Source organism: Paenibacillus sp. FSL P4-0081 (genome assembly GCF_000758565.1).
Classification (GTDB): domain Bacteria; phylum Bacillota; class Bacilli; order Paenibacillales; family Paenibacillaceae; genus Paenibacillus_AQ; species Paenibacillus_AQ phytohabitans.
Map to the genome: position 1 here is coordinate 4,495,704 of NZ_CP009280.1, position 230,686 is coordinate 4,726,389.

The following is a 230,686-nucleotide window of genomic DNA, read 5'->3' on the forward strand; positions in this document are numbered from 1 at the left end:
TCCCTTCACTATGGCCGCCAAGCCCCCCGGCTTCCGGAAGCTGGGCTTCCTGCCAGCGCTCGGTGTACAGGTGAATACGGCGGCTTGCCGCACTAACCGCATTGGTTGGCTGAATGGCCCGGATCGTGAAGTCCCTGGCTTCCACCAGCACTTCCCCCTGCTCATTCAGAATATAGACATTGAACCGCTTCATCCCCGCTGCCTTGCCTGCGGTCTCGGGTACGATCTCCGCATATGAATAGCAGCTTGGCGTCAGCCTGCCGTAGATGCGGACTTCACCGAGTGCGAACGGAATATGCAATCTTAGCTGCTTGTACGCTTCGGTTCCGCCGATCCAGGTCACTGCCCGCAGCGCAGCATCGACAAGGGACGGGTGCAGCATATATTGGCTAAATGCAGGCAGCAGGTCCGGAGGAAGGTCGAGCTTCTCCAGCGATTCTCCGCTTCCGCACAATGCTTCTGTTGTAGCCTGGAAGCTTGGCCCATATTGAAAACCGATGGAGCTGCCAAACACCTCGTTGTAGCAGAAATCCTTGGCAATTCTGACTCCGCCCCGGGCCTGAATAGCGTCAAGATTGAAGCTGCGCCGCTCCGCTTGCTGTGCAGTCCCGGTATAGAGCTTGCCCGTGCAATGAATAAGCCGGGTACTGTTCTCAGCAGTATACACCTGGAACTTCATATACCCTGATTCGGGAGTGAGCTGAATATAGGCATCCCGTGTATCGGCCACTTCCAGCCGGTTCACCCATAGCACATCTTTAATGGAATGCACCTGCGTCCTGGCCGCGAATTCGCCGGCCGCCCTGACCATCTCCAGATAAGCGACTCCCGGCAAAATCACCCGTTCATCCACAATATGCTCGCCAACATAGAAATCGCTCACCTTAAGTGTCTTCACGAATAGCAGCCGCTCCGGGCTGGACTTCGCCAGATCAATCATCGGATGGCTCTGAGCCGGAGCAGCCTGAGGGGCCGCCATCCAATACGAAGAACGGTTGAAGGCATAGCCGGGCAATGGCTGCTTCTTGAAGCTTCCGCCGGGATACAGCCTGCTCCAATCTAAATCTGCCCCAGCCAGCCATAGCTTCAGCAGAACCTCATGGAACCCGAAGACTCCGTCACTCTGAGGCGATAATGCTGCCGTTTCCTTATCCCCTGCACACAGCCGGATCACCTCAGACTGCAGGACGCTCTGCCCGGCACATTGCTCCTGAAGCTGTTCTCTCCAGCTTGCAGGCCCGGAAATTTCTGCCATATGCTGATTGGCTTCGTGCAGACAGGTGTAGGGGACATTTAAATTCAGTTGATCCTGCCGTTCATTGAGCTGATTCCGGACTGCTTCCAGCACTCCAGCTTCTTCCTCATCAGAGGAAGTTAACAGCCGGACGGCCATTTCCTTGGATATAACCTCATCCAGAACAAGCTGGACCCATTCACTCAGCCGCGCATCACTTAAAGTGATGCGTTCCGACAAATCCCATTTCTGATTCAGCTTCAGCAGCGAACCGTAGACGATCAACAGCAGAAGAACACGCTGCCGCTCCATTGCCTCGCCACCCTCACCGGCAGCTAACAACTGCTCCTGATGCAGCAGCGAGTCTGTGGACAGCTTCGCTGCCTGCAGCGCCGGGGATTGATCCCAATCCCGCAAATATTTCTTAAAGGTAAATTGCGTCCGGCTGAGTATTCTGGCTTTCTCCACATAATGCCTGAACGCCGCAGCGTCAGCACCGGTGATGCATACATTGCGCAAGCCGGCAATATACGCCGGGCCAATGTTAATACGGTGAATCTTCACTTGATGAACAGGGTCTATGAAGGTCAGCTCCGGTCTTTGCAGCACCGTTTCCGCAAGAGTAGCCCTGCCGGTCAGAATGTCATACGCCTGAACAGGCGTAACCATTCCGCTGACCGCCATTGCGAGCAGCGTCCCTTGCTGCTCACCGCTCACGGACTCAACCTCTACTCCCAGGCTCATCAGGACTTTAGCCAGCGTATAATTAATCAGGAAAGAGTAGGCGGCAAGCTTATCCTTGTTCCATTTGGCAATTGTAAGGCCACTCCGGATAGCAGCCGGCCCGCCGCGCAGCTCAGTTTCGGCAATAACCTCTTCAAGAACTTCGCGGATATACGGCTCTTCCATTACGCTCTTAATCTCCGTGTATCCTGTATAGATGACATTGGTGAAATGTACCGACCAGCGCTTGCGGCCCGGCTCCAGCCGCTCAACAGCGGAGGCAGCGGATTGCAGATACTCGGCTAGCTCCTGCCTGCTCCGGATGACAGCGCCGATTCTGTATTCCCGGCAATGGCGTCTGCCTGCAAGCAGCGTTTTGCATAACTCTCCGATGGATACGTCCGCTATCTCCGGCGAATTCAGATGAGACTTCCAGACGGCTATACTCTCGTTCAAACTGTCGCTGTTCAGGGCAGAGAGAGTGAAGAGCTGCGCACCCGGTACGGATTTGTTACTGGCTCTGGCCGGTTTCGGTTGCTCGTAGGCCTCAAGAATCACATGGGCATTGACTCCGCCGAAGCCAAAGCCGCTTACGCCCGCCCGCAACGGGGTCTGTTCATTGACCGGCACCCACTCCGTGTTGTCCGTGGCTACCTTAAACGGGGTATGCTCCCAGTCCAGCAGCGGATTCAGACCGGTAAGGTTGAGCAGCTTGGGAATAGTCTTATGCTTCATCATCAGCAGTACCCGGATGATCCCGGCAACGCCAGAGGCACTTGCTAAATGGCCGATATTGGTCTTGACCGAGCCAATGGTGCAGAACTGTTCCTGATCGGTGTACTGCCTGAACACCTGGGTCAGCGCTTCGACTTCAATCGGATCGCCAAGAGCGGTTCCGGTGCCATGCGCCTCAATATAATTGACGGTCGAAGCATCTACCCGGGCTTGCCGCAAAGCGGCTTCAACCAATTCCTTCTGCGCTTTCATGCTCGGTGCAGCGATGGTCTGTGAAGCGCCGCAGTGGTTCACTGCCGTTCCCCGGATAATGCCGTAGACATGGTTGCCGTCCCGCACCGCATCCTCCAGCTTCTGCAGCAGCAGGACGCCAACGCCCTCTCCCTGCACAAATCCGTCCGCATTCTCGTCAAAAGCCTTGCATTGTCCGTCCCGGCTCATCATATTCGATTTGGAGAAGGTCACGTACCGCCAAGGATGATAGGCCAGGCACACGCCTGCCGCTATGGCATACTTCGCTTCTCCGGCCTGTAGATTCTGTCTTGCTTTGTGAACAGCAACCAGTGAAGAGGAGCAAGCGGTATCCAGAGAGAGGCTCTCTCCGGTCAGGCCCAAAGTATGCGAGATGCGGTTCGCCGCAATACATTCGAAGTTGCCGAGCCCCGCATAATGATCGACCTTATCACCACCGGTCAATGCAATCAGACCGTAGTCATTGCCGGTAACCCCGACATACACAGAAGTCCGTTCCTTCTGGAGTTCGGCCAGCGGAATCCCTGAATCCTCAAGACAATGCCATGTTTCTTCCAGCAGAATCCGCTGCTGGGGGTCCATGCTCGCCACCTCTCTGGGTGACAAGTTAAAGAAGGTATTGTCGAACTTGTCGATGCCGGATAAAGAAGCACAGTATTTCACAAACTGCTCATTGTCCCAGCCGAGGTCGGCCTCGTTCTTCAGTCCGTATCTTCCGTTCTGCCAGCGGTCATAACTGATAGGCTTGACGGAATTCACATGATTGATCATGTTGTTCCAGTAGCTGCTGTAATTCTCTGCCTCTGGGAATCTGCACCCGATGCCGACAATCGCCACATCCTGCCCGGCTGCAGCCCTCCGCGGCTTAAGCTTGCTTGCCGAAGCCTTAGAGCTCATATACCGTCTCCTTTTCTCTGGCGACCCGTTGTTCCCTCATCCCTCTAAGCAGAGAAAGAATGCTGTCCTCCTGATACTGCTTCTTGATATACTTCTCCATCGTGCTCTTCCAGACATCGAATTCAAAGCCAAGAGCCTGCAGCAGCGCGCCCAGCATGACGAAATTCTCATTCCGCACATTTCCCGTTTCCTTCGCAATGGCAGTTCCTTCGACATAAGTGACATGCTTATACCGGCTGAAGTTGTCCTCGTACTTTCCTTTGTATGTATCTTCATTCAGCTCTGCCAGATTGACGAGCATCCGCCCCTCCTGTTTCAGGAAGCTTCCCCAGCGCAGCGCTTCGATCTGATCGAAGCCGACAATATAGTCCGCTGTGCCCATTTCAATCAGGGGAGAGTAGATTTTGTCGCCAAAACGAACCTGTGCATGCACGCTTCCGCCTCTTTGCGACATACCGTGCACCTCGGAGACCTTCACGTCATACCCGAGCGCAACCAGTCCCTGGGATAACACATTGGTTACAGTAATGACACCTTTTCCGCCCACACCGGCTAAAATAATGCTTGTAGCTGCTGTCATAGGTCGCTTAAGCCTCCTTAATGCTGTCATAGGGACAAACCTGCTGGCAGATGCTGCAGCCCTTGCAGTCCAGCGGATCAATCATGATTTGGCGGTCCACAATTTTGATAGCCGAGCAGCCTAGCATAGTGCATTTTTTGCAATTCACACAGGTAACATTGTCAATGATGTATTTTTTTGTGGGTTCCGCTTTGCTTTTGAGAAGTTCACAAGGATGTCTGGAGATGATTACGAACGGTTCAGTGCTGTGCTTGGCTGTGTCCACACACTGCTGCGTTTCTTGGAGGTTGGTGGGGTCTAGTATTCTGAGGTTGTCCGGTTTAATGCCCAGTGCGAGCACGATATCTTCAATCCGTATGACTTCCGACGTGCTGCCCTGCAGTGTGCGCCCGGTGCCCGGGTTCTCCTGATTGCCGGTCATAGATGTGGAGCGATTGTCCAGGATACAGATGACAATCGGGGTCTTGTTGTAAACTGCGTTCAGCAGTCCGGTCATACCTGAGTGAAAAAAGGTGGAGTCACCGATGAAGGCGAATACCTTCTTGCCCATCGGTTTGAAATCCTGAGTCCGCTGCATGCCCGTTGCCATAGAGATGGAAGCGCCCATGCAGAGCACGGTGTCTAGCGCCTTGATCGGCTCGGTGCCGCCCAGCGTATAACAGCCGATATCTCCGGCGGCAATAATGTCCCTGTGCTGCTTGACTGCGCTGTACAGTCCGAGATAACCGCAGCCTGCACACAGCCTTGGCGGCCTTGCCGGTACTTGGACACCCTCGTAGCAGTCGAATTCTTCACGGGTGATCGCTTTTCTGATAATTTCCGGGTTCAGCTCGCCGCAGACGGGAATGATCTCCTTACCAGTACAGGCAATGCCCATCGCTTTAAGTGAGGTTTCGATGAAGGGCTCGCCCTCCTCGACGACATAGATTGTTTTGGCCCATGCAGCGAATTCTTTGGCCTTCTCGTCCGGAAAAGGATAACTCATACCCAGCTTCAGCACGGATACCGTATCTCCGAACACTTCCTTAACATATTGATAGGATATTCCGCTCGTCACTATGCCGATCTCCGGGGAGCTGTACTCTATTACATTAAGAGGGGAGGAATTGGAGTACGCCTGAATATCCAGAAGATTCGCTTCGATTTCCAGATGCCGCTTTCTGGAGATGGCCGGAAGGAGCAGCCTGTCCAGCTTGTTTTTCTTATAGGTTCTGAATTTCTCCTCTACCGCCAGGTCTTCCTGGAAGTGAACAATCCCCTTCGAATGGGACACCCGGGTTGTGGTCCTGAACAGGACAGGCGTGTTGAAGCGTTCGCTGATCTCATAGGCTTCGACAATCATATCCTTGCATTCCTGGGAGCTGGTCGGCTCGAGTAGCGGCATCTTGGCATGACTGGCATAAATGCGGTTGTCCTGTTCGTTCTGCGAGGAATGAATCCCCGGATCATCTGCCGAAACAATGACCAGACCGGCATTTACACCTTCGTAGGTCATATTGAACAGCGGATCTGCCGCCACATTCACCCCTACGTGCTTCATGGTGGTCAGGCTGCGGATACCGGCGATACAGGCGCCTGCTGCTACTTCCAGCGCTACCTTTTCGTTAGGTGCCCACTCGGCATATACGCCCTCATAGACACTGATGCTCTCGACTATTTCCGTACTCGGTGTTCCGGGATAGGATGAAATGATTTTACAATTTGCTTCATAAGCGCCTCTGGCAATTGCCTCATTACCCATCATTAGAGCTTTCATCGGATCGTCCTCTCGTTCATCTCATTTAACAGAACCACGCGGCTGAATTTCTCCCAAATCACAGATTACATATTTAACATTTATAGGCTCTTACTACTTATATATAGGCTATAATCAATATTATAGTGTTACTATTAACTTTGTTACTTTTTTTTAATAAATTCCAGCCTTTCAGTTCCTTAATCTGCTAATTTTCACAAAATTGAAATAATTAAAAAGCCTGCAACCTTTTATTGCAGACTTTTCAAATAAAAACGTATATTTATCTTTTATAGTATTTATTGTCGATTCCCCTCAAAAGGCCAAATGGACCAGACCGTCCTTCATAGATACCGGATTGTGGGTACAGAGAAGCATTCCAAATCCGTTTGCAGTGCCCTTGTCCTTTAGGTCCTTCAACAGGATTCATTTATCTTTCAGTGTGTTAATTAAAGCCAGTATGCGGTTAATCTTCGTCTCTTCCTTTTTGGCAAGCTCGATGTAATGGATCTGCTCCCGCTTAAGATAATCTGGCTGATCCAGGAATGGATCAAGCATATCGTGATCTTCAAGGTTTCTGGTGATGTAGTCCGGCACCACAATATTACGGCTCTCCTCATCTTTTGTAAGAATGACATGGAGTTTGTCACCGGGCTTTTTAAGTACGGCTCTTCGGATGAATTCATTATATACAAAATAATGCCCGTTTTTTGACGGCAGCAGCGTATGTTCGAACCGGTGTCCATCAACGGTAATTTGAACCGGCACTTTACCGTTCGTATCGAATATTTCCTTCACTGCATATGGGAAATACACTACTTTCCATTTCATTTTGCCTTCCAGCATCTTGATCTCGCTATCAAATTCATACTCCATCTTAAGCATCACTCCTCATTATAAAGAAGCTTCAATATCCACTCTCTTCTCACACTTCGGCATTGTGTCTATATTCTTGATCCTTATAAAAGAAACCTTCCCATTCCCGGCAGTGCTATTGGCAAATTTGTGAATCCCCAGACAAAAGGCTACTGCTCCTCAATGTGGAAGTAGTAGCCTTGCGTTTCAGTGATAAATACCGGGCTCCTGCTGCGATTCACCGGAAAGGGGCTGAACCGGCAATGCTGCATGATTTTCTCTGAATTTATGCTTATAGTCTTCGAAGTCCCATGTCTCCAGGAATTTATCTGCCGCAGCGTGACCGGATGAGAGCAAGAAATGCTTATCTTCTTCCGTCAATTCGAATTTTGTCGTCGTTACTTTTCCAGTAGGAATAAATATTGTGCGCTCTTCCGCATGTTTGTCTACATGTCTTTGATCATGAGCCTGCAGCATGGTTTTGAACATCCCTTTGAGTAACGAGACCGGACCATTGATCTCTATCGATTGGGCATAGGTTCGCCTTTCCGACAGTCTGAATCCGAAGGTTGGCCACCGCGGGACTCCATCTACGTCAAACAGCCAGATCGGATAATTGCTAAGCATTCCTCCGTCCAGCATATAATAGGGTTTCTTCTGCAGGGGCGTATGCCAGACATAGGGTTGAAAAAAGAAAGGCAGCGTGGTGCTCATCCGTACTGCTGCGGCTATGGGGAATTCGGACGCCTTCAAACCATAGTGAGGCAAATCATTAGGGAAAACTGCAATCCGCCCATTGCTTATATTCGAGACTATAATCGAAAGCTTGCCTTCGGGAATATCTCCAAACGTTACAACTTTCTTACGCTTCAGCCAATCCGTCATTACCTGTTCTAAAATGTGGTTGCTGTAAATGCCTGACTTCATCATTAACGGAAGCGTCTTGTTCAAGATCGGCAGGCTGTTCATTCTGGTACGCCCGAGCAGCTTCATATAGTCCAGCGAGCTCATCAGCTCTCTGATTTCAGCACTATTGTAACCGCAGGCCAACAAAGCTGCAATGATCGCGCCGGCTGAAGTCCCCGCAAGCTTGTTCCAGGTATATCCTCTGGATTCCATCACTTCAATGGCTCCTACAAAAGCAATTCCCTTTACGCCGCCGCCTTCAAAGACTGCATCTGCCTCCACCTGAGTACCCCTCCTGTTACTTGTAAAAGATGTATCTGTAAGTATGTGTTGGATACTCTGATTTATTCACTTGTAAAACAACAAAAAGCGGAGGCACCAGGACCATGAAACCAGTCTTGGACAGCCGCTTGTTGGGGAGACAGATCAAAAGATCCACATGATCACAAAAATGAAAAAGGCAATGACAGCTATGGCAATAACCAGATCGGATATTTGCCTCCATAAGCCTGGAGGGCCTTCGGTGTGATACTTCTGCGCATTCACGTCATGGTTGGCTTTATGCCCGCCGGGATCAGTCGAATTCGCATGTGGTCCCGGATTAAAGAAGTCAGCCATGAAATCACCTCCCTTTCCATGATTATACACCATTTAATCTCACTTTTGATTCATTTGTCCTGAAACAGCACTTATTGTTAAAAAGCGATTTGCACCGATCCGTCCTCGTAAATATCGACCCGCTGGGTGCATAGGAGCATGCCGAGTCCGGAAGCGGTGCCTTTGGTCTTCAAATCCTGCTGTCTGCGCTCCCACAGCTCGCGGTCGTGGATGATGTCATACAAGTAATAGCTCTCAGCGTTAGCCGCTTCCATCTCCTCCACAAAAATGAACCCGCCAGGGAACATGCTGCGGAACCACTGGGCCGCTTCCAGGTGAGAATGGAATGCCGGAAGCTCCTGCTCAAACCGCTCTGACAAATAACGCTGCTTCAGCCGGCCGATCGTTACATAATATTCTTCAAGATTGTACGGAGTTATCACCGGTAAGCCCCCCATCTCCATAAATATTTGAAATTTCGCATAAAAATATCATAATTTTAGAGGGTTGAATATGACATTCTGCATGATACGGGATGAAGTCCGTTCAACCGGACCCGCTGAACTACGTATGAACTGTTCCTAATTCAGGAGTGAAGTGTTCATTCTTCTGCTCAGCGGGTAGTAGAATATGATAGGTCTAGTTACCGTAATCGATGCTATAAGGGCAGAAAGGAGCCGCTCCCATGGACAATACGGATATTATCGCAATTCTGGCTTTGGTTCTTGTGTTACTGCTTATGTTAAGTGTGTTCCGTCTGAAAAAGCGCGTAACAGAGCTGGAGTCTCAGTTGGCGCAGAGGGACGCTTATGGGGGACCTGCAGGAGCTGGAGGCAGGATGGCCGGCATTCCGACCCCGCTGTTCGTGCAGAACCCGGAGATTGCTCCTGATCTGGAGCGGAGACTGCATCTGCTGCTCGCGGAGGGCAAGAAGATTCAGGCGATTAAGGTAATGCGGGAAGCACGGAATTTATCCCTGAAGGATGCCAAGGACTTCATCGACAATCTGGAACAGGGCGGTACCTTCCGCTGACCTGCCCCTGCACGGAACCAAAAACGACCCCGTCCTCCACTTTAAAGTGGAAGCTGAGGCCGTTTTTTATGATGCCGGCTTGCCTGCAACCCGGCTGGGGTTATACGTCCTTTTTAACAAAAATCCGCAAAGAGAGCAGATAAGAGCCGTAGATAATAATCAGATAGGCCAGAACACCAATAACGGGCAGAAGCGTGCTGTCCAGCCTGCCGGTCTGGAACCATTCTGCAAGTGCCGGAAACCGTTCAGATAAACTTTTGAATGCCGTGACGTTCAGCATGATTAACATGATGAATACGAAATTGACGACTTGCATGCCCTTTTGTCCCAGCCAGTAATACAGCGGCAGATAGAAGGAAGCAAGCAGCGGAAAAGACGCGGCCGCAAGGCCCAGCTCTCTCCAGCGGAGCGGAGCGTCTATCTTCCCCATCGCAAATGCAAACAGATAGAGCAGCAGTGTGCAGAGGATGCTGAAGGCCAAGAAAGGAATGAGCGTTAAATATTTGGCCTGAATCAGACGCTGCCTCGGTACCGGAAGACTGACAAGAAATTTCTGATTGTTATGCTGCATATCAATAGTGCAGGCATTGATCAGCAGCAGCATGGCCGGAAACAGCGAGAACATAGTGTAGGCATCCGCATTCGTATATCCCATGAGTATATAATACGGCACCAGCAGCAGAATGAATTTCCGGGTAAGGATGAAGTCTTTGCGGATCAGATGCAGGGAGCTATACATGCGCTTCACTTCCTTTTACCGTAAAATACATGATTTCTTCCAGAGTAGGCGTCTCGCAGATAGCCGTATCCCTGAAATACCGTTCGCCCTCCGCACGGTTGCTGATAAGACCCTCGAACCCCAGCCCGTTCTCGCGGATACCGACGAACCATCGCCGGACATCACGGTCGAGCAGCTCCTTCCCGCCTTTGACCAGGAGGTAACGCTCGCTGATACTCTCCTTCATCTCATTGAAAACAATCCGCCCCTCGTTGATGAATACAATATAGTCGGCAATCCGGTCCAGATCCATCGTGTTATGGGTGGAGAACAGAATCGATTTCTTCTCGTCCTGAATATGCTCACTCAGCAGCTCCAGCATCTCTCTGCGGAAAATCGGATCTAGCCCCGAGGTAGGCTCATCCATGATCAGCAGATCGGCACCATGGGACAGGGCGATGGCAAGCGAGAATTTGATTTTCATCCCCTTGGACAGATCCTTAATCTTCTTGCCGGGCGGAAGCTTGAACATCTCCTGAAACTTCACATATGTATCTTCATTCCAGCGGGTGTAGAACGGCGCGATAACTCTCTTCATCTGCTTGACGGTGAGATTCTCATAATAGATATTCTCATCCGAGACGTACCCAATCCGCTCCTTGACCGCTGCTTGATATAGCTGGTTATTCTGACCCAACATCGTGATATTGCCTTGATCCGGGTAGATCATACCCATCATCATTTTGATCAGCGAGGTTTTGCCTGCACCGTTCGGGCCGATCAGGCCTGTAATAAAACCTTCCTTTATGGACAATGAAATATCCCTCAGCTCAAACCGGTCGTAGCTTTTGGTCAAATGGTCTAACCGGATTACATCGCTCATTCCTGTTCCTCCTCATAGAGCAGTTTCAGCATCTCCGCCAGTTCGGCATACTCCATGCCCAGCAGTCTGCTCTCATCAATGATTTCTTTCAGCTTGCCCTCTACAATCCGCAGCCGCTGCTCCCGGATATATTCCTGATCTGCCCCGGAGACAAAAGAGCCCTTGCCGACAATAGAGTTAATCAGCCCTTCACGCTCCAGCTCCTCGTAAGCCCGCTTCGTGGTAATGACACTGATCTGCAGCTCCTTAGCCAATAAGCGGATCGATGGCAGCGGTGTACCGGAGACCAGCTCCCCTTGCAGAATCATCTGGCGGACTTGTCCCACAATCTGGGCGTAGATCGGTTCACCGGACGTACTTGATATCAAAATATTCATGTAGCAGCACCAGCGTCCTTTGGATATTTGTATTTAATGTATATATATAATATATACACTATGTTCAGTGGTGTCAATCCTCTAATTAGCAGCGGTCCGGTTGCAGCTGCGGCGCATATTTGGACTACCGCTCTCTCGCATGTATTGATCTAATCACTTATGGGAAGTGGTGATGCTATATAGAGGCGGAAGCCGAATGCCTACACAGAGGGGAAGTTCATATGTCTAGAAAAACTGCCGTATACCTGCTCATCTGCGGGCTGCTGACGGCTGCCGTTATGCTGCTCATGCAGCCTAAATATTCGTATAATGATCCGGATACGTTCTGGCATCTGGAGGTCGGACGCTACATGCTTGAGCACGGGAAGGTGCCGCATCATGCGATACATACCTTTTATGGAGACAAGCTGCCGTATATCCCGCATGAGGCCGGGTTTCAGCTGCTGATTACACCCCTGTACCAGTGGTTCGGCTGGCCGGGGATCTATCTGCTGACCGCCCTGTGCCTATTCGGCTTACTGTTGGGGCTTATACGTCTTGGAGAAGTATCACGTAAAGAGCTGGGTCTGCGGGAGAATCATGTTCTGCTACTGCCCTTTGTCCTGCTGGTCTCCTGCTGGATCTACTATAACTACTTCAAGGGAAGACCGCAGATGGTCTCCTCTCCGCTGATCGTCTGGTTCTTCATCTGCATGCGGGAGTATCAGCTGAAGCCCGGGGCCAGATATGCGGCAGCAATGATGATCCTCTCCTGCGCCGTTGCCAATGTCCATACCGGAGTATGGCTGGTGATTGCCGTGTTTACCGGTATGGCCGTGCTGGAATCACTGATTGCACGCAATCTCAGCTGGAAGCGAGCTGCCGTCTTCCTGCTGGTCTTCCTGGCCGGTTTGCCGAATCCGGGAGGACTTCAAGGACTGCTGTTCATCTTCACCGTCACACACAATAACTACAATCTGCTCATTAATGAATGGCAGCCTCTCTCCTTCAGCCGGCCGGATCAGCTGCCGATTCTGCTTCTGCTGCTCTTTTTCGCGGTCACCCTGCCCTTCTCCCTGCAGCGGAAGCCGTTCCGCTTCTTCCTGATGGCCGGCATTCTCTATCTCGGAGTATCAAATTTCAAGCAGAATCTGTTCATGTGGCTGTTCATTCCTTATTTCGCGGCAGTTTTCTTCGAAGCGGTTCCGCTTCCGGGCAAGCTCAGGCTGCGGACTAGCGGAAGAGCGGTTGCCCTTGGACTTGCCACCGGGTTGCTGATCAACACTGTATATATCTTCGCGGTCCCGCCAGTGGTGACTGCTGCAGATTACCCTGTCTTAGAGATGAGCTATGTACTGGAGCATACACCGGCAGGCAGGCGGCCTAAGGTGCTGTCCAGCTATGGGTCTTCAGGTTATGTGATGTTCCGCGGCGGGGATGTGCTCAGTGACGGGCGCCAGGACCCTTTTATCACCAAGGCTTCGATTGGGATCATGGGCTGGAATGCCTTCGAACGCTCCATGTACGGCTTCTCCGAATACTTGCCTGATATCGTGAAATATGACCGCCCGGATTATGTGATTGTGCGAAACGGCAGCTCCGGGAGGCTGTATCAGGACTGGGTGAAAGCACTCGGCACTCCTGTCTACAAAGGAAGCTACGGGAGTGTATTTGTTACCGGAAACGGGAAGCAGCCCCAGGAAGATCCGGGGTTACAGAGCAGCCTGAACTATACGGCATCAGCCGGTTAAACCCGCAGCCCGCAGGAAATGGCTGACAATCTCACTTTGCAGCCGCACCCTTAAGGAGAAATCAAGACTCCAGCAGGTTTCCACTGTAACAGCTCTCGCTCCGAGCAGACGCTGCATAGCCATCCGTGAAGTCCCGGCGCGCTCCCGGCGGCGGATGTTGAAGCGGTAAGCTTTATTCGGAACCGACAGGTTCATCTTCTTCACAATTTGCTTCGCCACACCTGCCGCCCGGCTAGCCGGGCTGATAATCAGCGTCTGCCCTACGCGCCGCGGATTAAGCTGTGATAGCCCGTTCGCTTCATGCAGATCCAAATACCAGGATGGACGATAACGCGCGGCGAGTTGAAACACCGCTCTTGACAGCGGATGTCTAGCCTTAGCGCCTGTACCCATCGGGAAGGTACGGTTCAAATCAGGTTTGCCGCGGATTCCCTTACGCCGGGCGGATACATTCACCAGCGGGACAATAATCAGCTTCCCTTTGCGCAGAACCCACTCTCCGCGGTTAAACCGGCTTACGATCCCCTGTGCCGCACGGGTACTCGCCGGTTCATTGCCATGGACGCCGGAGATGATCATAAATACAGGACCGGGAGCTACGCTGTTCACGACATAATAAGGTGTGGCATAGGGAGTTCCTGCTGCCAGCATATGCTTCTCGACAGACACCGCGTTTCACCTCCGTTTAGGTATGCAGAAGTACATTCGCTTTATTCTGTAATGTATGCGGATCGCCAATGGTGGATTGGACACATAGACAGGCGCGGCAAAAAGCCGGGTATAGTCCAGATGGACCTTACCCGGCTTCTGTGTTCATAACGGTTATTCAATGAAATACAACCTGGTTTTTTCCGCTGGATTTCGCCTCATAGAGTGCCTTCTCCGACCCGGCAATGAAATCTGAAGTACGGTCCGTTGTAAGAGGGACTTTCAGCAGACCGCCAATACTTACGGTGACCACACCTTCTTCTTCATAACGGTCGCGGGGAATTTGCAGATCATAGACACCCTTGCGCACAGCTTCGGCCAGCTGCTCCGCCTCTCCGGCGGTTGCCCCGGATAAGATCAGTATGAAAGCCGCTCCGCTGAAGCGGGCGACGAAGGCTCCATGCTGCTTGCTGATAAGGTTCAGTACATCGGCTACTGACTGAATACACAAATCTCCGCCTTTTAACCCGTGGACCGCATTGTAAGAATGGAAATCATCGATGTCAATAGACAGTAATAGAAGTGGCTCCTGCGCGCGCAGGCAATTCTTCCATGTACTAGTGAGCTCGTTCTCGAACGCCAGCCGGTTCGGCAGATCCGTTAAGGAATCCGTTGTCAGGTAACTCTGCAATTGGGTAGTTACACTGGTGTAGGCTTCACCTTTCGCATCAGCGTTAACCCCCTTACTCAGAACAGCCATGACGGAAGGTTTGCCGCCGTGGATTACGGAGGCCAGTGTCAGGTTCATGTCCAGCGTCAGTCCATCCGCATTCTGAAACTGTCCGCTGCCGGTTACGAACTGGCTTTTGTTCAGGCTGAGCTCCGAGAAATACTGACGCAATGCAGGACGGTAAGATTCGTGCACATATTTCAGGAATGGCTGACCCGTTAGGGACTTGCCCTTCTCTATAGCCATCAGGTCCAGCGCACGGTTATTGCTATAGACGATAATATCATCGGTAATCATAAAGAAAGCTACCGGTGACAGCTCCATCAGCTGCAGATAACGTTGTTCATTATGACGCAGACTTCGTGCATTCTGCAGTGCCTGTTCCTCGGCCTGACGCAGCTGATTCTCCGTCTGGCCGCGCAGGATTGATTTCAGCTGAGGCAGAATGTTGAGATGCTGCTCCTTCCAGGGAAGTGAAGTAGACTGAACGACCTGGCGCCATTTCTCAAAAGATTTCCGGGGAGACAGACGAATCCCGTCATTCTCCTGAATAACAGCCTTTGCAGGATCTCCTGCCCAGTCCACAATCTCTACAACTTCTGGTCTGAACCAGATCATATAGTTCTGCTGTCCGGGAGTCAGAGCCAGATACAGCACGCCGGAGGCCTTGTCCTTGTAAGCTTTGGCTGATTCATATTCCAGACTGAGCCCCGAAGTACAGTAGGTGTAGTCCCTGGCTTTACCGGCCAGCCAGCCCGCAAGCTCCCGTACCTGATCCTGGGAAGGCGTAACCCCGTACAGCATCAGCTTGTCCTGGTAACATACAGCAGCTCCTGAAGCATCCATTAGTGCAAGCAGCGTCTGCTCTTCCTCTCCCAGCTGCTCAATTACACGGAAGGAGCTTGAATTCCCTGTGAATACATCGACAATCCGCGTCGCCTTGGTCCGCAGCTGCAGCTCTGTCTGATACGTATCCAGCTGCTGGCGCTGGTACAGCTCACTGGAGAAGAAGGAACCCAGGAAATTGCACAGATTGCGGATGCGATGCGGTACATACTTTGGCGAATGGTGATGGCAGGTGATCAGTCCCCAGAGCCTGTTATTATGAATTAACGAGATGGTGGTAGTCGCTCCAACCCCCATATTCTGCAAATATTCGATATGCAGCGGGGAGACACTGCGCAGGATCGACAGGCTGAGGTTCAGCGGCTTGCCGGTTAGGGGCTGAAGCACCGGGATAATCGGTACGGGCGTATAGTGCACATCCACGATTGTCCGCAGCCAGTTGCGCAAGTACAGCTCACGCGCCTGCTTGGGGATATCAGATGCCGGGTAGTGATGCCCGAGGAACGGTTCCAGACCTTCTTCCTTCGCTTCCGCTACAACTTTCCCGTTCCACTCCTCATCGAATTCGTAGATCATCACACGGTCATAACCGAGCATTTCTTTGACCTGTTCAGCCGCCGCCTGACTGGCTTCAATCCGGCCTGCAGTCTGCTTCATACGGCCGAAGAACGTGCGGATCCATTCAAAATCATTGGCTCCTGCACCCTCCTCTTCGGAGGCAGGCTCCAGCTCGACAATCATCAGCCCTTCACTTTCGTGAATAATGCTGAAGAAATCGGTCATCTGTCCTTCAACTTCAATCTTCAGGACAATATATTGTAAATCTGCGGTTTCCTTGGCGTTCACACTGCGCTCCAGTAAGGCCTGAAGCTGACTATCGCCTACCAGCTCAGCCATAGAAGTTCCGAGCAGCGTCTCTGCAGGAATTCCCAGCAGTACATCTGTGTTCCGGCTGGCCTGGACAATAAGATTGTCCATGCCCTGCGTCACTGCCAGCAGCACGCCATGCGGCTGAATAAGCCCGGGAATATGGATCGGCTCCTTGTCGCAGTTCGTGAGGTCCAGCGATTCATTCAGTTCCAGACCGGCTTCGTTCAGCAATGTGCGGTTGAGCGGATCATTCTCGTTATGGGATTTAGAGTCTGACATGGTGCAACGCCTCCAATGAAGTAAAAGATTTCTATGCATACATTATGTGTAGTTTCATATTATCCTATTTTCGGCAGTGTTCATAATCGTGCAACATAATTAGGAGAAGCTTCTATCTGCGAGGGCCGGTTAATTTCCTGGACAGATGTATACAAGAATCCCGCCAGTTCAGAACTGGCAGGAGAATACAATCAACTGAGCTTCTTCGCTATGCCTGGAATGGAATAATTATGTATAATATTTATGGTTAGAGGAAAGTCTTAGGAGGTTAAATCATATGGAAGAAGTACGGATACAGAAGCAGGACCGTTCCGTGAGCTTCAGAGTTGCAACAGATGCAGGGGAATTTATCGTCTTTGATATGTCACTTTCCAGCCCAACCCGTAACCGCACCCTTTACAGCGGAAAAGAGTTCAGTCAGGCTTGGGCAGCCGCAGAAGCGGTTCTGGGTGAAATCGCAGTCCCTGATGAACTCTTGAAATTTGCAACAACAGTCTGATGCCCCAGAGTTGACCCCTCAACAGGGGTCTTTATTATTCATATACGAGGTGACCGTAAATGAGAAAATACAAACGTTCAGGCAGAGACATTGTTTCTTTCCTGCTGGGATTTGCGTCAGTGCTGATCATTGCCTTCTTCGTTATCCGGTATCTTCTTCAGAATGTTTCGTTTGGGCCTTAGGGGTAGCTGAGAAAGCCCAGTCACTAATTAGCTTTTAAATGTTGTACGTAATACAACTTGGACTCATAGATATGTGGGAATTCGTAAGGTTTGTTGTATGAAATACAACAATTTCCAAGCACAACAGCATGAATACGGGGAAATCCTGCATTTTGTACAACATTTTTCGTTCAAGCTCAATTTCAAGAGAAGAATGTTGTATTTCGTGCAGGATTTTTGGGATTTTCCCTCCAGCGAAAGTAAAGATTCTCATTCACGCAAAAAGGAGCATTGGGGGAATGCTCCTCTTCGGCTTACATATACCGTTATTGGAACTGCGCCTCCGGCAAAAGTTAATCCGGAAGTTATATCAATAAGTTACCTTAAAAATGACAATAATACAAGTATTTCCTACTCCGTCCAAGAAAATAAGACCCTATAATGATTGCGCTTCCCTGTATAGCAGCCCATGCGGGTATTTCGGCCGGAACGGACTTTGCCGACTGAAGAGCTCGCCCGTTATAATGAACCTACTCTGCGCAGAGAGTAAACGAGAGAAGGTACTTATACAATGGATGCTAATCCCCCTATTCAACGCAGGACCGCACAATATTCCCATATCGTTACGGAAGGCACTCATTATGAGGTCGGCCGTGCCTTGGGCGCTCATTACAAGCATAATTCCGAGCTCATCTCATTCTTATCCTCTCCATTCATGGGGGCTTCCCCGCTGCTGCCGTCTGCGGCAGATAGAGTCATGGAGAGCTTCGAGAAGTATTGCCCCGGCATGAACGAAGAAATCAAAGGCTTCGCCGACGAGACCGGTATTGAACCCGGCAGGGTTGTGTTCTATTACTCCTACTTCCAGCCATCCGGTCACTGTACACAGGCTGCATACCGGACAAGTCCGGATAACGGCGGACATACCTGTCATATGCGTAACTACGATTTTGGCTGGGAGGATGAGCCCTATAATCAGCTGCTGCTCAGTACAACTCGGGTAAAGGGCAAACCTGCGCATACCGGATTTGCGCTCCAGCTGTTCGGCCGTTATGACGGAATGAACGATGAAGGGCTTACTGTAACAACTACATCGGGGAGAATCCGTCCGGAGATGACCGGTGAAGGCTTTATTTTTCCGGGAGTGGTCCGCGCCTTGCTCGACAACTGCACCACGGCGGAAGAAGCGGCGCTGCTGATACGCAGCATGCCAGTCTCCGACTACCGGAATTTCCTGATCTCGGACGCCAAAGGCGATATCGCACTAGTTGAAACTGCCGGTACGCAAAAAGAGGTCCAGTATTATCCGGCAGCGGCTGGCGGGAACTGCAACCAGCTTGTCCTCTCAGCCAACCATTATACCCTTCCATCCATGCAGGTTCATAATTTGCAGGTGATGGAGAATTCGAGGACAAGGTATGAAGCGCTGCGGTCGGCACTTACGGACGAAGTTGCCCTCCAAAGCCCCGTGGGAGCCATGCAAGCCATCGCAGGCACAGAATACCCTAAGGGAGTCTGCTGTCATCATTACAGTGAGGGCTTCGGAACGTTATGGTCCATGGTCTGTGATAACTCGGCCCGAGAGGCGCATATCTGCTTCGGTTCCCCGCAGCTGAACAGCTGGAGAACCTTTGGGTTCAACGACCCGGCCGGAGTCTACGAATATCAAGCCGTTCTGCCTAACCGCCCATCTACAGCCGGATTCTGGGATCAGCTGCCTTCTGCAGAATAGAGTGCACGAACTCTGTCTTCCCCTCACAATATGAGTCGATATCATAACGGTATTCTTTCGCAAGCCGCTGCTTGACCGCCTGATACTCCTCACGGGCAGACGGGCTGCTACGCAGATAATTGCGGAAAGCGATATGCTCAAGATATCCCTTCCCGTCCTTCGGACATACGTAAAGGTGGTACTTCATAAATCCGTCCTCCTTCACGCTCCGGAAGGCTTCCCTGCCCTCAATCCCCAAATTGCCCTGATGCTCATAACCGTACTGCTGTAATCTCCGGATGATCTCCGGCAGCTTCTCATAGCTCTCCATCACCAGATCGATATCGATAACAGGTTTGGCCGATAACCCCTCGATGGAGGTACTGCCCACATGCTCAGCCGCTATGATCAGATCTCCCGCGATCTCCAGCATCCGCGCTTCAATTCTGGCGTATTCAACCTTCCAGGCCGGGTCGTAGGGAACAACTTCAACAACTTTTGTTTTCTCAGCGATGATCTTCCCCTCCTCGGTGAGAATAGTTTTTAGTAAATATATTATAGCGCACCTGTCAACGGGGAATGTGCCTGCCTGCCAAGTATTCTATGTAACGTTTAAGTCTGCCGGGATAAAATGCAAACCGCTATCTCATACTATCCATCAGATATGGAGGTGAACAGTGTGCCCAAGAACAGTGCAGATCCGAAGCATGACCGTGCTGATAACCGTGCCGATAAAAAGAACAACCAGCAGAATCACTCCAGCATCACCGAAATCCCCCAGATGGTGAATCCGGATAAAGCCGAAGATTATGTGCCAAGCTTAAATGGCGTGACCAAGAACGAAAGCTGAATGTAAAAGGACCGGGCTTCGCTGATGGAAACATTGGCGGAAGTCCGGTCTTTTTTATGTTTTCCGATGAAATTCCAGATCTCAAGCACAGCCGGGAATCAGAATTCATATATGAATTAGAGTGTGTGAATCTGAACGGGCAATGTAGTTATAAAGTTAATGTAGTGATAGAATAATACAATCATTCTAATAATCACGGGAAGAGTGGAAATATGCGAATAGGATTATTTGACTCCGGAATAGGCGGTTTAACGGTGCTTCATCAGGCACTGAAATTTCTGCCGCAAGAAGATTACCTCTTTTACGCAGACACTGCACATGTTCCTTATGGAGAGAAAACAAAAGAAGAAGTTAGAGAGTACATTCTAAATGCTGTAGATTTCATTGCTAAACACAATATAAAAGCTTTGGTCATTGCTTGTAACACTGCCACCAGTATCGTGATTGAGGAGCTCAGAAGCCGGTATGACTTTCCTATCCTGGGCATCGAACCGGCAGTGAAGCCTGCCATTGAACAATCCGAAGGAAAACAGAAAAAGGTTCTGGTGTTAGCCACGAGACTTACGCTGCAGGAGAAGAAGTATCATGATTTAGTTCACCGTATAGATCATGGGGAAATTGTGGACAGTTTGCCTCTTCCCGGACTGGTGCAGTTCGCTGAAAGCTTTGAATTTGATGAAAAGAAAATCATCCCCTATTTACATCAAGAATTGTCCCGGTTTAATTTGCAGCAGTACGGCACAGTGGTACTCGGATGTACTCATTTTCCTTATTTTGAGAATAGTCTTAAGAAGGTTTTCCCTGAAGACGTTGATTTCATCTCAGGAAGTATTGGAACAGCCAGACATCTGAAACGTATCCTCGAACACAAAGGTCAGGTTAACCAAGGAAGTGGTGATATCATCTTTTTCAAGTCTGGTGTGATAGTTGAGGATACCTGCACGTTAGGCAATTACCATCGCCTGTTTAAACTTCTGGATGAACTGTGAATTTAATTATGTTCAGCTGCTGATGATTACCGGAGAAAAGGAAGTGTATGACTTGAGCCACTATGAAGCGATCATGGGGAGATTACGCCGTAGCCCCCTGAAGAATATAACGCTGCTCAAAATGATGACCGCCTATCACACTCAGATTGACAGTACGCTGATCGAACAGCAGGATCACTGGGGAGTGTTATTGATGATGCCTGCCGTGACCTTCCCCTACGATCACCGGACCTATACTGAGGCCGACACCGTTGTGCTAATGGACTACAGCAGCCCGGAGGTCTTCCCCGCCCTGCTGAAGCTGCTGCCAAGGGACGCAAGGCTCGTATTTAAGCTGCAGGAGGATGCGTACCGTCAGGCGCTGGAGCCGTATTTCACACTGCATAAAGTCCGCAGTCTCTATTCCTATTCTACGGCCGAAGGCCAAACCTTCAGCGCAGACGGGGCATGCATCGTAAGTGAAGCAATGGATGAACGGCTGCTGCCGTTATGGATGGCAAATGATTATTCACAGGGGGAAATCAGTCAATTTTTTCAGGAGGGGGCTTTCTCTGTATCATTGTTCGAAGGAGACATGCCTATCAGCACTTGTATGGTGTTCCGCAATGAGGAGTCTGTCTGGGAGATTGGAGCTGTACATACGTCTGCTGCCGCAAGAAAAAACGGACTGGCGCAGCGCGTGGTCCGCACAGCATTGTACCATACTCTGCAAAGGGGATATATTCCGAGGTATCAGGTACTTGAAGACAATCTCGCCTCCATACGTCTGGCTGAATCGATTGGTCTTACCCCCGCAGTGAAGCTTGAGCACTGGATTAACTATTAACGGTTATCTCTGTATTCAAAATATTATATACTGTTAGAAACATGTATCTGTCTATGGAGCCTCTGCTCACAAACTATGAAGGAGTTAATCTATGAGTTATCAACCCCCACCCTTTGGAGATCAGGAATTTTATCAACAGTTTCCCCCGCCGCCCCGCCAGGAGCGGACGAACGGCAAAGCGATCGCAGCACTGGTGCTCGGCATTCTCTCCATCGTAGTTCCTTATATCGGACTTATCTTCGGAATTATTGCGATCGTTCTGGCTGCACTCGCCTTCAAGGAGATCCGTCTCCGCTATGAGCAAGGCAGGGGGCTGGCGATTGCCGGGCTGGTCTGCGGGATTGTCGGCACCATCATTTACGCTGTACTAATCCTCCTGTTTGTTCTTGCACTCGTGATGTTTGGTAATATTGACACCGACACGGTGAATTATTTCAACAATTTAAACAGCTTTTAAAGGGTGAAAAAACAATAAAAGGAAGCTGACACCGGTTTCGATAACCGGCATCAGCTTCCTTTTATTGTTGCGGCGGAGTACCCTTACTCATGAGAATATTGATGCTCTCCTGCTGACGGTATTCCGTCGGTGTAAGCTGATATTTCTTACGGAACATTTGCGTGAAGTGGCGCATGTCCTGATAACCCACCCGTTCAGCAATTTCAGCCAGCTTCAGCTTAGGATTGAGCAGCAGCAGCTTGGCCTGCTCCAGCCGCAGGGAGGTTACATATTCCTTGTAGCCCTGCCCCGTCTTCTGCTTGAACAGCTGGCTGAAATACGCCGGATTCAGGAACACCACCGAAGCCATTTTCTCCAGTGACAGATCCTCGTAGAAATGCTCCTTGATATAGTGCAGCGCAACATCAATGGCCTTCTCCCCGCTGCCCTTCATCGGCTCCAGCTCAAGCGCCTGGGAGGCCGAAGCCTCCCGCATCCGCTTCACAACCTGCGGCACGGTGTTGAAGTCGTAGCTGAGCCCGGAGTGGATGATCTGGAAAGGAATCTTCAGGTAATGCGTCAAATGAGCCTTGACCTCTTCCTGGAAATGCTCCACCCGGATGTTCTCACCCGGCGTAATAAGGCCCAGCAGACTCTGCCGGTCATAGCTGACAACGAATCCCCGTCCATGCTGGTCGATCAGCTCAGACAGCACGTTCTCGACGATGAAATGCTCCAGGCGGACACTTTTGTCACCCGGGTCCAGTTGGACCATTACCAGATAGAAGTGGTTGTAATCTTCAATAAAAGGCTCAATATCCAGATTCCCGATATCCAGCCCCGAGGCCAGCCGCTGGAATACCCCCTCACGGAGGAATCTCAGACTGGCCTTCAGCCGTTCGCCTTGCCGCGAGATATTATTGTCCTGCTGGATTTCCGTTGTTAGGCTGTCAATAAGCTCAGTCAGCTTTGTTTTGCCGATCGGCTTAAGCAGATAGTCTCTCGCACCCAGCCGGACTGCTTCCTGCGCATAGGAGAATTCGCTGTGGGCAGAGATGACAATCCATTTCACATACGGATACCGGCGCTTCGAGATCTTCATGAATTCGAGGCCGTTCATTCCCGGCATCAGAATATCGGTCAGCACAATGTGGATGCGCTGTTCTTCCATGATTTTAACCGCTTCTTCCGCCCGGGCGGCCACGAATACCTGATGCTCCGGGCTAATCTGCCCGATGGTGCGCTTGATGCCTTCACGTATGACCCGTTCATCATCGGCAATAAGAATATTCACGTAGTCTGTTCTCCTTCCACTGAAATCGGCAGCACGATGGCAACCTGTGTCCCTGCTCCGGGGAAACTCTGAATCTGCAGGCCATAATACTCCCCGAACATGAACTGCAGCCGGCGGTGCAGGTTCTGCAGGCCGATGCCGCTTTTGCCGCTCTCCTTGGGACTGGGACTAGGAGCGTCCCCATTCAACGAGTCCTGCAGCCGTTTCAGCTGCTCCTCATTCATTCCGTTTCCGTTATCTTCCACAATCAGTCTAAGAACGGAACCTTCTTCTCTGGTATATACCTTCAATATACCCTGGCGGCCCAGTGATTCCAGACCGTGCTTGACGGCGTTTTCAATTACAGGCTGGACTGTCATTTTGGGAACACGGATGTCCAGCCAGCGTTCATCGATTTCCGTAATAATCTGCAGCCGCCCTTCCAGCCGGATTGAGATAATCTTCAGATAATGGCCAATCTGCTCCAGCTCTTCGCGCAGGCTCACTTCGGCCCCATCCTCCCACTGGCTGCTGTAACGGAACATTGAGGACAGGGACAGGACCAGCTCACCCAGCTGCTCATTGCCTTCCTCATCCAGCATCCAGTAGATCATATCGAGTGTATTGTACAGGAAATGCGGATTAACCTGGGACTGCAGCGCATGCAGCTCGGCATTCTTCTCACTGACGGACGAGAGCTTCACGCGTTCAATCAGCTCCTCGATCCGCCGGACCATCCGGTTGAAGGAAGCCACGAGAATATTAATCTCCTGATAGGAGGAGACATTGACCATTCCGCGGAAGTTACCGACCTCTACCTGCCTCATCTCCCGGATCAGCTTCTTCAGCGGCGAGGAGATGGTCTGAGATACGATCGAGGCAATCAGTGTTGAGACAATAATCAGCGCCGAGATGACAATCAGCAAATAGCGCTTCATCTCAATCAGCTCTACATTCAAATCCTTGTCCGGGGTTATACTCATCACCCACCAGCCGGAGAATGACAGCTTGGAGGCTACGACCAGCCGGTCGCTTTGCTGCTCAACCATCACATTCTGCGAAGTCGGCAGCATAGGCAGATTGGAGACGTCCGGCGTCGGATCTGTAGCAGAAGTGACAAACCGTCCATCCGGGGACATCAGATACACCTGACTGTGCTCACCGAGCTTCAAGTTCTCAAGGGCATCCAGCACCGGCTGCGGATTCGTCTCATACAGCACGATCCCGATCGGCTTATGCTCATTCAGATCATAAATCTGCCGGCCGAAGGCGAACACCGGGCTGTCCTCCACCTGATCGATCAGGGAATGCTGGTACACCCCGAGCCAGACCATTTTACCTGACGAGGCCTGCAGCTGGTGATACCAGTCTTCATCGGCGTAATCCGGATCGACCACGTTCATATAATTCCCGTAATTATAAATCTTCCCTCTGTCTGTGATCACATGAATGCCCACCAGGTCATCCCGTGAATAAAAAATCGAGCCGATAATATTCGTCACAGTCTGCTCATTGATATAAGCCACCGCCGGCTCATCGGTTTTCTCATTAATCAGACGAATCATCTCGAAGTTATTGCTGAGCGATTTGGACAATGCATCATAGCCCTTGTAGAGGAGTGTGAACAAACCTGCGGTCTGGGCGACGTTTTTTTGCGACAAATCACTGATCTTCTCATGCAGCTGATCCGTAGTCCGGTTATAGTACAGCAAGCTGACAATAAGCAGAATACTGGACATGCAAAAAAGAAACAGCAAGAACAACCGATGATGGATGGAATGAAAGCCGCTCTTCATAGGACTCTCTCCTTTCAACACCCTGTCCTGCCGTTTCCTATTATAAATCTAACCCAATTTTATATGCAACGCGTGAATTCATAATTCTGCAGATCAGCCTTTGACAGCTCCTGCCACCATGCCCTTTGTGATCTGGTTCGACAGGAAGAAGTAGATCAGGATCACCGGCAGCGCACCCATAACGAGGAATGCTCCGATGTTGCCGTAGTTGACCGAATACTGGCTGACGAAGGTGTAGACCCCGAATGGCAGGGTTTTGAGCTTCTCGGACGAGATGAACGTTGCTGCCAGGATATACTCGTTCCAGATGTTGATGAAGGTCAGGATACACACCGTCATTACCGGCGGCACTGACACCGGAAGAATAATGCTGCGGAAGATCCGGTACACACTCGCTCCGTCGATGAACGCTGACTCTTCAATCTCATGCGGGATAGCTCTCATGAATCCGCTTAAGATGAATACGGCGATTGGTGTGGAGAATGCGACGTAAGGCAGAATCAGCGACCAATGGGTATTCAGGATATGCATATTTTTGAAAATAATCATCAGCGGCAGCAGGGTAGCCTGCATCGGAATCATCATCCCCATCAGGAAGATGGTCATCACGAGATTGCCGTATTTCCAGCGGAACCGCGAGATCGCATAAGCTGCCATTGAAGCCAGCAGAATGACACAGATCATTGTAAACGCAGTAACGAATACGCTGTTGGACAGATACTTCAGATAACTCCCGGAGGTGTAAGCTTCATAGTAGTTATGCCATTGAATTTTTTTGGGAAAAGAAAAGAAGCTGCCGTCCATGATTTCTTCGTTGGTCTTGAGTGAGTATAGCAACAGCCATAATAGCGGGTACAGCTGGGTAACCACAGGGATTGCAAAAAGAAGATACACGATTCCTTTTTTTAATTTACGCATGATTCGCGCACTCCTTTCCTAGTTGTATTTTTTCTCAAGTTTATTGAAGATGGTATTGATCACTCCGGTAAAGATGAGACAGACAACAACCAGGAACGTTGCGATCGCACTGCCGTATCCATACTTGAAGGACATGAAGGAACTGTTATACATATGGGTTGAGATGACATCTGTCGCATGCGCCGGACCGCCGCCTGTCATGACCATGACCAGATCGAAGGCCTGCAGGGAGCCGATAAACGCCAGGATAATCGATATTTTGAAGATCGGAACAATCAGCGGGAGGGTAATATAACGGTCCGCTTTGAAGCCGTCTGCTCCGTCAATTTTGGCCGCTTCATATAGCTCATCAGGAATATTCTGCACTCCGGTATACTGGATCAGCAGATGGTAGCCGAAGAACTGCCAGAGTGATACCAGATAAAGGGAATACATGGCGATGTTCGGCTCGGTGAGCCAGTTGTGAGTCCAGCTGTCAAGACCGAGTGACACCAACACGCCATTCAGCATGCCCCCCATGGAAGTAGGGTTGTAGATGGTCTTCCAGAGTTGTCCAATGATAACAACCGACAGGATCACCGGTGTGAAGTAGATCGACACCAGTGTATTAGCTTTTTTCAGATAACGGTTAAGCAGGATAGCCATTCCTAAGCAAAGTGGAATTTCCAGCATGGAAGCCACTGCATACAGCAGAGTTCTTCGTACGGAAGGCCAGAACACAGGATCATTGAAGAACATATCTTTGAAATTGCCTAAACCGATAAACTCCGCAGTAGTAAGACCGTCCCACTTCAATAAGCCCGTATATAATGATACCAGTATGGGAACAAACACAAGGCACACGTACAAGAGCAGACATGGCAGTATGAAGACGGCTATTGTGCGTGCTGGCACCTTAAGTACTTTCATCTTTCCCGCCTCCTAAACAAGCAGATTCTTTGTCTATTTACGATATTTACGATATTCACATTGAAAATCTTCATGATAAACTCGATGCGAAGAAGCCTGGATCAGCTTGCTTCGCATCGAGAAGGACAGCTTTACGGTTGCCTATAGCGGATTGCTTATTTGTTGGCTTCAAATGCAGCCTGGTGCTCTTTCGCCACTGCAGCGGAATCCATTTTCTGTACGAACAGGTTCTGAATGCTGCTGAGGTGAACTTGAGCTGTTGCAGGGTTCATCGTGTTATCGAACGCCAGGTCTCCGCCTTTAACTTGGTTGAACAGGCCGGCAATGTTAACAGCCAGATCAGAGTAACCGGCAGCTTTGAGGTCGCCGTCTACCTTTTGACCGATACCTACAGCATTTTTCAGTTCAAACTGTTTCTTAGGATATTCGGAAGCGAAGTAGTTCAGGAAGTCTTTGGTTTCTTGCAGGTGTTCGCTGTTTGCAGATACGGCAAATGCGCTGCCTGGTGCAAGCATGAATTCGTTAGGATCGCCCTTGCCGTTCACTGTAGGGAATTGGAAGGCTCCAACTTTACCGGCTACAGGCGATGCGTCAATTGCGCCTGTTTCCCAAGATCCGATCGACCACATTGCCGCTTTACCTGTTTTGAAGATGTTACCGCCGGCATTGGCATCAATGGAAGTAGCTCCATCCGGGAATGCACCGGCTTGAACCAGTTGCTGGAATGCTTCTACAGCTTCTACGAATGCAGGATCTTCGAAGGTTTTCTTGCCGTCAAGCACATCCTGCAGGAATCCAGGGCCGCCGTTGGTGCGGAGCAGGATGTTCATGAACAGGAACGAGCCGGTCCAGGAATCTTTTTCACCGATAGCCAGTGGGGTAATTCCCTTATCTTTCAGGATTTTGACATCCTGGAGCAATTCTTCAAAGGTTGTCGGAGGAGCAGCAATTCCTGCTTGTGCGAACAGATCTTTGTTGTAGTACACGACTTCGATGTTGTTGCCGTCAGGAAGCGCATACACATTGTTGTCGAAGCTGTAGTAATCGAGCAGGCCTTCCTGATAAGTGTCTTTCAGGCCATTCTGATCGAGCATATCATTCAGTGGAGCGAACAATCCTGCATCTACGAAAGGCTTCATTTGTGCAGCCGGGTTAACGATGGTGATGTCCGGTACTTCTTTGGAAGCAGCCTGTGTCTTGAGCTTCACCTTCTGCTGGTCTGTGTTCAGCGTATCCAGTTCAATCTTCACATTCGGATGATCCTTCTGGTACTGCTCGGTCAGCTCGTTGATCATTTTGTAAGCCGGTGTTGCAGGGTCAGGATAGATATTCTGGAAGGTAATTGTTACTTTCTTGTCGCTTGGAGCAGTTGTTGCTGCGGCGTTTCCGCTATCTGTTGTGTTCGGTGCGGCGTTGTTTTTGGCGCCGTCGTTTGCGTTGTTGTTCGAGTTACCGCATGCTGCAAGGCTTAACGCCATAACTGCGGTGAAAGCGATGGTAGCGGATTGCTTCATTTTTCTGTTGACCATTAATTGATGCCCCCTGTGTTCGTGATATGCTTATTATCATCCTGTGAAGCGCTTCCAACAAGGTGGGAACTACAGAATAAAGGTTTGTTTTTTCTAGGTATACTGCACTTAAGCAGCCTAATCGTCCAACCTTTTCTCTAACATCTGTTCATCGTCTTTAACATAGCTGCACTGTTCATAGGTTCTGGTTGCAGCAGTGTTGCTTCTACCTGTCAGTACCTTTATACTTTTCACTCCGCGTTCTCTAAAATTTTCTTCCAGGCAAGAAATAATGGCAATTGCAATTCCTTTTCTTCGAGCGGCTTCTTCTACGTAGAGTTCAGTAATTTCTCCATAGGGTTCATCATAACAAAATGAAGAAAAGCATTGAGCACAGCCAAAACCAACGATTCTACCATTTATCTCTGCTACGGCAATCAGTTCATTATGATTTATATTCAAATGTTCAATTATCTTAGCTGCGGGTCTTGGTGCACCACCGTTAAATTCCTGATTTAGTCTGGAAAGATCTTCAGCATCGGTTAAGGATGCCAGCCGTACATTTGCAACAGAATCCATCTTCGGTCACCCCTCCATTTCTATATCTAACCCCTAAAGTTTAACAACTCTAATTCTTGAAAAACTTCCTGTACATCACAGTTGGAATTTAGGATATTGATCATCTCTTCCGTAATGGGGAAATCATCGTAAATTTTTGCAACAACATCTAAGGATGGTGATAACTCAAAATAACCTATTGCAAATTCTACAAAATCCTCTGGTGTATGGAATATACAGCCCACTAAAAAATCAGAACCATCGCTTACACCTTTTGGAATCTCAACTTTTCCCTTGTGCCAGTTAGTGTCACTGTTTTTACGCCATATGGGCTTAATTCAGATTCATGATCGAAGCCTTTTATTATGGAGCCATCAGCGGAAAACAAAATAATTAGATGATCACCTGCTCCATTATCTATTTTCGCCATACAAACACCCTCGTCCCAATTTTGAACAAAGCTATGGTAACGAAGCCATTCATCTTGACAAATATCCACTCACTTCAACGTCTGCCCATAGCTAACCGGGGCTGCCGTCTCATACCGGCAACCTCGGTTAAATGATTGTTAAGCTATAGTTACCCCGTTATGGAGTTCAATGATTTTATCCTGTAATAACTAATCCCTTATTTCGGTATTTCTTTGAAAGCAGCCGTCGAGCAGGTTTTTTCCTTTATGATAATCTTTCATTAATTTTGATCAATATTTCCTTCAAGATTTGCTTCTCCTCCTCGGTAAGGACTTGAACGATTTCTTCCTCCACCCTTTGGAATGAGTCTTGAAAGTCTGCAATCAGTTCAATCGCTTTTGGCAATACATATATATTTTTTTGCCGTTCATTATTGGCCGGGATTTTGCGCTCGATGAACCCTTTTTGCTCTAGACCTTGAAGCATGCTTGTAATGCTGGCCCCACGTAGATGAAACCTATCGGCAAGGTCCTTTTGAATAATATGATTATTTTGGTTCTGGTAAATATAATCGATTACTTTTCCTTGTTGAGCGTTTAACCCCTGCTCTTTTATACTTTCGTCCGCTCTTTTCTTTAACTTAAGACCGATAATCTGAAACAAATCCAGATAAGGCGTATCCTTTCGGGATTCCATGATCTTCCCCCCTGTGATTGTTAGGAATCTAACTGTAAGCAAATAAACTATACAGTGATCCTATAGGCTTGTCAAAAGAATAATTAGATTATTTACTGTTAGTTAACTAATAGTTATACTTCGAATTGTTCAAATTACAAACACTTGGGAGGAATTCATATGGAGATGGATAAGGTCACACAAAATGCTGCGTTAGAACAAGTTACGGCAATTACAAATATACGTATTTTTGATGGAAATCAAATGATTGCGCCAAGACATATTGTCGTTAAGGGGGAGTCCATAATTTCAGTGGGCGGAGACCTTCCGGCTGGTGCAACGATTATCGATGGAGAAAATGCGACTCTAATGCCTGGTTTCATTGATGCACATGTCCACACTTCGATCGGCGGATTACGAGATGCACTAAAATTCGGCGTGACAACAGAACTCGAAATGAACGGCGATTTTACAAAAAGAGGGCGCGAGATTCAGTTAAAAAATGTGAATGACGTCGCAGACGTCCGTTCTGCTGGCACAGCGATCACCGCTCCGGGCGGACACCCAGATGAATTATTGCCAGATGGAGATGAAATACCGGAATTCATATTAAAGGAACTAGAGAAATTATCGGAGGAAGACCGGGAATCGATGTTGGCTGCATACGCTCACGATCACGAAGAAATACCGCAAGTGACAACGGTGGAAGAAGCGATTAAACATGTGCATACCCAAGTGGAGAATGGCGCCGACTATATTAAGATCATGATTGAAGAAGGAACGGTCATGGGTGCGCCTGGCCTGCCTGTACTAAGCGAGGAGATTCTAAAAACAGCCGTGACAGAAGCCCACAAGTTCGATAAGCTGGTCATCGCCCACGTATTGACGGCTCTTTCATCGCAAGAGGCCATCGATTTTGGAGTCGACGGTTTGGGCCACTTGTTTATCGACAGACCCGAGAATACGTCCGGGTTAGTAATGTCCATAGCGGCTTCAGGCGCTTTTGTTACACCGTGCTTGGTGTTGAATTCATCTATCCTTGGAAATCCGGCATCGGAATTGGCGAATGATCCGCGTGTTCATTCCAAGTTAAGTTCGGATTGGATCGATATCTTGAACTCAAGCTTCAATACGTTTCCGCAAGGCAATATGGAGAACAGCTTTAAAAATGTGATGGACCTTCACCGTGCCGGAGTTGATATTCTGGTAGGGACGGATGTCGCGCCGGTTCCTGTTCCGAATCTTGGCGGCCTTGCTCATGGAGCCAGCGTCCATCATGAAATGCAATTGCTGGTGAAGGCCGGGTTCACTCCGATAGAAGCGCTTCAGTCAGCTACCGCAAAACCGGCCCGTTGCTTTGGTCTTAACGATCGCGGTCGTATTGCCGAAGGCGCACGCGCTGACCTTATTTTAGTAACCGGTGATCCGACAACCAACATCTCGGATACCTTGTCGATCAAATCCGTGTGGTTCAAAGGTGTGCAACAACGATATTAATCAGAGCCGATATCCCCGTACTATGTCGTCAGAGCGATTACTTAGTGTAAACGAAATAATTACACGGCCGCCCTACAAACATATAAAACATTCTGATCGCTGGGTCCATGAATTTCATTGGAGCATCCCGTTGAAAGCAAGCATTACTTTTCGCCACTAATTATTCAAAAGAAGCAGCCGATCACGTTAGAATCGGCTGCTTCTTGTTATATATTACTATATCAATTATGCTGGCGGCTGCTTCCACTGTTTAATCACGCTGAGCAATCCCGGAACATCCAGCCCGTCGAGCGAAAAAGCTTTGCGCAGCAGATCATGCGGGATGAATTCATCGTATTTGCCGAGGTAAGGGGCTTCATCCGGTCCGAGCAGGGAAATAGCATCCGTAGCTGCGGCGGTTTCGGCAATGATCTCTTCCTCCAGCGTCTCTGCATCTGCCTTGCCGGCGACAACCATATAATAAGGTTCCATCGGCACGACGGACCGCAGACCGAGCGGTCCCTTCAGATTGTTCTTCAGCAGGCGCTCCAGCGTACGGAACTGCCGGCTGCCCGCCCATGGAAGGATGAACATGGAGTCTCCTCCGGCAGGCAGGACAGAACGCGTCAAGAGTCCGCTCTCTTTGGCAAGCCTGCGGGCCCGCTCCAGTCTGGTGGCCGCGCTTGGCGCAAGATACGGATACAAGGCTGTCGATCCGAGCACTTCGCGGATCTTCGTCATGATCCGGGTGTGGACATCCCCTCCGGCTCCAAGCCATAAGGTGTCTACCTTGCCGCGTGATCCTTTGACATAGACCGCCTTGTGGCGGTTGTCGACCTCTTCCACCTTCCACAGCTTGCCGGCCAGGGTGAAGCAGTAGCCCGGCGGTGGCACTGTAGTAATTGAACCGATTTCCTCGGTGCCATTATAGACGACATGCTCTTCATCGTCTTTGAATACCGCATAGAAACGGAAGTTGTTGACGATCTTCTCCCCCGCCATGCCAATCAGCAGACTGCCCTCATCCATCTTCTCAATGTGGCCCATGCCCTGCATGTATTCCATGAAGGCGTCATAATCAGCGGGATCAATACTGCGGAAGGACGGCAGGCTCAGCACCGCCTCCTTCAGGTCATCCGGCTCCGCTTCCCCCATACTCTTCAGGATGCTCATCGTCTGATGATACAGCAGCCCGACCGGCAGCTGGCGCACGACCAGCGGCTCGACCCATTTCTCGCGTACGTACAGCTCGATTACGGCAATGGCCCGCAGCAGCGTCCACGGCATCCGCGCAGGCAGCTGCGCCTCCTCGTCCTCCTCCTCGGGCGTGACGAAGATCATCTCGGAGGCGGCGTCCCCGCGCCTGCCCGAGCGGCCCAGCCGCTGCACGAAGCTCGCGCAGCTGTAAGGCGCGCCGAGCTGCAGCACCCGCTCCAGCTCGCCCAGGTCAATCCCCAGCTCCAGCGTCAGCGTCGCTGCAGCCACAGCCGGCCCCGCACCCTGGCGGAGCGCGGCCTCCGTCTCCTCGCGCAGCATCGCGGAGATGCTTCCATGATGCACATGGAAGACATCCCGCTCGCCGCGCTTAGCGGCAATGCGCCGCATCTCCAGAATCGCCTCCTCGGCGTCTGTGCGGCTGTTCGTGAAGATCAAGGCCTTCTTCACATGCGTATGGTCGTAGATGAAGCCGTAATAAGCCTGTCGCGCCCGCTCCAGGTGTTCGGCTTCTTCCTCATTCCGCGCATCCGGGAAAGAAAAGTGCTCCACGCTCAGGCGCAGCTTGCGCCCGCCCTGCGGTGCACTGACCTCCACGCTCTCCCGCGTGCCCGCCGCCAGCCACTCCGTGACGGAGGCGTAGTCGCTCAGCGTTGCGGACAGACCCACCCGCCGCGGATGACAGCCGGCCATCCGCGAGATCCGGGCCAGCTGGCTCAGCACCTGAATGCCGCGGTCCGCCCCCATGAAGGCATGCACTTCGTCGATTACGATGAAGCGCAGATCATGGAATAGCGCCGGGATGGCATTCGGGCGGTTCATCAGCAGACCTTCCAGCGATTCCGGTGTAATCTGCAGCACCCCGGAAGGGTTCTGCATCAGCTTCGTCTTATCCGCCTGCGGCACATCGCCATGCCAGTGCCAGACCGGAATATTCCCTTCGCGGAGCAAATCATTTAACCGGGTGAACTGATCGTTGATCAGCGCCTTCAGCGGAGCGATATACAGAATACCTACAGATGCGGACGGACGCTCATACAGCTCCGTAAGCGCGGGGAAAAAAGCCGCCTCTGTCTTGCCCGAAGCGGTTCCGGAAGCGATAAGCAGATGATGCGGTGTGTCAAACAGCACCCGGCAAGCATCTACCTGGGCCTCACGCAGCGTATCCCAGCGGTTCTTGTAGATGAATTCTTTAATGAACGGAGCCAGCCGGTAGAAAGGGTTATCACTCATAGGTCAAACTCCGCCAGGAATCCGTCCAGTTCATTCTGCCCGGTCTCGGCAGGCCGCGGAGTCCGCTCCCCGACCAGCTTCTCGAACGACATTTCCGGATGCTGGTTCAGCGTATGCAGCAGATCCATGAAGTCGCGCACGACCTCACGCGCGGTAAGCAGCTCATCTGCACCCAGCCGGTTCACAGCCTCTTCCATGAAATGCACCAGCTGCTCCTGCGTCAGTCTGGCTTCATACCCGTAGTGTAGCGCGTGAATGTCCCGCAGCTTCTGTAGCAGAATCAGAATCTCCTCATGGGAGAGCATGTCCAGCGCAATGATCGGTCCGGTGAAGTTATTCAGTCCGGCACCGGCATACCGCCCGGCTACCAGCCTGGAACGGAGTGCCTCATAGCTGAATAAGCCGCGCCGGTGGTCTTCAACGAACTGCGGTGTGCCGCCGACGAAGATCCCCAGCCGTTCTGCCTTGCCCTGCATCGTATCGTTGAACATGGTCAGCAGTTTCTCATAATTGCTCTGGCGGGAGATGCTGTTGGTTATCTTGTAGAGGTTGACTCCCTCATCGATGAACAGCAGCAACCCCTTATAGCCGATGGCCCCGGTGAATTCCGCCCATAGCTTCATATAATCATACCAGTTGTCGTCATCGATAATAACGCCCACACCCAGCGCCTTGCGCGCTTCCGTGCGGGTCGCGAACTCGCCGCGCAGCCAGCGCAGCGAATCCTGCTTCAGTGCGTCATCAGCCAGCTTATGCCCGTTCCAGTAAGAGGCCAGCACCTTCGCGAAGTCGAAGCCATGCACAAGCCCGCGCATCTCGGAGGCAACCGCATAGATCCGCTGCTCCACTTCTTCACCAAGCTCCAGCGCATCCGGCCCATAGCCCTTCTCTTGCATGACGGCCTGCTGCAGAGACATAATCCACTTCTGCAGCATAATCTCCAGTGCCCCGCCATCGGGGCGCGTCCGAGTTGACAGATGGCTCATCAGCTCGCGGTAGGTGGCAAGCCCCTGCCCCTTCGTACCGACAAGCCGCCGCTCCGGCGACAAGTCCGCATCCGCGACCACGAAGTCCCGGTCCATCGCGTAATTGCGGATAATCTGCAGCAGAAAGCTTTTGCCGCTGCCGAATTTGCCCGTAATCAGCTTGAAGGCGGCTCCGCCCTCGGCGATATTATCCATATCGCGGAGAATGGCTTCAACCTCCGGCCGGCGGCCGACGGCAATATATTCAAGACCGATACGCGGCACAACTCCCGCTGTCAGCGAGTTGACGAGCGCGGTGGTCATCCGCTTCGGTATTTTGAGTGGGTTCATTCCTGATTTCACCTCTTTATATAGTGCAGCATGGATATACATTCTTCGGTCAGCTCTTCACCGTCGATGACGAGATCCCCCAGACTATCCATAGCAAGTTCATTAATCTCATCAAACAGCAGCTCTGCCATGGTCCCGCCGCCCGCTGCCAGCCGGTTCACCTTCACCAGGCCGTCATCCTCTGCCAGCGCAAGCAGCACATCCCGCTGCAGCAGACTCAGTTCAGAAGCGAAGGACGTCCAGCTGTCCGCTTCGCCATCAATAATTGGCAGCGGAGAATCTGCTTGTCCTCGCACAGCAGGTTCTTCAACAATAATGTCCAGCTTCTCTTCGTCACTTTCTCTAACCGCTGGCTCTTCTTCACCCGCTGTCTCCTGTTCCCAATCCGTTTCATCATCCTTCTCCAGCGCTTCCTCCACCGTGAGCAGCGAACGCACCACCTCGGAGTCATTCTTCAGCTGTTCCAGCTTCCGCTGATCAATCACAACTGCCGGACCCTTCTCCTCCTGCTCCGCCTTCAGGAATTCACGCTGCAGGAACTTGGTCACCAAGCCCTCCATGTCGGCATCAACCTTGACATCCTTGAGCCGTCCGCGATAACCCATAAGTGCCCGCAGCTTGTTCTCGGTCAGCCGGAATAAGCGTGTAATCAGACTGCGCAGCGGCGGCGATTTGCTGATTCGTACGACAGGTATAAGAACAGAGTAGCCATAGAGTGAGATATCATATACTGCGCTGCGGAACAAATACCGCTCACGGACAACCGGCGGACCGGGCGGGAACATCGTGATCAGATTCGAGCCGTGCTTCCGCGCGACATACGTATCAATTAGTGCCACTACTTGGGGGATGTACTTTTCCGCAGCAGCTTTTCCTTCACCTGTATAAAATTTCGATTTGCTGATATCATAATCCGACATCACACTCAGCACCTCGATGCTAAGCTGCTCCGGGGCAGCAGACAGGCAGCGGACAAGCTCAAGCTCTGCCAAGTCCCCGGCAAGCCCGCGTGTACGGATAACAATCTCCGAGAGCGGGATATCCAGCTTATGCACGAATGAGAAATCCGCAATCCATCCGCCAAGGTATTGATCCAGACGTTTATACTTGTCACGGTAGGCTTCCCAGAGCAAGCCGAGCTGACGGCATCCATCCTGCGGCTCATCCCAGCCCACACCGTTAATCAGCTCATATATATGCAGAAAAATATAGGAGAGGTCGGTCTTAGGGTATCTCCCTTGCCGGACTTCATCCCGCCAGAAGAAATACCACCGGCTCTGCGCACCTGTCATATGGCCGTAAGTCGGCCAATAGCTCTTAAAGGGAACAAATAAAGCCGCAGGCTCCTTATGATCCGCAAGCTCCCGGGCCCGCTGGACAAACTGGCTCTCCGTAGTGGTTACCGGCTCCTGTGTCTCTTCCATATCCCATAGCTGGAGCTGTACTGTATCATATTGGGACGTTTTCTTCTTGCCCGGACCTTCCGGAGGCTTCGGTATAACCGCTTCTGCAGAACTCCGCGGCGGAATTGCCATATTCTGCTCCGTGCTCTCCCAGACCAGCTCCGTGAAATGCAGGCCCTGCCTGTCTTTAGCCATACTTACCCGCTCCATTAGTGTGCCATAATAATTTTTACCATTATACCATATGCCTTATGAGGTGATGCAGCGGTCTCCAGTCCTGTACTAGGGGCATCAAATGGAGCTATTCTTGCTCCCGCCTTTCCGTCAAAAGGTAAGCCGGACTGAAAAAACGCTACTTGGAACAAATCAAGTCAAGTTCGGCAGGCGTAAACATATCCATGCTGGCGTATATTTCAAAAAAGACCTTGAGAGACTGGCCCCTCAAGATCCTAGATTAGAGTGTCTGTCACCGCACATTGCCGGACAATGAGAACGTTCGTTTGTGTCTTCCTTAAGAATATACTATATTCACCCTATGGGCTGCAATAGCGGAGGCTTCCCTCCAGCCGCTATGCGGGTGGTTTTTTGTATTGCGCATTTCACGCACTCAACTGGCTAAAGCCACAACAAAGGCCAGCCGGAAGCTCCGGCTGGCCTTGTTGGAGTATAACTCCTGATGGTTTTTCCAATTATTCTTAGAGCAGCTCTGTGCCCTTCGTTTCCTTCCCCAGGAACAGCACGGCCAGCGCACCAATAATAATCGTTACGAAGAACAGCATGAAGATTGTGCTGATCGCGACCGAATTCCCCACCATCACGCCGACCAGTGTAGGTGCAATAATACCCCCGATCCGGCCGAACGAGGTTGCCAGTCCTGCACCTGTTGAACGGATGGTAGTCGGATACAGCTCCGGTGTATAAGCATACATCCCGCCCCATGCCCCCAGGTTGAAGAAGGACAGGCAGATCCCGGCGGCCATCAGCATGCCTTCGGTCGTGGAATTTCCGAACCAGGCGGCGCTGACAGCTGTCAGCAGCAGATAGATCACGAGCACGAACTTCCGGCCGAATTTCTCGATGAAATAAGCGGCGGTGAAATATCCCGGAAGCTGGGCGAGCGTCATGATCAGCACATACTCGAAGCTTTTGACCAGACTGAAGCCCTTAAGCACCATAACTGTCGGCAGCCACAAGAACATACCGTAGTAGGAGAAAACAACCGTAAACCACAGAATCCACAGCATAATCGTCGAACGGCGGTATTCCGCAGACCAGACTGCCGTAATCCGGTTCCGCAGGGATACCGGAGCCTTCTTGATCTCGGCGAATTTCGGCGAGTCATCAATTGCCTTACGCAGGTAGAGCGCATAGAGCGCCGGTACTGCACCAATCGCGAAGGCAATCCGCCAGCCGTAATCCGGAATAACGAAATAAGCGATCAGCGCGGACAGAATCCAGCCAAGCGCCCAGAAGCTCTCCAGCAGTACGACGGCCCGTCCTCTTTCTTTGACCGGCATGCTTTCGGACACCAGTGTCGAGGCAACCGGCAATTCACCGCCCAGCCCGAAGCCGGCAATGAAGCGCAGCACGCACAGCATTACATACCCTGCAGCAAATGCCGACAGGCCGCTTGCTATGGAGAAGATCAGCAGCGTCCACAGCAGTACGGATTTGCGGCCGAACCGGTCCGCGAGAATCCCGGCCGCAGCCGCTCCCACAGCCATCCCCACCGAGTTGATACTGGTTAAATATCCGATCTTCTCCGGTCCCAGCGCCCACTCCTTGGCCAGCGCAGCCACCACAAAAGATATCATCCCCACATCCATCGCGTCGAACATCCAGCTGAGTCCTGCACTGAAGAGCAGTTTTCTTTGCTTCGGATTCTGCAGCAGCGACATTTGATTCATCATAACAAGCACCCTCTTCCCTGATTCCCGCTAAGTCTCGGAGTAAGACTAGTTTCACTTACACATTCTAGAATCGGACGGTTCAAAAATCAAGGAATAACACCGCATTGAAATATTGCCGGGCCATCGCCTGAAAATAACAGGTCTGAACTGATATGGCGGCGATCAGGAGCATATTCTGCACGGCATCCCGTTGTGATCTGGTCAGATGGCTGAGCCGCTTCATCATTCCGTCCATCGCCGATTTGAGCGCACTGTCGGATTTCAGCAAATACTCTTTGGGGTTACCAGGCTGAGCCTGCCCCTGCACCGGCATCGGGGAGCGGGTCTTGATCTCCTCGAACAGCTCTGCATACCCGTGATACAGCTGTGCCGGCTCGACCAGGTCGTCATCATCACGCTCAGGCGCCAGGAACAGCATACGGAAGAGCTGGCGGATGCTCTCGAAATCGAGTGCAGCCTTGAGATCATCAATTATAAATAGAAGCGCAGCCTGATTAATGGAATACTTCTTCCCTTCACGCGGCGCCCCGAGATATTCCTTGAAGTCACGCTTTACCCAGTTCTGCATAGCCGTAACAGATAATGTGGAATACTCAATCAGACTGCCGAGCGAGGCGATTTCACCAAGGGATAACCCTTTGATGCCGCTGCCTTTGATCAATTTCTGCAGGATCGGGGGAATATCCGTAGAGAGAAAAGCCGGCAGTGACGTCCCCTCCCGCACCTCTTCACGGTGGAACTTGGTCCAGGCTTCCTGCAGAATATGGAGCGGCTTCCGCTCCGAGTTTTCGCTTAGAGACAGTAATAGTCCGGACATCTCTATCCGGCTAAGTGTAAATGCTTCCATAGATGGCAACCCTCCACCATTTGATATTTCATTGAAAAGTTCGTACAATAGGTTCATATGAACTCATAATATGAGTATAACCTATTTTAGGGACGAAAGGGATGGTAAAGATTATATGGGTATAGGACTTAGTTTGACGCTCGTGGCAATTTTGATTATTTTAACCGCATTTTTTGTAGCAACGGAGTTTGCAGTAGTGAGATTAAGAGGAAGCCAGGTCAGCCAGATGGTACTCGACGGGAAGAAGAATGCGCTAGCGGTACAGCGGGTATCTGCTAACCTCGATGGATATCTGTCTGCTTGTCAGCTTGGAATCACCATTACTGCACTCGGGATCGGGGCGTTGGCAGAGCCTGCATTTGAGCAGCTGCTGATACCATTGTTCGACCTGACGAACCTGAGCCACAGCGTTAGTGAGCCTATTGCTTTTGCACTGGCCTTCATTATCGCCACATTCCTGCATGTCGTTGTCGGTGAACTTGCACCGAAGACGGCCGCTATAAACATTCCGGAGAAAATCGGTCAGATTACCGCACCGCTGATTATTTGGTTCTACAGAGTATTGTACCCTTTGATTTGGATCATGAACGGTTCCGCCAACCTGCTCGTCCGTATGTTCGGAATGAAGCCGGCCAGTGAACATGGCGATGCCCACAGTGAAGACGAGATCCGCCTGATCTTGTCCGAGAGCTATGAGAGCGGCAAAATCAACAAAGCGGAATACGGTTATGTGAACCGGATCTTCACCTTTGATGAAATGCTGGCCAAAGAAATCATGGTTCCCCGGACAGATATGGTATGTCTGTTCACCGACCACTCGCTGCTGGAGAATATCTCTATTATCCGCAAGGAGCAGTATACGCGTTTCCCTGTAGCAGACGGAAGCAAAGACAATATCATCGGTATGATTAATACCAAGCAGCTGTACCTGCAATATGACAACAACCCTGATTTTGATTTCAAAAGCCTGATTCTGCCGATTCTTACCGTATCGGAAGTAACGCCGGTGAAGACGCTGCTGACCCGTATGCAGAAGGAGCGCGTGCATATCGCCCTGCTGCTGGATGAATACGGCGGAACCTCCGGCCTCATTACGATCGAAGACATCTTGGAAGAGATTGTCGGTGAGATCCGAGACGAATTCGACGGGGACGAACGCAGAAATGTAGAGAAGCTGAGCGAGACCCATTATCTGTTTGACGGCAATGTGTCTCTGCTGGAGATCAAAGATCTTACAGGTCTTGATTTCCACGACGACGAAGTGACTACGATCGGCGGATGGCTGTACAGTCACCTGGAAGAGCCGGTTGTCGGCAAAAGCCATGTGTATGAGCATGTCACTCTGACTGTGCGTGAGATGAACCGCCACCGTATCCGTAAGGTTGAGATCAAGATTGATCTTCCGGTCACCGAAGATGCCGCAGTACACAGCGACTAAAGCGGATAGATACGCTGCAGTAATACAGAAAGGCGCTTCCCAGGGGAAGCGCCTTTCTTGCATACTTTGGTGAGTACTAACGTAATCACGCCTATAATTAATACCATTAACTATATAGAGGCGGGGTTAAATATTTTACTCATATAATATTCGTCTACCCATTCCCCATCCACCAGCAGCGACTTTTTCTTCACGCCTTCAATCTCAAAACCATACCTCGTATACAGCGCAACAGCCCGCTCATTATGCTTCATTACCGTAAGCTCCAGACGCACAATGCCGCTCCGGTTCGCCCACAAGTCCATCTCATGGAACAATCCGCTGCCGATTCCCATGCCCTGATATTGCTTCAGGATGCCGATGACTATATAGGCACTGTGTTTATTGCGGCTGACGCTTCCTCCCCTGACTGACAGGTATCCCGCCAGCTCACCGTCAGCTTCGGCTCCGATCAGGATAGAGGTTTGAGCATTCCCGAAGCTTGCGATCATTTCTTCCACCTGCGGAATTCCGGTCTGCCTCTCTCCGGGTGCAAGCAGCATATACGAAGTTTCCTGATCCAGCCGGTGCTGCAGACTTAAGAGTGCGGCGGCGTCTTCAGGAATCAGTTCCCTCAGTATGATATCCATTACATTCCTCCTGCATTTAGACCGGTATGTATTTTTTGAAAAGTTTGCTTCCCTCTCCGTCGTACCCCAGGCGCTCGTAGAAGCGGTGGGCATCCGTGCGGCAGCTCTTGCTGGACAGCATTACCTTAAGGGCGCCTCTGGCCGCTGCTGCCTCTTCTGCGAATTGCATCAGTGAGGCTCCAATTCCCTTGCCGCGCAGCTGCGGGTCAGTTACAACACGCTCTATGACTCCGAACGGGCGGTCACCGCTAAGCGCATCCATGCACAAGTGCAGATGTAACGTACCCGCTACCTCCCCGTCTTCTTCGTATACGATCAGCAGGCTGTCCGGATTATTGGCAATTTGGCTGATTCTTTGCGGCGATACTTGGATATCCGTGTGCTCCGGCAGCAGAATCCGGTACAGCTTCTCTAAGCCGTAGGCATCCTCCGGTGTGGCTTCTCTTATCATTCGCAATACTCCCTGTATTATAATTAACAACATTAATCAATATAGTTAATGCAATTAATTAGTTGGTTGAACGGCAAATCATCAGCACATTCCCGTCCGGATCTTTGAAATTAAACCAGTGATCATGTTCAATATCCGTGAGAATTTCAGCTCCGGTAGCTTTAACATAATCATAGGCAGCATCAATATCGTCGGTAAGCAGATGGAAGGAAGGCACCTTCAGCACAGCCTCGGCTGTAAAAATTCTGCTGTCGAGCACGATTCCCGGACCCTGCATCGGCACGTCATACAGATGCCCGAACAAAATTTCACCGTCAAGCGGCAGTCCAAGCAAGCTGCAATACCAGTTTTTGGACCTTTCGATATCACTAACCGGGATGAAGACAGCGCCAACCTGATTCCGTATGGGACTTGTCACAGCAAGTAGAGCCTCCTCTAAAAGTACAGTAGTAGGTGGAGCCTTTAATCATTTCGATAAAATATGTCAATTTCCTGCCTCTTTGGTGACGGGAATATAAGTTATGCTATAATCTTGTCAGATCCTATCCAGATGTCAGGAGAATGAGACTTGGCTAACCTATCCTTTGGGTATCTCAGGCTGACGCCGCCCAAAATACTATCACTGGGCTTTGCAATACTAATCGCGGCCGGCACCCTGCTTCTGTGTCTCCCTGCTGCTTCTACCGGCGGAAGAATCTCTTTCATTGATGCACTGTTCATGGCAACCTCAGCGACCTGTGTAACCGGACTTGCTGTCATCGACACAGGAACGCAGCTGACGGCTTTTGGACAGATTGTATTGCTCGTGCTATTCCAGTTCGGCGGTCTCGGGTTCGTTACGATGGCGACGCTGATCACGCTGGTGCTGAACAAGCGGATCTCACTGAAGGAGCGCCTGCTGCTGCAGGAATCCATGAATCAGAATTCCATGCAGGGAATTGTGAAGCTGATCCGCCGGGTGCTGATCTACTCGCTGGTGATTCAGCTGACCGGGGCCATTCTTCTTGCCGCAAGATTTATGATGGACATGCCTTTTGGCAAAGCAGCGTATTACGGAGTATTCCATAGTATATCCATCTTCAACAATGCCGGATTTGATCTGTTCGGGGATGTTCACGGGCCCTTCAGCGGTTTAACCCGCTATGTCGAAGATCCGATTGTGAATATTACCTCCATGCTGCTGATCTTCCTCGGCGGTATCGGCTTTATTGTATTATCTGATGTAATCGACTTTCCGAAACGTAAGCGGCTGACTCTTCATTCCAAGGTAGTCCTTACCACTTCTGCTGCTCTCATTGTGATTGGCGCGGCTATTTTCTTCTGGCTGGAGCTGAATTCCACGCTGAAGCCGCTGCATGCCGGAGGCAAGATAATGGCTTCCTTCCTGCAGGCGATTACGCCACGCTCTGGTGGGGTGACAACGATCGAGATCCCGCTGCTCCGTGAATCCACGCAATTCCTGATGATTCTGCTGATGTTTATCGGAGCAGCTCCCGGCTCCACCGGCGGCGGAATTAAGATTACCACCTTTGCGATTCTGGCCAGCACAGCCTATGCCAAGCTTCGGGGCAAAGAGGATATCGTAATGTTCCGCCACCGGATCTCGAAGGAGAATGTCTACAGGGCGATTACCATGACCCTGCTGTCACTGATGCTGGTGGTCATCTCGACCATGCTGCTGTCCGTGACGGAAAGTGCGGATTTTCTGACCGTGCTGTTCGAGGCAGTCTCCGCTTTCGGTACTTCCGGTATAACAATGGGACTGACTACAGAGCTGACAACAATCGGTAAGGTGCTGGTGATCATTCTGATGTTTGTCGGCCGGACAGGACCGCTTACACTTGCTTATGCACTCAAACCGAAGAATAGTAAGGAACTCTACCGGTACCCTGAAGGCAATATTACCATCGGCTAAACTCTGCGTTACCTTTGAAATGTGAAATGCGACCCTGTGCGGCAAGATTATTCTGCCGGAACGGAGTCGCATTTTTTAATAACAGCTTGTACATAGAAAGGCTATTGTATGACAAGGCTATCCGGAAAGGGTCTAGGCTTCCTCTTCCGGAATCTCCTGAGTGTCGAGTGCCGCGTCCAGCAGCTGATTGTATACATCGTCATCATTCTCCAGCAGGGCATCCACCTCAAGGAACTGCTCTTCACTTCCCGGTTCACCGGCGAAGCTCAGGCTGTAATCCCATTCGGTTCCCCGTGAACTGAAGAAAGTGATCTCATAAGGGGAGCTGTGATTCTCCAGTGTAAACACCGTTCTCCCGACAAAACTTCTATCCTCTACGCGTTTCATTTCTGCTTTGGTGATTTCTAGGTTCATACTCTTTCCTTCCTTTCATCTGATCATGCCCACAATATTCAGTATAACATTGATATGTAAGCAATTCCTTTCCTTTTGCGCTGTAATTGACTTTTTTCATCCGGCGGTTAATAATTTAGTACAATGCTTATTCCGAGCTAAAATTATGGTAATGGAGGAAATCGCAATGACTCAAACAGAGCTTCAATCCAAGCTAAGTAAATATGCTGATCTGGCTGTGCAGATCGGTGTAAATGTTCAGCCGGGGCAAATCCTGGTCGTGAATGCTCCGATTTCCGCAGCCGAGTTCGTCCACCTGATTACCGCCAAAGCATATGCCATCGGCGCAAGCCAGGTCAAGGTTAACTGGAGTGACGAGTTCATTACGCGCCAGCAGTTCGAGCATGCTTCACCGGAAGTGTTCACCAAGGCTCCAACCTGGTACGCGGGTGAAGTAACCGAATTCGCCGAGAACGGTGCTGCATTTCTGAACGTTATTGCCGAGAATCCGGACGCGCTCAAAGGCATTGATCCTGAGCGGATTGCCAACTTCCAGAAGACCCGGGGGGCTGCACTTACGAAATACCGCGAAATGCAGATGTCCGATAAAGTCAGCTGGAGCATTGTAGCCATCCCGTCCCAGCCTTGGGCAGACAAGGTATTCCCTGACGTGCCTGAAGAAGAGCGCGTAGATAAACTTTGGGAGGCAATCTTCCACACCGTACGCCTGGACCGCGAAGACCCTGTAGCCGCATGGCAGGAGCATCTGGATACGCTGGAGCAGAAAGCGGATGTTCTCAATGCGAAGAAATACAAAAGCCTGCATTACATAGCACCTGGAACCGACCTTAGTATCGAGCTGCCTGAAGGCCATATTTGGGCGCAGGGCGACAGCATCAATGCTAAAGGTCATTCTTTTGTCGCCAACATGCCAACTGAAGAAGTGTTCACGGCTCCGAAGAAAACCGGCGTTAACGGTACTGTCAGAAGCACGAAGCCGCTCAGCTACGGCGGGAATATTATTGACGGCTTCTCGATTACCTTTGAACAGGGCCGGATTATCAGCGTAAGCGCCGAGCAAGGCCAGGAAGCCCTGGAATATCTGATCAGTCTCGATGAAGGCGCCAAGTACCTGGGTGAAGTCGCACTCGTGCCGCACAACTCGCCGATCTCCGACTCCAACATCCTGTACTTCAACACCTTGTTTGATGAGAATGCGTCCAACCATCTGGCGATCGGCACCGCATATGCCTTCTGCCTCGAAGGCGGCAAAGAAATGAACCAGGATGAGCTGATCGCCCATGGTCTCAATACCAGCGTAACCCATGTCGATTTCATGATCGGCTCAGCAGAGATGGATATTTATGGTATCACGGCTGACGGTACGCGTGAGCCTGTATTCCTGAAGGGCAACTGGGCATTTTAATGCCTTTTCTACTCCATATTACAAAATAGAAGATCGTGAAGGGAGCTGAAATCATGCTGGATTTCAAGCAAAAGCTCGAAAATTACGCCCTGCTCGCTGTAAAGATCGGAGTCAACATTCAGCCCGGTCAAACGCTTGTAGTCAATGCGGATATCGTCTCCGCAGAGCTGGTACGGCTCATTGTACGCCAAGCCTATGAAGCAGGAGCAAAGCTGGTAAAGGTTAATTATACCGATGAATTCGTTACACGGACACGTTATGATCTTGCTCCATCCGAGAGCTTCCTCGAGCCGCCCAAGTGGCAGGCGGATGAGCTGGAGGATCTCGCGCGTAATGGCGCTGCGTTCCTGACGATTATCTCGGCTAATCCGGACTTGCTAAGCGGGGTAGAACCAAGCCGGATCTCTGATAACCAGAAGACTGCCGGCCAGGCCATGGCCCCTTACCGGGAGATGATGATGGCTAACCATGTCAGCTGGAGCGGCATCGCCTTCCCTTCTCCTTCATGGGCCGCCAAGGTATTCCCGGACGCTGCCCCTGAGCAGCAGATTGAACTGCTATGGGATGCAATCTTCAAAGCTGTGCGCGCAGACCAGGAGAACCCGGTTGCAGCCTGGAGCAGCCATCTGGGCGGCCTCAAGCAGCGCTGCGATCTGCTGAACGCCAAGAAGTACCGCAAGCTTCACTACACAGCACCGGGAACCGATCTGACGATCGAGCTGCCTGAAGGCCATATCTGGTGTCAGGCCGGTGCGGTGAACAGCCGCGGTATGTCCTTCCTGGCCAACATTCCGACCGAGGAAGTGTTCACGGCCCCGCTGAAGACCGGTGCCAGCGGCAAGGTCAGCAGCACCAAGCCGCTTAGCTACGGCGGCAACATTATCGACCGTTTCACCTTGACCCTGGAGAACGGCAAGGTCACAGACTTTACCGCAGAGGTCGGTCAGGAGGCCTTGGCTTCCCTGCTGGCTATGGATGAAGGCGCGGCCTACTTCGGCGAAGTGGCCTTGGTTCCTTTCCACTCTCCGATCTCGGAGAGCGGCATTCTCTACTACACCACGCTGTATGACGAGAATGCTTCCTGTCACCTTGCGCTGGGTGCTGCTTATGCTTTCACGCTGCAGGACGGCATTAATATGACTAAGGAACAGCTCGCTGAAAGAGGCATGAACCAGAGTCTGACACATGTAGACTTTATGATGGGTTCCCTGGAGATGAGCATCGACGGGATTGCCGATGACGGCTCTGTTGATCCAATCTTCCGTAACGGAGATTGGGCTTAAGCTTTTGTTTGTAGATTGTCGCTTGAGGATTGTCGCTTGAGGATTGTGGTTTAACGTTTGTTAATGAATTGTGGTGGCCCCGCCGTTCCCCTTATGGGAGAATGGCGGGGTCTTTTTGTATAAGAGAGCTATGGAGTTAGTGTATCGAGAATTTTCCGACTCAGATTCCACTAAGTAACCTTGGTAGGGTGTGCTCCCTCGTACAGCTTGGAACTAGAATCGTTAGTTTCCTTCTTGTTCATTCCTCCAATAGCCCAAATTTGAAGATATGTTCAAAGAATATTCACAATATTGTTGAATTTAATTCACAAATATGTCACAATACAATTAAGGATGGTATTTACAAGTCCCGCACCCAAAGTTATCACCAAGCTTCTGATGCCAGAATTACGAAACGATGCTGGAAGTTTATGCTTACCAAACACTTAGGAGGGAATCCTGATGAAAGAATCTTTTAACCAAGAAGTGGATTCGACTGAACCGGAACGTCTGGAAGTCCAGGCCCCCAAAGACTTAAGTATCGTAGCCTCCGATGCAATCAAGTACACAGCCTACATCATGCTGCTGTTCGGGTTCTTGTACTTTTTGATTGCATACCTCGCCCCTATGCTATAAGGCTGCTTCAATATATACGCTTCCCCGTAAGCGCTTACGGCCGGTCTGTTCCTAAGGGAAATGGATTAGCCGTTTTATTTTGCAGATAGGGGTTCTAGAAACAGCCTCTCTAATCTGGCAACTACGGCTATACAAAAAAGTAGTCCCCGCTAATCTCGAGGACTACCTTGATATGCTTATTTCCAGCCTAACGCTTTGCTGATCCAGGCTATCGCTTCCGGCGTCCAGCTCCCGTCCATTCTCGAACGCAGCCACGCCACCGCCTCTTCTCTCGTTCCTTCAAAAGATTCAATTCCCGCTTCGTTCATCCAGTGGCCCGAGGTTTCAAAAGAGGTACTGTTCCACCCGTTCGGCTCACCGTCCGCATTCAGCCGTTGCTTAACTCCGGAGATTACAATATCCAGAGTACCCTGAAGCTCGGTTACGGCGTTGTCAAAAGCCGTTTTCTTCTCTTTGGCCTTCATATCAGCCATAGACCGGAGCTGGCGTGTCTCTATGCCTTCATGCTCCCGGATAATCTGCAATAACGTTAGCGCTTCTCTGGTTGCAAGACCGCTGTCATACCGCTCCTCCAGGGAACGCGGACTGCCTGCCGCCGCCAGGTAAGCGGGAAGCCACTCACGGGATACCAGAACGGCTTTTTTCTTGATAAACTTTCCGTATCCGGCCAATCCTTCTCCCGGAAATCTCACCCGCCAGCCCCAGGGGTCCAGCTCGGAACCGGTATGCCAGTTCTCCGCCAGGGTCAGCCCGTTCACAGAAGGATGCCCAGGGATCAACGGGGCCAGCGGTACGATCCCCAGCTTGGCCACAACCTCAGCCATCTCCTCAAATGTTGTAATACTCTCTGGGCTTTCTACACTACCCACTCATTCCGCCTCCTCGATGTAAATTCATTCAAGCTCATCTGCTCCCTCACCCATGCAGCGGATTCCGGCAATATAAGCGCGGATCAGCCGCGTAAGACTGACATTCAAGTCCAGCGGCATTCCGAAGCCTCCTTGATTCTCAAGGGCAGAGAACCCGTGCAGTATGCTGCGCAATCCCCGGACGGCGTGCAGGTTCCCTTCCTCATCCAGCCCAAAGCAGGACAGGACTTGAATAATCAGTGACAGGACCTTCCCGCCCGCAGCCTCCAGTGCGGTATCTCCCTGCTCAGGTGCTCTCAATGTTGTTTCGTACAGCCCCGGATGTTGTCTGGCAAAACCGATGTAAGCCTGACTCAGCGCATAAACGGCTTGTTCGCCCCGTGCGCCTTCCGCTGCCGCTGACATGGCGTCATAGAGCTGCTCCAGCCCGTGAATCGCCAGCAGTGTCCGCAGACCCGCGAGTCCGTTAATGTGATTATACAACGACGGCGGGCGAACGCCCAGCTTGGCCGCCAGTGCAGCCAGCGTCACCTCCTGAACACCCTGTTCATCAGCCAGCTCTGCTGCTGCCAGCACCAGAGTATGTGTGTCCAAACCGGCTCTAGCCATGCACCTTCCCTCCATTCACCAATACCCTGCCCGCCTCTGCTGCCGCATGTTTCATGGATTCCACCGGGTGCCTCACCAGATTTCCATGTCCTACAGCCAGCACTGAAGGCACTAGATCAATCAGCTTATAGGCACTGGCCAGTGCCTGCTCCAGACTCCATGTCGCCATAGCCGGAAAAGGAAACAACGGCACCTTCTTGCCGGACACAGCGGTTGCCCGGAAGGTCTGGAACGCATCTCCTACAATCAGTGCGCCACTGCGCTGATCCCGGAAAGACATAGATCCCGGAGTATGCCCGGGCGTACTTATGGCCGTCAATGAACCGATGGTATCCCCTTCGTACAGCAGCACATCGGGCTTCGTTGCTATCTTGGACGGTACACTGCCCTTAATCGGGGTCTGAAGCTCACCTGCCCTTAGCGAGCGGTCACCGGCCAGCAGCGCCGCATCCCGCTCCGAGATATAGACCTTGGCCTCTGGAACAAGCTTCTTGAGCGCATCCAGCGCCCCGACATGATCCATATGGCCATGGGTTAGCACGATCCGGGTAAGCGGCTTTTGAAGCCTGGCGGACTGTTGTAGAATACCTTGTAAACTATATGGCATGCCTGCATCTATTAGAGTAAGCTCCTCTTCTTCTTCGACCAGATAACAGTTAACGGGAAATAAGCGCGGCAGCCAGGTAAGCTGGTGCAGATACCCTTCTTGAGTTACTCTCATAAGGACCCTCCTCAAAACTAATGTAATTAGTTAAATAATAAACTAATATGATTAGTTTTACAAGTGGCACTTGTAATTCCGCGTCTAGCCTGCCCCCTAATCCAGCATTTTGTCAGTATTATTGGATCGCTTGATCATTAGCCACTGCAGTGCTGATAGCGATCCGTTCAACCTGGATTCTGCGCCTCTTCATGAACAAAATCACCATAACGGGTGAATTAGCCCGAGCTATGCAGCCTGTGCAGCTGATGTAGATTTTAAGCTCATCTCATATTGCTCTATTCTGACTACTTCCGGGGCAGAATCTGGTGAAATCGAGTGCACTAATGCTCTTCATTCCTGCCTGCCACCCACTTTTGGCGGATTCAGGGGCACTTTTGCCCCTCATTCCTGCCTGCCGCCCACTTCTGGCGGATTCAGGGGCACTAATGCTCTTCATTCCTGCCTGCCACCCACTTTTGGCGGATTCAGGGGCACTTTTGCCCCTCATTCCCGCCTGCCGCCCACTTCTGGCGGATTCAGGGGGATTTATCCCTTTAATTTCCTCATACCACCCACTTTCGGAGGAATCAGAGGGATTTATCCCTTTAATTTCCTCATACCGCCCGCTTTCGGCAGAATCAGAGGGATTTATCCCTTTAATTTCCTCATACCGTCCGCTTTCGGCAGAATCAGAGGGATTTATCCCTTTGATTTTCCAAGCCTCCGACTTCTGGGGATTCTGTGGAATTCCGGATACAAAAACACATTCATCCTTCAGACGGACCTGCTTCAAATTCCAGAGAAACTTATTCACAACAGACGCATAACGTAATTTCCTATACAATCAGGACCACCCGTCCAACGGGTGGTTTGCTCTTGGGGTATAACCCCTTGTTGCCAAACTGCGCCTAAAGACGCTAGCCTGACCACACATTTGTTCAGGCTCAGTGTAATTTGTCATTTTCACTTACCCATTAAACGGGTTTATTTCTTTTTGTTTCTTTTATCGCTAAATGGATCTTCGTACTCTTTTACACTCATCTATCGCCTGGTCATGTGCTTCTTGTTCACGAATATATTTGGCTACTGTTGCCTCATTCAGACCTACTGTGCTTACATAGTATCCTTCTGCCCAGAATTTCCGATTTCCTTATTTATACTTGAGTTGGGCATGCTTCTCAAATATCATGAGCGAACTTTTTCCCTTTAGATATCCCATAAACGTTGAGCCGCAATTTTCGGTGGGATCGCTACCAGCATGTGTACATGATCCGGCATCATGTGGCCTTCTAGGATTTCGACTCCCTTATACTTACATAGACGTCAGAAAATTTCGATTAGATCTTTCCTCACTTGAGTATAGATTTCTTTGCGTCTATGGGGTATTTGCACATCCACTTCGTGTGAGCTAGACTATAGCTCTTGTTTGCCATCTTTGACCATTCCTTTCGTTCGAGCCTAACCATCTCAATTCTATCGGAATGGTCTTAGTGGTCAAACCTTCGCTCCCTCCACCCGCATAGCGAGTGGTTTTTTGTTTCCCGCGTTTCACGCGCTCAACTGGCTAAAGCCATAAAAAAGCACCACCCCAAGGATGATGCTTCCGATGCCTGTCCGTCAGCCGAAACGGCCCATAATATATTCCTGGGTCATCTGATTCTCCGGATTGCTGAAGACCTTCTCGGTCTTGTCATATTCCACAAGCGAGCCCAGATAGAAGTAGGCTGTATAATCCGAGATCCGCGCTGCCTGCTGCATGTTATGGGTAACGATTACGATCCGCAGCTCTTCCTTCAGTTCCTTAATCAGCTCCTCCACCTTGCCTGTCGATACAGGATCAAGTGCTGAAGCCGGCTCATCGAGCAGCAGGATCTGCGGGTTAACCGACAATGCCCGGGCAATACACAGACGCTGCTGCTGTCCGCCGGACAATGCCAGTGCAGAGTCCTTCAAGCGGTCTTTGACCTCATCCCACAGGGCGGCGCGGCGCAGGCTGCTCTCCACGATTTCATCCAGTGCTTTTTTGCCTTTAATTCCATGATACTTAGGACCAAAAGCGATATTGTCATAGATGGATTTGTAAAAAGGGTTCGGCTTCTGCCAGACCATGCCGATTTTTTGCCGCAGCTTAATGACATCTGTTCCTGAAGCATTGATATCTATACCGTCAATCCAGATGCTGCCTTTGGTAGTCGAGCCGGAGATATCATCATTCATCCGGTTAAGAGAACGGAGAAAGGTTGATTTCCCGCAGCCGGAAGGGCCGATCAATGCTGTTACCGTATTCTGGGCGAAGGGAAGACTAATTCCTTTAACCGCCTCATAAGTGCCATAAAAAATACTCAGATCCTCAGTTTGAAATGATTCGCGTACCACCGGTTCCGCTATGCCCATCTCTTACTCCTCCTAAAAGTTTTGTCAGCATCCGCTTCTTGCATCACCTTCGCAAAACTTGCTTCGAAAGCATACACTTAGTTTTGTCAGCATCCGCTTCTTATTAGCCTAGTTCATCCTCTTGGAAGCGGTAAGCTTGCGGTAGATGAATCTGCCGAAGTAACGGGCAGCCAGGTTGAAGATTAATACGGTCAGCACCAGCACTGCCGAAGCACCTGCTGCGATCTGCAGCGCATCCGGCGCCAGACCTTCGCTGTTGACCTTCCAGATATGAACCGCCAGTGTTTCTGCCGGACGGAACGGGTTAAGCGGTGAAGAAGGACTAAGCGGATTCCAGTTGCTGAAATCCAGACGCGGACTGCTCATCCCCGCCGTGAACATCAATGCCGCCGCTTCACCGAAGACGCGTCCGGCGGACAGGATCGTTCCCGTAATGATCGTTGGCAGAGCAACCGGGAGCAGTACCGAAGTCACAATCTTCCACTTGGATAAACCAAGCGCGAAGCCTGCTTCCTTCTGCTGCTTAGGCACCGTGCGGAAAGCCTGCTCGGTGATACGAACCATCAGCGGAAGGTTGAAGAAGGTAAGCGCGAGTGCTCCCGAGATCAGGGAGAATCCGAGATTGAAGGTATTGACGATCAATAAGAGACCGAACAGACCGACGATGATGGACGGGAAGGAAGATAACACTTCCACAACCAGCCGGATGAAGTTAGTCAGTCTGCCGGGACGGGCATATTCTGCCATGAAGATCCCCGCTCCAAGTCCAAGCGGTATAGTAATGATCAGGGTCAGCACCAGCAGGAACAGGGAGTTGAAGAGCTGAGGTCCTACCCCGCCTCCTGCACGGATCTTCTGTGGTGCCGAAGTCAGGAAGTCCCAGCTGATATGACTCATCCCGCGGATGAGGATATATCCAAGCAGGCCAACCAGAATAGCTACGATAAGCAAAGCGAACGTTACAATAATAGCAGTGGCAATTTTGTCTGCTGTTCTCGGCTTCAAATTTTATTTCTCCTTTCGAGCATTCTAACAAGCAATACGAATACAAATGTCATCAGCATAAGCACGAGAGCCATGCTCCATAGCGCGTTGTTCTGCGGTGAACCCATCGTCGTGTTCCCCATACCCAGCGTAATAACACTGGTTAGAGTAGACGCGGATTCGAACAGCGAACGCGGCACAAAAGGAGCATTACCGATAACCATCTGTACAGCAAGTGCTTCACCGAATGCACGGGCCATCCCCAGTACCACCCCCGTCATAATAGCCGGGAAGGTCGTCGGGAGAATGACACGGGAGATCGTCTGCCAGCGAGTGGCACCGAGCGCAAAGGAGGATTCTTTCAAGTTTTGCGGCAAAGAAGCAAGCGCGTCTGCAGCCACGCTGGTAATGGTCGGCAGGATCATCACCGACAGTACTAGCGCGCCTGCAGCAACCCCGATGCCCTGTCCGGGCAATGTATTCCGCAGAAAAGGCACAATGACACTTAAGCCAACGAATCCGTATACGACAGACGGAATACCTGACAACAGCTCAATAACCGGCTGCAGCAGTTTTTTGCCCCACCCAGGGACGATTTCAGTCATAAATAATGCGGCGCAGATGCTAAGCGGACTTGCGATAAGCGCGGCAAGCAGTGTTACCAGGAAGGAACCGGCTATAAACGGAAAAGCTCCATAAGAAGGCGTATCCGCTTCAGGCGACCATTTTGTGCCGAACAGGAAATCGGAAACCTTAACCTCACCGCTTACAAAGTTCGCAATTCCTTTAGAGGCTACAAAATAAACCATCGATACAATGATTACAATCAATAGCAGTACACAAAAGGACATATAAGCGCGTCCGATAAAATTCTCTATATGATGTTTTTCAAACCGCGTTTTCTTTGGTTTTACCCTCAAGATGCTCCCTCTTTCTAAAGTGAAAAGAGAGGCAGAAGAAATCCGCCTCTAATCACATGAAGTTCTAATGGATGATACCCCTGTGAATGAATCTGTAGTACTTACTTAGTTGTTACAGTTCCTGCTACATCGCGGGATACCTGCATCTGCGAAGCCGGGATGTAACCAAGCTCTACTACGTCACCTGTCTGTACTTCGTCAGTCATCATGAAGTCCAGGAATGCTTTTACTGTTTCATTCGGCTCACCGTTAGTGTACATGTGCTCGTAAGCCCATACCGGATATTTACCGGAAATTACATTGTCTACAGAAGGTTCAACACCGTCATAGCTCAAGGTTTTAACGGAATCGTCCAGGTAGGACAGAGCCAGGTAACCGATAGCTCCCGGTGTTTCACCGATAATTTTCTTAACAGTACCGGAGGAATCCTCTTGAATAGATCCTGGCAGATCATCCGTTTTGGTGCCAAGCGCGAAGCTCTCGAAGGTTGCGCGTGTACCTGAGCTTGCAGGACGGTTGATGATCTGAATCGCCTGGTCAGCGCCGCCGACTTCGCTCCAATTCTTGATTTTGCCAGTGAAGATGTCGACCAGCTGCTGCTTAGTCAGTGTATCTACGCCTGCATCCGGATTGCTTACTGCTGCGATAGCTACAACGGCTACCTGATGATCAACCAGCGCTGCCGCTTTTTCTGCATCAGCATCTTTCAATTTCTCTTCTGCGAATACGTCGGAGTTACCGATATCCACTTGCTTCTCAGCTACTTGTGTCAAGCCTGTTCCGCTTCCGCCGCCTTGAACCTGAATATCCACGCCTGCATTGGCATCCATAAATTTCTCTGCTGCCTGCTCTACGAGCGGCTGAAGTGCTGTGGAGCCCGAAGCCAGGATAGATCCGCTTAGTTCGGCGCCGCTGCTGTTTTGTGTATTTGTTGCAGCTGCATTGCCTCCGTTATTGGTTGCCGCATTATTTCCCCCGTTGCCACATGCCGAAAGTGCTACTACGCTTGTTAAAGCCAAAGCCATGATCCAAGATTTTCTGAATTGCATTGTTTTTTTTCCTCCTAAAGGTTTTGTGAGTGTCTGCTTCATTGGTCTGCTTCGTACAAAACTCACTTTGGAAGCATTGTCTGTGCTCATGTCAGCTTCTCTTCTGACTCTTCTTATTCTAGGGCTCGTTCGTTATGTAAAAGTACTGAGTTTGTAAAGCGGAAGATAAAAGTTATAATAGATTATGAATAACGCCATAGATATAATCTATATATAAGCAACAATCGCTAATTTATCGCCATCTAACCGGAGGAATCAGCATGAATTTTGTGAAATTACAAATTGTAGTCCTGATTGAAAAATATAAAAAGGTAACGGACGTAGCCGCCGAGATGGGACTTAAGCAGCCGACCGTTTCCTTCCATATGAAGAGTCTCGAGAGTGAGCTTGGCGCTTCACTGTTCCAGTTCCGGAGCGGCCGGGTGCTGCTGACCGATGCCGGACGCGCCCTGTATCAATATGCTGTGCGGATTGTATCGCTGACGGCAGAAGCAGAGCGGACAGTTAAGCAGTTTACCTCTCTGGCGTCGGGGAATCTGGAGCTTACAGCAAGCGACATCCCCGGTAATTATCTTGTGCCTAAACTGCTGTCCCAATTCACTGGCCTGCATGATGGAATTGATGTGTTCCTGTCCATACTGCCGGATGATGCTGTCAGGGAGCGTCTGCGGAGCCGGGAGATTCAGCTGGCTGTGCTGCACAGTGCGGACGGACAGGATGATTCCTTCCATACTCAAGTGATTGCCAGAGATGAAACGGTGCTGATTTTTGCGCCTGGACATCCTTTTGCCGGAGCGCAGGAAATTACGGTAGAAACGGCAGCACGGGAACCCTGGGTGCAGCATGAAGCCGCCTCCTTCCTGCGCGGAATCTCCGACAAGTGGACACAGCTTAATCATGTGAAAGTGTGGAACCATGCCGTACTCAGCTCGCCGGAGGCGGTCAAACGTATGATTAGCGGCGGCGGGATGGTCGGAGTATTCTCCAAATCAGGGATTGAGGCCGAGGTGGCGGCCGGAAGTCTGGCCTATGCCCCGCTGCCGGGACTTCATCCCGGGGATGGTGCATTTGTGCTGGCCTGGCGCAAAGACTACACCCTCTCCCCGCTACAGAAGGCTTTTGCCGGAATGGCAGGCAGTGACGGATTACAGGAGGAGGACCAGCGCGAAGATCTGATATCCAGTGAATAGCTGGACTTCCGGGCGGTGGATGTCATCGCAGGGATTTCCAGATTATCCGCATTCCTGAGCAGGAATCTGGTAACTTTATATAAAATCCTGCCCATAATGAAACAATTCCCTCATTATATTGACCCGAAACTAAAATTGTTGTAAAAAAGGCAGCATTTCATCTTTTCCAAGCGGCTGAGCAGGATTATTCTTGTATTTCATACAACAATCGATCTGAACACCTGGCTATCCATACATCAAAGTTGTAAAACGTACAACACTTCACTCACTAGTACCGTACTATGAAGTCACCATTCTGCCGTAACGAATCAAATGTAAAGAATTGAAATTTACATTTACATAACAAAAACGGTATCCCTTAGCGCACGAACGTAACCGTGCTTCAAGAGATACCGTTTGTTTGAAACATATGACTTCTTAGGTTTCACACTATAAATTACTGCTATTTCCCGCTGAAACGGCTTTGCTGTCTTTAAAAAGGGACGGCAAAGCCGTTTCCACTTCGTTTATTATCTTTTTCCCGCCACCAGAGTGAAGGTCTTGGGAATTCCCTTGTCATATACATCCGACGACAGGTTGGGCTCTTCCACCAGTTCCTGAATAACAAGCCCGCTGGCCGCAGCAGCCGTTACAATCTCGCCGAGTGTCCATCGCCGCCAGTAGACTACATTAGGTCTGTCTGCCCCCGCTGCTTTTCCGGAAGAAGGCATATACTTGGAGTAGGACACCTGCTTCTCTTCCAGTGCCGTATCGAAATAATCACCGTTCACTTTATGCTTGCGCACCTTGGCAGTTGAACCCTTGGAGGAGATCAGCTTGGTCGTTACCGGGTGGAAATCGCGCAGTACGAACTTCCCGCCGGGTGCCAGCAGCCGGTATGCCGTAGTCATAAACGGAGCCAGGTCGGTGAAATAGTGGACAATTCCCATTTCCGCAAACACCAGGTCATACGAGCCGTCCAAGACGGCTTCAGGCAGTCCCAGCACATCTGAGACGATATAATTCAGCTTCACTCCGGCTTCCTGCGCCAGTTCAGTAGCATAACGCCCATTCGCCTCCGAGAAATCAGCAACCGTCACTTCTGCCCCCATCAGCCCCAGCGCTACCGCCTTCATGCCGTTCGAACCCATCAGGTTCATAATCTTGCGGCCCTGCACATCTCCCATATAGGCATTCAGCGGGAACAGCTTCCCAGCCGGATCTTTGACCAGCTTCTCTGCTGCCTCGGCTGGTGATCCGAACCGGCTAGTCCATGCCGCATAGGTATCCTCATTCCACAATTCTTCACTGGAAGGAGCAGCCCCGCCGTTTAGACCTGAAGGTTCGTTCTGATCTTGTTCATTCATTACGTTCGTTACCCCTTTATATATGTTCTGTGAAAATAATGTCATCGCTCCACCGTTCTAACGCATTATGACGCATTAGGCAGAGCTTCCTGGAGCTTGAGCGCCTTCCTGCGTCCGGAATACAGATAGACCCCGAGGCCGGCCATGACCAGCACACCTCCTGTCCATTGTAAACCGCTCAACTGTTCCCCCAGCAGCAGGAAAGCAAGAATGCTTGCGCCGACAGGCTCTCCCAGAATATTCATCGATACTGTAGTCGCAGATGCATACTGCAGCAGCCAATTAAACAGAATATGGCCGAATACGGTTGGCACCACCGCCAGCAGGACAAAGATGCCCCATTCCCGGGCGGGATAAGCGAAGAAAGGTATACTTGTTACCAGATTGTAAACAGCAAATACGATGGCCGCAGAGATGAATACAATCAGGCTGTACAAATAGGAAGGCATACGCGCCACCAGCTTCTGACCGATTAGTAAATGTGCGGCTACAGCTACCGTTCCGCCAACCGACAGCATGTCACCCTTCAGGTTCTCGGCGGACAATCCGATATCGCCCCAGCCGATAAAGACAACCCCAAAGATTGCAATAGCCATACCCAGCATAGCAGAGGCGCTGTTTCGCTCTTTATACAGTATGTACGCACCGAGCATAATGAATAACGGCTCCAGAGCCATGATCATTGTCGAGCTGGCCACTGACGTGTAATTCAGCGATCCCATCCAGAGCAGAAAATGAAGGGCCAGCATTACACCGGAAGCGCCCAGCAGCAACCAGTCTTTCAGGCGCAGCGCCCAAGCTGCTCCGCTATAGCGGCGGGCGAACGGCAGCATCAGCAGTGAGGTGAACAACAGCCGGTACATCCCCTGAACCGACACCGGAGCAGACGACCATTTAATGAAGATAGAAGAAAAGGATATGGCCACAATTCCGATCACCATCAGCAGCGGTACGGGAACGGGCGGTTTTTTGGGAATCATACGTAGTTGCCCCTTCGTGTTTTGTAAGACTCATTATGTTAATTTAACGCAAATTGCAGAAAAAAGCAGCATTTTTCATTAAAAGAGACATAGAATCCGTCTTTCAGCGGGTTCCATGCCTCATACGAGCTATACCAGTGCTAATAAGCATCTGTATCTATGGCTTAAGTACAACCTTGATACAGTCCTCTTCCTTCTCTTGAAACACCTTATAGCCATGCTCTGCTCTGCTGATCGGCAGCCGGTGGGTGATGATATCTGTGGGATCGAACTTATTCTCCTTAATCATCCTGTAGAGCGCCGGCATATAATGAATGACCGGAGCCTGTCCCATCTTCAGCGTAATATTGCGCTCAAACAGATGACCTAGCGGGAACATATTATAGTTCAGCCCATACACCCCTACAAGCTGAATCGTACCGAATTTGCGGACCACCTCTGAGGCGATACGGAACGCCCCTAGTGAGCCGCCCTGCAGCATTAATGTGGTCTCCACCTTTTCTACAACCGTCTTCTTGGCGTCGAGACCTACACAATCAATGACCACATCGGCCCCGCCGCGGGTGATCTCCTTCATGTGCTTCTCGAACTCTTTAATTTTCTCAAAATTAAAAATCTCCACATTATTCGTTTGCTTCGCATGCTGCAGCCGGTATGGGATATGGTCGACGGCAATGACCCGGGATGCGCCTTTCATCCAGGCGAATTTTTGTGTCAGCAGACCTACCGGCCCGCATCCGAGCACAATTACGGTATCTCCGGGCTTCACGCCGGCATTCTCAACCCCCCACCAGGCGGTAGGTACAATATCCGAGAGGAACAGCAGCTTCTCGTCTTCCATCTCAGCATCCTCCGGAACGACAAAGGGGCCGAAATTTCCGTACGGTACACGCAGCAGTTCGGCCTGCCCACCGGCGAAGCCGCCGTAAGTATCCGAATAGCCCAGATAGCCGCCGGTATCCTTGGCTTCATTCGCGTGGTCACATTGGCTCTCCATCTCGTGCTGGCAGAAGAAGCATTGCCCGCAGGCTACATTAAAAGGGATAATGACACGGTCACCCTTCTTTACCTTGGTGACCTCCGGTCCTACATCTTCCACTATTCCCATAGGCTCATGCCCGATAATGTAATCATCATGCATGCCGGGGATTTCGCCATTATAGATATGCAGATCCGATCCGCAAATGGCGGTTGAGGTAATGCGGACAATGATATCATCCTTTTTCTCAAGCCGCGCATCAGCGACTTCCTTAACCTCGACTTTCTTCTTGCCCTGATAGGTTACTGCCTTCATGTTGAGAGTCACTCCTTCAGAAGTTGGGTACGGACATCGCAGCTGTAAATTCACGCTACACTATGTTATAACCCCAAATCCTCCGGCTTTATCCGTGCAGCAGCGGAGAATACATCATCAGTGCATGGTTCTCGGCGACAGCCTCATCACCCGCGAGCTCTCCTGTATGGGTAAGCACCCTGCGGCGGATAGCGTTACTTCGTACATATCCTCCCCACGGCTCCAGGCTGATCACATGGCCGTCTTCATAGACCTCATAATTGTAGAGCTGCCGGCTGTCACAACGCCACTCCCCGTGCAGATGGGTCTCATCCAGATGAAGCTTCAGCTGGTAGGTGTACTCCGTATCATTTCTAAGCTGCAAATCCAGATAGTTATAGGAACAGGTGGCCCCGCTGCCAAAAGGCTGTGTCCGCTGCTCATCGGGAAAAACATCATAGCTGTGCCGGTGCCGTTCAGTAACCGTGAGCGGTGTATGCAGCGCCATCCAGTAGATCAGATTCGACAATTGGCAGAGTCCGCCTCCCGTTCCGGACCGGAAGCCGCCATAATGCAGAACCATTCCATCCAGATATCCCTTCCTGCGGGTCGGCTTTCCGATACTCCGCCAATAGGAGAAAGTCTCGCCGGGACGGATGACGAGTCCGTCAAGCTTGGCAACAGCCAGGCGCAAATTCGTTATTTTATTATACTGCAGCTGCATATCGACATTACGCAGGCTCCGAAGCAGAGGTGTGGCATGGCTGGCCGCCTCATAAGGCAGAGCTTCCGGGCGAAGTTCCTTGGCGAGCCTGCCCCGTGCTGTGATCCATTTCCAATATCTTTTCCAGATAAAATAGCGCTTGCCGGCAAATAATCTCAGCCTGGAGCGGCGGATCGGCTTCATTGCGGTAATTACCGGATTCATCGGAAGGTTACTTCCTGTTCCGAGCGCAGCGCAGCAATTCCGGAGCCAAGCGCATCATTATGCTGCTTCACGATTTCTTCACCTGTGAGATGGTTATCATCGAAGGTACTATGTGCATCTTTGACCAGGACGCTGGAATACCCAAGGCTATGTGCGCGTCTGCTGGTGGCATTTACACAGTAATCCGTCTGCATCCCGCAGATAACCAGCTCCGTCACTCCAAGCCGTTCAAGCTCTTCCTGAAGCCCGGTGAGATGGAAGGAATCCGGAGTTGTCTTCTCGATTACCTTCTCCCCTGCCTGCGGTGCAATGCGGCTGCTGATCTCCCAGGTAGGGATCCCCTTCACAAATTCCCCCTCTTCTTCAGTATGCTGGATGTAAATCACCGGAACCCCGGCTAAGCGGGCCTTGTCCAGCAGCGAGCTGATCCGTTCCAGAACCCCTTCTTCGTCAAACAGCTTCATATCAGGATAAGCAAACATCGCCTCTTGAACATCAATAATCAGTAATGCGGTTGACATCATCAATTCCTCCCCGGACTGTTATTCTCCTGCTGCAGACTTTCTTCTGCATACCAGCTGGACCGGATTGCCGTCCGGATCATTTATCCATGCGGATCGCAGATCATTTAGGAAATCATGTGCTGCCGAAAGAAGTGTACCGCCGTTCTCCAGCAGGTATTGAAGCGCCAGATCCGTATCCTCTGTCCAGAGGGCCAGCTCGCTGCCAGTGTTGGTTCCAGGCGTCAGCCCATGTACCTTATTCGCTGAAGTCCTGCTGGCCAGCCCCAGCTTGAAGCCATCCAGCACAAGTTCATGATGCACGGCTTCACCCTCGATTTCCGCAGTGAAAGTCAACTTAAACCCTAGCTTTTCATAGAAAGTTCTTGAACGGGCTAAATCTGTGACATACAGATTAATTTGCGGGCTTTTGAATTCCATTTCATTCCCTCCTCCAGATGCTGTAACCATGGCGTTTAAGCACTAATACTCCCTAATATTATAACTGATAATTCACTCTGGTAGCTTATCCGAGATCACCAGGATAAAGGTAGCCAGCGGTCCCAGCAGCAATGACAGCAGAAACCAGTTTAATCCGCTCCGGTTTTTCCCCTGGGCAATTCCCGCATTAATCAGTGCCAGCGTTCCCCAGCCTGCGTAGTATCCGTTCTCCATTTCAATTCCCCCTCATACTTGATCATCCATCAAGTATATTACGCCTAGAATGGGTGATGCACCTCCGCTTGTTACATTAATCCTAATAATTACATTAAAAGGTATTGGGTACCGGCACCCCGAAGGAAGAGCAGGCGGACCGGGGGACTATAACACAAAGACCGGACCTCCGCATCGCAGAGGTTCGGTCTTCATTCAATATATAATGCGCAAGCCTTACTTGCCCCGCTTATTATGCCAGATTAGTGCGTGAAGCTGCGGCAGCACCCGCGCCTTGTTCATCTGCGGGTCGGCAATCACCAGATTAAACAGCCATTCCAGCCGGCCCAGCAGGCGGCCTGAAATGTCGCCTTCCTCGGTGACATTATCGTTCCCCGGCTGAAGAAACAGCGGGACCTCCGGGTACCTGAAATGTACCTTCCGGGCATATTCATAATCCTCCTGGCTAAAAACAACCACCTTCAGGCTATGGGCAGCCTTGCCGCTGCTGCCGACTCTAAGCATAATCTCATCCAGCTTATCCCAGTCGGTCTTCATCCCGGAGCTTGGCGGCTTGGGGCTGATCGTCAGCACATCGACATCACTGAACCAATCCTGCCAGCGGCTGCCCTGTGTCTCGATGGCCGCCTGGATACCGCGTTCGTGGAGCAGGGTGATGAACTCACCCATGGCTTCCCCGATAAGCGCCGGATTGCCTCCGGAGATGGTTACGCAATTGAAATTATCTCCTGCCAGCTCAAGCAGCCCGGCGAGAATCTCCTGCGGTTCCATCAGGGTTACTTTATCTTTCGCCGATCCGTCCCAGGTGAAGGCGGAATCACACCAGCCGCAGCGGTAATCGCAGCCGTAGGTGCGGACGAACATCGTTTTGACACCGATGACCGCCCCTTCCCCCTGAATCGTCGGGCCGAACATTTCGATAACGGGTATTTTACTCATGGTCGCAGCCTCCGTACAGACGGTAAGACGGCCCCGCTTCCAGAATGTCTGCCGCCAGCACCTCCGCCCAGGAGGTCGGAGTCTCCCACAGCTTGACCGAATAGACCGGTAAGGAAGCCCGCTTCAGCTCATAAGCGATGTATGCTGACATGTTCTCCGCCGTCGTACGGAACGACAGCAGTGCTACCTTGGAGCCAGTAGCCGTAAGTGTCTCCAGTACAGGCTCATTGCCCATGGCCAGGAAAGCATGATCCAGCTGGTCGACTACAAGCTGCTTCACCGTCGCTTTGATATCGCTGAAATCGATGACAAACCCCTCATCCGACTGGCCGTGCTCCACGGACGGAACGCCCTTCAGTACAACCTCAAGCTTATACGTATGCCCGTGCAGATTACTGCATTTCCCCTTGTGCCCTATCAGCTGATGGGCGGCGTCAAAGGTAAAGATTTTGCAGACAGATACTTCGCCCAGCATTATAGTCCAGCCTCCTGGCGCTCCGCCTCATATTGCTCAAGGCCGCGCTGGCGCAGCAGACATGCCGGACAGGTGCCGCAGCCGCTGCCGATAATCCCGTTGTAGCAGGTAAGCGTCTGCTCACGGATATAGTCGAAATAGCCAAGCTCGTCGGCCATTTTCCAGGTTTCTTTTTTGTCCAGCCACATCAGCGGAGTATGGATTACGAACTCATAATCCATCGACAGATTGAGTGTGACATTCAGTGATTTCACGAACACATCCCGGCAATCCGGATATCCGCTGAAGTCCGTCTGGCAGACACCGGTGATGATATTGCTATAGCCCAGCTGCTTGGCCAGAATCGCTGCAAAGGACAGGAATAGCAGGTTCCGTCCGTCTACAAATGTACTCGGCAGCTCCTCGCCCTCCCCGGCAGCGATTTCGATATCGTCCCGGGTTAGCGCGTTCGGGGCCAGCTGATTCAGCAGTCCCAGATCGAGAATATGCTGCTTCACCCCAAACTTCGCGGCAATCTCCTTGGCGACTTCGATCTCTGCCGCATGGCGCTGATTATAATTAAAAGTAACCACCTGAACCTCCTGGAACTGCTGCAAAGCCCATACCAGACAGGTGGTGCTGTCTTGGCCGCCGCTGAAGACGACCAGTGCTTTTTTATTCATCGTAAGTTCTCTCCTCCTTATTGTTCTGTGTGCTGCGGATCTCCCGGATTAACGGTTATCCACTTTCTCGGGATACAGGTCGTGGTTCATCAGCCGGTGCTCGGCCATGGCCTCATACTTCGTTCCCGGACGCCCCCAGTTGCAGTAAGGATCGATGGAAATGCCGCCGCGTGGCGTGAACTTGCCCCAGATCTCAATATAGCGGGGCTCCATCAGCGAGATCAGATCATTCATAATAATGTTGACACAGTCTTCATGGAAATCCCCGTGATTGCGGAAGCTGAACAGATAGAGCTTCAGGGATTTGGATTCAACCATTTTGATATCAGGAATATACGAAATGTACATCACGCCGAAATCCGGCTGTCCCGTAACCGGACACAGGCTGGTGAACTCCGGGCAGTTGAATTTGACAAAATAATCACGGCCGGGATGCTTGTTATCGAACGCCTCCAGAATTTCCGGAGCATAGCCGAAATTATACTTCGTACCTTGATTACCCAGCAGGGTAACCTCCTGCATTTCCTCTTTCAGTCTGCCTTCTGACATGACAAAAAACCCCTCTCTTTTCCCTAGGCTCACGGCCTGAACTGGAAAGAAGAACGAGATTTCGAAAACCTGGCTCTACTAAGATGAGACACGCGCGGCATAACAAGAAATAAGTACAGGCAAATGCCCGTACTCCTTAAGCCCCCGGATATCCGGAAAGCTGCTCATGCCTGTAGCGGTCTTAGTTTTTTATAGAGGGAGTTTGCGAACCTCTCCTGCGCTTGCGCGCGCAGATTCCTTCTTTGTGCTTATGACTATACATATGGTGCGTCTTGAACTATACCATGATTGCCGGAGGCTTGACAACCCTCACAGCTGATCCAGGATCAGCGAGCACAGCAGCCCCATGGCGGCGATAAATCCCGTTAGCGGTCCACCGTCCTCATAGGCTTCCGGCATCATGCTGGAGGAGACCATCGCGATAATCCCGCCCCCGGCAAAAGAAGCAATCATCGCCTCCGTATACCCGCTTGCATGGTCCATAAATGTATAGCCAGCGCCTGAAGCCAGGGTGGAGATTACCAGTACGCCGAGCCAGAGCAGCATAATTTTTCTTTTGCCGTAGCCGTCCTGCTTCAGCCCTGCCGTGCTCGACAGCCCTTCCGGAATATTGCTGATAAAAATAGCAATAACCAGCAGCAGACTTACACCTTGGCCGGCAATCAGACTGGCCCCGATCATGATCGACTCAGGAATAGCATCCAGTACCGTTCCGGCAAAAATAGCCATGCCGCTCCCGCCTTTAGCTTCCGTCTTCCCTGATGCTCTGGCTGAGCGTTTGCGGCCGGCTCCGCCTTTCCGCGAGATATACCAGTCAAACAGCGTGAACACCAACGCTCCTGCGGTAAAACCGATGATCGTCGGGGTCAGCCCGCCGTCACTCGCGGAATCCTCCAGCAGTTCATAAGCAGCTGCTCCAATAAGTACGCCTGTCCCGAAAGCCATAATGAAGCCGATCAGCTTGGTGGGAATGGACAGGAACAGAGCGAGCAGCGCCCCGAGTAACACAGCTGAGCCGGAAATGGCGCCCCACATCAATGCACCCCACATTATGCTCACCTTCCCCGTTTATGTATTGTTAATAGAAGTGCATAGATGTAGTTTACACCCTAATGTGGAACTGCAAACAATGCATCTTCCGGCGGGCACCTATTCGAGATCTATTCTTTTACGCTTATATATTATTCATTATGTTAATTATTAATATCATTAATAAATACGATGGATTCATTTGCCCGGAAAAGGGTAACTTAGAATTATCAATCTCTTACTAACCAAAGGATGGGATCCTATATGGAACAAAACGTACAGAAGCTTATCGATTGGCTGGAGGCGCAGGAGCATGCAACCCTGGTGATCAAGAAGCAGGAGCTGGATGATCTGGATACAGTTCACTTTAATCTGGACACCGTAGACTACCGCAATGCCGAGGATGTTCTTGATGAATACCTGGGCAGTGCACTGATTCTGCGGGGAACGGGAAATACACTCAATGCAGACGGTGAGCTTGTGCCGCTTCCGCAGCCTAATTATGAGATCGCGGTCAGCGGGCTGAAGCTGAATACAGTAGCTGAGGATAATGTCGAGCTGGAGACGGACAGAGCGAAATATTCCTTAGCCTTAAGCTGAATGATCTAAGTATTACAGGAAAGTTGTGCGCGTCATGTTTATTTCCCCTCTACTTGAGACACATACAGGCCATGGGTGAAACACACCCATGGCCTTACACACGTCTATTGATTCAGATACAAGAATTTATTAGCTGATTTATGCTTCTTCCCCGAGAATCTCAACTTCCGTCTCCAGCTCGACATCGAATTTTTCCTTCACCGTTGAACGCACATGCTGAATCAGTCCGATGTAGTCACTGGCTGTCGCATTATCCGCATTGACGATGAATCCGGCATGCTTGCGAGATACCTCCGCTCCGCCGATGCGTGTTCCCTGCAGGCCGCTCTCCTGAATCAGCTGGCCGGCATAGCGGCCCGGCGGCCGCTTGAACACACTGCCGCAGGAAGGATATTCCAGCGGCTGTTTGGATTCGCGGAGATAGGTCAGCTCATCCATGGAGGTCTTGATCGCAGCAGGATCACCCGGCTGAAGCGCAAATCTGGCCTCCAGCACAATATACTCTCCGCTGGCAAAGATACTTTTGCGGTATCCCCACTGAAGCTGGTCGCCCTGCATAGTAATAAGCTGTCCGTCCTTGTCGATCACAAGTGCACTTTGCAGCACGTCCTTAACCTCACCGCCGTAAGCTCCGGCATTCATATACAGCGCCCCGCCTACCGTGCCGGGGATGCCGCAGGCGAACTCCAGCCCCGTCAGCTCCAGCTCCAGCGCATATCTTGAAGCATCGATAATCTTCGCCCCGCACTGCGCGTAGAGCAGTCCGTCCCGGATGCCCATTTCCGTCATGTCGGAGGTCTGAAGCACAATACCGCGGATACCCCCGTCCCGGATAATGACATTCGAGCCGTTTCCGAGTACAGTAAGCGGAATATGATGATCATGCGCATATGTAGATATTCTCTGAATTTCATCGTAGGTTGCCGGAGCAGCCCAAATATCCGCTTCCCCGCCCATGCGGGTATACACCAGATGCTTAAGACTCACGTGGCGCTTCAGCGAGCCTCCGGTGACCAGCTGCTGCAGGTCCTTATATATGTTGTCGATATTCATACTTCATGCTCCTAACTCTATGAAAATGATGACCGTGATCATCTGCCTGCCTCAACTGTGCATTGCGGCAACCACAACTTTAACAACGAACAGGCTCCCTTGTCAATGACAGGAGCCTGTTTGGAAGCTGCATACAGCATTATTATGTTTCATCATTCCCGTTTATAACCTAACTTCCGGCCGCAGCACGCTCTGAACGGAATTCTTCCCTTCTCGCTGTACGTTCCTCTTCTTTCATCCGGGGGCAGGTATAACATAGACGGCCGCCTTCTGTCCGGTAGTACATACAGCAGCGGTTGCGCATCTGTACAGTCTGCTCCGGGTCAGCGAGCGATTCAATTCTCCGTACCTTCACATGAAACGGATTCCGGGGCATCTGGAATACTTCAGCAGGCAGTTCATCTTTCAGATAGCTGTAATCTGCTTCAATCCGCTTAAGCACCGCTGGATCGGTAATTCCGGCTGCAAAGGACTCCACATAATAATTGAATTTGGACGGCATCTGTCCCCAGATCTCACCAAGTGATAAACCGCTCACCTGTGAAATACAGCGTACCAGAGGACCGGCAGTCTCTTGATAAAAGCGGGCAAACACATCATTACGCCACGCTTCCCTGCTCTGCTGCTCCTCAGGAGCCTGCTCTGTCTTCCACACGTGAAGGGAGAAGGCAATCCGGCAATATCCGTCTGCCGGAATGAGATGAATCCCCAGATTCGCTAGGCTGAGCTCAGGAACGAAGGAGAATCCTGTGACTGAATACTGAACCGCAAGCGCCAGATTGGACAGATAGCCGCCGAAATATGCAGCAACCGCTTTATCGTCCAGTGCTTTCATTAACGGCCCGTAAGTGTCTACAAATGCCCTCATCCCCTGCTCATGCACCAGTTCAGCCGCAGCGAAGGAGTGCAGAGCTCCCTCCGGTACCGCAGGATGCAGGTCAAACTTGGTGGTGAATTCCTTAATCAATAGTTCGTTCATTGCATTGCCCCTCTCCGCTCCACTAGCCTGCACAGCTCGCGCTTATAGTCCCGCTGCCTTGTACGCAGCCAGCTCGTAAGGAAGGCACAGCGGCACTCCGGTACGCGGATCAGGCACAATATCGGCTTCAATGCCGAATACCTCGCGCAGAACTACCGGTGTCATTACATCAACCGGCGCCCCTTCACTGATCACATTGCCGGATTTGATCGCTACCATATGCTGCGCATAACGGGAAGCATGGTTCAAATCATGTACCACCATGATAATCGTCCGGCCTTCTTCTTCATTCAGCTTCTGCAGCAGCTGCAGCACCTCCAGCTGATGGGCCATATCCAGGAATGTCGTCGGTTCGTCAAGGAACAGAATATCTGTCTGCTGCGCCAAAGCCATGGCAATCCAGGCCCGTTGACGCTGTCCGCCGGAGAGCCGGTCAATCGGACGGTCGTGGAACTCTGTCATACCGGTAACTTCGATTGCATTAGCAATGATGCTGCGGTCTTCAGGCGTCATGGTTCCGAAGCCCTTCTGATGCGGGTAGCGGCCGTAACCCACAAGCTCAGATACAGTCAGACCGTCAGGTGCAGTAGGATTCTGCGGCAGAATCGCCAGCTGCTTGGCCACCTCTTTGGTGGACAGGTTATGAATGGATTTGCCGTCGAGCATGACACTGCCGCTCTTCGGCTTCATGATGCGTGCCATCGTCTTCAGGATAGTCGATTTACCTGAGCCGTTCGCTCCAACCAGCGCTGTAATCTTCCCTGTCGGAAGTGACAGGTTCAGCCCCTTTACAATCATTGCCTCTGCGTATCCGATACTCAGCTGTTCTGTATTCAAACGTTCCGACATGATACTCACTCCTCAGGATTTTAATTTTTCATGATAATTCGCCTATGAATGCCTATGTTAAGCCTTAGATTTTGCCAAAAGATATAAAAAGTACGGGGCGCCGATGATCGCCACCACGATACCTGTAGGTATCTCTGTAGGCTGCAGAATCCAGCGCCCGATGGTGTCTGCGGTAAGCAGCAGCAGCGCGCCTATCAGAGCGGCTGCAGGCAGCATGATCTGATGACGCGGGCCTACAAGTCTGCGGGCGAGATGCGGTGCAATCAGTCCGACGAAGCCGATGCCTCCGCTGACCGAGACGCAGGCGCCTGCGAGAGCCACAGCAGCAGCCAAGAGCAGCAGACGTTCCCGCTCCAGCGGCAGCCCAAGTCCCTTGGAGGTTTCATCCCCCAGGTTTAGTACGTTAAGCACCCGGGCTTTGTAGAACGCGAACGGCAGCAGAATCAATATCCAGGGGAGCAATGCCAGCACGAACCGCCAGTCTCCGCCCCAGATTTTGCCGGCCAGCCAGATGGCTACGAACTGATAATTCTGCGGGTCCAGTCTTAACGACAGGATCAGCTGAAAAGCGTAAATGCCGGCACCTACGGCAATTCCGATCAGGATCAGCCGTGTCGGCGAGAGTCCGTCGGCTCTCCGGTAGGAGAGAAAATAGATCAGCGTGGCCGTAAGCGCTGCACCTGCCAGCGCCAGCAGCGGAAGAACAAAGATGGGCCCCGCTGTGGTTGCCGGGACAAATGAAATGAAGATCAGCACTGCGAATCCCGCTCCGGCGTTAATCCCTAAGGTAGAGGGTTCAGCAAGAGCATTGCGCGACAGGCCTTGCAGAATAGATCCGGATACTGCGAAACCCGCCCCGATGAGCAGTGAGATCACTATACGCGGCAGCCGGAAATCAAACAGAATCAGCTTCTGCTGTTTGGTTCCTTCACCGAGCAAAGTATGTAGAACATCAAGTGGTGATAAGCGCATGAAGCCGGTATTCATACTGACAATAAAAATAATGACGATAAGTGCAGCAAGCAGCGTTAGAATACCGGCTTCTCTGGTGCGGCGCGATTTCACTGAGGGTACAGACATGGTCCTGTTCATTACAGCTCCCCCTTGCGCTTGCTGGCCAGATAGATGAAGAACGGTACGCCGATTACTGCAATCAGGGCACCTATCGGTGTTTCATAAGGCGCATTAATCATTCTCGCAGCGATATCGGCAAAGAGGATCAGGACGCTCCCGAGTACTGCCGAGCAAGGAATGATCCAGCGGTAATCCACCCCCACCAGATAACGGGTAATATGCGGAACCATTAATCCGACAAAAGCAATCGGGCCCACCGTCGAGACCGCCGCTCCGGCAAGAATGACCACAATGATCATCCCTGCGGTCTGTACCAGCCGTGTGCGCTGCCCCAGTCCAGCGGCAACATCCCTTCCCAGGCTTAACAGCGTGATGGAACGCGAGAGCACCAGCGACCCGATAAGCGCACCTGCAACCCAGGGGGACATAATCTTGAGCTGTGTCCAGTTCGCTCCCCCAATCCCGCCTGCCATCCAGAACGCGATATCCTGGGAGAGGTGATACAGAATGGCGACGCCTTGGCTGAGCGCCAGCAGCATAGCACTGACCGCAGCACCCGCTAAGGTCAGGCGTAGCGGTGTCAGCCCGCTATGGGACAGCGAACCGATGCCGAAGACTAAGAGCGATGCCACAGCCGCTCCAATGAAGCAGTAGATCATGATATACATGAAAGACAGCGAAGGCGCAAAGGCGAAAGCCAATGCCAGGCCGACACCGGCTCCGGCGTTGAGTCCCAGCAGCCCCGAATCCGCCAGCGGATTCCGGGTCATTCCCTGCATGATCGCGCCGGCAACAGCAAAACATGCCCCCACCAGCGCTCCGGCCAAAGCCCGGGGGATTCGCAGCTCCCGGATGACCTGATGCTGCGCCAGCTCCGGATTGAAGCGGACAACAGCTTCCCATACAGTAGCCAGCCGGATATCTGCTGCTCCTACCGATACAGACAACATCAGTCCGAAGACGATGACAGCTATTCCGAGCAGCAGTATCGTAGCTGCAGCCACCGGCCGCGACTTGATGGGTTTATCCCCTGCAGCCGTAGAAGGATTGAGGTTAGAACGTGTGGATGAAACCATAAGCCGTCTCCTTAACAGGATTATTACTTGCTTCTAATTGATTATCATTCTCATTATCGCAAATATATGAATTTTGTACAAGCAGATAACGCGTAATCTATGCTGAACGCCCTCATCTATCGCTCCATTTAAAAAAAGGTGCAGATCATCGTATCCGGGGATACAAGGACCTGCACACTCTATACCGGCAGAGGCTGATTACCGGCATTTTGAACGCATCTTATTTTACAAGACTGCTCAGAGCATCATCAATTGTTTTGGAGTTAGCTATAGGACCGCTGTACAGCCAGCTGGTTGATCTGCTAAACTCATGAACATTCCCCGCCTTAACAGCCGGAATCCCCTTCCAGATCGCGCCATCCGTAACTTCAGCAGCATCCGCCCCGTCACTGTTCACTAGGATGATATGATCTGCAGTCAGCTCAGACAATTTCTCAAGTGATATCGGATTCCACGTTGCTCTGGACTCAGCAGGAATTTCGGTAACCAGATTCGGAAGCTTCACGCCAAGATCACCATACAGGACTGCCCCGCTGCTGCGGGTTTCATCTACTATATAGAAGTTCTTGGATACCAGCCAGAGAATGGCAACGGACTCATCGCCGATCGCAGCGGAGATTTTTGTTTTGGCATCAGCCGCTTTTTGATCATAGGCAGCAATGGCTGCTTCAGCTTCAGGCGTTTTGTTCAACAGCTCGCCGATCTTGAGCAGCGATTTGCGCCAGTCCTTGCTGACTTCGTCGCCGAGTACATACGTTGGTGCAATTTTGTTCAGCTGGTCATACAGACCGTTCTGGACAGTACCTTCCGATTGTACAATAGTGAAGTCCGGTGCGAAGCTGGTTACAGCTTCGAGTGGAAGGTCATAGCTGATGGTTGGAATGTCCTTAAGCTCAGCTGCAAGGTAATCCTGAGTGCCGTTTGTCACGGACCATTGGGCAACCGGAGTCACGCCAAGTGCGACCAGATAGTCTTCCAGATAAGAAGCAAGCACACGCTGCGGGTTCGCAGGGACAGTGACTTTATGTCCCATGGCATCCGTTACTGTTTGCTCTACCGCTGGAGCTGTTGTTTCTGCCGGTGCAGTAGTGGCTTCTGCAGTTGCTGCAGGTGCCGTAGTTGCCGCAGCCCCGTTATTGGCTGCATTGTTATTTCCGCATGCGGATAATAACAACGTCGTGGTCATGAGTCCGGCCATAGCCAGCTTCATGCTTGTTGATCTTTGCAGGTTGAACGAAAACATTAATTACCCCTCCTGTATATACATTCATTATTGGTCAAAGGTGATTGCGGCCTTCGCCTCACATAAACTGATGATATTGATTCTCATTCTCTATGTCAACTAAATTATCCGATTCCATTTATACTCACCCTGCGCATAACAAAAAACGGCTATTCCCGCAACCTGCGGAAACAGCCGTTTTACATATAAAGGGTATGTCTATTTGTGCAAATGATACGGTACAGTTGCTATAACGATATCCTTCTGATTCATCAGATAAGAGCGGATGAACAAGCTGGTCTGATTATGCAGAATCGCCTGCCACCAATGCTTTGTAACAAATTGCGGAATGAGTACAGTAATGTGGTCTGTAGAAGCGGTTTTCCACTCCACCGTATCGATGAATTTCACCAGCGGGCGGATGATGCTGCGGTAACGCGAGCGGAGTACAATCAGGCGCACCCCAGGGTTCCACTCTTCCCACTTCTGTTCCATTTTGTGAATCTCTTCTTCATCGAATCCGACATATACAGCCACTACATTCTCAGTCAATGACTTCGCATAGCTGATCGAATGCAGTACTGCACGGGTGACACCGGCAACAGGTACAACCACTGTGCTTCCTTTAATGCAAGGTTTATCCGTAGCCGGACAAATACGCAGCTGATCGGCAATATTCATATAATGGCGGTGAATCCGGTGGAACACGATGATTACAAGCGGCAGGAAGATGAAGGCCATCCATACACTCGAGAATTTAGTAATAATGAAGATGAGCGTAATGGTTAAGGTTGTGAGCATGCCTACTGTATTCACAGCGAATTTGCTCTGCCAGCCCTTAGGCTTGGTTCTGTACCACTGGACCATCATGCCAAGCTGTGAAAGGGTAAACGGAATGAATACCCCAACGGCGTATAATGGAATCAACCCTTCGGTATTACCGTGAAAAGCAGCTACAAGCACAGCCGACATTACGCCGAGGAAAATAATGCCGTTGGAGAATCCCAGCCGGTCTCCGCGCACCATGAAGGCGTGGGGTAAATATTTATCTTTGGCGAACATGAACGCCAGCAGCGGGAAGGCCGAATACGCTGTATTCGCCGCCAGGAACAAGATTACTGCGGTGATGCCTTGGATGAAGAAGTACAAACCGCCGCGGCCAAAGGTAGACTCGGTAATCTGTGACACAACCGTTGCTTTCTCGTCCGGCATGATACCGTACCAATAAGCCAAAAGCGTAATCCCCGTGAACATAGCCCCGAGAATCAGACCCATCAGCATCAGCGTTTTAGCCGCATTTTTCTCAGCCGGTGCTTTGAAGTTAGGGATCGCATTGGAGACCGCTTCTACCCCGGTCAGTGCCGAACAGCCGGAGCTGAAGGCCTTAAGCAGAAGGAACATACTGACGTTCGATACCGCCGAGCCGATCTCAGGAACCTGGGCATGAGCACCGCCGGTTGCATACTTGAAGACTCCCGCGATAATCAGTACAAAGATGGAGACGACGAACAGATATACCGGAATGGCTATGAATGAAGCAGATTCAGTAACACCCCGCAGATTGACAATCGTTAAGAGCAGAATGACAGTAACCGCTATGAGTACACTATGATTATGAAGACCCGGGAACGCTGATGTGATCGCATCCGTTCCCGCCGAGGCGCTTACCGCCACCGTAAGAATATAATCCACCAGCAAAGAGCCGCCGGCAAGCAGGCCGGTATGAACCCCGAGATTGGTTTTGGCAACAATATAGGCGCCCCCGCCTTGCGGATAAGCAAAAATGGTCTGCCGATAAGACAGGATTAAGATGGCCAGCAGGCCCAATACGGCTAATGCAATTGGCAATGAGTACCAGATAGCTGTGAAACCTGCGGCCACAAGTACGATTAAGATTTGTTCTGTTCCGTAGGCTACAGACGAGAGCGCATCAGAAGACAGGACAGCCAGTGCTTTCACCTTGGATAACTTTTCATGATCGAGTTCGTTCGACTTCATCGGACGCCCGATCAATAGTCGTTTTACCTTGCTTACCATTGTAGTAACAGTTCCTCTCTTTGTTAAGTTGAAACGGCAGTACCGCGCGCTGTTTTCATAAGTGGATTTCATAAATGCAGGCACAAAAATAAGCATACGGAAATGATCCGCATGCCTTGAGTGCATGGTCATTATCCCACTATTGCTTACGAGGTTAGCTGGCGGATTCGGGCTGTGGTAGCCCTACGGTTTTCGAGTCTGCTGACCCGCTTCCGATTCACCCCGTTGGCACTCGGCCAAGTTTGGTTCCCCCGTTTTTCCTTCCGGAAAATTCAGCGCATATTCAACTTCTCACAAGGACTAATATTAATCTACAATGCCTCTTCCGTAAAGCGTTGAAACAAATGAAAAAAGAATGAAAAACAACCAAAACAACCAAATCCATGATCCGGTATGTCTTGATCTTTCATTCTCTTTCATTATCCCTTTATCGCGTGATTTTACAGCGTTTCTGCATAATAATTTACACTTAATTTAAGGGAAATAGTTACTCTTCATTCTGCCTGACGGCTTCTTACTCAGCTGCATCCTCTTTACGCCCTGTCCATAGCAGAATTGTGATTAATGCGAACGCAATGAGTGCCAGCAGCGGGATGGTGATGAATCCGAAATAATTCAGATAATCCGTGTTGCACGGCACACCGATTGTACATGGAAGCACCTTGCTGAGTGCCGGAATTTTCTGCTCTGCGTAATGATAGATCGAAATGCTTCCGCCAATCAAACTTAAGGGAAGGACATACGGGATAATGCGCTTATCCCCCCGGTAAGTGGCGATTCCGAGCAAAATCAGCTGCGGGTACATAAATATCCGCTGAAACCAGCATAGCTTGCAGGGCTCATATTTCAGCACTTCACTGAGATACAGACTGCCTGCTACAGCAACAACCGAGACGAACCAGGCCAAGTAGAGACAATTCCGGCGGCAGAATGCAGAGAATTTATTCATTGTCCAGCCACAGCTTCCGCAGCTACCTGGATTTGAGCATCGATTTCCTCCATATTAAAAGGTTCATTCACTTTGACTCCATTGACAAACAATGACGGCGTGTTGGTTATGCCGGTGTCAGTGCCAAGCTGGATATCTCTCTCCAATTCGCTTTCGTAGGTCTTGTCTTCAATATCCTTACGCAGCAGGTCGAAGTCAATGGGCAGTTCTAATTGCTGTGCCAGACTTACCAAGAAGTCCGGTGTTGCCCACTCCACCTTTTCTTCACCCTGGTTAGCATAGATGGCATCGAAGAATTTCCAGAAAGCCTCTTGATTCTGATGGTATACGGAGAGTGCCGCGAGTGAGGCTGTTCTCGAATCCGTACCAATAAAGGCCAGGTTGACGAAGTAAAAGGCTGCTTTATCCTGATTGACATACTCCTGAACGATTTGCGGTTTAATCACCCCGGTGAACTGGGCGCAAGCCGGACATTTGTAATCGCCGAATTCAACGATTTTGACTGGAGCATCTTCTTTGCCCAGCCGTGCCATTTCACTGTAATTGAAGTCAACGGGAGCCGCAGCATATCCTGTGGTTGAGCCGTCCTTCGAGGCCAGCATGAATAATCCTACAAAAATAATTACGACTAATGCCACTGTACTCACGATCAGAATTCTCGTTTTCTGCTTCTGCTGTTCCTGCTCTGCCCGGCGTTTCTCCTGCTTGCTCATCTGGGGAAGCGCGACATTGTTCTTATTCGGTTTGCTCAAAGAGAGTTCCTTTCTGTCCATAGGACTGTCGTGATAAAAGATAAGTTACTTTAAAATTATATAATTAAAGTTCTCTCCTTGGCAAACCCTACATTATACAGCTTTTGTTGCCGCAGGCACTCCGCTGTCTTCATTTTCTTGGTTGTAAATCAGCTCCGGCGATGAATCCAGCGACTGCAGTACAATTCTGAAAAAGAACTGGGTCCCGCCGCCCGGCGCCGGTTCCGCCCATATTTCTCCCTGCATAAGCTCCACCAGCTTCTTGCAAATGGCCAATCCCAGACCAGTACCCGGATATTTACGCGTGTGGGAAGCATCCACCTGGGAAAAGGATTGGAACAGCAGCTGCAGCTTATCCGGCGGAATGCCGATGCCTGTATCATGCACTTTGAATTGCAGCGTCTGAGAAGCTCCCTTCATGCCGGCGGACTCAACAGTAACTGTAACCGCTCCCGAAGGAGTGAATTTCACCGCATTGCCGATTAAATTAACCAGGATCTGACGGATCCGCGCAATGTCTCCCACGAACTTGCCGGGAAGACCCTCTTCTACCGACAGCACAAACGACAATTGCTTATCTCTGGTAATTACTTCAAACAGATCCATACACTCCTGCAGCAGCACGGTCAGCTGAAACGGCTCCTGGTTCAACACGAGACCATCTGCTTCCAGGCGGGAGATATCGAGAACATCACTCATTACATGGAGCAGCGCCTGGCTGCTGGTACTCTGCAGCTTCAGCAGCTCCAGATGCTCGGGCTTGCTGATCTCTTCGGCCAGCAGCTGATTGATACCGATAATTCCGTTCAGCGGTGTACGGATTTCATGGCTCATCGTCGCCAGAAACTCGCTTTTCATCCTGGCTGCACTCTCTGCCGCATCCCGGGCCTGAATCAGTTCATGCTGGTATTGCATCAAGGCAGTGACATCCTCGGCAACGAGATAGACCAGCTGTTCCTTATTATGAAGCAATGGAAACACCGTTACGCTGCAGATCATCTGCTGGCCGTCCCTGGTGATAACCCTCAGCTCCAGCTTGGAGGACTTCCCTTGGGAGGCATTGCGCACAGCTTCCTTGACCGCGGCTTCATCCCGGGCACTGTACAGGATGTTCTTGAATTCCCCCAGTTCTTCTCTTCCATATCCGGTGGTATACCGCAGGGAAGGATTAGCACTGATGATCTTCTTAAGGGCCGGATCAATACACAGCACCATATCCGGGCTATGCTCGAACAAGGCCATATAACGCTGCTCATTAAATGCTGCAAAGCGGAGCACATGCTGCCGGTCCCTATAGAGCAGGCCAAGCACAATTGTCACAATGAACAAGAAGGAACCGCCCAGAATAATGCCCAGCAGTGAATCATCCAAGAGCGGAGCGCGCCCTGTATACAAGAAGGAGTCTACTACTGTGAAGGATGCGCCGGCCATTGCAGAATAATGTATTCCTGTGAACGCTCCGGTCAGGGTTAACACGAGCAGCAATTTTTTGACACTAAGCATATTGTAGGCATTCCCCAGCCATTTCGGGTCGTAGGATGCAGTAATTACAGGGACAACAAGGGCGAATAGGATAGACAGGATAATGGAAAAGAACCCTTGTTCATACGTTGCCGAGAGCTTCATCGCCAGAATACCGCTGAAATGCATGATCAGTATTCCGCTGCTGAACAGCATGCCGCCAAGACCCAGATAGACACGGCTGCGGGTATGGGGGTTGCCAAGCATTGCAAACAGCATATAAGAAGCGGCCACAGGAATGATCAGCGAGAACACAAGCAGCAGCAGATCATACGATACCGGAACTCCCAAATCCATCGCCCGCATTCCGATAAAATGCATACTCCACATCCCTGTGCCCAGCACTACAGAGATAAGCAGAATATAGAGATTCCCCTTGCGGCCACGGAGCAGCCGTTCCGCCAGATCCAGGGCTGTGAAGCACGATAGAAATGCTATAGCAACAGATAAGAGGACAAGCAGATCATTGTAATGATTCGGATGATGCTCCATAGGCCTCTCTCCTTTCATGAACTTTAAGATATTGCATTTCACCTATTTACACTAACCTTACCCTGGGTGAAACCAGTCGAATCGTAGATTGTGTCTAATGGGACAGACAGTTTTTGCTTAAGGGAAGCGCTGACAAAACGAGAGCCCCTGAATACTAAAAAAAGCACAGCGCTGTAATAGCGCCATGCTCTTGTCATCTCGTAATTAAGCTCCGGCTTCCTCCGTCAGAAACTGCACCTTCAGCAGCTTAATCCGGGAAATCCGCTTATTGTCCGTCTCTTCAACCACAAATAAATGATTGTCGAACTCCACCGTCTGGCCTTTTTGCGGAGGATTGACCTCCAGCTTGGAATACAGCCAGCCGCCTATCGTATCGTAATCATCCGTCTCCATGTGGATTCCGAGCGTATCATTGATCTCCTCGATCAGCATCAGGCCGTCGATAGAGAACTCATCCTCCCCCAGCTTCTCGATGCCGGGACGTTCCTCGTCGAACTCATCCTGAATCTCTCCGACAATCTCTTCCATAATATCCTCCAGAGTAACCATTCCCGAGGTACCGCCATACTCATCAATCAGGATAGCGATTTGGGTCTTGGCACGCTGCATGACCTTGAGGAGGCTGCTAATCTGAATCGATTCCGGTACAGTCAATATCGGACGGATCAATTCGTTATACTTGGGCGCATTATCACGGATCATATCCTTGATATGAATGAAGCCGAGAATATGGTCCTTGTCTCCGTCGCAGACCGGATAACGGGTTCTCATTCCGTCAAAGGCAATTTCAAGATTCTCGTCCGTCTCCAGATGTGTGTTGAGACAGATCATTTCCGTGCGCGGAATCATAATCTCCCTGGCCATCGTGTCGGCAAATTCGAAGATATTATCCACCAGGGTCATTTCCGTGTTGTCGATCAATCCGCTTTTGTTGCTCTCCTGCATCAGAATGCGTATTTCTTCCTCTGTATGTGCTGTAGCCAGCTCCGATGCCGGCGTCAGACGGAAGATACGCAGCAGCCCGCGAGCCAGGCCGTTAACCACCCAGATGAAGGGATACATGATCCGGTAAAAGACATTCATCGGACCTGCAGCAAGCAGAAGTACAGCCTCGGCTTTATTCACTGCAATGGTCTTCGGGGCAAGCTCGCCCAGTACAATATGCAGAACAGTGATGAACATAAAGGCTATGATAAGCGAAACCACAAAAACAGTTGTTTCTCCGAAGCCGAGGTTCGTAATAACCGGCCCCACAATCGTAGCAATCGCCGGTTCTCCGAGCCAGCCTAGCGCAAGCGAGGCAAGTGTTATGCCAAGCTGACAGGCCGACAGATAACCATCCAGATTATGAACGATCTGTCTTGCTGCAGGGGCTCTCTTGCTGCCTTCCTCAATCAGTGAATCGATGCGCCCGCTGCGCACCTTCACCATCGCATACTCAACCGAAACAAAAAAACCGTTAAGCAGCACAATCAAAATAATAAGACCTACATTTAATATACCGGGTAAAGGGTCGCTCAATTTATACTCCTATCCGCCGTTTCCTGTGCGGGCGGATAGGCCCACCTCCTTCGTTTGTTCAAAATGTCAGACTGGATCATGCCAGCTGTTCCTTTCCGTATCAATTTCCCAATGCCTTCATCTCCAGTACATAAATCACGGATTATAAATAATACTTTTATTATATAAATATATTAGGTGAAACAGCAAGCATGCGTGTCCCCTCGAAAAATACAGCATATGTGCGTACGGTAGCAAAAGAAACGGCTGACCGCCTTTAAACAAAGGTGGACAGCCGTTTTTGCGTTATTCTATGGATAAATGGCCAGAAAGCTTATCGGCAGCTCCGTACAACCGCCGGATTTCCGATAACTCCCGGATATTGATAGACAAGCGGCTCTTCAAAGGTGGCATAATCGAAATTTACCATCAGCAGCACAACCCGCTGTCCGGTCGCCCGGTCGCTGATAATCAGATGGTCGCGGCCCGCAGCTTCAAGCACACCGGTATAGACCTTGGCGTTCCAGTCTTTGTTGTTCTCATAGGTGAAGTAGAAGGTGCCGACCTTGCCAAGGTTGAGGCGGAAGATGTTCTCCACATAAGACTGTTCGAACACCGGTGCAGTTGTTGAGACCACGGTTCCGGCTGGCGTCATGGGGCTGCCGCTGGTGACCTGCGGCGGCATGCTGCTCATAGTACCCATGGTGCCCATGTTTCCAAGGTTTCCCTTGTTGCTCATGGCACCCATAGTATTCATCGGGCCCATGCCGTTCATATTGTTCATGTTGTTCATGTTGCTCATGCCACCTGCTGGGTTGCTGCCCATCATATAATTAACGGGACGGTAGGGTTGAACGATCATTTACGAATAACCTCCTAAAATTTGAATTAGCATTCACTTAAGCGTACCTAGAATAATGACGGGCAATCCACCTGGGTCGGAGTGAAGAAGCAGTGTGCCTTGTAGCGGCCGGTGTTCTGCTGGTTGTACCAGTTGGCCGGACAGGCCCCGACAGGCCGGAAGAACCACAGCGCATTTGATGCTGGCCAGGTTCTTTCCCCGGCGATAGCGCGTTTTGCCAAACGGATGTCGGCCTCCCGTGCACGCTGATAGAAGTACCCCTTCTGCGGGGCTTCAAAGCCGCCCGGGCTCTGGTACACCATATCATTCACACTGCGGATGTTGTTGAAGTCCAGACAGTTGCCGAGAATCCGGTTGACCCCGACATTACCGACCATCAGCATGCCTGACTCCCCATCCTCTTCGGCCTCGGCCCGCATCAGCCGCGCAAGCACCCTTACATCCTCCGAATTCGTTTTGATGACGGCCACGCGTTCTCCTCCTTGTAATCACTTCATTGACAGTTATGGAACAAAGCTGTAACGCCAAGCATCCGTTGTTCTTTACTGCTCGCTGTATTGTATGTGCATTCGCCTAAGTGGTGACAGTCCCCGCCCAATTTCTTGCGGTCTGCAGCAATACCTTGTATACCATGAAATACCTGCTTTTGAGCCGAAGCAAGCACAACCCAAATCCCCCCCTTCCACCGCTGACGGTTACAAGGGGGGCTGCTGAACACTTTTCAAATAAACATCACACTATCCATGAACAAGCCTGTTCACTATTCCGCTGTGGAGTAATGCGGGCGCCGCTGAAAGCCATGATATCTTGTACCCTGATATGTCAGCACTCCCCTGTCCCCTTCAGCACTCATACCATATTCATGGCCGTCCACCTTGAACTCTCTGCGGACACCATCCTCCGCTTCATACGTCAGGTAGTAGGTTGTGCTGGTGCGGCTGCTCTCATCCTGTGCCTGCTGCTGGCGGACTTCGCTGCGCTTGCTGACAATGCGGGCGGGTATGGACTGCAGGGGGGCATTATTGTTCCGGCTCCACTGAAGCAGTCCTCTGCCTGCAGACACAGCGATAATCCCCACGACTACAGCGAGGAATATCGGCAATACCGTTCCTGTAAAATCAAACATCCAGGATGGATCCGGTCCCGTTCCCATGGTCTCTTCCCCCTTGTTCCCATCTGGTTAGATTCCCTGCCCTTGGCAGGTCTTCTCTACATGTATATGCCTCTTCCCTTGAAGACAGCATAACAAATGTGTAACACCCCCATCTGCTCCGAGAGAATCTTCACTTGGGGTGATGACAGCACGCCAAAAAGACCACCTAAATCCCCCTATATCCGGGAACCTAAATGGTCTTCATTATACCAAGAGAGGCGATCACATTAAGCATGTACGAGATCTAGCAATTGTCTGGTTTCGCTTGTTTCTTCCGGCAGCATACCGTTGTCCGCCCAGCAAGCTCTGCATTGTTCTTCCGTTTCACACAGGTGAGCATCGTCACAGTTGTAGCACAATTGCAGCAGGTTTCTTGTCATATAATCCGTTTCAAATGTTTTCATAATAATCTCTCCTATTCGGGATGAAAGTTTGTGAAAAAATGAACTTGTTCTCTATGTGTTAAATATATCACAGGAGTGAAAGTTTGTCATGTGATTTTTTTCACATTTTTAAAGAAAATTTTAAATAAGTTTTTTCCTTATATTAAGAGGGCTTTGCGGCCGTATTATCAAAAAGAAAAGGCTACCCGCCAATGCGGACAACCTCTTAATTACCTTTACATAACCCGCCAGCTCACTCCGCCATTCGTAGTCTGCAGCAGGATAGATCTGCGGTCCTCTTCCTTCTGGATCAGCAGCCAGCCTACATCATCCGAGATGAATTGCAGCTTCACTACTTCCGGGTATTCCAGCAGCTTGGACTGCAGTACACTGCTGGCCGGAAGTGCCGTCCAGGTCTGTCCCTGATTCATCGTCTTGTACAACAGGTTCCCCTCTAAAGACCAGCCCGCCTGCGAGCTGAGGAATTCAGGTGCCACATGCCGGTTAATTCCCGTCAACGCCGGCCGGCTGAAGCTGATAAACTTCCAGTTTTCTCCCCCGTTTGCAGTGAAATAGCCGTTGTAGGTCATGCTGGCCTCTTTTTCTTTTTGACAACCTACAGACAGCCATCCGCTTGTATGATCCGTACCGAAGAATTCAGGTTCACCGGCAATGACCCGGTCACAGCCTCCAAAGCTCTCGTTGACCAGAAATTCAGAGCCTGCCGCCCAGGTTGCCCCGCCGTCTTTGGTGACATAGATCTTAGGCAGTGCCCCGGTCTGAAGCGTTACGAATCCGCGGCTCCCGTCCTTAAATATCATTCCGGTCGTAACGCCCGGCAGCGGAATTGTATTGTTAGGCAGATTCGGATTATACTGCTCATTCTGCATGACCAGGGCCCAGGTTGCCCCGCCGTCCTGCGTAGCATACAAGGCTTTGCTCTCTTTGGTGGAGCTGGCATCCCATGAAGTCATCAGCCAGCCATGGGACGGTGAACTGAAGTAGAACGAAGACAAGGTGTTGGTGTCAGGAAAAGCAGAAACTTTCCAGGTGTGTCCCCCATCTGTTGTGCGCAGCACCACGGTCTCGGTCGTGCCGAAAGAGCTTCGTATAATCCAGCCGTTGCTGGGATCGGTGAAGAAAATCTCTTTGCCATACACCGGGTTGCTCAGAAACTGCACAGTCGTAGCCGGCGAGATATTGGCCCAGGTTTTGCCGTTATCAAGGGTCATATACATGCGCAGCTCATTTTTGGTGACACCCCAGGCTATTCCCGCTGACGGGTTAAGCAGCCTGAAGTCTGTCAGCCGGGTCTGAATCTGATATTTCGGGGCATTCTCATTATCGACGTTCTTGGCATCCGGTGTGATGACCGTAATCATCTGCCCTTCTTCCGGCGCTTCCGTCGGCTGCGGGGGCTGGGAAGGCTCGGGAGCAGGAGCAGAAGAACAAGCCGAGAGAATAAGTAAGGTCAGGAGAAGCAGCAGCACCCTTCTCAGAACCTTGTAACCTGAAGCTGTGGATGACAATGCTCTCTCCTCTTCCCGTTAATCGTTATTTCTTCGTATTTAAATTACTGCGTTTGTATCCGTACAGACCATAGATTAGCAGTCCTACCGCAAGCCAGATCAGGAAGCCAATCCAGGTTTCTCTTCCCAGATTATACATTAGATAACCGCAGGTTGCCGCACTAAGGAGCGGAATGAACGGAACCCAAGGAACCTTGAAGCCTCTTTTGAGATCTGTTTTCGTACGGCGGAGCACAATAACACCCAGCGAAACCACCAGGAAGGCGAATAAGGTCCCGATACTGGTCAGATTGGCCAGCCGGTCAAGCGGGACGAAGCCGGTAAGAACGGCAATCAGTCCGCCGACCATCCATGTGCTGCGCACTGGCGTATGTGTTTTGGGGCTGACCTTGGACAAGCTCTGCGGCAGCAATCCGTCTCGGGAAATGGCAAACAGCAGACGGGTTTGTCCGAACAGCATTACCAGCAGCACGGTAGTCATCCCGGCAATGGCACCTACAGAGATCAGACCGGCGATCATATTCTGGTCAACGAACCGCAGGGCGAACGATACCGGATCACTTACATTGAGGTTCTGATAAGGCACGATCCCCGTAAGTACCAAGGATACGGCGATATAGAGTACGGTACAGATCGCAAGCGACGAGATAATACCGATCGGCAGATCGCGCTGCGGACGCTTCACTTCTTCGGCAGCAGTCGAGATGGCATCAAATCCGATATAGGCAAAAAATACGGTTGCCGCACCATTCACCACACCATGGAAACCAAACGGCAGGAATGGCGTCCAGTTCTCCGGCTTCACATAGAATATACCGGTGACGATAAACAGCAGCACCACCGAGATTTTGATCACAACCATCACTGCATTGAAACGGGCGGTCTCCTTGACCCCGCGTGTCAGCAGGTAAGAGATCAGCAGAATAATGACAACTGCGGGTAAATTAATAATGGTTCCTTTATCTGCATTATACGCCCCTGACAAAGCGGTGGGCAAATGAATGCCGAAGCCTTCCAGAAGTCCCTGGAAATAACCGGACCACCCGCTGCTTACCGCCGCTGCGGCTACGCCGTATTCAAGCACCAGATCCCATCCGAGAATCCAGGCCAGCAGTTCCCCGAAGGCGACATAGCTGTATGCATAAGCGCTGCCGGATACCGGCAGTGTGGAAGCAAATTCGGAGTAACACAGTGCGGATAACACACAGGCAAAGCCGGCGATGATGAAGGACAGCACAAGTCCCGGTCCGGCATGCTCAGCAGCAGCCACTCCCGTCATTACAAAAATTCCGGTGCCGATAATGGCCCCTACACCGAGCATGGTCAGATCCATTGCACCCAGTGTCTTGCTAAGTTTCTCCGCTCCGGTATTCTGGGGAATAGCCAGCGGTTTTTTGCGGAATAAATCCATTCTGAAATTCGCTCCTGTCAAGTGGTTGAGTGGATAATAAGAAATACATTGTTAGCATGCCCGTTTTGGGGTAATGGATTAAAAGCGGACAGCTTGAAAACACTATCCCTAGAGATTATGATGGATAAGATTGGACCGCAAGTGGAAACGGCTCTGCCTTCCTTATATAGGACGGTACCGTTTCAGCGAGAAATATAAGGATGAATGATGGCGTTTAACTTATAAACCCTTATATTTCAAAATTCGAAAGCTGGAGGAGATCTAACAATGGCCCCATTTAAGCCCAATCGTGTCGTAGTGATCGGCACCGGTGCAGTCGGAACCACGACAGCCTATACGCTGCTGCTGCGTAAGCGCATGCCCGAACTAGTACTCATCGATGTGAACCATCAGAAGGCGCTTGGTGAAGCGCTGGATATGAACCATGGCATGCCATTTGTCGGCGGTGTGAAGCTGTGGGCCGGCACCTATGAGGACTGCAAGGAAGCCGACATCATCATCGTCACTGCCGGAGCCTCCCAGAAGCCTGGTGAAACCCGGATCGACCTGCTGCGCAAGAACATTTCGATCTTCAAAGATATCATCCAAAAAATCACGAAATACAATCATCACGCTATCCTGCTGATTGCCACAAATCCGGTCGATATTCTGTCCTATGCCACCTTGAAGATCAGCGGCTTCGACCGCAGACGGGTTATCGGTTCCGGTACTGTACTGGACAGCGCCCGCTTCCGTTACCTGATTGGGCTTCATAAGGAAATCGATCCGCGCAGTATTCATGGACAAATCATCGGTGAACATGGCGATTCCGAGCTGCCGGTCTGGAGTCTCGCCAATGTCGCGGGAATTGACCTGGGCTTCGATGAAGCGGAACGTGATGAGATCTTTGAGGACACCAAGAATGCCGCCTACGAGATCATAGATGCCAAGGGCTCTACCTCCTATGCCATCGCATTGGCACTGGACCGGATTGTTGCGTCCATCCTGAACAATGAAGGCTCCGTCCTGAATGTCTCCACACTGCTGAACAACTACAACGGCGTATCAGACGTGTTCCTTGGCGCTCCATGTGTCGTAGACCGTTCCGGCGTGCGTGAAGTACTTGATCTTCCGCTCAGTGACGAAGAACAGCTTCTGTTCCAGCAATCCGCTGATAAGCTCAAAAGTGAGATTGCCAAGCTGGAGCTGTAATCTCCGTGCGTGGACAAGCCTGCCGCCAATCCTCTGAGGATTGGCGGCTATTTTACTTATAGGAAGAGATTCAAGATTCAGACTCTGCTTCTTCTCCAGCCCGCCTTACCATCAGACGTGCACAGACGCGTTAACCAATTAAAGTCAGAATTGCTGTCCAGCTTATCAATATCTTTCATCCATGGTCTAATCGTTGTGTCTACGACTTCGAGGCTTGTCCCTCTCCGCCTTCTACCCTGAATAATAACCCCTTCTCATGGTAGCAATTCACGGCGGTGTTGTCATTATAAAAATGCACATTCCGTGTGATTTATGCGTTATGTTTTGAACAAAAGTTCATAGTGTGTATTGACGCTGTTAGCCCCAGGTTCACGAGTCACCGCTGCCTGTCTTATACGGCATGCCGATCTGCAGTCTGGACATAGCTTCTTCCTTCTCACGGCTCGTAATATGTGTGTATACAGTGGTCGTCTGGATCGAGGAATGGCCCAGCAGCTCCTGCACCGTGCGCAGATCCGCTCCCTTACGCAGCAGCATGGTGGCAAAGGAGTGCCGCAGCTTGTGGCTGGAGTACGGCCGGCGCTGGGACAAAGGCACTTCACTCTGGAAGCGGCTGAATGTATCTGCAGCAATCCCTTGGATGCCGCGGATGGAGAGCCGGCGGCCTTTTTGCGAGATGAACATCGCCTCCTCCTTGCTGTGCCAAGGATTAAGACGGTCCTTCAGCGCCTCGTCAAGATACGGGGCAATATCCTCAGGAACCGGGACATTGCGCCATTTGCGTCCTTTGCCGAAGACACGCAGTGAACGTCTCTCTACATTATAATCACTCTGATTCAGCGTATGTACTTCTCCTACCCGCAGACCCATATACGACATCAGCAAAAAAACAGCCAGATTGCGGCTTCTGTATTTGCCGTCTACCGCTGACAGAAACCGCTGCAGGTCTTGTTCATCCAGATAGACCGGCTCACGGTTTTTTTCAGTCTTGGACTTCTTGATTCCGGCGGCCGGGTTGATATTCAGCAGCTCCAGCTCCGTCAGTGCCTTGAAGAGGCAGCTTATTGAGGCATGCTTGCGGTTACGTGTCGCATCACTTACCCCGCGTTCCCGCACAGAAGTCAGATAGGAGACAACCTGCAGTTTTTTGACAGTACCCAGCTCCCGCCCATTCAGACTGCCCAGAAATTCCCGTGCATCAGCAAGATAGGATTTCTGGGTATATGCTGTGTAGCCGGCGTCCTTCATCCAGATCAGAAAGGCATCCAGCTCTTCTTCATATTCAAGCTCCGGCTCATTCATGCCCTGTGCTCCTCCTCTTCCCTCCACATTACAGCATGCTTCTGTACCGTTCCAAGAAACTCACTTAACGCCGGGGATTTCCACTTTTTGCTGTGATAGGCAATTTGGGTTGCCACCCGCTGGGAATCATCATTCCAGTTCAGCCGGCCCAGCTTGCCTTCCGCTAATTCCCTGCGGACCGTAATCATCGGCAGGAATGAGATACCGAGTCCTGCCATTACGCATTGCTTGATCGCTTCAATGCTCCAGAACTCCAGATTCGGATCTGGGAACACTCCATGGCTGTTCAGATGGCGCTCAAATAAGGTACGATAGGTGCAGCCTGTTTCCGTATGCAGAATCGTTACATTTTTAAGATGCAGCGGTTCTACTTCTTCCAATTCCAGCAGCGGGTGATCCAGTGGAGCGACCAGCGTCATCGCTTCATGGATCAGCGTGTCACAGTACATCTCCTTATACTCCGTCTCCGGTTGGAGAAGAAAGGCCAGATCAAGCTCTCCTGAGCGGACGAATTCCGTCAGCTCCCAGCAGGCTCCCGGCTTCAGCGTAATCTGCACCTGCGGATGCCGGCTGCGGAATTCCTTAATAATCCCCGGGAGGCGGAAGGCCGCCAAAGATTCAGGTGCACCAATCCGCAGCGAACCGGATATTTCCGTCTCCGACCGCAGAGCGTTCTCGGCCATCGTGTGCATCTTGGAGATTTCCTGGGCATACGGCAGGAGGCGGCGGCCGGCATCGGTGAGAATGATCTTTTTGCTGATCCGGTCAAACAGGGGCTGCTCCAGTTCTGCCTCCAGCGCCTGAATCTGTGCGGTAATGCTGGACTGGGCGTAATCAAGCTTCTGGGCTGCGCGGGTAAAGCTGCCGGTCTCAACTACAACGAGAAAGGTGAACAGATGCTTAGACTCCATAGTACCTCCTTCAACCTATCGGTTATTCGAATGGATTCCATTCGATAATTCCGTTTTTCCAATGGATCTATTATCTGATACTCTATATTTAAATACAAGGAAAGCGGGACTATTTATATGAAGGAAAATAAATCATTACAACGGAATATCGGGATGCCGCAGGCTATTGCCCTGTACATAGGAGCCGTCCTCGGCTCAGGTGTGTTAATCGTACCCGGACTGGCAGCGGAGATGGCTGGTCCCGCTTCGCTGCTGGCCTGGGGATTCATGACCCTGTTGATTCTCCCGCTTGCGCTGTCCATGGGTCTGCTCTCGGCCAAATTCCCTAATGCCGGCGGGGTATCCCATTTCGTCACCCTGGCCTTCGGCCCGAAGGCAGGCGCACTGGTTGGCTGGTTCTTCCTCATGTCCGTGCCGATTGGCGGTCCTGTCGCTGCACTGACCGGAGCGGGCTATATGACAGCCGCCATGGGCTGGGGCGATCCGGCCAGAATTGCCATCGCTGCAGGAATGCTGGCCATTGGCCTGATTGTCAACTGGATCGGCATGAAGGTTGCCGGTAAAGTGCAGATCGCCGTGGTTATCGCGATTGTTGCCGTACTGGTCTTCTCTTTTGCTGCGGCTCTGCCAAGAATGGAGAGTATTCACTTCACCCCATTTGTTCCGCATGGCTGGATGAGCGTTGGGCAGGCGGCAGCGATTCTCTTCTGGTGCTTCATCGGCTGGGAGGCCGTTTCACATCTGTCTGAAGAATTCAAGGACCCGCAGCGCGCTGCGGTCAAGGGTGTCACCATCGCTGCGGTCATTGTCGGAGTCCTCTATTTCCTCTCGGCACTCGCTACAGTCGGTACGCAGAGCTATCTGCGCGGAGGTGCCGACTCTTCACTGGTCTGGATCATCAGCCAGCCGCTTGGAGCCTGGGGCGGATTCATTGCCGGACTCACCGGACTTTTCATCTGTACGGCGACGATCATCGCCTATTCAAGCGCTGCATCACGCGTAGCTTATGCCTTGTCACGGCAGAGCTATGCCCCGAAATGGATGGGCCGCTTATCAGACCGCTATCAGACACCTGTGGGAGCGATCGGCTTCCTGACCCTCTGCTTCACAGCAGTATTATCGCTCTACGGCAGCGGCCTGCTCTCGATTACGACACTGATTAAATTTCCCAATGCCACCTTCATCCTCACCTATATTGGCGGTTGTGCTGCAGGAATCCGCCTCTTGCGTGGCAGCCGGGCAGGCGTAACGATCAGCTGGATTTCTTTTGCCGCTACGTTAGCCGTGTTTCCGTTTACAGGCTGGGCGATCATGTATCCACTGCTGATTACACTGTTGTTTGTTCTGGTGGATTATTTAAGACAGGGACGTAAACGTGCAGGAAATATTCCTGTAGCCAGTGATGCTGAAAAGATTTCCCGGCGCGCATTATAAGGGCGCTTATAAGAAACAGGCTGCACTCCTCCTTATTTGAGGATGCAGCCTGTTTATCTATATATAAGCGGCGGAGTTTCCAGCCCTTGACCAGAGCTTCCGTTCGCTTTACGTTTCAGAAAAGTGTCAGATGGTTATGGATGAAGGAGAGCCTGACCTAAATTAGATCTAAGAAGGAGACTGTAAACCATGCCAGAAGACAAGAAGATTGTTCTCGAACCTGCAGCCCAGAAATTCGCTGATGACAACTCCGAGCCTCCCTTTCTGCCCGACCTTGGGCCTGAGAAAGGCCGCGAAACGGTAAATACAGTCCAATCCAGTGAAATATTCAAGCCCGAAGCCGAAATCCAGGATCTGACGGTATCCGGCGGACCTGGTGGTGAGGTGAAGGTACGAATTGTCCGTCCTATCGGCTCCGCTTCTACTTCTCTCCCGGTCATACTCTATATTCATGGAGCCGGCTGGGTATTCGGCAACAGCCATACGCATGACCGCTTAATCCGCGAGCTGGCCGTCGGTGCCGAAGCTGCCGTCGTTTTCCCGGAGTACAGCCTCTCTCCCGAAGCCAAATACCCTACAGCCATTGAAGAAATCTACGCTGTACTGGAATGGATTGCCCAAGAAGGCTCCACTTACGGGCTGGATGCGTCCAAGCTTAGCGTTGCCGGAGACAGCGTTGGCGGCAATATGACTGCGGCCATCACACTTATGGCCAAGGAACGCAGCGGTCCGGCAATCTCCAAGCAGCTGCTGTTCTATCCGGTGACCGATGCTGCCTTTGATACAGAATCATATCACCTGTTCGCCGAAGGATATTTCCTGCAGCGCACCGGCATGAAATGGTTCTGGGATCAGTATACCACTGATCCGGAGGAGCGGGCACAGATTACCGCGTCCCCGCTGCGGGCCAGCCTGGAGCAGCTGAGCGGTCTGCCGGAAGCCTTAATCATCACCGGCGAAGCAGATGTGCTGCGGGATGAGGGCGAAGCCTACGCCGCCAAACTCCGCGAAGCAGGAGTGCCGGTTACGGCAGTGCGGTTCCAGGGCATCATCCACGACTTCGTGATGCTTAACGCCCTGGCAGAGACCCATGCCAAAAAAGGGGCCCTGCTGCTGGCAACGGCCTGGCTCAAGCAATAAAGATTACGTTAAAATACGAAATCACATAATGAAAACAGCGGCAGCCATGGATGATATACATCCGGAGCTGCCGCTGTTTTATTGAATTAGACTGGTTCCTGCTGGTCTAATTATGGAGATAAACGCGCTACTTCCGCTGGGAATAGAACTCCGCCGCTTTGACCAGCATGTCCTTCAGTGAGCTGAAGGAGGTAGTTTTCGTGACATGCTCGTTCAGCTGATCCTGCGGCAGCGATTTCAGCTCCTCTGCTGATCCTGCAGAGAACCCGCCACTCTGTAACAGCTCGGTCAGTGACTCGAACGGTGTGAACTTTTGCAGAAAAGAACCCGACAACAGTTGATCCAGCGGCAGCTTCTCCAGCAATTGATCGACAGGCAGCTGGTCTAGCGGAAGCTTTTGCAGCAGCTCACCGACTCCGCCGTCTTTGAATGTATCCACTAATCCTTGTATTTTATCGCCAAAGCCTCCGAAATTGAATCCCATAAAGGCAACCTCCTGATAACTGTAGTTGCTCCTTATTACCCTAAATACCACTCAGCGAATTACCTAGTTAACATAATGTATGTTATGTTACGTTATTGTTATGATTGTAGTTATGGTTATGGTTATCGTTGTGGCTTTACCTCCGGTTACAATATTGTCTTCCTTATTTTAGCAACCAATCCTTGCTCCCGGCGTCTTACTATTTAGAACAAGACACATCAAGGAGATGACTCAGATGCCGCCAATGAAATCCATCCTCACCAGCATACTCGCCCTTTCCCTGCTCTCATCCGTCACCGCTCTCTCTTCAGCAGAACTTTTGCCGGGTACTGTATACGCTGCTTCCGCGAACAATGCAGTCATTGAGGTCTCCAAAGACAAGCTGCTGCCGCTGAAGTGGCAAGTAGCCACGGATGGCATGGGCATGTATGACAGCAAGCCGCCTATTATGAACGGAATTCTCTACTACTCAGACATCAACAATACGCTTTACGCCAAAAATATAGCCTCCGGCAAAGTTCAGTGGTCCTATAAACAAGGGGCGCATCCGCAAATCGTCACGAATAACTCCGTATTCTTCATCGACAATCAGGAACAGCTCGTCAAAGTGTCCGCTGCAACCGGAAAGCTGATCTGGAAGGTTAAGGTGTCGGAGCGGCCTATAGAGATTGGAGCACAGGCCCGCCTGATTAACGGAAAAATCTATTTTGCCAATGAGTACGGCGTTGTCGCGGCCTATAAACCGGTTACCGGAAAGAAAGTATGGGAGAATAAGAATATTCCTATGTATGCGGGGACCATTTATGGAGAATATTCAGGTGTGTTCGTCGTTTCCAGCACGGTCGATAACATCCGCACCCAATTCTACGGCCTTGATCCGGCTACCGGGAAGCGGCTGTGGAGAATTGAGGGGTTATATAGTTATGTAACTTATCAGAATGGACAACTATTACTCCGTGAGCAGGCAAAGACTGCAGCGGGGAATACTGCAACGGCCGTGCCGGGTTACCAGCTGACTCTGGTACAACTGAATCCCGCTACAGGCAAGATTTCCGGCCGGGAAAACTATAATCTGCTGGACGACATCTCCAGATTGGGGAGTGCCGCTACCTCCATCCAGAACTCTTATGTTTATACGGCAGACGGCAATCTCGACCAGGATGGATATACTCTTACGCGCTTTAAGCGTGGAGCGGATACCGATACGGCCCCCACAAGCTATGCTAGCTTCGGCAACTGGCTGGCCGGTCCCGCGAACGGAATGGCCTTCTTCCAGCATGAGACACAGATTAGCGGAATCAATATTGCGAACGGCAATGTCGTTGCGTTCGATCATCCGGCAGACAAGGTGGAGCACCTGCAGCACGTTGGCAAGGCTGTATTCGCCATTTACAAGAATAGCTATATCTCGATCAACCATTCCGATACCGGCGCACTGCTGGGGATGATCAACAGCGGTTCAAAGTATCCATACTTCGGCAATATAACCATCGATCATGGAACCGCGCTGATTCCTACTGAACACCATTTCTTAGCCGTTGCCCTGCCACAAGAATATCAGTAACATACGCGAAGTTTAAACGTTCGTACGCAGAAACTCCCCTATCCTCCGGGCGGCTTCCAGAAGCCGCTCTTCATCCTCAACCAGCGCTATTCTGACGAAACCCTCTCCCTGACTGCCAAAAGCACTTCCGGGAATCACCGCTACCCCGGTCTTCAGTAACAGTTCATGGGCGAAGCTCTGTGATCTTCCCGCTTCACCGTTCACCCCATAGGTCTCCGGCAGCCTTGCCCAGATAAACATCGTTGCTTCCGGCAATGGCACACTCCAGCCTTCATGTGCCAAGGCTTCCACAAACACATTCCTGCGGCATTCATACAGCGCAGCCACTCCCTGCTCCGGTCCGGAAGTCATCGCCTGCTCCAGCGCTGCGACTGCCGCTTCCTGGATGGGATCGAAGACACCGTAATCCACATTGCTCTTCAGCTCCCGCAGCGCTCCGACGGCCTGAGCATTGCCCGTCATGAAGCCGATGCGGCAGCCGGCCATATTGAAGCTTTTGGAGAAGGAATGAAATTCAACGGCCGTATCCAGCGCTCCGGGGATCTGAAGGATACTGACGGGCCGGTAGCCATCGAAGCCCATCTCCGAATAGGCCAGGTCATGAATGATCAGCACATCCCATTTATGAGCAAGCTCCACTAACCGCTCCATATAAGCTAGATCTACCGTGACAGATATCGGGTTGCCGGGAAAGCTGAGTAATATAAATACCGCTTCACGCCATACCTCATCAGGGATGCTCTCCAGATCGGGCCGGAACGCATTCTCTTCCAGCAGCGGCAGCGGCCAGGCTCTAACGCCGGCTATAGCCAGTGATCCTGAATAGATCGGATAGCCGGGGTCCGGCACAATCGCCAGATCCCCAGGATTGCAGACCGCAAGTGCGAGATGTGCCAGTCCGTCCTGCGAACCCATCAGGGCTACGATTTCTTCATTGGGGTCCACTTCAGCGTCGAAACGCCATTTCATCCATTTGGCCGCCTGCTTGCGGAACGCATCGCTTCCTTTGGAAGCCGGATACGAATAACTGTCCTCCCGCAGCACTGCTTCGCTTAAGGCATGACGGATTTCAGGCAGAGGAGCCCGGTCCGGACTGCCAATCCCTAGATCAATGACCTCCAGTCCAGACTTTCGTGCTTCCGCCTTCCAAGCGGCCACCTCAGCAAAAATTGATGACCCCAGATGAGACAGCTTGTCCGATCTCCATTTATGTTTCGGGCTGCTATGTGCCAATACAATACCTCCAGCATTTGTTTTCCAATTATTATAGCATGCGTTCAGAGTGCAGAAACCATGAAAGCCTGAGCAAATTTCGCGAATGGGATTATATTGCATTAATATATTATTTTTCTATTAAATTGACTCTATTTGAGCTGATCACTAGTGCCTGAATTCATATAAAAGTCCCTCAGAACTGAAACAGCGTATAATTTATGTTATACGCTGTTTTTTCGGGGCATATTTCGGCCAATTTAGCCCCTTTTTCAACGGACGCCCTTTCCCTTCAAATGATTTTAGCTCCGGCCGAACCGTAAGTTCCCTCTGGGCATATGATAGGGGTATACATTACAAAGGTGGGACGTATCATGGCCAAAAACAAGCGCGGCAAAGCACTCTGGCGCACTCCTTCCAGAGCAAGAGGCACCTGTCCGATCTGCGGGAGCACCCGTATTAAGCTATTGTATTTCGGAAAAGGTCCTGCGGGCGAGAAGCTCACCGTCTGCAAGAAATGTGACGGCAAGCAGCAGGCAGCGGTCTGAGCTAATCCCGGCTTCTCCTGCACAAAGAAACGGCTTGCTTGTCCCCTAGGGGAAGCAGCCGTTTCTTCAAGTAAACCCTCTCTCCTGTTCCAGCTTAAGCAGAGACTCATTGCAGCTCATGCTGCGGTACCCAGTTCTGAATTCCGTTATCCTCGAGTATGCCGAGCGTCACATCCGAAATATGCGGGTCTGCAAGCAGCTTGTCCCTTACCTTGAACTTAATGTCATCGGCATCGGCGAGCGTCATTCCCCGTTTCAGCTCGATAAGTCCTTCGACGTGATAATAACGCCCTTCCTGCAGAATCCGCATCTGATAAATATCCGTCACCCACGGGTCATCAAAAATAATCTTCGCCACCCGCTCCTCAATCTCCGGCGGTGCAGCCACACCGATCAACCCGACCATGTTGTCGTAGCCTACACGGAAGGCCACCCCGATCATCATGAAGGCAATCAGAATACTGCTCACACCATCCAGCAGCTTGAAATTGGTAAAAGCGGTAACCAGAATGGCAATCATGGCGAGCAGGCCGCCGCTTGTTGCGACCAGATCCTCATAGTAGACAAGCCGGGTAGGCGGGGCGGCTCTTTTCACATTTTTGAGGGAAGCCGTGAACTTGCCCAGCCCTTTGGCCTCAACCCGTGATTCATGCAGCACCTCATTCATCGCCTTAACCCAGACGAATCCGTCTGCCGCGATCGACAGCACAAGTACCAGCACATTGATCCAGTAGCCTTGCGAATCCGTAGCCGGATGCTTCAGCAGATGGAAACCTTCATGCATTGTCTCGTACGCCATGATGGTCACGACAATTACGGCCACCATACAGAATAGGTTAATCACCCGGCCGAAACCGTCCGGGAAGCGGCGTGTCGGTCTTTTCTCAGCCAGCACACTGCCTGTAAATACAAACATCTGATTCACAGCGTCGGCAATCGAATGCATCATTGTGGCAAACATTGAACCGCTGCCTGTCAGTGCAAAAGCGATTCCCTTAACGATGGCAATCCCTGTATTGCCGATAGCAGCCGAGCCTGAGGATTTATTGCCCTTCTTGATTAAGCTTCTTATGCTTTCGTTTGTCTGCTCCATTATCCGGCAGCCTCCTTAAGCTCATATACCGAAATCCGGCAGACGCCTCCGCAGCTGATTTCGTACGGCTCCCGCCGTGGTCTATGTATCTATTTACCCCATGCGGCAATTTTCTATCAGCTGCGGTGAGTTGGAGGTTGAATTACTGGAATCCCGATTTAACCCATAGCTTCGAAATATCCAGAAATCCGAAAGAGCCGGTCTGCAGTCCGAACAGGTTTTGGCTAAGCTGCGCTTTTTTGTTCATATGGCAGCCATAGAGCACCCAGCAGTTGTCGCGCAATTGGTCTTCTGCCAGATCCAGCAGCTCCGCCCGCTTTTCAGCAGGCAGTCGGGAGAAATGCTCCAGTACCCGCTGCAGCGCCAGTTTCTGACGATCCAGCAGCAGATCATGCAGATAGTTCGACTCATTGCGGAAATAATTGATCATCCCCCACTGCCAGTCATCCTCCAGCACCTCTTCGGCAATCAGCAAGTCAGCATAGCCCATGATATCTGCGAGATCGTATTCGGTCAAAGGATGCAGCTGGAGCTTAAGTCCGATCCTCCCGCCGCGTTCCTGCAGCCATATAGCCTCCTCCTGATCCTCCTTCCGGCTCCGGTAGGCAATCGTCAGCACTTCTCCACCGTAGCCGCCAGCCTGAAGCAGCGCTTTTGCTTCCTCAAGCAATGGCTCTCTGAACTCCTGCTGATTACTCTTCCAGGGTAAAAAGCTGTCCGCCGGCATAATCCGGTTGCCCCCGAGCTCCCGGATCATGGCCGGCTGATTGTACAATATCCGTAACGCTTGCCGTACAGCCTGCTGATGGTGAAGTCCTTCTCTTCTAAAGTTAAACAGGATATAGCGGCAGCCCAAGGCCGGGTAATCAATGCTATGGCCCTGCTCTTCCCCGGCAGGAAGCGGGTTGTGCCCGGCATCCGTAAGCTGATACTGGCGGACACTCGATCCCAAATGCGGTAAATACCAGATTTCTACCCGGTCCAGCAGTGGGCGGATTCCGTAATAGAGGTCGTATGCACCGAGCACCAGTACATCCTCATTCAGATCCAGTACCTGATATGGCCCCGTCCCTACCGGATTAGCGGCGAAATCCACATCATAAGGCAGAATAGACATATAGATTGAACTGAACAGATGCAGAAAAAAGGTATTGGGCTGCACGAGGTCAAACCGGATTCGATAATCACTTTCCAGCTCGACATGACAGATATCCTTAAAATGGCTGATCGCCGGACTATTCAGATCGGTCAGACGCTGCAAGGTCTCTTTGACATCCCGTGAAGTCATCCCCCGTCCGTGGTGAAACCTTACCCCCTTACGCAAATAGAACAGGTAACTTGTACTGTCCGGATTGGCCTCCCAAGTATGCGCCAGCCCAGGCAGAAAGCTGCCATTCTCTGCATCATAGGTAATTAATGTACTGCAAATATGCCCCAGCAAATAGGTTTCAAAAGCTGTGTACACCATCGCCGGGTCCAGCTTCTCCATCGGGCGGTTACGGGAAATCCGCAGCACCTCCTGCCCGGATGTGGAGTCCGGCTCACTCCAGAAGCCCATTTGTTTGTCGAGTACTGCCAGCAGGCGTTCCTTAAGCGGCTCGTTCACCTGATATTGGCCAATTAACTCGATCGCCGGTTTAATCCGGCCTTTATGGACCATGTCCTGAAACTTCTCCTCCAGCACCTCGTCCACACTGCGCAGGAACGTCAGCTGCGAATAATTCCCTCTGCCTCTGCCGGGTATCCATGTGATCAATTGCTGTTCTTCGAGCTTCCGCAGAATAAACTTTACATTGCGCGGCGTGCAGCACAGGATGCCGGTTAGTTGCTCAATAGTGACCGGAATGGGCTGCTGTATACTGAAAGCCGGGTCTAAAGCCGCGGTCAAACAGAGATAATTCATGCTGCTATTGTCCATATATCCAGGCTCCTTTAAAGGTGAAAAGTCACATGAAATCCTTACACTTTTATTTCATCCTTTTATCTATACAATTATACTTAATACAGCATCAAGAAGCATTCGCCAAATTCAAATCACCCGATTAGGAGACATCTGATTCTATGAAACAGCATCTGCGGCACATTCATCCTCTGGCTTGGACCATTATCATCGGAACGATGTTTGGCCGGCTGGTCACCTCCATGAGTATCCCTTTTCTATCGATTTACCTGACACAAGTCCTGGGCGCTACTGCCACCCAAACAGGATTTACGGTAGCCGTCAGCTCTCTGGCAGGTGTTCTGATCAGCTTCTACGGCGGTTACATATCTGACGTGATCGGCCGCAAAATCGTTATGCTGGTCTCCGTTTTCGGCTGGGCCTGCGTATTCTTCGGCTTCTCAGCCGCGCAGCATTTATGGGTCTTTTTCCTCGTCAATACGCTAAATGGGCTATGCCGTGCAGTATTCGAACCGACCTCGCGGGCTTTACTCTCGGATATTACACCTCCGGATCACAAGCTGCTGGTCTTCAATCTGCGGTATGCAGCGGTCAATCTGGGTGTGGTATTCGGGCCGATCATTGGCCTGCAGCTGGGCTCAGCCAAATCCACATTCCCGTTCATGATCGCCGGGATCGTCTATATCGCCTATGGACTTGTACTGTTCCTGCAATTCTCTGTACACCGTGCCAGCCTGCCGGTTCATGGCGAAGCCCGTACACCGAAGCTGCTTGAAGCGCTGTCCACCACCGGAAGGGATAAGGTCTTCCTGCCCGTTCTGCTCGGTACGATCTTCTGCGTGCTGGGATATGGGCACTTCAGTTCAACACTGGCGCAATATCTGGCGAACAACCCCCATTTCAGTAATGGCAAACAGCTCTTCTCCTACATGCTGTCTCTGAATGCGGTAACGGTGCTGATTGTGCAGTATCCGATCGTCCGTACAGCCAGCAAATTCCCGCCGGTCATTCCTCTGATCCTGGGTAATAGCTGCGTTGCTCTCAGTCTGCTGCTGTTTGGCATGCCTGGCGGAGTCGCGCTGATTATGTTCAGTGTCGTGCTGTTCACAGTCGGGGAAGTCCTGCTCTTCACGATGATGGATATGCTGATAGACCGGATTGCCCATCCGGAGTGGAAAGGTACTTATTTCGGCACCATCGGCTTCAATAACCTTGGCAATGTAATGGCGCCTATTCTGGGAGGCCTGCTGCTCGATCAATTCGGTACGGCGAATGGTCCGGCCGTATTCGTGCCGCTGGCTTTGACTACCGCGCTGGGTCTGCCTTTCCTGATTACGGCGCACAAAAGGCTCCGGAGCAGAGAGCTTGCCGAAGCTGGCAATAAGGCTAACATAAGTGCCTAAGACATGACTAATCCCCAGACCCCGCTGAGAAGCTTAGGTCTGGGGATTATTTTGACTACCTGTCTCTATAACACTAACATGCTACCATAAATTCACTCGCGAACTATTGCTTAACAACCACTCACTATTAATAAGTTAACATAATATTAATTATGTTACCATTTCACAACAATATCAATCTCAACAATACATTTTATCCCATATACGAACCTGACTGCCAATGTATTTTCGAAGCTCTGCCGGTTCCATAATTTCAGCTTGGACGAGCAAGGGCAGCACCTTCTCACACGCAGTCTCATAGTCGTACATATTCGCAGTGATGATCTGGAATTCCCCCTCTGGTTCCGTATTCATAACTTCTAACCTCTTACTAATCCCATGATTATGCACTGGCGTGCGGATGACTACGGGGTAGATTTCCCGTGCTTTGCTGGCATTAATGAAGGCAAGCTCTCCTTCCTTCCAGTATTCCTGCAGGGAGAAGTGTTCAGGGATAGTATAGGTTCCCTCTATTAACGACACCGCGGCAAACCGCTCGCATTTAAACGTACGAACAGCCTCCGCGCCCTCGCAATAAGCGGCCAGATACCATTCGCCCTGCTTGACAACAAGTCCATAGGGATGCAGCTTCCGGCAGGAGAGATCTCCATTCATTTTGCGGTACTTCGTCTCAATCCGTCTGCCTCGCCACACCGCAGTGCGCAGTGCCTCCAGATATGGCACTGCCGCCCGATCACTCCACCACGGTGTATCATCGAACAGAAAACGGCTCTGCGCGGTACGGATATCCTCCTGGTAAGGAGCGGGCAAGCTTGCTTCGAGCTTCAGCAGAGCATTTTGGAGCAGAATACCGGTCTCGCCCGAACCGCCTGCTGGCATCCCCATCCCTGTCAAAAACAGCTGAACCACCTCTTCGCCATGCAGCCGCCGCAGATTCACCGTATAGCCCTCCATCAATGAAATTCCGCCGTTCGGCCCGGTTGTGGTAACGAGAGGAATGCCCGATTCAGCCAGGACATCAATATCTCTGTAAATGGAGCGGACGGACGTTTCGAGGGCCTCTGCCAGAGCAGCTGCCTTCATCCTGCCCCTGGATTCAACCAATAAAAGAATTGCAATCAAGCGGTGCAGCCGCATCATATCCCTCCTTTTTCTACATTTCAAAGACGCATCATTTCACAACTCTATTCTTGCCACTCTGTTGTCAACAATAGGACGTTATGATGAATGTATCAAATCTAAGGAGCTGCTGTAAATGAATATTGGCATATTGGGAACAGGTTTTGGAGCATATCATGCATCGATCTTGAAGCAACTGGAGTCTACAGACCGTGTGGTCGTCTTCGGACGAAATGAAGCCAAGCTGCTGAAGCTGAAGGAAGAGCTTGGGGTAGAGATCACATTGTCTATAGAAGATATAATGTCTGATCCCGGGTTGGATGTAATAGATATCTGTCTGCCTTCTGCGCTTCATAAGACTTATGCTGTGGAGGCACTGAGACGCGGGAAGCATGTATTTTGCGAAACGCCGGTTGCCCTGGAGCCGGAAGATGCACGGGAGATGCTCTTGGCTGAACAGCAATACGGCCGGAGAATTCTGGTCAATCAATTCATCAAATTCGATTATGCCTATGAGTACTTATATAAGGCAGTTCAAGAGCTTACATACGGCAAATTGCTGCAAGTCACCTTGCGCCGGGAAACGGCACCGCTATGGGGGGACCTGGGCCTCTCCAAGATCGCAGCTAATCTGATGATTCATGATCTGGATTTCATCGAATGGCTGCTGGATTCACCTGCACCTTCTGCGGTCTGGGGTACCTCTGGAGCTAAAGACGGTGAAGCATTGGTGCATGCTTCCTTCCTTCAATCTGAGGTGAGCGCACAGCTGATTGTCTCTTCTCAGATGCCGGAGTCTTATCCTTTTACCGTCGGTTATGAAGCTTATTTCGATCAGGCGAAGCTGGTGTTCCACGAGGTCGGTTATGCGAACGGGGATATAGAGGCCAGCTTAACCGCATATACGTCTATAGGCAAAGAGAGTATTCCATTGCCTCCTAACAATCCTTATGAAAAAAGCTTACGCCATGCACTCCAATGTCTGCAGGACGGTACGGACTCCATCCTTTCTCTGCAGCATGCGCTGAGGTCACTGGAAATGGCATCAAAATTGACGGAAGAGCTCCGTTAATTAATCGCAATAAATACTGTTTATTTCTGTAGCTGGTTGTGGTAATATCATCCTTTTTCTATCTATTTTTGGATAGGTACATATTTAATTTGCAGGCGAGTGAGGTAGCTAAGTGGAGTAATTGGGGAAGGCTTTCCTATTATGAATTTTTCATATGTTGAAATAGTATAATATATAAGGGGACGGTCTGTTATTTTTAGAGATAAATACAGTTTGTTAGTTAACATAATTATATTTATGTTACCCTAAATAGAGTTGAATGCTATATCTTCCCAAAATCAATGCAGCGGCAGCTCTTTGCACAGGATCAATTCCCTTAGCTGCCGCTCTTTTACAGAAACTGTATCATTCCAGCCCCTGCCGTTTGCTTGTAGCCAATCTAACTCACTGTCATTGCACGCGCGAATCCTTCGAGCTTATTCATCGATAATCCAGCTCCATTCCCTTTCCCCTTGACCATCCGCAGAACCCATTTGTCCAGTGCTGAAATTCTCTCCGGATAAATCTCATCGCCCAGGATTTCCTTGGCAAGTGCCTTCTTGTACAGAACCTCCGGATAAGCTTGCTGAAGCTCCTGCTCCGCTTTCTCCCCTGTCATCCCTGCACAGATGAACAACCCGAGCCGCTTACCCGACAGCTCCTGTACGTTTTTGGAAGTGAATGCCGCCATTTCTTTACGGATTGTACCGTAGTAGATGGAACCGCCCAGAATCACCGTGTCATAGGCAGCCAGCGCCGGCACTTTGGCATACTTTAGATTCACAGCCTCAGCCTCTCCAAGCCTCGATTTCAACAGAAATGCCGCTTTCTCGGTACATCCATACTTGCCTGCATATAAAATCAGTGTTCTATTACTCATATTATCCGCCGCTCCTTATCTATGGTAAATGGGTTTGAAGACTATCCCGGTTCCTGTACATTGCTTAATACAAGGTATAAACAAACAATAGCACCTAAATTAAACGCAGGAAACGCTATCAGCTCTACTGTAGATACACTTACTCCCGCCCTCAGCATCCCAATGATCATGGCAGTGATGGAGGTTAGCAGGGCCGCAGCTTTTACTATGACTACAGAAGCAAGCAGATAACCATAAGGCCGTCTGCGAATGAGCAGTACCCCGGTAATTGAAGATAGCGGAACAACAATGGCTAAATCGAGTGCCTGAATCACCAATGTGCTGTAATGCTCCAATCCTTCAGGTGCTATCCCTTGGCGATAAGAACCAGCGAGCCTGCCCAGCCATAACAACATGATCATTAATGAGGTGAAAAGCAGGAATACACCTATGCTTTGTGCCGGTAAACTTGGTCTAAAGAAACGTTCTACCTTCTCCTTCTCTAATGACAGCAGAGTCAGAATAAATGCAAATAAGCTGGATGAGAACAATATTACATAGATTAGAAACAGGTTATTGTACATAGACAGGAAGCTGTAAGACGCATAAGTATACGTAAAATATCCCAAGGCTCCAGCTAACAGCAGCCGCCCTCTGACCCGCCCTCTGAAGCTCATAACCAGTGAAACGAGCAGCAAGGGAACCCCCAGTACCAGTGTAACTCCATCCTGGGCTTTGGCCTGGGCAACGACGGAAATTGAATCATTTTTATAGATTCCACTACCATATAATTCGACCTTCTCACCCCGGATTGAGGTAAAGGATTCAGAACTCCCTCTCTCCCCCGGTCCGTGACCTGACAGTAATCCGTACCCCGACGCGGCTATCGCAAGGATAATAATTAATCCCGTTAAAATGCCAACTGACCGTCTATACCCCATCGCCTTCTACCCCTTAGCCGAATAATCGTAAAAACTCATTCCCGACTCCCTGCAATAAGCAGCATTGCCTCGATATGCCGGGCAATCAGCGCCTCCTTCTGCTCCTCCGGCAGATTCTTCTCGACGCTCAGCCTCATGATCAGTCCAAATGCCGCACTCCAGATCACTTGGGCAGTAAGTTCAATTCCCTCCTCTTTGCGGGCTGCCATCCCTCTGAATTGGCGTAGAGTCCTGCAGAGCATGCTGATCGCATTACGCTCCAGTGCAGCCCCTTTATGCAGTACTGCAGTATGGTTAAGTACAGCAGGCGAATCATTAAGCATCACATTCCGGTACTGTGATCCTTCCGCGGTGGTCATCCGGATAAACTGTGACAGCGACTGGCTTAAGTTATCCTCAGCCGATACTTCACTCCGCACAGTGTCTGATCCGGCTGTTAGTCCGCCCATCAACTCCCTGTACCCCTGCTGAAGCAGCTGCTCCACTATATCCTCCTTTCCCTGAAAATAGTGATAAATGATTCCGGCGGAATACTCCATCCGTTCAGCGATCTTGCGGATAGACAACTGCCCAATCCCCTTCTCGGCCACTAGTTCACCGGCCGTTGTCAGAATCAAATTGCGCATCGCTTCCCGTTCCTGCTCTTGTCTCTCTTCTTTACTCATGATTATAAGACTCCTTTAACAAGGCGTTATTTAATTTAACACTGTAATGTTTTTAAACACTGTTCAATACAGATTATATGCACCGGGATACCTTAAAAGATGTGACTATTTTTACATTTTGAGAAATTCCCCAATTGCATGTGCAGAAAAAGCCTGGGACAGCCCCCGGAGGGCATCCCAAGCTTTGCTTTAAGTTCACTTTTATGTTCTCTTTTTAAGTTCTCTTTTCACTTCAATTCCGCTTTAGCTGACCAAACGCAGCAGTTAGTTAACATAATCATAGTTATGTTAACTAACTACTGCTGTCTTGCGTTTTTTCTCCCGGAAGATCAATTTAAACAACGGCGGAACCGCAAAAAAGATGAAAAACGTCCGGAATAACTGATAGCCCGCCACCGTTGGCAAATACGCCCCTACCTCATGCGCGATCAGACTCATCTGATCCATCCCTCCGGGAGCAAGACTGAGAAACGCAGTTGCTGATGATACCGAATCCAGATAAGCGAACAGCAGACTCAGGCCATACGCCCCTGCTATCAGCACTGCCCCGCTGCCTACAGCCAGCGATAGTGTCAGCAGTTTATTGTTCAGCTTACGCGGATCGAGCAGCAGTCCGACATATACCCCAATCATCAGCTGCGCGGCATTGATCAGAGCATCCGGAAGCGCGGGACCCTGAAGACCGCTGATCTGCAGAATTGCCGTAATAATAGCCGGACCGAGGAGATAGGCGGTGGGAAATTTAATCTTTTGGCCTACAATTCCGCATACCGTACAAGCGACGCCAAAATAAAAGATATTCGGGAATAGCCCTCCCCACCCGGCCGCAGATTCAACCAGAAGAGGTGTATTCTCTCCCCCGCCAGCGTGGCTGGCAAACAAGGGACTGTAGATCAGCAGCGGCACACAGATAATAATCATCATCAGCCGGACCACCTGAATGACGGTTACAACCGTAAGATTGATATCCTCCGACTCTTCGGCCAGCACCAGCATCTGGGTTAAGCCGCCGGGGATACTTCCAAGCAGGATAGTCTTGTAGTTGGTTCCCGACACCTTAGATACAATCACCGCAATTCCGGCGCAGAACAGCAGCAGAAGCGTAGTCATAAGCAGCATAGAGGGCAGCTGATAAGCTATTTGATTCAGTGCAGAACCGGTCAACGAGAGACCAATCGTATAGCCGACGATAATCATCCCGGTGTTCCGTATTTGTCCGGGCCAGATATATACTTGCTTACGCAGATTGGAACCGGTCAGCACAGCGATCATTGGGCCGAGCAGCCAAGGCAGCGGGAGATGCAGCAGCATAAAGATGCCCCCGCCAGCCAACGCGGTAATCAGGGTCATCAGAACATATAGCGGTTTACGCCGGGTCACAGATAGGGTTGACATCAACAATCCTCTTTTCCAGCCCATTCAGCTTGGTTCATATTGGAGAGTATAGATGTGATTCAGTCCGGCAAGGGTCTCACCAGTAATCACCAGCTCTTCTACAACGTTAACAGGCCTGCCTGCAGCCTGCAAGAACTTATCCGCTTTGGCAAAATAAAACCGGCCGAGCAGTCCCAGCGCTTTGGTGCTGTAATGCATAGGAATGGCAACCGCCGGCTGCAGCTGCTTCACCACTGCCGCTGCTCCAGTACCATCCAGCGTCATTCTTCCGCCGACAGGAATCATCAACACATCAACCTCCCCTATCTGCTCCACTTGCTCCGGGGTCAGAATATGGCCGAGGTCACCGGCATGACAAATCCGCAGTCCGTCGACGGTGAAGACAAAGACCGTATTACTGCCTTTTTTGGCCCCTTCAACATTATCATGATAAGTGGGCACCCCATGAATCTCCACTCCTTTTACACTGAAATGCCCTGGGTTATTAATTAGTTCGTAGTCGCCTTCAGCGATATGAACCTGATTGTGATCCTTATGATCATGGGTGACTGCCAGTATATCCGCCCTAACCCGGGGCATCCGGTAGCCTAGGAATTTCCCGTACGGATCAATCAGAATTACCGTCCCCTGCTCAGATGTTAGCTGAAATGCGGAGTGTCCAAACCAGTGTATTCTCATTTAATCTCCTCCATAATTGAATAGTGCTATTAAATTGTGCATTTATTTGCACATTTTAAATCAAAAAAAGCATGTGTTTGGAGAACGGCCACGGAATCTCAGCCGTCACTCCACCAAATCAGCAACCGTATAGGATTTCAGCACATGCTCAACCTGGAACCGGATATCCGTCATAATCTGATCGAAGGACTGGCGGACCTTCTGTCCAAACAAATGATTGCCGGTAGTGTCCAGCATGCCGTCCAGCATAGGTACATCATCATGCATGGACAGGTATACCTCTGCCAGGGTAATATCTCCGGGTTGTTTAGCCAGCATATAGCCTCCGCCCCGGCCTTGACGTACCTCAATATAACCGGCTTCAGTAAGCCGGGACAGGATCTTGCGCAGCGCTGTCGGCTCGCAGCGGATCTGTTCAGCAATCTCCCTGCTTGAGTACTGTTCCGGAGATGAAGCGAGCACGACTAACGCCTGCAATCCATAACCAAATCGTTTGAGCTCTGCCATGGGAAGTAGTAACTCCTTCACTGCTACTAATATGTGCAAATCATAGCACACTTAATATCTGCATACAACCTTATTAACCGGCTAATCAATACTAGCTATCTTCCATTCACCTTGCTTGTTTTTGAGCAGAGAGATCTCATTAGCTCCATCAACAATATATCCCTCTGAAGTCATCCGGGTATAGCTGACGATGAAGGCAGCCCGTTTGGCCCCTTCCATAGGAATGCCCCGGACGGTCAATTCGGAGAAATGATAGACATTCTTTTGATCCAGAAAAAACTGCAGAGCTTCATTAAGCTGCGGTGAGTATAGAGTAGAGTCGAATTTCTCCTTATCCCCTGCCGCCCAGGCTTCAAGACAGTCCATCGTTTCCTGCAGCGCCTGCTTTTTCCCGGGATCACTTCCTACATCCGGCGCTGTTAAGAACACACCCGGAGTGATGGGCGGTTGCTTCTTCATATATTCAACAGCTCTAAGCATATCAATGAACACAGGAAGCAAAGTTGTACGTTGTTCATCCTGTATATGGATTTCCGCCCTGTAAGCCTGATCTTTCGCCGTGAATTTGAATGCTTCGGCCGTCTGGCTTGCTTTTACTTTGCTTCCGAGGTATTCCTTATATTTCAGCAGCACCAGATCATTGCCTGGCCCAAATTCTCCATCACCAGCTGCCGTATCCGCTCCATCAAGTTTAATTAAAGTAATATAATTCTGTTTATCCGGTGTGCCCCAGGCAGTCCTTCCGTCCTGTTCAAACCGCACCATCGTTTCAGGCATGAACAGCCCCAAAGGCAAAATCTGATCTGCCGAGAATGAAGCTTGTACAACCTCTCCCTTAATTACATATCCTCTGCCGCTCTCGGTATAATCCAGCACTGCCGGAATCAGCGCGACTGATTTGACCACAGGCGGTTCTGTTTGGATTACTGCCGGGGTAGCAGGGGCTGGAGAAGGAGTAACGGATACTGCAGCTGTTGCAGCTGTCGTTGCGGACGGCTGTGCCATCCCCCCGGCACCGGAGGAATTAATCTCTGCCCCGTTGCCGCAGCCTGTGCTGAGCGCTAATACCATTGTAATGCAGCCCGCTCCGAGCACACTTTTACACATGGACATTTGTGATCACCTCATTTACCAGACGCTGGAAGCGCCTTAAAGTTGCGCGCCATTCTGGGAATTGTATGTGATGAACCAGTGAATTCATCCATGTTAAGGCATTCCGCATTTATTTCTTAATCCTATTAGTATTTAATGTGCTGAAGTATTGGCTGGGGTTGCCTTGCCGGGAGTTGAACCTCTCCTGGAACTCCCCTCCTGTATAGGAACCGATCACCCGGTGCCAGAAGTTACGCGCAGGCGTATTCGCACGGATCTGCGAGACCTTCCAGTCGCCGGGGAACATATCGAACAGCCGGTGTGCAGCCCAGGTTCCTACGCCGCTGCGGCGGTATTTCTGCATCACAAAAAACTCCGTCATATAGAACTGTCCCTCCGGATCACGCAGTAGCCGGTCTACAAGCGCAAAGCCGGCAATATTGCCGTCTACCGTGAATAAGTAGGCAAACTTGTTTAGACCGCTGTTCCAGTAGGCCTCCAGCCCGGGATAAGACGGAAACAATCCATCACGGTCCACCTGCAGCTCCAGGTACCGCGTAAAATCATACAAATAGAACTGCATTAATCTGCTTATAATCTGCTTCTGCTCTTTAGGAACCAGCTCGATTCCAAGTTCCATCAGGTTCACCTCTGCCGTTTTCGTTTACTTCACATCATATAACTTTGTTACATCAGGAGCAAGGGCACTGCCTTTCCCGGAAGCAGATTCAAGCCATAAAATGCTAAAAACATGTTAAGATAGAATGACAGCCCTATCGGGCTTCCGGCAAACTATAAAGAAGGTGATTCCTATCAGTATTCAAAAAAACACCGACCGGAAAAACCTCGACCAGCGTCTGCCGCAGATGCCCTGGTTCGTGCAGCAGTTCATCGATTATAAGCGTCCGGATCTGTCCCCCTCCACTCTGCTGGAGTATATCCGTGATTATGAATCCTTTTTCGGCTGGCTGCGCGGTGAAGGTCTATCCGCAGCTGCGAGCAATACTGAAATTACGCTGCTCGATCTGGAGACCCTGCATATGGACAGCATCGTCGGCTACCGCCTGCATCTGACTACCCGGGCTGAGAGTGCCAACACACGCGTTACAGTGTCCCGCAAGCTGTCTGCACTGCGCTCCCTTTTCCACTACTTAAGCCAGATTGCGGAGGATGAGAACTTTTATCCGCTGCTTAAACGTAATATTATGGCCAAGGTGGAGATCAAACGGATTCACAAACCGAAGGATACGGCCGCCAAGCTGAAGGGCAAAATTCTGGAGGATGAGGAGCTGCTGGAATTCGTAGGCTACATCTACGAGGGTTATGGCAAGGATGTAGAAGCCAACAAGCAGGCTTATTATTCTTTTCAGCTGAACCGTGAGCGGGATGCCTGTATTGCCAGTCTGATTCTGAACTCCGGCCTGCGCGTATCCGAGGTAGTCAATCTCAATGTGGATGATCTGGATGTGAACAACAAGCTGCTCTATGTCTTCCGCAAGGGTCATAATGACGAAACCTTCAAGACCCCGGTCTATTTCCGCGAGCAGGCCAAGGACGATCTCAGCTTGTACCTCAGCCTCCGCCAGTCCAGATACAAGACTCCGAAACGGGAAAAAGCGCTCTTCATCACCCTGCCAAATGGCAGCACTGAGGGCAAACGGATGACCAAGCGGGCGATTCAAGAAATGATTATCAAATACGCCAAGCGGTTTGGCAAACCTTATCTGACCGTACACAAGCTGCGGCACTCCTTCGCAACCGACTATTATCTGCAAAATGATATTTACAGGACGAAGGAACAGCTCGGACATGCTTCAACTGAAACCACCGAAATCTATGCCCATCTCACGGACAAAACAATGTCAGAAGCTATTGAGCGCCGTCTGGAGAGTGAATCCCCCCAATAGTCTGACATTTGCGGAATGCTCAGGGCAGAGTCTCATTAATTATGTGGAGGTATTATTCCTTTGATTGAAAATTATTTAAATTGGACTGAAACTCAGGACACTGGACTGCATGAGCTGCATTCTGACTGCCTGAACTGCTTTGGCCTCTGCTGCGCGGCGCTTCCTTTTGCCGCTTCCTCCGACTTCGCAATAGATAAGAATGCAGGACAGCCCTGCCCCAATCTGCGGGAGGACTTCCGCTGCGGAATTCACACGGAACTGCGGGAGAAGGGCTTCCGGGGCTGCACAGTGTATGACTGCTTCGGAGCCGGGCAGAAGGTCTCCAATCTGACCTATGGAGGCCGTGACTGGCGGCAGGCCCCTGAAACCGCCGGGCAGATGTTCGAGGTCTTCCTGGTGATGCGCCAGCTTCATGAGCTGCTATGGTATCTGCGGGAGGCGATAGCATTCCCCGGCGCTGATATTCTGCATGATTCTCTTATGCTGATGATAGAACGAACCTTGAACCTGACTACACTCAGCCCAGAAGAACTCCTGACGCTAGATGTGCCAGTTCAGCGCGCTGAAGTCAACGAACTGCTGCTGCGCGCCAGCGAATTGGCACGCAATGCCGCGCGGGCGCAGCTGACACCGGCTCCCAAGCGGCAGAAAAACTACGGCCGCGGGGCAGATCTGATCGGCGCCAAGCTGCGTAAGGCCGATCTCCGCTGTGTCAGCTTACGCGGTGCATATCTCATCGCCGCTGACCTCAGCGGTGCAGATCTGCGGCATGCCGACCTGATCGGCGCTGACCTTCGCGACACGAATCTGAGCGGCGCCGATCTGCGGGACAGCCTCTTCCTTACCCAAGCGCAGCTGCAAGCTGCTAAGGGAGATTCGGCTACCAAGCTACCGGGATCGCTTACGCATCCTGAGCACTGGTAAGCAGACAAAGGTTGAGACTAAGTTAGGCTGCTCTGCTGTTTTATATAGCAACAGGTGACTAGTTACTGGCGTATTTGTGTGTTGATTGAGGTTTTCAGACTGTCTGCTCCATATCTTCGGATACAAGCGCGTTTGTACACCTGATTCTCCCTTTTCCAGCCGCATGCGGATGATCATGATATCCTTAGGCCTGATTTGGGCTTTACGCACAACGTAGCAGTTTGAAGCATACTTCTGCTTCTGAGCTTAGATTATCAAGAAACCCGGATCGTAGTTGATCCGGGTTTCTTGATGATTTTCATTAAGTATTCTGAGAACTTAGGGCTTTCCCTTGTAACCCGTTTTTCGGGATGCGCATTATGAAAATAGGAGCACGATGGGATGATTCTGCTGGCAGGTTGCTCTACTTTTTTGATTTTCTATTGTGAATTTTTCATATGTTGTAATATTAGAATTAGCCTCGTTTTTATCCATCTCAGAATTAAAAATATTCACATCAATTTTAGCCTTCACCACAGTAAGTATTGGACCTTTTGGTCTGTTGGGGCAAGATTTTACGATTTCAACCCGCGACGTGTGAGGAAGAACTGATTTCTTAGCCAAATCCTGCACAGAATACAACAATTCCCTTATGATTCCGGCTATAACAAGAGAATTGTTGTACAAAAGGCATCAATTCTCCTCCCCCAAGCCGTTGAACGAACCAATTCTTGTATTTCATACAACAATCTGTCCGAATACCCCGATATCTTGGGGTCCGAGTTGCATTACGTACAACATTTAAGCCGCTACAATATGAAACTTAAGCAAACTTAAGCATCATCCCATCCACGACAGCATCTCATGCACTACCAGTAAGTCACTTTTCTATTATGAATTTTTCATATGGTGAAAATATTAAATAAATTATAAAACCAAACATCAAACGATAGTAAGACATCAAGCGATAGTAACACATCAAGCGATAGTAACACATCAAGCGATAGTAACATCAAACGATAATAAGTCATCAAACGTTAAAATACATTAAGCGCCTACGTTTTATCCGCACTCATAAGTTATTCAACCCCAGTATTCCCCTTACATTTTCTCACAAAATGACATACTCAGCATGGCCATACGCTTGTCCATGCTGGTGAGCGCCCATCTATGAGGGTTTGTCCAAATTCCGGTTCGGGTTAAAGTCGGGGTTCGCGCCCGGGCTCTACTTGCTCTACTTGGCTCTACTTGCTTCAGTACAGTTTCTTAGACTTTCCTTTCAAAGCTGATATGCGCTTCTGTTGAGGTTCCTGTCTCCCCACTACTCACCCCCGGATCTCCCCCGGCAGCTTAAGTACGGTTACCTTATTCCCGGAATTCATCTGCCCGCTATCCGGCGGAATGACGATGAGGCAATCGCTGTCTTTGATCGTAACCGTCACGGAGGATTCGTCAACGCCGGCTGGATATGCGTAGAGAACACCCTCCCGGATCTCCAGCCGGGCCCGGACATACCGGGTGAAGGAGTTTAACCGCTTATAATCCGCGCCTAGCGCAGCAGTCCATTCCGGCAAAAAAGGCTGCGCCGCCCCCTGCATCAGCCCGATGGCAGGCCGGGCGAACAGCTGGAACCCTACAAAGCAGGCTCCCGGGTTGCCTGATAAGGCCAGCAGAATAGTCCCTCCACGTACTGCTGCGGTTGTAACGCTGCCCGGTCGCATGGTTACTTTGTTAAACAGCATTTCACCGCTTTGCTCGCGGATCAGATCACCCATAATGTCATAATCTCCGACGGACACACCTCCAGTAGTAATTACAAGATCATAGCTCTCCAGTGCCATCTGCACCTTACTCCGGGCAAGCTCCAGATCATCAACAATCGCACCCAGCATTACAGGCTCGCCGCCTGCTTCCCGTACAAGCGCCTCCAGCATAGGAGAGTTGCTGTTGCGGATTTTACCCGGAGCCAGCGGCTCGTCCACCTCAAGCAGTTCAGTCCCGGTGGCGAAGATTGCTACCTTAGGTCTGCGATGCACGGGAACATTCGCGACCCCCAGCGCAGCCAGTGCAGCGATATCACCGGCACCGATTATTTTCCCCTCAGACAGCACCAGTTCTCCTGTCCCCAGCTCCAGGCCGCACGGCGTAATATGAAGACCCGCCGCTTGCGGCTTGCGAATGCCCACATAAGTAACACCATCTTCCATCCGGCTCTCTGTGGCCTCCAACATAATTACAGTGTCCGCTCCATCCGGAACCTGCGCTCCGGTCATGATCCGCGCAGCAGTCCCCGTCGAAATCTCTCTTGACGCTACTGCGCCGCAGGGAATAACATCGACCACCTCAAGCCACACCACGCTGTTATCGCCAGCCGATGCTGTATCTGCTGCGATAACTGCATAGCCGTCCATACTTGAGCGGTCAAATGCCGGAAAAGGATGTGGTGCATGAACGGACTGGGCCAGATAGCGCCCGCAGCTTTGATTCAAAGGAACCTCTTCATTCGTAAGGGGGATTGCATATGCTGTCAGCCGGACCTGAGCCTCTGTCACCTGAAGCGCTGAGCGCTGAAATTTATCATTGGTATAGTCCTTGTTATGGTTCTCTGGGTTAGCCATGGAAGTAGTCCATCCTCCTTGTTAAGTTGGCAGTTTCCTGCATCTGCTGAGCTACGCCCATTTTAACATGCGGCACTACAAAGGGAAATTCAGCTCCGGGCTGGCTCGCACGCAAAAAGGGACGCACACGGCCTGTAGCAGGCAGTTGCATCCCTTAATCTCAATACGCTTCAGTTGTTAGCAGACTGATCTCTTCTGCTCCATGTTAACCTTAAGACGCACGAATCACTCTGACATCAGCCGGAATGACAGTTTCACCTTCATAGAGCATGAACCGGCCATTCTGCCATTCCACGCGCAGCAGCCGCGAATCATCCGACTGGTACTGCCAGACATGCTGCTCTCCGCCATTCATGTAAGGAGTCTGACCTGTAACTGCTGCATACCCCTCGTATTCTTCCTCCAGATAAAAGGTACAATCATCCAGCTCCAGGGTAGCCGGTACCTCGGAAGGGCTATCCAGACGCCCGTCGATCGGATGATATAATCTGTATTGAAGCTGTTCCCGTTCTTCAATATACAGATAGGAAATCTGGCTTCCGTCGCGAAGCGTCAATACAGCAGCATTGCGGCCGCTGGTCTTCGTCCGGCCCGTTACTTCGTAAGTTACCAAAGATACTTCGCAAATATCTCCGGGAGACAGGTCGAGCATGCTTTTGGGCGCAGCGGGCGCCTCCGGCTTCGAGAACATATTACCGATCCTTTTCCATAAACCCAAAGCCATCAATCCTCCTAAAAGTTGTGTCAGCATACACTACGTCGATTTTCCTTCGCAAAACTCGCTTCGAAAGCATCCGCTTAGTTTTGTCAGAGTAAGTATGTTATCCACGAATAAATGCAGCAATAATTAAAGCCCCGATTACATGCAAAGAGCCTGCAAGCAGACCGTAGCCGACTTTGCCCAGCTGAGTGCCATGATCGAGATCTAGCTTGCCCACCCTGCCCAGCAGCAGCTCGGCTGATTTTTCCAGAACGAACAACAGTACAAAAGATACAATAGAGACAACAAGCGCTTCCCCAAGCCGGCTAGCTGCAGCAATGGATGACGATAAAATATAGCCCTGAGCCCCCAGCTTCAGCACAAAGCGCGTAGTGACTGCCATATTGCCTGCTTTGAGTTCTTCCAAATCATCATAACGGGTAAACAGCGAATCCACGAACATCAGCACACACAGCAGTACTGCGCCGCTGACCGTCCACACTACCATGGACACCAGGGTATGGAAATCCATTGCTTTAGCCCCCGCTTGTTCAGATTACCTTCCAGGTAAGACAAAGATAAGGCGAAGGAGAAACCGCTAGTTCTGTCTCCCCTTCGCCTGTGGACAACCGCCTGAACTCCGGCTTATGCCAATATATTATTGTTTGTCGTACTGCTTCATCAGTGCAGCCAGCTCATCTTCTACCGCCTGGTCTTTACCCAGCTTCTCGAATTCATCATCCAGCGATTTGTTGCCGGAGCTCATCTCGTTGCTGGCTTCTGCCTGCGCTTCTGCCTGAAGCATCTTGTCTTCCATCCGTTTGAGACCGGCGGAAGCCGAATCGGAGCTGAATCCGCTCATGGCTTTGTTGATTTCAGTCTGCGCCTTCGCTGCGTTGTAACGGGCAACAAGGGTCTCACGTTTGTTCTTCATCTGTGTAAGCTGCTTGCGCATTTCTTCTAGCTTGCCGCGGAGATTGTCCGCTGAAGCCTTGTTCTGATCGAAGCTGGTTTTGTACTCTACAAGTTTGGCTTCAGCCGATTTCTTCTCTTCCAATGCACGGCGGGCCAGATCTGCATTACCGGCTTGTGCGGCAGCGTGTGCCTGCTGGTTACGCTTGTTCACCAGTGCTTCCTGCTCTTCGTACAGTTGCTTGAACTTCTTCTCAATAGCAATCTGGGCAGCTACCGCTTTCTCCGCATCTTCCAGATCCTCGGTCATATCACGAATGTATTGGTCGGTCATTTTGACCGGGTCTTCCGCTTTATCAATAATCGCATTCACATTGGACATGGTCAGATCACGCAATCTTTTAAATATAGACATGGTTCATTCCTCCAAAATAAAAGTTAGTTGCTCATTTGGTATCTTTTACGCAGGGAGTGCCACTATCGTTTCAAAAATTGTTAAACCTTCTGCAATAAATATTGGTCCACTTTGGTATTCACAATATTTACGACTTCCATAATGCCCTCTTTGGTCAGATTGTCATAATGAATCCCCATCACAACCGTGACTGTCACGTTCAGCGCAGCTGCTGCCCGGAGTGCAACCGATTCGCTGATGGTATGCTCCTTATGATGCGGGACCGCTGAAGTCATGACCCTGGCATTGTCACCATCCATATAAGCGGTGCTTGCCGCACCGATATGACGGACACCTCCGGTAATCAGCAGCAGCAGGTCACGGCCAACCGTGATTTCAGACAGCTCAATGTCATCAGGATGCGGCTGATCGGATGTCATAACAGAATTCCCCCTACCCATTATATTAACCATGGCAAGTGAAGATCTCTCAGGCTGTGCAAAAAAGTTATGCGAAATCGCAGGATCAGCCTTCCAGCTATACAATACCGCGGATTTCATCCAGCGAGCTGATATTCTCTTCAGCCATAAACTGCTGCAGTTCTTCGACAAGCGTACTGCCGGCCCGTAAATTCATGAAGTTGTACGTTCCCACTTGAATGACGGCTGCCCCGGCCATAATGAATTCAATAATATCGGTAGCTGAGGTGATGCCGCCCATCCCGATAACCGGAATGGATACACGTTTGGATACCTGATGCACCATCCGCAAGGCTACAGGTTTAATGGCAGGTCCGGACAGACCGGCATACAGATTATTAAATACACTGCGGCGGCGGCGCACATCAATCTTCATTCCTGAGATCGTATTGATCAGCGAGACGGCATCCGCCCCCTCTGCTTCGCACATCTCAGCCATCTCTGCTATATCCTCGGCATTCGGCGACAGCTTCACGGCCAGCGGAAGACGGGTTGCTGCTCTAACTGCCCGGACGACCTCAAGTGCTGCCGGAGTCTTCACGCCGAAGGCGATGCCGCCCTCCTTCACATTCGGGCAAGAGATATTCAGCTCGATCATATCCACTGCCGGTTTGCCTGTAAGCAGGCGGGCATCCGCATCGCGCTGGATCAGCTCGGCGCCGAGCACGTAATCAGCCAGTGTGTTGCCGCCCAGATTCACGATACGCGCCGTGTCCAGCGTCTCCCAGTATGGGAGCTCCTTGGCCAGGAAGGCTTCCACTCCCGGATTCTCAAGTCCTACACTGTTCAGCATGCCCGATGCTGTCTCATACACGCGTACACCGGGATTTCCCGCTTTGGCATGGAGCGTCAGCCCTTTGCCGGAGATGCCGCCAAGCAGGGATACATCATAGAGCTTGCCGTATTCACGGCCGAAGCCAAACGTGCCCGAAGCCATAACAATCGGGTTCTTGAAATGAACACCGGCAATAGTAGCAGTTGTATTAATCATGGAACAGCACCTCCCCAGCCAGGAAGACAGGGCCGTCTGCGCAGGCCTTCCGTTGTCCATCCTTGCAGGATACACTGCAGACGAGACAGGCACCGATGCCGCAGGCCATGCGGTTCTCCAGCGACAGATATACGTCAGGACGCTTGCCGGCTGTTTCCGCTGCTATGCCCTTGAGCTGTGCCGCCTTCAGCATGGGATGGGGACCGCAGACAAATATATGATCATAGGCTGTGAAATCCACGCTGTCTAGAATGTGGCCGCCCACATCGACGGTTAGCTCGGCAGCAAGCGGACGGAAGGCTTCGGTACGGAAAGGTTCCCTGCTGAAGCCGAGGTAGATGTCACTCTCAGGAAGCTCCTGGGCGCAGTAATAGAGCGGAGCAATTCCGATGCCCCCGCCTACTAACGCAACCTTACCTTCCACATGCGGGAAGCCGGTGCCGAATGGCCCTTCGAGTTCAAGCTTGTCTCCCGGCTTCAGTCCGGCAAGAATCTCCGTGCCTTCCCCTACTACGTGATACAAAAAATCAACACCGCTGTCATTCACCTGATGTATGCTAAGCGGTCTGGACAGCAGCGGATAGGCTCCCCATGCCCGCAGCATGTAGAATTGACCCATCGCACCGCCGTTACCTCCTTCAACCACCAGGTGGTATACTCCGTCTCCAAGCCGCTCGTTACTTATCACCGTCGCCACGTTATCAAGCTCCTTCAAATTTAATCTTATTAACCATGCCTTAGAAGGAGCTTAAAATCTGTGACATACTTCACAATCACAGCCTTCTATTTCTTGTTCCAAATCCCGCGCAGATAAGGTTTAGGCAAATTGGCCTGATGTACCCCTCCGAGCGCTTCTTCCGCATGCAAAGTCCAGTACGGATCACTAAGCATCCCCCGGCCGACAGCCACAAGTTCGGCCCTCGCTTCGGTAATTACCGCCTGGGCTTCCCCGTAGGATTCCAGACGGCCTACAGCTATTACCGGTACCTGCAGTCCGCTGCGTATGTACTCAGCAAGCTCCACCTGATAAGCCGGTCCTGCATTAGGACCTCCATTAGAGCCGATCGGGCCTTCCCCGCCGGATGATACATGGAACATGTCTACTCCTGCAGCTTTGTAGCGGCGGCAGAATTCCAGCGCGTAAGCTTCATTATATCCGCCTTCTACATATTCCTTAGCGGAAACTCTCATTAGAAGCGGCATCTCCGCCGGCAGCACTTCACGCACCGCCTCCACTACCTGCTCACCGAACAGCGCGGGATCGCTGCCGTACTCATCATCCCTGACATTGGACAGCGGGGAATGGAACTGGTGGATCAGGTACCCGTGAGCACCATGCAGCTCAACGGTATCAAATCCGGCCTCGACCGCCCGGCGGGCAGCATCCCTGTATGCCCCGATCATCTCTGCAATCCCGTCCCGGGTCAGCGCACGGGGCGTTTGGGAATGTGCATCAAACGGGATCGCCGAAGGCGCAACCGGGGGATTGGCATCCACCGCCTTACGGCCGGCGTGTCCGAGCTGGATGGCGATTTTGGCACCCTGGGCATGAACAGCCTCTGTTATCCGCTTAAACGCCGCAATCTGCCCGTCCTCCCAGATCCCCGTATCCTGATTGGTAATCCGCCCGTCCGGATGAATCCCGCTCATCTCTACAATGATAAATCCGGTACCGCCGACAGCGCGGCTGACATAATGCACAAAGTGCCAGTCCGTAGGAATCCCGTCCTGCTTCTCAACTGCATATTGGCACATCGGCGGCATAACCACGCGGTTCTTCAAAGTGAGGGCCTTCAGTTCATAAGGTGCAAACAAATCTGTCATTCTTGTCTCCATCCTTCCCGTATCTCTCATCATTTGGCGGGCTTACCCCCGTATTCATTAAGTATACACGTATTTACGGACAGGTTAAATCTTTAGGTGATTCACATGCTGACAGCATAAATTCGCAAAGGCTGGGAATAACAACCCTTGTATTTCAAAATATCCAGCTGTGTGATCAGAGGAGGCGTAACCCATGAAGTTGGCAAGAATCCGCCGCATTTTGCTCCTTATTTTCATAATAATAGTGATCCTGCCCAGCATCTTCCCGATTGCTGTGTCTGCTTCTGCATCCGCTCCAGCCTCCGCCCGGCCGAATGTCTCTATGGAAGAAGATCCTGCTGTTCCGGCCGGCTCCACCGCCTCCCAGTCTTCAGCCCGGCGCCACAAAAGAAATAAAGGACTTTCTCTAAGCCAGCTGCTGCGCAAATATCCGGATACGATCAAGACCCAGGGGCCGCGGCGCAAGATTATTGCCCTGACCTTTGACGATGTGCCTGATCCGCGCTTTACTCCGCAGCTGCTGGATGTTCTCCATAAATATAATGTCAAGGCCACCTTTTTCGTGGTCGGCAGCCGTGCCGAGAAACATCCCGGTCTGGTTGCGCGGATCATCCGGGAAGGCCATGCGATTGGCAACCACTCCTACAATCATCCCGAATTCGGCAAACTGGGGATGAATGAATTCCGCACCCAGATTATCCGTACCGAGAATATCATCCAGGCTCTTGCGGGCTACAAACCGCGGCTGATCCGTCCCCCGTACGGTGACATCAGTGAGCAGCAGCTGAAATGGGCCAGAGCCCACGGCTACAAGCTGGTGAACTGGAACGTTGATTCCCTGGACTGGAGAGGCTTATCCAAGACCCAGGTACGGAACAATATCCTCTCCAGGGCCGGAAAAGGCGCAATTATACTCCAGCACGGCGGCGGCGGCCGGGGCAGCAATCTGCAGGGTACCATACAGGCGCTTCCGGAAGTCATCAGCATTATGCGCAAACGCGGGTATAGCTTCGTGACTGTTCCGCAAATGTTCGAAGTCAGCAAAAGCAAATGAACCGGCTGATGCACCGGAGAGCCAGTATATCAAATAGAAGCAGAGGGATAAAATATAGCTTGAAGCCCTTTATATATTAAAAAAAGGAAACAAAACCTGCCGGAGAACGGCCGGGTTTTGTTTCCTTTAGTAAATGGTGCAGCTATACATTTATCGGGTTATTGAATAATATACAACTGTACATATTGATAGCCGAAATCGGCTACAAAGCTCTGGCTGCCGGGAATGAAGATGTCAATCCGGTTGCCCTTAATCGCGCTCCCCATGTCAGTGGCGGTCGCCAGGAATGCCTGCTTCGGGAGACCCGGATGAGAATATCCGGTAACGAGAACCTTGGTACCCAGCGGAATGACACTAGGATCAACTGCAATCGTTCCCAGCTTAAGCGCATTGCCGAAATAATCAACCGCGCCCCATTTTCCATTCTCACTGGCAGCAGAGGAATAAGCCGAAGCCTTTACCTGTATGGATTTGGCATAAGTATAAGCTTTGCCCCAGGCTTGAACGGTGTTTGATGCAGGCTCCACACTCAGTGCTGACAAGTCTGCGTTAGTTACAACGGCGGCGGCTGCCGATTCTGTGACTGCTACCGTCTTGGCCTGAACAGTGCCGGGAATGGCAAGCTTAAGACCCGGGTAGATGTTGCTTGCAGAGATCTGCGGATTTGCGCTCATGAGCTCTTCTACGCTGATGTCATAATGATTGGACAGCGTATAAAAGGTAGTTGCTTCTCCAGCGATATGTACGCTGTCAGCTTGAACAGGGGCGGCTTGGAGCAATGTGCCGAGTCCCAGTACAGCAGCCAGGGCTGTGATGGCTCCGAACTTGATTTTCATTAAATAGCCTCCTTCATTAGTGGGCGTCCAGGATATAACGGATACGGCTCCGCCAGTGACGCCAAGATAACGCTGGACCTATGTACTTTTTTGTTGCCAGGTCTCTGGAATTGCGGCGCTTTGTAAACTAACAGTTATGAATATATCACAACTTTGTAACCAGTGGCTATGTTTTTGTTACGTTTGGAAATATTTTGCCTATATACAGCGTTTTCATCGGGTTAATTATTACATATTCTTAATATTTCGCGTTGGAATTATCGTGGCTTCGGCAATCTTTTTTAAGTTTTCGCGAAAATTTTACACAGTTTTAACATTTCTCCCTTTGGCAAATAGTAGAATGATAGAATACGATAGATAATGTAGAGACTGAAGCATAACTTGGAGGGTCAATGAACGTGAATGCAGAAGAGAAAAAAAACAACCACACCAGTCCCGCAACAGCCTATCTGAACCGCGATTTGAGCTGGATTGAATTCAACCGCCGTGTCCTTGCCGAAGCACAGGATCCGGAGAACCCGCTTATGGAGCGGGCCAAATTTCTGGCGATTGTGTCCAGCAATCTGGATGAATTCATCAGTGTCCGGGTAGCGGGCATTCAGGATCAGATCCGGGCGGGTTATACCAAAAAGGATTTCACCGGCTACACCCCCTCCGGCCTGTACAAGCGTCTGATCAAGCGGGTCACCAAAATCATCGCCGACCAATACCGTACCTTCAAGGACATTTCCCGGAGTCTGCACAAGGAAGGGATCGTGTTCGTCGATTACAAGGACCTCACGCATGCCCAGGAGCAATCCATTGAGCAATATTACCGTGATATCATCTATCCAGTCTTAACGCCGATGGCCGTGGATCAGAGCCGTCCGTTTCCGCTTGTGCACAGCCAGTTCATCTATCTGGCAGTAGTGCTGACACGCAAGAACAGCCAGGAAGAAGAACCTTATTTCGCAATCCTACAGATTCCCTCGAATCTGCCGCGCTGTATCCCGCTGCCCCACCGCTCCAACAGTAAGAAACGGCAGTTTGTCTTCATTGAAGATGTGATCCGCCAGCATATCCAGACCTTGTTCAGCGGGTATGATCCTGTGGCTGTCAGTGAATTCCGCCTGACCCGCAATTCCGATCTGACCATTGATGAGGAAGGCGCAGAGGACCTGCTGGAGGAGATTGAGAAGGAGCTGCGCAAACGCCGCCGCGGCGTCCCTGCCCGTCTTGAAGTACAAAAGGGGATTCACCCTTATGCCCTGGAGCAGCTGCAGGCCGAATTCGAGCTTGAGGATTTCGTGTTTGAAATTGAAGGGCCGCTGGATCTCAGCTTCCTGCGGGGGTTCGCCGGCAGCGTCAAGGGCTTCAGCTACCTGCATCATGCACCGATCGAGCCGCTCTATCCGGCGGAATTCGAGGAGAATGAGGACTTCTTCGAGGTGCTTGGCGAACGTGATGTGCTGGTCTATCATCCGTATGAATCCTTCGATGCCATGACGGACTTCATCATTCAGGCTTCCGAAGATGAGCAGGTTATGGCGATCAAAATGACCCTGTACCGGGTCAGCGGGAACTCCCCGCTGATCACCGCCCTGGCCAATGCCGCCGAATCAGGTAAGCAGGTTACGGTAGTTGTGGAGCTGAAAGCCCGATTTGACGAGGAACGTAACATTGCCTGGGCACGTAAGCTGGAGCAGTCGGGCTGCCACGTAGTCTATGGCCTTGTAGGTCTCAAAACCCATGCCAAGGTCACGCTGATTGTACGCCAGGAAGGCCCTGAGCTGCGCCGTTATGTGCATGTAGGGACAGGTAACTATAATGACAGCACGGCCAAGGCGTATACAGACCTTAGCCTGTTCACCGCCAATCATGAGATCGGCCTGGATGCCTCGGAGCTGTTCAACCAGATGACCGGTTATTCTGCCAACTATAACTGGAACTCCTTCATTGTGGCACCGACCAATATGAGCCTGTCGCTTCAGAAGCTGATCCTGCGCGAAGCAGAGCATGCTGCCGCCGGCAGACCTGCACGGATCATCGCCAAGATGAACTCCCTGTCCAATCAGGAGGTCATAGACAACCTGTACAGCGCAGCACAGGCCGGTGTATCGATTGATTTGATTGTACGCGGTGTCTGCTGTCTGCGTCCGGGCATTGAAGGATTAAGCGAACGGATTACAGTCCGCAGCATTGTCGACCGTTTCCTGGAGCATTCACGCATCTATTATTTCGAGAACGGCGGTAAACCGGAGGTCTATCTGTCCAGTGCGGACTGGATGACCCGGAACCTGACGCGGCGGATTGAACTGATGTGTCCGGTGAAGGACAGCAGCATCCGCAAGCAGATCGTCAAAATACTGGACCTGTCGCTGATGGATAATGTGAAATCCAGCTTCCTGCAGCCTAACGGTTATTACGAACGGGCGGACGACAAAAAGGCTCCGTTCCGGAGCCAGTTCGCTGCTATGAATGTTACCCGCTGGAAGGGAAGCCGAGCTTTACCTTCACCGACCAAGCATTCCTGAAGGCTTTGAGCGCATTCTCAATGTCCTCCAGCCCGATAAGAACTTGTCCGCCCTGCAGCTCCAGATCCAGCGTATTGTTATGCAGCCGGGCGTTGACCCCGCTGACAATGCCGATCTCGGTGCTGTCCAGGGCAATGCTTAACTGCACCAGCGTACCCAGCTTATGAATCCACTCTTCGTCGGAAGCAAGCAAAATGTCCTTATGCATCTGGGACAATTTCTGCTTCCGGCTTTTGGTGCTGTAGGAAGCAATGTACGCACTTAGAATCAGCTGCCGGTGGGTCAGGCCGCGGATCGGGGAATTCATCAGCCAGTAGCGGGTATGCCGCTTGGACTGATAATAATTAATGTTGGAGCCGGTACGGTGCAGCATAATCGCCACGTAGATCAGCATCTCATGCTCCTCCCGGTCACCTTCCCTCTCAAAAGCCCCCAGCAGGCCGAGTGCCAGCTTATAGATATGATCCAGATGCCGCTTGGAGGTACGGATATCAAAGCGGATAATGGTATCCAGGCTGTACTCCAGCGCGCTGTCACGGACCGGCTGCTCCGGCTTCAGCAGATCATGCAGCATGCCCTCACGCAAGCCTTCCCCGCTAATTACAGCACGGCTGGCCCCGATATAATGGTACACCGTATGGAAAATAACCAGACCGGACACGATGATGTCTCCCCGGCTTTTCGACAAACCATCCAGATCCTTGCGCTTCTCATATGGAGTCGCTGGCAATGTCTCCATGAACTTCTCTATGGTCTCCCCTTCCAGCACGTAGCCATGGGAGTTCGGCAGCGAATATTCCCGGTTCTTCTGGTCCAGCTTGCCGAGTGAACGCAGCGTTCCGCCGAGTCCATATAACGGAAGCCCGTTGCCCGTAGTGAGCCAATCATGCTCTACCAGCCTGCCGGTAACGTATAGCTGCAGCTTACGGACCTGATCAGCGTTCCAGTTGCCGCCCTGGCTGAACATCAGATTCGTATTGACCGCACCGAACGGGAAAGAGATGCTGTGCTGATAACGCCGTCCGCGGAACAAGGTGACCTCCGTGCTTCCGCCTCCGATGTCAATCACGAACCCGTCCTGAATATCAAAGGCATTGATGACCCCGAGAAATCCGAAATAAGCCTCCTGATGCCCGCTGATTACTTCAATCCGGATGGATGACGCTTCAGACAGATAGCTTATAATCTCGGCGGAGTTGGCTGCGTTGCGGATTGCGGCGGTAGCTCCTGCGCGGATGTTGTCCACTTCGAAATCATCACAAATCTCTTTGAACTGGTGGAGGACAGGAATAATCGTATCCATATCCTTCTTCTCCAGTCTGCCTTCCTTGGTAATTTTCTCACTCAGACGGGCAGAGTACTTGCATTCCTTAATAATTTTGTAGCCGCCTGCCTGCGTCGTATCATAAATTACAAGCCGTATGGAGTTGGAACCAATATCAATAATGCCTATCCGGCAAAGATCATCTCTCATCTGTATGTACTCCCTTTCAAGTAGATTGATCATTTGTATACTATATCACCCATTTCACGCTCCGCCAAAATTTAATTCCCTCACAAAAACGGCCGCTGAAGGTATTTTCAGCGGCCGTTCCAGTAATTTTATAAAACTTTGCTCAAGAAATCACGGGTACGGGCGTGTTTGGGATTGCCGAACACTTCTGCCGGGGTCCCCTGTTCTACGATAACCCCGCCATCCATGAACAGGATCCGGTCGCCGACTTCACGGGCAAAGCCCATTTCATGCGTCACAATGACCATCGTCATACCGTCTACTGCCAGCTGTTTCATAACCTCCAGCACCTCACCGACCATCTCCGGGTCAAGCGCCGAGGTAGGCTCATCGAACAGCATCACATGCGGCTGCATCGCCAGCGCCCGGGCAATCGCGATCCGCTGCTTCTGTCCGCCGGAGAGCTGGGCCGGATACGCATCCCGCTTGTCCTCAAGGCCGACGGTGCGGAGCAGCTCCGTGGCGATTTTTTCCGCTTCGGAAGCTTGCTGTTTCCGCACCTTCAATGGCGCGAGCATAATGTTCTGCAGCACAGACTTATGCGGGAACAGATTGAACTGCTGGAACACCATCCCCATTTTCTCGCGGGTCACGTTGATATCATGCTTTTTGGCTGTAATCGATTGTCCTTCAAACGAAATCTCACCGCCGGTAGGCTGCTCCAGCAGGTTCAGACAACGCAGGAAGGTGCTTTTGCCCGAGCCGCTGGGACCGATCACTACAACAACCTCACCCTTGTGAATATTCAGATCAATCCCCTTGAGGATCTCCAGCTTGCCAAAGCTCTTCTGCAGGTTCTTAACCTCGATCATCCGTATTCAGCCTCCTTTCCAATATACCCAGCAGCTTGGATAACGTGAAGGTCAGCACAAAATACATCAGTGCAATGACGACATACGGAGTTAGCCCCTCATACGTTATCGTTGTAATGGTCTTGGCCTGAAAGAACAAATCTGCAACCCCAATCATGGATACGATGGAAGATTCCTTAATGATTGTAATAAATTCGTTCCCGATGGCAGGCAGCACGTTCTTAATCGCCTGCGGAAGCACGATGTAACGCATCGTCATCCCCTGTTTCATCCCGAGCGAACGTGCCGCCTCTACCTGACCGCGATCAACGCCTTGAATTCCGGCACGGAAAATCTCAGCCAGATAAGCAGAGCTGTTGATGGTTAATGTAATCGCACCCGACTGGATCGGCGTGAATTCCAGTCCCAGCTCTGTCAAACCATAGTGAATCAGAAACAGCTGCACCAGCATCGGCGTCCCGCGCAGAAACTCCACCCAGGTGGTGGCAATAAAACGCAGAATTCTCCATTTGGACATCCGCAGCAGCGAAACCAAAATCCCCAGTATGAAGCCGAAGAATACGCCCAGCACCGCGAGCAGCAGTGTGTACTTTAGGCCGGATAAGAAAAAATTGCGGTACTCATAAGCCATATCAAATATATTCATTGCCCTCAAACCCTCCTGTCTTCAAAAAAATAGAAAACAGCGGATCACCGCCATTTTCTGCAAAGTAGAGCATTGTCCCGCAGCTGGCTGCGGGTTGTACTTAATTCATCAGGGCAAACCGTGTAACGGGTTCGCGTTCTATTTGCTCTCAGCAAGCTCGCTTGCTGCCGCTACATACTCATCAATCTTGCCTTCCGAGTTCAGGCGGGTCAATGTCTTATTCACTTGGTCCAGCAACTCTGTGTTACCCTTCTTCACCCCGATTACATAGCCGTCATCTTCCACTTCAGGTTTGGCATCGGTAATTACCAGTCCCTTAACGTTCTTCACAAAGGACTTGGCAACAGGTCCTTCCATAATTGAAGCGTCTACGCGGTTTGATTGCAGCTGCAGGACGATTTCAGAAATTTTACTGAGGGATGTCAGCTGTGCGCCTTCAATATCTTTGGCAATATCTTCCTGGATCGAACCGGTCTGAATGCCCAGCTTGGCACCCTTCAGCGAGTCCATTGTTGCATATTTGTCCTTATCCGATTCACGTACAACGACAGCCTGTTCGGCTTTGTAGTATATATCGGACAAGCCCACAGCTTCAGCACGTTCCGGTGTCGGACTTAACCCGGAGATTACCATATCGATTCTGCCGCTCGACAATTCATTCAGCAGCGAATCAAACGGCAGATCCTTAATCTCAAGCTCTCTGCCCAAATCAGCAGCAATCTCCTTCGCGATCTCGATATCGAAGCCAACAATCGTATCCTGGCCGTCAACCACCTTGTGGAATTCATACGGAGGAAAGTCTGCACTTGTGCCCATAATCAGCTTCTTGGCGGCAGCCCCGGTGTTGGCATTTCCGCTTGCTGCGGTATTATTCTCGTTGTTATTAGAGCCGCATCCGGCCAGTAGTCCAGCTGCCAGCAGCAGTCCCAATGAAAGTTTACCCCATTTGTTCATTTGTCTGTCTCCCCTATTCTCTTTATGTTCATTTCTCTAAGTAGTCCCATTGACCGATTTATTATAAATCACTCCGCATGAATATGCAAAGACAAATTTGTGACAAAGCCTGTTAAATTCATGAATAAATTGCAGGCTGTTGGCCGGGTCTGCTATTCCCCCATTTTGCACATCCTATGAAAAGAGGTATATACTATTTACTATCTCCATTTGCCGCCGGAATAACCGGGCTGGTTCAGATGCCGCCGCAGGCGTTATTTAACGGATAAGGTGAATAGGCAGACACACATTAAGTGTATGTCTTCGAAGCTGGTTTGTTGCAGTGCGATGAAATCTCAAGGTGAATAGGCTCACAAAACTTAGGCGTATGCTTTCGAAGCGAGTTTTGTGCGATGTAATCTCAAGGTGAATAGGCTCACAAAACTTTTAGGAGGTGAAATCATGCTGCTGGAAGCGATGTACCATGTTCCCCGCGATAAATGGGCTTATGCCTACGATGCCACAACCATACATCTGCGGGTGCGTACCAAACGTGATGATGTGGACTACGTAGTTGCGCTTACTGGCGACAAGTACGATTGGCAGCATACCTCTTACGACATCATAATGGAAAAAGCTGCCTCAGACGATAAATTCGATTACTGGGAAGCGGCTGTCCGTCCCAAATACAAGCGCCTCAGCTATACTTTTCGCGTCAGCAAGGGTTCGGAGACAGTGTATCTGCTCGACAACGGCATCCGGACCGAATGTCCGCAGCCGCCCAACCACTTTTATGAGTTTCCTTATATACACGGGATTGACTTATTCAAAGTACCCACCTGGGCGAAGGATGCGGTGTTTTATCAGATCATGACCGAGCGGTTCGCGAACGGCAATCCTTTGAATGATCCGGAAGGCACTGAACCCTGGGGCGGCAAACCGAAGCTGGATAATTTCTTTGGCGGTGACCTTCAGGGTGTGCTGGATCATCTGGATGATCTGCAGGAGCTGGGTATCAATGCCGTCTACTTCACGCCGCTGTTCGTCTCCCCCTCCAACCATAAATACGACATCGTGGATTATAAAAAAGTCGACCCGAATTTCGGCGATAATGAGCTGCTGAAGAAGGTCGTAGAAGAATGCCACAAACGGGGCATCCGTGTCATGCTGGACGCCGTGTTCAACCACTGCAGCGACAAATTCCCGCCGTTCCAGGATGTTCTGGAAAAAGGCGAATTCTCCGTCTACCGCGACTGGTTCCATATGAATTCTTTTCCGGCTGAGATTGTTGATGGCATTCCCACGTACGATACGTTCGGCTTCTATGGCAATATGCCGAAGTTCAACACCGCCAATCATGAAGTGAAGTCCTACCTGCTGGAGGTTGCGGAGTATTGGATCAAGGAGATCAGGGTGGATGGCTGGCGGCTAGATGTGGCGAATGAGGTCGATCATCACTTCTGGCGTGATTTCCGCAAAGTGGTCAAAGCCGCAAACCCGGATGCCTATATCGTCGGCGAGGTATGGAGTGATTCCTTAACCTGGCTGCTTGGTGACCAGTTTGATTCGGTAATGAACTACCCCTTCTCGGGGGCGGTGCTGGAATTCTTCAACGGCGGGATGGACGGCATCACCTTCGGCCACCGGATCGGCAGCCTGCTCATGCGTTATCCGCAGCAGACGAACGAGGTTGTCTTCAATCTGCTCGGCAGCCATGATACCCCCCGCCTGCTCACCGTCCTGGGGGAGGATAAACGCAAATTGAAGCTGACTGTCGTCTTCCTGTTCACGTTCATGGGCACTCCCTGTATCTATTACGGGGACGAAATCGGCCTGACCGGGGGTGAAGATCCGGACTGCCGCAAATGTATGGAATGGGATGAAACGAAGCAGGACCGTGAGCTGTATGATTTCTACCGGATGATGATCGCACTGCGCAAGGAACATAAGGCGCTCCGCGAAGGCCGCTTCCGGATTCTCCAGGCCTGTGAGAATGACCCGTGCATCGTCTATGAGCGGGCAGATGAGCGGATCCATTTCACCGTCTGGATGAACAATTCGCCGCAGCCCCGCACGCTCAGCCACCCGATGGAAACCGATGACTGGCTGGATGCGCTGACGGGAGAAGCTGTAGTGCCGGAGAACGGGATGATGAATGTAGCCCTTGATCCGTATGGGTACCGGATATTGTACCGGAATTTAAGCTGAGGTAACTAACAGATAACTGTAAACAATAAAAGGTGGTGTCCCAGAAGCTGAGAATCGGCTGCCTGGAGCATCACCTTTTTTGACTCGGTTAGATAGAGAATCTCATATGGGTGATAGATATTCTGTAGTACACTTATAGCAACAATAACAGGGGGGACATTATGATTGAACGTGAGCAAGTCATTGAAAAGTATTTCCAGTCTTGGATTCATAAAAACAATTCAATATTAAGCCAAATTTTCGACCCAAACATCGCCTATACAGAATGTTATGGACCTGAATATCACGGATTAGCCACAATAACAAAATGGTTTGACGACTGGAATACAAGAGGTACAGTTCTGGTCTGGACGATAAAACAATTTATTCATCAAGGCAGCATGACTGCTGTTGAATGGTACTTCAAATGTGAGTATGAGTCAGTATTATCCCTATACATAATTTAAAAAGGCATTCCTCCCATCACCATGATCGGGGAATGCCTTTTCTATACAATAGTTCTTCTACTCCGTAACTTTATCCGAAATCTTGTTATAAATATCAATATACTGCTGCGCAGATACATTCCAGCTGTAATCGCCGGTGAAAGCATTCTTCGCTACTTTTTTCCAGTGCTCCGGTTTGTGGTAGAACGATACGGCCCGGCGGAGCGTGTACATCATATCATGGGCATTATAGTCTTTGAAGGTAAAGCCGTTGCCCTCTCCGGTCTCCTCGTTGTACGCCTGAACAGTATCGTTAAGTCCGCCTGTCTCACGCACTACAGGAATACTGCCATAACGCAGAGCCAGCAGCTGGCTGATGCCGCAAGGCTCGAATTTGGACGGCATCAGGAACAGGTCGCTGGCGGCATATATTTTGCGGGACAAGGCATCATTGAACAGAATCTGTGAAGACAGCTTGGTCGGATAACGCCACTGCGCCTCGCGGAACCAGCGTTCGTAGACCTCATCACCAGTGCCCAGCAGGACAAACTGAATATCGTCATAGTAGAGCAGCTCATCGAGAACCCGGGTCAGGAGATCCAGCCCTTTGGAATCCACAAGACGGGTAACCATAGCTACCATTGGAATATAAGGAGCTACAGGCAAGCCCAGTTCCTGCTGGAGTCCCAGCTTATTCTCAGCTTTCTTGACCAGGTTGGAACGGTAACGGGTGAAAATAGACGGATCACTGGCCGGATTGTAGCTCTTGGTATCAATCCCGTTGACAATCCCGCTTAGAGCATCTGAACGAGAGGTCAGCAGTCCGTCAAGGCCATATCCATAATAAGGTGTACGGATTTCATCGGCATAGGTTGGACTGACCGTGGTCACATGATCACTGTAGACAATTCCACCCTTCATATAGTTCACGTTCCCGTAATATTCTACACCAGGGAAATAGCTGTCATCGAGACCGAGCAGCTCGCCCAGCACCGAATACGGGAATACCCCCTGGTACAGGAGATTATGTATAGTGAACACTGTACGCATCTCACTGTAGAACGGATTGTGACGGTAGTGCGCCTGCAGCAGCAACGGAATTACCGCGGCATGCCAGTCATGGCAATGCAGGACATCAGGCTGGAAGTTAATCGCCGGCAGGCATTCAAGCACAGCGCGGTTATAGAAAGCGAAACGTTCGCCGTCATCCATATACCCATAGATGCCGTCACGTCCGAAGTAATACTCATTATCGATAAAGTATACAGGAACTCCCTCAAAGACAATCCGTTCAATCCCGCAATATTGATTGCGCCAGCCGATCGGCACCTCAAGGACAGCGACATGCTCCATCTGGGAGGAATACTTCTCTGCGATCCCCTTGTATTTGGGCAGGATTACCCGAACATCTACTCCGGCAGCCTTAAGCGCCTTCGGCAGGGCACCGATTACGTCGGCTAACCCGCCTGTTTTGATAAATGGATGGGCTTCAGCTGCAGCAAATAGAACTTTCATCCAGATTTCCTCCTTATAGATATGAATAGTTTATTTAATCGTTTTGCGTCCGGATTTCTTGAGCACCAGGAATCCAAGCGGCGGAAGGGTCAGCTCCAGGCTGTTCAGCTGGTTATGCCATTCCTTCTTCTCACTCTTAACAGGCTCATTATGAATACCAGAACCGCCATATTCGCGGGTCTCCGAGCTGAATATCTCTTCATAGGTCCCCGGACGCGGCACACCGATCCGGTAATTACGCCGTTCCACCGGCTGGAAATTGATAATGATCACCAAGGTATCCACAGGCCTCTTCCCTCTGCGGATATAGGAGGCAACACTCTGGCCGCTGTCATCGGCGTCAATCCATTGATAGCCCTCCATATCATGGTCGAGCTCCCACAGCGCTTTTTGCGTGAGATAGAGCTTATTCAGGGCAGCCGTGTAAGCGAGCATCCGGCGGTGGGCCTCATATTCCAGCAGCAGCCAGTCGAGCTGGTCCTGATCCTTCCATTCGATGAATTGACCAAACTCACCGCCCATGAACAGCAGCTTTTTGCCCGGATGACTAATCTGGTAACCGAGCAATGCCCGCAGACCGGCGAACTTCTGCTCATACGAGCCTGGCATTTTGTTCAGCAGCGACTTCTTGCCGTGCACCACTTCGTCATGGGACAAAGGCAGAGTATAGTTCTCGGCATAGGCATAGACGATCGGGAAGGTCAACAAATTATGATGGTAGGGCCGCGCCCCGAAATCATGTTCTATGTACCCAAGAGTGTCATTCATCCAGCCCATGTTCCATTTGTAATTAAAGCCGAGCCCCCCTTCATGAACAGGTGAGGTTACGCCAGGCCAGGCACTGGATTCTTCGGCCATCATCAGAGCTTTCGGATAATACCGGAAAATCGCCGTATTCAACTGCTGAATGAACGCGATCGCTTCCAGATTCTCAAGACCCCCGTGCATGTTCTTTGTGTACTGATGGTGCTGCTTCTCGAAATCAAGCCGCAGCATACTGGTTACGGCATCCACACGCATACCGTCAATATGATACATCTCAAACCAAAAAAGCGCATTAGAAATCAGGAACGATATGATCTCCGGTTTGCTGAAATCAAAGGATAGTGTGCCCCAGCCCGGCTTCTCGGCCAGCATCGGATCGGCGTATTCATACAGCGGCGAACCGTCAAACATTCTCAGTCCGTGGGCATCCTTGGCAAAATGGGCCGGAACCCAGTCGAGGATAACCCCAATGCCGGCTTGATGCAGCTGATCAATCAGGTACATCAGATCCTGCGGATCACCGAAGCGGCTGGTGGCCGCAAAATAACCGGTTCCCTGATACCCCCAGGACAAATCATACGGGTGCTCGGCAAGCGGCATAAACTCCACATGAGTGTAACTCATCTCCGTCAGATACGGGATCAGCAGGCTGCTCATCTCTCTATAAGTATAGAGTTCTCCATTATCCTTCTGGCGCCAGGTCCCAAAGTGCATTTCATAAATGTTCATAGGCGCATTGTACGGTGCTTTGCTCTTCCGGCGCCACGCGGCGTCGCCCCATTGGTAACCATCCAGATTCGCCACAACGGAAGCGGTGGCCGGACGTACCTCAGCTTTGAACGCGTAAGGATCAGCCTTGAGGAAGCTTGTTCCATCTGCACCATGAATCCTGTATTTGTAAAAAGTTCCCGGCTCTATACCCGGAAAAAAACGACTCCAAAATCCTGAATCGGGTATCTTATATAACGAGTCGGAGTCCAATGTTCCATCCCAGCCATTATGATCACCAGCCAGTCCTACATATGCCGCATGAGGAGCCCACACGGTAAAGCGAACGCCGGCTTGCCCTTCTTCCACGGCAATGTGCGCGCCAAGCATCGTATAGCTGCGATAATTCGTGCCCTCATGGAACAGATAAATATCTTCAGATGACGGGAGGTTTACTGTTTTTGGTATTTCGGCCAAATCATCACCACCTTAGTATATAGGATGCACCTATTACATTACCCCAATATGTGCCGTTTGAAAATGATTTTGCGGGCAAATTCAATGATTTCTGAATTAAGAAAATTATTGATGTAATTTTTCCTGATGCACAGCAATATAATTCACCTATGTCGTTTCAAGCGCTTGCCGACAGGTTATATTACAAGCATTGACAAAAAAATGGGAGGGATAACAAATGAGTAAAAAAGATTGTATCGCCATGCTCCTGGCTGGCGGGGAAGGCCGCAGATTAGCCCCCTTGACCTCCAGTATGGCTAAGCCTGCAGTCCCTTTCGGAGGACAATATAGAATCATTGATTTTCCACTCAGCAATTGTGTAAATTCCAAGATCGACACTATTGGAGTTCTGACACAGTACGAAGCCGATTCCTTACATCATCATATTGGGGAAGGTGAGCCTTGGGGACTGCACAGCCGCAGCGATAAAGGCGTGAAGCTTCTTCCTTCAGGGGTTGAAGGCAGAGACACCTATTCAGGTACAGCCGATGCCATTTATAAGAACATAGAATACATTGACAGCCAGAATCCGGAGCATGTGCTTATCCTGTCTGCAGATCATATCTATCATATGGATTACCGTAAAATGCTGGATTACCATGTAGGCAAAGCAGCCAAAGCCACCATTTCGGTCATGGAAGTGCCTTGGGATGAAGCCAGCCGGTTCGGTGTGATGAACGTTAATGATGATCTCCAGATCTCTGAATTTGCCGAAAAGCCAAAGGTTCCGAAAAGCAACCTCGCCTCCATGGGTATTTATATGTTTGAATGGGAATATCTGAAAGGCTATTTGCTGCGGGATGCCGCTAATTCGGAATCCGGCCATGACTTCGGCAAGGATGTCATTCCGTCCATGCTGGATGCCAACGACCAATTGTTCGCATACCGCTTTGACGGGTATTGGAGAGATGTAGGTACGGTTGACAGCCTCTGGGAGGCACATATGGATCTGCTGCAGTCCGAGAATGGCTTCAAGCTCGACAACTCCCGCTGGCCGATGTACAGCCGGTCTTACCGTACGAAGCTGGCTGCCTATAAACCACGGGTTCAGGCACCGCCTGCAGATTGCCTGATGCACGAAACCTGCACCTTGGAAGGCAATCTCCAGCGTTCCGTTATCTTCGGCGGTGTAGAGATCGGCAAGCTAAGCAAGATCAAGCAGAGTGTAATTATGCCGGGTGTCCGCATCGGCCGCGGTGTTCTGATTGAGAATGCGATTATCGGGGAGGGAGCAGTCATCAAAGACGGCGCTGTGATTAAAGGCAGCGCGGACAACATCGTGGTTGTCGGCCCGCATGAGATCGTAGCAGCCAAGCCAATCATCCGTACCCAGCCTTCCCGTCTGCTTCAGGAGGTCTACGAGAAGACCGGCCGTCTGCGCGCGGAAGGGATGCCTTCATAATCTTACATCAGCCTTAAGGGCTGCTACATAAAAGGGATACAGCTAAGGTCTATCCGACCTTCTGCTGTATCCCTTTTGTAGGTTCTTCCTATTCATTTGCCGGAGGGGCGGTTTGCCCTCCACTCCCTGTCCAATATGCCCATCTCGATGCAATCGGCATAGCGCCCGCCGAATGTAGCAGCCTCACGCGAAATCCCCTCCCGTGTAAATCCGGCTGTCTCGTAGGTTTTCTGTGCCGCCGTGTTGAAATCGAAAACTCCAAGGGATATCCGGTGGAGCCGCAACCCCTCGAAGCCGATACGCAGGACTTCACGAACCATCTGCAGTCCGATTCCCCGCCCTTGGCTCCCGGGGTCGACGACGACCCTGCTTATTCTGGCCGAACCGTTCTCACGGTCGATTCCGGATAAGCTTATATGTCCAACCGTTTGTCCGGTAGCTCTCAGCACCGCACAATAGACCAGCAAACCAGACTCTGCCGGATGATTGGCTCCGTCCAGATATCGCTCAAGCTGCCGGTCATCCAGAGGGTAGGACAACGATGGACCTGCCCACTTCTTCAAATACTCCGGGGAAACACTCCATTCCCTCATTAAAGCGTAATCAGCTTCCCCCATATACCGGAGAATTACGCTGCCCGGATCGCCGGTCTCCGCTTCATACTCATACAGGTTAACCAACCGGCCTGCTCCGACATCCCGGGTACCCATATAGTGAAATCCCAGGCTCTGATAGTAACGGTTAAGCTTAATATTATGGGCTACTGTATCCAGTCTGAGACCCGCACAACCCCGTTCCTCCGCTCTTCGTAACGCAAATCGGATCATCTGGCCGCCAAGTCCCATGCCGCGGTGGGATTTGGCTACAGCGAGCCGGTGCAGATAGGCATAGGATTCGTCATTGCGGTCTCCCCAGTACTGGATATCGCTGAACTGCAGAGTGAACATCCCGGCAAGAGCCGCTCCCTCCATGGCCAGATAAACCTCTCTGCTGCTCAAATAATCCTCCACATCGCGGATGCTGAATTGCCCCGGCGTCCACTGGTTGATTCCTTTGCTCTCCATCCAGCCTGCCGCTTCCCGGAGGAGCTTCAGAATATCCGCTGAATGTTCACGTCCGCCGCGGATCATCTCGAGCCTTTGTTCTGAAGAAGATTTCCCTGATTCCTGTGTATTCATGCCTTCTCCTCCTGCACATCATCAAGCGGCAAAATAACGGTAACCTGAGTACCCTTGCCAAGCTCGCTGTCCATTTCCAGCTTGCCGTTATGAAGCTCTACAATCTGCTGGGAGATCGCAAGGCCAAGGCCGGTTCCGCCGTTGAGCGCATCGACCTGGAAGAACCGGTCCCGCACTCTGGACAGATGCGCTTCGCTGATGCCGATCCCGCTATCCCTTACAATTACGGCCATCTCTGTATTCGACAGGCGTTCAGCGGACAGGACGATACTGGAATCCTCAGGCGAGAACTTCACAGCATTGTCGACCAGATTGAGGAACACCTGCTTCAGCCGGTTCGCATCGCCTCTTATATAGATAGTCTCTTCGCATTCCAGCAGCAGGTGAATCCGCTTCTTCTCGGCCTTGGCCCAGATATTCAGCAGCGTCTCCTGCAGCAGGACCTTGATATCCACCTGGGTAATCGACAGCTTCATTTCGTTCTGCTGCAGCTTGGAGAAGTCCAGAATCTCTTCCACCAGCCCGATCAGCCGGTCGCTCTCCTTGGAGATGATGCCCATACCCAGCTTGGTTTCCTCGGGATCGTAGCCGCCTGAGATGAGAGTCTCACTCCAGCCCTTGATGCTGGTCAGCGGTGTCCGCAGCTCATGGGAGATCGAAGAAATGAAATCATCCTTAATCTGATTACTGCGGACGATCTCCTCCGCCATATAATTGAGCGTTGAAGCCAGTTCAGCGATTTCGTACCGGTAATCCCCCTTGATGCGGGTGGTGAACTTCCCCTTGGCCATCTGCGCCGACACAGCCGTGATATTGTTGAGCGGCCGCACAATGGAATTTGCGAGACCGAAGCTGAACAAGACCACGATCGACATAACCGCCGCCCCGATGCCAATGGAGAGCAGCGTCAGATTCAGCAGATCCTTGTTGACTCCCTCCATGGAGGTCAGGTAACGCAAGATGTAAGTTTCATGCGAGTTGATCTGCACCATCTTGGAGACGGCCATTACACTCTCATTCGTCCCGGCCTGCCGGCCCACCCAGCGCCCGACACTACCGCCCACAGCCTCGGGAACATCACTGGTGGTGATGGTCCGGTCCGGCTGAAATCCGGTGGAACTGGTAATGATATCTCCATTTAATGTCAGAACTTCTAGTTCGGTATACTCCAGATTGAAGAAGTCGAGCAGGTTCAGCAGCTGATTCGGCGATCGTTCCGCTGAGAATTCATATTTTACGAAAGTCTCCCCCGCACTGATATGAGTGGTGATTTTGCTGTAGATGCTGTCGTAATAATACGTCCGGATCGCCAGCAGAAAAATAGTCTCCACGAGGAGAAGCGCCACAAAGACTACAAGAATATAGTGCAGTACGATCTGTCTGCGCATCCCCTTCTTAATCATTGTACCTGACCTTTCCATTTGTAGCCGTGCCCCCACACCGTCTGCAGGAATTCAGGCTCTGACGGATTATTTTCGATTTTCTGGCGCAAGCGGCGTATATTCACGTCAACGATTTTGGGATCGCCCATGTACTCCTTGCCCCACACATGATCGAGCAGGGAGTCGCGGCTGAGCGGCGTATTCTCCTTCTCAAGGAAGAATTGCACCAGCGAAAATTCAGTAGGCGTAAGCTCAATCGCTTCACCGCTCTTCTTGAACTGCTTCGAGATCAGATCCAGCGTAAACGGACCCGAGTGAAATGAGACTTTGGCCGACTGCTCACGGTGAACATTGACCCGGCGCAGCAGGGACTGGATACGGGCAATCAGCTCGGTTGGACTAAACGGCTTGCTGACATGATCATCTGCGCCAACAGACAGTGCATATACCTTATCCTGCTCCTGAACTTTGGCTGTCAGAAAAATAATGCCGAGCCGCTCGTTAGTTTCTCTAATGCGTCTGCAGACCTCAAAGCCGTCGATGCCGGGCACCATGACATCCAGCAGGGCAATATCAATATCCGGAACCGTTGTCAGCTTATGCAGAGCCTCATTGCCGTCAGCGGCTTCGAGCACTTCAAACCCGTTGCGTTTAAGATTGATCACAATAAAACTGCGGATGGATTCTTCATCCTCCAGAATCAGTACTTTACTCATCGATTCCCTTCCTCTCTATAGAAGATTTGACTCTTCCGTTCTCTCCCCCGATGGTGTTTTGCTCCAGTTCCCCGCGGTAGCCGATCATTTTGTCCAGATCACGCCCCAGAAGCTTCCAGCCGGAGTTCTTTACCCTATCCCATTCTGCCGGTGAGAAGAACGATACCTCAGCTACAGTCTCCCCGGTGTCGAGCATAATGAATTTAAGCGATTTGTCCTGAACGGACTTGGTATCCACAGTGACATTCTCATGCCATTCCGGAGAAAAATTAATGGTAAACCGGTCCGAAGGATCATTATACAACTGAGTACTAAAGGTCAAGCCGTCTTTTCCGTCCCATTTGTAATAAGAATTGAAATACGGTATGGTCTCAGGGTCGAAATACTCCCACCCCGAGGGGGGCTCCAGCATTCCGATCTCAATAATTCCATCCAGGTCAATATCCTCACTGACAATCTTCCGGTCCTTGAAGGTCCGTACATCTCCCGGAATGGCTACGCGCAGCTTGTTATTCTCCATAACAACAATTGTTGTATAAGCAGAGCGCGAATCCACAGCAGAATCCAGAACTATACCTTCTTTGTTCTCCGCCACTTTTCCTGAGACAATATTGTAATAATTATCGAAATAGGGGTCCAGATTATCCAATTCGTCAAGCACCTTGAAGCTGTCATTATATTGATAGGTAGTTATTGTGGCGAATTCATTGCGTTTGAAATACACGACTGTAATGTCGGCAATCCCGTCCTCGTTCAAATCATCCAGTATATATTTGGTGTAAGGCTTCGTCAGAATTTCTTCCAGCTCTCCGCCGGAATAACTGTAGACCACCATGCCCTTTTCATCCCCGCGCGAATAGCCGGTAACAATATCAAGCTTCCCGTCTCCCGTCACATCCCTAAGATCAACCGAATCCAGCATCGTTCCGTCACCGTCAAAAACAAGCTTCTTGACCCAGGTGTCCTCATGCTTCTCCAGAATCATCCCGTGGATCACTACAGCTTCATTCTTCGTCTGGTAGAAGACAAGCGTCTCCATAATCCCGTCCTTGTCCAGATCCTCGGTAAAAATAGAACTGTCATCATCATTGGCCGGACGGATCAGCGTTGCATCAAGCGGCTTCAGTGAGGAATTAATCGCTGTCATCAGCGAAGCTTTGTCAGCGGACAGCTGCGGCACCTTCATCTGGGAAACAGGATCGCTGATGAAGGTACAGCCGGACATTACAAACAGGGACAAAGAGGCTGCTGTAAGCCTTCCGAGTAACCGTTTATTCAACTTCATCACTCTCTCCTTATTGCACACCTTGCCGCTTCACAGATGCAGCCGCTCCTGTGAGGTCAGCCGGCGCCCCTTCACATCATGTTTGATTCTTCCGTCTTCCAGTACCCATAACCGGCTGGCGAAACGTTCCGCCAGTTCAATCGGCAGTACGGTAATCACAGTTAATCCGGTTTCCTTACACAGCTTACGGAGCGTTTCAAGCACATTCTCCGCAGTCTTGGGGTCCAGACCGGTAACAGGTTCATCGGCAAGTATAACCTTAGCACCGTGAACCAATGCGCGGGCGATAGCCACACGCTGACGTTCACCGCCGCTGAGGTGGCTCGTCTTCATCTTTGCTTTGTCCAGCAGACCCAGCAGATCAAGCTGGTCCATCGCCCCCATATAATCATCAGAGCGGACCATTCCTGTAGCCATCCGCCACAGAGGTGTCTGTGAGGCTTGTCCGATCAGCACGTTCTTCAGTGCCGTACGGTTCGGATTCAGCTCCGCATTCTGCTCCAGATAGGCCCATTCGCGGCGGATTTTGCGTTTGCCGGCAAAAGGGCTCTTCATGATGTCCTTGCCGTCTACCCGGAAATTCCCTCTATCCCATTTCTCGCGCAGAGCCAGGCATTTCAGAAGTGTCGATTTTCCGCTTCCGCTGGCTCCCAGAATAACCACAAATTCACCCGGTTCTAATTGAAATCCGATATCCTGCAGAACTGGTGCTTTATCTTCCCCGACCGCTTTGGCCAAATGTTCAACTGTAATCATAGTTCAGCCTCTCCTGTCTTCAACTCTACTCTATAGTGTACTCTGAAAGCGGGATCAAATTCCATGCGAGCATTCGTTCTTATCTTACCTCAAATTATCTTCCGTGGCGAGAATAATAAGCCTGTCAGTCCGAAGAGAATATATAAACCACCCATTACTGCGAATACACTGCCACCCCAGCCGAATTGCAGCAGCAGCCCGCCGACACCGGGTCCGGCGATACTTCCAAGGCTATAATGGAAGGAAGACACAACATTCGCCGCCGGAAGCAGATGGCGCGGCAGGATATCTGCGGCATAGCTCAGGCCAAGGGAGAAGAAGGAGCCTACCAGGCCTCCGGCAATCATCAGGAGCAGCAGATTCAGCAGAAAATGCTCTCCGGCCAGCGGAAGCAGTGTGAAGGCAAGGCCTCCGCCTACTCCCGAAGCAATCAGGATGGCTCTGCGGCCATAGCGGTCGCTCCATATGCCAAGCGGCAGCTGCAGCAGCAGGCCGCCAATGCCGGCAAACGGCAGTAGCGTTGCGATCTGATCCGTACTGAAGCCGATCCGCAGTCCGTAGACAGGGAAGTTACTGTTCAGGCTCGCTTCCATATATCCGTACAGCAGTGCCGGGATCAGTGCGTACCAGGCCAGCCTGTAGCTTCGTCCGAACCGTCTGGCCTGACCTTCACTATGGTCTATCGGGTGCGGACGGGAATCCGGCAGTTTGACCGCAACGAGCAGCAGGACAAGCACGAACAGTCCGGCGGTAATCAGGAACGGCGCGGACGGGCCGAAGCGCAGCAGGATGATGCCCAGCGGTCCCAGGCTGAAGCCCAGTCCGTAGGACATTCCATACAGGGACAGATTGCGGCCGCGGTGCTCGGCGGGTGACATCAGCAGCACCCATAGCTGAGCGGCGTAGTTAATGGCTGAATCGCCTATGCCTACAAGCAGCCGGAGCACGAACCAGACCTTGACCCCGGGAAGCAGCGGGAACAGGAGCAGTGTCACCAGCACCAGACTGAGGCCTGCGGCAATGAGCTTCTTGAAGCCGATTGCGCCAAGTACCCGCTCTGCAATCAGGGTCATTGCGAAGGATCCTACGTATAGCGCTGCGGCATTTAATCCGTTCAGTGAGGAGGATACACCCTTTTGCTCGAGCAGAATGGATAATACCGGCAGCAGCATCCCCTGGCTAAGTCCTGCCAATATAATTACGGTAATCAGAATCATATAATTCATTGTGCTGCTGTGCGCAAGCGGTATAGATTTGGAATCGGACACGAATAAATCCTCCTATGTAATTCAGCGGTGATCAAAACTGCCGTCAGAGCGGCAAACACCGAACATTATAGTGGACAACCCTCTTCAAAACAAGAGATAATATATAGAAGTGACGGATTTTCTGGAGGTGACCCGGCTTGATGAAGTATGAACTCGAAATTGATGTTTCACCCGTATATGAACTGCTGGACAGTTTTATGCTATATGTGACGAAGAAATGGATTTCCAATCTGGAGATCGGCACCGATTGGGTTCGGGATGTAGACGGCCGGTTCCCGCCTATGCAGCTGGCCGCGCTGAAGCAGGCTGCCGAATGGCCTTTTGACGACTATGATGTGCTCTATGCCTGGGCTTACAGCCGGGGGGAAGCTTCCAAAGTACTGCAGTTCCTGGATGAGCTTGAAGCCTCTACCGTTGAGGATTGCCTGTTGCGGACCGCCCCCTTCTTCCACAACTTCACACTTGAGGAATGTGCCCGGATCAAGAACGGCTATACCCCGCTGCTGCGGATGTGGTATGAGCATTATTTCCGTCATGTGGAACACACGATCCTGCCGCTCCTGATTGAAGACGCATCCGAGAAAAAAATGCTTGAGAGCAAAATGGACATGGTGCCGCTGATCGAATATGCCTCGGGCGGCGTAGTTATTGAAGATATTCCTGAGCTGAAGACCATTGTGCTGCTTCCTACGGTACATAACCGGCCGATCAATACTTATTGCTTCTATAAGAATCTGATGCTTGTACAATATCCGGTCGATGTACCCTCCGAGAATGAAGAGGAGCCGCCGACAGTGCTGCTCCGGTTAACCCAGGCCCTCTCCGACCCGACCCGGCTGAGACTGCTCCGCTTTGTGGCGGGTGAGCCCAAGACCCTGTGGGAGATGCAGTCCGAGCTGAACCAGTCGCGGGAGATGCTGATGCATCATCTGCTCAGTCTGCGGGTCGCCGGACTGCTGCGCGTACATCTGCGAGGTGAAGGCACTGAACGCTACAGCATACGGCCGGATGGCGCAGCTGAACTTCAGATGTTTCTGGAGTCTTATATTCGTATATAATAATTGTACATTTACAGCCGAGGCGTATTTACTTACACAACCAAGCGGATGCTTCCGGAGCAGGTTTTGTTCGAAGCGCACATCATAGAAGGATTCCTCACAAAACATTTAGGAGTGAGCAGTATGAAATATTTGACACAACAAGTAATCTTCGATCTGGACGACACCCTGGTGCACTGCAACAAATATTTTGACCTCATTCTAGGCCGGTATTTCGAGCTTATGTCGGACTGGTTCAGTGATTACGGACCGACCATGAGCGAGTTCCGCACCAAGCAGGTAGAAATCGATGTAGAAACAGTCAGCACCAGCGGACTGGCCAGCGATAATTTCCCGAAATCCCTGATTGCCACATACCGTTATTTCGCCGCCAAATTTAACCGCAAGACCGATCCGTTCGAGGAGCAGCAGCTGATGAAGCTCGGCCTGAGCGTATACGATCAGGAGGTTGAAGCCTACCCGGGTATGGTGGAAACCCTCGATACCTTGAAGCAGGATGGTCATTCCCTGTACCTCTACACTGGCGGAGATGATTCCATCCAGCAGCGCAAAATCGCCCAAATGAAGCTGGACGCCTACTTCGATGACCGGATCTACATCCGCCAGCATAAGAATGTGGAGGCGCTTGAGAATATCCTGACCACTTACAATTTCGACCGCAAAATAACCTGGATGATCGGCAACTCCCTGCGGACGGACGTGCTTCCCGCGCTGACTGCCGGCATTAACAGCATCTATCTGAAGCAACAGAATGAGTGGCTCTACAACCTGATTGAGCTTCAGCGTGAAATGCAGCAGTCGGTCATGACCATTTCAGCAATTCATGAGGTACCGCCGGTGATCCGTTCGGCTGCCCTGCGCAAGCATCACGGCTGACTGGTGTTACAAATGACATATGCAGCCTGCTGCGGGTATGATTATACTATTTGAGTAGATTTTCATCCCGCGCAGGAGGTAGGCAATGAACAAACCTATGAAATCTAAGAATTCCAAGAATTCCACGGGTAACAAACGTCTGCTCCCCATGTTGCTTGCAGTCATTGTGGTTCTTCTGGTGGTTTTACTGTTCTTCATCACTACAGGCAGCAAGTCATCCGGTTCAGCCGAACTCGAGGGCCTGCCCAATTACACAGATGTGAAGGGAACAATCGTTGTTGACGGGCTGAAATATGAGAAACAGCCTCATCTGGGCAAGGAAGATGCTAAGGTGAAGGTCATTGAGTTTGCCGATTTCAAATGTCCAGCCTGCAAAAAATGGACCGCAACCTATCTGGATACGTTCATCAAGGATTACGTGGATACCGGAATAGCACAGTTCTACTTCATGAACTTTGCCTTCATTGACCGGGACTCCTATCTTGCCGCCAGTGCAGGTGAAGCCATATACAAGCAGAGCAACGAGAAGTTCTGGGAATATGTCCATAAGCTCTATGCCAATCAGGGGGATGAGAGCAAGATCTGGGCTACGCAGAAGTTCATCCTGAAATTCGTTAAGGATAACATCGAAGGCATCGACTACGGACAGTTCGAGCAGGACGTCAAGAACCATACCTATATGTTCGATGTAAAAGAAGACTTCAAGATCGCCGGCGCTTACGGTGTAAACGGCACGCCCAAGTTCATGGTGAACGGTGTTCTGCTGCCTGACTCCTCTTATGAAGGCTTAAGCGCTGCGATTGACAGCGCACTGCAAGAAGCTAAGTAAATTCACAGCCTGTAAAAGCATATAAAAAGCGCCCCGGCCGGGAAAAACTGGCCGGGGCGCTTTTTTCATTTATGAATTATTCCACAGCCAGCTGTCCTGTATCCATGTTGGTCAGTACCAGCTTGCCTTCCAGCGGAGAGCCGTCTTCGGCAGCCAACTTGAGCTTGCCGGTCTTGCCCTTCTCGATCAATGCTTTCACCTGGGCATCGGTGAGCGTGCGGCCGTGATTTTCTTTCCAGATCACGAATTTGCAGCCTTCCTTGTAATGGGAGCAGCCGTAGCCCTTGCGGCCCATGAAGATCATCCCGCCGCAGCCGGGCCGCGGGCAGCTGCCGATTATCTTCGGCCCGGAATCCTCCGCTTTCTCGGCAGCCGGCTCACTGCGTTTTCTTGCCGCTGCCGGTTTGTCGGCGGCTTTGCGGTCCGCAGCTTTGCGCGGCGCAGCTCCCGCACTGCGTCCTTTGGCTCCGGCGTTCAGCGAAGGGGTTTCGCCTTCGAAGGAGTTTTTGGCTGCACGGGACTGCACCCGGACCTTGTCCACGATCATGGAGGCGAAACGTTTGACGTTCTCCATGAACTGGCCGTCCGCGGCTGTGCCGCGGGCAATCTCATTCAGGCGGCGCTCCCACTGGCCGGTCATTTCCGGCGAAGTCAGCAGTTCGACGCCCGCACCGCGGATCAGCTCAATCGCCGTCCGCCCCTTTTGGGTGATGGCGATTTTTTTACCCTGCATCTCCACGTAGCCGACATTCTTCAGCCGCTCAATGGTTGCTGCCCGTGTCGCCGGAGTGCCGAGCCCCGAATCCTTCATGGCATCGCGGAGCTCCTCATCCTCAATCTGCTTGCCTGCGCTTTCCATCGCCTTGAGCAAAGTCCCTTCCGTGTAATGCTTCGGCGGCTGGGTATCCTTCTCCTTAACGATGGCGTCACTGCAGATCACCTCATCCGTTGTTGAGATCGAGAACGGCTCGTTCACCTCAACCTCGTCGTCCTCTTCATCCTCCTTGCCTTTGCCCTTGGCCGGTTTGGACTTATCCTTCTTCTGGTCTCCGTAAATCACCTTCCAGCCCAGACTGAGCAGCTCCTTGACGGTGGTTTTGAACTTCTCATTCTCCACTTCGGTGATTACAGTATGCACCTTGTATTCAGCAGCCGGATAGAACTGGGAGAGGAAACGGCGGACGATCAGGTCGTACAGCTTGGCTTCATCCGCGCTCAGTCCGTTCGCCTTGCGGTTCGTCGGCAGAATGGCATGGTGATCCTCAACCTTGGACGGGTTACAGATAAACTTGTTGCCTTTATGGACCAGGTTGCGGTTGGCACCCTTCACCCATTCATCGTACTGCGTACCTTGCAGCGCCGACAGCGTCTTGTGCATCTCCGGGATGTTCTGCTCCGTCACGTAGTTGGAGTTGGTACGCGGATAGGATATCACTTTGTGCTTTTCATAGAGTGCCTGGGCAATATCCAGCGTTTTTTTGGCCGAAAATGCATATTTCCCGTTCGCCTCACGCTGCAGCAGCGTCAAATCATACAGCTTGTTCGGATATTCCTTGGTTTCCTTAACCTCATACGATTCAATTCTGGCAGGCTTGCCCTTCACTTTGGCTGCAAGCGCTTCTGCTTGGGCACCGTCAGTGAGCCGGTCCCCCTGCCACATTCCCTTGTAGTTCAGTTCGTTCTGGCTGAAATGCCCCTCCACCTCAAAAAACTTCAGCGAGGAGAACGCCTCAATTGTCTTCTGGCGGTCATAAATCAGCGCAAGCACGGGGGTCTGCACCCGACCTACAGACAGCAGCACATTGTGCTTGGTCGTAAACGCCCGCGAACCGTTCATTCCGATCAGCCAATCCGCTTCACTGCGTGCCCTTGCCGCCTTGGTCAGATTCTCGTATTCCGAGCCGTCCTTCAGCTCCTGGAACCCTTTGCGGATCGTTTCCGGTGTCAGGTCAGAAATCCACAGCCGCTTGACCGGCTGGCTGAGCTCCAGATGGCGCTGGATTAACGAGAAAATATGCTGCCCTTCGCGCCCGGCATCACAGGAATTGACCAGCAGATCACTTCGCTTCGCCAGTTCTCCGATCACCTTCAGCTGATCCAGCGTCCGCGCATTCGGCACCAGCTTGAACTGCTCCGGAATGATCGGCAGATCATTAATGTTCCACTTTTTATATTTGTTGTCGTAAGCTTCCGGCTCCGCCAGGCCAATCAGATGCCCGATCGCCCAGGTGATAATGTACTGCTCCCCTTCCAGATAGGAACGGTAATTTTTGGCCTTCGGTTCTATTGCGGCGGCGATATTCCGCCCCATGTCCGGTTTTTCCGCAATAATGAGTGTCTTCAAAAATAATCGCTCCTTACCCATGGTTCTTCCAAAATACGTCCAGTAGTCTATTATACCATTACTTCACCACTTTTTAACGTATTGACTTGAAGACTGAGTTCAGACCCGCGGGATTAGCGGTTATAGCTCACAGGTTGAGTCGCAGTTCAATAAATATTTTCTCATTCCAATAGATACATCTAAATATGTCATTTCGCACTATTTATTCGCGATATATAATTCAGTTACATAAATTCAGCAAAACCTGCAGCCGATGCGGATCTTAAGGGTGAACTCATGGCGAATAAAAACATTTCAAGAAAATCATATGTAGGATTTGGCGGATGGTTAGTGCTGTTTGCTGCTAGCTTGTTCGTACAATTTATCAGACTTCTATTAAGTACCCTTGATAACTACTCCATTATCATTTCTGACGAATTCAAACTAATCACCGATCCAGACAGTGAATATTATAATTCATCCTTGTATCCGTCATTAATTGTTGATACCATCCTAAGTTTGTTCATCTGTATTATGATTATATTCATTATCTATTTTTGTATAAGGCATAGTATATGGTTCAAAAAGTTATCTGTAATTTACATAATCAGCTCTTTCATTATTCAATGCTTAACACTTTTTTGGCTGCTGGGTATTCATTTTTTGCCGGAGGAATTCTATGAAGAAATAAATATATATCAGGGAGTTATATCTTCATTGGCTTATATGCTGATCTGGTTGCCTTACTTACTCATATCTAAAAGAGTGAAAAACACATATGCGTAAAAGACGCAGTTTTTGTTATGGGTAATCAAACAGAGTTATTCAAAATGTTGTACGTTGTGCAGCTTTGATTCGTAAATACCCAGACGTGCTGGTGGATTGTTGTACAAAATACAAGAATTGTTCCGATTAGACACATAATGCCTGAGAATTGCTGCATTCCATACAACATTTTTACATTGTGGCCGATTTTATGAGGGAAATGTTGTATTTGTGCAGGATTTTATATTAAAGGATACCGATAAAGAATATTTCTTTGAAAATGCCCATCTGCTTGTGGAAGAACTGCCTGCTGCGTTTCGGAGTACAGAGGTAGATGTTTATATTGGATAGATACAGCAGGCCAATTAGGTTCCATAGAAACCTTAATCGGCCTTTGTACCATGTCCCGCTCAAGAAACCTTAGATCCCGCTCACCCGCGCCACAGCCTCACTGATATCAATCATTTCTTTGGTCCCGGCTCGGCGGTCCATATATTCGACCTTCTGCTCTGCTGCCCCCTTGCCCACGACCAGAGCAACCGGAATACCGATCAGCCCGGAATCCTTAAACTTGACCCCGGCCCGCTCATCCCGGTCATCCAGCAGCGTCTCAATGCCGATGGCGGTGAGCTGTGCGTACAAGGCTTCAGCAACCTCACGCTGGCCCTCATCCTTCACGGACATCAGCAGAATATGAACCGTATAAGGAGCTATGGCCGCCGGCCAGATCAGCCCCTGGTTATCATGATTCTGCTCTGCGACCGATGACAGGAGCCGCGAAATTCCGATACCATAGCAGCCCATCACCATAGGCTGGCTCCGCCCGGCCGTATCTAAGAAGGTCGCACCAAGCTTCTCACTATAGACTGTGCCGAGCTTGAAGACATGCCCTACCTCAATCCCCTGATGAAACACCAGCTTCCCTTCGCCACACTCCGGACAGATATCACCTGCAGCAGCGTTGCGGAAATCCCCAACATGCGCAAGCGTGAAATCGCGGCCAGGTACTACGCCACGCAGATGGTAATCTTTTTCACCGGCACCTGTGACCGCCTCTGTCATGCCGGCAACGGCTGCGTCAACCAGGATGGTTAAAGACAATCCGGCCGGACCGACAAAGCCGCTCTCAACTCCGGCCGCCGCCTGCACACTATCATACTCAGCCAATGCGATTTCACCGCAGCCCAGATACTTCTCCACCTTCAGTTCATTGACCTCATGATCTCCCCGCACCAGCACGGCAAAGGACCGGCCGCCGCCGGTGTAGATCAGTGTCTTGATAATATCCTGCGGTTTGATCCGGCTCTCCTGCTCCAGCTGCTGGATCGTCTTCTGATTAGGCGTATGGAACTTTACAGGTACAGGGATGCCGCTGTAATCCCGCTCCTCGAATGCGGCTCCCCCGCGTACTTCAGCCTGCTCCAGATTTGCGGCATAATCGCAGATGGAGCAGACCGCAACCGTATCCTCTCCAATCTCTGACAGAGCCATAAATTCGTGATTCTGGCCTTTTCCGCCGATAGCCCCGGCATTGGCCTGCACTGCCCGGTAGGTCAGACCGCAGCGGTTAAATATCCGCCTGTAGGCATTGTACATCTGCTCATAGTTCATATCGAGACCTTCCCAGCCTGTGTCAAAAGAGTAGGCATCCTTCATGAGGAACTCCCTGCCCCGCAGTAGCCCTGAACGCGGACGTCGTTCATCGCGGAACTTCGTCTGAATCTGATACACCGTGAGGGGAAGGCGCCGGTAGGAGTTAATTTCATCCCTTACAAGTGCTGTCACTACCTCTTCATGGGTAGGTCCAAGCACAAATTCCCGTTCATGACGGTCCTGCAGCTTCATAAGCTCCTTACCGTACACGTCATATCGGTCCGATTCTTTCCAGAGCTCTGCGGGCTGCAGAGAAGGCATAAGCAGCTCTTGTGCTCCAGAGGCATCCATCTCTTCCCTGACAATGTTCTCAATCTTGCGGAGTACCCTCCGCCCCAGCGGCATATATGTATACACTCCTGCCGCCAGCTGGCGGATGTATCCGGCGCGCAGCAGCAGCTGGTGGCTCATCGTTTCCGCTTCAGCAGGGGCTTCGCGGAGAGTTGTGACGAATAGATTGGTTTGGCGCATAGTGATCAGCCTCTTTCTTTCGATAAATATTTTTAGTGCCCAGCTTAATAACTCCAAAAGGACGCAAAAAAGACGCATCCGTCAGGGACGAATGCGTCGTGTTACCACCCTGGTTCAACCGCCATACAGAGCCTGGCGATCCTCAAATCCGGATAACGGCCGGGGCCGGCAGCATTATACATATCGCCATAAGCTGCAGCTTCCAAGGCAGGGTATGCTTCACGCGCACTTGAGGGACCTTTCAGCCGGTGAATCCCCTCTCTGTTCTGGCGGGTACGGAAACATAGATCCTTGGTCAACGCTTTGTACACTATAAATATTGTACTTAATCTATACGATATTTCGGTACCCGTCAAGCCCGTACTGAAAAAACACAATTCTGCTGAAATTCAACATTTTGTAAATTGTATACCCTTTCATTCGCGAAAAGCTATGATGCAATTAAATATTTTTTCCAGACGTCTTCAGATATGAAAAAACTGTGTCGATAAACCGAATATATGAGTAGAGTTATTCAAAGAAACGGCTACATTCTCATATAGAAGCCGATTTCCATGTATCCGAGGGGGAACCATTCCAATGTCCAAATCCGTCAACCGTTCTAAACGAAAATCCAAGTCAGGGTCACTGCAAAGAAAAATGATGATCCTATTCAGTATTATGCTGGTGATCCCCATCCTGCTCGTAAGTACTTTCTCTTATTTCAGTGCAAACAAGCAATTGAAGATCAAAATGCAGGATGCCACGCATTCCAGTGTGGATCTGGTCGCAAGTACAATTAACGAATATGTTTCAGCCGCAATGCGAAATGTAGATCTGCTAAGCCAGCAGATTAATTCTTCCGATATTGATGCAAATTCGCCGGAAACGCGTACGCTGATTGAATTGTTCATGAAGGCGCATCCCGAGCTGGAGATCTTAACGGTGGGCAATAATCAGGGTGCCTGGATGAAAGCCCCCGATCCCGGGAAGCAGGAATATGATCCGCGCACCAGAGACTGGTATAAGGCAACCCTGCTGAATCCCGGTAAAATCACAATCATCGACCCTTTTGTCTCAGCAACAACCGGCAACTATACGCTCTTTATCTCGGAAACGCTGAAGGATGGCCAGGGCGCGATTACAACCAGCCTTAACCTGAAAGCCTTAAGTGAGAAAATCAACAAGACCACGCCAGGGGAAACAGGCTATTTTTATATTGTTGACCGGAATCATAAGTTCGTCTCTCATCCCGTAAAAGCTGCAGGTGATGATGTAGCAGACTATGTCGTGGAGATGCTGGTTAATGAAAGCGGAGATCTCGACTATACAAATCCGGATTCAGGCATGGATATGCGGGGTTACTATACAACCGATGCGAATACCGGATTCAAGATTGTCGGCATTCTTCCGACCCAGGAATTCTCTGATGCGACGCAGCCTATTATTAATACAGGAGCAATTGTACTGGCTGTGTCTCTGATCGTCAGCATGACCTTATTGTTCCTGATTATCCGCTCCATCACGAATCCGATCCGCAGTCTGAACCGTTCCGCGCAGCGGGTGAGCGAAGGGTATCTGAACGAACAGATTCACATTAACCGGTCGGACGAAATCGGCCAGCTGGCGGAGAATTATAATCTGATGGTAGGTTCTCTGCGCGGTATCGTTTCTGATATTTCAGACACTTCGGCACAGCTTGCCTCTTCAAGCCAGCAGCTTACAGCCACGACTGAGGAGAACTCCAAAGCTACTGCTTATGTGACCGGACTCGTGCAGGAATCTTCAGAAGGTGCTGAAACGCAGACTTCAGCGATGGCTGAGACCTCGCGTGCGATGGAGGAAATGTCCTCAGGTATCCAAAAAATCGCAGAAGCTGCAGCCACCATCGTAGATTCTTCGGCCAATACAGAAGCTGACGTGCTTAGCGGCAGCCTCAAGATCGAACAGGTCAGCCGGCAGATGGATGCCATCCGTACCTCCACCCACCATTCTTCGGAGCTGATCGGCCAATTAAACGGCCTGAACACCGAAGTCTCGGCTATGAGCAGCGCAATTACAGCTATTGCCGTGCAGACTAACCTGTTGTCGCTGAACGCCGGAATCGAAGCCGCCCGGGCCGGAGAACATGGCAGAGGATTCGCTGTAGTCGCCACTGAGGTACGGAAGCTGGCGGATCAATCGAAGAATACCGCCGGAGATATCCAGGACACCCTGCTGCAGATGACCCGGCTGATTGATCAGACCTATGAAGCCATCCGGCATACGGTTGCAGCAGATGTAGATTTGGGCATTCAGGTTACAGCCGAAGCTAAGGAAGCGTTTATCAGTATTGAGCACTCTACGACCAAAATCAACAGCCAGCTGCATGACATCTCGGCCATTACCGAGCAAATGTCTGCCGGTGCGCAGGAGGTAGCTGCTTCTGTTCATGAAATTTCCGGCATCTCGCGTTCGACTTCAGATGCATTCCAGAGCGTAACAGCGGCTACCGAGCAGCAGCTTGCCTCCATGGAGGAAATCTCCTCCTCCTCCACCGAGCTGTCCAAGATGGCCGCAGCACTGCAGCTTAAGATCGAACGCTTCAAGCTGGAGGACTAGTTCACACGGATTACAGTCCTATAGCAGCACACAAAAAACCGTCACTCAGCAAATGCTGGGATGACGGTTTTTTTGTGCATTTTATTATATTAAGGCTAAAAACTCATTGTCTTATTATCTAGACGAGTACGGTCGAACCCATCAGATATCTATCCACTTCACGTGCCGCTTCACGGCCTTCGTTGATCGCCCAGACCACCAGACTCTGACCACGGCGCATATCTCCGGCTGCGAATACTTTATCCACATTGGTGTTGAACTTACCGTAACGGGCCTTTACATTGCTGCGGCGGTCCGTATCCAGCTTGAGCTCCTCAATAATATCCTGCTCCGGTCCGTCGAAGCCGATCGCGATCAGCGCAAGCTGAGCGGGATAGACAGCCTCAGTTCCCGGAACCGGCTGGTAAATCTTCCGTCCGGTCTCATCCACCATACGGCGGATTTGCACGGTGTGCAGCTCCTTGAGGTTGCCTTCTTCATCGCCTACAAATTTCGTAGTCATGATGGAGAATTCACGCGGATCTTCACCGAAGACCGCCTTGGCTTCCTGCTGGGCATAATCCAGCGTATAGACATTAGGGAATTGCGGCCATGGGTTAGCAATCGGATCGCGCTCCAGCGGCGCCTTGTCATGCGTACCGAACTGTGTAATACTGCTGCAGCCGTGACGCAATGAGGTAGCCACGCAGTCGGAACCCGTGTCCCCGCCGCCAAGTACGATAACATCCTTGCCGGCAGCCGATACATAGTTGCCATCCTCCAGATTGGAATTCAGATAGCTCTTAATCGTACCGTTAAGGTAATCCATAGCGTACATTACGCCATTCAGCTCATTGCCTTCTACATTGAAGCGTCTTGCTTTGGTCGCTCCGCCGCAGAGTACAACGGCATCATATTCATCCACCAGCTGCTGTGCAGGAATATCCTTGCCGATTTCTGTATTCACTACGAACTGGATGCCTTCCGCTGCCAGCAGATCCACACGGCGCTGCACGACACGTTTGTCCAGCTTCATGGTAGGGATACCATACATCAGGAGGCCCCCGATGCGGTCACTGCGCTCAAAGACCGTCACAGTATGGCCCGCTTTGTTCAGCTGAGCGGCTGCCGCCAGACCTGCCGGTCCGGAGCCGACAATGGCAACCCGTTTGCCTGTGCGTTTCTCCGGAGGATTCGGTACCACCCAACCCTCTTCAAAGCCTTTGTCCACGATTGCCAGCTCAATGGTCTTAATGGTGACAGGCTGGCCAATCAGGCCGACGGTACATGAACCCTCACAGGGTGCAGGACAGATGCTGCCCGTAAATTCCGGGAAATTATTCGTCTTGTGCAGACGTTCCAGCGCTTCCTTCCACAATCCCCGGTAGACAAGATTATTCCATTCCGGAATAAGATTATGCACCGGACAGCCCGAGGTACCGCCGCTCATATCAATGCCGGTATGGCAATAAGGTGTTCCACAATCCATACAGCGGGCACCCTGGGTCCGAAGCTCGTCCTCGGTCAGATGCTCATGGAACTCTTCCCAATCCTTGATGCGCTGCTCGGGATCCCGGTCCCCTGGGAGCTGACGCTTATACTCCATAAATCCAGTAGGTGTAGACATATTTACGTTTCCCCCATCCGTTCTCTTCGTGTTGATGTATTGTACACTATAACATACCTGCGGCAGAAATATATCTAATGCAGCGTAGGTGAAGAACCTGCATATTTTATACTACCTAGTGAAATATCATTTCTAATTTTAATTATAGTAGCATTCAATACTTTCACACTGTAATGGATTAATCTGCTGATTATTTGTACTATTTCACATCTTGTGTCAGAGAAAACGCTTTTTCGTTACTCCCTGCGTTCATATACAAAAAAACGGTAATCATAAGGATTCTGTTCATTGCGAATCCCCTGTGTACTTGAGATTTCGTTCCACTGGCTCCAGTTGACCTCCGGAAACTTCGTATCGCCCGCAATATCCGCGTAAATCCGCGTGACCAGCAGCTTATCTGCATGAGGCAGCATCAGGCTGTAGATCTCAGCTCCGCCGATCACCATCAGCTCATCCTCTTTACGGCCTTCTGCCAGGGCTTCTTCCAACGAGTGTACAACCTCCGCACCTTCCGGCGCAAAGCTGTGGTCCCGGGTCAGAATAAGGCTGGTGCGGCCTTTAAGCGGCTTCCCGCCGAGAGAGTCCCATGTTTTGCGGCCCATCAGCATTCTTTTGCCGAGTGTCTCTGCTTTGAAATAAGCGAAATCCAGCGGCAAATGCCAGGGCATATCGTTATTCTTACCAATCACACCATTCGAAGCCATCGCCCAAATCATGGTGATACTCATATTCATGCCCTCTTTTCCATGAAATCATAGATTAGGTTTCCGGACAGGGTTATATTGCAACCGGCGCTTTGATCCCCGGATGATGGACATAGTCGGTAAACTCGAAATCCTCAAACGTATAATCAAAAATACTGTCAGGCACCCGGCGGATATTCAGCTTCGGCAATGCGTAAGGCTCCCGCGCGAGCTGTGTGGCCACTTGCTCCATATGATTTGTATATATGTGCACATCGCCGCCTGACCAGATAAATTCACCAACCTCAAGCCCTGTCTGCTGGGCCACCATATGGGTGAGCAGCGCGTAGCTGGCTATGTTAAAAGGAAGCCCCAGGAACGTGTCCACAGAACGCATGGTAAGCATACAGGAGAGCTTCCCGCCCGCTACATAGAACTGAAACACAAAATGGCATGGCGGTAGCTTCATCTGCTCAATCTCGCCTACATTCCAGGCACTGACGATATGACGGCGCGAATCCGGATTATGCTTAATCGACTCAATAACATTCGCAATCTGGTCGATATGGCGTCCGTCCTTGCTCTCCCAGGCCCGCCACTGTGAACCGTATACCGGTCCCAGCTCACCGTTCTCATCTGCCCATTCATCCCAGATGGAGACTCCATTCTCCTTCAGATAAGAAGTATTGGTATCCCCTTTGAGGAACCAGAGCAGCTCATGCACCACCGATTTCAGATGGATGCGTTTGGTGGTCATCAGCGGAAATCCCTTCGACAGATCGAAGCGGAGCTGACGCCCGAATACAGACACTGTGCCAGTGCCGGTCCGGTCGCCTTTGGCTGTACCGTTGTCCAGTATATCCTGCAATAAATCCAAGTAATTACGCAAGCAGTATCGCACCCCACTCTCTTTTTTTCTTATACCAGTTTACCATGACCTGCCCGTGCTTGTAACTTGTTCGCGCGCAGAAAATGTTATTTCCTGCGGACAGCAAATACTGACAAAAGCAGTTTTTCCTAATCCTGATAATAGAGGGAATTAACTAGCGGAATTCCCGCACTAAAATATGATGATTACTCTTGAGACTACAACTCATCCGGCGATAAGAGCAGACAGCTAACATGTACAGGAATCTGTTTAGTAATTATTTGCTTAAGCACCCTCTGCAGCTCCAGCACATGCTCTGTCCCGTTGTTCATCATGCTCTGCCCTCCTCTACTCCCAGATCTTAAGCTCTACCTTCTCCTGCAATGCTTGCAGTGATGCTCTTCCTCCTATGGGAAAAGTGATTATCGGCGATGCGTGGCCAAAATTAACATCAGCAATCACGGGGAGCTGCTCCAGCTCCTTTTTGGATTTGATGATGGTGTGCAGGATCTCGCGGCTCATTCTCGACCCCCGCTGAAACCTGCCTAGTGCCAGTCCTTTGACCCCTGAGAACCCCGGCTGCTGAATCAGCGCTACCAGATCACGGTCAAACACTTCAGGATAGACCTCGAAATCATCCTCCAGAAACAGAACCGAGCCTTCCAGATCCGGCATGTACTCCGTTCCGTGCAGCAGGCTGAGCGTACACAGATTTCCGCCGAGCAGCGTACCCTCCGTTTCGCCTTCGTTAATGATATAAGGGCCGCTGTTTTTTTCAAAAACCCGGTTCTCCTGATCTATAAACCAAGCGTCATCGCTCCAATGTTCAGAGGGCTCTACGGTGACGGCTTCATGACCCATCATCATTTTCGTGAAACACTCCACAGTATACTCATTACCGAGCTTCATGCCGAAAGTGGAGAAATGGGGTCCGGAATAGGTGAGCAGGCCTGTCTTGGCGTATATTGCGTTACTCAGCACAGTAATATCTGAATACCCGCACAACCGCTTGGGGTTGGCCGCAATGAGGTCATAATCAAGTTCACGCAGCAGCTGATTGCTGTTATGTCCGCCCAGGGTTGTCAATATTCCTTTGACCTGGGGATCGCTGAAGGCATTATGTATATCTTCTACTCTGGAGGCAACGGATGATGAGCCGAAGATATCTTGTTCATAAGCATGTCCGGCAAAAGAAACCGTAAAACCAAGCTTCTCCAGCAGTTTTGTGGCATGTTCGAGCTGATCTTTGGCTATGAACCCCAGGCTGTTTGCCGGTGATATAATTCTGATTTCGTCCCCTGTTATTAATTTCGCAGCTTGCATGATCCCACTCCCCGTCAAAATAAAATACCGGCCCCTCTCCTCTGCCGCCGATCGAAAAGAGGATGTCCCCTTAACCATTCTACATGGCTTTGGAAACATCCTCTTATGATCCTACCCGTGCAGGCGTAAGGGTATTATTTAATAACGTGAATCGGGTGTCCTTCTACCAGCTCAGCCGCTTCCATGACGATTTCGCCTAGGGTTGGATGCGCGTGGATCGTCAGGGCGATATCTTCAAGCGTAGCGCCCATTTCAATAGCCAGACCCAGCTCAGCAATCAGGTTGGAAGCTTCGATACCGACGATTTGCGCGCCGAGCACCTGATTATTGTCGCTCTTAGCCACAATCTTGATGAAGCCTTCAGGAGCATTCAGGGAAACGGCACGGCCGTTACCTGCGAACGGGAATTTGCCGCTCTTCACAGCATAGCCCTTGTCCTTCGCTTCTTTCTCAGTCAGACCTACGCTGGAGCATTCAGGATCTGTGAACACTACTGCAGGCATAACCTTGTAGTCAACAACCGATTTGTGGCCGGAGATGGCTTCAGCAGCAATTTTACCTTCGTAAGAAGCCTTATGTGCCAGAGCAAGACCGGGAACGATGTCGCCGATGGCAAAGATATTAGGAATATTAGTGCGTCCCTGGTGGTCGACTTTGACCAGACCGCGTTCATCCAGCTCAACACCGATCAGATCCAGACCCAGTTCACCGTCAGTGTTAGGACGACGTCCTACAGTAACCAGCAGGTAATCGGCAGTCACTTCTTTGGACTCGCCGCCCACGGAGTACTTCACGGTTACTTCCTTGTCGTTCTGAACAGCACTTTCAGCTTTGGCGTTAGTCACAATTTCAATACCGGTCTTCGCCATATTCTTGGCAACCAGACGGGTCATGTCTTTGTCAAAGCCAGGCAGAACAGTGTCCAGACCTTCAATGATCGTTACTTTGGTGCCGAATTTGGAGTACATCTGGCCAAGCTCTGCTCCAATATAGCCGCCGCCGATAACAATCATGCTCTTCGGAATTTCCGGCAGATCAAGTGCTTCAGTCGAGGACAGAATGCGTCCGCCGAACGGGAAAGGCTTCAGTTCAATCGGACGGGAGCCCGTTGCGATGATGCAGTTATTGAATTTGTAGCGCGGGGATTCATGATCATTGAACAAACGGGCTTCGTTTGTGCTGATGAACATAGCTTCACCGTTGAATACTTCAATTTTGTTGCCTTTCATCAGGCTGGTTACCCCTGAAGTCATTCTTTTGACAACTCCGTTTTTGAACTCCTGGGTTTTGGCCCAGTCCACTTTGACGTTCTCGGCAGTAACACCGAATACTTCGCCGTGCTGAGCAGCCTCGAATTGATGAGCTGCAGAGATCAGCGCCTTGGAAGGAATACAGCCGCGGTTCAAGCACACGCCGCCGAGTTCCGATTTATCTACAATGATTACCTTTTGGCCGAGCTGGGCGGCACGAATTGCCGCCACATACCCGCCGGGACCTGCACCAATTACCAATGTGTCGATTTCGATTGAAGCGTCTCCGACTACCATTTATTACACCTCCATAACTAACATATCAGGATTTGCAAGCAAGGTCTTAATGTAATTCATGAAGTTCTGAGCGGTTGCACCATCGATAATACGGTGGTCAAAGCTCAGAGACAGGGCCATAACCGGAGCTGCGACGATTTCGCCATTATTAACAACCGGCTTCTCAGTGATGCGTCCTGTACCCAGAATCGCAACTTCAGGGAAGTTGATAATTGGGGTGAAGAACATACCGCCTGCGGAACCGATGTTGCTGATCGAGATGGTGCTGCCTTTCATTTCATTCGGAGCCAGTTTGCCGTCGCGTCCGCGGACTGCCAGATCTGTAATCGCGCTTGCGATCATCCAGATGCTCTTGCGGTCAGCGTCTTTGATTACAGGAACGATCAGACCGTTGTCTGTATCTGTAGCGATACCGATGTTGTAGTATTTCTTGTAGACAATTTCGTTCGTTGCTTCATCAATCATAGCGTTAAGCGCAGGGAATTGACGGGAAGCTGCAACGAGTGCCTTCACGATGAACGGAAGGTAAGTTACCTTCACGCCTTTCTTCTCGGCTACAGGTTTCATACGGGCACGGAAGGCTACAAGCTCAGTAACATCCACTTCGTCCATAATGGTAACATGCGGTGCTGTGTATGCCGATTTAACCATAGCATTGGCAATGGCTTTACGGATACCCTTGAATGGTACGCGTTCTTCTTCCAGGTTTGCATTGCCGGAAGCTGCCGGAGAAGCAGCTGCCTTAGCTTTTGGAGCTTCTGTTGCTGCTGCAGGTGCAGATGCCGCCGCCGGAGCCGATGCCGCAGGTGCTGCTGATCCGCCCTTCAGGAAGGCTTCTACATCTTCAAGTGTGATCTTGCCGTTCTTGCCGGAGCCATTTACCTGAGAGATGTCAACACTCTTGTCACGGGCAAATTTGCGTACGCTAGGGGTTGCCAGCACTTCACGGTTAGGAGCCGGAGCTGCCGCCGCTGCTGCCGGAGCCTGGGAAGGAGCTGCTGCCTGCGCACCAGACGCTTCTGCATGACCGCCTTCCTGCTGAGGAACATCGCCTTCTGCAGCAATGATTGCCACCACTTCGCCTACACGGCATACTTGACCGTCTTTGGTGAACACTTCTACTACTGTACCGTTGACAGGAGAAGGAACTTCAACTACAGCCTTATCATTCTGAACTTCCATGATGATATCATCGTCGGTGATTTTGTCGCCGACCTTGATATGCATCTTGATGATTTCCCCTTCATGCAGACCTTCGCCGAGTTCAGGGAACTTATATTCAAAGTTGCTGGTTCCGCCTGTTGCAGGGCTGCTGGCTGCCGGAGATGATGTTGTATCTGCTCCGCCCTTTGCTGCATCTGCTTCCTGGGAAGCCTGTTCTGCAGGATGGCCGCCTTCCTGTTCAGGAACTTCGCCTTCTGCATCAATAATTGCAACTACTTCACCTACGCGGCATACCTGACCGTCTTTGGTGAAGACTTCAAGCACTGTGCCGTTAACCGGACAAGGAACCTCTACTACTGCCTTGTCATTCTGAACTTCCATTACGATATCGTCATCGGTTACTTTGTCGCCAGCTTTGATATGCATTTTGATAATTTCGCCTTCATGCAGACCTTCGCCCAGCTCAGGGAACCGGTACTCAAATTTTGCCACCTTGATAACCTCCTAAAAGTTATGTTTACATACGCTTAGTTTGTAAGCAGTACAATGTATTGCAGAAACGGGTGCCGCCCTTTTGCAAGGACGGCAAGGTCATTTCTCTTAGAATTCCATTACTTTCTTCACTGCCGCAATGACACGCGCCGGTGTAGGAATCCAGGAATCCTCGATTTGTGCGAACGGGAAGATTGTATCAGGGCCAGCTACACGAAGCACAGGAGCTTCAAGATGCAGCAGAGCTTTTTCATTAATTTGAGCAATCACTTCTGCGGCTACGCCGGAGCTCTTTTGTGCTTCTTGGACTACAATGGCACGGTTGGTCTTCTTAATAGAAGCGACAATCGTATCGATATCAATCGGGCTAACCGTACGCAAGTCGATAATTTCGGCTTTGATGCCGTCTTTTTCGAGCTGATCGGCCGCTTTGGTAGCAGTATGTACCATCAGGCCGTAAGTGATGATTGAGACATCAGTTCCTTCGCGTACTACATTAGCTTTACCCAATTCAACGGTGTATTCACCTTCAGGCACTTCTGCACGGAAAGCATGGTACAGGTTCAAGTGCTCCATGAAGAATACAGGGTCATTGTCGCGGATCGAAGCGATCAGCAGTCCCTTGGCATCGTATGGATTGGAAGGAATAACAACCTTGATACCCGGGCTCTGGGCAATCAGGCCTTCCAGGGAATCGGTATGAAGTTCGGCTGCTTTAACGCCGCCGCCGAATGGAGTGCGGAAGACTACAGGAGCATTGTATCTGCCCCCGGAACGCCAGCGCAGGCGGGCAGCCTGAATGACGATTTGATCAAGTGCTTCGAAGATGAAGCCTACGAACTGGATTTCGGCAATCGGGCGGAAACCCTGTACGCCGAGACCGAAAGCCAAACCTCCGATTGCGGATTCAGCCAGCGGAGTATCGAAGACACGCTCCTCGCCAAATTCCTTTTGCAGCCCTTCCGTTACACGGAACACGCCGCCTACATTACCAACATCCTCTCCGAAGATAAGAACATTGGGGTCACGAGTCAGTTCAACGCGCATTGCGTCACGAATTGCTTCTTTCATATTCATCTGTGCCATTGCCTGATATCCCCCTTATTCAAAATCGGCTTTTTGTTCTTCAAGATGTTTCGGAGTTACCTCGAACATGCTGTCGATCAAGCCGGGAATGGTCATTTTTTCGGTCTGTTCTGCTTTTTTAATCTGCTCGTTCACAGTTGCTTTCGCTTCTTCTCTTACGCGCAGAGTGTCTTCTTCGGTCCAAAGGCCTTTTTTCTCCAGGTACTTGGCAAGACGGGCAATCGGATCTTTCTCATTCCATTGTCCTTCTTCTTCCTTGGAGCGGTATTTACTGGCGTCATCGGACAGGGAATGCGGACGGAAACGGTAAGTTACGGCTTCAATCAATGTCGCGCCTTCGCCTTTACGGGCACGTTCAGCAGCCTGCTGAACAGCGGAGATTACCGCGAACACGTCCATACCATCGATCTTGATTCCCGGAATGCCTGCTGCAACCGCTTTGTGGGCGATCGATTTAGCTGCCGTCTGCTTCGCGAACGGAGTTGTAATCGCATAGCCGTTGTTCTGAACAAAGAAGATTACAGGAAGTTTGAAGACACCTGCATAGTTAAGGCCTTCATAGAAGTCACCTTCGGATGAACCGCCGTCACCTGTATAAGTAATAGCTACATTAGCTTGTTTCTTCAATTTGAATCCCATTGCAATACCGGTAGCATGCAGGATCTGTGCTCCGATAATGATCTGCGGCATAAGTACATTTACGCCTTCAGGAATCTGTCCGCCGTGCTGATGTCCGCGGGAATACAGGAAAGCCTGATATAATGGAAGTCCATGCCATACCAGCTGTGGAATATCGCGGTAGCCCGGGCAGACGAAATCTTCCTTCTGCAAAGCGAACTCGCTGCCGATCATCGTAGCTTCCTGACCGGATACCGGTGCATAGAAGCCGAGACGGCCTTGACGGCCCAGGTTGACGGCACGGTCATCCCAAGTACGGGTAAATACCATACGGTACATAATTTCTTTCAGTTGGTCATCGGTAAGATCAGGCATCATTTCCTTGTTGATAACTTCTCCATCCGGGGAAAGTACCGAAAGGGCTTCAACGTCCTCTGTATACACTTCATAAGGAACTCTAGTCATTATCTTCACCTCAATAAAAAAATTTGAATATCAGTGGTCTCTGTTATAGAATTATTATACACCTGTTGTAGCTGTTTCGTCAAAGAAATACGCATAAAATTTATGTTTCCATAAATTTTGTATGTATAACAGGCTTTGGAATATCCTATAACAGATAGAAGGATATTATTCAAGTAAATGATATATCCCACATTTGCCGCTTGGGTAATTTTAACGTAACACTTAGTCTAATGCAAAAATCCGACACGAAAGGTGACGATTGGACAATGAGCGAACCTGTTTTTCTGAAACGTACAATAGTGAAACAAACACTGTGGAGCGAGCATCTGCAGGAGGAACGCAAGCTGCGCATTTATCTTCCTCCCGGCTATAACGAAGTCCTCAGTTACCCGGTGGTCTACTGCCAGGACGGGGAAGAATTCTTCAACTTCGGCCGGATCGCCACGCTTGCCGGGCAGCTGATTCTGGAGCAGGATGTGGATCCCTTCATTATAGTGGGTGTCGAAGTGAACGTAGCTGTCCGCACCGAAGAATACGCTCCGTTTGGCAGCCGCTTTAAGCAGTACCTTGCATGCTTCGCCGAAGAGATTATTCCCTTCATTGAACATAATTATCCTGTACGGCGTACGCCGGAAGAACGAATCATCGCCGGCGATTCCCTGGGCGGCAGTGTCTCCCTGCATCTTGCCCTGGCTTATCCCGCCTTATTCAACCGTGTGCTCAGCCTCTCCGGCGCCTATTACCCCGAAACCCGCCAGCAGCTGGAACAGGAAGATGATCTCTCCTGGCTTCAGATCAATATGGTCGTCGGTCTGCAGGAGCGAGACTACAAGACTGATACCGGAATCTACGATTTCGTAGAAATGAACAGGGAAACCAAAGCGATGCTGGAGTCAAGGGGAGCCACCGTATCCTACCGTGAGAAGGACGGCCGCCATCTCTGGGGATTCTGGCAAAAAGAGCTACCGGAATCATTACTCTATTTCTTCAACCGCTGAAACAGCCTTTAAGGCCTAAAAAGTGAACATCTTCCGAACTTATGTACGTTGTGCAGGTGAGTGCGCTTTCAGTACAGGGCGGGCATACGGTGCCCGTCCTTAAATGTAAGGACGGCAACCGGTCATGCTGCGGATCTATGCCTGCTACAGCTTCTCGGTAATAATACGTTCCAGCAGCACTTCACAGCCGGCATTCACCAGATCATATACCTGCTCGAAATTTCCGGTAAAATACGGGTCCGGCACTTCACGAAGCTCCTCGTCCGGCAGCAGATCCATGAAGAATAACAGCTCCGACTTCTCGCCTCCGGGAATTTTGCGAACATTGTCCCCATTGGACTTGTCCATGCAGATTATATATTGAAACTTCTCAAAATCTTCGCCGCTTACCAGCCGGGCTGTCATGTGCTCATAGCTGATTCCATGCAAATCCAGAATCCCTCTTGTGCCCTCATGCGGCATCTTGCCGATATGCCAGTCTCCGGTTCCGGCTGAATCCACAGTGATTTGACTGGACAATTGCCGCTGCTCTATTTTGTGGCGCAGAACTGCTTCAGCCATCGGCGAACGGCAAATATTGCCCAGACATACGAATAACACGTTTACGATCTCTCTCACCCCCCGTGACCATTTATGCCTTCCAATCCGCGGATAAGTCTTGCGGCGAAATGCATCTGACTTCATTTTAGCGTTATGGCAGCAATTGTACAACTTTTCAAACTGCATTATACTGTTCAGGGTGACTAACTTAATAGCCACAACAAGGAGGGGATCACATTGCCATCTGGGCGTGTTGTCATATTTGCAGGCGGTGAGCTATCACCGGATGGTTTGCACCTATTAGATGAAGAGGATTTTATTATCGGAGCGGACCGGGGGGCACTTTTCCTGATTGATCACGGATACACACCTGATATTGCCGTCGGAGATTTCGATTCCGTCTCCCCCGAAGCGCTGCTGCTGATACAGACGGGAAGCAAGGAAACCATCAGCTGTGATCCGGTCAACAAGGACCTGACGGACAGTGAAATGGCGCTGGATCTTGCCCTGAATACACAGCCTGAGTCCATTCTCCTTATGGGTGTAACCGGAACCCGTATGGACCATACACTGGCCAGTATCCAGATGATGACCCGGGCACTGCAGCGTCAGGTCGCCTGTTCTATCATGGATGCGAATAACTATATTACGCTGACCGGCTCGCATGCTGTAGTCGAGGAACGCGGGTATACCTATGTCTCTCTGCTGCCTTTGACACCGGAGGTTACAGGAATTACGCTGCAGGGTTTTCAATATCCGCTGGAGAATGCCACCCTTAAGCTGGGCCAGTCTCTGGCCGTAAGTAATGTGCTGCTTGCCGCTAGCGGAACGGTTACTATTGAGAGCGGACTTCTGCTGATTATCCAGAGTAAAGACTGATTACATAGGTTTTTAGAGACATCACTGTAACCTTTGTTTCAAAAATGTAAAGCCGGGAATCTCCTTACACAGTAAGGGTTTCCCGGCTTTTTTCTATGCCTGTTCAAGCTAAATATTAATATTTTGTAACTTTTAATGAGATTTTAATAAAACGCTTACAACGTAGACCCAGCCTGCATTTGAAGCCTCTGCTCCATAATTTAGGAAATAGATAACCTGCTATACTACGAATCAGAGAAAGAAACTAGAAAGATAAACACAAACCTGGGAGGTATTACTACATGAATAAGCAACAATGGTTTAAGCAAGCAATTGCTATTGGAATGTGCACAACAATCGGGCTCGGCACCCTAATGGCTACCGGAGCAGGCACAGCCCCTGCTGCTGCCGCATCCGTATCCTCTTCCGCTGTCACAGCAGAATCCGTTTCCGCATCTTCAACCGGCTCAAGTATTGTCAGCTTCGGCAAAAAATATCTGGGTACGCGCTACCAGTTCGGTGCATCCACTTCTACTACAAGATACTTTGACTGCTCTTCATTCACGAAATATATTTTCAAGAAATATGGCGTTAACCTGCCGCGTACTTCCGTAGCCCAATCTAAAGTCGGATCATCCGTGAGCAAGGCCAATCTGCGCGTCGGCGATTTGGTGTTCTTCTCCAGCGGAAGCCGGGCAACAGGCAAGAATGTAACGCATGTAGCAGTCTATGCAGGCAATGGCAAGATTCTCCACACCTACGGTTCACCTGGAGTAACGCTTTCAGATCTGAATTCGGGCAACTGGAAAAAAACCTACCTGAAAGCACGCCGCGTACTGTAAACGCATCTGATCAGCTCTCTCTTATTAAATATTAAACGTGCTTCATTCACGATTTGTTGCAAGTCCATAGCACGGTTCTCAAAAAAGCCGGAGAGTCAGTTAAGTATTCCCTAACCTGTGACACCGCTCTCCGGCGCCCGCAGTACATATCCGGTTCCTCGTACCGTATGTATCAGTTTATTCCGGTGGCCCTTGTCTATCTTCATACGGATATGCCGGATGTAGACATCCACCACATTAGTGTCAGCGTGAAAGTGATACCCCCATACCTGCTGTAAAATCTCGTTTCTGGGACAGATTTCACCCAGATTAACGGCAAGATAGTACAATAGGTCGAATTCCTTGGGGGTCATCTTCAGCTCTATTCCGTCCCGGCTGACCTGCCGGCGGCTGGGATCGAGCAATAAGCCATCCACCTTAAGCAGCGAAGCCGCTCCTCTGCGGCGTCCGGTAAGCTTCAATAAATTGAGCACCCTGCATTTGAACTCACCGGTATGTACAGGCCTCGCCATATATTCATTGCCCCCTGCATCAAAAGCTGATACAGCTGCCGGGCCACGCGCCTCTTCATCCCCTCCGGATATCACCATCACCGGCAGAACCATCCCCTCTTCCCGCATTTCTGACACTACCCTCCAGCCTGACCAGCCTGCGGGTTCACCCAGCTCTGCGAGCAGCAGCACTGGTTCTTGACCAGACAGCAGCAAGCGAAGATCCTCTACATCTTCGCTTGTTGCTGTCTTCATACCCAGCTCACGGATTGCGGCTTCAAGCTCCACACGCCCCTCTTCCCGTTTCTTGCATTCCGCCTCAGATTCCCGCACCTCCGGCGCCGGACCGGGCGCATACCAGGCAATGATTTCATTCACAATGAAGTCCCCCACCTTCCACCTTTGTACCGGCTTGTACCGGCGCAGATGAAGCTTAGAGTTCCCGTAAAGCAAAGAGACCATTCCAGGGAATGGTCTCTTTGCTTTACTTTGCTTAGGCTACGGACGATTAATTCACGAAGTCAATCTCCTGGAAATCAGTTACCTCTACCTCCCAGCGTTTTGCAACAAATGCCTGATGCTCGGGATGGCTATTATAGGCATCATAAGCCGCCTGGTCTTCGAACTCCATCGAGAAGCCATACTGGAAGTCACATTTCACACTGACCTGGCGCAGCACCTCGAAATTCTTCACTACCGGAATGGCGCTGAGGATCTCCGCTCCGTCCCGCAGGAAGGCAGCAGTCTCCGCAGAGTCCGGGGCATGCTTCAATGTAAAAATAGCCATATGCCTGATTGTTCCGTTCTTCATCTTATCCTCCCCTTCGTTACCCGAAATACCGGTGATAGAAGCTGCGTGCCGCAGCAATATCACTGGTTCCATGAATTAATGCCCTCCCGTCGGCAAACACAACCATACGGTAAGGCTCCTCTGTAAAGGAGACCAGATACGGATTGCTCTCTACCTTGCCGCTATTCAGCCTGGAGAGGCGGGCGGCAGTCTCCTGCAGATTGAGGCTCCGGCGCTGCGCCGGGCGGATCTGCACCGTATCCCGGCCGCAGAGCACATCGCTGCGTTCTGTGTTAGCTGCAGACAGATACGGATAGACCGGACGGTCACCGCAGGATGGACAGTCTACCTTTTTCGCCGCCTTGACGCCAATCTCCTGCTGCTCGCTCTGCCAGACATCGAATGTCAGCAGCTTGCCGCGCAGCTTCTCTTTGTACCCGCCGAGCAGCTTCAGCGCCTCAGCCGTTCCATTCGCCGTAACCATCTGTACAGCTTGCGGCAGAATGCCGGCCGTATCACAGGTATCCCCGCCCAGCGGGATAGTACCCAGCAGACAATTCAGACAGGGCGTTTCACCCGGCAGGATGGTGTATGTAATTCCGTAGCTTCCGACACAGGCGCCATAGATCCAGGGAATGCCGTGTTTTTGCGCCAGGTCATTCATGATCAGCCGGGTGTCGAAGTTATCCGTCCCGTCCATAATCAGATCCACCCCCGGAAGCAGGCTCTCCATCTCCTCTGCACGCACATCCAGTACATGGGCTTCAAGCACGATTTCCGAGTTAATCTCCTTGAGTCTGGACTTGGCTGCAGCCGCTTTGGGCATCCGCAGACGGGCATCTTCTTCCGTATACAGCTGCTGACGCTGCAGATTGCTCCACTCTACATAATCGCGGTCCACAAGGATCAGCCGGCCTACCCCGCAGCGCGCCAAAGTCTCGGCAATCCCTGTACCCAGTGCACCCATTCCTACTATCAGCACACTTGACCGCGCCAGTCCCTGCTGCCCCGCAGCACCGAACGGAGTAAAGCGGACCTGTCTTGAATACCTTCCGTCCCGTCCCGCCGCTGATGCCGGAGCCGGTTTGTCATTGTCATTAGGACCCATTCCTGAACAGCCCCCTTTATCCGATAGAAAATATTTATTCCGTTTATCACTCTATATTATGAAAATCCGGGAAACAGCGCCTTGCAGCGCTCCTCCCCGGACGTTGTAATTCATCTATACAGTCTGAGCAGACCACTGCTCCACATTCCATACCTTCGTTACCCAATCCTCGTAGAATTCCGGTTCATGGGAGACAAGCAGAATCGTCCCTTTGTATTCCTGGAGCGCCCGTTTGAGCTCTGCCTTGGCAACAATATCAAGGTGATTCGTAGGCTCATCGAACAGAATCCAATTGCTCTCGCGCATCAGCAGCTTACACAGACGTACTTTGGCCTGCTCGCCACCGCTCAGCATGCTAAGCGGACGGGTAATATGTTCATTCTTCAGCCCGCAGCGTGCCAGATGGCCACGTACTTCATTCTGGGTGAGACTTGAGAATTCATTCCATACATCTTCAATCGGGGTAATATTCTCCGCCTTCATTTCCTGCTGGAAATACGCTGAACTCAGGTAATCCCCCAGATAGGTTTTGCCGCTGTAGGTCGGGATTACGCCTAGAATCGTTTTGAGCAGCGTGGATTTGCCGACACCATTGTACCCGACAATAGCAATCTTCTCTCCGCGTTCAATCATCATATTCAGCTTGCTTGGCAGCAGCGGACGATCATAACCAATCTCGAAGTCAACGCCTTCGAACACGGTCTTCCCGCTGGCCCGGCTCTCTTTGAACTGGAAGGTCGGCTTCATCGCCTCTTCCGGACGGTCAATCCGTTCCAGACGCCCAAGCTGCTTCTCACGGCTCTTGGCCCGGCCCGATGTGGAAGCCCGCGCTTTATTGCGCTGGATGAAGTCTTCCTGCTTTTTGATGAAATCCTGCTGCTTCTCATACGCATCAATGTGCTGGGCTTTGTTCATCCCCGCCATTTCCAGGAATTTCTCATAGTTGGCCGTATAGCGGGTCAGCTTCGAGAATTCCAGATGATAGATCACATCCACGATTTTATTCATAAATTCCGTATCATGGGAGATCAGCATGAAGGCATACGGATAATTTTTCAGATAATTGGTCAGCCAGTCAATATGCTCCACATCGAGATAGTTCGTAGGCTCATCGAGCAGCAGCACATTCGGTTTCTCCAGCAGCAGCTTCGCCAGCAGAACCTTGGTCCGCTGCCCCCCGCTCAGGCTGGTTACGTCCCGGTCCAGACCGATCGCCGACAGGCCGAGGCCGCCCGCCATATCCTCCACCTTCACATCAATCATATAAAAGTCGCCGATGTCCAGCTGTTCCTGAATCGTGCCCATCTGATCCAGCAGCGTTTCCAGCTCTTCGGGAGTGGCGTCGCCCATTTTATCAGTAATGGCCAGCATTTCAGCCTCCAGCTCCAGCAGCGGCAGGAAGGCATCTTTAAGCACATCGCGTACCGTTTTGCCTGCCGTAAGCTGGGTGTGCTGATCGAGATAGCCGTAACGGACACGCGGAGTCCACTCTAATTTGCCGCTGTCCTTCAACAATTTACCGGTCAAAATATTCATCAGCGTCGACTTACCCACGCCGTTAGCTCCAACAATTCCTACATGCTCTCCATCCAGCAGGCGGAAAGATACATCCTTGAACAATACCCGGTCCCCAAAGTTGTGGGAAACGTCTTCTACAGTAAGTAAACTCATAAATTCTCCGCAAGCTCCTGTCTATATTATAAATATTACGAAACGGGTTAAGCACATACATCACTCCATTCTAGCACACCTATGTCCTGCGCCGAAATAGAAAATAAGCCTAATTCCTGCAAAACACGCAGAAAAAGTAGTGATTTCAACGTTTTTTCTGAAATATTCCACTGTTTTTTGCAGAAAATCGTTTGTCCGTTCCCAGTCCAAGCATCTCTCCAACCGCTTGACCCAGCTTCCCTTTGGGCTGAAAAGGGTCCTGCTGAAGCGGCAGGCTGCACACCTTGGCCTGTCCCAAAGCAGAAGCCAGAAGCGCTGCTGAACCGCCGGCCAGCGGCAGACAGATCCGCCAGTCCGGCTGAGGGGTGAGACCGCTGCGGCGCAGCCAGTGCAGCGTATCCTCCAGCCGCCAATCCGCCCCGGAGGCCACCAGCACCGGCCTGCCGCTGGCCGTGAAGGCGGGCAGCGCCCCTTCGTAACCGCCTGTCCCCAGATCCAGAACCACGAAGGAATACGACTTCCCCGTCCGCTGAGGTAGTCCGTCAGCAGGCGCAAGCTTCCAGAAATCTACGTTGCTCCAGGTAAAGGGATGCTCCGGCAGCACTACACCATGGCTGGCACTTCTTTCAGGCACTTCTGCCATTCCTTTAATGCGATTAAATACTTGCGCTTCAGGAGCGCATTCCACCCAGGCGGTGTGGCCAGTCTGCGACAAATAATGGCTCACAGCCAGTGAAGTATGCGTTGTCCCCAGTCCCGGAGCTACGCCCAGCACAGCCACTACTAAGGTCTGCCGGGACTGCAGCCTAACAGAAGCGGCCTGTAAATCCGGCTTATGCTCCGGCGCTGTCAGCTCTGCGGCTTCGGCTTCAAGCGGTTCAAGCGCTGACAGCACCTCCTGGGCACTGCCGTACCGCTCCTCCGGATGATGACGCAGTAGGCGCCGTATTACCGGAATCAACCGGTCCGGAATGCTGCCATGCAGCTTCCGTTCCATTCCCGGCTGCCAGCTGCTGAATTGTCCGCCGGAAGCCATGTACAGCAGCAGCGCACCCAGCCCGTACAGGTCAGACAGCGGACTGCTCTGTGCACTGCCATATTGCTCCGGGGCAGCGAAGCCGGCGGTTCCCAGCTTCTCCGTGTCTTCATCAGATCCGGTTCTCAGCTTACGCGCAATACCGAAATCAATCAGCCGCAGCTCATGAGGCCCGGTCAGCATAATATTGGAGGGCTTCAGGTCACGGTATACGATCGGCGGATGATGACTGTGCAGGTATTGCAGGACCTCCAGCAGCTGCCTGGCATAGCTGATAATCCGCCCTCCCGTAAGGGCTGCCGGATGCTCAATCATGGATTGATGCAGGGTTACCCCTTCAATGTAATCCATCACCAGATAACTATAGCCGTCACGGTCCGGCGGGAAGAAATCGCCAACCCTGGGCAGCTTAGGATGATTCAGTGAGATCAGCAGCTCTGCTTCTGCCTGGATGGCTCCAATTCGATGCCCGCCCCCTTCCCGTATCACACTTTCCTTTACCGCCCATATCTTTCCCGGCAGCCGCAAATCCTCTGCCAGATATACACGGCTCATTCCTCCTGCACCGATAAGTCCGGTAATACTGTAACGTCCTCCAAGGATTTGTCCGGTTGTCAGCTTGCCCGCTACATTCATCTTTTTTCCTCCTTATTGTCACACAAAAAAGGGAAAGCATCCGCCGTCAGCACCTGGTACCGGCATGAAGCCGGCGGTGCAGATAGCGGGATGCTTTCCCTTTATCCATGAACCTAATTAATATTTAATCATATAAAGTGTAATTTCATCGCGGTTGTGGAACAGCTGCTTCGCACGCTGAATCTGCATCCGTTCACCTTCGAACATGGCAATAATCTCTTTGATCATCGCCAGCGGCTTCTTATGCATCAGCTTCACCGTGACAATGGCTGTACCGCCCGGGGTCAGACTATGGAGCAGTCCGGTAACCAGCTTCGCCATCAGCTTGGGACTCCAGCTCATATCGCAGACCAGCAGATCAAATTCATTCTCGCGGAATTTGACCTCCCCGGCATTTTTACGCAGAATCTTGAGTCCGGGATAATTACGCAGCGATTCATGCATCAGGGCCGGATCCACAGCGGTTACCTTAAGGCCGCGTTCCAGCAGGAACGAGGTCCAGCCGCCCGGGGAAGCGCCGATATCCACCGCATTCTTGAAGCTGTAGAACGGAATCGCGAATTCCTTCTCCGCCTCCATCAGCTTGAACTTGGCCCGGGAGATCTGCCCGTCCTCCTTGCGGAAGCGGATCATCCCGCCGTTCCAGCTGGAGAGATTCTCTTCCGGCCGGGATACACCGGCATACAGGGCTTCTCCATCTGCATATACGGACACCACCCATGCCGGCTCCTGTACGGTGAATTCTGCACCCAGACTGTCAAGCCGGCCCTGCAGCCACTCCCGCAGCTCTCCCGGGCTGTCTTCCCAGAAGGACGTGCTGCCCTTGCGGACATGCAGCGAGACCTTCTCACCCTCCAGCTCTGTCCGCCGGCTTAAGTATACGGCCAGCCTGTCCATAGCAGACATATCGCCTGTGTCCTGGAACTGCACCGGCTGGATATGGCGCAGGAAGATCGGCAGGTTCTGTGCCAGCATCCGCGATACCTCTTCAGGCTCTGCCTCCAGCGTTGCCAGGAACACTTCACCCGGCAGCAGCAAAGTACTTTTCACTGCTCCGAACAGGCGGCGCAGCTCCTCTTGTGCATAGGGAGCAAAGCCGTGATTCGCGGTGCAGATGTATCTTGAAATTATTTTCTCATCAGGAGCCAGATTTGGCTCGAGGGGTTCTTGCGTAAAATCATTCAAATCGATGTGCCTCCAGGTCTTATTTTTATCCAGGGACGGCCGCTATCCCATTCAACATCAACAGGTATATCGAAAGTGTCCATCAGCATTTCCCTAGTCAGCACTTCTTCCTTGGGGCCGGCTCCCGCCAGCTTCCCGTCACGGATCAGCGCTACATGGGTGAAGAGAGGTACAATCTCCTCTACATGATGCGTTACATACACTACAGCAACATTGCGCTGCTTCAGCTTGTCGATCTCGGCCAGCATCTTCTCACGCTCGTAGAGATCAAGGCCGGCGCAAGGCTCGTCCATGATCAGCAGCTTGGGCTCGGCTATCAGGCAGCGTGCCAGCATCGCTTTCTTGCGTTCCCCCTGGGACAGGGTACCAAACGGATGATACGCCAGTTCGCTGAGATTCATATCCTCCAGCAGCTTCAGCGCCTGATCCTGCACACTTTGCGGGATTGCCTGATAGAAGCGCAAGTAGGCATAAGCGCCAGTTGCGACGACTTCCCATACGGGATCGCTGAGCGAGAGCTTTTCCATCAGGGACGGACCAATATAGCCGATTTCCTTGCGCACCTCACGTACATCACACTGGCCGAATTTGTAGCCCAGCACTTCAACGGAACCCTTGCTTGGAAACAGGTAACCGGTCATCATTTCCAGCAAAGTGGTTTTACCGGAGCCGTTACGCCCGAGAATTACCCAGTTCTCGCCTTGCTTCATTTCCAGAGATACATCATCAAGAATCAGGCTTTGTTCCCTGCGCAGGGAAAGATGTTGTAAAGATATCATTATGAGGTCACTCTCCTTATGTAATCCAGTACCCGTTCTACCGAGCCCATTGAATAAAAGATTTCCGGTTCAGCGCGGCGGTCCGCCGGCACTACCATCAGTGCAGGCACACTGGATATACGGTACGTATTAATAAGTCCGGGCAGCATATTTACGTTGCCCTCAGCAATCAGAAGTCCGGGCGGCAGCAGATGCTGCGCAACCTCCAGCATACGACGTGCGGCCTTGCAGGTCCCGCACAGCGGGGTATACAAGAACACTGCAAGAGGTTCTCCCGGCCTTCCGAGCAGCTCCATCAGCTCTTCCTGATTCATATCCTTCATCCAGCCGCCGCTCCTGCAGCAATTTCCTGCAGCCTCTCCAGCCCAAGCGGGCCATTGTGCAGCTGTGTGCCGGCAGGCACGGCCGGATACAAGATTTCGTACATTTCCTTGCGCCCCTCAAGGCTGGAGGTGTGCAGATAGATTTCCCGCGGGAATAATCCTTCGAGCACCATCCTTTTGACCACTTCACCGCCGCAGAAATCGTCCGGGCCCATATCATAATCAAGCGACAGAATATCAACCGGGCCGCTGCGCAGCATCAGCAGACACTCTCCGGTGGTTCTGGCCAGCGCAAAACCGGAAGGCCGTCTTCTCATATCGTCCATATATATATTCATCACGATTCATCCTCCGCTTCAAACCAATGCCTGACTACAGCAATTTCCGCCCTGTGAGTGCCGTCAGGCCCTTTTTCCGTTTCCATCGCAATCGCTGCCACCTTGCGCAGAGGAGCAGAAGTCAGCAGTTCTCTCAGCGCCTTAACTCCAATATGGCCTTGCCCGATCTGAGCATGTCTGTCCCGCCTCGAGCCGCAGGGGAACTGGGAGTCGTTCAGATGTACGGCAGCAAGATGCGGCCAGTAACCAAGTGCTTGCCCCCTCTGCAGCAGCTCATCCGTATGCTGCGGATTCCAAATCCCTGATGCAAAGGCATGACAGGTATCGAAGCAGAAGCCGATTTTCTCCGGATAGCGGCTCAGTTCACGGACTTTAACCAGCTCTTCCAGCGTCATGCCTTCATGGCCGTGATTGCCTGCCATGTTCTCAATCAGCAGCTTTGTCTGGCCTTCCCATCCTGACAGGGTGTCATTTATACATTGTATAATATTTTGATAGCCTTGTAATGGCTCCATTCCGGCAAAATGGCCAAAATGCACCACAATGCCCAGGGATCCGCAAGCCTCGGCGATCTCCAGATCATTGCGCAGCGAAGCAGCCATAACGGCTCTGCCTGCGGAATCTGCAGCCAGATTAGTCGGATAAGGGGTATGGGCTATGGAGACCATCCCCTGTTCCCGGCAATAACTGGCACAGCTGCGGGCATCCCGGTAGTCAACCGGCTTAAGCTTCAGACTGCGCGGATTCTTCGGGAAATATTGGAAACATGACGCGCCGCTCTCCCTGGCGAACCGGGCAGCCTGCCCGTATCCGCCGCGTATGCTGACATGTGCCCCTATACCGGGATTAAGCGTCATGCTGACAATCCGGGCAATAAAATACCTTGCGTCCGGACTGCTCTGTCTTGATAATCGTTCCCCCGCCGCGCAGGCAGGGTTCGCCGCCGCGGTCATACACTTTACAAGCATTGTTGTAAGAACCGGTAACCGTATCTCCGGTCATGAACGGCATTTCCATATAACCGCCAATCTCGGTTGCCTCCGTCAGTACCTTGCGCACACTGTCATACAGCCGGGTTACTGCCTCCGGTGACAGATTCTGAACGAGCGTAGACGGCAGAAGTCTTGCTTCAAAGGCAATCTCGTCGGCATAACAATTGCCGATTCCAGCCATAACATGCTGGTTGACCAGCAGACTCTTCAGCGCACCGCGGCGTCCTTTGAGCAGAGCGGCGAAGCGTTCAGCCGTCATCCTCCGGTCCAGCAGCTCCGGTCCAAGCTTACCCATTGCCGCTTCACTTTCCTTAACAGACAGGAGATGCAGATAACCCAGGCGCAGGCCCATGAAATAAAGGATATGCTCTCCAAAAGCCAGTTCAACCTGAGTAGTCCGGTCCGGACGCTCTTCCTCTGTCCCATAGAACAAAAGTCCGCCCAGCATCAGATGAAGCAGCAGTCTTCTGCCGTCATGCAGATGGAAAAGGATATGCTTGGCACGGCGCTCTACGAACACAACACGCGCCCCAACCAGTCCGTTCACGAAATCCGCGGTCTCCATATTGATTGTTTTTTCTCTGTTAACGGTTACCCCCGTAATTGGAACATTTATTAAATGCTGGCTCAGCAGCTTTCTGTAATTCTCCATTTCCGGCAATTCCGGCATATTGTCATCTTCCCTTCCAGGTTGGTAAAAGGCATACCTTTGTCATTATACACCGAGCAGTACCATTAGTTCAGCTAAATCAGCACAAATTTCATCCGGCTTAACTCCTGTAACAGTCTGGTAGTGCTCCAGATTATCGCGTGTGGTCAGACCCGTCAGCACCAGTATCGTGCGGCACCCTGCATTTACACCGGCAGAAATGTCTGTACGCATGTTATCTCCGACTACAACCGCTTCCTCAGGTGTGATCCCCAGCAATGTTGTCGCATAGGTAATCAGATGGGATTCCGGTTTGCCGATTACTACAGGTGACACTCCGCTGGCTGCTTCAATTGCAGCTCCAAGGGTTCCGGCGCCGGGCATCACCCCGTCATCGGAGGGGAGCATCAGGTCCGGGTTGGTCAGCACAAACCTGGCTCCTTCCCGGATCCAGCGCGAGGCCCGGGCCAGCGATTCATATGTAAAAGAACGGTCGATGCCCTGGACAACATATTGCGGATTCTCCGTGACCAGGGTCAACCCCGCTTCGGCGCAGGCCTGCACCAGTCCCTCTTCTCCAAGTATCGCCACGGTTGCTTCCGGTGATTCCTCAGCAATGTAGCGTGCCGCAGCAAGCGATGAGGTGCAGACCTCTTCCGGATTCGCATCAATTCCCATCCCGCGCAGATGTGCAGCAACACTTGCCGCTGTGCGGGAAGAGTTATTCGTGACAAACAGGAACGGTACAGCCGCTCTACGCAACGCTGCTATCAACCGATCTGCATCCGGAATCATCCGGCCGCCGTGATACAAGGTTCCGTCCAGATCAATTAACAAACCACCTATATTGTTCATAATACCCCCTGTTTGAGTCCCGTTTATTTAATTCATCACATTAATAGTTAATGCTATAAATTATCTTCGCGATTTTCTAACCATTTCCCGCTATAGCCCACTGTTATTGAGTTTTTTAATGGCATCCTAGCTTTTCCGCTACTCCGTTTCGCCAATTTCTCTACTGCTTCGTACGCTTAAAGCTCTCCAACTATTTAAAATTTAACATACTTCGTCGAACGATAGCGAACCGCAGTACCAGCAGGCTTTTTATGGCACAGCCCTGTCATTTCCTGCGCTTTCCCGGAAAATAATTCATTCCCCGGGGGCATTTCCCGCGGCTCTCCGGTGGACCGGGAAGGTGCAGAATTCCTCCGCCAGCAGTGTATTCGGGAAGATGGCCTGCGCCTCTTCCAGGAGTGGAATCAGCTCCTCCTGTGAGCTGTACCGCGAGCTGAAGTGGGTCAGCAGCAGTTCACGCCCGCCTGCCTCACGTGCCAGCTCCGCAGCTTGCCGGGCTGTACTGTGATGATACTGGTAGGCCATATCCGCCAGGTCATGAGCAAAGGTAGCCTCATGAATGATCAGATCAGCATCCTGTGCCAGCGGCAGTGTTCCCTCGCAAGGACGGGTATCGCCCAGAATAGTAACAATACGGCCGCGTTTCGGCGCATGGATCACATCCGCTGCCCGGATTACAGTCCCGTCTTCAGTTGTAATATCTTCGCCTCTCTTCAGCTTGCCGTACAGCGGTCCCGGCTTCAGCCCGTAACTCTTAAGCAGCTCTGCATCGAGGTTGCCCGGACTGTCTTTCTCCGTTACCCGGTACCCATAGCTGTCAATTCTATGCTCCAGCAGTCCCGACTCAACCTTGAACGTGTCATCCTCAAATACAAGCCCGCCGCAGTGCTCGATAATCTCAAGCTTGTAAGGGATTCGCGACTGGCTTGCGGACAGTGAAATATCCAGATAAGCTTTGATCCCCGGGGGTCCATACACTGTAAGCGGTGATGTACCGCCCTGATAGCCACGGCTCGACAGCAGCCCCGGAAGGCCGAACAAGTGGTCACCATGCAAATGGGTGATAAACAGCTTCTCCAGCTTGCCCAGCCGCAGCGGTGAACGGAGAACCTGATGCTGCGTCCCTTCTCCGCAATCGAACATCCAGAACGTACGCCGTTCTTCAAGCAGCCTGAGGGCGATTGAGGTTACATTCCGCTGCAGTGTCGGTACCCCGGCATTTGTTCCCAAGAAATAAATTTCCATTATGCCCCTCCTCTCTTCTCTCGTACTTCTCACCTTATTTTTATCATGCCGGTTCTTATGAAAAGAATTCTACTCTGTTTTGGCGCTGAAAGCATCTTTCAAGCGGAATCAGACGGATACGTTACATATAAAATTCTTATATTCCCAGCAAAAAACCTCCCGGTGACGGGAGGTTCCGCTATGACGGGCACAGGCCCTTCTGACGGGTGATGATCAATCAGGGCAGTTTACAGCTTCTCCACATTGAAATACTGTGCTTCAGGATGTGCAAATACCATAGCCGATACCGAAGCCTCCGGCTCCATCATGAAGCCTTCGGTAAGGTGAACTCCGATATCCTCCGGAGACAGCAGCTTGAATAACGGCCCTTGATCCTCCAGATCCGGGCAAGCCGGGTAGCCAAAGGATACACGGATTCCCTGATAACGCGCCCCGTGTCTCTGCTTCATCGTCATATCCGCCGGGTCCGGGAACCCCCAGGTATCCCGCATCATATGGTGAACGCGTTCAGCCAGGCCTTCTGCCACCTCCAGCGCTACTGCCTGCAGGGCATGGGAACGGAGATAATCTCCCCGGTCCTTAAGCTCAGTGGACAATTCACGTACACCATGGCCGGCGGTTACGACCAGGAACCCGACGTAATCCATAACCCCGCTGTCCACCGGCTTCAGGAAGTCGGCGAGGCAGAGATACGGCTCAACGTTTTGCCGCGGGAAGGTAAAGGTATGCAGCACATTGGCAGCGTTCTGCGGGTCATAGATCAGGATATCATTCCCGCTCGACTGGGCCGGGAAGAACTGATACATGGCATGTGGAACAATGGTACCTTCCAGCATCGCCTGATGCAGAATATCGTCTACGGTTTCTTTCAATTCCACTGTACGCGCATCTCCCGCTGCCAGCTGCGCTTCCACGGAACCACGCAGCCCCAGATGATGACCGAGCAGCATCTGCATGTTCACATAAGGAATAATATGTCCAAGCGGATAATTTCGCAGGACATGACGTTCCAGATCCGGCGGGGAAAACACAGGGGCATCGGCTGAAATCTTGGAGCGGACGGCACGCGTCAGCTCGGGAAGCGGCTGCTGAGGAGCTACAGCAACGGCAGCCTCTGCCTCTTGGCGTACCTCTTCCTCAATCTTGCCCCGCTCCAGCGGATTCATCAGCCGGTTGGCGATATCCAGGCCGTCCATGGCATCCTTGGCGTATAGTACCAGGCCGTCATATTCAGGGCGGATACGGGTCTTGGTGAACTTGCGGGTTAATGCCGCACCGCCGACCATAATCGGCACATCGATACCGGCAGCGCGCAGATCCTGCGCCGTCAGTACCATCTGCTGCGCCGACTTCACCAGGAGGCCGGATAATCCGATGGCGTCAGCTTTTTCCTTGCGGAAGGCTTCAATTATATTCTCTGGCGGAACCTTTATCCCCAGATTGACGATCTCGTAACCATTATTGGAGAGGATAATCTCCACAAGGTTTTTGCCGATATCATGCACATCGCCCTTAACGGTTGCGAGCATTATTCTTCCTTTAACCGAGGTCTCATCCTTCTTCATAAACTGCTCCAGATGACCGACCGAGGCCTTCATCACTTCAGCGCTTTGCAGCACTTCAGCAACAATCAATTCATTGTTGTTGAACAATCTGCCGACTTCCGACATCCCCGCCATCAGCGGACCATTAATAATCTCAAGCGGACCGGATAACTTCAGGGCTTCGTCCAGGTCAGGAATGAGCCCTTCCTTGGTTCCTTCAACGACATACGAGGCGAGACGTTCTTCCAGCGAGAGATTGGAGATCTTCTCTTTCTTCTCGACCTTCTTCTCCCGGAAAGCCGCTACGAACGCAGACAAAGTATCGTCATTCGTATTATAAATCAGCTGTTCGGCAAGCTTGCGTTCTTCTTCCGGAATGGAGGCATAACGCTCCACCTTTTCGGTATTCACAATTGCATAATCCAGCCCGGCTTTGGTGCACTCATAGAGAAACACTGAGTTTAGCACTTCACGGCCCGCTTCCGGCAGCCCAAAAGATACATTGCTTATGCCCAGAATTGTATGAACGGAAGGCAGAGCTTCCTTGATCAGGCGGATACCGTCAATCGTCTCTTTCGCAGAACCGATATATTGCTCGTCACCTGTTCCGACAGGAAATACAAGGGTATCAAAGATCAGATCTTCAGCGGCCAGCCCGTATTTGTTCACCAGCAGATCGTATGAACGTCTGGCAACCTCCAGCTTGTCCTTAGCGAGAATCGCCTGCCCGGTTTCATCAATTGTGCCCACAACGATCGCAGCACCGTATTTATGAATCAGCGGAGTCACTAGCTCGAATTTCTCTTCACCATCTTCAAGGTTAATGGAGTTAATAATCGCCTTCCCCTGGCAATATTGCAAGGCCAGATCAATCACCTTCGGATCGGTGGTATCGATCATCAGCGGGACTTTGACCTTCTTCACTACCAGCTCGAGGAAACGTTTGATATCCTCTGTCTCATCACGGTCAGGGTCTTGCACGCAGACGTCAATGACCTGCGCTCCGCTCTTCACCTGTGCGCGGGCAATCTCTGAAGCTTCCTCATACTTGCCTTCGACAATCAGCCGCTTGAACTTCCGAGATCCCAGCACGTTGGTCCGTTCACCGACCATGTAAGGACGGTTATCGCTCTCAATGTACACGGGCTCTATGCCGGAGAGTGCCGGCGGATGAATGCCATCCAGCCCGCGCGGCGGATATGCCGACAGGGCTTCGGCCATCGCCCGGATATGATCCGGGGTTGTGCCGCAGCAGCCGCCGGCAATGTTCAGCCAGCCCTTCTCGGCGAAGCCGGCAAGCTTGCGGGCAAGTGAATCCGGAGATTCATGGTAGTTGCCGTTCTCGTCCGGAAGCCCGGCATTCGGATAGCAGCTTACCGCTGCTGAAGAAATGGCCGACAGCGAACGGATATGATCGCGCATGAATTCCGGTCCGGTCGCACAGTTTAATCCGACAGAGATCGGCTTAAGATGCTCCAGCGAAATGTAGAAGGCCTCGATGTTCTGCCCCGCAAGCGTAGTCCCCATCGGTTCGATGGTACCTGAGATCATCACCGGCAGTGTAATTCCGCTTTTCTCGAAGGCATTGTGGATGCCTATACTTCCGGCCTTCACATTCAGCGTGTCTTGGGAAGTCTCCAGCAGCAGGGCATCTACCTTGCCATCGATCAACGCGACCGCCTGCTCCTCATAGCTGTCCACAAGCTCCTGGAATGTTACTCCTCCGGTTACAGAGAGTGTCTTGGTTGTCGGTCCCATTGCCCCTATAACGTACCTTGGGCGCTCAGGTGTATCATATTTATCTGCGGCATTACGCGCCAGTCTGGCAGCCTCCAGGTTAATCTCCCGGGCCCGCTGCGGGATATCATATTCTGCAAGCACCACAGAGGTGGCGCCGAATGTGTTGGTCTCAATCAGATCCGCACCGGCTTCCAGATATTTCTCATGAATATCCTGAATCACCTCCGGCCGGGTAAGCACCAGCATTTCATTACAGCCATCCAGCTCATCCCCGCCGAAATCCTCGCCGGTAAGCGGCACCTGTTGAATCATTGTGCCCATGGCTCCGTCTAGTATCAATATGCGTTGCTGCAAGCTTTCTGCAAGTGTGAATTTGGCCACTTTCAATCCCCCCAGTAAAACATTAGAGTAAGTTTAGCAGAATAAAGGGAATTCGGAAAGCCTTCCTTTCCACCCTGCATTATTTGTATTGACAGTATAGCTACAGCTTACAAGCTCATCATGGCTGTACCGTGAGTTCTTTAGACGGCATAGAGTGCTGCGTCCGGGCAGTCACATGGGAAGTGACCGTATAGCTGCCGGCTTGCTCAAATGTACGTTCACTTATATAAGCTCCTTCTCCGTCACTTGCCCCTTTCAGCTGAGTGCTCTTGCCTGGCTCTGCATTATCTACAATTTCGAAGATCACTTCTTTGGCGTCCTCAACAACTTCTCCGTCCTGACTAATGACTGCTTTAAAAATCACCTTGTCGTTAACGGATATTTCCTCCGGACTCCAGCTTAGCTCTACCTTGATAGGTACCATTGAGGAATCAGCAGCTGCATGCATATACATATCCTCTTCATTATTCCCTGAACAGCCGGCAAGCGTCATACCCATGACAATGCAAATGAGACCTCTAAGTATCTTTGGCTTAATCATCTGGAGCCCTCCCGGTTCATCGATAGATTCATCTTCATGTTAACAACGAAAGTCAGATTGCTTTCTTCCTTATTATACACATTTTATTCAACTTGCCGGAAATAAGCTTCGTTAACCGCCCTATCACATGAGAATAGTCATATACATGAACTACATTTGTCCAAATCCTCGCAGGGATATCAAAAAAGCCAATATCCTATAAGGATACCGGCTTCATCTAATTCAGTTATAGGGAGTGTACCAATGGCAGAAGCTCCGAAAGATGGCTGATCTGATAATCCGGAGTAATGTCCGGGTCAGGAGTCTTGGCCGTCCGGTTGATCCAGACCGTCGTTAGACCTGCGGCCAATCCTCCGAGAATATCAGTCGTAAGCTTATCTCCGACCATGACCCCCTGCTCAGGCGTAATATCCAGCAGTCCGAGGGCATGCTCGAAGATTGTCTTGTCCGGTTTCCCTTTACCGAAGCTTCCAGAAATGACAATATGGTCAAAATACGGAATAAGCTCAGGTACACCATCAAGCTTCTCCTGCTGAAGTGCAGGACAGCCATTCGTCAACAGCAGCAGCTTCACCTTGCCGCGCAGCTCATCCAGCACCTGAAGCGTCTCTTCATATATATAAGGACGGCTGCGGCGCTCAGCGGCGAACTTGGCCGCGAGGCGTTCCGCCAGCGCTTCATCGTCCACTCCAAGAGAGGCAAGGCCGCGGCGCCAGGATTCGGTGCGGTAGGCCGGAGCAAGCTGTTCCAGCTGCCGGAATTCCGGCTGGTCTCCAGCTGTGAAGTTAGCCCATAGTGCCTCAAAAGGATTAATCCCGATCAGCTTCGTGAACGGAAAAGTCTCGTAAGACTCATAAAGCGCACGCGCTTCTCTGCGCACCGCCTGTTCAAGCTCCTGCGGATCAACAGAATCCCCTGCAGCCTCAGAGGCGTAGCGGAATGCTTCTTCCACACTTCGATCATCCCATAGCAGTGTATCGTCAAGGTCAAATAGTACGGCGGTAATCGGCATTTCGTTCTCCCACTCCCTATGCTGGTCTATCTTACTATTCGTGCACTACTTCAATGTTGTTGTTCTTGCCGAATTGTTCCAGGCGTGCAGCCATAGCGGCGGTATCATACCGGTTGATCAGCTTGGAGAAAATCCACTGCTTGCGCTTGCCTTTATACTTAATGGTAACTACACTGCGCGACAAGGTAATCTTCTCGATTTCAGCTGCTGGCAAAAAGCGTTCACGGTTGTATTTAATAGTAGACAGACGGGCGCGTTCCACCTTAAGGAACGGACGGCGGAAGAATAGCAGCGCGGCAAGCAGGAAGTACAGTACTACCCCCAGCCAGTTAGCCAGTATTCCGCTTCCTTTCGCTTCATCAATGGAACCGACTACCCAGAACATAATGCCAAGCAACAGCAATACGACAGGGAATACAATATTCCGGCCTTTGAAAATATCGGTGCTCTTTGCAGCAGCTTTAGAGCTCGTTGCATAAATCGTCTCTTTTCCCTGCTTCTTTCTTTGCTGATTGATTTGCTTGGTGTTGCGTTGAACCATTCTTTCCCAAGAACGGGCCATGTTAGTTCCCCCTAGTCATCCTGTATTATCTATGAAAAGGCCGCAGACTAAGCTTTACGTCCGTTGTTGCCTTCTTCATGCTCCGGATTATCCACAATCTCAATGGTATCAAGCTGGGCCCGGAAATTGCTGCGGATATTGCCCAGATAAATCTCGCGGAGTTTGGCGCGTTCTGCCAATTCTTCCTCATTCAGGCCGCTTTCCTTATGTTTGCGTGCCAATTCATTGATGCGTGCGACCAATTCGTCAATATTCAATACTTTCCCCTCCCCAATAAATTCATTCTAACTTTGCCATGAGAAAAAGAGCTTGTCAAGGTCTACCCCCTGAAAGCTCTCTTAGTCGAACACCATTATGCTTCTTTCGGTTAATATACCGGCACGGACAGTATATCTCCTGCCTTAATTCCACTGTCCTTCAGACCATTTGACTTCTTGATTCCTTCTATATATACGGCAGTCCTCATATCATCCGGTTTATTCTTGAGGGCAATGCTCCACAAGGTGTCTCCGCGTTCAACTACGATCCGTTTCTCAGGCTTCATTAAAGTGACAGAACCAGCGAACACATTACCGACTACTGTAAATCCGGAGATCGTGAGTAATAGTATCAGAGATATCTTGATAAAGCTGACCTGGCGGAATATTGAGGTAAGTACAGACAGCAGGCGAAGGGTCTTGTCTCTGAATTGTGCCAATGGATTATGGGGTAATGGATTACCGGGAGCGGACACCTTGATATCCTCATTGTAGATACTATTGTAGGTACTGTATTTTAACATAAATATCGTCCTCCAAACACTTGTTCTTACTTTCGAAAATAATATAACACGAACATGTGTTTTGATCAATAGTTTTTTCGAACAACTGTTCCCTTTATTTTTTAGGCTATAATTCTCACAATTTAGAACTTATGTTTGTACGAACGGCAGTTCTATGTTATAATTTTCCCAAACATAGTATATGGGGTTGATTCCGATGTCAAAGATTTCGAGTCGCCAGCTGGCGATCCTGGAATTTATACGTAACGAAGTCCGCAGCAAGGGTTATCCTCCGTCCGTTCGGGAAATTGGCGAAGCTGTTGGCCTGGCCTCCAGTTCTACAGTGCACGGTCATCTGGACCGGCTTGAGAAGAAAGGCCTGATCCGGCGCGATCCTACGAAGCCGCGTGCAATTGAACTGCTCGGCCAGGAAGATTCAGAGAATGTACATCAATTCGTCCAGACGGTTACCCGTATCCCTGTAATTGGCAAGGTTACTGCTGGTGTTCCTATTACCGCTACAGAGAATATTGAGGATTACTTCCCGCTTCCTACTCATTACGTAGGGGATAACAAGGTATTCATGCTTTCTGTACTCGGCGACAGCATGGTTGATGCCGGTATTATGAACGGCGATTATGTTATTGTCCGCCAACAGCAAACCGCTGACAATGGTGACATCGTTGTTGCGATGACTGAAGAAGATGAAGCAACCGTTAAGACCTTTTACAAAGAACGTGATCATATCCGGCTGCAGCCGGAGAACCCGGCTTACGAGCCTCTCCGCCTTAACCGCGTTACTATTTTGGGCAGAGTCATTGGATTATTCCGCGATATCCATTAATCTTTCTCCTCCATAATCAGGCTGCTCCGCATCACGCGAAGCAGCCTTTTTCCTCTTTAGATCCTGTTACGCTTGCCCAAACTCCGAACCGCTTTAGCTATCCGCACATATCCTGTTACAAAGGAGTGCTGATCCCATGCCCAACTATCGAATTATTGTCGACCTTTCACAGCGCATGCTTTATCTGCTTGATAATGACACCGTAACCAGAGGATTTCCTGTCGGCATTGGCCGGATGCTGACCGTCTCGCCGGTAGGCGAGTACACGATCATTAACAAGCAGCCCAACCCGGGCGGACCGTTCGGAGCCTTCTGGATGGGCCTGTCCAAGCCGCATTATGGAATTCACGGAACCAATGACCCTTCCTCCATCGGCCACATGGTCTCCCACGGCTGTATCCGCATGTATAACCAGGACGTGGTCGCGTTGGCTGCTATCATTCCCATTGGCACCCGTGTAACCATCAGGGAGTAGCTACAGTCATGCAGCCGCCTATAAATTTCTATATTGAACACAAGAACCCCTCTGACGGGTTTTCGCCAAAGGGGTTCTTCACAGCATTATTGCACAGTTTGCTCATAACCAAGCTCGTCCAGAATATATTCAGCCAGACTCCACTGTTCCGCAGGTGAGTCTTTGCTTTTTTTGGCGTAGACCAATGCACTCTTGGTAACTTTCTCGATCAGCCTGCGTCCCTGCTCTTTGGTGATGGACACTTCCATCCCGGAGCGGCCCACCACCTCAGACAGACAAAAGAACGCAATCCGCATCGCGTAATTGTCTCTGCTGAGGAAATAGAACAAATGAGGCACGTTCTTGAGCAGACGGTCAACCCAGTTCGTAATCTCCCGAACCTGATAGACTTCCCGGCGATCCTGCTCATACCCATTGAATATAATTATGATTTTGCCCCGTAGCCGCTTCTTCTCATATTTCTTAAATTCACGCAAATAGCTCTCCAGCCGTCCCTTCTCCACATCTTCTCTGGAGACATTCAGCACGGTGGATCCGGCTGCATCCCATTTTGAACTTTCTTCCATCACCGGATCTGCGTTAACAGACAGTGTACTATCCTGTATTTCCGGCAGTCCCAAACGCTGGCGTAATTGATCGTCCATTCTTCACACCTTCCTGTATCAAGCTCTTGTGCAGCTTGTTCACCATGTTATCCTGATATGTAGCTGTTCCTCAAGCCTCATACTCTTCATCGATTAATTATACTCTGAGCCTCCCACAGTCTCAATCGCACGCCAAAAAGACATCCGCAAGGATGTCTTTGAGTGGATTCATATCCTTTGCCTACTGACTACAACACGCTGCGCAACAACCGGATAGCAATAGTATTTAAACGAATTGCTTCACGGATGGATGCTCTGGCAGCCAGCAATTCTCTTCTGGCACGTGAACCGCTTGGAAATCTGCGCAGGTTCTCATTAATTTCCTCAAGTCTTTCCAGCAGGATTGCTCTTTGTGCGAGCAGAGCATTAATTGCTCTGCGGATTCTGTTTCGTTCTCTTTGCGTCATCATTACACCTCTTTTACGTTTTATAGTATAAGAAATGCAAAGATTGGCTTCGGAGACTGTGTGATTTGGCAGTAATATTATAATTAGCTTTCTTTGACTTTGATGGAGATAATATTTACAGGATTAAGATACTTGCCTCCTGCTGGAATCCAGCCTGTCAAACCACCGGATGTCAGATAGGTTCTGGCTTCTGCCGCCGATTCAAACACAGATTCTAGCTCTTCAATTTGCCCATTCACATACTGAAGCTCAAAAATAACTTTACTCACTTGCGACCACCTCCTCAGCTTCTAATTCGTTACCCCGAAGCGTTTACCTGCTTTTACTTCTTGGGCAGCCTTACCCGGAACTCAAATTCGTCACGTCTATAGGTCATTCCGGCCAGCAATACATACTCCGGCGTCCATTTCTGTACAGGTCCGGCGTAATCAGCTATAACATGCGGTTTACCCTCGATCAGCTGAACGACATAGACCTTCACCTGGGCAAGTGCCGCCGCGAATATATCAGCATCACTTGAAAGAACTTTATACGCAGTATTCAACATCTTTCCTCCTTAGTGCACACGCAAGAATGATAAGGATTCATAGAGCACACAAATCAGTTCAATTATACCGGGTTCTGGAACAAAATGTATACCCTATTTAGAGCTTAGAGTTTGATGAAAATGATCTTAAACAGCCCGAGGTATTTGCGCTTTGCCTTAATATCACCGATAAATGTCTTACCGTCTTGAATATCAGGTATGCTGAAGGTGGAGAACAGAATGTGATTTTCCCGGATTGTAAACGATTCGACCATAGGCTGAGCGACCATACTGGTAATTCCTCCAGCTAGCCCTCCCCCCAGTGTTTCCTCCAGATGATTCACCGCGTATTCTCCAAAGTCCTCTTTGCCCGGATTCATGACTGCTAGTAAAACCAGTACTACTATAATTACGAAAGACAGTTTCGCCGCTGTTTTCTTGCGGGCTCTGGGTTCAGGCTGCGGAGCATCATATCGCGGGTTCATGTTTATTCCCTCCAGCTATAATATTTCTTGAATCGTGAACACTAACGGACTCACAATAAACCTGCAGATTATAACCAGTACATCAACCGGCCCGCTTATCCCCACATCCATTCCACTCCAGTCCGGACTACCTGCTACCGGTGAATCCAGCCCATATTGCTCTATAATCCGTTCCCTGGTTTCAGTTGACATGCCAGTTCCTTCTGCAGCTCCAGCCTGAGAACAAATTAGCGTTAATAATAGGATCATTGCAATAATACTTACATATTTATTTCTCATTTCATACCCCTATGTATCTTATTTATTAAAAAGGAAATACCGGCACCGCAACAACCACGGCCAGTATCAGCTGTAACAGCAATAGTCCCCAAGCCCAAACCCTCTAAACACATGCTTCACTTCAGCCTATCCTTAGTCATAAAAGTGATTCTCAGGGTAAGCACCTGCAAAGGGTTCCTTTAGTGTGTATATGATCTAGTATATAGGACATGGTACATTATGTAAAATAAACCATCCGGCTAACCATTGGGATGTAGATAAAATAACACGTCAGCCATTAGTCCGGCGAGTCGCTTTAATTCAATAGCTCTATTAAATATCTATTATCCTAAATAATAATTTTGTATTTTATGTGTATTTTGTAAAAAAAGGATTGAAATATATTCTCATATATTTATAATAATTACCAGATATATGAAGGGAGACATCACGAGATTGTCCACTAGAGATACTCTTCCCCTCATGTCTTACATTGAAATTGACCGTAGACTATATCCACGACCTATTCACACCTTAAGACAGAGATCGACCAGAAACCCTAAAAGCATTTCTCGTATTCTTAATTCGTTATATGAGAGCAATTACATCACCGTGGGTGATTTGATGAAAGCTTCATTGGCTGAATTGCGTTGCTTAAGGAATTTTGGCGTCACGGGGCAAATGATTGTCGTCGAGTTGTTAGAGGCCCATACCAAACAGTTGTCTGAGATTTCCCGCTAAGGACCTTTTAAAGGTTCTTTTTTTATTATCTCTTTTCTCCAGCTTAATCTGCGCTGTTCCCGCAACAATTAATCCTACGATTATTAGCACAATGCCTTTTCTATTTTTCAAATAATGCTCTTAAGTTATTTTCATTCCGCTTCAAGCTCCGATCATTTAGTCCTAGGCAATTACAACCATTTTAATACATTTTATTATTTTTCGACTTATTTATATACATTCTTACATAATACCGCATTTCAAATCATCCTTACTACTCATATACATTATTATCCATGAGGGGTATTGTTTTTCATGTAACTAAATACTTTTTTGGGAGGATTATCTATTTATGAAAAGGAAATTGCTTATTGGACTTTTAACTATTGCCGCATGTTTTACGGTAGGATCGACATCATTTGCTGCTGAAGCTCCATCTTCTACTCTTAGCTCTTCAACTTCAATTTCTCCAAATGCTGTAATAAAACCAATTGACGAGACTCAGGCTATTGTTAGAATGCAAGTAGGCGAAACTATATGGTTGACTGGCTATAATTTTTGGTATATTAATTATGACGGATCCATTGAAATAATACCGGCTGAAGGAAAGTTTACTGCCTTACATCCTGGAACCAGTACAGTCGCAGCTGACTTTGGGAATGGTATTACATTTTATTATATTATCTTAGTTAACTAAGTCTTGACGATGCTCAAGAAATGATAATTCTGTCATCCAAACCGACAATTTATTAATTCAAAAAATAACCCGTCAGGCATAAGCCGGCGGGTTATTTTTTGTATGCTCTGAATTTAACAAAAAACACAGTTTTTCGAATAATTCCTATACATGAATGAACCATCCTTCTTCCCGCTCCCCTCTATTTCTAAAAGTATGTAATAAAAAGACGCCCAAATCGCTCCAAGACCAAACTTAAAACACCCTTAAAGCAGTTTAATGTGATAAATGAATTTTTAATAGAAATGCACCTCAAAAAATTCCGAGGTGCATCCATGTTAGATTTAAAAACTTATGTTGTAATGAGCAAAATTCAGATGATACTGCGTCATTGCAGTGAAGTTGGGATTATCTACGACCACATATATTGTTGCTCCAGGCGGAAGCAAAACATTACTAAACGATTGCGCTTCAGCAGTTCCTGCCTTTCCTGTGTAAAGTGGGCCCAGTTCAGCGAGACCATTATTGTAATTAATAATTATACCCGCTCTTGTAGGACCGTTACCACTAAATCCTCCCACATGAACACCAATTCTTTTGAGATTTGTTGTTGTATTTGTCCACTTAAACCAATCTTGATCGGTAGCACTTTGGATGAACAAATCATATATCGCACCACCGTATTCATTCGGTGTAATGGTAAGTGCATTCTCTCTACTATCACCAATTCCAACAACGTAAGGAGTGATTTCGGCCGCTGAAGTGTTTTCTTCAGCAAATGCGGAAGCCGATGGAATCATTACTACAGCTGAGATAAGAAGAACAGAAAGAAACTTTTTGATTTTCACAATTCTTCCGCCTTTCCAACTATTGTTAACCGGCCGATTACACTTAAATAATACATCTTTCCCTTTTGTTATTACATAGTCCATAAGTTGTCAATTATAATAATATTCTACCGATATTTTATGTCTATTGTTGTTGAATTATGAATAAAACATTCCCTTCCTGTCATGTGGATTTTTACATGCATATTAATGTAGGGACAAAGCCTCGTTATTTAACATCCTTTTATACTGGTCGCGAAGAGTAGATCAATATGGTGAGCTTTATATGCACTGAGTAGGCAAAGTCCCCTGGCCTATAAACACAAAAAAACCGGCGCCTAGAGCGCCAAGGGCTGCTATATCCTAGTAAAGTGTCATGTACTGATCTCTTTCCCATTCGTGAACCTGGGTGCGATTTACAGTTGGAATTTTCCAGATCATTCTGAACGCCGCTGAATACAAGGTAAGAAAGGCTTGTAGGAACGTTACCTTTTTGAAATACACCGCCTACCTTCTATATATATTTGGCATTTTGTGGGCAGTGTTGCGGGCGTTTTACTAGGTTGAAAAAGAGCCGTCTAGGATAGTGGTTAGCGGGAGTGTTTTATGTATGCTCTATTCAAAACGGACGAAATAGGAACCGGACAGCTTAATGATTTCGGAGTGTAGCCTTCTACGATGCCACCATAATCCATTAGGCGGCCGATTGGGTCCGAATATCTTCCCGGTACCAGACAGATACCTTGGATTGAGTCAGTGCTGCCGTTAGAAAGTCAATGTCACTCTGCCGGACTTTCTATATATTATTCATGCTCTCTTTTTCTCTTCTTTCGATATTTATAAATCCAGTAAAACAATATCAACACCAACAATATTAAAAAGAATCCGATCCACAAGGCTGCTGGATGCCAAATCAAAAAAATTGTATCTCTATATTGATAATTTTCATTATTCATAAATACAGAATAATTCATTTGGAACATTATGTATATGTGGGTAAGCAAAGTTTTCAGGAATGTAAAGAAATACCCCACCATTATTGGTGAGGTACTGCTTATAAATAGAAAGCAAAAACGATTTGTGCTAGGGCGATAGACGTTTGAACAATACTCCACACGGTTGTCCTACCCTATCCTCATCATTTCCGCTATTGGCGGAATGATCTGCCTTTAATCGCTGCAGTACTTCAAGAGTTGGCTGCGTAAAAGCTGCCCGTTCTTTGTCCAGGATATCCTGTAGGCGGTCATTGTCCTCCAGGGCACGATCCAGCATCGCACGCGGAACCAACTCGCCTTTTGAGACAGCCCGCCACTGAATATAAGCAAATATGATAAACAAGAACAGTAAGACAACCGACAGCCCACACTTTTCAACCAGTGGCAGCAGCTCTTGTATTGTGGATACCTCTGTGCCCATCCCCCGCTCCCCTTTCCTCTCTCTAATGTAAAAGCCCCCGGATCGACTCCGAGGGCAAAATAAAAACGCCTTCGTAGGCGCTCTCATCCATTCCATATTCTAAAAAATAAGCACCTCTTAAATTCAAGAGGCGCTTGCACTATAACCGTTAAAAAGTGTAGGCTGCAAAATTAAGATGGTACGAAGGAGGTGTTGTTAAATTAGGAGCATCAACTACTAAGTATACTGTGGCTCCAGGTGGGACAAAAATATTTCCCAAGACTTGAGTATTTGTAGTGTTTGCCTTATCAGAATAATACAAATCAGTCTCACCGAAACCGTTGTTATAATTGATTTTGAAGCCCGCTCTGATAGGGCCATTTCCACTATAACCACCTATATTAGCAGCAACCCTCCTAAAACTTGAAGATGTATTGGTCCACTTAAACCAATCTTTCTCGGAAGCGTCTTGTATAAAAAGGTCATAAATAACACCACCGGTGGCCACATCAACCCCATTACTTAGCACAAGCGATATTGCAGATGCCTGAGAATCACCAATACCTATAAGAAATGGTGTTACCTCAGCGGCATTTGCATTGGATTCTGCAAAAGCTGATGCCGAAGGTATCATAAGAACAGCTGAGACAAGAAGTGCAGATAGAATCTTTTTAAATTTCAATGATCTTCCGCCTTTCGATAATTTCGTTAATCGGCCGATTACAAAGTTAATATTATCCTTTTATATGTTTATTTTCCATGGTTCATTAGAATCCATTCTTTATCACAAATATGTAATTTATTGATAATTTAAAATGCCGAAATATTACTATTTTTGATATATAATGTCATTTCGTTTACAACCACTCTGCAAACAGCTACATGAAATCTATCCTCGAATAATTCCCACTATTTATTTGTGGGCATTTTGTGGGCACCACCATTAATTTAAGCAACCCCCACCACCCTCACGCCCACAAACAAAAAAGCCCCCAGCGCTTAGAGCGCCAAGGGCTGCTGTATCCTAGTAAAGCGTCATGTACTGATCTCTTTCCCATTCGTGAACCTGGGTCCGGTAAATATCCCATTCAATTTCTTTAAGTTCGTAGAAGTGGGCCAGCGCATGTTCACCCAGAGCTTCGGTAATAACATGGCTGCGGATCATTTCGTTGAGGGCTTCCTTCAGATCGGACGGCAAGCTTGGGATGCCTTCTTCAATCCGCTCTTCCTCAGACATCACATAGATGTTACGGTCGATTGGAGCCGGAAGATCAAGCTGGCGTTTGATTCCATCCAGACCTGCCTTCAACATTACAGCAAGTGCAAGGTAAGGGTTAGCTGCCGGGTCCGGGTTACGGACTTCAACGCGTGTACTGAGCCCTCTGGAAGCGGGAATACGGATCATCGGGCTGCGGTTGCTCGCAGACCAAGCCACGTAGCAAGGAGCTTCATAACCAGGCACCAGACGTTTGTATGAGTTGACAGTCGGGTTAGTGATCGCAGCAAAAGCACGTGCGTGCTTCAGAATCCCTGCCATGTAATAACGGGCTGTTTTACTCAGACCCAGTGTGTCACTTTCGTCATAAAACATGTTCTCGTTGCCTTTGAACAAGGATTGGTGTGCGTGCATACCGGATCCGTTCATACCAAATAGCGGCTTAGGCATAAAAGTAGCATGCAGGCCGTGCTGACGGGCTACCGTCTTCACGACAAGTTTGAAGGTTTGAATCTGGTCCGCTGCCTTGATAGCATCGGCGTATTTGAAGTCAATTTCATGCTGGCCGGAAGCCACTTCATGGTGGGAGGCTTCCACTTCAAAGCCCATTTCTTCAAGCGTCAGTACGATTTCGCGGCGGCAGTTCTCCCCAAGATCCATCGGCGCCAAATCGAAATATCCGCCCTGATCGTTCAGTTCAGTGGTCGGGTTACCCTTCTCATCTGTTCTGAACAGGAAGAATTCAGGTTCAGGTCCAACGTTCATAGCAGTAAAGCCCATTTCTTCAGCTTCGAGCAGACAACGTTTGAGGATACCGCGCGGATCTCCGGCAAACGGTGTTCCGTCTGGCATATACACATCACAAATCAGACGTGCAACACGACTATCCGTCACCCAAGGGAAAATCACCCAAGTGCTAAGATCCGGATACAGGTACATATCGGATTCTTCGATCCGGACATAACCTTCGATGGAGGAACCGTCGAACATCATTTTGTTGTCGAGTGCCTTTTCCAGCTGACTTACGGGAATTTCCACATTTTTGATTGTTCCGAGCAGATCGGTAAATTGCAGGCGAATAAACCGGACGTTCTCGTCCTTGGCAATACGCAGAATATCCTCTTTAGAAAAGCTCACTTTACCCTCTCCCTTTCAAAATCTCTATGTTATTTATTAAAAAACCGGGATAGCTCGCCTTGGATTAGAGACACTTGTCCCGGTCTTTTACCGGAAACCAGTTCCTGCTTAAGCAGACGGTGAAGCTGTGAATCGGATAACTCTCTACGCCGAACCTCTGTATCAGGGGTAATGACTGTAGCTTCTTCGGATTCCTTCGAGACAGGATTCATCACCTGCTTAATGCCGGCAATATTAACACCCTTCTCAATCAATGCCTTGATCTCTAGCAGACGTTCAACATCATTAAAGGAGAACAAACGCTGGTTGCCGGATGTGCGCGCGGGTACGATCAGACTGTGCTGTTCATAATAACGAATTTGTCTGGCAGATAGATCGGTTAACTTCATTACGATTCCTATAGGGAATAATGCCATATTTCTGCGGATTTCATCACCCATGACTCATCCAACCTTCCAATGATCTTTTTCTCATCTCATTGTACATTTCCTTATATGGCGTGTCAATGGTATGTGAGTTTTTCTCACAAGATTTCTTTAAGCCAATGAGAGATTAAGTGAACAAAGTGTCAGCTACATGGGACCTGGCTTCCCGCAGTATATCACATAGATCAATCCTCAAGCAAAAGTTCCGTACTGGAAAACAGTTTCGCTCAAACGCGCATCATGCACGACTCCAACTTTTCAGAAACTCCTTATTCAAAAGAAAATGTGACTGGCTAACCTTCAATCACCAGCTCCCCTTCTCCTGCTGGGGTCTCAAATCCGCTCAAAAAACGGGTCAGGATCTCTTCCGTGATTGGAAAAGCGGCATTAGCATCAAAACGCCCGCTCCGGATCTGAAGCCTCCGGCGCAATTCGTCCGGATGGACTTTTAAATGGATCAGTGCCCATACGCCTCCATAACGCTCAATCAGTTGTTTATATTCATTCCGCTTCTGCCGCTGCCAAAAGCTGAAATCGATAACGACATGACGCTTCGCCTGAATCAGCTTCACCAGTTCCCCCGCAGCCTGATTTCCGATTGTTCCTTAAAGGATTCATAAGCCTGCTCCGGATAATCTACACCAAAACGGCCATGTGTACTCCAAATATCCTCATCGATCGAGAGCCGGACGAATCCCGCTTTCTCCAGCTTCAGCGCAAAGGTTGTTTTCCCCGAGCCAGCCACACCGCACATCATCACTATAACGGGAGCTTCGCTCACATTGTTTTGTTGCGTTAAATATTCTATCGCTGCCGCTTCATTCAGCATTGACTTCATCTCCTCTTCACTTTGAGCATAGGGGAACGCTTCTCCTTAAACTACGTAGATATAGTATAAAACTACTACGGGGTGACTTCTATGAACCAGAATAATCTCATTTGTAAAGCTTGCGGAAATAACACTTTTGCTGAAGGAAAACTGGAGGGCTACGCTAATGTAAGGCCTGTAAATAACTACTTTTCTTTTGGTTCGAAGCTTACATTGACAATTTGCAAAAGATGCGGCGAAGTGGCTTCTATGAAAGTAGACAAATTTGAGAAATTCTAATTCAATCCACCAATGCAAATAACCGGACAGCCATCTGCTGAGTGTCCGGTCAATGTAAGTTCACAATTAATTAAAGTAAATTGCGCTCTCTCATGCTTTGCAGGGCCATTAGTACCCCGTACTTTACATGGGAATAAGTTAATCCGCCCTGCATATACCCGATATACGGTGCCCGGATCGGCGCATCCGCAGATAACTCCAGACTGCCGCCCTGAATGAACGTCCCTGCCGCCATAATGACCGGATGCTCATAACCAGGCATATCCCATGGCTCGGGAACAACGTGGCTGTCTACTGCCGCTGCACGCTGAATTCCCTGCACGAAAGCAATCAGATGCTCAGGTCCGTCAAAAGCTACTGCCTGGATCAGATCCGTCCGCGGCTCATCCCAGGCAGGCTTGGTCGTAAACCCGCAGCGCTGGAATACAGCGGAAGCGAAAATACTGCCCTTCACAGCCTGCCCTACGGTATGCGGAGCCATGAAGAGCCCCTGATACAGTCCGCGCGTCGTCCCCAGCATGGCACCGACTTCTCCGCCTATCCCGGGAGCAGTCAAGCGGTATGCGGCCAATTCCACCAGATCTGCCCGGCCGCAGATATACCCGCCTGTCTCGGCAATTCCGCCGCCAGGATTCTTAATCAATGAACCGGCAACGAGGTCAGCGCCAACCTGAGGGGGCTCCAGAGTCTCGGTGAACTCTCCGTAGCAGTTGTCTACGAATACAATTACATCAGGCTTTAGCGCTTTTACCTTCGCTACCATCTCACCAATCTCAGCAACAGTGAAGGAAGAACGCCAATCATAACCGCGGGAACGCTGGATTCCTATGACCTTAGTTTTATCGTTTACCGCTATTGCAACCTCGTCCCAGTCAATTTTACCGTCAGCCGTCAGTGCAGTCTCGCGGTAGCCGATGCCAAAGTCCGCCAGAGAGCCTGTCCCGTCGCCGGCCTTGCCAACTACCTTATGCAGTGTATCGTAGGGGCGTCCTGTAATGTATAGAAGCTCGTCTCCGGGACGAAGCACACCAAAGAGCGCCGTAGATATCGTATGAGTGCCAGAAGCGAAATGCGGGCGTACGAGCGCCGCCTCGGCGCCGAATACTTCAGCATAGACCAGATCCAGTACCTCACGCCCCCGGTCATTGTAGGCATATCCCGTAGACCCGGCAAAATGAAAATCACTGACATGCTGGCGCTGAAAGGCTTCAATGACCTTCCACTGATTATGATCTACAATTTTATCCAGCCGCTTAACGGCAACTTCAATTTCAAGCTCTGCAGCTTCCGCTGCCTGTAATAGATCCTCTGCAAATACTGCCATTTCCCCTCAATCTCTCCTTACCCTACTTTTACTTGTCAAAGCTGAACACGCGATTCCAAGAGGAACGGTGTGCGTTTCAGCGAGAAACCCCGCACAGCAGCGCCTGCCCCGAATGATACGAAGCAGAACTGAGGCTGTGCGGGGACTTGTAATGCCTGTACCTATCTTGCACTTATTGCGGTTCGATAAACTCAGCAAGCTTGTAGCTCCATTTATCGTAATCCTCTTTATTCAGACGAACATTATAGAGTACGTCATTCCCGTCATAATTCTGCTCAAGTACTTCTCCAACCCGGTAGAGCAGTGATGACAGGTCTCCCCGGTCCCCGGGAATCCGGAAGATCAGGGTGTCCCCGGCCAGTTCATCGCTGATAATCTCCGTAATCCTGGTCAGGTCATCCTGATTAAAAGCACTGATCTTCAGGAAGCCCGGACCTGTAGGAAGCATTTCCAGCTGCTCCGGCTGGCACAGATCGGTTTTGTTGAACAAGACGATCTGAGGCTTTCCTGCGGCTCCCAGATCCTGCAGAATCGACTGGACAACATCCATCTGCTCTTCACGCATCGGCGAAGAGGAATCGACCACATGCAGCACCAGATTCGCTTCATTCACTTCCTCCAGTGTAGCACGGAAGGAGGCTACCAGATCATGCGGCAGGTTCTGAATGAACCCTACAGTATCTGTAAGGACAACTTCTTTACCCCCAGGTAGCTGGAGCACGCGTGAAGTCGGGTCGAGGGTCGCAAACAGCTGGTTCTCAATATAGACATCCGCATCTGTAAGCTGCTTCAGCAGCGTGGATTTGCCGGCGTTGGTATAGCCAACAAGTGCCACCTGTACAGCGCCGCTCTTACGGCGGCGTTCACGGTGCAGCTCACGTGTCTTGACGACCTCATCAAGCTGGCGTTTCAGCTCGGTAATCCGGTCGCGGATATGACGGCGGTCGGTCTCCAGCTTGCTCTCCCCTGGTCCTCTCGTACCAATCCCGCCGCCGAGCCGCGACAGATTCTTGCCATGTCCGGACAGTCGCGGAAGCAGATAGGAGAGCTGCGCCAGCTCTACCTGAATGATGCCTTCCCGGGTTTTTGCCCGGCCGGCAAAAATATCAAGGATCAGCTGGGTCCGGTCAATAATCTTCAGATCCAGAGACTCCTCCAGATTCCGTACCTGTGCTCCGGACAGCTCCTGGTCGAAGATCGCCGTATTGGCACCCAGTCCGTCAGCCGCCATCCGCAGCTCTTCTACCTTTCCCTTACCGATGAACCATTTGGAATCCGGGGTTTCCTTGTTCTGCCGGATGACATCGAGCACCTCCACTCCGGCCGTTTCAGCCAGCTGGACCAGCTCCTGGAGTGAAAGCTCGGGATCAATGCCCGTGCGTTTGATTTTGTCCGTGACCAGACTGACGAGTATTGCCCGGTCCTGAACATCTGTTTGGGTATCATGTGTGGTGATTGCCATTAATTAAGTGCTCCTTATCTGTATGCATTCATATCTTACAATTTGAAATCCTCCGTCCGCAGGGTCATCAGCTCCTGCTTGCCGGGACTTGTGCTTTCATACTGATTCAGCAGCCGTACCGCCTGCGAGCGCACCGCCTTCTCAATACTGTTGCGCACGTACCTTGCGTTGCTGAAGGCATGCAGACTTTCTGTTTTTTCAAGCAGTAAAGCCTGCTTAAGTTTGAGTATGGCCTGCGGCATCAGAATATAATCGCGTTCTTTGGCCATTAGCTCGGCAATCTGCAGCAGCTGGTCAATCGTATAGTCAGGAAATTCCACCTGAATCGGAAACCGTGAGGGCAGACCGGGGTTGCTCATCAGAAAATAGTCGATTTCTCCGGAATAACCGGCCAGAATCAGCACAAATTGGCTCCGGTGATCCTCCATGGATTTCACCAGTGTGTCGATGGCCTCCTTGCCGAAATCCTTATCTCCCCCACGGGCCAGACTATAGGCCTCATCGATAAAAAGAATGCCGCCCAACGCCTTTTTCACCAGATCCCGCGTCTTCTGTGCAGTATGCCCGATGTATTCGCCCACCAGATCGGCCCGTTCCACTTCAATGAGATGGCCTTTGCTGAGCACACCCATCCGCTGGAACAGCTTCGCAACAATACGTGCTACGGTTGTTTTGCCTGTGCCGGGATTTCCCTTGAAGACCATATGATAGGCCTGGCCCCCGCTGGCGAGTCCGGCTTCACTGCGCATCTGCGCTACCTGCAGCAGGGCATATATCTCAAAAACTAGCTCTTTGATATTATCCAGACCTACTAACGCGTCCAGTTCCCGGCTGAGTTCCTGGAACAGTCCGCTGTGACTGTGATTTTTGGAGGGGGCCGGTCCGCTGGCACTGTCTGCGGGTGAGCTGGCCACCGGCGCCGGATCCTGATTCCTCAGCACAATATTGATCTGCCGTGACGGTCTTCCTTCATCCCGTCCACTTGCCGCCGCTACATGTCCGTTCACCTTGTTCACCTCATTATACAGGGCTGACTTGCTCTAAACAGTCTATTCCGGTACAGGGGGTGTTATTAGCAGTTTCCGAAATTAGCAGATTTATAAAGATAACTGCTGCATTTTCCATTTGGTATAGGCCAGAATTTCGCGTGTCTTGTACTTGAACATCGACATGACCTCAGACTCCGTAACCCCAAGCTCCGGGTTCGTGAACTTAAGCTCACGTGCAATCTCCAGCGCACGGCGGCCATGGAAATCATGCGTAATGATAACCGCAGAAGACAAGCCCTCCTGCTGCATGACAGCCTTACTGAACAGAAGATTCTCATAGGTGCTGGTAGACTGATTCTCCAGATAGATCACATCCTCCGGAACACCATGTGCCGCCAGATACCTCTTCATTCCTTCGGCTTCAGTATACTTGTAATCGGGGTGATCCAGACCTCCGGAAACCACAAAATGGGTGAATACTCCTGAACGATAGAGCTCAAGCGCATAATCCAGCCGCTCCCTCAGACCCGGACTGGGTTCATCCCCCCACATCGACATGCCCAGAATTACACCTGCATCCGCTTTCACCATAGGCGCGGTTGTTTCTGCACTGTTAATTCTGTTAAATGCCACAGCGCACCAGATCAGTCCGGCAACGATAATCAGTATCAGTGCAGCCCACAATATGCGCTTCATACGGTAGTGGCGCTTCCGGGTGACTCTGCGAATGGGAGATGATCCTCTTTGATAGACATACCATTCCATTATTATTTCCTCCTGAACTCTCCGTGATGAAACAATTCGGCACGGTGCTTCAGTGAAAGGGAGAAATAAGGGAAGGCATGAGCATCGATACTGCGCAGTATCGTATTCGCTGTAGACCAGGCTAAATTATAGTCACTGTCTGTAATATCATCCCGTTCCAGCGCTTCCTCCAGCTCATCCTCATCCAGCAAGAACACTTCACCGTTCCACAGCACCACAACATCCAGGTACAAATCATCAAACCAGGGAACCCCTTGGTCTGTTACTCCCTGAACCTTGCAGGTGTCGATATACCATTGTACAATATTCTGCCGTTCGTCAAACATGGCCGTCACAATATAGTGGCTGTCTTTGGGAAAATACTGCAGCCATGAATACCCTTTGTCCGCAATGCGGTATGTATGCCTGCCATAGCTCTTCCACAGCGGCTCCTTCAACCCGTAAATGGTATACAGTGTAATGTAACCGCTGAATTCCCGGGTTTCCACATAGCGGCAGGCAAAATGGCGGCGCGTAATCCGGCGCCAGTTGGCCCGGTCTCCGAATTTACGTTTCATATGAATAACCCTCTCAGATAATGGTGCCTTCAGCTTAACACATTTCGCTTAGACACTCAAAATATCACTGTGATCCCAGTCACCAGAAAACCCCGGCAGCCGGGAATTCTGCAACATGCAGAGCTCCCCGGGCTGCCGGGGTCAAATGGTTCCATGAATTTTATTAAACTACTGCTATCTACTGCGTAGTATTAACACCTTCTACAAAACCGGCATTCGGATCGCTGCCCGGATCTGTAGCGGGATCCGTTACAGGTTCGCCAGTAGTCGCGGTTGCTTCCGGAGCCGGCGTAGGCAGCGGTGTGCTTTGCACTGGAGGCGGTGTTATTTCAGGCGGAGGTGTTACTGTTCCGCCGTTATTGCCGCTGCCTCCATTGCCGTTGCCGTTACCGTTACCATTTCCGTTTCCGTTACCATTTCCGTTTCCGTTACCATTACCATTTCCGTTACCATTTCCGTTGTTGCCGGAGCCGTCATCACCCGGAATACCGCCGTTTCCGGGGTTGCCGCCGTTGCCAGTGTCATCCGTAGGCAGGTTCGGATCGAGTGTTGGTTCAGGTTCCGGCGTTTGCAGTTCATCCTGCACGGACACCGTTACGATATCCGAAGGCTCACTTTCCACATCAAGCTCCGGATAATAAGCTCTTACATAATATTCATAAGACAGTCCCGGCATCGCACTTATATCACCGACACTAGCAGTGCTCGTGTTAAGGAGCTGAGTAAAATCTGCTTCTGAGGTTTCCCGGCGGTATATGCGGTAGTCCACACCTGCAGCTTCAACCGGATTCCAGCTCAGGTTGACCGTCATGGTCGAGGCATCATAAGCCGCCTGCAGACCGGTTACAACCGGAGTCGCCTCAGGTGTCGGTGTAGCTTCAACCTCTGCCGAGCCTTTGGGAACCGGGAACGATTTGGCAGGAACGCCTTCCAGCGCTTCCTCCATGACCTTGCCCCAGAATGCTGCCGCGAGCGGACTGCTGTTCTTGAGCAGATGTTTCTTGCTCGGCTTGTCATAGCCCATCCAGACGGCTGCTGTCCATTCCGGTGTATAGCCGACGAACCAGACATCGCGGTTAGAGCTGATTCCTTCGTAGCCGCTCTGGGTGGTTCCTGTCTTACCGGCTACCGGACGGTTAATTCTCGCTTTTTTACCCGTGCCATCCTGTACGACCTTCTGCATCATCTCAGTCATCTGATAAGCCGTGTCCTCACTCATCACCCGTTCAGCGGTGGTATTGGCCTTGTAGACCGTCTTGTCATCGCTGTCGGCAATCGACTTAATGGAGTAGGCATCCCGCAGCTCTCCGCCATTGGCAAATGCGCTGTAGGCCTGGGCCATCTCCAGTGTATTGGTCCCTTCACTCATCCCGCCGAGGGCAAGCGACAGGTTCTTGTCTTCATCCTTCAGATTGATGCCAAGCTTCTTGGCGAACTGGAAGCCGGTGTTCACACCGATCTCATTCAGCAGCCATACCGCCGGAATATTCTCTGATTTCGTCAAGGCATCCGCCATGCTGATCGTTGTCGAATAGCCATGCAGATTGTTCGGGCAATATTTGCCGAAGCACTGCTTCTCATTGCTCAGTCTCGAATCATTCGTGAATTTGCCGGATTCCAGTGCTGGTGCGTACGCAACCAGCGGTTTGAACGCTGAACCCGGAGAACGCCGGCTGCCGTCAACGCGGCTGTAGCCTTTTTTCTCATAATTGCGACCGCCCATCAGCGCCACAATACTGCCGTTCTCCTGGTTGATGATCGTCATCGAACCCTGTACCAGCTCATCGTCCACGCTTTTCTCGAAATTATCACTGTCGGCAAAAGCATCCTCAATGGTCTCCTGGGCATGCTTATCCATCGTTGTATAAATCTTGTAACCGCCGATATTCAGATCATCTTCGGTAAGCCCGAATTTATCCTCAGCCTCGTCGATAGCATAATCAATGAATGCCTGGTAGCGCTGCTTGCTGCTCTCAGGAGGTGTATAGTTATAATCAACAGCCTTAGCTTCATCCATCTGTTCCTTCGTGATCGCCTTCTGATCATACATAAGCTGCAGCACAACCGCACGGCGTTCCTTGGACAGCTCCGGATTACGCAGCGGATTATAGCGGGAAGGCCCCTTCGGCATGGCAGCCAGCGTAGCGATTTGCCACAGCTCCAGCTTGTTCAAATTACTCTCACCGAAATAACGGATAGAGGCGGCCTTAATGCCGTAAATGGTTCCCCCAAAAGGTATCCGGTTCAAATACATCGTGATAATTTCTTCTTTGGTATGCTTATTCTCCAGCGCAACAGCAATCGAAACCTCTGTCGCTTTGCGGAAGAAGGTCTTATCCCGGGTCAGGAAGATATTCTTCGCGAGCTGCTGGGTGATGGTGCTTCCGCCTTCAACCATGCTGCGTGCTGCAATATCCTTCACCGCCGCCCGTCCGATGGACCAGAAATCCACACCTTTGTGATCGAAGAACCTTTTATCCTCGGTAGCTACAAAAGCGGTGATCAGCATCTTGGGAAGATCCTCGTATTCCACCGGATCACTTTTCTCCAGGGCGAGCTCTCCGATCAGATTCGCATTCCGGTCAAAAATCTGCGTCGGCGGATTCACCGTCAATTTACCCTGGTTCTCCTCCAGCAGCTTCTGCCCGTTCAGCATAATGAACAAATAGCCGCCCAGCGCACAAAAAATCGCCAGTGCCGTTGCAAAAAACAAACTCCACAATACACGTTTCTTGGTTAGAAATTTCTTCTTTTTCTTTGGTTTCCCTTTGGAATTCGGCGTACTGCTACCTCTGTTTCTATTGCCGCCATTCCTGGTTAGTTGGTCTCTGGACATGTTGCCTCCTGACTCCCTTAGCGGAAAAATCATGAATTATGGTCACGAATGAAAAGAACAACCTTCACAGGTTGCTCTCTCGCACTCTCTATTCAAACGATTGATAAACAAAAAGGTTTCGCTTCAAGGCTGTAAAATCTTAAATCTCGTTATTATTGTCCTGCATCAGCGATACGCTGCGCTGTGGTGTAAACGTGGAAATCGCATGCTTGTACACCATCTGCTGGCGCCCGTCGCTGTCGATGACAATCGTAAAGTTGTCGAAGGCTTTGATAATTCCCCGGATTTGGAAACCGTTAGTCAAATATACTGTAGCAGGGATATTCTCTTTGCGCAGCTGGTTCAAGAACGTATCTTGGATGTTAATGGACTTGTTCATATGACGTACCCCCAATGGTTCAATTAGATTGTTCGTAAGTATATTCAACACCTTAGAGAAACTTTCCTGCTATTATACCATGTATTCTGCAAGCACAGCAATGTAATAAAACAGGCTGAGATATGGTATGTAAAACGTTAACACATGGATGAAATCAGCTCATTTATAAAACCCTTTGAAAGTTAATAAAAGATAAACCCTGATTTTTCAGTTGTTTTTTCTCCCAATCCCCTTTAGTTGAAATGGTTATATTTATGGTTCCCTCCACTACATATTAAATCTTCGGAGCCCTTCCGGTCAATCTCAATAGCTCCAGCATCGGCTGCGGCCCCGCTTCAACAGGTTTATCCCGCACAACAATATCCTCTGAATCAGCAGTGACGCGGGAAGCTTCCGCATAGTCACTCTGGGCAGCTGCTCTGATCGAGCTTTTAACATTTGGTCCCCCCGGTTATCAGTACATTCGGCAAAAAGAGGCATGAAGCGGGATGTAAAAAGATGCTTCGGTAAAGCGCGAATACGCTTTGGAAGCATCCTACAATGTTCGTGCAGCAACGAATGGATTTAATGGGTATAACCTCAATAGTTATATTGAATTTGCAAAGGTTTGCGCAATTTTATGCTGAATTATTGCGAAAATCTCATTATAGTCCGGACTCTCCTCCACGTCGATCCATTGAATTTCCTTCATGTGGCGAAACCAGGATAACTGTCTTTTGGCAAAACGGCGGGTATCGCGCTTCAGCAGGATCACAGCTTCCTCAAGCGTTGTCTCTCCCTCCAGATAGGCGGCAATCTCTTTGTAGCCCAGTCCCTGCATAGATACAAGGCTTCTGCTGTAGCCGCGCTCAAGCAGTCCCTGAACTTCAGCCACAAGTCCTTCCGCCAGCATCTGATCAATCCGTTCTTCAATACGTTTATATAGTATTTTACGGTCCATAGTCAGCCCTATGAGGCACAACTCATAAGGGGACTCCTTCTTTTGCCCTGAAAGAGAATCGGAAAGCGGAATGTTAGTCTGATGATAGATTTCCAGCGCGCGGATAATTCTTCTCCGGTCATTGGGATGCAGCCGTTCCGCACTGGCCGGATCTACCGCCGCCAGCCGGGCATGCAGCGCTTCCGCCCCATGCTCTTCAGCGTAAGCATCCTGCTCGCTGCGGAAGGCCTCATCCGCCACCGCCTCGGAGAAGCGGAATCCGTAGCACAGGGACTCAATATACAGTCCCGTCCCGCCGACAATAAAAGGCAGCCTGCCCCTGCTGCTGATCTCTTCGATGAGCCGGGTACCCTGCTCCTGAAATTCTGCGGTGGAATAGGCATCAAGCGGATCATGAATATCAATCAGATGATGGGGAATCCCCTTCATCTCAGCTTCGGTGATCTTCGCCGTGCCGATATCCATACCACGGTAGACCTGCATGGAATCCCCGGATATAATCTCGGCACCGAAAGCCCCGGCCAGCTCCAGACTCAGCCTGGTCTTCCCTACGGCGGTCGGACCGAGCAGCACGAGTACCTTGCGTTTAGTCTCTGTTGTCAATGGTGATCACCCCGTACGATGTTTTGGCGCTTGCTCTCAGCAGCTCCGTGAAGCCCAGGCGGGCAAACTCCCCGCTCAGCGCCTTCTCTTTCAGCACAACGGTCTTGCGTGCAACCCTGACCGCCTCAGCCACACTCTCCGCCGACAATGCGGCGGGATTAGCGAACTTACGCAGCGGGGAGATCGCCGCCGAATCCGTCAGCGGTACCCGGAACATGGGGTCGAAATAAACAATATCGACACTGTTGTCCGGCTGAGCCTTCAAATACTCCAGATGATCACCCCGCTGGACATTGATGCGTCGCAGGGCTTCATTCACCTTAATCTGGCCTGAAACATATTGGCTCATCCCTTCCAGCAGCAGCGCATACAGCGGCAGGGAGCTCTCCAGCGCCGTAACCCGGGAATGCTCACCTCCGGTGACGGCAAACAGCAGCGAGTCTCCCCCGAGACCTGCCGTACAATCCAGCACACTGTCGCCGGGCAGCATGCCCGCTGCATCAATCAGGGGGTCTGATTCGCCTCTAATGATCCGTTTCGCACGGACAAACCCCATGCTGGGATGGAACTCCATAGGCGGCATCTCCGGCGTTATCAGCCGGACCGCCTCCTGCAGAACGACCAGGACCTGCTCGTCCCCATATTGATCCACAAGCTTCGCCATGGATAACTTGGCACGGGGCGCATAGAGACAACCGGTGCGCTCAGCCAGAGTCCTGGCCCGGTCTACAATTTCCGGTATCGGGTTAAAGCCCGTGGTTATAATCATGTTGCCTCCGATCTTGCTCTCTTCAAATGTACAGTACTGCCACTACATCACGCGCTTAAACAGCTTCTCCAGATCATAGGAAGAAAAGGAGACGACTATCGGCCGTCCATGCGGGCAGGTATAAGGCTGGCGGCAGGCCGCTAGCCGGGAGAGCAGCGATTCCACTTCCAGCTCTGTGAGCTTCTGGTTAGCCTTGATCGAGGCTTTGCAGGAGCAGAGAATAGAGGATTTCTCGCGCAGCTTGGCGAGGTCAATGGACCGTTCGCTCAGCACCCACTCCGCCATCTCCTCGATGACCGCCTTCTCGTCACCTTCCGGGAACCAGTACGGCAAGGAACGGACCAGGAAAGTCTGTCCGCCGAAATGCTCAAGAAATACTCCCGCCTGCTGGAACCAGTGCAGCCGTTCGCTGAGCTGTCTGCTCTCCGAAGGCGTGAATTCCAGCGTGATCGGCAGCAGCAGCTCCTGCGATGCGTCTTCCGGCTTGCCGAATTTCTCATAGTAGAATTCATAATTCACCCGTTCATGCGCAGCGTGCTGATCAATCAGATACAGACCGCTGTCATTCTGGGCGATAATATACGTTCCGTGATGCTGGCCGATATAATTCAGCTCGGGAAATTGCGGGAGTCCTGTGTCTTCGCTTCCGGCAGGAGCAACCGCAGGGGCGTATAACTCCTCTGCGGTTGGCATTTGTCCCCGGTCAGCCGCAGCTGCCTGCGGGCGGTAGCTGTCGCGCGGACGGGATGACGGCTGTGCTGCGGTCCCGTTCCGGTAAGGTGCAGGCGGCATGGTACCGCCGCCGTAAGCTGCAGCCGTCTCCCTGGTCTGAGACTGCGGCGGCAGAGAATTGCCGCCGCTTGGATAACGCTGCGGAGCCCCGGCAGCGGCCCCACCGCCGAACAGCGGAGCACTGCTGCCGGTTAGCGGGGCTGCGCCGCCGGGAAACGGAGCAGCACTGTTCCCTCCCGGGCGCGGCTGGCTGCTGCCTCCCTGCAGAGCATCAGCAGGCATCCCTTGGCCGGGACCGCGGCCAGCGGAAGCATCTGCAGGGTTAGCTGGCTCAGCACCTTGCTGCGGAGCTCCCGGAACCGCCCCTTTGGAAAAGGCGAACTGCTCCTGAATGAAGGAGCTGCTATTCTTGCCCCCGATAATTTCCTTGGTTGGACGTGGTATCAGGCTCTGTCCCATGAGCAGGCTGCGGATCTGCTGCTCCACGAATGCATACAGCTCGGTCTCCTTGCTGAAACGGACCTCCAGCTTAGCCGGATGCACGTTGACATCGACCAGTGACGGATGCATGTCGAGCTGCAGCACCAGCAGCGGATAACGGTTAATCGGCAGCAGCGTATGATACGCACGCATGATCGCGGCATTCAGTCCGTTGCTGCGGATATAGCGTCCGCCGACAATCGTCGTTACGGCATTACGGTTCGAACGCGTCCATTCCGGACGGCTGATATAACCGGAGATCTTATAATCCGGGTCTTCAGCCGCGACTGGCAGCATCGCCTTGGCGGCGGAGGTGCCGTACACGGCGGCAATAACCTGCAGCAGATCGCCGTTGCCCAGCGTATGCAGCAGCTGATTGCTGTTATGCTGCAAGGTGAATGAGATATCCGGATGTGCCAGCGCCATGCGGTACATCGCATCCGAAATATGGCCCAGCTCCGTCTGGATGCTCTTCATATACTTCAGCCGTGCCGGGGTATTATAGAACAATTCCCGTACGGTGAGATCACTTCCCCGGCCGGAAGGCGCATCCTCACTCAGGATCAGCTTCCCGCCCTCAATCTCCAGCAGCCGTCCCTTCCCGTCATCACCGCTGGCAGTCAGCAGGGTTAGCTTCGATACCGCCGCGATACTCGGCAGTGCCTCCCCCCGGAACCCGAGGCTGGTGATCAGGAACAGATCACGGCCGTTGGCGATTTTGCTCGTTGCATGGCGGTAAAAGGCCGTCTCGCAATCCTCCGGCTCTATGCCGGAGCCATTATCCTTGACGCGGATGCTCTGCAGTCCGCCCTCTTCCACAGAGACTTCGATACGTGTGCTTCCCGCATCAATCGCGTTCTCCACAAGCTCTTTCACTACAGATGCAGGACGCTCCACTACCTCTCCGGCAGCAATCTGGTTGGCAATATGCTCGTCCAGCACATGAATCTTGGCCATATTCGTTCACCCCGCAATTTATAAATAATGTAGCTGCAAACTCATATTGATGTCTGAATAAGCCCGGTAAAATCTTAATTAGCCCACTCGCTTATATACTCTCAGGCTTATAGCTCCCTGGCCTTCATCTTCAGTTCATTAAGCAGACCCATCGCCTGCAGCGGTGTCATATTCATCAGATCCGCACCCTGTACAGCTGAGATCAGCTCTTTCAGGAGCGGATTTTCTTTGGCTGCCGGTGCTGCGACCCCGCCTTTGCGGTTCTTGCGGGGCTCGTCCTCACCAAATATAGAGAGCTGTACAACCTCATTGTCCTCTTCCTCCGCAGGGGAAGCAAGTGTAACAGCTGCTTCCTGCTGAGCCGCAGCCATGGAAACCACAGCCCGGTTCTCCTGAATCACAGGTCCGGAACGGTCATTATAGTCCGTACCGTAGTTCAGCGGCACGCTGCCCGGTGGAGATGCCTGTTCGATGCTCTGAAGCAGGCCGTACGCGCGGTCGATGATACCTTCCGGCAGTCCGGCCAGTCTCGCACAGTAAATCCCGTAGCTGCTGTCCGCCGCTCCCGGCACAAGCTTGCGCAGGAAGTTGACCTTGTCCCCGCTCTCCTGCACCGCCATGGAATAGTTGCGGAGTCCGCTCAGACTCTGCTCCAGATGAGCCAGCTCATGGAAATGCGTCGATACCAGCGCCTTGCAGGCGATAGTATCATGCACGTATTCAATCACCGCCTGGGCGATCGCCATACCTTCACTGGTCGAGGTCCCCCGGCCCAGCTCGTCAATGATGATCAGGCTGCGGGCCGTAGCCTTTTCGGTCATGACCTGGATATCGGCCATCTCCACCATGAAGGTACTCTGGCCGCCGATCAGGTCATCCGCTGCTCCGATCCGCGTGAAGATGCGGTCAATCAGCGGAACCTCAGCACTGGATGCCGGCACGAAGCAGCCGATCTGGGCCATGATGCAGATTAGCGCAACCTGGCGCATGTACGTGCTTTTGCCTGCCATATTCGGTCCGGTAATCAGCAGGATATTGCCCTCATCCTTGCTGAGCGTGCTGCCGTTCGCAATAAACGCGGAATCCTTCAGCACTGCCTCAACCACCGGATGGCGCCCGCCTTCGAGTCGCAGGTCATAGCTGTCGGACAGCTTAGGCTTCACGAAACGGTGCTCTGCACTAACCGCCGCGAGACATTGATACACATCAATCTCGGCTACCTTCTCAGCAAGCGCCTGCAGCCGGGGAACCTGGGCGCTAATCCGCTCGCGCAGCTCGGTAAACAGGCTGTACTCCAGGTCTGTCATTTTGTCCTGGGCCTCCAGGATCAGCGCTTCCTTCTCCTTCAGCTCCGGGGTAACATAACGCTCGGCATTGGCCAGCGTCTGTTTCCGTTCATATCTGCCTTCCGGAAGTGCAGACAGATTGGAGCGGGTAATTTCAATATAATAGCCGAAGATTTTGTTATAGCCGATCTTCAGGGATTTGATGCCCGTCGCCTGGCGTTCCTTCGCTTCCAGCTCGGCAATCCAGCGTTTGCCGCTGCTGCTGGCTTCACGCAGCTCGTCCAGCCGCTCATGATATCCGCCGCGGATAATTCCGCCGTCACGGACAGATACCGGAGCATCCTCAACAATGGCCCGTTCGATATCCTCCCGGAGCTCTGCGCACTCATCCATGGACGTGCCGATCTCCCGCAGGGTGGCCGAACCGGATGTCAGGCACATCTCCTTCAGCGCCGGAATCTGCGCCAGCGACAGCTTCAGGGCGTTCATATCCCGACCGTTGGCGCTGCCGAAGGCAATACGTCCGACTAGCCGCTCCAGATCATAGATTTCTTTCAGTGCTCCGCGCAAATCCTCGCGGACGATAAACTGGTTATACAAATAGTCGACAGCTTCGAGGCGGCGTTCAATCGGCGCACGCTGCAGCAGCGGCTTGTCTATCCGGCGGCGCAGCAGACGCCCGCCCATCGAGGTTTCGGTGCGGTCGAGTAGCCAGAGCAGCGAGCCTTTTTTGGAGCGCTCCCTTACGGTTTCGGTCAGCTCCAGATTGCGCCGGGTGAACGGATCAAGAATCATATAATTTCCGGGCTCGTAAGGAGATATCTGGGTTAGCTGCCCAAGTGACCGGCGCTGGGTCTCGCTGAAATAGGAGATCAGCAGCGCCAGACAGCGGCCGCGTTCCTTCTCCAGCCGTACCCATGCCGCTTCGCCGAACTGGCGGCGGGCCAGTCCTTCCTCCTGCTTGTCCCACGGTGTATAAACTACTGGCTTAGCCAGCAGGGAGGCTTCACTGCGCAGCTGCTCCAGGAGCGCCTCGTCCCCGATAATCTCTGCCGGCTCATAGATGCCGATCTCATCCCGCAGCCATTCGGTGCTGGAGAGTACAGAGGTGACATACAGCTCACCTGTTGTTAAATCGCAGGCAGCCAGTGCCGTCATGCCATCTTCCTCAGTCACACAGACGAGGTAATTGTTGCTTTTGTCCGTTATAATTTTGCCGTCCATCACGGTGCCCGGTGTAACTACGCGGACGATATCGCGGCGGACCATCCCTTTGGTCACCGCAGGATCATCGAGCTGCTCGCAGATAGCGACCTTGTAGCCTTTCTCGATCAGGCGCTGTATGTACCCCTCGGCAGCATGATGCGGCACTCCGCACATTGGAATCTTTTCGCCGACCCCGCCATCACGGCCTGTTAGTGTAATCTCTAGCTCCTTCGAGGCAAGCAAGGCATCCTCAAAGAACATTTCATAGAAATCGCCCAGACGAAAGAAAAGGAAAGCGTCTTTTGCCCCTTCCTTCACTTTTAAATACTGCTGAATCATCGGCGTATAGTTTGCCATCGTCTACCTCCATGCCTACTTCATACTGTTCTCTATTATAGCAGAAACTTCCCTCTCAAAGTTACCCGCAGCCTCTTCCGGTCTCCTGCTAAAACCTGGTGTGCAGATTTTCCGGCGGCTGGCAGCAGCTTTTATCCCGGTAATAAAGCATTTATTCTATATTATAATCTATGCAATCGGCTGTACACTCTCTCTTATGTAAGGAGGAATAATCGTGATAAGTAAGCTCAATAAGGCTGACCGCTTCCCGCTGATGACAATGCTGCACAAAGACCCTATACTTCATATGTTTATTGTCGGGATGTGGAGAATTGCGGGTTCGAACGGGATTTCATGGAGCTGTGGGGGGGAGATGGATGAACCGGCCCGGACGGATCAAAGCGGTAATGCTGCCGTTCTATGGAAGCTTTTTTCCGTATGCGGAGGTTCTTTTGACGTGGAAGGGTTCGCGGAGCTGGTGAGAAAGAGCGGGAAGTCCGAAATGCTCTCGGGTTCATCACACGTACTGCGGGAGTTCGGCCAAGTGCCGGACTGCCAAGGTTTAGCCACAGAGGTGGTTGCCCGCTTATGCGCTGATGTGCTGATGTGCTGGAAGAGGGCAAGACGGATGAATCTGCAAAAAGCTGGGGTTCACCGATATCGGCACCTGGTCCGTGCTGTACAAATAGGAAACCGGAGCCCACTCTTTGAGAAGGGTAGTCCTTCCTGTTTAAGAGGCCGCTATAAAGCGGAATGATAGTGGAGTTTATAAAGCCGTGATCCGGTGAATCCCCAAAATCCTGCACATTATACAACATTTCGCTCATCATTGCGGTCTCAATCCAAAATTGTTGTAGAAAAGGCAGTATTTCGCCTTCTCCTTACAGCCTAGAGGGATGAATTCCTGTATTTCATACAACAATCTTCCGCACAGACAGCTATTTGGGAATCAACGTTGCATAATGTACAACATTTTAAGTCTGACAGTGCTAACTAAATAAGTCTCCAAGCTATCAGCATCGATTCAGGTGTGGATGTGACGTATTCTGCTGGACCCGCAGCGATTGTCCGGTAACTGAATAGACCGCTTCTCGCTAAAAGAAAACAGACAGCCGCCGTTATACAGACAGCTTCTATTGAAAAGTATCTTCCGGCCCGGCCGGGCGCGCCCCGGAGACTGACGGGGCGCTGCCGCACCACAAGCCGCGGATATCACGCGACTCATCCCAGGTCTGCTGCGCGGCTATAGAGCGCAGCAGAGGATCTATGTAGCTGGCGGCGGCTGCGTAGCCGCCCAGCGCGCGAAGCTGCGCCTCCAGGGGAGGCCAGGCTTCGCGGAGCGGTTGCTTGTCGCCGCTGTAGAAGGCGGCATGCAGCTTCTCCCGGTCGAGCGGACGCAGCGGCAGCTCTTCATAATGGCTCACGATCAGGTGAGCCAGGCAGACCGCGCCTTTGGCGATGACCGGGGACACCAGGAAGCTCGGCAGTGTCCGGTATTCGAAGCCGCCATGCGGCTGACGCCGGAAATCGCCGAGCAAGCCATAGCGGGGACGCCGGGCCGCAGCCCGGACGTCCTCGAGCAGCAGCATGGGCAGCGCGAGATAGTTGTCGAGCGCACGCAGCAGCGGCGCGCACAGCGTCACGCCGCTGAAGTGCAGGTGGCCGCCGAGGGCCCAGCCCCGCAGCGGCATGCCTCCCGCCCGCCAGCGGAGCGAGCGGTCGGCGATGAGCCGGTCCGCCTCGCGCGCGGCGGACATCAGCTGCGCCAGCAGCGCGCGCGGTTCCCCGCGCGGCGCAGGGCGCAGCTCCGCCACCGGGAACACGCCGCGCGTTCCCGGGGGTCCGGCGTCGCAGCCCGCGGCGCCGTCCATGGGCAGGTACCGCGACGCCGGCACGACGCGGCCCGTGGACTCCCGGAGCAGCAGGAACTCCGGGTCCATACCCATAAGCAGCCCGGCACGGCCTGGCTGCTCAAGGGCATGGGAACGGGCCAGCTCCCGCGAGGCTGCACGGTACGGCTCAGGCAGCGGCTTGCCGGGAACCGGCATCAACGGAGTAATGCCCGTCACCACATAACGCCGCCCGCCCATGGCCCGCAGCTCCACCTCGCCGCTGTCCAGCCCCAGGCTGTAAAGCGCCCGGACCGCCGTTACACGGACTGCTCCAGCCACCCCGCGCATCTCACTTACGCCACCCGCTCCGCCATAACTGTTCCCGCTATTACCTCTGGCACCCGCTCCCTCATAGCTGTTCTCGTCACGCCCTTCAATTTCCGCTCCGCCATAACTGTTCCCGCTATCACTTCCGGCACCCGCTCCACCATAACCGCGCTCACCATACTCAGCAGCGCCTGCTACACCAGTACCATTCCCGCCATCCCTGCCGCCACCCGCTCCTGCTCCATTAACCCTGTTCCCGCTCGCGCCAGCACCCGCTCCGCCATACCCGCCCTCTCCTATCACCGGCCCCAAAAAAGCAGCATTCATAGCCGCTCCTGCACCCAGAGGCTGGCACTCCAGCACAGCCAGATTGAAAATAACCACCCGGTAGTGCTGCCTGTAACTTGCGGGGTCTTGTCCATGGGAATATGTATGACTCTCTCTTGCATCCTTCCGCCGTGCTGGTCTGCCTATAGCCCCGGGGTCCGCTTCAATCCCGCAGCGGCGGAGTCTGCGCATAATCTGCTCCGGTGCCAGCTGAAGGAATAAGTTAAGCCCTTCGTTCATCCTTATGCCACCGCCCATCCGAAATTCTTCATGCCGCGCCTACAGCTGCATCATCCTTCATAACCGGATAGCCCGCCCTTCTGCAGTACGCAGATGAAGCTTTTGGTGCTGAAACCTAACCCCAAAATATTTTAAAAAAAAGAGGGCATTCGCCCTCTACGCCGCTGCCCTCTCATCATATAATGGATCATAACCCAATACAGTAACAGAAAGGCAGCGGCGTATTCCTTCCTTACAGCTCATCATCCAGGGCGTCAGGGTCCAGATCATCGTAATCAAAACTCTCGCCGTCAAAATCATAATCCTTGTCTTCCAGATCATCAATCTGATCGCTGACATACACGCGGACCTTGGTCTCAGCCACCAGCTCCGCCTCGAACTCCCGTTCCACCCGGAGCGTCACACTGCCGCCGCCCGGCGATACCCCGGCTTCCACACAATTGGGTTCCTGCGTTGCCTCCGCAGAGACCTGTGCCGTGGAAGCACGGTGTCTCGGGTCCAGATACGACAATGGAATAAGCTCCACATAGGAGACCGTTTCCTTGGCAACCTCGGTCTGCTTATTTTTGTCGTACGAGTACCAGATGTTCACATCATAAGTACCGATTACTTCGATTCCGTTCCCGGCGGCAACCGCTTCGTACTGGTGGTTGATAATCCAAGCCCCCAGAATACTAGTCGGATGATGTGGCGGAGTCACGGTATGGGTTGCGGTAGAGAACTTACGACCTTTGCCGCAAATTGCCTTCGTAATGATCTCCCTTGTTTGACGTTTATGGCTTAATGACATCTTTGAACCTCCTCCATACAATCATTCACTATCAAGTGTATGCACGTTCTGGGCATTTGTTGATTGTTAGAGTAGAAATAAATTTGGGTAAGCCCTCATGAGAGTCTAATTAAGCCTCCTGCTTCATTTTATTGCTGAAATTAGCCAGTTATGAGTCCCGCTTCCGAAAAAAACAAAAGGCAGCCCTTCCCCAAAATATGGGGAACCGCTACCTTTTTTTCGTTTTACGATATTGCACCTTGTGCTTATTGCGGAATTACACGCACAATCCCCAATTGCCTGTGACGGCTCAGATCAATGAAATCGTCATCGATATTCACCAGGGGACGCAGCGGATCATGGGCAAGAATCATGATGATTTTGCCGATTCGTCCGTCTGTGAGCAGTACCTCATTGCCGATCATCGATTGCATCAGCTTGTTGATGAACACACTGCAGATATAAGGGTCCAGCTTGCCGTAGACATTATCGTCCATCTGCCTGAGCACCTCATACAAAGGGGCGGCCGTGCGGTAGAAGCGGTCTGAGGTCATCGCATGAAAAATATCCGCCACAGCGACAATTTTGCTGAAATCGGTAATCCGGTGCCCCAGCACCCCGAAGGGGTAGCCGCTGCCGTCCATCCGTTCATGATGCTGCAGCGCAACAAGTGCCTGCATGTGAGTGGTGCCCACGGTATCCCGGATCATTTCATATCCAAAGGTGGTATGCTTCTTCATCAGCGCATATTCTTCCTCACTCAGCGGACCGGGTTTGGCGAGAATTTCAGCCGGAATCATAATTTTGCCGATATCATGAAGAGTCGCTGCGATGGTCAGCATGCTTAGCTCGTCCGGCTTCAGCTTCAGCCATTTGCCTAGCAGCGTGGAGATAATACCAACCGCAACATTATGCCTGTATGTATAATCATCCTTGGACTGCAGTGCAGCCAATATTCCGTAGAAATCGTTCTTCTCACTTACCTGCTGGATAAAAGGAATGACTTCATTTCTGAGCTCTATCATCGGCAGCCTTTTGGTCTTGGTATAGCGGAGCTGGTCAAAAATGCTCTCCATCGCTGCTGTGCAGTCATCCACGGCCAGCTGATAGAATGCCGCGTTGTCCAGCTGAAGCACGTCATGCGGCTCCAGGAGGATCTTGTGCTGGGAGATCAGCCGGATATGTTCCCCGCTTAATAAGGTCATCGCCGGCAGAACAAACACACCGCTATGATTAAAAAGGTTGGCTGCAAGCTGTTTGCCGATATATTGTTCATTGCTGTTGTTCATGTTCCTCACCTGCCAGTGCAGCCGTCCACCGGAGTGAACCGCTGCTGTAATTGGAAGCATCGCGGCCTCATCTACAATCTTATCCTGAAATGTGTTTCTCTGTCCCGAACAGAAAATGAACATAACTATAGAGATAAGCTCACTTTAAGTGCTTATATATCTTATCGTTAATTCACACCGTAATGTTAATACCTGAGACATATTTACCTTCCTGCTCAAGCATTTCCCTTTGCGGGCAGCTTGTCCTTCACCGGCCTTGGATCGACCGGACTTTTATAGCGTTTGGCAATTTTGAGATAGAGCGCAAGCTCCCGGCATAACTGCAGAATAGCGGAGCGGATCTCGAATACCTCACGGGAATCCGGGAGCTCCATCTGCTGAAACTCCTGCTGCAGATCATCCAGCAGCTTCTCGGTCCGGCCCGTATATTCCTCAGCCAGCACATCGCCGCTAAGCTGATCGAACAGCTCCGCAACCATATCACCATGCGGCAGCTGGAGGTATACCTGAGAGAGAAGCTGCATCATATTCTGGATTGACTCCAGCTGCTCCTTGCGCATGTAGAAGTACACATTCCAGGCTTCATCCGGATGGATCACATGATTCTCCATCTCCCTTGAAGCCGCGGTCAGACCCTTCTGCACCGCTTCACCGGCTCCGATCAGTTCCTTTCCGTCCCATACATAAGCGGGATCACGCAGGGTTCTGGCAATCTGCCGGAAGATAACCGAGAAATAGCCGTCCACCTCTTTGCGGATACCGGCAATCATGTCTCCGGTCTGCGGCATATAGATGAAGTTGACGAGTCCGGCCGAACCCAGGCCGATAATCAGCAGCTCAATCTGCTGCAGCAGGATGTGAACGGTAATGTCAGCTTGTCCAAAAACACGGAACACAATAACGGAGCTGGTGACAATTCCCTCTTTGAAGCCGGATTTGACGATAAGCGGGAAGCCGAACAGTACATACAGTCCGAGAACCCAATAATGAAAGCCCAGGGTGAAAAAGAGAATACAGCCCAAAAAGAGTCCCACCAGCGAGGCGAAGAAGCGTGCCGTGATCGTGCGGAGACTCCTTTTGCGCGTTGTTTCCACCCCGAGAATGGCCAGCAGTCCCGCGCTTTGCGCATTGGGAATACCTGCGGCGGCTGCCAGCAGAATGGACAGCAGAGTTGCAGCCGCCGTTTTGATAATACGAAATCCCATGTTAATACCTCTCCTACAAAGTTCAGCTTCAATATTCAGGTAAAGATATAGTCATGGTACAAGATTTTGCCGGGAGACACAATATTACATTATTCTACCTCCGCGACAATAACAGCTTCTCTACATAAACAACCAGCTGATACATGGCTGTAGCCACCGCGGCGATGATAAGCAGACTGGACATGACGAGCGTGAAATTGAATACCTGAAAGCCATAGATAATCAGATAACCCAGCCCCGATTTGGCCACCAGAAATTCCCCTACAATGACTCCGACCCATGACATCCCGACATTCACCTTCAGCGTGGAGACCACCGTAGGGAAGGACGCCGGAAGAATCACCTTGTTAAATTCCTGTACTCTGGAAGCGCCGAATGAACGGACAACCTTAACCAGATTCGGGTCCACACTGCAAAAGCTGTTGTACACCACCAGAGTGGTTATAATCACCGTAATGGATAACGTGGTGACCACAATCGCGGTGAACCCTGCGCCGAACATAACAATGAAGATCGGACCCAGCGCCACCTTCGGCATACTGTTGAAGACGACCATATAAGGATCAAGTACGGCAGACAGAAAAGGCGACCACCAGATGATCACAGCCAGCAGCGTCCCAAGCAGGGTTCCGAGAATAAACCCGACTACTGTCTCTCCTACAGTCATCCCCAGATGCGGCCAAAGACTGCCGCTGACCATATCATCCCAAATTTGCCGGAACACTTTCGTCGGGTAGCTGAAGAGCAGTTCATCAATCCAGCCCAGCCTGGCCCCCGCTTCCCAGAGCACAAAGAACAGGATCAGGATACTGCTTCTTACGATCAGAACCTGAGTCTTGCGGCGCAGCTTCTTCTTCCTGTAGTCCGCATGCTTTTGTTCCAGCCAAAGTGCACGGGAGGCCGCCACTTCTGCGGGCAATTCCGTCTTCACACGCCTTCCCTCCCTGCCAGCTCCATTTCCTTCCACACTTCATGAAAAAGCTCCGCGAATCCGGGCAAGTCCCGCGCATACAGCGGCGGGGTACTGCGGATGGCTTCCGGAACCTGAAAAATCCTGCGGATCCTTCCCGGATTCCGCTGGAGCAGAATGACCCTGCTGCTGACGGCGATTGCCTCAGACAGGTCGTGAGTAACCAGAATAGCCGTTGTTCCCCGGCGCATCAGCGTCTCCGAGACCAGATCCTCCAGCTGCAGCTTAATCTGGTAATCCAGCGCGGAGAACGGTTCATCCAGCAGCAGCAGGCCGGGATCTGTCGCCAGCGTCCGCACCAGAGCGACGCGCTGGCGCATTCCGCCCGAGAGCTGAGCCGGAAAGGCAAGCTCCTTGCCCGCAAGACCCATATCGGCCAGCAGCTGCAGGGTTTTGCTGCGCGACTCTTCATCCAGCCTTCCGGTCAGCTCCAGGCCAAGCAGTGCATTATCCTGAATGCTCCTCCAGGGAAACAGATAATCCTGCTGCAGCATATAGCCTACTTCAGGAGACGGCCCAGCCGCAGAGCGTCCGCTGAGCAGAACTTCGCCCCGCGAGGGCCGCAGCAGCCCGGCAATGATCGACAGCAGCGTCGTCTTGCCGCAGCCGCTGGGCCCGACGAGGCTGACGAACTCACCCTGGCCCACGCTGAGATTGAAATCCTCGATCGCAAGCGAAGCCTCGCGGTCTCCCAGATAGGCGTGCGTGATTTCCTTCAACTCCACTACTGGAAGCATATCAGCCCTCCTAAAAGTTTGTGAGCATTACTTCTCACGATTCTGCATCGAACAAACTAGCTTCGTAAGCATCAACTTAGTTTTGCGGAAAAATCACATCTTCGATTCTTCTGTGCAGCAAAACTCGCTTCGGAAGCATCAACTTAGTTTGTGAGCATTACTTCTCACGATTCTGCATCGAACAAACTAGCTTCGTAAGCATCAACTTAGTTTTGCGTAAAAATCACATCTTCGATTCTTCTCTGCAGCAAAACTAGCTTCGGAAGCATCACAACCCTACTTAATGCTGCTCTCCGCTTTTTCAGCAAAAGTGTTATCCACAATCTTACCTGAAGGGACACGTTCCTTCAGCTCACCGGCGTTGTCGATCACATCAAGCAGATTGTTCCATTCTTTATCATCAATAACCGGGTTTACCGCATAAGTGTCCTGTTCTTTATAGCGGCTGATGGCGGAGACGACAATATTACGGTCCGTTTTATCAAAATAAGGCATAACCGCATCAGCGATTTCTTCCGCGCTATGATCCTTCACCCACAATTGTGCACGCTGGATGGCATTGGTGAATTTCTGCACTGTGTCTTTGTTTTTGCTGATGTAGCTTTCCTTGGACATGAACACGGTATACGGGAGATAACCGCTCTCTACGCCAAATGAAGCGACAACCTGGCCCCTTCCTTCACTCTCGAAGATCGATGCCTGCGGTTCAAACAGCTGTACGTAATCCCCTGTCCCGGAAGCAAAGGCGCCGGCAATATTGGCAAAATCAATATTCTGAATCAGCGTCAGATCCCTGGCGGTATCAATCCCCTTGTTCAGGAGGGTAAATGCGCCAGCCATTTGCGGCATGCCGCCTTGCCTTTGCCCCAGGAAAGTGGACCCTTTAACTTTGTCCCATGTGAAAGCACTGTCCGGTGTACGTGCGAATAAGAATGTTCCATCCCGCTGCGTAAGCTGGGCAAAATTGATCACAGGATCATCCGCCCCCTGCTGATACACATAAATCGAAGTTTCCGAACCGACCAGCGCTACATCTATAGCACCGGAGAGCAGCGCCGTCATCGTTTTATCCCCGCCCGGTATGGTCTGCAGCTCGACATCCAGCCCTTCCTCCTTGAAGAAATTCTGGGACAACGCCACATACTCCGGCGCATAGAACACGGAGCGGGTAACCTCACCGATCTTCACCTTCACTACAGCCGAATCACCGCCACACCCGGCGAGTACTGTGAAACACGTGACAATCATCAGGAGCGACAATGACAGTTTTTTCTTGAGATTCATCTTCATTCTCCTTTCTTCCGGGTCTTTCGCCCTTGCTCTATGCATATGCGGTTGCCCGCCGAAAGGTTAAAGACCTGTATTGCTATCGTTTGCACAAAAAATATGCGTTATATAAAGCGATTTGTATATATTTTCGGCAGATCTTTCGGACAGGGATTAAGCCAATACTCATATCAGGCAATAAAACAGACTAAATCAAAGCATTTAAGCGATAAATTTTGATTTCTTTGTTCAAGAACGCTCCCATGGATATATATCACAATATTCAGCTTGTGCAAACGTTTTACCAATAGAGGAGTTTCCAATAAGATGTAACAATAAAGCGCTTACGAAATTACATATTTTAATGAAGAAAAATATCCTGAATGCCTGAAAGGAGTTTTAATTCTATGTCTCGTTCTTCATCAGTTATTCCAACAACCCGTATGCTGCATGCCTTAGCAATCACTGGCCTGGCTGCGGTGCTGCTGGCCGGTTGCAGCAGCACTGAGCGCACAGGCGGAAATCACGCTGCCGGTGTCTCATCGTCACAACCTTCCTCTCCCGTTCACAGTACAGAACCGCAATCAGGGGCAGGGATACAGAACAACAGCGCTGTGCAACCTGCCGCTAATCCGAATGCAGCTGCAGACGAGCAGCCTTCCACCGTATTTTATGAAATATTCGTCCGCTCCTTCTACGATTCAGACGGGGATGGTATCGGTGATCTGCAGGGGATCACGGAGAAACTGGATTATTTGAATGACGGCGACCCGGGGACCCATGAGGATCTGGGTGTAGGAGGAATATGGCTGATGCCGGTTAACCCTTCGCCCAGCTATCACGGGTATGATGTAACCGATTACCGGAGTATTAACCCTGACTATGGAACACTCGAAGATATGCAGACACTGATCAAGGAGGCACATAAACGGGGCATCAAGGTAATTATGGATCTGGTAGTGAACCATACATCCAAGGCTCATCCCTGGTTTGTGGATTCAGCCAGGAATCCAGGCAGCCCATACCGCAGCTGGTATATCTGGGCCGAAGATCAGAAGCGCCCGGTCAGTGGAAGCAGTGCTGCCGGCAGTCCGTGGCATGCTCTGCGGGGAAGCCATTATATGGGGACTTTCTGGGAGGGAATGCCGGATCTGAACTTCGATAATCCTGAGGTCCGCCGGGAAATGAAGAGCATCGGTACCTATTGGCTGGAACAAGGCGTCGACGGGTTCCGTCTGGATGCTGCAAAGCATATTTATGAGGATCTTCTTTCGGACAAAAGTACGGCGACAACAGCCAAGAATGTAGCCTGGTGGCAGGAATTCCGCACAGCCATGAACGAGGTGAATCCGCAGGCTTATATCGTGGGTGAGGTCTGGGAGAATTCCGCTGTATCCGTAGGGGCCTATCTAGATCAGGCCTTCAATTCCGGATTTAACTTCGGGCTTGCTGAAACGCTGGTCCATTCGGCTCAAACGGAGAAGGACAGCGGAGCCGCGTTCACCCTGGAACGGACATACAAACTGTATTCTCAAATCTCAGGCGGTGCTTTCACAGATGCGATTTTCCTGACCAATCATGATCAGAACAGGGTCATGAGCCAGCTTGAGAATCAGCCAGATCATGCCGCAATGGCGGCAGCCATGCTGCTGACCCTGCCGGGTAATCCATTTATCTATTATGGGGAAGAGATCGGACTGCTGGGTGTGAAGCCGGATGAAGGCATCCGTGAGCCCATGAAATGGACGCCGGACGGACTGGATACAGGTCAGACTTCGTGGGAGCCGGGCAGCAATAACGCTGCGAATCCCGGGGCCGATGTAGAGAGCCAGCAAAAGCGCAGGGATTCACTGCTGGTGCGCTACCGCGAGCTTATTCAGCTGCGGGAAGAGGTGCCGGCCCTGCGAGACGGGGACATACGTGATTACCCTTCCGGGAACGGGGGAATTATGGCTTATGAACGGATAACCGCCGGACAGCAGGTCCTTGTTATTCATAACTTAACGGGATCGGCACAGACGATGCAGCTTCATAGCGGAACTGGAGGCATTACATACGCTGGTATCCTCCGGTCAGTTGGCGGCAAGGCTGCACTCGGCAGCGGCAGACTCACACTTCCTGCTTACACAACAGTTATTCTGGAGTAAAAATCGGAGTAGAATGCATGACCCACTCATAAAAGGCGCAGCACAGCTCCGCCTTCGTGAGCGGGGCGGCGATCAGATAGTCCCGCGCGGGCTCGGAGCTCATCCGCAGGAGCCAGCCGCCAGAAGCGTTCTCAAAATATGAAGCCTGCTGAAGGCTCCAGCCGCTGCCGGCACGGGAGCATAACCGCAGTTCTCCGGTCATTTCCGGGCCCAACATAACCTTGGCCAGTTCAGTTGAACTGGCCAAATCACCTGTTTCCTCCCCCAGGTACTCAGCCAGCATACACAAACTGCAGGACCCTGCTTGTTGTTTAATCTCCTCATACCTGCTTCTGGACAGGAAGAGTGCCGGAACAGACACCATGCGGGTCTCTGCATATTCAAAGCAATTAAAAAGATAATAACAGGCCCGCTTCATCTCACTTGGCTCCTTCAATTCATAACCGAAGGGGTCCTCTTCCAGTATACCGGTAACAACTATTTTATCTTTATGTATTTGCATGCATACATCCTGCGAAGATTCGCCTTCCATGTACTTCACCCTGCATATTCCAACTGCACCAGAGACGGTCTGCAGAATATCCGCCACCACTTTACGCTCTGTTTCACCGGGGAACAGAAACTGTGCTAAACAGATTACATCTTGAGTTTTCACATCCATATATCCTTCCCTATTCCCATAAATCTGAAATTTATTGTCAATGAGTGGCTTTCAAAAAACGGTAAAACTATAAAACTTGCAATCTTTATGTTATCATAAGCTAATTTTAAGGTAAAATTAAGAAATGCAGGGTAAGATCAATACCATGAAATACTTTTAGCGAGGTGATTTCAAATGAGAATGCTCATCACATTTCAGAACAAGCTTGTACCAGTATATTTCACAACAGAAAACAAACAGCCTACCCAAAAAGTACTTCGACTGCTTAACAGCACACTGGAGCTCAAAATTCAAAAGGGAAAAAACGCCCTGCAGAAATGTTTGAATTCTCTGATCAGTATCGAAATTAAAGGCTCAGAAGCTATATTGCACAGTTATAGTGAAAATGATTCACTGGCTTTATCCCTCTATTAATAGAGGGATATTTTTTTGCCGGAATATATGCATGATACAGCCCCGGAGAACACCATACAAAAAAGCACACGCCTGCAGTCCAGGAATGTGCCCTCTTTATATAATGCGTGTTATCTGTATGATCAGGGTATGCTTTACCTCAGCCAATCCTGAGATTCCGTTTCTCTTCTTTCTCTGCCTTTTGAATCCGCAGCTTGAACAACTTCACCAGGTTGCGCCGGGTATGCTCTTCGTGACAGTTGTCCAATTTCTTAATTATGAAACGGTCAATGGACATGTCAATCGCTCCTTTGGAATGGGATCAGAATCCCGTTGTAGGGAGAGGAAATCATTTCCTTGTCTCCTTGTAACACCTATATAACCGGGTCCCGGATGGCTTAAACCAGCCAATATCACTGCTGCAAACAGCTGCGAAATTAGTCTTACTACATATTGACGGTTCTTCTGCGATTGGATTCCTTCAACAGGAGATATGGTATCTGTGCAAAAAACAGCCTGTTTGTGTCGGCAAAATAAAAATTTTATCCGACGGATATTTACAAACAATTTATTAAATGCTATATTATCTATAGTTAATATTAAATATATATTTAAGGAGAAATCATAATGTCTAATGTCCTGTTTATCAAAGCAAATAACCGCCCAGCCGAGCAATCTGTAAGTGTTCAGCTCTATAATGAGTTCCTGGCGAGCTACAAAGAATCCCATCCGCAGGATGAAGTTACTGAACTGGATTTGTTCGCTGAACAACTTCCTTACTACGATAACACGCTGATCACTGGCGTATACAAAGCAGCACAAGGCTTCGAGGCAACTCCTGAAGAAGCTGCCGGCGCCGCTCTTGTTAAGAAATATCTGGACCAGTTCCTGGCCGCTGACAAAGTGGTATTCGCCTTCCCGCTCTGGAACATGACTGTTCCGGCCGTACTGCACACTTACATCGATTACCTGAACCAGGCCGGCACAACCTTCAAGTATACTGCTGAAGGTCCTGTAGGATTGCTGACAGGCAAAAAAGCAGCTGTACTGAACGCCAGAGGCGGCGTGTACTCCGAAGGCCCGGCAGCAAGTGCTGAAATGGCTGTTAACTTCATCATGGGTAACCTGAACTTCTGGGGCTTCAAGGAAACTACACAAGTTATCGTTGAAGGACACAACCAGAACCCGCAGAAATCCGCTGAAATTATCGCTACCGGTCTGCAACTGGCAAAAACTGCAGCTGCATCGTTCTAATCCGCCAGCGTTAAAAGTCCGGTTTCACCTTTAGAGCTCCGCACTTTTTATCAGGCATCTGCTATAACATCAACCGGACTTTTATTTATATATAGCTCCTCCGGTGCATCCTCCGGGACACCCGCCGGACCCTACAGGAAGAGGCCCTGCAGCTGCTACGTCAGCTGCAGGGCCTTTTTTGTGCTCCGCGGAGAGGTTAATACTCTTCCAATACCCGCTGCCAGCTGTTGCCTTTGGCACGCGGAGGTGTGCTTTTGGAGGAAGCAGCTACGGTTTTGCGCTTCTGCTTCACTTCCTTGCTGTTCTGGAACTGCAGTTCCTTCTGCGTCTTGCGGTAATTGAGCAGCCGTTTCTCATCCAGTACACCGCTTGCTACTGCCTCAAGCACCGCGCAGCCTTCCTCCCGAACATGGCGGCAGTCACTGAAGCGGCAGTCTGCCGCGAGCGAGCTGATGTCACCGAAGGCCAGATCCAGGCCTCCCTCATCTTCCCACAGCTGAAGCTCACGCATCCCCGGCGTATCCACAATGATGCCGCCGTCCGGCAGGACAAACAGCTCACGGTGTGTGGTCGTATGCCGCCCGCGGCTGTCCCCTTCCCGGATATCCTGGGTTAGCTGCAGATTCTGTCCGCTGAGCCAGTTGACCATCGTTGATTTGCCGCAGCCGGAAGAACCGGTCAGGGCTACGGTCTGACCGCGGCCGATATAAGGCAGCAGCTCCTCCCGCCCATCGCCGAGCAGCGCACTGACCGCGTGTACAGCTACCCCGGGAGCCGCCTGCTGCATCTCGGCAATTTTATTCGCCGCATCGGCACAGAGATCTGCCTTGGTCAGCAGAATCACCGGATTCGCCCCGCTGTTCCAGGCCATAATCAGATAACGCTCCATCCGCCGTACATTGAAATCATCGTTCAAGGCGCTGACCAGGAACAGGGTATCGACGTTGGAGGCAACGATTTGTTCCTCTTGCGTAACCCCTGCCACCTTGCGCGAAATTACGCTGCGGCGGGGCAGGACGCCATGAATCACGGCATGCTCACCGCCGTCCTGCATGGCCAGAGCCACCCAGTCGCCAACCGCCGGATAATCACCGGACCCTGTCAAGGTATGTCTGAGCTTGCCGGATAACTCTCCCCAGATCTCTCCCGTGCTTGCGATGACCCGGTACTTGCTGCCGAAATCACCGACAATCCGGCCCGGCTCAAGTACCCTGGCCTCGAGCTGCTTCAGCTTCTCTGTCCACTTATTTTTCCATTCTTCATTCCAGCCATACTGTTCCATATTCATTCATTTCCTCCTGGTAATTGTTACGTATTGAGCTTTAAATATTGCCTTTTTGAGTTTTAGGATCAGTCGCCACTGCGGTGGATATTTGGGCTTCCGGCCGCTGTTAGGTTTGGATTTCATGATTTAACACCGTGTTCACGGTGGACATCCAAACCTAAAGGCGAACGCTACCGCTCCTCCAGCCCAAAATCCCCCTCCGTCACTCCTTCTCATTTCTCAAATATTCAATTCTAAACCAATAGCTTCACTAGCCTGCTTAATCATTCACGTGTATTTCCGGGAGTTTGTACCCCTTCCAATCCTTTTAGCACAGCAGCATCTTTTACAGCGTGCAGCATATAATGGCTACTGTTTCAACAAAAAAACCGCCGGAACCCAAAGGTTCCGGCGGCGGAATCCAAACCAAAAGCTGAAGCACTCCCCTCGAACAAAGAAAGCTGCCTCAGGTTTCTGTGCGTGTCGCAGACCAGGATATATTCAAGCGCATGAATATACATCTGGCTATGCACGCAAAAAAGCCGCCGGAACCGATACGGTTCCCGGCGGCTCTAAAAGGCATGTTAGAGCTTACCTGCTAAGCTGGGAATCTTATTCCACAGCCGCTGTTCCCGGAAGACACGTATCCACAACAGTTGCAACTGATCCTGATAACACGGTATAAACTGTCATTTGACATCGTCTCCTTCCGAACTAATATGCTGTTATGATAAACGCGCTGCCAGCTGTTTGTCAACAGGTACTCTTGAATTTTTTAACAAAATCCAATTAAATAATGCCTTCAAGCTCATTCAGCTCATGAATGGTGGCTATCGGCTGCACGTTCAGCGACTCATCCCAGGCATGGTTACGCTTCAGCCAGATGGTATCCATTCCGGCCCGGACTGCCCCCCAGATATCATTCACCGGATGGTCTCCTATGAACAGGGTCTGGTCAGCGGTTGAACCCAGGCGTTCCAAGGCCAGCCGGTAAATCTGCGGGTCCGGTTTGCTGATTCCGACTTCACCGGAAATTACGATAGTACGGAAATAGCGGCGCAGGCCGAGCAGATCAATTTTGCTATATTGAATATCCCTGCTGCCATTCGTTACAAGTCCCAGCGGATAGCGGCCTTGGCAATATTCCAGTGTCGCCACAGCATGCTTCATGATTGCCCCGTGGTGAATATAGGTTTCGTCGTAGTATTTCCGGATGTCCTCTGCCGACCGCTCTGTCTGCCAAGGGAGAACCTCGCTTAGTTCTGCAAAGAAGCCATCCTTATCACGGTAGCCGTCGGCATCTCTGATTATCATATCTTCAACCACCCGGCCGGCTTCATCCTCATTCAGGTGTCCGAGGAAATCCTGTACAAATTTCATACTGAAGCTGCGGAAGGTCTGATCACGGTCCATCAGCGTATTGTCGAGGTCAAACAGTAAGGCTTGTACTTCCTTCATTCTTTCGTTCCCCTTATTTCATCAATTTCAATGATTCCTACACCAGAAATTCATTGTACTATGCACCGGGGAACAAAGAAAAGACCATTCTGTTAAGAAGAACAAACGCTTCTTTCACAGGATGGCCTCTATTTTCAGATCAGGTCCGGGACGCTTAAGATTCAAAATGCTCTGCGCGATGCGTAAGCATCATTTCCTCTTCCGTAATGTAAAGCGGGAACGGCGGCGTTTCCTTGAGATAACGTTCCGTGGAGAGCAGCCGGTAATGAACTTCTGGCAGCCAGGCATCTTCAAGCAGCGGGAGCTTGCCCGTGTCACTGATATAGTTATCTACAGCCGACTGCACCATGTCGAGATAATACGGTACCAGCTTGTCAGCTTCCTCAAAGATTTCAAAGGTTTCGCGGGACATATAGAACTTCTGTTGCGGGACCCCGCCCAAATATCGTTTAAGCCGGTTTAGATCAATACTTTTATCTTCCATAATCAGAGCAGTGCGGTTAATCGGCGCAGGCATATCTTCTTCAAATTGCCTAACAGCCTGCTTGATCTGCGGCAAGGTAACGGTGAGATGAACAGACGGCATATTTTTTTTGGCGCGTTTGAATATCATACTGAAAGTCTCCTTTCGAAGTTTATGTCGGATAACGCTTACAATTCCATTTTATTCGTTATTCAAACATTTAATCAGCAGATTCGAACTTGTCACACAAAATCCCCATTTATTAGATCATTATTTGACATTTTCCCAGTGAGTCCACAACTCTGGCGGATTCAGCTCATACTTTTCATTCTCCCGGTACATGAATTGATGCATAATGAACTCCCGGCGGATCGTCGCATAATCCTCGTGAAACGGCTTGATGAATTCATTGATCTCTTTTTCGGAATAGACTACACCCGGCTCCAGCTTCTCCACCATATACTGCAGGGCGATCAGCTTCTTTTTATACTGTGCGGGAATCTGCCGCAGGCGTCCGTCCTTGGCAAAAAAATTACGCAGCACCGATTCCTTCAAGCTGCTCTCCGGCGACTCTTCCTCCATCTCTTCCACCCCCTTGGCAAAAATAAATTTCAGCGAGGCCTCTGAGCCTGCCTGAATAAACTCAGGATTCAGCTTGAAATATACGGTATTCTTGTCTCTGCGCTCCATGATCAGCGCAGCTTCACGCAGTTTGGCGGCATGATGGGTAACAGTGGGCTGTGACAGGTTCAGCTTCTCGGCCAGCGCATGCCCGTGAACCTCGCCTTTGGACAAAAGCAGCAGAATCCGCAGCCGGGTCGGATCGGACAACGCTTTATGGTAAGCAACAATTTTATCTAACTGCATCGGAACACACTCCTATAGACATTTGAACATTCATAAACTCTGTTGTATGAAAATACATACCTTATCTGCTGCATTGCGTTTAGATATATATCTAATTATATACCTTTTTCAACGTTTGAGCAATGCTCTTGTTACTGGAAACACCGGGGAATGGCAAAAATCTAAAATATAAGGTACCATTTACTGAAAAGAATACTTACCCGAAAGGATGCAGCTATTATGAAAGACGTAATTATTATCGGTGCGGGTCCCTGCGGACTGTCTGCAGCTATAGAATGCCAGCGCCAGGGGCTCTCCAGCCTGATCATTGAAAAGAATTTTATTGTCCATTCTATCTACCTGTATCCGACGAATATGCAGTTCTTCAGTACAACCCCGCTGCTTGAAATCGGAGATGTGCCCTTCACCTCCCCGAACGACAAGCCATACCGCCATGAAGCCCTGGTCTATTACCGCCGCGCTGCCGCGCAGCATGGCCTCGACATCGCCGCCTATGAGGAGGCACTGTCCGTTCTGCCGCAGGAGGATGGCAGCTTCATCGTACATACACGCAACAAGCGCGGAGAAGAGCAGCACCATAGCGCCGCGAATGTAGTCATTTCAACCGGTTATTTCGACCAGCCGAATATGATCGGGATTCCCGGGGAAGAGCTATCCAAAGTAACCCATTATTTCGGTGAAGCCCATCCGTATTCCGGCATGAAGGTTGCCGTCATCGGGGGAAGCAACTCGGCGGTTGATGCCGCTCTGGAGCTCATCCGGGTCGGTGCCAAGGTGGATATGGTCTACCGTGGAAGCAGTATTTCGGAGAATATTAAGCCATGGGTGCGTCCGATTTTTGAGAGCATGGTCCAGAAAGGGAATATTACTCTTCATCTGGAGTCACGGGTAACGGAAATCACCCCGTCTTCTGCAGTGGTCACGGCAGGCAGCGGGGAGACACGCATCCTTGATAATGACTTCGTCCTTGCCATGACCGGCTTCCGTCCGAGCAGAACCCTGTTATCCTCGGCAGGTGTGCTGATGGATGAGTCCCTCGATAAACCTGCCTTCAATCCTTCTACGATGGAGAGCAATATTCCCGGTATCTATGTCGCAGGCGTTATCGCGTCCGGACGGAACGCCAATGAGGTATTCATCGAGAGCGGTCGGGGGCACGGCAAACTGATTGCCGATCATATTATGAGCAAAAGGCTTTCTTAGAGAAGGAGTGCTTCTAAGCTATGGATATGACCTCGTTACTGCTGCTGGGTCTCGCGGCACTGGGGATTATCAGCAGCAATTCTCCGGTCACGATTGCCATGGTCGTTCTGCTGCTGATCCGGGTGCTGGGCCTGCAGCAGGCTTTTCCCTGGCTGGAGAAATACGGGCTTACCATTGGCATCATCATCCTCACCATCGGAGTGATGACACCGCTGGCCAGCGGTAAAATCTCGCTGCAGACGATCGGGCAATCGTTCCTGCACTGGAAATCGCTGGCCGCAATCGGAATCGGGATTCTCGTTGCCTATCTCGGCGGACGCGGCGCGGTGCTTATGGGCAGCCAGCCGACCATTGTGGCCGGACTGCTGATTGGAACCGTCATCGGCGTCGCTTTGTTCAAAGGCGTTCCGGTTGGTCCGCTGATAGCGGCCGGCATCCTGTCGCTGCTGATTGGACGGATCTGAACCCCGCCGCAAAGATGAAACAGGCTGCATCTTCACCTAATCGGGTGAGTATGCAGCCTGTTTGTTGTCCTGCCTAATAAGTTGACGCCCTGCTGGCGCTTGGAGACCCTGTTAACCATCCAGCCGCTGCACATTGAACAGGCGGGCGTAGCTGCCCTCCACCGCCATCAGCTGTTCATGGGTTCCGCGTTCAGTAACGGCCCCGTTCTCCAGCACAACAATCTGATCGGCATAGGTTATGGTAGACAGTCTGTGCGCCACAATCAGTGTGGTCCGTTCTGAGGAGAGGGCCTGCAGCGACTGCTGAATCAGATGCTCTGATTCAAGATCCAGCGCCGAGGTGGCTTCGTCCAGAATCAGCACTTTGGGGTCCTTCAGGAATACCCGCGCTATCGCCACTCTCTGCTTCTGGCCTCCGGACAGCTTCACTCCGCGCTCTCCCACCTCCGTATCATAGCCTTCCGGCAGCTGCATGATGAAATCATGCGCATTAGCTGACACCGCCGCTGCAATGACCTCCTGCTCCCCTGCCTGCGGATTGCCGAACAGAATATTATCCCGCACGGAGCCGCTGAACAGGAAGTTATCCTGCAGCACCATGCCCACTGCCTTGCGCAGACTCTCCTGGGTCAGCCCTCTGATATCCTGCCCGTCCATCCGCAGGCTGCCTTCACTGATATCGTAGAACCGCGGAATCAGGCTGATCAGCGAGGACTTGCCGCCCCCGCTCATCCCGACAAAAGCCACCGTCTGCCCCGGAGCAATACGCAGATTAATATCGCGCAGCACCCACTCGTTCTCATCGTTATACTTGAACCATACTCCGCTGAATTCAATCTCTCCTGCGGGTGCCAGCAGCGGCTTCGCCCCCGGGGCGTCTACGATATCATAAGGCTCGTTCATCAGCTCCATCACCCGCTCCAGCGAAGCAGAAGCCTGGGTCAGCACAGTCGAGGAATTAATCAGCCGGCGAAGCGGTGCATACATGCGGTCCAGGTATCCGAAGAAGGCTACGAAGGTTCCCAGAGTCAGATTACCCTGGATCACCTGATATCCCCCATATCCAATGACGAGCAGCGGCGCGATATCCGTCAAGGTGTTGATAATCGCGAAGGTAAAAGCGTTCCAGCGCGTTTGCGCCATCGCTTTTTCCAGAAATCGGCCGTTAATGTCCTTGAACTGCTGCTGGTCCACCCGTTCCATGGTGAAGCTGCGGATCACCGCAATCCCCTGAATCCGTTCATGCAGATAGCCCTGAATGACCGCGAGCGCCTGGGACCGGTCCTTGGTGAGCACCTTAAGCCGCTTATAGAGGGTATTCACAGCAATGCCGTACAACGGCAGAATCGCAATCGAGACCAGCGCCAGCACCGGATTCAGGTAGAACATGAACCCGAGTGCAAAGAGCAGGGTGAACATGTCCAGCCAGACATTCATCATTCCGACCTCAACCAGATTCTTCGACTGCTCCACATCGTTAATAAATCTGGAGATCGCCTCGCCCACTTTGGTATTCTGGTAATAACGCAGCGACAGGCGCTGCATATGTCCATACAGCTTATTGCGCATATCGAAGAGGATCTTACTTGTAATCAGCTGGGCAAAATACTGGCGGTAATACTCTACCGGACCTCTGATAATC

The 230,686-nt window shown here is 50.9% G+C and carries 221 protein-coding genes, 1 pseudogene and 2 riboswitches (2 of these 224 only partly in view); of the genes and pseudogenes, 49 read left to right on the plus strand and 173 right to left on the minus strand.

Going from position 1 to position 230,686, the window contains the following annotated elements; translation table 11 throughout:
• The 7 genes from P40081_RS36495 to P40081_RS19000 all read right to left on the minus strand — a co-directional run.
• Positions 1 to 3,841, minus strand: partial view of an SDR family NAD(P)-dependent oxidoreductase gene (locus P40081_RS36495; protein WP_052421899.1) — the beginning only. It extends 4,619 nt beyond the left edge of the window; the window shows 3,841 of its 8,460 coding nt (coding positions 1-3,841); it begins with the start codon at positions 3,839 to 3,841; the stop codon falls past the left edge of the window.
• Positions 3,831 to 4,421, minus strand: a complete 591-nt coding sequence (locus tag P40081_RS18975; protein WP_042137642.1) for an indolepyruvate oxidoreductase subunit beta — start codon at positions 4,419 to 4,421, stop codon at positions 3,831 to 3,833. The genes P40081_RS36495 and P40081_RS18975 overlap by 11 nt, the downstream gene beginning before the upstream one ends.
• 7 nt (positions 4,422 to 4,428) lie before the next feature.
• Entirely contained in the window at positions 4,429 to 6,177 is a 1,749-nt protein-coding gene (gene iorA / locus P40081_RS18980; protein WP_042137644.1) for an indolepyruvate ferredoxin oxidoreductase subunit alpha, read from the minus strand.
• Between the two features lie 405 nt (positions 6,178 to 6,582).
• The gene (locus P40081_RS18985; RefSeq protein WP_042137646.1) at positions 6,583 to 7,032 is read right to left on the minus strand and encodes a YdeI/OmpD-associated family protein; all 450 of its coding nucleotides are present in this window, start codon (positions 7,030 to 7,032) and stop codon (positions 6,583 to 6,585) included.
• 186 nt (positions 7,033 to 7,218) lie between these two features.
• The gene (locus tag P40081_RS18990; RefSeq protein ID WP_042137647.1) at positions 7,219 to 8,199 is read right to left on the minus strand and encodes a patatin-like phospholipase family protein; all 981 of its coding nucleotides are present in this window, start codon (positions 8,197 to 8,199) and stop codon (positions 7,219 to 7,221) included.
• A 144-nt stretch (positions 8,200 to 8,343) separates the two neighbouring features.
• Positions 8,344 to 8,535, minus strand: coding sequence for a hypothetical protein (locus P40081_RS18995; RefSeq protein WP_039291913.1), 192 nt, complete (start codon positions 8,533 to 8,535; stop codon positions 8,344 to 8,346).
• Between the two features lie 77 nt (positions 8,536 to 8,612).
• Entirely contained in the window at positions 8,613 to 8,957 is a 345-nt protein-coding gene (locus tag P40081_RS19000; protein ID WP_042137649.1) for a hypothetical protein, read from the minus strand.
• 242 nt (positions 8,958 to 9,199) lie between these two features.
• On the opposite strand from P40081_RS19000, the gene P40081_RS19005 reads away from it, so the two are divergent.
• Complete coding sequence (locus P40081_RS19005; protein ID WP_042137651.1) at positions 9,200 to 9,547, plus strand: ribosomal protein L7/L12; 348 nt, start codon at positions 9,200 to 9,202, stop codon at positions 9,545 to 9,547.
• Positions 9,548 to 9,647: 100 nt separating this feature from the next.
• On the opposite strand, the gene P40081_RS19010 is transcribed toward P40081_RS19005, so the two are convergent.
• From P40081_RS19010 to P40081_RS19020, 3 genes are read right to left on the minus strand one after another with little or no spacing between them, the layout of a single operon-like run.
• Complete coding sequence (locus P40081_RS19010; RefSeq protein WP_042137653.1) at positions 9,648 to 10,286, minus strand: ABC-2 transporter permease; 639 nt, start codon at positions 10,284 to 10,286, stop codon at positions 9,648 to 9,650.
• Positions 10,279 to 11,148, minus strand: a complete 870-nt coding sequence (locus P40081_RS19015; RefSeq protein WP_042137655.1) for an ABC transporter ATP-binding protein — start codon at positions 11,146 to 11,148, stop codon at positions 10,279 to 10,281. Before P40081_RS19015 ends, P40081_RS19010 begins: the two co-directional genes overlap by 8 nt.
• Complete coding sequence (locus P40081_RS19020) at positions 11,145 to 11,525, minus strand: GntR family transcriptional regulator (protein WP_042137658.1); 381 nt, start codon at positions 11,523 to 11,525, stop codon at positions 11,145 to 11,147. The genes P40081_RS19015 and P40081_RS19020 overlap by 4 nt, the downstream gene beginning before the upstream one ends.
• Before the next feature lie 221 nt (positions 11,526 to 11,746).
• On the opposite strand from P40081_RS19020, the gene P40081_RS19025 reads away from it, so the two are divergent.
• Positions 11,747 to 13,255, plus strand: coding sequence for a hypothetical protein (locus tag P40081_RS19025; protein WP_042137660.1), 1,509 nt, complete (start codon positions 11,747 to 11,749; stop codon positions 13,253 to 13,255).
• Here P40081_RS19025 and P40081_RS19030 read toward each other — a convergent pair.
• Together P40081_RS19030 and P40081_RS19035 are read right to left on the minus strand one after the other, a co-directional pair.
• Positions 13,244 to 13,924 (minus strand): M14 family metallopeptidase, encoded by a 681-nt coding sequence (locus tag P40081_RS19030; protein WP_042137662.1) that lies wholly within the window; start codon positions 13,922 to 13,924, stop codon positions 13,244 to 13,246. The genes P40081_RS19025 and P40081_RS19030 overlap by 12 nt on opposite strands.
• Before the next feature lie 157 nt (positions 13,925 to 14,081).
• The gene (locus tag P40081_RS19035; protein WP_042137664.1) at positions 14,082 to 16,628 is read right to left on the minus strand and encodes a diguanylate cyclase domain-containing protein; all 2,547 of its coding nucleotides are present in this window, start codon (positions 16,626 to 16,628) and stop codon (positions 14,082 to 14,084) included.
• 277 nt (positions 16,629 to 16,905) lie between these two features.
• Between P40081_RS19035 and P40081_RS19040 the strand changes: the two genes are divergently transcribed.
• The 3 genes from P40081_RS19040 to P40081_RS19050 all read left to right on the plus strand — a co-directional run bounded on the left by P40081_RS19040 (position 16,906) and on the right by P40081_RS19050 (position 19,020).
• The gene (locus P40081_RS19040; RefSeq protein ID WP_042137665.1) at positions 16,906 to 17,127 is read left to right on the plus strand and encodes a hypothetical protein; all 222 of its coding nucleotides are present in this window, start codon (positions 16,906 to 16,908) and stop codon (positions 17,125 to 17,127) included.
• 279 nt (positions 17,128 to 17,406) lie between these two features.
• Positions 17,407 to 17,730: a hypothetical protein gene (locus P40081_RS19045; protein WP_042137667.1), complete on the plus strand. Its 324-nt coding sequence runs from the start codon at positions 17,407 to 17,409 to the stop codon at positions 17,728 to 17,730.
• 129 nt (positions 17,731 to 17,859) lie between these two features.
• Positions 17,860 to 19,020 carry a C45 family autoproteolytic acyltransferase/hydrolase gene (locus P40081_RS19050; protein ID WP_042137669.1) on the plus strand — a complete coding sequence of 387 codons (1,161 nt, stop codon included), beginning with the start codon at positions 17,860 to 17,862 and terminating at the stop codon, positions 19,018 to 19,020.
• Here P40081_RS19050 and P40081_RS19055 read toward each other — a convergent pair.
• The gene (locus P40081_RS19055; RefSeq protein ID WP_231575149.1) at positions 18,980 to 19,432 is read right to left on the minus strand and encodes a GrpB family protein; all 453 of its coding nucleotides are present in this window, start codon (positions 19,430 to 19,432) and stop codon (positions 18,980 to 18,982) included. The two genes, P40081_RS19050 and P40081_RS19055, sit on opposite strands and share 41 nt — an antisense overlap.
• Before the next feature lie 246 nt (positions 19,433 to 19,678).
• Here P40081_RS19055 and P40081_RS38575 point away from each other — a divergent pair, with 246 nt between their 5' ends.
• The 4 genes from P40081_RS38575 to P40081_RS19070 all read left to right on the plus strand — a co-directional run bounded on the left by P40081_RS38575 (position 19,679) and on the right by P40081_RS19070 (position 22,121).
• Positions 19,679 to 19,849, plus strand: coding sequence for a hypothetical protein (locus P40081_RS38575; protein ID WP_179093454.1), 171 nt, complete (start codon positions 19,679 to 19,681; stop codon positions 19,847 to 19,849).
• A 212-nt stretch (positions 19,850 to 20,061) separates the two neighbouring features.
• Positions 20,062 to 20,838: a glutamate racemase gene (murI, locus tag P40081_RS19060; RefSeq protein WP_042137673.1), complete on the plus strand. Its 777-nt coding sequence runs from the start codon at positions 20,062 to 20,064 to the stop codon at positions 20,836 to 20,838.
• Positions 20,839 to 20,890: 52 nt separating this feature from the next.
• Positions 20,891 to 21,664, plus strand: coding sequence for a GNAT family N-acetyltransferase (locus P40081_RS19065; protein ID WP_197074248.1), 774 nt, complete (start codon positions 20,891 to 20,893; stop codon positions 21,662 to 21,664).
• Between the two features lie 91 nt (positions 21,665 to 21,755).
• Entirely contained in the window at positions 21,756 to 22,121 is a 366-nt protein-coding gene (locus P40081_RS19070; RefSeq protein ID WP_042137678.1) for a DUF4190 domain-containing protein, read from the plus strand.
• 61 nt (positions 22,122 to 22,182) lie between these two features.
• Here P40081_RS19070 and P40081_RS19075 read toward each other — a convergent pair whose 3' ends face one another.
• The 8 genes from P40081_RS19075 to P40081_RS19105 form a co-directional block, all read right to left on the minus strand.
• Positions 22,183 to 23,394 (minus strand): response regulator, encoded by a 1,212-nt coding sequence (locus tag P40081_RS19075; protein ID WP_042137680.1) that lies wholly within the window; start codon positions 23,392 to 23,394, stop codon positions 22,183 to 22,185.
• The gene (locus P40081_RS19080) at positions 23,391 to 25,169 is read right to left on the minus strand and encodes a cache domain-containing sensor histidine kinase (protein ID WP_042137682.1); all 1,779 of its coding nucleotides are present in this window, start codon (positions 25,167 to 25,169) and stop codon (positions 23,391 to 23,393) included. The genes P40081_RS19075 and P40081_RS19080 overlap by 4 nt, the downstream gene beginning before the upstream one ends.
• Before the next feature lie 93 nt (positions 25,170 to 25,262).
• The gene (locus P40081_RS19085) at positions 25,263 to 26,087 is read right to left on the minus strand and encodes a carbohydrate ABC transporter permease (RefSeq protein ID WP_042137684.1); all 825 of its coding nucleotides are present in this window, start codon (positions 26,085 to 26,087) and stop codon (positions 25,263 to 25,265) included.
• 18 nt (positions 26,088 to 26,105) lie between these two features.
• Positions 26,106 to 26,996, minus strand: a complete 891-nt coding sequence (locus P40081_RS19090; protein ID WP_039301056.1) for a carbohydrate ABC transporter permease — start codon at positions 26,994 to 26,996, stop codon at positions 26,106 to 26,108.
• Positions 26,997 to 27,151: 155 nt separating this feature from the next.
• Positions 27,152 to 28,525 (minus strand): extracellular solute-binding protein, encoded by a 1,374-nt coding sequence (locus tag P40081_RS19095; RefSeq protein ID WP_042137686.1) that lies wholly within the window; start codon positions 28,523 to 28,525, stop codon positions 27,152 to 27,154.
• A 117-nt stretch (positions 28,526 to 28,642) separates the two neighbouring features.
• Entirely contained in the window at positions 28,643 to 29,083 is a 441-nt protein-coding gene (locus P40081_RS19100; protein ID WP_042137688.1) for a GNAT family N-acetyltransferase, read from the minus strand.
• 244 nt (positions 29,084 to 29,327) lie between these two features.
• Positions 29,328 to 29,492 (minus strand): hypothetical protein, encoded by a 165-nt coding sequence (locus P40081_RS38580; RefSeq protein ID WP_156118648.1) that lies wholly within the window; start codon positions 29,490 to 29,492, stop codon positions 29,328 to 29,330.
• A 244-nt stretch (positions 29,493 to 29,736) separates the two neighbouring features.
• Positions 29,737 to 30,168 (minus strand): MarR family winged helix-turn-helix transcriptional regulator, encoded by a 432-nt coding sequence (locus tag P40081_RS19105; protein ID WP_042137690.1) that lies wholly within the window; start codon positions 30,166 to 30,168, stop codon positions 29,737 to 29,739.
• 165 nt (positions 30,169 to 30,333) lie between these two features.
• Between P40081_RS19105 and P40081_RS19110 the strand changes: the two genes are divergently transcribed.
• Entirely contained in the window at positions 30,334 to 31,644 is a 1,311-nt protein-coding gene (locus P40081_RS19110; RefSeq protein WP_042141233.1) for an amidohydrolase family protein, read from the plus strand.
• A gap of 225 nt (positions 31,645 to 31,869) precedes the next feature.
• On the opposite strand, the gene P40081_RS19115 is transcribed toward P40081_RS19110, so the two are convergent.
• The 5 genes from P40081_RS19115 to P40081_RS19135 form a co-directional block, all read right to left on the minus strand.
• The gene (locus tag P40081_RS19115) at positions 31,870 to 34,071 is read right to left on the minus strand and encodes a DEAD/DEAH box helicase (RefSeq protein WP_042137692.1); all 2,202 of its coding nucleotides are present in this window, start codon (positions 34,069 to 34,071) and stop codon (positions 31,870 to 31,872) included.
• Positions 34,068 to 35,387 carry an ATP-binding protein gene (locus P40081_RS19120; protein ID WP_042141234.1) on the minus strand — a complete coding sequence of 440 codons (1,320 nt, stop codon included), beginning with the start codon at positions 35,385 to 35,387 and terminating at the stop codon, positions 34,068 to 34,070. Before P40081_RS19120 ends, P40081_RS19115 begins: the two co-directional genes overlap by 4 nt.
• Before the next feature lie 8 nt (positions 35,388 to 35,395).
• Positions 35,396 to 36,985 carry a TerB N-terminal domain-containing protein gene (locus P40081_RS36500; protein WP_052421900.1) on the minus strand — a complete coding sequence of 530 codons (1,590 nt, stop codon included), beginning with the start codon at positions 36,983 to 36,985 and terminating at the stop codon, positions 35,396 to 35,398.
• Positions 36,986 to 37,485: 500 nt separating this feature from the next.
• Positions 37,486 to 38,697 carry an MFS transporter gene (locus P40081_RS19130; protein WP_042141236.1) on the minus strand — a complete coding sequence of 404 codons (1,212 nt, stop codon included), beginning with the start codon at positions 38,695 to 38,697 and terminating at the stop codon, positions 37,486 to 37,488.
• 82 nt (positions 38,698 to 38,779) lie between these two features.
• The gene (locus tag P40081_RS19135; protein WP_042137694.1) at positions 38,780 to 39,547 is read right to left on the minus strand and encodes a DUF1836 domain-containing protein; all 768 of its coding nucleotides are present in this window, start codon (positions 39,545 to 39,547) and stop codon (positions 38,780 to 38,782) included.
• A 115-nt stretch (positions 39,548 to 39,662) separates the two neighbouring features.
• On the opposite strand from P40081_RS19135, the gene P40081_RS19140 reads away from it, so the two are divergent.
• The gene (locus P40081_RS19140) at positions 39,663 to 40,985 is read left to right on the plus strand and encodes a hemolysin family protein (protein WP_042137696.1); all 1,323 of its coding nucleotides are present in this window, start codon (positions 39,663 to 39,665) and stop codon (positions 40,983 to 40,985) included.
• Positions 40,986 to 41,095: 110 nt separating this feature from the next.
• Here P40081_RS19140 and P40081_RS19145 read toward each other — a convergent pair whose 3' ends face one another.
• Genes P40081_RS19145 through P40081_RS19155 form a run of 3 tightly spaced genes read right to left on the minus strand, consistent with a single transcriptional unit; the run spans position 41,096 to position 42,483 of the window.
• Positions 41,096 to 41,614 (minus strand): GNAT family N-acetyltransferase, encoded by a 519-nt coding sequence (locus P40081_RS19145; protein WP_081970028.1) that lies wholly within the window; start codon positions 41,612 to 41,614, stop codon positions 41,096 to 41,098.
• 16 nt (positions 41,615 to 41,630) lie between these two features.
• Positions 41,631 to 42,065 (minus strand): GNAT family N-acetyltransferase, encoded by a 435-nt coding sequence (locus P40081_RS19150; RefSeq protein ID WP_042137698.1) that lies wholly within the window; start codon positions 42,063 to 42,065, stop codon positions 41,631 to 41,633.
• A 58-nt stretch (positions 42,066 to 42,123) separates the two neighbouring features.
• Complete coding sequence (locus P40081_RS19155; RefSeq protein WP_042137700.1) at positions 42,124 to 42,483, minus strand: VOC family protein; 360 nt, start codon at positions 42,481 to 42,483, stop codon at positions 42,124 to 42,126.
• Positions 42,484 to 42,633: 150 nt separating this feature from the next.
• Between P40081_RS19155 and P40081_RS19160 the strand changes: the two genes are divergently transcribed.
• Positions 42,634 to 43,980 (plus strand): TrkH family potassium uptake protein, encoded by a 1,347-nt coding sequence (locus tag P40081_RS19160; protein ID WP_042137702.1) that lies wholly within the window; start codon positions 42,634 to 42,636, stop codon positions 43,978 to 43,980.
• 132 nt (positions 43,981 to 44,112) lie between these two features.
• On the opposite strand, the gene P40081_RS19165 is transcribed toward P40081_RS19160, so the two are convergent.
• Positions 44,113 to 44,394, minus strand: coding sequence for a hypothetical protein (locus tag P40081_RS19165; protein WP_039298880.1), 282 nt, complete (start codon positions 44,392 to 44,394; stop codon positions 44,113 to 44,115).
• Between the two features lie 166 nt (positions 44,395 to 44,560).
• Here P40081_RS19165 and P40081_RS19170 point away from each other — a divergent pair, with 166 nt between their 5' ends.
• From P40081_RS19170 to P40081_RS38585, 3 genes are all read left to right on the plus strand, one after another.
• Positions 44,561 to 45,799, plus strand: a complete 1,239-nt coding sequence (locus P40081_RS19170) for an aminopeptidase (protein WP_042137704.1) — start codon at positions 44,561 to 44,563, stop codon at positions 45,797 to 45,799.
• 53 nt (positions 45,800 to 45,852) lie between these two features.
• Positions 45,853 to 47,082 (plus strand): aminopeptidase, encoded by a 1,230-nt coding sequence (locus P40081_RS19175; protein WP_042137706.1) that lies wholly within the window; start codon positions 45,853 to 45,855, stop codon positions 47,080 to 47,082.
• A 441-nt stretch (positions 47,083 to 47,523) separates the two neighbouring features.
• The gene (locus P40081_RS38585) at positions 47,524 to 47,697 is read left to right on the plus strand and encodes a hypothetical protein (protein ID WP_156118649.1); all 174 of its coding nucleotides are present in this window, start codon (positions 47,524 to 47,526) and stop codon (positions 47,695 to 47,697) included.
• 176 nt (positions 47,698 to 47,873) lie between these two features.
• Here P40081_RS38585 and P40081_RS19180 read toward each other — a convergent pair whose 3' ends face one another.
• The 9 genes and pseudogenes from P40081_RS19180 to P40081_RS19215 form a co-directional block, all read right to left on the minus strand.
• Entirely contained in the window at positions 47,874 to 48,566 is a 693-nt protein-coding gene (locus tag P40081_RS19180; RefSeq protein ID WP_081970029.1) for an AlkZ-related protein, read from the minus strand.
• A gap of 24 nt (positions 48,567 to 48,590) precedes the next feature.
• Positions 48,591 to 49,175, minus strand: coding sequence for a TetR/AcrR family transcriptional regulator (locus P40081_RS19185; protein ID WP_042137708.1), 585 nt, complete (start codon positions 49,173 to 49,175; stop codon positions 48,591 to 48,593).
• Positions 49,168 to 49,896 (minus strand): MBL fold metallo-hydrolase, encoded by a 729-nt coding sequence (locus P40081_RS19190; RefSeq protein WP_042137710.1) that lies wholly within the window; start codon positions 49,894 to 49,896, stop codon positions 49,168 to 49,170. Before P40081_RS19190 ends, P40081_RS19185 begins: the two co-directional genes overlap by 8 nt.
• Before the next feature lie 268 nt (positions 49,897 to 50,164).
• Positions 50,165 to 50,722, minus strand: coding sequence for a hypothetical protein (locus P40081_RS19195; protein WP_042137712.1), 558 nt, complete (start codon positions 50,720 to 50,722; stop codon positions 50,165 to 50,167).
• Positions 50,723 to 50,862: 140 nt separating this feature from the next.
• A pseudogene (gene tnpA, locus P40081_RS37645) lies at positions 50,863 to 51,311 on the minus strand (IS200/IS605 family transposase).
• A 184-nt stretch (positions 51,312 to 51,495) separates the two neighbouring features.
• Positions 51,496 to 52,272: a phosphate ABC transporter ATP-binding protein PstB gene (gene pstB / locus P40081_RS19200; protein ID WP_039298903.1), complete on the minus strand. Its 777-nt coding sequence runs from the start codon at positions 52,270 to 52,272 to the stop codon at positions 51,496 to 51,498.
• Positions 52,273 to 52,380: 108 nt separating this feature from the next.
• The gene (gene pstA / locus P40081_RS19205; RefSeq protein ID WP_042137714.1) at positions 52,381 to 53,277 is read right to left on the minus strand and encodes a phosphate ABC transporter permease PstA; all 897 of its coding nucleotides are present in this window, start codon (positions 53,275 to 53,277) and stop codon (positions 52,381 to 52,383) included.
• Positions 53,274 to 54,176: a phosphate ABC transporter permease subunit PstC gene (gene pstC / locus P40081_RS19210; protein ID WP_039298909.1), complete on the minus strand. Its 903-nt coding sequence runs from the start codon at positions 54,174 to 54,176 to the stop codon at positions 53,274 to 53,276. Before pstC ends, pstA begins: the two co-directional genes overlap by 4 nt.
• A 101-nt stretch (positions 54,177 to 54,277) precedes the next feature.
• Complete coding sequence (locus P40081_RS19215) at positions 54,278 to 55,225, minus strand: phosphate ABC transporter substrate-binding protein PstS family protein (RefSeq protein WP_042137717.1); 948 nt, start codon at positions 55,223 to 55,225, stop codon at positions 54,278 to 54,280.
• Positions 55,226 to 55,485: 260 nt separating this feature from the next.
• On the opposite strand from P40081_RS19215, the gene P40081_RS19220 reads away from it, so the two are divergent.
• The gene (locus tag P40081_RS19220) at positions 55,486 to 56,415 is read left to right on the plus strand and encodes a LysR family transcriptional regulator (RefSeq protein WP_052421901.1); all 930 of its coding nucleotides are present in this window, start codon (positions 55,486 to 55,488) and stop codon (positions 56,413 to 56,415) included.
• Between the two features lie 509 nt (positions 56,416 to 56,924).
• On the opposite strand, the gene P40081_RS19225 is transcribed toward P40081_RS19220, so the two are convergent.
• The 12 genes from P40081_RS19225 to P40081_RS19275 all read right to left on the minus strand — a co-directional run bounded on the left by P40081_RS19225 (position 56,925) and on the right by P40081_RS19275 (position 65,792).
• Positions 56,925 to 57,761 carry a class I SAM-dependent methyltransferase gene (locus P40081_RS19225; protein ID WP_042137719.1) on the minus strand — a complete coding sequence of 279 codons (837 nt, stop codon included), beginning with the start codon at positions 57,759 to 57,761 and terminating at the stop codon, positions 56,925 to 56,927.
• 65 nt (positions 57,762 to 57,826) lie between these two features.
• The gene (locus P40081_RS19230) at positions 57,827 to 58,741 is read right to left on the minus strand and encodes a DMT family transporter (protein ID WP_042137722.1); all 915 of its coding nucleotides are present in this window, start codon (positions 58,739 to 58,741) and stop codon (positions 57,827 to 57,829) included.
• 157 nt (positions 58,742 to 58,898) lie between these two features.
• A complete protein-coding gene (locus tag P40081_RS19235; RefSeq protein WP_042137724.1) occupies positions 58,899 to 60,035 on the minus strand; it encodes a zinc-dependent alcohol dehydrogenase in 1,137 nt (378 codons plus the stop codon).
• 88 nt (positions 60,036 to 60,123) lie between these two features.
• A complete protein-coding gene (locus tag P40081_RS19240; RefSeq protein WP_042137725.1) occupies positions 60,124 to 60,942 on the minus strand; it encodes a VanW family protein in 819 nt (272 codons plus the stop codon).
• A complete protein-coding gene (locus tag P40081_RS19245) occupies positions 60,939 to 61,466 on the minus strand; it encodes a cysteine hydrolase family protein (protein WP_042137727.1) in 528 nt (175 codons plus the stop codon). Before P40081_RS19245 ends, P40081_RS19240 begins: the two co-directional genes overlap by 4 nt.
• Before the next feature lie 18 nt (positions 61,467 to 61,484).
• The gene (locus P40081_RS36505; RefSeq protein WP_052421903.1) at positions 61,485 to 61,883 is read right to left on the minus strand and encodes a VOC family protein; all 399 of its coding nucleotides are present in this window, start codon (positions 61,881 to 61,883) and stop codon (positions 61,485 to 61,487) included.
• A gap of 72 nt (positions 61,884 to 61,955) precedes the next feature.
• Entirely contained in the window at positions 61,956 to 62,117 is a 162-nt protein-coding gene (locus P40081_RS39035; RefSeq protein ID WP_167549552.1) for a hypothetical protein, read from the minus strand.
• A 216-nt stretch (positions 62,118 to 62,333) separates the two neighbouring features.
• Complete coding sequence (gene queE, locus P40081_RS19255; RefSeq protein ID WP_042137728.1) at positions 62,334 to 63,056, minus strand: 7-carboxy-7-deazaguanine synthase QueE; 723 nt, start codon at positions 63,054 to 63,056, stop codon at positions 62,334 to 62,336.
• Positions 63,049 to 63,531, minus strand: coding sequence for a 6-carboxytetrahydropterin synthase QueD (queD, locus tag P40081_RS19260; protein ID WP_042137730.1), 483 nt, complete (start codon positions 63,529 to 63,531; stop codon positions 63,049 to 63,051). Before queD ends, queE begins: the two co-directional genes overlap by 8 nt.
• Positions 63,531 to 64,193 (minus strand): 7-cyano-7-deazaguanine synthase QueC, encoded by a 663-nt coding sequence (gene queC, locus P40081_RS19265; RefSeq protein ID WP_039298934.1) that lies wholly within the window; start codon positions 64,191 to 64,193, stop codon positions 63,531 to 63,533. The genes queD and queC overlap by 1 nt, the downstream gene beginning before the upstream one ends.
• 48 nt (positions 64,194 to 64,241) lie before the next feature.
• A complete protein-coding gene (gene queF / locus P40081_RS19270) occupies positions 64,242 to 64,742 on the minus strand; it encodes a preQ(1) synthase (RefSeq protein ID WP_042137732.1) in 501 nt (166 codons plus the stop codon).
• A gap of 175 nt (positions 64,743 to 64,917) precedes the next feature.
• Positions 64,918 to 64,961: riboswitch (PreQ1 riboswitch) on the minus strand.
• Positions 64,962 to 65,051: 90 nt separating this feature from the next.
• On the minus strand, positions 65,052 to 65,792 hold the full coding sequence (locus P40081_RS19275; RefSeq protein WP_042137733.1) for a ZIP family metal transporter: 741 nt from the start codon (positions 65,790 to 65,792) through the stop codon (positions 65,052 to 65,054).
• Between the two features lie 243 nt (positions 65,793 to 66,035).
• Here P40081_RS19275 and P40081_RS19280 point away from each other — a divergent pair, with 243 nt between their 5' ends.
• Positions 66,036 to 66,371, plus strand: coding sequence for a protein YmzB (locus P40081_RS19280; protein ID WP_039298941.1), 336 nt, complete (start codon positions 66,036 to 66,038; stop codon positions 66,369 to 66,371).
• A gap of 138 nt (positions 66,372 to 66,509) precedes the next feature.
• Here P40081_RS19280 and murB read toward each other — a convergent pair whose 3' ends face one another.
• The 17 genes from murB to P40081_RS19360 all read right to left on the minus strand — a co-directional run bounded on the left by murB (position 66,510) and on the right by P40081_RS19360 (position 85,213).
• A complete protein-coding gene (gene murB / locus P40081_RS19285) occupies positions 66,510 to 67,424 on the minus strand; it encodes a UDP-N-acetylmuramate dehydrogenase (protein WP_042137735.1) in 915 nt (304 codons plus the stop codon).
• Between the two features lie 169 nt (positions 67,425 to 67,593).
• Positions 67,594 to 68,403 carry a (2Fe-2S)-binding protein gene (locus P40081_RS19290; protein WP_052421904.1) on the minus strand — a complete coding sequence of 270 codons (810 nt, stop codon included), beginning with the start codon at positions 68,401 to 68,403 and terminating at the stop codon, positions 67,594 to 67,596.
• Positions 68,404 to 68,445: 42 nt separating this feature from the next.
• The gene (locus P40081_RS19295) at positions 68,446 to 69,252 is read right to left on the minus strand and encodes an ABC transporter ATP-binding protein (protein ID WP_039298947.1); all 807 of its coding nucleotides are present in this window, start codon (positions 69,250 to 69,252) and stop codon (positions 68,446 to 68,448) included.
• A 57-nt stretch (positions 69,253 to 69,309) separates the two neighbouring features.
• Positions 69,310 to 70,332 (minus strand): FecCD family ABC transporter permease, encoded by a 1,023-nt coding sequence (locus P40081_RS19300; protein WP_371916262.1) that lies wholly within the window; start codon positions 70,330 to 70,332, stop codon positions 69,310 to 69,312.
• Positions 70,333 to 70,343: 11 nt separating this feature from the next.
• A complete protein-coding gene (locus tag P40081_RS19305; protein ID WP_042137739.1) occupies positions 70,344 to 71,402 on the minus strand; it encodes a FecCD family ABC transporter permease in 1,059 nt (352 codons plus the stop codon).
• 220 nt (positions 71,403 to 71,622) lie between these two features.
• Positions 71,623 to 72,645: an iron-hydroxamate ABC transporter substrate-binding protein gene (locus tag P40081_RS19310; protein ID WP_081970031.1), complete on the minus strand. Its 1,023-nt coding sequence runs from the start codon at positions 72,643 to 72,645 to the stop codon at positions 71,623 to 71,625.
• 198 nt (positions 72,646 to 72,843) lie between these two features.
• A complete protein-coding gene (locus P40081_RS19315; protein WP_042137741.1) occupies positions 72,844 to 74,661 on the minus strand; it encodes an APC family permease in 1,818 nt (605 codons plus the stop codon).
• Positions 74,662 to 74,789: 128 nt separating this feature from the next.
• A riboswitch (cyclic di-AMP (ydaO/yuaA leader) is annotated at positions 74,790 to 74,949 on the minus strand.
• Between the two features lie 226 nt (positions 74,950 to 75,175).
• The gene (locus P40081_RS19320; protein ID WP_042137742.1) at positions 75,176 to 75,610 is read right to left on the minus strand and encodes a disulfide oxidoreductase; all 435 of its coding nucleotides are present in this window, start codon (positions 75,608 to 75,610) and stop codon (positions 75,176 to 75,178) included.
• Positions 75,607 to 76,362: a DsbA family protein gene (locus P40081_RS19325; protein ID WP_052421905.1), complete on the minus strand. Its 756-nt coding sequence runs from the start codon at positions 76,360 to 76,362 to the stop codon at positions 75,607 to 75,609. Before P40081_RS19325 ends, P40081_RS19320 begins: the two co-directional genes overlap by 4 nt.
• Before the next feature lie 93 nt (positions 76,363 to 76,455).
• Positions 76,456 to 78,375: an ATP-binding protein gene (locus P40081_RS19330; RefSeq protein ID WP_052421906.1), complete on the minus strand. Its 1,920-nt coding sequence runs from the start codon at positions 78,373 to 78,375 to the stop codon at positions 76,456 to 76,458.
• 204 nt (positions 78,376 to 78,579) lie between these two features.
• A complete protein-coding gene (locus P40081_RS19335) occupies positions 78,580 to 79,896 on the minus strand; it encodes a hemolysin family protein (RefSeq protein ID WP_042137745.1) in 1,317 nt (438 codons plus the stop codon).
• Between the two features lie 313 nt (positions 79,897 to 80,209).
• Entirely contained in the window at positions 80,210 to 80,737 is a 528-nt protein-coding gene (gerQ, locus tag P40081_RS19340; RefSeq protein ID WP_197074249.1) for a spore coat protein GerQ, read from the minus strand.
• A 47-nt stretch (positions 80,738 to 80,784) separates the two neighbouring features.
• Positions 80,785 to 81,207, minus strand: a complete 423-nt coding sequence (locus tag P40081_RS19345) for a cell wall hydrolase (RefSeq protein WP_042137747.1) — start codon at positions 81,205 to 81,207, stop codon at positions 80,785 to 80,787.
• Between the two features lie 290 nt (positions 81,208 to 81,497).
• Positions 81,498 to 81,890 carry a DUF2500 domain-containing protein gene (locus P40081_RS19350; RefSeq protein ID WP_042137749.1) on the minus strand — a complete coding sequence of 131 codons (393 nt, stop codon included), beginning with the start codon at positions 81,888 to 81,890 and terminating at the stop codon, positions 81,498 to 81,500.
• 227 nt (positions 81,891 to 82,117) lie between these two features.
• Positions 82,118 to 82,294 carry a hypothetical protein gene (locus P40081_RS39040; protein ID WP_171715899.1) on the minus strand — a complete coding sequence of 59 codons (177 nt, stop codon included), beginning with the start codon at positions 82,292 to 82,294 and terminating at the stop codon, positions 82,118 to 82,120.
• Between the two features lie 215 nt (positions 82,295 to 82,509).
• On the minus strand, positions 82,510 to 83,802 hold the full coding sequence (locus tag P40081_RS19355; protein ID WP_042137750.1) for a WD40/YVTN/BNR-like repeat-containing protein: 1,293 nt from the start codon (positions 83,800 to 83,802) through the stop codon (positions 82,510 to 82,512).
• A gap of 25 nt (positions 83,803 to 83,827) precedes the next feature.
• Complete coding sequence (locus P40081_RS19360; protein ID WP_042137753.1) at positions 83,828 to 85,213, minus strand: branched-chain amino acid transporter BcaP; 1,386 nt, start codon at positions 85,211 to 85,213, stop codon at positions 83,828 to 83,830.
• 267 nt (positions 85,214 to 85,480) lie between these two features.
• Between P40081_RS19360 and P40081_RS19365 the strand changes: the two genes are divergently transcribed.
• Entirely contained in the window at positions 85,481 to 86,404 is a 924-nt protein-coding gene (locus tag P40081_RS19365) for an L-lactate dehydrogenase (protein ID WP_039298976.1), read from the plus strand.
• A 369-nt stretch (positions 86,405 to 86,773) separates the two neighbouring features.
• Here the strand turns inward: P40081_RS19365 and P40081_RS19370 are convergent, their stop codons facing one another.
• Entirely contained in the window at positions 86,774 to 87,706 is a 933-nt protein-coding gene (locus P40081_RS19370; RefSeq protein ID WP_042137755.1) for a tyrosine-type recombinase/integrase, read from the minus strand.
• A complete protein-coding gene (locus tag P40081_RS19375) occupies positions 87,703 to 88,617 on the minus strand; it encodes a LysR family transcriptional regulator (RefSeq protein WP_042137757.1) in 915 nt (304 codons plus the stop codon). Before P40081_RS19375 ends, P40081_RS19370 begins: the two co-directional genes overlap by 4 nt.
• Positions 88,618 to 88,734: 117 nt before the next feature.
• Between P40081_RS19375 and P40081_RS19380 the strand changes: the two genes are divergently transcribed.
• The gene (locus tag P40081_RS19380) at positions 88,735 to 90,051 is read left to right on the plus strand and encodes an APC family permease (protein WP_042137759.1); all 1,317 of its coding nucleotides are present in this window, start codon (positions 88,735 to 88,737) and stop codon (positions 90,049 to 90,051) included.
• Positions 90,052 to 90,240: 189 nt separating this feature from the next.
• Positions 90,241 to 91,191, plus strand: coding sequence for an alpha/beta hydrolase (locus tag P40081_RS19385; RefSeq protein WP_042137761.1), 951 nt, complete (start codon positions 90,241 to 90,243; stop codon positions 91,189 to 91,191).
• A gap of 127 nt (positions 91,192 to 91,318) precedes the next feature.
• Here P40081_RS19385 and P40081_RS19390 read toward each other — a convergent pair whose 3' ends face one another.
• Positions 91,319 to 91,675, minus strand: coding sequence for a hypothetical protein (locus P40081_RS19390; protein WP_052421907.1), 357 nt, complete (start codon positions 91,673 to 91,675; stop codon positions 91,319 to 91,321).
• A 235-nt stretch (positions 91,676 to 91,910) separates the two neighbouring features.
• Here P40081_RS19390 and P40081_RS19395 point away from each other — a divergent pair, with 235 nt between their 5' ends.
• Positions 91,911 to 93,239: an outer membrane protein assembly factor BamB family protein gene (locus P40081_RS19395; RefSeq protein WP_042137763.1), complete on the plus strand. Its 1,329-nt coding sequence runs from the start codon at positions 91,911 to 91,913 to the stop codon at positions 93,237 to 93,239.
• Between the two features lie 12 nt (positions 93,240 to 93,251).
• Here P40081_RS19395 and P40081_RS19400 read toward each other — a convergent pair whose 3' ends face one another.
• On the minus strand, positions 93,252 to 94,472 hold the full coding sequence (locus P40081_RS19400; protein WP_042137764.1) for an aminotransferase class I/II-fold pyridoxal phosphate-dependent enzyme: 1,221 nt from the start codon (positions 94,470 to 94,472) through the stop codon (positions 93,252 to 93,254).
• A 353-nt stretch (positions 94,473 to 94,825) separates the two neighbouring features.
• Here P40081_RS19400 and P40081_RS39045 point away from each other — a divergent pair, with 353 nt between their 5' ends.
• Positions 94,826 to 94,999: a hypothetical protein gene (locus P40081_RS39045; RefSeq protein ID WP_179093450.1), complete on the plus strand. Its 174-nt coding sequence runs from the start codon at positions 94,826 to 94,828 to the stop codon at positions 94,997 to 94,999.
• A gap of 106 nt (positions 95,000 to 95,105) precedes the next feature.
• Here P40081_RS39045 and P40081_RS19405 read toward each other — a convergent pair whose 3' ends face one another.
• The gene (locus P40081_RS19405) at positions 95,106 to 96,092 is read right to left on the minus strand and encodes a cation diffusion facilitator family transporter (protein WP_042137768.1); all 987 of its coding nucleotides are present in this window, start codon (positions 96,090 to 96,092) and stop codon (positions 95,106 to 95,108) included.
• Between the two features lie 142 nt (positions 96,093 to 96,234).
• Positions 96,235 to 98,010, minus strand: a complete 1,776-nt coding sequence (locus P40081_RS19410; RefSeq protein WP_052421908.1) for an ABC transporter substrate-binding protein — start codon at positions 98,008 to 98,010, stop codon at positions 96,235 to 96,237.
• Between the two features lie 143 nt (positions 98,011 to 98,153).
• On the opposite strand from P40081_RS19410, the gene P40081_RS19415 reads away from it, so the two are divergent.
• Positions 98,154 to 99,395: an MDR family MFS transporter gene (locus P40081_RS19415; protein WP_042137770.1), complete on the plus strand. Its 1,242-nt coding sequence runs from the start codon at positions 98,154 to 98,156 to the stop codon at positions 99,393 to 99,395.
• A 180-nt stretch (positions 99,396 to 99,575) separates the two neighbouring features.
• Here the strand turns inward: P40081_RS19415 and P40081_RS19420 are convergent, their stop codons facing one another.
• Entirely contained in the window at positions 99,576 to 100,535 is a 960-nt protein-coding gene (locus P40081_RS19420) for a helix-turn-helix transcriptional regulator (RefSeq protein ID WP_331281673.1), read from the minus strand.
• A 115-nt stretch (positions 100,536 to 100,650) separates the two neighbouring features.
• On the opposite strand from P40081_RS19420, the gene P40081_RS19425 reads away from it, so the two are divergent.
• Positions 100,651 to 101,586, plus strand: a complete 936-nt coding sequence (locus tag P40081_RS19425; protein WP_042137774.1) for a Gfo/Idh/MocA family protein — start codon at positions 100,651 to 100,653, stop codon at positions 101,584 to 101,586.
• Positions 101,587 to 101,965: 379 nt separating this feature from the next.
• Here P40081_RS19425 and P40081_RS19430 read toward each other — a convergent pair whose 3' ends face one another.
• From P40081_RS19430 to P40081_RS19465, 8 genes are all read right to left on the minus strand, one after another.
• The gene (locus tag P40081_RS19430) at positions 101,966 to 102,445 is read right to left on the minus strand and encodes a flavodoxin domain-containing protein (protein ID WP_042137779.1); all 480 of its coding nucleotides are present in this window, start codon (positions 102,443 to 102,445) and stop codon (positions 101,966 to 101,968) included.
• Positions 102,446 to 102,486: 41 nt separating this feature from the next.
• Positions 102,487 to 103,365 carry a hypothetical protein gene (locus tag P40081_RS19435; protein ID WP_052421909.1) on the minus strand — a complete coding sequence of 293 codons (879 nt, stop codon included), beginning with the start codon at positions 103,363 to 103,365 and terminating at the stop codon, positions 102,487 to 102,489.
• 35 nt (positions 103,366 to 103,400) lie between these two features.
• On the minus strand, positions 103,401 to 104,030 hold the full coding sequence (locus P40081_RS19440) for a TetR/AcrR family transcriptional regulator (RefSeq protein ID WP_042137781.1): 630 nt from the start codon (positions 104,028 to 104,030) through the stop codon (positions 103,401 to 103,403).
• 288 nt (positions 104,031 to 104,318) lie between these two features.
• The gene (locus P40081_RS19445; RefSeq protein WP_042137783.1) at positions 104,319 to 105,425 is read right to left on the minus strand and encodes an AbrB family transcriptional regulator; all 1,107 of its coding nucleotides are present in this window, start codon (positions 105,423 to 105,425) and stop codon (positions 104,319 to 104,321) included.
• Between the two features lie 24 nt (positions 105,426 to 105,449).
• Positions 105,450 to 106,103, minus strand: a complete 654-nt coding sequence (locus P40081_RS19450; RefSeq protein ID WP_042137785.1) for an MBL fold metallo-hydrolase — start codon at positions 106,101 to 106,103, stop codon at positions 105,450 to 105,452.
• A 105-nt stretch (positions 106,104 to 106,208) separates the two neighbouring features.
• Complete coding sequence (locus tag P40081_RS19455) at positions 106,209 to 106,610, minus strand: RrF2 family transcriptional regulator (RefSeq protein ID WP_042137786.1); 402 nt, start codon at positions 106,608 to 106,610, stop codon at positions 106,209 to 106,211.
• An 81-nt stretch (positions 106,611 to 106,691) separates the two neighbouring features.
• Positions 106,692 to 107,723 carry a hypothetical protein gene (locus P40081_RS19460; protein WP_042137787.1) on the minus strand — a complete coding sequence of 344 codons (1,032 nt, stop codon included), beginning with the start codon at positions 107,721 to 107,723 and terminating at the stop codon, positions 106,692 to 106,694.
• A 109-nt stretch (positions 107,724 to 107,832) separates the two neighbouring features.
• Positions 107,833 to 108,342, minus strand: a complete 510-nt coding sequence (locus P40081_RS19465; protein ID WP_039299018.1) for a GNAT family N-acetyltransferase — start codon at positions 108,340 to 108,342, stop codon at positions 107,833 to 107,835.
• A gap of 172 nt (positions 108,343 to 108,514) precedes the next feature.
• On the opposite strand from P40081_RS19465, the gene xerS reads away from it, so the two are divergent.
• Positions 108,515 to 109,609 (plus strand): tyrosine recombinase XerS, encoded by a 1,095-nt coding sequence (gene xerS / locus P40081_RS19470; RefSeq protein ID WP_042141249.1) that lies wholly within the window; start codon positions 108,515 to 108,517, stop codon positions 109,607 to 109,609.
• A gap of 63 nt (positions 109,610 to 109,672) precedes the next feature.
• Positions 109,673 to 110,533 carry a pentapeptide repeat-containing protein gene (locus P40081_RS19475; RefSeq protein WP_042141250.1) on the plus strand — a complete coding sequence of 287 codons (861 nt, stop codon included), beginning with the start codon at positions 109,673 to 109,675 and terminating at the stop codon, positions 110,531 to 110,533.
• A 357-nt stretch (positions 110,534 to 110,890) separates the two neighbouring features.
• On the opposite strand, the gene P40081_RS19480 is transcribed toward P40081_RS19475, so the two are convergent.
• The 9 genes from P40081_RS19480 to P40081_RS19520 all read right to left on the minus strand — a co-directional run bounded on the left by P40081_RS19480 (position 110,891) and on the right by P40081_RS19520 (position 118,430).
• The gene (locus P40081_RS19480) at positions 110,891 to 111,199 is read right to left on the minus strand and encodes a hypothetical protein (RefSeq protein WP_042137788.1); all 309 of its coding nucleotides are present in this window, start codon (positions 111,197 to 111,199) and stop codon (positions 110,891 to 110,893) included.
• A gap of 638 nt (positions 111,200 to 111,837) precedes the next feature.
• Positions 111,838 to 113,130 carry a molybdopterin molybdotransferase MoeA gene (locus P40081_RS19485; RefSeq protein WP_042137789.1) on the minus strand — a complete coding sequence of 431 codons (1,293 nt, stop codon included), beginning with the start codon at positions 113,128 to 113,130 and terminating at the stop codon, positions 111,838 to 111,840.
• Between the two features lie 211 nt (positions 113,131 to 113,341).
• Positions 113,342 to 113,848, minus strand: a complete 507-nt coding sequence (locus tag P40081_RS19490; protein WP_039299317.1) for a DUF4178 domain-containing protein — start codon at positions 113,846 to 113,848, stop codon at positions 113,342 to 113,344.
• 103 nt (positions 113,849 to 113,951) lie between these two features.
• Positions 113,952 to 114,362, minus strand: a complete 411-nt coding sequence (locus tag P40081_RS19495; RefSeq protein ID WP_042137790.1) for a DUF350 domain-containing protein — start codon at positions 114,360 to 114,362, stop codon at positions 113,952 to 113,954.
• A 126-nt stretch (positions 114,363 to 114,488) separates the two neighbouring features.
• Positions 114,489 to 115,157 carry a PspA/IM30 family protein gene (locus tag P40081_RS19500; protein ID WP_039299055.1) on the minus strand — a complete coding sequence of 223 codons (669 nt, stop codon included), beginning with the start codon at positions 115,155 to 115,157 and terminating at the stop codon, positions 114,489 to 114,491.
• Positions 115,158 to 115,237: 80 nt separating this feature from the next.
• Positions 115,238 to 115,576, minus strand: a complete 339-nt coding sequence (locus tag P40081_RS19505; RefSeq protein WP_042137791.1) for a prenylated flavin chaperone LpdD — start codon at positions 115,574 to 115,576, stop codon at positions 115,238 to 115,240.
• Between the two features lie 97 nt (positions 115,577 to 115,673).
• Positions 115,674 to 116,606: a dihydroorotate dehydrogenase gene (locus tag P40081_RS19510; RefSeq protein ID WP_042137792.1), complete on the minus strand. Its 933-nt coding sequence runs from the start codon at positions 116,604 to 116,606 to the stop codon at positions 115,674 to 115,676.
• Positions 116,599 to 117,303, minus strand: a complete 705-nt coding sequence (locus P40081_RS19515) for a dihydroorotate dehydrogenase electron transfer subunit (RefSeq protein ID WP_042137793.1) — start codon at positions 117,301 to 117,303, stop codon at positions 116,599 to 116,601. Before P40081_RS19515 ends, P40081_RS19510 begins: the two co-directional genes overlap by 8 nt.
• An 86-nt stretch (positions 117,304 to 117,389) precedes the next feature.
• Positions 117,390 to 118,430: an NADH:flavin oxidoreductase/NADH oxidase gene (locus P40081_RS19520; protein WP_042137799.1), complete on the minus strand. Its 1,041-nt coding sequence runs from the start codon at positions 118,428 to 118,430 to the stop codon at positions 117,390 to 117,392.
• Positions 118,431 to 118,623: 193 nt separating this feature from the next.
• Here P40081_RS19520 and P40081_RS19525 point away from each other — a divergent pair, with 193 nt between their 5' ends.
• A complete protein-coding gene (locus P40081_RS19525) occupies positions 118,624 to 119,484 on the plus strand; it encodes a polysaccharide deacetylase family protein (RefSeq protein ID WP_039299069.1) in 861 nt (286 codons plus the stop codon).
• A gap of 158 nt (positions 119,485 to 119,642) precedes the next feature.
• On the opposite strand, the gene P40081_RS19530 is transcribed toward P40081_RS19525, so the two are convergent.
• Positions 119,643 to 120,320, minus strand: a complete 678-nt coding sequence (locus P40081_RS19530) for a 3D domain-containing protein (protein WP_039299072.1) — start codon at positions 120,318 to 120,320, stop codon at positions 119,643 to 119,645.
• A 392-nt stretch (positions 120,321 to 120,712) separates the two neighbouring features.
• Between P40081_RS19530 and ppk1 the strand changes: the two genes are divergently transcribed.
• Positions 120,713 to 122,833 carry a polyphosphate kinase 1 gene (gene ppk1 / locus P40081_RS19535; protein WP_042137801.1) on the plus strand — a complete coding sequence of 707 codons (2,121 nt, stop codon included), beginning with the start codon at positions 120,713 to 120,715 and terminating at the stop codon, positions 122,831 to 122,833.
• On the opposite strand, the gene P40081_RS19540 is transcribed toward ppk1, so the two are convergent.
• The 4 genes from P40081_RS19540 to P40081_RS19555 form a co-directional block, all read right to left on the minus strand.
• Positions 122,781 to 124,307: a Ppx/GppA phosphatase family protein gene (locus P40081_RS19540; protein ID WP_042137803.1), complete on the minus strand. Its 1,527-nt coding sequence runs from the start codon at positions 124,305 to 124,307 to the stop codon at positions 122,781 to 122,783. The two genes, ppk1 and P40081_RS19540, sit on opposite strands and share 53 nt — an antisense overlap.
• A 128-nt stretch (positions 124,308 to 124,435) precedes the next feature.
• Positions 124,436 to 125,158: an amino acid ABC transporter ATP-binding protein gene (locus tag P40081_RS19545; RefSeq protein WP_039299084.1), complete on the minus strand. Its 723-nt coding sequence runs from the start codon at positions 125,156 to 125,158 to the stop codon at positions 124,436 to 124,438.
• Positions 125,145 to 125,804: an amino acid ABC transporter permease gene (locus P40081_RS19550; RefSeq protein ID WP_042137804.1), complete on the minus strand. Its 660-nt coding sequence runs from the start codon at positions 125,802 to 125,804 to the stop codon at positions 125,145 to 125,147. Before P40081_RS19550 ends, P40081_RS19545 begins: the two co-directional genes overlap by 14 nt.
• Positions 125,805 to 125,942: 138 nt before the next feature.
• Positions 125,943 to 126,758, minus strand: a complete 816-nt coding sequence (locus P40081_RS19555; protein ID WP_042137806.1) for a transporter substrate-binding domain-containing protein — start codon at positions 126,756 to 126,758, stop codon at positions 125,943 to 125,945.
• 441 nt (positions 126,759 to 127,199) lie between these two features.
• Here P40081_RS19555 and P40081_RS19560 point away from each other — a divergent pair, with 441 nt between their 5' ends.
• Positions 127,200 to 128,945, plus strand: coding sequence for an alpha-glycosidase (locus tag P40081_RS19560; protein WP_042137807.1), 1,746 nt, complete (start codon positions 127,200 to 127,202; stop codon positions 128,943 to 128,945).
• 161 nt (positions 128,946 to 129,106) lie between these two features.
• Positions 129,107 to 129,391 carry a nuclear transport factor 2 family protein gene (locus P40081_RS19565; protein WP_052421910.1) on the plus strand — a complete coding sequence of 95 codons (285 nt, stop codon included), beginning with the start codon at positions 129,107 to 129,109 and terminating at the stop codon, positions 129,389 to 129,391.
• A gap of 57 nt (positions 129,392 to 129,448) precedes the next feature.
• Here the strand turns inward: P40081_RS19565 and glgA are convergent, their stop codons facing one another.
• Positions 129,449 to 130,885, minus strand: coding sequence for a glycogen synthase GlgA (gene glgA, locus P40081_RS19570; RefSeq protein ID WP_042137810.1), 1,437 nt, complete (start codon positions 130,883 to 130,885; stop codon positions 129,449 to 129,451).
• A 30-nt stretch (positions 130,886 to 130,915) separates the two neighbouring features.
• The gene (glgB, locus tag P40081_RS19575) at positions 130,916 to 132,835 is read right to left on the minus strand and encodes a 1,4-alpha-glucan branching protein GlgB (protein WP_042137811.1); all 1,920 of its coding nucleotides are present in this window, start codon (positions 132,833 to 132,835) and stop codon (positions 130,916 to 130,918) included.
• 217 nt (positions 132,836 to 133,052) lie between these two features.
• Here glgB and P40081_RS19580 point away from each other — a divergent pair, with 217 nt between their 5' ends.
• Complete coding sequence (locus P40081_RS19580) at positions 133,053 to 134,276, plus strand: glucose-1-phosphate adenylyltransferase (RefSeq protein WP_042137813.1); 1,224 nt, start codon at positions 133,053 to 133,055, stop codon at positions 134,274 to 134,276.
• Positions 134,277 to 134,368: 92 nt separating this feature from the next.
• On the opposite strand, the gene P40081_RS38590 is transcribed toward P40081_RS19580, so the two are convergent.
• From P40081_RS38590 to P40081_RS19615, 6 genes are all read right to left on the minus strand, one after another.
• Positions 134,369 to 135,454, minus strand: coding sequence for a GNAT family N-acetyltransferase (locus P40081_RS38590; RefSeq protein ID WP_156118652.1), 1,086 nt, complete (start codon positions 135,452 to 135,454; stop codon positions 134,369 to 134,371).
• A complete protein-coding gene (locus P40081_RS19595) occupies positions 135,451 to 136,857 on the minus strand; it encodes a sensor histidine kinase (protein ID WP_039299109.1) in 1,407 nt (468 codons plus the stop codon). The genes P40081_RS38590 and P40081_RS19595 overlap by 4 nt, the downstream gene beginning before the upstream one ends.
• Positions 136,854 to 137,552 (minus strand): response regulator transcription factor, encoded by a 699-nt coding sequence (locus tag P40081_RS19600; protein ID WP_039299112.1) that lies wholly within the window; start codon positions 137,550 to 137,552, stop codon positions 136,854 to 136,856. Before P40081_RS19600 ends, P40081_RS19595 begins: the two co-directional genes overlap by 4 nt.
• Positions 137,545 to 138,831, minus strand: a complete 1,287-nt coding sequence (locus P40081_RS19605; RefSeq protein WP_197074250.1) for a hypothetical protein — start codon at positions 138,829 to 138,831, stop codon at positions 137,545 to 137,547. Before P40081_RS19605 ends, P40081_RS19600 begins: the two co-directional genes overlap by 8 nt.
• Positions 138,832 to 138,867: 36 nt before the next feature.
• Positions 138,868 to 139,593 (minus strand): phosphonate ABC transporter ATP-binding protein, encoded by a 726-nt coding sequence (locus P40081_RS19610; protein ID WP_042137817.1) that lies wholly within the window; start codon positions 139,591 to 139,593, stop codon positions 138,868 to 138,870.
• Positions 139,594 to 139,682: 89 nt separating this feature from the next.
• A complete protein-coding gene (locus P40081_RS19615; protein ID WP_042141254.1) occupies positions 139,683 to 140,819 on the minus strand; it encodes an MFS transporter in 1,137 nt (378 codons plus the stop codon).
• 182 nt (positions 140,820 to 141,001) lie between these two features.
• Between P40081_RS19615 and P40081_RS19620 the strand changes: the two genes are divergently transcribed.
• The 3 genes from P40081_RS19620 (at position 141,002) to P40081_RS19630 (ending at position 143,624) form a co-directional block, all read left to right on the plus strand.
• Complete coding sequence (locus tag P40081_RS19620; protein WP_042137818.1) at positions 141,002 to 141,919, plus strand: ArsR/SmtB family transcription factor; 918 nt, start codon at positions 141,002 to 141,004, stop codon at positions 141,917 to 141,919.
• 123 nt (positions 141,920 to 142,042) lie between these two features.
• The gene (locus tag P40081_RS19625) at positions 142,043 to 142,795 is read left to right on the plus strand and encodes an HAD family hydrolase (RefSeq protein ID WP_042137820.1); all 753 of its coding nucleotides are present in this window, start codon (positions 142,043 to 142,045) and stop codon (positions 142,793 to 142,795) included.
• Between the two features lie 85 nt (positions 142,796 to 142,880).
• Complete coding sequence (locus P40081_RS19630; protein ID WP_042137822.1) at positions 142,881 to 143,624, plus strand: DsbA family protein; 744 nt, start codon at positions 142,881 to 142,883, stop codon at positions 143,622 to 143,624.
• Between the two features lie 76 nt (positions 143,625 to 143,700).
• Here the strand turns inward: P40081_RS19630 and P40081_RS19635 are convergent, their stop codons facing one another.
• Positions 143,701 to 145,968 (minus strand): type IA DNA topoisomerase, encoded by a 2,268-nt coding sequence (locus P40081_RS19635; RefSeq protein WP_042137824.1) that lies wholly within the window; start codon positions 145,966 to 145,968, stop codon positions 143,701 to 143,703.
• Between the two features lie 276 nt (positions 145,969 to 146,244).
• Between P40081_RS19635 and P40081_RS40070 the strand changes: the two genes are divergently transcribed.
• Positions 146,245 to 146,733, plus strand: coding sequence for a DUF2569 family protein (locus P40081_RS40070; RefSeq protein WP_042137826.1), 489 nt, complete (start codon positions 146,245 to 146,247; stop codon positions 146,731 to 146,733).
• Positions 146,734 to 147,132: 399 nt separating this feature from the next.
• Here the strand turns inward: P40081_RS40070 and P40081_RS19645 are convergent, their stop codons facing one another.
• Complete coding sequence (locus P40081_RS19645; protein ID WP_042137828.1) at positions 147,133 to 148,836, minus strand: proline--tRNA ligase; 1,704 nt, start codon at positions 148,834 to 148,836, stop codon at positions 147,133 to 147,135.
• Positions 148,837 to 149,415: 579 nt separating this feature from the next.
• On the opposite strand from P40081_RS19645, the gene P40081_RS19650 reads away from it, so the two are divergent.
• Positions 149,416 to 151,416 (plus strand): methyl-accepting chemotaxis protein, encoded by a 2,001-nt coding sequence (locus P40081_RS19650; RefSeq protein ID WP_042137830.1) that lies wholly within the window; start codon positions 149,416 to 149,418, stop codon positions 151,414 to 151,416.
• 118 nt (positions 151,417 to 151,534) lie between these two features.
• Here P40081_RS19650 and P40081_RS19655 read toward each other — a convergent pair whose 3' ends face one another.
• From P40081_RS19655 to pdhA, 8 genes are all read right to left on the minus strand, one after another.
• Complete coding sequence (locus tag P40081_RS19655; RefSeq protein WP_042137832.1) at positions 151,535 to 153,022, minus strand: glutamate synthase subunit beta; 1,488 nt, start codon at positions 153,020 to 153,022, stop codon at positions 151,535 to 151,537.
• A 236-nt stretch (positions 153,023 to 153,258) separates the two neighbouring features.
• Entirely contained in the window at positions 153,259 to 153,750 is a 492-nt protein-coding gene (locus P40081_RS19660; RefSeq protein ID WP_039299136.1) for a dihydrofolate reductase, read from the minus strand.
• 49 nt (positions 153,751 to 153,799) lie between these two features.
• The gene (thyA, locus tag P40081_RS19665) at positions 153,800 to 154,594 is read right to left on the minus strand and encodes a thymidylate synthase (protein ID WP_042137834.1); all 795 of its coding nucleotides are present in this window, start codon (positions 154,592 to 154,594) and stop codon (positions 153,800 to 153,802) included.
• A 327-nt stretch (positions 154,595 to 154,921) separates the two neighbouring features.
• Positions 154,922 to 155,896 (minus strand): S66 family peptidase, encoded by a 975-nt coding sequence (locus P40081_RS19670; protein WP_042137836.1) that lies wholly within the window; start codon positions 155,894 to 155,896, stop codon positions 154,922 to 154,924.
• Between the two features lie 134 nt (positions 155,897 to 156,030).
• The gene (gene lpdA, locus P40081_RS19675; RefSeq protein ID WP_042137838.1) at positions 156,031 to 157,443 is read right to left on the minus strand and encodes a dihydrolipoyl dehydrogenase; all 1,413 of its coding nucleotides are present in this window, start codon (positions 157,441 to 157,443) and stop codon (positions 156,031 to 156,033) included.
• Positions 157,444 to 157,446: 3 nt separating this feature from the next.
• On the minus strand, positions 157,447 to 159,099 hold the full coding sequence (locus P40081_RS19680) for a 2-oxo acid dehydrogenase subunit E2 (RefSeq protein WP_042137840.1): 1,653 nt from the start codon (positions 159,097 to 159,099) through the stop codon (positions 157,447 to 157,449).
• 108 nt (positions 159,100 to 159,207) lie between these two features.
• Positions 159,208 to 160,185 (minus strand): alpha-ketoacid dehydrogenase subunit beta, encoded by a 978-nt coding sequence (locus tag P40081_RS19685; protein WP_042137842.1) that lies wholly within the window; start codon positions 160,183 to 160,185, stop codon positions 159,208 to 159,210.
• Between the two features lie 15 nt (positions 160,186 to 160,200).
• Complete coding sequence (gene pdhA / locus P40081_RS19690) at positions 160,201 to 161,268, minus strand: pyruvate dehydrogenase (acetyl-transferring) E1 component subunit alpha (protein WP_039299153.1); 1,068 nt, start codon at positions 161,266 to 161,268, stop codon at positions 160,201 to 160,203.
• Between the two features lie 266 nt (positions 161,269 to 161,534).
• Here pdhA and P40081_RS19695 point away from each other — a divergent pair, with 266 nt between their 5' ends.
• On the plus strand, positions 161,535 to 162,266 hold the full coding sequence (locus tag P40081_RS19695; RefSeq protein WP_042137844.1) for an alpha/beta hydrolase: 732 nt from the start codon (positions 161,535 to 161,537) through the stop codon (positions 162,264 to 162,266).
• 144 nt (positions 162,267 to 162,410) lie between these two features.
• Here P40081_RS19695 and P40081_RS19700 read toward each other — a convergent pair whose 3' ends face one another.
• Positions 162,411 to 162,875: a low molecular weight protein-tyrosine-phosphatase gene (locus P40081_RS19700; RefSeq protein ID WP_042141256.1), complete on the minus strand. Its 465-nt coding sequence runs from the start codon at positions 162,873 to 162,875 to the stop codon at positions 162,411 to 162,413.
• Between the two features lie 168 nt (positions 162,876 to 163,043).
• On the opposite strand from P40081_RS19700, the gene P40081_RS19705 reads away from it, so the two are divergent.
• Positions 163,044 to 163,685 (plus strand): thiamine diphosphokinase, encoded by a 642-nt coding sequence (locus P40081_RS19705; protein WP_042137846.1) that lies wholly within the window; start codon positions 163,044 to 163,046, stop codon positions 163,683 to 163,685.
• A 281-nt stretch (positions 163,686 to 163,966) separates the two neighbouring features.
• Positions 163,967 to 164,506 (plus strand): C40 family peptidase, encoded by a 540-nt coding sequence (locus P40081_RS19710; RefSeq protein WP_042137848.1) that lies wholly within the window; start codon positions 163,967 to 163,969, stop codon positions 164,504 to 164,506.
• A gap of 110 nt (positions 164,507 to 164,616) precedes the next feature.
• On the opposite strand, the gene P40081_RS19715 is transcribed toward P40081_RS19710, so the two are convergent.
• The 19 genes from P40081_RS19715 to P40081_RS19805 all read right to left on the minus strand — a co-directional run bounded on the left by P40081_RS19715 (position 164,617) and on the right by P40081_RS19805 (position 183,165).
• Positions 164,617 to 165,375 carry a response regulator transcription factor gene (locus P40081_RS19715; protein WP_197074251.1) on the minus strand — a complete coding sequence of 253 codons (759 nt, stop codon included), beginning with the start codon at positions 165,373 to 165,375 and terminating at the stop codon, positions 164,617 to 164,619.
• A 130-nt stretch (positions 165,376 to 165,505) separates the two neighbouring features.
• On the minus strand, positions 165,506 to 165,808 hold the full coding sequence (locus tag P40081_RS19720) for a Dabb family protein (protein WP_042137851.1): 303 nt from the start codon (positions 165,806 to 165,808) through the stop codon (positions 165,506 to 165,508).
• 16 nt (positions 165,809 to 165,824) lie between these two features.
• Positions 165,825 to 166,895 (minus strand): ThiF family adenylyltransferase, encoded by a 1,071-nt coding sequence (locus P40081_RS19725; RefSeq protein WP_042137853.1) that lies wholly within the window; start codon positions 166,893 to 166,895, stop codon positions 165,825 to 165,827.
• A 114-nt stretch (positions 166,896 to 167,009) separates the two neighbouring features.
• A complete protein-coding gene (locus tag P40081_RS19730; RefSeq protein ID WP_042137854.1) occupies positions 167,010 to 168,566 on the minus strand; it encodes an ABC-F family ATP-binding cassette domain-containing protein in 1,557 nt (518 codons plus the stop codon).
• Positions 168,567 to 168,711: 145 nt separating this feature from the next.
• Positions 168,712 to 170,238 (minus strand): serine/threonine protein kinase, encoded by a 1,527-nt coding sequence (locus P40081_RS19735; RefSeq protein WP_042137855.1) that lies wholly within the window; start codon positions 170,236 to 170,238, stop codon positions 168,712 to 168,714.
• 117 nt (positions 170,239 to 170,355) lie between these two features.
• Entirely contained in the window at positions 170,356 to 171,423 is a 1,068-nt protein-coding gene (locus P40081_RS19740) for an SAM-dependent methyltransferase (protein WP_042137856.1), read from the minus strand.
• Positions 171,420 to 172,202, minus strand: a complete 783-nt coding sequence (locus P40081_RS19745) for an ABC transporter ATP-binding protein (protein WP_042137857.1) — start codon at positions 172,200 to 172,202, stop codon at positions 171,420 to 171,422. The genes P40081_RS19740 and P40081_RS19745 overlap by 4 nt, the downstream gene beginning before the upstream one ends.
• Positions 172,202 to 172,525, minus strand: coding sequence for a thioredoxin family protein (locus tag P40081_RS19750; RefSeq protein WP_042137858.1), 324 nt, complete (start codon positions 172,523 to 172,525; stop codon positions 172,202 to 172,204). The genes P40081_RS19745 and P40081_RS19750 overlap by 1 nt, the downstream gene beginning before the upstream one ends.
• The gene (locus tag P40081_RS19755; RefSeq protein WP_331281731.1) at positions 172,522 to 172,863 is read right to left on the minus strand and encodes a cyclic-phosphate processing receiver domain-containing protein; all 342 of its coding nucleotides are present in this window, start codon (positions 172,861 to 172,863) and stop codon (positions 172,522 to 172,524) included. Before P40081_RS19755 ends, P40081_RS19750 begins: the two co-directional genes overlap by 4 nt.
• On the minus strand, positions 172,863 to 173,720 hold the full coding sequence (locus P40081_RS19760; protein ID WP_042137860.1) for a deoxyribonuclease IV: 858 nt from the start codon (positions 173,718 to 173,720) through the stop codon (positions 172,863 to 172,865). The genes P40081_RS19755 and P40081_RS19760 overlap by 1 nt, the downstream gene beginning before the upstream one ends.
• Positions 173,710 to 174,525 (minus strand): Fpg/Nei family DNA glycosylase, encoded by an 816-nt coding sequence (locus tag P40081_RS19765; RefSeq protein WP_042137862.1) that lies wholly within the window; start codon positions 174,523 to 174,525, stop codon positions 173,710 to 173,712. Before P40081_RS19765 ends, P40081_RS19760 begins: the two co-directional genes overlap by 11 nt.
• 45 nt (positions 174,526 to 174,570) lie before the next feature.
• Positions 174,571 to 175,359 carry a TIGR01457 family HAD-type hydrolase gene (locus tag P40081_RS19770; protein ID WP_042137864.1) on the minus strand — a complete coding sequence of 263 codons (789 nt, stop codon included), beginning with the start codon at positions 175,357 to 175,359 and terminating at the stop codon, positions 174,571 to 174,573.
• 294 nt (positions 175,360 to 175,653) lie between these two features.
• The gene (rnz, locus tag P40081_RS19775) at positions 175,654 to 176,604 is read right to left on the minus strand and encodes a ribonuclease Z (RefSeq protein WP_042137866.1); all 951 of its coding nucleotides are present in this window, start codon (positions 176,602 to 176,604) and stop codon (positions 175,654 to 175,656) included.
• A 227-nt stretch (positions 176,605 to 176,831) separates the two neighbouring features.
• On the minus strand, positions 176,832 to 180,209 hold the full coding sequence (metH, locus tag P40081_RS19780) for a methionine synthase (protein WP_371916260.1): 3,378 nt from the start codon (positions 180,207 to 180,209) through the stop codon (positions 176,832 to 176,834).
• 178 nt (positions 180,210 to 180,387) lie between these two features.
• Positions 180,388 to 180,810 (minus strand): FixH family protein, encoded by a 423-nt coding sequence (locus P40081_RS19785; RefSeq protein WP_042137869.1) that lies wholly within the window; start codon positions 180,808 to 180,810, stop codon positions 180,388 to 180,390.
• A gap of 226 nt (positions 180,811 to 181,036) precedes the next feature.
• Entirely contained in the window at positions 181,037 to 181,822 is a 786-nt protein-coding gene (locus tag P40081_RS19790) for an HAD family hydrolase (protein WP_042137871.1), read from the minus strand.
• A gap of 34 nt (positions 181,823 to 181,856) precedes the next feature.
• Positions 181,857 to 182,384 (minus strand): hypothetical protein, encoded by a 528-nt coding sequence (locus P40081_RS19795; RefSeq protein ID WP_042137873.1) that lies wholly within the window; start codon positions 182,382 to 182,384, stop codon positions 181,857 to 181,859.
• A 47-nt stretch (positions 182,385 to 182,431) separates the two neighbouring features.
• The gene (locus P40081_RS19800) at positions 182,432 to 182,641 is read right to left on the minus strand and encodes a DUF896 domain-containing protein (protein ID WP_042137875.1); all 210 of its coding nucleotides are present in this window, start codon (positions 182,639 to 182,641) and stop codon (positions 182,432 to 182,434) included.
• Positions 182,642 to 182,751: 110 nt separating this feature from the next.
• Complete coding sequence (locus tag P40081_RS19805; protein ID WP_042137878.1) at positions 182,752 to 183,165, minus strand: LysM peptidoglycan-binding domain-containing protein; 414 nt, start codon at positions 183,163 to 183,165, stop codon at positions 182,752 to 182,754.
• Between the two features lie 196 nt (positions 183,166 to 183,361).
• Here P40081_RS19805 and lexA point away from each other — a divergent pair, with 196 nt between their 5' ends.
• Positions 183,362 to 183,988 (plus strand): transcriptional repressor LexA, encoded by a 627-nt coding sequence (lexA, locus tag P40081_RS19810; RefSeq protein WP_039299199.1) that lies wholly within the window; start codon positions 183,362 to 183,364, stop codon positions 183,986 to 183,988.
• Between the two features lie 136 nt (positions 183,989 to 184,124).
• Positions 184,125 to 184,463, plus strand: coding sequence for a L,D-transpeptidase (locus P40081_RS19815; RefSeq protein ID WP_039299202.1), 339 nt, complete (start codon positions 184,125 to 184,127; stop codon positions 184,461 to 184,463).
• Positions 184,464 to 184,549: 86 nt separating this feature from the next.
• Here the strand turns inward: P40081_RS19815 and P40081_RS19820 are convergent, their stop codons facing one another.
• The 6 genes from P40081_RS19820 to P40081_RS19845 all read right to left on the minus strand — a co-directional run bounded on the left by P40081_RS19820 (position 184,550) and on the right by P40081_RS19845 (position 186,717).
• Positions 184,550 to 185,107, minus strand: coding sequence for a hypothetical protein (locus tag P40081_RS19820; RefSeq protein WP_042137880.1), 558 nt, complete (start codon positions 185,105 to 185,107; stop codon positions 184,550 to 184,552).
• Between the two features lie 188 nt (positions 185,108 to 185,295).
• Positions 185,296 to 185,517, minus strand: coding sequence for a hypothetical protein (locus P40081_RS19825; RefSeq protein ID WP_144026006.1), 222 nt, complete (start codon positions 185,515 to 185,517; stop codon positions 185,296 to 185,298).
• Between the two features lie 80 nt (positions 185,518 to 185,597).
• Positions 185,598 to 185,783: a hypothetical protein gene (locus P40081_RS19830; RefSeq protein WP_039299211.1), complete on the minus strand. Its 186-nt coding sequence runs from the start codon at positions 185,781 to 185,783 to the stop codon at positions 185,598 to 185,600.
• Between the two features lie 53 nt (positions 185,784 to 185,836).
• Complete coding sequence (locus P40081_RS19835) at positions 185,837 to 186,061, minus strand: hypothetical protein (protein ID WP_305954185.1); 225 nt, start codon at positions 186,059 to 186,061, stop codon at positions 185,837 to 185,839.
• Positions 186,062 to 186,165: 104 nt separating this feature from the next.
• Positions 186,166 to 186,525, minus strand: coding sequence for a hypothetical protein (locus P40081_RS19840; RefSeq protein ID WP_042137882.1), 360 nt, complete (start codon positions 186,523 to 186,525; stop codon positions 186,166 to 186,168).
• Between the two features lie 15 nt (positions 186,526 to 186,540).
• Positions 186,541 to 186,717, minus strand: a complete 177-nt coding sequence (locus P40081_RS19845; RefSeq protein WP_156118654.1) for a hypothetical protein — start codon at positions 186,715 to 186,717, stop codon at positions 186,541 to 186,543.
• Between the two features lie 549 nt (positions 186,718 to 187,266).
• On the opposite strand from P40081_RS19845, the gene P40081_RS40075 reads away from it, so the two are divergent.
• Positions 187,267 to 187,524, plus strand: a complete 258-nt coding sequence (locus tag P40081_RS40075) for a DNA-directed RNA polymerase subunit alpha C-terminal domain-containing protein (RefSeq protein ID WP_425497131.1) — start codon at positions 187,267 to 187,269, stop codon at positions 187,522 to 187,524.
• Between the two features lie 331 nt (positions 187,525 to 187,855).
• Positions 187,856 to 188,200 carry a hypothetical protein gene (locus tag P40081_RS19850; RefSeq protein ID WP_042137886.1) on the plus strand — a complete coding sequence of 115 codons (345 nt, stop codon included), beginning with the start codon at positions 187,856 to 187,858 and terminating at the stop codon, positions 188,198 to 188,200.
• A 323-nt stretch (positions 188,201 to 188,523) separates the two neighbouring features.
• On the opposite strand, the gene P40081_RS19855 is transcribed toward P40081_RS19850, so the two are convergent.
• From P40081_RS19855 to mutS, 18 genes are all read right to left on the minus strand, one after another.
• The gene (locus P40081_RS19855) at positions 188,524 to 189,027 is read right to left on the minus strand and encodes a hypothetical protein (protein ID WP_042137887.1); all 504 of its coding nucleotides are present in this window, start codon (positions 189,025 to 189,027) and stop codon (positions 188,524 to 188,526) included.
• 1,062 nt (positions 189,028 to 190,089) lie between these two features.
• On the minus strand, positions 190,090 to 190,422 hold the full coding sequence (locus P40081_RS19865) for a hypothetical protein (protein ID WP_042137891.1): 333 nt from the start codon (positions 190,420 to 190,422) through the stop codon (positions 190,090 to 190,092).
• 148 nt (positions 190,423 to 190,570) lie between these two features.
• Positions 190,571 to 191,083, minus strand: coding sequence for a hypothetical protein (locus P40081_RS19870; protein ID WP_042137893.1), 513 nt, complete (start codon positions 191,081 to 191,083; stop codon positions 190,571 to 190,573).
• Positions 191,084 to 191,425: 342 nt separating this feature from the next.
• A complete protein-coding gene (gene glnA / locus P40081_RS19875; protein WP_039299225.1) occupies positions 191,426 to 192,754 on the minus strand; it encodes a type I glutamate--ammonia ligase in 1,329 nt (442 codons plus the stop codon).
• Between the two features lie 29 nt (positions 192,755 to 192,783).
• Complete coding sequence (locus P40081_RS19880) at positions 192,784 to 193,194, minus strand: MerR family transcriptional regulator (protein WP_019910684.1); 411 nt, start codon at positions 193,192 to 193,194, stop codon at positions 192,784 to 192,786.
• 278 nt (positions 193,195 to 193,472) lie between these two features.
• Positions 193,473 to 193,751 (minus strand): P-loop nucleotide/nucleoside kinase family protein, encoded by a 279-nt coding sequence (locus P40081_RS39785; RefSeq protein ID WP_269323101.1) that lies wholly within the window; start codon positions 193,749 to 193,751, stop codon positions 193,473 to 193,475.
• A complete protein-coding gene (locus P40081_RS39790; protein WP_269323102.1) occupies positions 193,748 to 194,008 on the minus strand; it encodes an AAA family ATPase in 261 nt (86 codons plus the stop codon). Before P40081_RS39790 ends, P40081_RS39785 begins: the two co-directional genes overlap by 4 nt.
• A 349-nt stretch (positions 194,009 to 194,357) precedes the next feature.
• Positions 194,358 to 195,611 carry a methionine gamma-lyase family protein gene (locus P40081_RS19890; RefSeq protein WP_042137898.1) on the minus strand — a complete coding sequence of 418 codons (1,254 nt, stop codon included), beginning with the start codon at positions 195,609 to 195,611 and terminating at the stop codon, positions 194,358 to 194,360.
• Between the two features lie 172 nt (positions 195,612 to 195,783).
• Positions 195,784 to 197,073 carry a GTPase HflX gene (gene hflX, locus P40081_RS19895; protein ID WP_039299242.1) on the minus strand — a complete coding sequence of 430 codons (1,290 nt, stop codon included), beginning with the start codon at positions 197,071 to 197,073 and terminating at the stop codon, positions 195,784 to 195,786.
• Between the two features lie 35 nt (positions 197,074 to 197,108).
• Positions 197,109 to 198,080: an AAA family ATPase gene (locus P40081_RS19900; protein ID WP_042137900.1), complete on the minus strand. Its 972-nt coding sequence runs from the start codon at positions 198,078 to 198,080 to the stop codon at positions 197,109 to 197,111.
• A gap of 90 nt (positions 198,081 to 198,170) precedes the next feature.
• The gene (locus P40081_RS19905; RefSeq protein ID WP_042137901.1) at positions 198,171 to 198,827 is read right to left on the minus strand and encodes a YdcF family protein; all 657 of its coding nucleotides are present in this window, start codon (positions 198,825 to 198,827) and stop codon (positions 198,171 to 198,173) included.
• Between the two features lie 2 nt (positions 198,828 to 198,829).
• Entirely contained in the window at positions 198,830 to 199,384 is a 555-nt protein-coding gene (locus tag P40081_RS19910) for a ribonuclease FAU-1 family protein (protein ID WP_039299253.1), read from the minus strand.
• Positions 199,385 to 199,562: 178 nt separating this feature from the next.
• On the minus strand, positions 199,563 to 202,220 hold the full coding sequence (locus P40081_RS19915; protein WP_042137904.1) for a PBP1A family penicillin-binding protein: 2,658 nt from the start codon (positions 202,218 to 202,220) through the stop codon (positions 199,563 to 199,565).
• A 139-nt stretch (positions 202,221 to 202,359) separates the two neighbouring features.
• Positions 202,360 to 202,599, minus strand: coding sequence for an RNA chaperone Hfq (gene hfq, locus P40081_RS19920; protein WP_039299258.1), 240 nt, complete (start codon positions 202,597 to 202,599; stop codon positions 202,360 to 202,362).
• Positions 202,600 to 203,185: 586 nt separating this feature from the next.
• Positions 203,186 to 204,142: a tRNA (adenosine(37)-N6)-dimethylallyltransferase MiaA gene (miaA, locus tag P40081_RS19925; RefSeq protein WP_042137906.1), complete on the minus strand. Its 957-nt coding sequence runs from the start codon at positions 204,140 to 204,142 to the stop codon at positions 203,186 to 203,188.
• Positions 204,126 to 204,911, minus strand: a complete 786-nt coding sequence (locus P40081_RS19930; RefSeq protein ID WP_042137908.1) for a class I SAM-dependent methyltransferase — start codon at positions 204,909 to 204,911, stop codon at positions 204,126 to 204,128. The genes miaA and P40081_RS19930 overlap by 17 nt, the downstream gene beginning before the upstream one ends.
• A gap of 42 nt (positions 204,912 to 204,953) precedes the next feature.
• Entirely contained in the window at positions 204,954 to 207,080 is a 2,127-nt protein-coding gene (gene mutL / locus P40081_RS19935) for a DNA mismatch repair endonuclease MutL (RefSeq protein WP_042137912.1), read from the minus strand.
• Between the two features lie 107 nt (positions 207,081 to 207,187).
• Positions 207,188 to 209,929, minus strand: a complete 2,742-nt coding sequence (gene mutS / locus P40081_RS19940) for a DNA mismatch repair protein MutS (RefSeq protein WP_042137914.1) — start codon at positions 209,927 to 209,929, stop codon at positions 207,188 to 207,190.
• A gap of 214 nt (positions 209,930 to 210,143) precedes the next feature.
• Between mutS and P40081_RS19945 the strand changes: the two genes are divergently transcribed.
• On the plus strand, positions 210,144 to 210,665 hold the full coding sequence (locus P40081_RS19945; protein WP_042137916.1) for a hypothetical protein: 522 nt from the start codon (positions 210,144 to 210,146) through the stop codon (positions 210,663 to 210,665).
• A 376-nt stretch (positions 210,666 to 211,041) separates the two neighbouring features.
• Here P40081_RS19945 and P40081_RS36510 read toward each other — a convergent pair whose 3' ends face one another.
• From P40081_RS36510 to P40081_RS19980, 7 genes are all read right to left on the minus strand, one after another.
• The gene (locus tag P40081_RS36510; protein WP_052421912.1) at positions 211,042 to 212,634 is read right to left on the minus strand and encodes a putative amidoligase domain-containing protein; all 1,593 of its coding nucleotides are present in this window, start codon (positions 212,632 to 212,634) and stop codon (positions 211,042 to 211,044) included.
• 232 nt (positions 212,635 to 212,866) lie between these two features.
• Entirely contained in the window at positions 212,867 to 213,424 is a 558-nt protein-coding gene (locus P40081_RS19955) for an outer spore coat protein CotE (RefSeq protein ID WP_042137918.1), read from the minus strand.
• Positions 213,425 to 213,669: 245 nt separating this feature from the next.
• Positions 213,670 to 214,752 (minus strand): HD-GYP domain-containing protein, encoded by a 1,083-nt coding sequence (locus P40081_RS19960; protein WP_231575150.1) that lies wholly within the window; start codon positions 214,750 to 214,752, stop codon positions 213,670 to 213,672.
• Between the two features lie 155 nt (positions 214,753 to 214,907).
• Positions 214,908 to 215,897, minus strand: a complete 990-nt coding sequence (locus P40081_RS19965; protein WP_042137921.1) for an aromatic acid exporter family protein — start codon at positions 215,895 to 215,897, stop codon at positions 214,908 to 214,910.
• A 94-nt stretch (positions 215,898 to 215,991) separates the two neighbouring features.
• Entirely contained in the window at positions 215,992 to 216,744 is a 753-nt protein-coding gene (locus tag P40081_RS19970) for an ABC transporter permease (RefSeq protein WP_373604804.1), read from the minus strand.
• 80 nt (positions 216,745 to 216,824) lie between these two features.
• Positions 216,825 to 217,604: an ABC transporter ATP-binding protein gene (locus P40081_RS19975; protein ID WP_039310093.1), complete on the minus strand. Its 780-nt coding sequence runs from the start codon at positions 217,602 to 217,604 to the stop codon at positions 216,825 to 216,827.
• Positions 217,605 to 217,880: 276 nt separating this feature from the next.
• Positions 217,881 to 218,888 carry an ABC transporter substrate-binding protein gene (locus P40081_RS19980; RefSeq protein ID WP_042137922.1) on the minus strand — a complete coding sequence of 336 codons (1,008 nt, stop codon included), beginning with the start codon at positions 218,886 to 218,888 and terminating at the stop codon, positions 217,881 to 217,883.
• A gap of 389 nt (positions 218,889 to 219,277) precedes the next feature.
• On the opposite strand from P40081_RS19980, the gene P40081_RS19985 reads away from it, so the two are divergent.
• Positions 219,278 to 221,017, plus strand: a complete 1,740-nt coding sequence (locus P40081_RS19985) for an alpha-amylase family glycosyl hydrolase (RefSeq protein WP_042137923.1) — start codon at positions 219,278 to 219,280, stop codon at positions 221,015 to 221,017.
• On the opposite strand, the gene P40081_RS19990 is transcribed toward P40081_RS19985, so the two are convergent.
• On the minus strand, positions 221,004 to 221,672 hold the full coding sequence (locus P40081_RS19990; protein ID WP_144026005.1) for a hypothetical protein: 669 nt from the start codon (positions 221,670 to 221,672) through the stop codon (positions 221,004 to 221,006). The genes P40081_RS19985 and P40081_RS19990 overlap by 14 nt on opposite strands.
• Before the next feature lie 180 nt (positions 221,673 to 221,852).
• Between P40081_RS19990 and P40081_RS19995 the strand changes: the two genes are divergently transcribed.
• Entirely contained in the window at positions 221,853 to 222,092 is a 240-nt protein-coding gene (locus P40081_RS19995) for a hypothetical protein (RefSeq protein ID WP_039310083.1), read from the plus strand.
• A gap of 139 nt (positions 222,093 to 222,231) precedes the next feature.
• Here P40081_RS19995 and P40081_RS39055 read toward each other — a convergent pair whose 3' ends face one another.
• Positions 222,232 to 222,369, minus strand: a complete 138-nt coding sequence (locus tag P40081_RS39055; RefSeq protein ID WP_171715981.1) for a hypothetical protein — start codon at positions 222,367 to 222,369, stop codon at positions 222,232 to 222,234.
• Between the two features lie 329 nt (positions 222,370 to 222,698).
• On the opposite strand from P40081_RS39055, the gene P40081_RS20000 reads away from it, so the two are divergent.
• Positions 222,699 to 223,325: an FMN-dependent NADH-azoreductase gene (locus P40081_RS20000; protein ID WP_039310081.1), complete on the plus strand. Its 627-nt coding sequence runs from the start codon at positions 222,699 to 222,701 to the stop codon at positions 223,323 to 223,325.
• Between the two features lie 196 nt (positions 223,326 to 223,521).
• On the opposite strand, the gene rsgA is transcribed toward P40081_RS20000, so the two are convergent.
• The 4 genes from rsgA to P40081_RS20020 form a co-directional block, all read right to left on the minus strand.
• Positions 223,522 to 224,613 (minus strand): ribosome small subunit-dependent GTPase A, encoded by a 1,092-nt coding sequence (gene rsgA / locus P40081_RS20005; protein WP_042137927.1) that lies wholly within the window; start codon positions 224,611 to 224,613, stop codon positions 223,522 to 223,524.
• Positions 224,614 to 225,378: 765 nt separating this feature from the next.
• The gene (locus P40081_RS20010) at positions 225,379 to 226,047 is read right to left on the minus strand and encodes an HAD family hydrolase (RefSeq protein WP_042137929.1); all 669 of its coding nucleotides are present in this window, start codon (positions 226,045 to 226,047) and stop codon (positions 225,379 to 225,381) included.
• A gap of 154 nt (positions 226,048 to 226,201) precedes the next feature.
• Entirely contained in the window at positions 226,202 to 226,660 is a 459-nt protein-coding gene (locus tag P40081_RS20015; RefSeq protein WP_039304638.1) for a DUF3939 domain-containing protein, read from the minus strand.
• A gap of 120 nt (positions 226,661 to 226,780) precedes the next feature.
• Positions 226,781 to 227,377, minus strand: a complete 597-nt coding sequence (locus P40081_RS20020; protein WP_039304641.1) for a DUF2087 domain-containing protein — start codon at positions 227,375 to 227,377, stop codon at positions 226,781 to 226,783.
• Positions 227,378 to 227,596: 219 nt separating this feature from the next.
• Here P40081_RS20020 and P40081_RS20025 point away from each other — a divergent pair, with 219 nt between their 5' ends.
• Positions 227,597 to 228,580 carry a YpdA family putative bacillithiol disulfide reductase gene (locus tag P40081_RS20025; RefSeq protein WP_042137931.1) on the plus strand — a complete coding sequence of 328 codons (984 nt, stop codon included), beginning with the start codon at positions 227,597 to 227,599 and terminating at the stop codon, positions 228,578 to 228,580.
• Positions 228,581 to 228,600: 20 nt separating this feature from the next.
• Positions 228,601 to 229,044 (plus strand): DUF441 domain-containing protein, encoded by a 444-nt coding sequence (locus P40081_RS20030; RefSeq protein WP_042137933.1) that lies wholly within the window; start codon positions 228,601 to 228,603, stop codon positions 229,042 to 229,044.
• A 111-nt stretch (positions 229,045 to 229,155) separates the two neighbouring features.
• Here P40081_RS20030 and P40081_RS20035 read toward each other — a convergent pair whose 3' ends face one another.
• Positions 229,156 to 230,686 carry the 3' portion of an ABC transporter ATP-binding protein gene (locus P40081_RS20035; RefSeq protein ID WP_042137935.1) on the minus strand. 218 nt of this gene lie beyond the right edge of the window, so the window shows 1,531 of its 1,749 coding nt (coding positions 219-1,749); its start codon lies off the right edge, out of view; its stop codon occupies positions 229,156 to 229,158.

Bases quoted from the DNA above. Each gene is read 5' to 3' on its own strand.
- pstB (WP_039298903.1), bottom strand. From the start codon at position 52,272: ATGGGCATAGCGGAACCGGTGGTACGCGAATCATTTCAAACTGAGGAT.
- metH (WP_371916260.1), bottom strand. From the start codon at position 180,209: ATGGGCACAATGATTCAACAGGTGCCGCTTACCGGCGAGGATTTCGGC.
- P40081_RS20000 (WP_039310081.1), top strand. From the start codon at position 222,699: ATGTCTAATGTCCTGTTTATCAAAGCAAATAACCGCCCAGCCGAGCAA.
- P40081_RS19815 (WP_039299202.1), top strand. From the start codon at position 184,125: ATGCCCAACTATCGAATTATTGTCGACCTTTCACAGCGCATGCTTTAT.
- P40081_RS19415 (WP_042137770.1), top strand. From the start codon at position 98,154: ATGAAACAGCATCTGCGGCACATTCATCCTCTGGCTTGGACCATTATC.
- P40081_RS19445 (WP_042137783.1), bottom strand. From the start codon at position 105,425: ATGTCAACCCTATCTGTGACCCGGCGTAAACCGCTATATGTTCTGATG.
- P40081_RS19280 (WP_039298941.1), top strand. From the start codon at position 66,036: ATGGAACAAAACGTACAGAAGCTTATCGATTGGCTGGAGGCGCAGGAG.
- P40081_RS38590 (WP_156118652.1), bottom strand. From the start codon at position 135,454: ATGAATACACAGGAATCAGGGAAATCTTCTTCAGAACAAAGGCTCGAG.
- P40081_RS19620 (WP_042137818.1), top strand. From the start codon at position 141,002: ATGAAGTATGAACTCGAAATTGATGTTTCACCCGTATATGAACTGCTG.
- P40081_RS19805 (WP_042137878.1), bottom strand. From the start codon at position 183,165: ATGTTAAAATACAGTACCTACAATAGTATCTACAATGAGGATATCAAG.
- P40081_RS19530 (WP_039299072.1), bottom strand. From the start codon at position 120,320: ATGAAAATCAAGTTCGGAGCCATCACAGCCCTGGCTGCTGTACTGGGA.
- P40081_RS19890 (WP_042137898.1), bottom strand. From the start codon at position 195,611: ATGGCAGTATTTGCAGAGGATCTATTACAGGCAGCGGAAGCTGCAGAG.
- P40081_RS19755 (WP_331281731.1), bottom strand. From the start codon at position 172,863: ATGAATATATATATGGACGATATGAGAAGACGGCCTTCCGGTTTTGCG.
- P40081_RS19110 (WP_042141233.1), top strand. From the start codon at position 30,334: ATGGATAAGGTCACACAAAATGCTGCGTTAGAACAAGTTACGGCAATT.
- P40081_RS19915 (WP_042137904.1), bottom strand. From the start codon at position 202,220: ATGTCCAGAGACCAACTAACCAGGAATGGCGGCAATAGAAACAGAGGT.
- P40081_RS19770 (WP_042137864.1), bottom strand. From the start codon at position 175,359: ATGAACAATATAGGTGGTTTGTTAATTGATCTGGACGGAACCTTGTAT.
- P40081_RS19105 (WP_042137690.1), bottom strand. From the start codon at position 30,168: ATGGAATCCCGAAAGGATACGCCTTATCTGGATTTGTTTCAGATTATC.
- P40081_RS19095 (WP_042137686.1), bottom strand. From the start codon at position 28,525: ATGGTCAACAGAAAAATGAAGCAATCCGCTACCATCGCTTTCACCGCA.
- ppk1 (WP_042137801.1), top strand. From the start codon at position 120,713: ATGAACGTGAATGCAGAAGAGAAAAAAAACAACCACACCAGTCCCGCA.
- P40081_RS19655 (WP_042137832.1), bottom strand. From the start codon at position 153,022: ATGTCTACACCTACTGGATTTATGGAGTATAAGCGTCAGCTCCCAGGG.
- P40081_RS19385 (WP_042137761.1), top strand. From the start codon at position 90,241: ATGCCAGAAGACAAGAAGATTGTTCTCGAACCTGCAGCCCAGAAATTC.
- P40081_RS19555 (WP_042137806.1), bottom strand. From the start codon at position 126,758: ATGAACAAATGGGGTAAACTTTCATTGGGACTGCTGCTGGCAGCTGGA.
- P40081_RS19020 (WP_042137658.1), bottom strand. From the start codon at position 11,525: ATGAATATTTTGATATCAAGTACGTCCGGTGAACCGATCTACGCCCAG.
- P40081_RS19425 (WP_042137774.1), top strand. From the start codon at position 100,651: ATGAATATTGGCATATTGGGAACAGGTTTTGGAGCATATCATGCATCG.
- P40081_RS19580 (WP_042137813.1), top strand. From the start codon at position 133,053: ATGAGTAAAAAAGATTGTATCGCCATGCTCCTGGCTGGCGGGGAAGGC.
- P40081_RS19365 (WP_039298976.1), top strand. From the start codon at position 85,481: ATGGCCCCATTTAAGCCCAATCGTGTCGTAGTGATCGGCACCGGTGCA.
- P40081_RS19450 (WP_042137785.1), bottom strand. From the start codon at position 106,103: ATGAGAATACACTGGTTTGGACACTCCGCATTTCAGCTAACATCTGAG.
- pdhA (WP_039299153.1), bottom strand. From the start codon at position 161,268: ATGACTAGAGTTCCTTATGAAGTGTATACAGAGGACGTTGAAGCCCTT.
- P40081_RS19710 (WP_042137848.1), top strand. From the start codon at position 163,967: ATGAATAAGCAACAATGGTTTAAGCAAGCAATTGCTATTGGAATGTGC.
- P40081_RS19910 (WP_039299253.1), bottom strand. From the start codon at position 199,384: ATGAAACGTAAATTCGGAGACCGGGCCAACTGGCGCCGGATTACGCGC.
- P40081_RS19350 (WP_042137749.1), bottom strand. From the start codon at position 81,890: ATGGGAACGGGACCGGATCCATCCTGGATGTTTGATTTTACAGGAACG.
- P40081_RS39035 (WP_167549552.1), bottom strand. From the start codon at position 62,117: ATGGAGAACGGATACTACGCAGGCTGGGGAACGCTGGCACTGATTAAT.
- P40081_RS19975 (WP_039310093.1), bottom strand. From the start codon at position 217,604: ATGCTTCCAGTAGTGGAGTTGAAGGAAATCACGCACGCCTATCTGGGA.
- P40081_RS19725 (WP_042137853.1), bottom strand. From the start codon at position 166,895: ATGGGTCCTAATGACAATGACAAACCGGCTCCGGCATCAGCGGCGGGA.
- P40081_RS19745 (WP_042137857.1), bottom strand. From the start codon at position 172,202: ATGATATCTTTACAACATCTTTCCCTGCGCAGGGAACAAAGCCTGATT.
- P40081_RS38585 (WP_156118649.1), top strand. From the start codon at position 47,524: ATGAAAGAATCTTTTAACCAAGAAGTGGATTCGACTGAACCGGAACGT.
- P40081_RS19140 (WP_042137696.1), top strand. From the start codon at position 39,663: ATGGGTATAGGACTTAGTTTGACGCTCGTGGCAATTTTGATTATTTTA.
- P40081_RS19495 (WP_042137790.1), bottom strand. From the start codon at position 114,362: ATGGATTTCCATACCCTGGTGTCCATGGTAGTGTGGACGGTCAGCGGC.
- P40081_RS19300 (WP_371916262.1), bottom strand. From the start codon at position 70,332: ATGTCTGTACCCTCAGTGAAATCGCGCCGCACCAGAGAAGCCGGTATT.
- P40081_RS19840 (WP_042137882.1), bottom strand. From the start codon at position 186,525: ATGAACCCGCGATATGATGCTCCGCAGCCTGAACCCAGAGCCCGCAAG.
- P40081_RS19510 (WP_042137792.1), bottom strand. From the start codon at position 116,606: ATGATTAATACAACTGCTACTATTGCCGGTGTTCATTTCAAGAACCCG.
- lpdA (WP_042137838.1), bottom strand. From the start codon at position 157,443: ATGGTAGTCGGAGACGCTTCAATCGAAATCGACACATTGGTAATTGGT.
- P40081_RS19785 (WP_042137869.1), bottom strand. From the start codon at position 180,810: ATGATTAAGCCAAAGATACTTAGAGGTCTCATTTGCATTGTCATGGGT.
- P40081_RS19825 (WP_144026006.1), bottom strand. From the start codon at position 185,517: ATGATGACGCAAAGAGAACGAAACAGAATCCGCAGAGCAATTAATGCT.
- P40081_RS19100 (WP_042137688.1), bottom strand. From the start codon at position 29,083: ATGGATTCTGTTGCAAATGTACGGCTGGCATCCTTAACCGATGCTGAA.
- P40081_RS19600 (WP_039299112.1), bottom strand. From the start codon at position 137,552: ATGAGTAAAGTACTGATTCTGGAGGATGAAGAATCCATCCGCAGTTTT.
- P40081_RS19010 (WP_042137653.1), bottom strand. From the start codon at position 10,286: ATGTATAGCTCCCTGCATCTGATCCGCAAAGACTTCATCCTTACCCGG.
- P40081_RS19845 (WP_156118654.1), bottom strand. From the start codon at position 186,717: ATGTCAACTGAAACCAGGGAACGGATTATAGAGCAATATGGGCTGGAT.
- P40081_RS19645 (WP_042137828.1), bottom strand. From the start codon at position 148,836: ATGCGCCAAACCAATCTATTCGTCACAACTCTCCGCGAAGCCCCTGCT.
- P40081_RS19980 (WP_042137922.1), bottom strand. From the start codon at position 218,888: ATGAATCTCAAGAAAAAACTGTCATTGTCGCTCCTGATGATTGTCACG.
- P40081_RS19220 (WP_052421901.1), top strand. From the start codon at position 55,486: ATGAATTTTGTGAAATTACAAATTGTAGTCCTGATTGAAAAATATAAA.
- P40081_RS19025 (WP_042137660.1), top strand. From the start codon at position 11,747: ATGTCTAGAAAAACTGCCGTATACCTGCTCATCTGCGGGCTGCTGACG.
- P40081_RS19660 (WP_039299136.1), bottom strand. From the start codon at position 153,750: ATGAGTATCACCATGATTTGGGCGATGGCTTCGAATGGTGTGATTGGT.
- P40081_RS36500 (WP_052421900.1), bottom strand. From the start codon at position 36,985: ATGGCTAAAGACAGGCAGGGCCTGCATTTCACGGAGCTGGTCTGGGAG.
- P40081_RS19465 (WP_039299018.1), bottom strand. From the start codon at position 108,342: ATGGAACTTGGAATCGAGCTGGTTCCTAAAGAGCAGAAGCAGATTATA.
- P40081_RS36510 (WP_052421912.1), bottom strand. From the start codon at position 212,634: ATGAACGAAGGGCTTAACTTATTCCTTCAGCTGGCACCGGAGCAGATT.
- rnz (WP_042137866.1), bottom strand. From the start codon at position 176,604: ATGGAAATTTATTTCTTGGGAACAAATGCCGGGGTACCGACACTGCAG.
- P40081_RS19190 (WP_042137710.1), bottom strand. From the start codon at position 49,896: ATGAGAGTAACTCAAGAAGGGTATCTGCACCAGCTTACCTGGCTGCCG.
- P40081_RS19905 (WP_042137901.1), bottom strand. From the start codon at position 198,827: ATGGAATGGTATGTCTATCAAAGAGGATCATCTCCCATTCGCAGAGTC.
- P40081_RS19930 (WP_042137908.1), bottom strand. From the start codon at position 204,911: ATGATTATAACCACGGGCTTTAACCCGATACCGGAAATTGTAGACCGG.
- P40081_RS19135 (WP_042137694.1), bottom strand. From the start codon at position 39,547: ATGGAAGCATTTACACTTAGCCGGATAGAGATGTCCGGACTATTACTG.
- P40081_RS19615 (WP_042141254.1), bottom strand. From the start codon at position 140,819: ATGAATTATATGATTCTGATTACCGTAATTATATTGGCAGGACTTAGC.
- P40081_RS19305 (WP_042137739.1), bottom strand. From the start codon at position 71,402: ATGGTTTCATCCACACGTTCTAACCTCAATCCTTCTACGGCTGCAGGG.
- P40081_RS19175 (WP_042137706.1), top strand. From the start codon at position 45,853: ATGCTGGATTTCAAGCAAAAGCTCGAAAATTACGCCCTGCTCGCTGTA.
- P40081_RS19360 (WP_042137753.1), bottom strand. From the start codon at position 85,213: ATGGATTTATTCCGCAAAAAACCGCTGGCTATTCCCCAGAATACCGGA.
- P40081_RS40075 (WP_425497131.1), top strand. From the start codon at position 187,267: ATGTCTTACATTGAAATTGACCGTAGACTATATCCACGACCTATTCAC.
- P40081_RS19050 (WP_042137669.1), top strand. From the start codon at position 17,860: ATGGATGCTAATCCCCCTATTCAACGCAGGACCGCACAATATTCCCAT.
- P40081_RS19040 (WP_042137665.1), top strand. From the start codon at position 16,906: ATGGAAGAAGTACGGATACAGAAGCAGGACCGTTCCGTGAGCTTCAGA.
- P40081_RS19045 (WP_042137667.1), top strand. From the start codon at position 17,407: ATGAAATACAACAATTTCCAAGCACAACAGCATGAATACGGGGAAATC.
- P40081_RS19395 (WP_042137763.1), top strand. From the start codon at position 91,911: ATGCCGCCAATGAAATCCATCCTCACCAGCATACTCGCCCTTTCCCTG.
- P40081_RS19965 (WP_042137921.1), bottom strand. From the start codon at position 215,897: ATGGGATTTCGTATTATCAAAACGGCGGCTGCAACTCTGCTGTCCATT.
- P40081_RS19790 (WP_042137871.1), bottom strand. From the start codon at position 181,822: ATGCCGATTACCGCCGTACTATTTGACCTTGACGATACACTGCTATGG.
- P40081_RS19005 (WP_042137651.1), top strand. From the start codon at position 9,200: ATGGACAATACGGATATTATCGCAATTCTGGCTTTGGTTCTTGTGTTA.
- P40081_RS19500 (WP_039299055.1), bottom strand. From the start codon at position 115,157: ATGTCTATATTTAAAAGATTGCGTGATCTGACCATGTCCAATGTGAAT.
- P40081_RS19405 (WP_042137768.1), bottom strand. From the start codon at position 96,092: ATGGAGCAGACAAACGAAAGCATAAGAAGCTTAATCAAGAAGGGCAAT.
- P40081_RS18985 (WP_042137646.1), bottom strand. From the start codon at position 7,032: ATGGAGTATGAATTTGATAGCGAGATCAAGATGCTGGAAGGCAAAATG.
- P40081_RS39790 (WP_269323102.1), bottom strand. From the start codon at position 194,008: ATGCTGAATGAAGCGGCAGCGATAGAATATTTAACGCAACAAAACAAT.
- P40081_RS18995 (WP_039291913.1), bottom strand. From the start codon at position 8,535: ATGGCTGACTTCTTTAATCCGGGACCACATGCGAATTCGACTGATCCC.
- P40081_RS19625 (WP_042137820.1), top strand. From the start codon at position 142,043: ATGAAATATTTGACACAACAAGTAATCTTCGATCTGGACGACACCCTG.
- P40081_RS19185 (WP_042137708.1), bottom strand. From the start codon at position 49,175: ATGGCTAGAGCCGGTTTGGACACACATACTCTGGTGCTGGCAGCAGCA.
- P40081_RS19430 (WP_042137779.1), bottom strand. From the start codon at position 102,445: ATGAGTAATAGAACACTGATTTTATATGCAGGCAAGTATGGATGTACC.
- P40081_RS19720 (WP_042137851.1), bottom strand. From the start codon at position 165,808: ATGAAGAACGGAACAATCAGGCATATGGCTATTTTTACATTGAAGCAT.
- P40081_RS39040 (WP_171715899.1), bottom strand. From the start codon at position 82,294: ATGAAAACATTTGAAACGGATTATATGACAAGAAACCTGCTGCAATTG.
- P40081_RS19165 (WP_039298880.1), bottom strand. From the start codon at position 44,394: ATGAACCTAGAAATCACCAAAGCAGAAATGAAACGCGTAGAGGATAGA.
- P40081_RS19685 (WP_042137842.1), bottom strand. From the start codon at position 160,185: ATGGCACAGATGAATATGAAAGAAGCAATTCGTGACGCAATGCGCGTT.
- lexA (WP_039299199.1), top strand. From the start codon at position 183,362: ATGTCAAAGATTTCGAGTCGCCAGCTGGCGATCCTGGAATTTATACGT.
- P40081_RS19760 (WP_042137860.1), bottom strand. From the start codon at position 173,720: ATGACGCTTAATCCCGGTATAGGGGCACATGTCAGCATACGCGGCGGA.
- P40081_RS19115 (WP_042137692.1), bottom strand. From the start codon at position 34,071: ATGAGTGATAACCCTTTCTACCGGCTGGCTCCGTTCATTAAAGAATTC.
- P40081_RS19170 (WP_042137704.1), top strand. From the start codon at position 44,561: ATGACTCAAACAGAGCTTCAATCCAAGCTAAGTAAATATGCTGATCTG.
- P40081_RS19070 (WP_042137678.1), top strand. From the start codon at position 21,756: ATGAGTTATCAACCCCCACCCTTTGGAGATCAGGAATTTTATCAACAG.
- P40081_RS19235 (WP_042137724.1), bottom strand. From the start codon at position 60,035: ATGAAGGCAGTAACCTATCAGGGCAAGAAGAAAGTCGAGGTTAAGGAA.
- P40081_RS19215 (WP_042137717.1), bottom strand. From the start codon at position 55,225: ATGCAATTCAGAAAATCTTGGATCATGGCTTTGGCTTTAACAAGCGTA.
- queD (WP_042137730.1), bottom strand. From the start codon at position 63,531: ATGCTGGGCGAAGTATCTGTCTGCAAAATCTTTACCTTTGACGCCGCC.
- P40081_RS20025 (WP_042137931.1), top strand. From the start codon at position 227,597: ATGAAAGACGTAATTATTATCGGTGCGGGTCCCTGCGGACTGTCTGCA.
- P40081_RS19595 (WP_039299109.1), bottom strand. From the start codon at position 136,857: ATGATTAAGAAGGGGATGCGCAGACAGATCGTACTGCACTATATTCTT.
- P40081_RS19145 (WP_081970028.1), bottom strand. From the start codon at position 41,614: ATGGATATCATACTGAGGGAACTGATTCCTGAAGACGCCGCCGCACTC.
- P40081_RS19505 (WP_042137791.1), bottom strand. From the start codon at position 115,576: ATGACATCCGATCAGCCGCATCCTGATGACATTGAGCTGTCTGAAATC.
- P40081_RS19410 (WP_052421908.1), bottom strand. From the start codon at position 98,010: ATGGACAATAGCAGCATGAATTATCTCTGTTTGACCGCGGCTTTAGAC.
- P40081_RS19130 (WP_042141236.1), bottom strand. From the start codon at position 38,697: ATGAATCAAATGTCGCTGCTGCAGAATCCGAAGCAAAGAAAACTGCTC.
- P40081_RS19955 (WP_042137918.1), bottom strand. From the start codon at position 213,424: ATGTCATTAAGCCATAAACGTCAAACAAGGGAGATCATTACGAAGGCA.
- P40081_RS19435 (WP_052421909.1), bottom strand. From the start codon at position 103,365: ATGGGGTATAGACGGTCAGTTGGCATTTTAACGGGATTAATTATTATC.
- P40081_RS19540 (WP_042137803.1), bottom strand. From the start codon at position 124,307: ATGAGAGATGATCTTTGCCGGATAGGCATTATTGATATTGGTTCCAAC.
- P40081_RS19545 (WP_039299084.1), bottom strand. From the start codon at position 125,158: ATGATCGAGGTTAAGAACCTGCAGAAGAGCTTTGGCAAGCTGGAGATC.
- gerQ (WP_197074249.1), bottom strand. From the start codon at position 80,737: ATGATCGTTCAACCCTACCGTCCCGTTAATTATATGATGGGCAGCAAC.
- P40081_RS19390 (WP_052421907.1), bottom strand. From the start codon at position 91,675: ATGGGATTCAATTTCGGAGGCTTTGGCGATAAAATACAAGGATTAGTG.
- P40081_RS19085 (WP_042137684.1), bottom strand. From the start codon at position 26,087: ATGCGTAAATTAAAAAAAGGAATCGTGTATCTTCTTTTTGCAATCCCT.
- hflX (WP_039299242.1), bottom strand. From the start codon at position 197,073: ATGGCAATCACCACACATGATACCCAAACAGATGTTCAGGACCGGGCA.
- P40081_RS19520 (WP_042137799.1), bottom strand. From the start codon at position 118,430: ATGACAGATTTGTTTGCACCTTATGAACTGAAGGCCCTCACTTTGAAG.
- P40081_RS36505 (WP_052421903.1), bottom strand. From the start codon at position 61,883: ATGGAATTCAAAAGCCCGCAAATTAATCTGTATGTCACAGATTTAGCC.
- P40081_RS19295 (WP_039298947.1), bottom strand. From the start codon at position 69,252: ATGTCGGAACGTTTGAATACAGAACAGCTGAGTATCGGATACGCAGAG.
- P40081_RS19275 (WP_042137733.1), bottom strand. From the start codon at position 65,792: ATGTGGGGTGCATTGATGTGGGGCGCCATTTCCGGCTCAGCTGTGTTA.
- P40081_RS19150 (WP_042137698.1), bottom strand. From the start codon at position 42,065: ATGATAAGAGAAGCCACACCGGAGGATGCCTACGGCTTAGAGAAGCTG.
- P40081_RS19440 (WP_042137781.1), bottom strand. From the start codon at position 104,030: ATGAGTAAAGAAGAGAGACAAGAGCAGGAACGGGAAGCGATGCGCAAT.
- murI (WP_042137673.1), top strand. From the start codon at position 20,062: ATGCGAATAGGATTATTTGACTCCGGAATAGGCGGTTTAACGGTGCTT.
- P40081_RS19225 (WP_042137719.1), bottom strand. From the start codon at position 57,761: ATGAATGAACAAGATCAGAACGAACCTTCAGGTCTAAACGGCGGGGCT.
- P40081_RS19525 (WP_039299069.1), top strand. From the start codon at position 118,624: ATGAAGTTGGCAAGAATCCGCCGCATTTTGCTCCTTATTTTCATAATA.
- P40081_RS19330 (WP_052421906.1), bottom strand. From the start codon at position 78,375: ATGGAGCATCATCCGAATCATTACAATGATCTGCTTGTCCTCTTATCT.
- P40081_RS19035 (WP_042137664.1), bottom strand. From the start codon at position 16,628: ATGTCAGACTCTAAATCCCATAACGAGAATGATCCGCTCAACCGCACA.
- P40081_RS20015 (WP_039304638.1), bottom strand. From the start codon at position 226,660: ATGATATTCAAACGCGCCAAAAAAAATATGCCGTCTGTTCATCTCACC.
- P40081_RS19120 (WP_042141234.1), bottom strand. From the start codon at position 35,387: ATGAACCCACTCAAAATACCGAAGCGGATGACCACCGCGCTCGTCAAC.
- P40081_RS19850 (WP_042137886.1), top strand. From the start codon at position 187,856: ATGAAAAGGAAATTGCTTATTGGACTTTTAACTATTGCCGCATGTTTT.
- P40081_RS19765 (WP_042137862.1), bottom strand. From the start codon at position 174,525: ATGCCGGAATTGCCGGAAATGGAGAATTACAGAAAGCTGCTGAGCCAG.
- P40081_RS19080 (WP_042137682.1), bottom strand. From the start codon at position 25,169: ATGAAGAGCGGCTTTCATTCCATCCATCATCGGTTGTTCTTGCTGTTT.
- queC (WP_039298934.1), bottom strand. From the start codon at position 64,193: ATGAATAAAAAAGCACTGGTCGTCTTCAGCGGCGGCCAAGACAGCACC.
- iorA (WP_042137644.1), bottom strand. From the start codon at position 6,177: ATGAAAGCTCTAATGATGGGTAATGAGGCAATTGCCAGAGGCGCTTAT.
- P40081_RS19375 (WP_042137757.1), bottom strand. From the start codon at position 88,617: ATGGAGTCTAAGCATCTGTTCACCTTTCTCGTTGTAGTTGAGACCGGC.
- P40081_RS19565 (WP_052421910.1), top strand. From the start codon at position 129,107: ATGATTGAACGTGAGCAAGTCATTGAAAAGTATTTCCAGTCTTGGATT.
- P40081_RS19650 (WP_042137830.1), top strand. From the start codon at position 149,416: ATGTCCAAATCCGTCAACCGTTCTAAACGAAAATCCAAGTCAGGGTCA.
- P40081_RS19835 (WP_305954185.1), bottom strand. From the start codon at position 186,061: ATGTTGAATACTGCGTATAAAGTTCTTTCAAGTGATGCTGATATATTC.
- P40081_RS19560 (WP_042137807.1), top strand. From the start codon at position 127,200: ATGCTGCTGGAAGCGATGTACCATGTTCCCCGCGATAAATGGGCTTAT.
- P40081_RS19730 (WP_042137854.1), bottom strand. From the start codon at position 168,566: ATGAGTTTACTTACTGTAGAAGACGTTTCCCACAACTTTGGGGACCGG.
- P40081_RS19865 (WP_042137891.1), bottom strand. From the start codon at position 190,422: ATGGGCACAGAGGTATCCACAATACAAGAGCTGCTGCCACTGGTTGAA.
- P40081_RS19370 (WP_042137755.1), bottom strand. From the start codon at position 87,706: ATGAATGAGCCGGAGCTTGAATATGAAGAAGAGCTGGATGCCTTTCTG.
- P40081_RS19995 (WP_039310083.1), top strand. From the start codon at position 221,853: ATGAGAATGCTCATCACATTTCAGAACAAGCTTGTACCAGTATATTTC.
- queF (WP_042137732.1), bottom strand. From the start codon at position 64,742: ATGTCAGAAGGCAGACTGAAAGAGGAAATGCAGGAGGTTACCCTGCTG.
- P40081_RS19960 (WP_231575150.1), bottom strand. From the start codon at position 214,752: ATGCTTCCAATTACAGCAGCGGTTCACTCCGGTGGACGGCTGCACTGG.
- P40081_RS19380 (WP_042137759.1), top strand. From the start codon at position 88,735: ATGAAGGAAAATAAATCATTACAACGGAATATCGGGATGCCGCAGGCT.
- P40081_RS19820 (WP_042137880.1), bottom strand. From the start codon at position 185,107: ATGGACGATCAATTACGCCAGCGTTTGGGACTGCCGGAAATACAGGAT.
- P40081_RS39045 (WP_179093450.1), top strand. From the start codon at position 94,826: ATGGCCAAAAACAAGCGCGGCAAAGCACTCTGGCGCACTCCTTCCAGA.
- P40081_RS19985 (WP_042137923.1), top strand. From the start codon at position 219,278: ATGTCTCGTTCTTCATCAGTTATTCCAACAACCCGTATGCTGCATGCC.
- rsgA (WP_042137927.1), bottom strand. From the start codon at position 224,613: ATGAATATGGAACAGTATGGCTGGAATGAAGAATGGAAAAATAAGTGG.
- P40081_RS19240 (WP_042137725.1), bottom strand. From the start codon at position 60,942: ATGAATCCGGTAATTACCGCAATGAAGCCGATCCGCCGCTCCAGGCTG.
- P40081_RS19245 (WP_042137727.1), bottom strand. From the start codon at position 61,466: ATGATGTCAACCGCATTACTGATTATTGATGTTCAAGAGGCGATGTTT.
- P40081_RS19455 (WP_042137786.1), bottom strand. From the start codon at position 106,610: ATGGCAGAGCTCAAACGATTTGGTTATGGATTGCAGGCGTTAGTCGTG.
- murB (WP_042137735.1), bottom strand. From the start codon at position 67,424: ATGAATATCGACAACATATATAAGGACCTGCAGCAGCTGGTCACCGGA.
- P40081_RS19485 (WP_042137789.1), bottom strand. From the start codon at position 113,130: ATGGCTAACCCAGAGAACCATAACAAGGACTATACCAATGATAAATTT.
- P40081_RS18975 (WP_042137642.1), bottom strand. From the start codon at position 4,421: ATGACAGCAGCTACAAGCATTATTTTAGCCGGTGTGGGCGGAAAAGGT.
- P40081_RS19230 (WP_042137722.1), bottom strand. From the start codon at position 58,741: ATGATTCCCAAAAAACCGCCCGTTCCCGTACCGCTGCTGATGGTGATC.
- P40081_RS39055 (WP_171715981.1), bottom strand. From the start codon at position 222,369: ATGTCCATTGACCGTTTCATAATTAAGAAATTGGACAACTGTCACGAA.
- P40081_RS19610 (WP_042137817.1), bottom strand. From the start codon at position 139,593: ATGATTACAGTTGAACATTTGGCCAAAGCGGTCGGGGAAGATAAAGCA.
- P40081_RS19310 (WP_081970031.1), bottom strand. From the start codon at position 72,645: ATGTTTTCGTTCAACCTGCAAAGATCAACAAGCATGAAGCTGGCTATG.
- P40081_RS19320 (WP_042137742.1), bottom strand. From the start codon at position 75,610: ATGAATAAATTCTCTGCATTCTGCCGCCGGAATTGTCTCTACTTGGCC.
- P40081_RS19550 (WP_042137804.1), bottom strand. From the start codon at position 125,804: ATGAATATATTTGATATGGCTTATGAGTACCGCAATTTTTTCTTATCC.
- P40081_RS20010 (WP_042137929.1), bottom strand. From the start codon at position 226,047: ATGAAGGAAGTACAAGCCTTACTGTTTGACCTCGACAATACGCTGATG.
- P40081_RS19695 (WP_042137844.1), top strand. From the start codon at position 161,535: ATGAGCGAACCTGTTTTTCTGAAACGTACAATAGTGAAACAAACACTG.
- P40081_RS19880 (WP_019910684.1), bottom strand. From the start codon at position 193,194: ATGGGTGATGAAATCCGCAGAAATATGGCATTATTCCCTATAGGAATC.
- P40081_RS38580 (WP_156118648.1), bottom strand. From the start codon at position 29,492: ATGGCGAAAATAGATAATGGAGCAGGTGATCATCTAATTATTTTGTTT.
- queE (WP_042137728.1), bottom strand. From the start codon at position 63,056: ATGAGTAAAATACCCGTTATCGAAATGTTCGGCCCGACGATTCAGGGG.
- P40081_RS19460 (WP_042137787.1), bottom strand. From the start codon at position 107,723: ATGTCCATGTGTAAAAGTGTGCTCGGAGCGGGCTGCATTACAATGGTA.
- glgA (WP_042137810.1), bottom strand. From the start codon at position 130,885: ATGAAAGTTCTATTTGCTGCAGCTGAAGCCCATCCATTTATCAAAACA.
- P40081_RS40070 (WP_042137826.1), top strand. From the start codon at position 146,245: ATGGCGAATAAAAACATTTCAAGAAAATCATATGTAGGATTTGGCGGA.
- P40081_RS19090 (WP_039301056.1), bottom strand. From the start codon at position 26,996: ATGAAAGTACTTAAGGTGCCAGCACGCACAATAGCCGTCTTCATACTG.
- P40081_RS19290 (WP_052421904.1), bottom strand. From the start codon at position 68,403: ATGAACGAACTATTGATTAAGGAATTCACCACCAAGTTTGACCTGCAT.
- P40081_RS19630 (WP_042137822.1), top strand. From the start codon at position 142,881: ATGAACAAACCTATGAAATCTAAGAATTCCAAGAATTCCACGGGTAAC.
- P40081_RS19735 (WP_042137855.1), bottom strand. From the start codon at position 170,238: ATGAATGTAGCGGGCAAGCTGACAACCGGACAAATCCTTGGAGGACGT.
- P40081_RS19670 (WP_042137836.1), bottom strand. From the start codon at position 155,896: ATGCAAGCTGCGAAATTAATAACAGGGGACGAAATCAGAATTATATCA.
- hfq (WP_039299258.1), bottom strand. From the start codon at position 202,599: ATGAACAAGTCCATTAACATCCAAGATACGTTCTTGAACCAGCTGCGC.
- P40081_RS19750 (WP_042137858.1), bottom strand. From the start codon at position 172,525: ATGAAGGATATGAATCAGGAAGAGCTGATGGAGCTGCTCGGAAGGCCG.
- P40081_RS20020 (WP_039304641.1), bottom strand. From the start codon at position 227,377: ATGCAGTTAGATAAAATTGTTGCTTACCATAAAGCGTTGTCCGATCCG.
- P40081_RS20030 (WP_042137933.1), top strand. From the start codon at position 228,601: ATGGATATGACCTCGTTACTGCTGCTGGGTCTCGCGGCACTGGGGATT.
- P40081_RS19315 (WP_042137741.1), bottom strand. From the start codon at position 74,661: ATGGTAAGCAAGGTAAAACGACTATTGATCGGGCGTCCGATGAAGTCG.
- P40081_RS19420 (WP_331281673.1), bottom strand. From the start codon at position 100,535: ATGATGCGGCTGCACCGCTTGATTGCAATTCTTTTATTGGTTGAATCC.
- P40081_RS19795 (WP_042137873.1), bottom strand. From the start codon at position 182,384: ATGGCCCGTTCTTGGGAAAGAATGGTTCAACGCAACACCAAGCAAATC.
- P40081_RS19055 (WP_231575149.1), bottom strand. From the start codon at position 19,432: ATGCTGGAGATCGCGGGAGATCTGATCATAGCGGCTGAGCATGTGGGC.
- mutS (WP_042137914.1), bottom strand. From the start codon at position 209,929: ATGGCAAACTATACGCCGATGATTCAGCAGTATTTAAAAGTGAAGGAA.
- mutL (WP_042137912.1), bottom strand. From the start codon at position 207,080: ATGGCCAAGATTCATGTGCTGGACGAGCATATTGCCAACCAGATTGCT.
- P40081_RS19015 (WP_042137655.1), bottom strand. From the start codon at position 11,148: ATGAGCGATGTAATCCGGTTAGACCATTTGACCAAAAGCTACGACCGG.